Annotated in this window: 195 protein-coding genes, 14 tRNA genes, 2 rRNA genes and 2 pseudogenes (1 of these 213 only partly in view); 136 read left to right on the forward strand and 77 right to left on the reverse strand. The window is 26.3% G+C overall.

The genetic code is table 4. The annotated features are described in order from the left end of the window. The first annotated feature begins 326 nt into the window (after nucleotides 1–326). The 23 genes from rpsJ (at nucleotide 327) to ACJA25_RS00760 (ending at nucleotide 12,886) form a co-directional block, all read left to right on the forward strand. Nucleotides 327–632 carry a 30S ribosomal protein S10 gene (rpsJ, locus tag ACJA25_RS00650; RefSeq protein WP_406615731.1) on the forward strand — a complete coding sequence of 102 codons (306 nt, stop codon included), beginning with the start codon at nucleotides 327–329 and terminating at the stop codon, nucleotides 630–632. A 78-nt stretch (nucleotides 633–710) separates the two neighbouring features. Next, nucleotides 711–1,520, forward strand: a complete 810-nt coding sequence (rplC, locus tag ACJA25_RS00655; RefSeq protein WP_406615733.1) for a 50S ribosomal protein L3 — start codon at nucleotides 711–713, stop codon at nucleotides 1,518–1,520. Then, entirely contained in the window at nucleotides 1,520–2,629 is a 1,110-nt protein-coding gene (gene rplD / locus ACJA25_RS00660) for a 50S ribosomal protein L4 (RefSeq protein WP_406615735.1), read from the forward strand. The genes rplC and rplD overlap by 1 nt, the downstream gene beginning before the upstream one ends. Beyond that, complete coding sequence (gene rplW, locus ACJA25_RS00665; protein WP_406615737.1) at nucleotides 2,629–3,141, forward strand: 50S ribosomal protein L23; 513 nt, start codon at nucleotides 2,629–2,631, stop codon at nucleotides 3,139–3,141. The genes rplD and rplW overlap by 1 nt, the downstream gene beginning before the upstream one ends. 70 nt (nucleotides 3,142–3,211) lie before the next feature. Continuing rightward, nucleotides 3,212–4,057, forward strand: coding sequence for a 50S ribosomal protein L2 (gene rplB / locus ACJA25_RS00670; RefSeq protein WP_406615739.1), 846 nt, complete (start codon nucleotides 3,212–3,214; stop codon nucleotides 4,055–4,057). Then, complete coding sequence (gene rpsS / locus ACJA25_RS00675; protein WP_406615741.1) at nucleotides 4,057–4,332, forward strand: 30S ribosomal protein S19; 276 nt, start codon at nucleotides 4,057–4,059, stop codon at nucleotides 4,330–4,332. The genes rplB and rpsS overlap by 1 nt, the downstream gene beginning before the upstream one ends. A 3-nt stretch (nucleotides 4,333–4,335) precedes the next feature. Then, nucleotides 4,336–4,698, forward strand: a complete 363-nt coding sequence (gene rplV, locus ACJA25_RS00680; protein WP_406615743.1) for a 50S ribosomal protein L22 — start codon at nucleotides 4,336–4,338, stop codon at nucleotides 4,696–4,698. Nucleotides 4,699–4,701: 3 nt separating this feature from the next. Next, a complete protein-coding gene (rpsC, locus tag ACJA25_RS00685; protein WP_406615745.1) occupies nucleotides 4,702–5,376 on the forward strand; it encodes a 30S ribosomal protein S3 in 675 nt (224 codons plus the stop codon). Next, nucleotides 5,354–5,800, forward strand: a complete 447-nt coding sequence (gene rplP / locus ACJA25_RS00690) for a 50S ribosomal protein L16 (protein ID WP_406615747.1) — start codon at nucleotides 5,354–5,356, stop codon at nucleotides 5,798–5,800. The genes rpsC and rplP overlap by 23 nt, the downstream gene beginning before the upstream one ends. Next, nucleotides 5,800–5,997, forward strand: a complete 198-nt coding sequence (gene rpmC / locus ACJA25_RS00695) for a 50S ribosomal protein L29 (protein WP_406615749.1) — start codon at nucleotides 5,800–5,802, stop codon at nucleotides 5,995–5,997. The genes rplP and rpmC overlap by 1 nt, the downstream gene beginning before the upstream one ends. Further along, nucleotides 5,997–6,266, forward strand: coding sequence for a 30S ribosomal protein S17 (gene rpsQ / locus ACJA25_RS00700; RefSeq protein WP_406615751.1), 270 nt, complete (start codon nucleotides 5,997–5,999; stop codon nucleotides 6,264–6,266). Before rpmC ends, rpsQ begins: the two co-directional genes overlap by 1 nt. Further along, on the forward strand, nucleotides 6,266–6,634 hold the full coding sequence (gene rplN, locus ACJA25_RS00705) for a 50S ribosomal protein L14 (RefSeq protein WP_406615753.1): 369 nt from the start codon (nucleotides 6,266–6,268) through the stop codon (nucleotides 6,632–6,634). The genes rpsQ and rplN overlap by 1 nt, the downstream gene beginning before the upstream one ends. Before the next feature lie 12 nt (nucleotides 6,635–6,646). Beyond that, nucleotides 6,647–6,979 (forward strand): 50S ribosomal protein L24, encoded by a 333-nt coding sequence (rplX, locus tag ACJA25_RS00710; protein WP_406615755.1) that lies wholly within the window; start codon nucleotides 6,647–6,649, stop codon nucleotides 6,977–6,979. Between the two features lie 2 nt (nucleotides 6,980–6,981). Then, a complete protein-coding gene (gene rplE, locus ACJA25_RS00715) occupies nucleotides 6,982–7,527 on the forward strand; it encodes a 50S ribosomal protein L5 (protein WP_406615757.1) in 546 nt (181 codons plus the stop codon). Continuing rightward, nucleotides 7,527–7,712: a type Z 30S ribosomal protein S14 gene (locus ACJA25_RS00720; protein WP_406615759.1), complete on the forward strand. Its 186-nt coding sequence runs from the start codon at nucleotides 7,527–7,529 to the stop codon at nucleotides 7,710–7,712. The genes rplE and ACJA25_RS00720 overlap by 1 nt, the downstream gene beginning before the upstream one ends. Nucleotide 7,713: 1 nt before the next feature. Beyond that, complete coding sequence (rpsH, locus tag ACJA25_RS00725; RefSeq protein ID WP_406615761.1) at nucleotides 7,714–8,109, forward strand: 30S ribosomal protein S8; 396 nt, start codon at nucleotides 7,714–7,716, stop codon at nucleotides 8,107–8,109. Between the two features lie 10 nt (nucleotides 8,110–8,119). Continuing rightward, complete coding sequence (gene rplF, locus ACJA25_RS00730) at nucleotides 8,120–8,662, forward strand: 50S ribosomal protein L6 (RefSeq protein ID WP_406615763.1); 543 nt, start codon at nucleotides 8,120–8,122, stop codon at nucleotides 8,660–8,662. 24 nt (nucleotides 8,663–8,686) lie between these two features. Next, nucleotides 8,687–9,037: a 50S ribosomal protein L18 gene (rplR, locus tag ACJA25_RS00735; protein WP_406615765.1), complete on the forward strand. Its 351-nt coding sequence runs from the start codon at nucleotides 8,687–8,689 to the stop codon at nucleotides 9,035–9,037. A gap of 2 nt (nucleotides 9,038–9,039) precedes the next feature. Beyond that, nucleotides 9,040–9,741, forward strand: coding sequence for a 30S ribosomal protein S5 (gene rpsE / locus ACJA25_RS00740; protein WP_406615767.1), 702 nt, complete (start codon nucleotides 9,040–9,042; stop codon nucleotides 9,739–9,741). A 10-nt stretch (nucleotides 9,742–9,751) separates the two neighbouring features. Beyond that, a complete protein-coding gene (gene rplO / locus ACJA25_RS00745) occupies nucleotides 9,752–10,192 on the forward strand; it encodes a 50S ribosomal protein L15 (protein ID WP_406615769.1) in 441 nt (146 codons plus the stop codon). A 159-nt stretch (nucleotides 10,193–10,351) separates the two neighbouring features. Beyond that, nucleotides 10,352–11,098: a hypothetical protein gene (locus ACJA25_RS00750; protein WP_406615771.1), complete on the forward strand. Its 747-nt coding sequence runs from the start codon at nucleotides 10,352–10,354 to the stop codon at nucleotides 11,096–11,098. After that, nucleotides 11,089–12,459, forward strand: coding sequence for an MAG4530 family protein (locus ACJA25_RS00755; protein WP_406615773.1), 1,371 nt, complete (start codon nucleotides 11,089–11,091; stop codon nucleotides 12,457–12,459). Before ACJA25_RS00750 ends, ACJA25_RS00755 begins: the two co-directional genes overlap by 10 nt. Next, entirely contained in the window at nucleotides 12,452–12,886 is a 435-nt protein-coding gene (locus tag ACJA25_RS00760; protein WP_406615775.1) for a hypothetical protein, read from the forward strand. Before ACJA25_RS00755 ends, ACJA25_RS00760 begins: the two co-directional genes overlap by 8 nt. Nucleotides 12,887–13,490: 604 nt before the next feature. On the opposite strand, the gene ACJA25_RS00765 is transcribed toward ACJA25_RS00760, so the two are convergent. Next, nucleotides 13,491–13,796 carry a hypothetical protein gene (locus tag ACJA25_RS00765; RefSeq protein ID WP_406615777.1) on the reverse strand — a complete coding sequence of 102 codons (306 nt, stop codon included), beginning with the start codon at nucleotides 13,794–13,796 and terminating at the stop codon, nucleotides 13,491–13,493. A gap of 760 nt (nucleotides 13,797–14,556) precedes the next feature. On the opposite strand from ACJA25_RS00765, the gene ACJA25_RS00770 reads away from it, so the two are divergent. The 6 genes from ACJA25_RS00770 to ACJA25_RS00795 all read left to right on the forward strand — a co-directional run bounded on the left by ACJA25_RS00770 (nucleotide 14,557) and on the right by ACJA25_RS00795 (nucleotide 20,419). Then, complete coding sequence (locus tag ACJA25_RS00770) at nucleotides 14,557–15,201, forward strand: hypothetical protein (protein ID WP_406615779.1); 645 nt, start codon at nucleotides 14,557–14,559, stop codon at nucleotides 15,199–15,201. A gap of 66 nt (nucleotides 15,202–15,267) precedes the next feature. Then, nucleotides 15,268–16,032, forward strand: coding sequence for a hypothetical protein (locus tag ACJA25_RS00775; protein WP_406615781.1), 765 nt, complete (start codon nucleotides 15,268–15,270; stop codon nucleotides 16,030–16,032). 101 nt (nucleotides 16,033–16,133) lie between these two features. Next, nucleotides 16,134–16,586, forward strand: a complete 453-nt coding sequence (locus ACJA25_RS00780; protein WP_406615783.1) for a transposase — start codon at nucleotides 16,134–16,136, stop codon at nucleotides 16,584–16,586. 410 nt (nucleotides 16,587–16,996) lie between these two features. Further along, on the forward strand, nucleotides 16,997–18,046 hold the full coding sequence (locus tag ACJA25_RS00785; protein ID WP_406615786.1) for a hypothetical protein: 1,050 nt from the start codon (nucleotides 16,997–16,999) through the stop codon (nucleotides 18,044–18,046). After that, the gene (locus ACJA25_RS00790; protein ID WP_406615788.1) at nucleotides 18,009–18,449 is read left to right on the forward strand and encodes a hypothetical protein; all 441 of its coding nucleotides are present in this window, start codon (nucleotides 18,009–18,011) and stop codon (nucleotides 18,447–18,449) included. Before ACJA25_RS00785 ends, ACJA25_RS00790 begins: the two co-directional genes overlap by 38 nt. 491 nt (nucleotides 18,450–18,940) lie before the next feature. Next, nucleotides 18,941–20,419, forward strand: coding sequence for an N-6 DNA methylase (locus tag ACJA25_RS00795; RefSeq protein WP_406615790.1), 1,479 nt, complete (start codon nucleotides 18,941–18,943; stop codon nucleotides 20,417–20,419). Between the two features lie 47 nt (nucleotides 20,420–20,466). Here ACJA25_RS00795 and ACJA25_RS00800 read toward each other — a convergent pair. Continuing rightward, a pseudogene (locus ACJA25_RS00800) lies at nucleotides 20,467–20,898 on the reverse strand (restriction endonuclease subunit S); the annotation flags it as partial. Nucleotides 20,899–20,904: 6 nt separating this feature from the next. Here ACJA25_RS00800 and ACJA25_RS00805 point away from each other — a divergent pair. The 3 genes from ACJA25_RS00805 to ACJA25_RS00815 are packed head-to-tail and all read left to right on the forward strand — an operon-like array spanning nucleotide 20,905 to nucleotide 22,850. Beyond that, a complete protein-coding gene (locus ACJA25_RS00805) occupies nucleotides 20,905–21,177 on the forward strand; it encodes a hypothetical protein (RefSeq protein WP_406615792.1) in 273 nt (90 codons plus the stop codon). A gap of 15 nt (nucleotides 21,178–21,192) precedes the next feature. After that, the gene (locus ACJA25_RS00810) at nucleotides 21,193–22,017 is read left to right on the forward strand and encodes a restriction endonuclease subunit S (protein WP_406616175.1); all 825 of its coding nucleotides are present in this window, start codon (nucleotides 21,193–21,195) and stop codon (nucleotides 22,015–22,017) included. A 32-nt stretch (nucleotides 22,018–22,049) separates the two neighbouring features. Next, complete coding sequence (locus ACJA25_RS00815; protein WP_406615794.1) at nucleotides 22,050–22,850, forward strand: tyrosine-type recombinase/integrase; 801 nt, start codon at nucleotides 22,050–22,052, stop codon at nucleotides 22,848–22,850. Nucleotides 22,851–22,853: 3 nt separating this feature from the next. Here the strand turns inward: ACJA25_RS00815 and ACJA25_RS00820 are convergent, their stop codons facing one another. Beyond that, nucleotides 22,854–23,510, reverse strand: coding sequence for a hypothetical protein (locus ACJA25_RS00820; RefSeq protein WP_406615796.1), 657 nt, complete (start codon nucleotides 23,508–23,510; stop codon nucleotides 22,854–22,856). Between the two features lie 196 nt (nucleotides 23,511–23,706). On the opposite strand from ACJA25_RS00820, the gene ACJA25_RS00825 reads away from it, so the two are divergent. The 4 genes from ACJA25_RS00825 (at nucleotide 23,707) to ACJA25_RS00840 (ending at nucleotide 28,843) form a co-directional block, all read left to right on the forward strand. Further along, a complete protein-coding gene (locus ACJA25_RS00825; RefSeq protein ID WP_406615798.1) occupies nucleotides 23,707–26,808 on the forward strand; it encodes a type I restriction endonuclease subunit R in 3,102 nt (1,033 codons plus the stop codon). A 265-nt stretch (nucleotides 26,809–27,073) separates the two neighbouring features. Next, nucleotides 27,074–27,667: a hypothetical protein gene (locus ACJA25_RS00830; protein WP_406615800.1), complete on the forward strand. Its 594-nt coding sequence runs from the start codon at nucleotides 27,074–27,076 to the stop codon at nucleotides 27,665–27,667. Nucleotides 27,668–27,743: 76 nt separating this feature from the next. Next, a complete protein-coding gene (locus ACJA25_RS00835) occupies nucleotides 27,744–28,109 on the forward strand; it encodes a hypothetical protein (RefSeq protein ID WP_406615802.1) in 366 nt (121 codons plus the stop codon). Between the two features lie 290 nt (nucleotides 28,110–28,399). Further along, complete coding sequence (locus tag ACJA25_RS00840) at nucleotides 28,400–28,843, forward strand: hypothetical protein (protein ID WP_406615804.1); 444 nt, start codon at nucleotides 28,400–28,402, stop codon at nucleotides 28,841–28,843. A 44-nt stretch (nucleotides 28,844–28,887) separates the two neighbouring features. On the opposite strand, the gene ACJA25_RS00845 is transcribed toward ACJA25_RS00840, so the two are convergent. Further along, nucleotides 28,888–32,874, reverse strand: coding sequence for a hypothetical protein (locus tag ACJA25_RS00845; protein WP_406615806.1), 3,987 nt, complete (start codon nucleotides 32,872–32,874; stop codon nucleotides 28,888–28,890). A 127-nt stretch (nucleotides 32,875–33,001) separates the two neighbouring features. Continuing rightward, nucleotides 33,002–34,642 (reverse strand): hypothetical protein, encoded by a 1,641-nt coding sequence (locus tag ACJA25_RS00850; protein ID WP_406615808.1) that lies wholly within the window; start codon nucleotides 34,640–34,642, stop codon nucleotides 33,002–33,004. 212 nt (nucleotides 34,643–34,854) lie between these two features. On the opposite strand from ACJA25_RS00850, the gene ACJA25_RS00855 reads away from it, so the two are divergent. The 26 genes from ACJA25_RS00855 to ACJA25_RS00980 all read left to right on the forward strand — a co-directional run bounded on the left by ACJA25_RS00855 (nucleotide 34,855) and on the right by ACJA25_RS00980 (nucleotide 56,941). Beyond that, nucleotides 34,855–34,928 (forward strand) — tRNA-Gly (locus ACJA25_RS00855). 75 nt (nucleotides 34,929–35,003) lie between these two features. Continuing rightward, entirely contained in the window at nucleotides 35,004–35,861 is an 858-nt protein-coding gene (gene truB, locus ACJA25_RS00860) for a tRNA pseudouridine(55) synthase TruB (protein WP_406615810.1), read from the forward strand. A gap of 4 nt (nucleotides 35,862–35,865) precedes the next feature. Further along, nucleotides 35,866–36,708, forward strand: coding sequence for a YcsE-related riboflavin metabolism phosphatase (locus ACJA25_RS00865; RefSeq protein ID WP_406615812.1), 843 nt, complete (start codon nucleotides 35,866–35,868; stop codon nucleotides 36,706–36,708). Nucleotides 36,709–36,725: 17 nt separating this feature from the next. Continuing rightward, nucleotides 36,726–37,571 carry an FAD synthase gene (locus ACJA25_RS00870; RefSeq protein WP_406615814.1) on the forward strand — a complete coding sequence of 282 codons (846 nt, stop codon included), beginning with the start codon at nucleotides 36,726–36,728 and terminating at the stop codon, nucleotides 37,569–37,571. A gap of 30 nt (nucleotides 37,572–37,601) precedes the next feature. Continuing rightward, on the forward strand, nucleotides 37,602–38,300 hold the full coding sequence (locus ACJA25_RS00875) for a pseudouridine synthase (RefSeq protein ID WP_406615816.1): 699 nt from the start codon (nucleotides 37,602–37,604) through the stop codon (nucleotides 38,298–38,300). Between the two features lie 109 nt (nucleotides 38,301–38,409). Then, nucleotides 38,410–38,676, forward strand: coding sequence for a 30S ribosomal protein S15 (rpsO, locus tag ACJA25_RS00880; protein WP_406615818.1), 267 nt, complete (start codon nucleotides 38,410–38,412; stop codon nucleotides 38,674–38,676). 99 nt (nucleotides 38,677–38,775) lie between these two features. Further along, nucleotides 38,776–39,786 carry a recombinase RecA gene (gene recA / locus ACJA25_RS00885; RefSeq protein ID WP_406615820.1) on the forward strand — a complete coding sequence of 337 codons (1,011 nt, stop codon included), beginning with the start codon at nucleotides 38,776–38,778 and terminating at the stop codon, nucleotides 39,784–39,786. Nucleotides 39,787–39,803: 17 nt separating this feature from the next. Further along, complete coding sequence (locus ACJA25_RS00890) at nucleotides 39,804–40,622, forward strand: TIGR00282 family metallophosphoesterase (RefSeq protein ID WP_406615822.1); 819 nt, start codon at nucleotides 39,804–39,806, stop codon at nucleotides 40,620–40,622. Between the two features lie 392 nt (nucleotides 40,623–41,014). Next, nucleotides 41,015–42,525: ribosomal RNA gene (locus ACJA25_RS00895) — 16S ribosomal RNA — on the forward strand. 302 nt (nucleotides 42,526–42,827) lie between these two features. Further along, a 23S ribosomal RNA gene (locus tag ACJA25_RS00900) occupies nucleotides 42,828–45,709 on the forward strand. Together the 16S and 23S rRNA genes with 8 tRNA genes alongside form the textbook arrangement of a ribosomal RNA operon. Before the next feature lie 415 nt (nucleotides 45,710–46,124). Next, nucleotides 46,125–46,201: transfer RNA gene (locus tag ACJA25_RS00905), tRNA-Pro, on the forward strand. Nucleotides 46,202–46,205: 4 nt separating this feature from the next. After that, a tRNA-Ala gene (locus tag ACJA25_RS00910) sits at nucleotides 46,206–46,282 on the forward strand. 3 nt (nucleotides 46,283–46,285) lie between these two features. Next, a tRNA-Met gene (locus ACJA25_RS00915) sits at nucleotides 46,286–46,362 on the forward strand. Nucleotides 46,363–46,383: 21 nt separating this feature from the next. After that, nucleotides 46,384–46,459 (forward strand) — tRNA-Ile (locus ACJA25_RS00920). A 1-nt stretch (nucleotide 46,460) separates the two neighbouring features. After that, nucleotides 46,461–46,553: transfer RNA gene (locus ACJA25_RS00925), tRNA-Ser, on the forward strand. A 51-nt stretch (nucleotides 46,554–46,604) separates the two neighbouring features. After that, nucleotides 46,605–46,681 (forward strand) — tRNA-Met (locus ACJA25_RS00930). Nucleotides 46,682–46,685: 4 nt separating this feature from the next. Then, nucleotides 46,686–46,762, forward strand: a tRNA-Asp gene (locus ACJA25_RS00935). 3 nt (nucleotides 46,763–46,765) lie between these two features. Next, nucleotides 46,766–46,841: transfer RNA gene (locus ACJA25_RS00940), tRNA-Phe, on the forward strand. Between the two features lie 154 nt (nucleotides 46,842–46,995). Next, a complete protein-coding gene (locus ACJA25_RS00945; RefSeq protein ID WP_406615824.1) occupies nucleotides 46,996–48,777 on the forward strand; it encodes an ABC transporter ATP-binding protein in 1,782 nt (593 codons plus the stop codon). A 9-nt stretch (nucleotides 48,778–48,786) separates the two neighbouring features. After that, nucleotides 48,787–50,607: an ABC transporter ATP-binding protein gene (locus ACJA25_RS00950; RefSeq protein WP_406615826.1), complete on the forward strand. Its 1,821-nt coding sequence runs from the start codon at nucleotides 48,787–48,789 to the stop codon at nucleotides 50,605–50,607. A gap of 15 nt (nucleotides 50,608–50,622) precedes the next feature. Then, nucleotides 50,623–51,516, forward strand: coding sequence for a hypothetical protein (locus ACJA25_RS00955; protein WP_406615828.1), 894 nt, complete (start codon nucleotides 50,623–50,625; stop codon nucleotides 51,514–51,516). Then, nucleotides 51,516–52,430: a nucleotidyltransferase gene (locus ACJA25_RS00960; protein ID WP_406615830.1), complete on the forward strand. Its 915-nt coding sequence runs from the start codon at nucleotides 51,516–51,518 to the stop codon at nucleotides 52,428–52,430. Before ACJA25_RS00955 ends, ACJA25_RS00960 begins: the two co-directional genes overlap by 1 nt. A 164-nt stretch (nucleotides 52,431–52,594) precedes the next feature. Further along, nucleotides 52,595–54,124, forward strand: a complete 1,530-nt coding sequence (locus tag ACJA25_RS00965; protein WP_406615832.1) for a phospho-sugar mutase — start codon at nucleotides 52,595–52,597, stop codon at nucleotides 54,122–54,124. Nucleotides 54,125–54,136: 12 nt separating this feature from the next. Next, nucleotides 54,137–55,423, forward strand: coding sequence for a glucose-6-phosphate isomerase (locus ACJA25_RS00970; protein WP_406615834.1), 1,287 nt, complete (start codon nucleotides 54,137–54,139; stop codon nucleotides 55,421–55,423). Nucleotides 55,424–55,569: 146 nt separating this feature from the next. Further along, nucleotides 55,570–56,253, forward strand: a complete 684-nt coding sequence (locus tag ACJA25_RS00975) for a potassium channel family protein (RefSeq protein ID WP_406615836.1) — start codon at nucleotides 55,570–55,572, stop codon at nucleotides 56,251–56,253. Nucleotide 56,254: 1 nt separating this feature from the next. Further along, nucleotides 56,255–56,941: a hypothetical protein gene (locus ACJA25_RS00980; protein ID WP_406615838.1), complete on the forward strand. Its 687-nt coding sequence runs from the start codon at nucleotides 56,255–56,257 to the stop codon at nucleotides 56,939–56,941. Between the two features lie 178 nt (nucleotides 56,942–57,119). Here the strand turns inward: ACJA25_RS00980 and ACJA25_RS00985 are convergent, their stop codons facing one another. The 3 genes from ACJA25_RS00985 to ACJA25_RS00995 are packed head-to-tail and all read right to left on the reverse strand — an operon-like array spanning nucleotide 57,120 to nucleotide 60,625. Further along, nucleotides 57,120–58,820 (reverse strand): GIY-YIG nuclease family protein, encoded by a 1,701-nt coding sequence (locus ACJA25_RS00985; RefSeq protein ID WP_406615840.1) that lies wholly within the window; start codon nucleotides 58,818–58,820, stop codon nucleotides 57,120–57,122. Between the two features lie 4 nt (nucleotides 58,821–58,824). After that, a complete protein-coding gene (locus tag ACJA25_RS00990) occupies nucleotides 58,825–59,166 on the reverse strand; it encodes a hypothetical protein (RefSeq protein ID WP_406615843.1) in 342 nt (113 codons plus the stop codon). Between the two features lie 7 nt (nucleotides 59,167–59,173). Next, a complete protein-coding gene (locus ACJA25_RS00995) occupies nucleotides 59,174–60,625 on the reverse strand; it encodes a hypothetical protein (RefSeq protein WP_406615845.1) in 1,452 nt (483 codons plus the stop codon). 406 nt (nucleotides 60,626–61,031) lie between these two features. On the opposite strand from ACJA25_RS00995, the gene infC reads away from it, so the two are divergent. From infC to ACJA25_RS01115, 24 genes are all read left to right on the forward strand, one after another. Next, nucleotides 61,032–61,637 carry a translation initiation factor IF-3 gene (gene infC, locus ACJA25_RS01000; RefSeq protein WP_406615847.1) on the forward strand — a complete coding sequence of 202 codons (606 nt, stop codon included), beginning with the start codon at nucleotides 61,032–61,034 and terminating at the stop codon, nucleotides 61,635–61,637. Then, a complete protein-coding gene (gene rpmI / locus ACJA25_RS01005) occupies nucleotides 61,618–61,806 on the forward strand; it encodes a 50S ribosomal protein L35 (protein ID WP_406615849.1) in 189 nt (62 codons plus the stop codon). Before infC ends, rpmI begins: the two co-directional genes overlap by 20 nt. 48 nt (nucleotides 61,807–61,854) lie before the next feature. Next, nucleotides 61,855–62,205 (forward strand): 50S ribosomal protein L20, encoded by a 351-nt coding sequence (gene rplT / locus ACJA25_RS01010; RefSeq protein WP_406615851.1) that lies wholly within the window; start codon nucleotides 61,855–61,857, stop codon nucleotides 62,203–62,205. A gap of 123 nt (nucleotides 62,206–62,328) precedes the next feature. Further along, entirely contained in the window at nucleotides 62,329–64,113 is a 1,785-nt protein-coding gene (locus tag ACJA25_RS01015) for a transglutaminase domain-containing protein (RefSeq protein WP_406615853.1), read from the forward strand. Between the two features lie 151 nt (nucleotides 64,114–64,264). Then, a complete protein-coding gene (locus tag ACJA25_RS01020) occupies nucleotides 64,265–66,004 on the forward strand; it encodes a transglutaminase domain-containing protein (RefSeq protein WP_406615855.1) in 1,740 nt (579 codons plus the stop codon). Nucleotides 66,005–66,160: 156 nt separating this feature from the next. After that, nucleotides 66,161–67,798 (forward strand): transglutaminase domain-containing protein, encoded by a 1,638-nt coding sequence (locus tag ACJA25_RS01025; protein ID WP_406615857.1) that lies wholly within the window; start codon nucleotides 66,161–66,163, stop codon nucleotides 67,796–67,798. A gap of 83 nt (nucleotides 67,799–67,881) precedes the next feature. After that, nucleotides 67,882–68,511, forward strand: a complete 630-nt coding sequence (locus ACJA25_RS01030) for a hypothetical protein (protein WP_406615859.1) — start codon at nucleotides 67,882–67,884, stop codon at nucleotides 68,509–68,511. Between the two features lie 87 nt (nucleotides 68,512–68,598). Then, complete coding sequence (locus ACJA25_RS01035; protein ID WP_406615861.1) at nucleotides 68,599–70,197, forward strand: CTP synthase; 1,599 nt, start codon at nucleotides 68,599–68,601, stop codon at nucleotides 70,195–70,197. A gap of 18 nt (nucleotides 70,198–70,215) precedes the next feature. Then, nucleotides 70,216–72,909 carry an isoleucine--tRNA ligase gene (ileS, locus tag ACJA25_RS01040; protein ID WP_406615863.1) on the forward strand — a complete coding sequence of 898 codons (2,694 nt, stop codon included), beginning with the start codon at nucleotides 70,216–70,218 and terminating at the stop codon, nucleotides 72,907–72,909. Continuing rightward, nucleotides 72,909–73,616, forward strand: a complete 708-nt coding sequence (locus ACJA25_RS01045; RefSeq protein ID WP_406615865.1) for a signal peptidase II — start codon at nucleotides 72,909–72,911, stop codon at nucleotides 73,614–73,616. The genes ileS and ACJA25_RS01045 overlap by 1 nt, the downstream gene beginning before the upstream one ends. A gap of 13 nt (nucleotides 73,617–73,629) precedes the next feature. Further along, nucleotides 73,630–74,307 (forward strand): 16S rRNA (uracil(1498)-N(3))-methyltransferase, encoded by a 678-nt coding sequence (locus ACJA25_RS01050; protein WP_406615867.1) that lies wholly within the window; start codon nucleotides 73,630–73,632, stop codon nucleotides 74,305–74,307. Between the two features lie 193 nt (nucleotides 74,308–74,500). Continuing rightward, nucleotides 74,501–74,935, forward strand: a complete 435-nt coding sequence (gene rplM / locus ACJA25_RS01055; protein ID WP_406615869.1) for a 50S ribosomal protein L13 — start codon at nucleotides 74,501–74,503, stop codon at nucleotides 74,933–74,935. Between the two features lies 1 nt (nucleotide 74,936). Next, a complete protein-coding gene (rpsI, locus tag ACJA25_RS01060; RefSeq protein ID WP_406615871.1) occupies nucleotides 74,937–75,392 on the forward strand; it encodes a 30S ribosomal protein S9 in 456 nt (151 codons plus the stop codon). A 57-nt stretch (nucleotides 75,393–75,449) separates the two neighbouring features. After that, nucleotides 75,450–75,526, forward strand: a tRNA-Ile gene (locus ACJA25_RS01065). Between the two features lie 134 nt (nucleotides 75,527–75,660). Further along, nucleotides 75,661–76,077 (forward strand): hypothetical protein, encoded by a 417-nt coding sequence (locus ACJA25_RS01070; RefSeq protein ID WP_406615873.1) that lies wholly within the window; start codon nucleotides 75,661–75,663, stop codon nucleotides 76,075–76,077. Nucleotides 76,078–76,130: 53 nt separating this feature from the next. After that, nucleotides 76,131–76,634 carry a dUTP diphosphatase gene (locus ACJA25_RS01075; RefSeq protein ID WP_406615875.1) on the forward strand — a complete coding sequence of 168 codons (504 nt, stop codon included), beginning with the start codon at nucleotides 76,131–76,133 and terminating at the stop codon, nucleotides 76,632–76,634. Between the two features lie 43 nt (nucleotides 76,635–76,677). Next, nucleotides 76,678–76,761, forward strand: a tRNA-Leu gene (locus tag ACJA25_RS01080). Nucleotides 76,762–76,900: 139 nt separating this feature from the next. Beyond that, the gene (locus ACJA25_RS01085; protein WP_406615877.1) at nucleotides 76,901–79,027 is read left to right on the forward strand and encodes a hypothetical protein; all 2,127 of its coding nucleotides are present in this window, start codon (nucleotides 76,901–76,903) and stop codon (nucleotides 79,025–79,027) included. Between the two features lie 13 nt (nucleotides 79,028–79,040). Next, nucleotides 79,041–81,665 (forward strand): hypothetical protein, encoded by a 2,625-nt coding sequence (locus ACJA25_RS01090; RefSeq protein WP_406615880.1) that lies wholly within the window; start codon nucleotides 79,041–79,043, stop codon nucleotides 81,663–81,665. Nucleotides 81,666–81,680: 15 nt separating this feature from the next. Continuing rightward, a complete protein-coding gene (locus ACJA25_RS01095; protein WP_406615882.1) occupies nucleotides 81,681–82,901 on the forward strand; it encodes a hypothetical protein in 1,221 nt (406 codons plus the stop codon). A 47-nt stretch (nucleotides 82,902–82,948) separates the two neighbouring features. Further along, nucleotides 82,949–85,852, forward strand: a complete 2,904-nt coding sequence (gene dnaE, locus ACJA25_RS01100; RefSeq protein ID WP_406615884.1) for a DNA polymerase III subunit alpha — start codon at nucleotides 82,949–82,951, stop codon at nucleotides 85,850–85,852. Beyond that, on the forward strand, nucleotides 85,839–86,714 hold the full coding sequence (locus tag ACJA25_RS01105; RefSeq protein ID WP_406615886.1) for a 5'-3' exonuclease H3TH domain-containing protein: 876 nt from the start codon (nucleotides 85,839–85,841) through the stop codon (nucleotides 86,712–86,714). The genes dnaE and ACJA25_RS01105 overlap by 14 nt, the downstream gene beginning before the upstream one ends. 259 nt (nucleotides 86,715–86,973) lie before the next feature. After that, nucleotides 86,974–87,957 (forward strand): DNA replication protein DnaD, encoded by a 984-nt coding sequence (locus ACJA25_RS01110; protein WP_406615888.1) that lies wholly within the window; start codon nucleotides 86,974–86,976, stop codon nucleotides 87,955–87,957. Continuing rightward, on the forward strand, nucleotides 87,957–88,847 hold the full coding sequence (locus tag ACJA25_RS01115; RefSeq protein ID WP_406615890.1) for a DnaA ATPase domain-containing protein: 891 nt from the start codon (nucleotides 87,957–87,959) through the stop codon (nucleotides 88,845–88,847). Before ACJA25_RS01110 ends, ACJA25_RS01115 begins: the two co-directional genes overlap by 1 nt. Before the next feature lie 53 nt (nucleotides 88,848–88,900). On the opposite strand, the gene ACJA25_RS01120 is transcribed toward ACJA25_RS01115, so the two are convergent. Continuing rightward, nucleotides 88,901–89,716 (reverse strand): Cof-type HAD-IIB family hydrolase, encoded by an 816-nt coding sequence (locus ACJA25_RS01120; protein ID WP_406615892.1) that lies wholly within the window; start codon nucleotides 89,714–89,716, stop codon nucleotides 88,901–88,903. A gap of 249 nt (nucleotides 89,717–89,965) precedes the next feature. Here ACJA25_RS01120 and gap point away from each other — a divergent pair, with 249 nt between their 5' ends. Beyond that, the gene (gene gap, locus ACJA25_RS01125; protein WP_406615894.1) at nucleotides 89,966–90,979 is read left to right on the forward strand and encodes a type I glyceraldehyde-3-phosphate dehydrogenase; all 1,014 of its coding nucleotides are present in this window, start codon (nucleotides 89,966–89,968) and stop codon (nucleotides 90,977–90,979) included. A gap of 52 nt (nucleotides 90,980–91,031) precedes the next feature. On the opposite strand, the gene ACJA25_RS01130 is transcribed toward gap, so the two are convergent. Continuing rightward, nucleotides 91,032–92,084 (reverse strand): lipoprotein 17-related variable surface protein, encoded by a 1,053-nt coding sequence (locus ACJA25_RS01130; RefSeq protein ID WP_406615896.1) that lies wholly within the window; start codon nucleotides 92,082–92,084, stop codon nucleotides 91,032–91,034. A 231-nt stretch (nucleotides 92,085–92,315) separates the two neighbouring features. On the opposite strand from ACJA25_RS01130, the gene mnmG reads away from it, so the two are divergent. The 5 genes from mnmG to ACJA25_RS01155 all read left to right on the forward strand — a co-directional run bounded on the left by mnmG (nucleotide 92,316) and on the right by ACJA25_RS01155 (nucleotide 99,112). Then, nucleotides 92,316–94,151, forward strand: coding sequence for a tRNA uridine-5-carboxymethylaminomethyl(34) synthesis enzyme MnmG (gene mnmG, locus ACJA25_RS01135; protein ID WP_406615898.1), 1,836 nt, complete (start codon nucleotides 92,316–92,318; stop codon nucleotides 94,149–94,151). Next, nucleotides 94,151–94,600 carry a 23S rRNA (pseudouridine(1915)-N(3))-methyltransferase RlmH gene (locus ACJA25_RS01140; protein ID WP_406615900.1) on the forward strand — a complete coding sequence of 150 codons (450 nt, stop codon included), beginning with the start codon at nucleotides 94,151–94,153 and terminating at the stop codon, nucleotides 94,598–94,600. The genes mnmG and ACJA25_RS01140 overlap by 1 nt, the downstream gene beginning before the upstream one ends. A 46-nt stretch (nucleotides 94,601–94,646) precedes the next feature. Next, nucleotides 94,647–95,666, forward strand: a complete 1,020-nt coding sequence (locus ACJA25_RS01145) for an ECF transporter S component (RefSeq protein WP_406615902.1) — start codon at nucleotides 94,647–94,649, stop codon at nucleotides 95,664–95,666. Nucleotides 95,667–95,795: 129 nt separating this feature from the next. Next, nucleotides 95,796–97,637: a ribonuclease J gene (locus ACJA25_RS01150; RefSeq protein WP_406615904.1), complete on the forward strand. Its 1,842-nt coding sequence runs from the start codon at nucleotides 95,796–95,798 to the stop codon at nucleotides 97,635–97,637. Between the two features lie 41 nt (nucleotides 97,638–97,678). Beyond that, complete coding sequence (locus tag ACJA25_RS01155) at nucleotides 97,679–99,112, forward strand: hypothetical protein (RefSeq protein ID WP_406615906.1); 1,434 nt, start codon at nucleotides 97,679–97,681, stop codon at nucleotides 99,110–99,112. A 70-nt stretch (nucleotides 99,113–99,182) separates the two neighbouring features. Here ACJA25_RS01155 and ACJA25_RS01160 read toward each other — a convergent pair whose 3' ends face one another. The 7 genes from ACJA25_RS01160 to ACJA25_RS01190 all read right to left on the reverse strand — a co-directional run bounded on the left by ACJA25_RS01160 (nucleotide 99,183) and on the right by ACJA25_RS01190 (nucleotide 105,763). Continuing rightward, nucleotides 99,183–99,815 (reverse strand): hypothetical protein, encoded by a 633-nt coding sequence (locus tag ACJA25_RS01160; protein ID WP_406615908.1) that lies wholly within the window; start codon nucleotides 99,813–99,815, stop codon nucleotides 99,183–99,185. 62 nt (nucleotides 99,816–99,877) lie between these two features. After that, the gene (locus ACJA25_RS01165) at nucleotides 99,878–101,074 is read right to left on the reverse strand and encodes a hypothetical protein (RefSeq protein WP_406615910.1); all 1,197 of its coding nucleotides are present in this window, start codon (nucleotides 101,072–101,074) and stop codon (nucleotides 99,878–99,880) included. Beyond that, nucleotides 101,040–101,780 carry a pseudouridine synthase gene (locus ACJA25_RS01170; RefSeq protein WP_406615912.1) on the reverse strand — a complete coding sequence of 247 codons (741 nt, stop codon included), beginning with the start codon at nucleotides 101,778–101,780 and terminating at the stop codon, nucleotides 101,040–101,042. Before ACJA25_RS01170 ends, ACJA25_RS01165 begins: the two co-directional genes overlap by 35 nt. 13 nt (nucleotides 101,781–101,793) lie before the next feature. Beyond that, nucleotides 101,794–102,927: a nicotinate-nucleotide adenylyltransferase gene (locus ACJA25_RS01175; protein ID WP_406615914.1), complete on the reverse strand. Its 1,134-nt coding sequence runs from the start codon at nucleotides 102,925–102,927 to the stop codon at nucleotides 101,794–101,796. Next, nucleotides 102,918–104,180: a Y-family DNA polymerase gene (locus ACJA25_RS01180; RefSeq protein ID WP_406615916.1), complete on the reverse strand. Its 1,263-nt coding sequence runs from the start codon at nucleotides 104,178–104,180 to the stop codon at nucleotides 102,918–102,920. The genes ACJA25_RS01175 and ACJA25_RS01180 overlap by 10 nt, the downstream gene beginning before the upstream one ends. Further along, nucleotides 104,170–104,604, reverse strand: coding sequence for an iron-sulfur cluster assembly scaffold protein (locus ACJA25_RS01185; protein ID WP_406615918.1), 435 nt, complete (start codon nucleotides 104,602–104,604; stop codon nucleotides 104,170–104,172). Before ACJA25_RS01185 ends, ACJA25_RS01180 begins: the two co-directional genes overlap by 11 nt. Then, a complete protein-coding gene (locus tag ACJA25_RS01190) occupies nucleotides 104,594–105,763 on the reverse strand; it encodes an aminotransferase class V-fold PLP-dependent enzyme (protein ID WP_406615920.1) in 1,170 nt (389 codons plus the stop codon). Before ACJA25_RS01190 ends, ACJA25_RS01185 begins: the two co-directional genes overlap by 11 nt. Nucleotides 105,764–105,844: 81 nt before the next feature. On the opposite strand from ACJA25_RS01190, the gene ACJA25_RS01195 reads away from it, so the two are divergent. Further along, nucleotides 105,845–107,359, forward strand: coding sequence for a hypothetical protein (locus tag ACJA25_RS01195; RefSeq protein WP_406615922.1), 1,515 nt, complete (start codon nucleotides 105,845–105,847; stop codon nucleotides 107,357–107,359). Nucleotides 107,360–107,401: 42 nt separating this feature from the next. On the opposite strand, the gene ACJA25_RS01200 is transcribed toward ACJA25_RS01195, so the two are convergent. From ACJA25_RS01200 to rpsD, 9 genes are all read right to left on the reverse strand, one after another. Further along, nucleotides 107,402–108,058, reverse strand: coding sequence for an Mbov_0400 family ICE element protein (locus ACJA25_RS01200; RefSeq protein WP_406615924.1), 657 nt, complete (start codon nucleotides 108,056–108,058; stop codon nucleotides 107,402–107,404). Between the two features lie 129 nt (nucleotides 108,059–108,187). Continuing rightward, nucleotides 108,188–109,042 carry a bifunctional 5,10-methylenetetrahydrofolate dehydrogenase/5,10-methenyltetrahydrofolate cyclohydrolase gene (locus ACJA25_RS01205; protein WP_406615926.1) on the reverse strand — a complete coding sequence of 285 codons (855 nt, stop codon included), beginning with the start codon at nucleotides 109,040–109,042 and terminating at the stop codon, nucleotides 108,188–108,190. After that, on the reverse strand, nucleotides 109,030–111,546 hold the full coding sequence (locus tag ACJA25_RS01210; protein ID WP_406615928.1) for a valine--tRNA ligase: 2,517 nt from the start codon (nucleotides 111,544–111,546) through the stop codon (nucleotides 109,030–109,032). The genes ACJA25_RS01205 and ACJA25_RS01210 overlap by 13 nt, the downstream gene beginning before the upstream one ends. 123 nt (nucleotides 111,547–111,669) lie before the next feature. Then, a complete protein-coding gene (gene lepA / locus ACJA25_RS01215) occupies nucleotides 111,670–113,469 on the reverse strand; it encodes a translation elongation factor 4 (RefSeq protein WP_406615930.1) in 1,800 nt (599 codons plus the stop codon). 162 nt (nucleotides 113,470–113,631) lie between these two features. Further along, a complete protein-coding gene (locus tag ACJA25_RS01220; RefSeq protein WP_406615932.1) occupies nucleotides 113,632–114,900 on the reverse strand; it encodes a hypothetical protein in 1,269 nt (422 codons plus the stop codon). Then, the gene (locus ACJA25_RS01225; RefSeq protein WP_406615934.1) at nucleotides 114,893–116,575 is read right to left on the reverse strand and encodes a hypothetical protein; all 1,683 of its coding nucleotides are present in this window, start codon (nucleotides 116,573–116,575) and stop codon (nucleotides 114,893–114,895) included. Before ACJA25_RS01225 ends, ACJA25_RS01220 begins: the two co-directional genes overlap by 8 nt. Continuing rightward, nucleotides 116,556–117,431: an amino acid--tRNA ligase-related protein gene (locus ACJA25_RS01230; RefSeq protein ID WP_406615936.1), complete on the reverse strand. Its 876-nt coding sequence runs from the start codon at nucleotides 117,429–117,431 to the stop codon at nucleotides 116,556–116,558. The genes ACJA25_RS01225 and ACJA25_RS01230 overlap by 20 nt, the downstream gene beginning before the upstream one ends. Nucleotides 117,432–117,758: 327 nt before the next feature. After that, the gene (gene rpmE / locus ACJA25_RS01235) at nucleotides 117,759–117,977 is read right to left on the reverse strand and encodes a 50S ribosomal protein L31 (RefSeq protein WP_406615938.1); all 219 of its coding nucleotides are present in this window, start codon (nucleotides 117,975–117,977) and stop codon (nucleotides 117,759–117,761) included. Nucleotides 117,978–117,989: 12 nt separating this feature from the next. Next, nucleotides 117,990–118,589 (reverse strand): 30S ribosomal protein S4, encoded by a 600-nt coding sequence (gene rpsD / locus ACJA25_RS01240; RefSeq protein ID WP_406615940.1) that lies wholly within the window; start codon nucleotides 118,587–118,589, stop codon nucleotides 117,990–117,992. Nucleotides 118,590–118,777: 188 nt separating this feature from the next. On the opposite strand from rpsD, the gene ACJA25_RS01245 reads away from it, so the two are divergent. Then, entirely contained in the window at nucleotides 118,778–120,382 is a 1,605-nt protein-coding gene (locus tag ACJA25_RS01245) for a hypothetical protein (RefSeq protein WP_406615942.1), read from the forward strand. Next, entirely contained in the window at nucleotides 120,375–121,505 is a 1,131-nt protein-coding gene (gene thiI, locus ACJA25_RS01250; protein WP_406615944.1) for a tRNA uracil 4-sulfurtransferase ThiI, read from the forward strand. Before ACJA25_RS01245 ends, thiI begins: the two co-directional genes overlap by 8 nt. A gap of 24 nt (nucleotides 121,506–121,529) precedes the next feature. Here thiI and ACJA25_RS01255 read toward each other — a convergent pair whose 3' ends face one another. Next, complete coding sequence (locus ACJA25_RS01255; RefSeq protein ID WP_406615947.1) at nucleotides 121,530–121,769, reverse strand: YneF family protein; 240 nt, start codon at nucleotides 121,767–121,769, stop codon at nucleotides 121,530–121,532. 94 nt (nucleotides 121,770–121,863) lie between these two features. Between ACJA25_RS01255 and smpB the strand changes: the two genes are divergently transcribed. Next, nucleotides 121,864–122,304, forward strand: coding sequence for an SsrA-binding protein (gene smpB, locus ACJA25_RS01260; RefSeq protein WP_406615949.1), 441 nt, complete (start codon nucleotides 121,864–121,866; stop codon nucleotides 122,302–122,304). A gap of 2 nt (nucleotides 122,305–122,306) precedes the next feature. On the opposite strand, the gene ACJA25_RS01265 is transcribed toward smpB, so the two are convergent. Next, a complete protein-coding gene (locus tag ACJA25_RS01265; protein WP_406615951.1) occupies nucleotides 122,307–124,430 on the reverse strand; it encodes a hypothetical protein in 2,124 nt (707 codons plus the stop codon). 108 nt (nucleotides 124,431–124,538) lie between these two features. After that, nucleotides 124,539–125,660, reverse strand: a complete 1,122-nt coding sequence (locus tag ACJA25_RS01270; protein WP_406615953.1) for a DnaJ C-terminal domain-containing protein — start codon at nucleotides 125,658–125,660, stop codon at nucleotides 124,539–124,541. Between the two features lie 475 nt (nucleotides 125,661–126,135). On the opposite strand from ACJA25_RS01270, the gene parE reads away from it, so the two are divergent. Continuing rightward, nucleotides 126,136–128,046 carry a DNA topoisomerase IV subunit B gene (gene parE, locus ACJA25_RS01275; protein WP_406615955.1) on the forward strand — a complete coding sequence of 637 codons (1,911 nt, stop codon included), beginning with the start codon at nucleotides 126,136–126,138 and terminating at the stop codon, nucleotides 128,044–128,046. A gap of 8 nt (nucleotides 128,047–128,054) precedes the next feature. Beyond that, entirely contained in the window at nucleotides 128,055–130,883 is a 2,829-nt protein-coding gene (gene parC / locus ACJA25_RS01280) for a DNA topoisomerase IV subunit A (RefSeq protein WP_406615957.1), read from the forward strand. Nucleotides 130,884–130,945: 62 nt separating this feature from the next. Here parC and ACJA25_RS01285 read toward each other — a convergent pair whose 3' ends face one another. The 3 genes from ACJA25_RS01285 to rpiB form a co-directional block, all read right to left on the reverse strand. Beyond that, complete coding sequence (locus ACJA25_RS01285) at nucleotides 130,946–132,427, reverse strand: endonuclease/exonuclease/phosphatase family protein (protein ID WP_406615959.1); 1,482 nt, start codon at nucleotides 132,425–132,427, stop codon at nucleotides 130,946–130,948. Nucleotides 132,428–132,564: 137 nt separating this feature from the next. Next, nucleotides 132,565–134,337: an endonuclease/exonuclease/phosphatase family protein gene (locus ACJA25_RS01290; protein WP_406615961.1), complete on the reverse strand. Its 1,773-nt coding sequence runs from the start codon at nucleotides 134,335–134,337 to the stop codon at nucleotides 132,565–132,567. Nucleotides 134,338–134,457: 120 nt separating this feature from the next. Then, on the reverse strand, nucleotides 134,458–134,898 hold the full coding sequence (gene rpiB / locus ACJA25_RS01295) for a ribose 5-phosphate isomerase B (RefSeq protein ID WP_406615963.1): 441 nt from the start codon (nucleotides 134,896–134,898) through the stop codon (nucleotides 134,458–134,460). A 136-nt stretch (nucleotides 134,899–135,034) separates the two neighbouring features. On the opposite strand from rpiB, the gene rpmH reads away from it, so the two are divergent. From rpmH to ACJA25_RS01330, 7 genes are all read left to right on the forward strand, one after another. After that, a complete protein-coding gene (gene rpmH, locus ACJA25_RS01300) occupies nucleotides 135,035–135,187 on the forward strand; it encodes a 50S ribosomal protein L34 (protein ID WP_406615965.1) in 153 nt (50 codons plus the stop codon). A gap of 22 nt (nucleotides 135,188–135,209) precedes the next feature. Then, nucleotides 135,210–135,536 carry a ribonuclease P protein component gene (gene rnpA, locus ACJA25_RS01305; protein ID WP_406615967.1) on the forward strand — a complete coding sequence of 109 codons (327 nt, stop codon included), beginning with the start codon at nucleotides 135,210–135,212 and terminating at the stop codon, nucleotides 135,534–135,536. Next, nucleotides 135,526–137,628 (forward strand): membrane protein insertase YidC, encoded by a 2,103-nt coding sequence (gene yidC, locus ACJA25_RS01310; protein ID WP_406615969.1) that lies wholly within the window; start codon nucleotides 135,526–135,528, stop codon nucleotides 137,626–137,628. Before rnpA ends, yidC begins: the two co-directional genes overlap by 11 nt. A 52-nt stretch (nucleotides 137,629–137,680) precedes the next feature. Continuing rightward, complete coding sequence (gene trmB, locus ACJA25_RS01315) at nucleotides 137,681–138,301, forward strand: tRNA (guanosine(46)-N7)-methyltransferase TrmB (RefSeq protein WP_406615971.1); 621 nt, start codon at nucleotides 137,681–137,683, stop codon at nucleotides 138,299–138,301. 259 nt (nucleotides 138,302–138,560) lie between these two features. After that, nucleotides 138,561–139,679: a hypothetical protein gene (locus ACJA25_RS01320; protein ID WP_406615973.1), complete on the forward strand. Its 1,119-nt coding sequence runs from the start codon at nucleotides 138,561–138,563 to the stop codon at nucleotides 139,677–139,679. A gap of 235 nt (nucleotides 139,680–139,914) precedes the next feature. Then, the gene (locus tag ACJA25_RS01325; protein WP_406615975.1) at nucleotides 139,915–141,222 is read left to right on the forward strand and encodes an ATP-binding protein; all 1,308 of its coding nucleotides are present in this window, start codon (nucleotides 139,915–139,917) and stop codon (nucleotides 141,220–141,222) included. Between the two features lie 815 nt (nucleotides 141,223–142,037). Further along, the gene (locus ACJA25_RS01330; RefSeq protein WP_406615977.1) at nucleotides 142,038–142,634 is read left to right on the forward strand and encodes a hypothetical protein; all 597 of its coding nucleotides are present in this window, start codon (nucleotides 142,038–142,040) and stop codon (nucleotides 142,632–142,634) included. 84 nt (nucleotides 142,635–142,718) lie between these two features. On the opposite strand, the gene ACJA25_RS01335 is transcribed toward ACJA25_RS01330, so the two are convergent. The 7 genes from ACJA25_RS01335 to ACJA25_RS01365 are packed head-to-tail and all read right to left on the reverse strand — an operon-like array spanning nucleotide 142,719 to nucleotide 150,895. Beyond that, on the reverse strand, nucleotides 142,719–143,639 hold the full coding sequence (locus ACJA25_RS01335) for a hypothetical protein (protein WP_406615979.1): 921 nt from the start codon (nucleotides 143,637–143,639) through the stop codon (nucleotides 142,719–142,721). Nucleotides 143,640–143,641: 2 nt separating this feature from the next. Further along, nucleotides 143,642–144,511, reverse strand: a complete 870-nt coding sequence (locus ACJA25_RS01340; protein ID WP_406615981.1) for a hypothetical protein — start codon at nucleotides 144,509–144,511, stop codon at nucleotides 143,642–143,644. Between the two features lie 3 nt (nucleotides 144,512–144,514). Continuing rightward, on the reverse strand, nucleotides 144,515–145,780 hold the full coding sequence (gene glyA, locus ACJA25_RS01345; protein WP_406615983.1) for a serine hydroxymethyltransferase: 1,266 nt from the start codon (nucleotides 145,778–145,780) through the stop codon (nucleotides 144,515–144,517). Nucleotides 145,781–145,795: 15 nt separating this feature from the next. Continuing rightward, nucleotides 145,796–148,075 (reverse strand): phenylalanine--tRNA ligase subunit beta, encoded by a 2,280-nt coding sequence (locus ACJA25_RS01350; RefSeq protein ID WP_406615985.1) that lies wholly within the window; start codon nucleotides 148,073–148,075, stop codon nucleotides 145,796–145,798. A 1-nt stretch (nucleotide 148,076) separates the two neighbouring features. Next, the gene (locus tag ACJA25_RS01355; RefSeq protein WP_406615987.1) at nucleotides 148,077–148,730 is read right to left on the reverse strand and encodes a uracil-DNA glycosylase; all 654 of its coding nucleotides are present in this window, start codon (nucleotides 148,728–148,730) and stop codon (nucleotides 148,077–148,079) included. After that, nucleotides 148,720–149,679, reverse strand: a complete 960-nt coding sequence (gene pheS, locus ACJA25_RS01360; RefSeq protein ID WP_406615989.1) for a phenylalanine--tRNA ligase subunit alpha — start codon at nucleotides 149,677–149,679, stop codon at nucleotides 148,720–148,722. Before pheS ends, ACJA25_RS01355 begins: the two co-directional genes overlap by 11 nt. Next, nucleotides 149,666–150,895: an AAA family ATPase gene (locus ACJA25_RS01365; RefSeq protein ID WP_406615991.1), complete on the reverse strand. Its 1,230-nt coding sequence runs from the start codon at nucleotides 150,893–150,895 to the stop codon at nucleotides 149,666–149,668. Before ACJA25_RS01365 ends, pheS begins: the two co-directional genes overlap by 14 nt. Nucleotides 150,896–151,079: 184 nt before the next feature. Between ACJA25_RS01365 and ACJA25_RS01370 the strand changes: the two genes are divergently transcribed. Beyond that, nucleotides 151,080–153,713 (forward strand): hypothetical protein, encoded by a 2,634-nt coding sequence (locus tag ACJA25_RS01370; protein ID WP_406615993.1) that lies wholly within the window; start codon nucleotides 151,080–151,082, stop codon nucleotides 153,711–153,713. A gap of 57 nt (nucleotides 153,714–153,770) precedes the next feature. Here ACJA25_RS01370 and mf1 read toward each other — a convergent pair whose 3' ends face one another. Beyond that, the gene (gene mf1 / locus ACJA25_RS01375; protein ID WP_406615995.1) at nucleotides 153,771–154,526 is read right to left on the reverse strand and encodes a diacylglycerol cholinephosphotransferase Mf1; all 756 of its coding nucleotides are present in this window, start codon (nucleotides 154,524–154,526) and stop codon (nucleotides 153,771–153,773) included. A 352-nt stretch (nucleotides 154,527–154,878) separates the two neighbouring features. Here mf1 and ACJA25_RS01380 point away from each other — a divergent pair, with 352 nt between their 5' ends. Continuing rightward, nucleotides 154,879–156,498 carry a sugar phosphate nucleotidyltransferase gene (locus ACJA25_RS01380; protein ID WP_406615997.1) on the forward strand — a complete coding sequence of 540 codons (1,620 nt, stop codon included), beginning with the start codon at nucleotides 154,879–154,881 and terminating at the stop codon, nucleotides 156,496–156,498. Then, on the forward strand, nucleotides 156,485–157,558 hold the full coding sequence (locus ACJA25_RS01385) for a DMT family transporter (RefSeq protein WP_406615999.1): 1,074 nt from the start codon (nucleotides 156,485–156,487) through the stop codon (nucleotides 157,556–157,558). Before ACJA25_RS01380 ends, ACJA25_RS01385 begins: the two co-directional genes overlap by 14 nt. Nucleotides 157,559–157,621: 63 nt before the next feature. On the opposite strand, the gene ACJA25_RS01390 is transcribed toward ACJA25_RS01385, so the two are convergent. The 13 genes from ACJA25_RS01390 to ACJA25_RS01450 form a co-directional block, all read right to left on the reverse strand. Then, entirely contained in the window at nucleotides 157,622–158,809 is a 1,188-nt protein-coding gene (locus tag ACJA25_RS01390; RefSeq protein WP_406616001.1) for a phosphopentomutase, read from the reverse strand. 66 nt (nucleotides 158,810–158,875) lie between these two features. Continuing rightward, nucleotides 158,876–160,342 (reverse strand): lysine--tRNA ligase, encoded by a 1,467-nt coding sequence (lysS, locus tag ACJA25_RS01395; protein ID WP_406616003.1) that lies wholly within the window; start codon nucleotides 160,340–160,342, stop codon nucleotides 158,876–158,878. 19 nt (nucleotides 160,343–160,361) lie between these two features. Then, nucleotides 160,362–161,876, reverse strand: a complete 1,515-nt coding sequence (locus ACJA25_RS01400) for a DNA methyltransferase (RefSeq protein WP_406616005.1) — start codon at nucleotides 161,874–161,876, stop codon at nucleotides 160,362–160,364. An 11-nt stretch (nucleotides 161,877–161,887) separates the two neighbouring features. Beyond that, nucleotides 161,888–162,397 (reverse strand): adenine phosphoribosyltransferase, encoded by a 510-nt coding sequence (locus ACJA25_RS01405; RefSeq protein WP_406616007.1) that lies wholly within the window; start codon nucleotides 162,395–162,397, stop codon nucleotides 161,888–161,890. A gap of 17 nt (nucleotides 162,398–162,414) precedes the next feature. After that, a complete protein-coding gene (gene infB, locus ACJA25_RS01410) occupies nucleotides 162,415–164,271 on the reverse strand; it encodes a translation initiation factor IF-2 (RefSeq protein WP_406616009.1) in 1,857 nt (618 codons plus the stop codon). Then, nucleotides 164,250–164,552 (reverse strand): YlxR family protein, encoded by a 303-nt coding sequence (locus ACJA25_RS01415; protein WP_406616011.1) that lies wholly within the window; start codon nucleotides 164,550–164,552, stop codon nucleotides 164,250–164,252. The genes infB and ACJA25_RS01415 overlap by 22 nt, the downstream gene beginning before the upstream one ends. Beyond that, nucleotides 164,536–166,149, reverse strand: a complete 1,614-nt coding sequence (locus tag ACJA25_RS01420) for a transcription termination/antitermination protein NusA (RefSeq protein WP_406616013.1) — start codon at nucleotides 166,147–166,149, stop codon at nucleotides 164,536–164,538. Before ACJA25_RS01420 ends, ACJA25_RS01415 begins: the two co-directional genes overlap by 17 nt. 19 nt (nucleotides 166,150–166,168) lie before the next feature. Beyond that, nucleotides 166,169–166,600 carry a ribosome assembly cofactor RimP gene (locus ACJA25_RS01425; RefSeq protein ID WP_406616015.1) on the reverse strand — a complete coding sequence of 144 codons (432 nt, stop codon included), beginning with the start codon at nucleotides 166,598–166,600 and terminating at the stop codon, nucleotides 166,169–166,171. 80 nt (nucleotides 166,601–166,680) lie between these two features. Continuing rightward, nucleotides 166,681–167,211 (reverse strand): isochorismatase family cysteine hydrolase, encoded by a 531-nt coding sequence (locus tag ACJA25_RS01430; RefSeq protein WP_406616017.1) that lies wholly within the window; start codon nucleotides 167,209–167,211, stop codon nucleotides 166,681–166,683. Between the two features lie 23 nt (nucleotides 167,212–167,234). After that, on the reverse strand, nucleotides 167,235–167,777 hold the full coding sequence (locus tag ACJA25_RS01435; RefSeq protein ID WP_406616019.1) for a hypothetical protein: 543 nt from the start codon (nucleotides 167,775–167,777) through the stop codon (nucleotides 167,235–167,237). Between the two features lie 15 nt (nucleotides 167,778–167,792). After that, a complete protein-coding gene (locus tag ACJA25_RS01440) occupies nucleotides 167,793–169,520 on the reverse strand; it encodes a hypothetical protein (RefSeq protein ID WP_406616021.1) in 1,728 nt (575 codons plus the stop codon). 17 nt (nucleotides 169,521–169,537) lie between these two features. After that, nucleotides 169,538–169,702 carry a hypothetical protein gene (locus ACJA25_RS01445; RefSeq protein WP_406616023.1) on the reverse strand — a complete coding sequence of 55 codons (165 nt, stop codon included), beginning with the start codon at nucleotides 169,700–169,702 and terminating at the stop codon, nucleotides 169,538–169,540. Between the two features lie 24 nt (nucleotides 169,703–169,726). After that, nucleotides 169,727–171,934, reverse strand: coding sequence for a hypothetical protein (locus ACJA25_RS01450; RefSeq protein ID WP_406616025.1), 2,208 nt, complete (start codon nucleotides 171,932–171,934; stop codon nucleotides 169,727–169,729). A 196-nt stretch (nucleotides 171,935–172,130) separates the two neighbouring features. On the opposite strand from ACJA25_RS01450, the gene ACJA25_RS01455 reads away from it, so the two are divergent. The 5 genes from ACJA25_RS01455 to ACJA25_RS01475 all read left to right on the forward strand — a co-directional run bounded on the left by ACJA25_RS01455 (nucleotide 172,131) and on the right by ACJA25_RS01475 (nucleotide 180,815). After that, nucleotides 172,131–174,509, forward strand: coding sequence for an SGNH/GDSL hydrolase family protein (locus ACJA25_RS01455; protein WP_406616027.1), 2,379 nt, complete (start codon nucleotides 172,131–172,133; stop codon nucleotides 174,507–174,509). Between the two features lies 1 nt (nucleotide 174,510). Further along, complete coding sequence (locus tag ACJA25_RS01460) at nucleotides 174,511–176,133, forward strand: MHO_4530 family protein (protein WP_406616030.1); 1,623 nt, start codon at nucleotides 174,511–174,513, stop codon at nucleotides 176,131–176,133. Between the two features lie 58 nt (nucleotides 176,134–176,191). After that, entirely contained in the window at nucleotides 176,192–177,061 is an 870-nt protein-coding gene (locus tag ACJA25_RS01465; RefSeq protein ID WP_406616032.1) for a DegV family protein, read from the forward strand. An 81-nt stretch (nucleotides 177,062–177,142) separates the two neighbouring features. Continuing rightward, nucleotides 177,143–177,505 (forward strand): PTS sugar transporter subunit IIA, encoded by a 363-nt coding sequence (locus tag ACJA25_RS01470; protein WP_406616034.1) that lies wholly within the window; start codon nucleotides 177,143–177,145, stop codon nucleotides 177,503–177,505. Between the two features lie 25 nt (nucleotides 177,506–177,530). Then, nucleotides 177,531–180,815 (forward strand): DEAD/DEAH box helicase, encoded by a 3,285-nt coding sequence (locus ACJA25_RS01475; RefSeq protein ID WP_406616036.1) that lies wholly within the window; start codon nucleotides 177,531–177,533, stop codon nucleotides 180,813–180,815. 41 nt (nucleotides 180,816–180,856) lie between these two features. Here the strand turns inward: ACJA25_RS01475 and ligA are convergent, their stop codons facing one another. Beyond that, nucleotides 180,857–182,833 carry an NAD-dependent DNA ligase LigA gene (gene ligA / locus ACJA25_RS01480; RefSeq protein WP_406616177.1) on the reverse strand — a complete coding sequence of 659 codons (1,977 nt, stop codon included), beginning with the start codon at nucleotides 182,831–182,833 and terminating at the stop codon, nucleotides 180,857–180,859. A 739-nt stretch (nucleotides 182,834–183,572) separates the two neighbouring features. On the opposite strand from ligA, the gene ACJA25_RS01485 reads away from it, so the two are divergent. From ACJA25_RS01485 to ACJA25_RS01510, 6 genes are all read left to right on the forward strand, one after another. Next, entirely contained in the window at nucleotides 183,573–185,474 is a 1,902-nt protein-coding gene (locus ACJA25_RS01485; RefSeq protein ID WP_406616038.1) for a hypothetical protein, read from the forward strand. Between the two features lie 79 nt (nucleotides 185,475–185,553). Beyond that, on the forward strand, nucleotides 185,554–187,731 hold the full coding sequence (locus ACJA25_RS01490) for an ATP-dependent Clp protease ATP-binding subunit (RefSeq protein ID WP_406616040.1): 2,178 nt from the start codon (nucleotides 185,554–185,556) through the stop codon (nucleotides 187,729–187,731). Nucleotides 187,732–187,825: 94 nt separating this feature from the next. Next, a complete protein-coding gene (locus ACJA25_RS01495) occupies nucleotides 187,826–189,805 on the forward strand; it encodes a DHH family phosphoesterase (RefSeq protein ID WP_406616042.1) in 1,980 nt (659 codons plus the stop codon). Next, nucleotides 189,786–190,244 carry a 50S ribosomal protein L9 gene (rplI, locus tag ACJA25_RS01500; protein WP_406616044.1) on the forward strand — a complete coding sequence of 153 codons (459 nt, stop codon included), beginning with the start codon at nucleotides 189,786–189,788 and terminating at the stop codon, nucleotides 190,242–190,244. Before ACJA25_RS01495 ends, rplI begins: the two co-directional genes overlap by 20 nt. After that, nucleotides 190,225–191,670 carry a replicative DNA helicase gene (gene dnaB, locus ACJA25_RS01505; protein WP_406616046.1) on the forward strand — a complete coding sequence of 482 codons (1,446 nt, stop codon included), beginning with the start codon at nucleotides 190,225–190,227 and terminating at the stop codon, nucleotides 191,668–191,670. Before rplI ends, dnaB begins: the two co-directional genes overlap by 20 nt. Further along, nucleotides 191,657–192,934: a hemolysin family protein gene (locus ACJA25_RS01510; RefSeq protein ID WP_406616048.1), complete on the forward strand. Its 1,278-nt coding sequence runs from the start codon at nucleotides 191,657–191,659 to the stop codon at nucleotides 192,932–192,934. Before dnaB ends, ACJA25_RS01510 begins: the two co-directional genes overlap by 14 nt. A 56-nt stretch (nucleotides 192,935–192,990) precedes the next feature. On the opposite strand, the gene frr is transcribed toward ACJA25_RS01510, so the two are convergent. Beyond that, nucleotides 192,991–193,542, reverse strand: a complete 552-nt coding sequence (gene frr, locus ACJA25_RS01515) for a ribosome recycling factor (protein ID WP_406616050.1) — start codon at nucleotides 193,540–193,542, stop codon at nucleotides 192,991–192,993. A gap of 2 nt (nucleotides 193,543–193,544) precedes the next feature. Continuing rightward, nucleotides 193,545–194,261, reverse strand: coding sequence for a UMP kinase (gene pyrH, locus ACJA25_RS01520; protein ID WP_406616052.1), 717 nt, complete (start codon nucleotides 194,259–194,261; stop codon nucleotides 193,545–193,547). Between the two features lie 92 nt (nucleotides 194,262–194,353). Here pyrH and ACJA25_RS01525 point away from each other — a divergent pair, with 92 nt between their 5' ends. The 3 genes from ACJA25_RS01525 (at nucleotide 194,354) to ACJA25_RS01535 (ending at nucleotide 198,839) form a co-directional block, all read left to right on the forward strand. Then, the gene (locus tag ACJA25_RS01525) at nucleotides 194,354–195,589 is read left to right on the forward strand and encodes a thermonuclease family protein (RefSeq protein WP_406616054.1); all 1,236 of its coding nucleotides are present in this window, start codon (nucleotides 194,354–194,356) and stop codon (nucleotides 195,587–195,589) included. Between the two features lie 72 nt (nucleotides 195,590–195,661). Further along, the gene (locus ACJA25_RS01530) at nucleotides 195,662–196,513 is read left to right on the forward strand and encodes an MAGa7180 family putative nuclease (protein WP_406616056.1); all 852 of its coding nucleotides are present in this window, start codon (nucleotides 195,662–195,664) and stop codon (nucleotides 196,511–196,513) included. Beyond that, nucleotides 196,503–198,839 carry a UU173 family protein gene (locus ACJA25_RS01535; RefSeq protein ID WP_406616058.1) on the forward strand — a complete coding sequence of 779 codons (2,337 nt, stop codon included), beginning with the start codon at nucleotides 196,503–196,505 and terminating at the stop codon, nucleotides 198,837–198,839. The genes ACJA25_RS01530 and ACJA25_RS01535 overlap by 11 nt, the downstream gene beginning before the upstream one ends. A 33-nt stretch (nucleotides 198,840–198,872) precedes the next feature. Here ACJA25_RS01535 and ACJA25_RS01540 read toward each other — a convergent pair whose 3' ends face one another. The 5 genes from ACJA25_RS01540 to ACJA25_RS01560 are packed head-to-tail and all read right to left on the reverse strand — an operon-like array spanning nucleotide 198,873 to nucleotide 202,924. Next, nucleotides 198,873–199,643 (reverse strand): YgjP-like metallopeptidase domain-containing protein, encoded by a 771-nt coding sequence (locus tag ACJA25_RS01540; RefSeq protein ID WP_406616060.1) that lies wholly within the window; start codon nucleotides 199,641–199,643, stop codon nucleotides 198,873–198,875. A 16-nt stretch (nucleotides 199,644–199,659) separates the two neighbouring features. Then, nucleotides 199,660–200,424 carry a nuclease-related domain-containing protein gene (locus tag ACJA25_RS01545; RefSeq protein WP_406616062.1) on the reverse strand — a complete coding sequence of 255 codons (765 nt, stop codon included), beginning with the start codon at nucleotides 200,422–200,424 and terminating at the stop codon, nucleotides 199,660–199,662. A gap of 58 nt (nucleotides 200,425–200,482) precedes the next feature. Next, nucleotides 200,483–201,151, reverse strand: coding sequence for a CDP-diacylglycerol--glycerol-3-phosphate 3-phosphatidyltransferase (gene pgsA, locus ACJA25_RS01550; RefSeq protein ID WP_406616064.1), 669 nt, complete (start codon nucleotides 201,149–201,151; stop codon nucleotides 200,483–200,485). Beyond that, nucleotides 201,141–201,773, reverse strand: a complete 633-nt coding sequence (locus tag ACJA25_RS01555; protein WP_406616066.1) for an MHJ_0274 family protein — start codon at nucleotides 201,771–201,773, stop codon at nucleotides 201,141–201,143. Before ACJA25_RS01555 ends, pgsA begins: the two co-directional genes overlap by 11 nt. Beyond that, on the reverse strand, nucleotides 201,755–202,924 hold the full coding sequence (locus tag ACJA25_RS01560) for a hypothetical protein (RefSeq protein WP_406616068.1): 1,170 nt from the start codon (nucleotides 202,922–202,924) through the stop codon (nucleotides 201,755–201,757). Before ACJA25_RS01560 ends, ACJA25_RS01555 begins: the two co-directional genes overlap by 19 nt. Nucleotides 202,925–203,066: 142 nt before the next feature. Here ACJA25_RS01560 and rpsT point away from each other — a divergent pair. The 6 genes and pseudogenes from rpsT to ACJA25_RS01590 all read left to right on the forward strand — a co-directional run. Then, nucleotides 203,067–203,324, forward strand: a pseudogene (gene rpsT, locus ACJA25_RS01565) (30S ribosomal protein S20); the annotation flags it as partial. Between the two features lie 459 nt (nucleotides 203,325–203,783). Further along, on the forward strand, nucleotides 203,784–204,458 hold the full coding sequence (locus ACJA25_RS01570) for a variable surface lipoprotein (RefSeq protein WP_406616070.1): 675 nt from the start codon (nucleotides 203,784–203,786) through the stop codon (nucleotides 204,456–204,458). Nucleotides 204,459–204,789: 331 nt separating this feature from the next. Then, nucleotides 204,790–204,876 (forward strand) — tRNA-Leu (locus ACJA25_RS01575). 4 nt (nucleotides 204,877–204,880) lie between these two features. Next, nucleotides 204,881–204,956, forward strand: a tRNA-Lys gene (locus ACJA25_RS01580). Nucleotides 204,957–205,055: 99 nt separating this feature from the next. Then, the gene (pyk, locus tag ACJA25_RS01585) at nucleotides 205,056–206,486 is read left to right on the forward strand and encodes a pyruvate kinase (RefSeq protein WP_406616072.1); all 1,431 of its coding nucleotides are present in this window, start codon (nucleotides 205,056–205,058) and stop codon (nucleotides 206,484–206,486) included. A 172-nt stretch (nucleotides 206,487–206,658) separates the two neighbouring features. Then, nucleotides 206,659–208,614 (forward strand): TaqI-like C-terminal specificity domain-containing protein, encoded by a 1,956-nt coding sequence (locus tag ACJA25_RS01590; protein ID WP_406616074.1) that lies wholly within the window; start codon nucleotides 206,659–206,661, stop codon nucleotides 208,612–208,614. Nucleotides 208,615–208,675: 61 nt separating this feature from the next. Here the strand turns inward: ACJA25_RS01590 and rsmI are convergent, their stop codons facing one another. The 12 genes from rsmI to ACJA25_RS01650 all read right to left on the reverse strand — a co-directional run bounded on the left by rsmI (nucleotide 208,676) and on the right by ACJA25_RS01650 (nucleotide 218,906). Then, a complete protein-coding gene (gene rsmI / locus ACJA25_RS01595) occupies nucleotides 208,676–209,395 on the reverse strand; it encodes a 16S rRNA (cytidine(1402)-2'-O)-methyltransferase (protein ID WP_406616076.1) in 720 nt (239 codons plus the stop codon). Then, nucleotides 209,388–210,314: a hypothetical protein gene (locus tag ACJA25_RS01600; RefSeq protein WP_406616077.1), complete on the reverse strand. Its 927-nt coding sequence runs from the start codon at nucleotides 210,312–210,314 to the stop codon at nucleotides 209,388–209,390. The genes rsmI and ACJA25_RS01600 overlap by 8 nt, the downstream gene beginning before the upstream one ends. A gap of 3 nt (nucleotides 210,315–210,317) precedes the next feature. Beyond that, nucleotides 210,318–210,965, reverse strand: a complete 648-nt coding sequence (tmk, locus tag ACJA25_RS01605) for a dTMP kinase (RefSeq protein ID WP_406616079.1) — start codon at nucleotides 210,963–210,965, stop codon at nucleotides 210,318–210,320. 17 nt (nucleotides 210,966–210,982) lie between these two features. After that, nucleotides 210,983–211,573 carry a toprim domain-containing protein gene (locus tag ACJA25_RS01610; RefSeq protein ID WP_406616081.1) on the reverse strand — a complete coding sequence of 197 codons (591 nt, stop codon included), beginning with the start codon at nucleotides 211,571–211,573 and terminating at the stop codon, nucleotides 210,983–210,985. Between the two features lies 1 nt (nucleotide 211,574). Beyond that, the gene (locus ACJA25_RS01615) at nucleotides 211,575–211,865 is read right to left on the reverse strand and encodes a YbaB/EbfC family nucleoid-associated protein (protein WP_406616083.1); all 291 of its coding nucleotides are present in this window, start codon (nucleotides 211,863–211,865) and stop codon (nucleotides 211,575–211,577) included. Nucleotides 211,866–211,879: 14 nt separating this feature from the next. Further along, on the reverse strand, nucleotides 211,880–213,652 hold the full coding sequence (gene dnaX / locus ACJA25_RS01620) for a DNA polymerase III subunit gamma/tau (RefSeq protein WP_406616085.1): 1,773 nt from the start codon (nucleotides 213,650–213,652) through the stop codon (nucleotides 211,880–211,882). 130 nt (nucleotides 213,653–213,782) lie between these two features. Next, nucleotides 213,783–214,202 (reverse strand): MAG3450 family membrane protein, encoded by a 420-nt coding sequence (locus ACJA25_RS01625; protein WP_406616087.1) that lies wholly within the window; start codon nucleotides 214,200–214,202, stop codon nucleotides 213,783–213,785. After that, a complete protein-coding gene (gene thrS, locus ACJA25_RS01630) occupies nucleotides 214,195–215,943 on the reverse strand; it encodes a threonine--tRNA ligase (RefSeq protein WP_406616089.1) in 1,749 nt (582 codons plus the stop codon). The genes ACJA25_RS01625 and thrS overlap by 8 nt, the downstream gene beginning before the upstream one ends. An 8-nt stretch (nucleotides 215,944–215,951) precedes the next feature. Further along, nucleotides 215,952–216,953 carry a tryptophan--tRNA ligase gene (gene trpS, locus ACJA25_RS01635; RefSeq protein WP_406616091.1) on the reverse strand — a complete coding sequence of 334 codons (1,002 nt, stop codon included), beginning with the start codon at nucleotides 216,951–216,953 and terminating at the stop codon, nucleotides 215,952–215,954. A 41-nt stretch (nucleotides 216,954–216,994) separates the two neighbouring features. Beyond that, nucleotides 216,995–217,867, reverse strand: coding sequence for a class II fructose-1,6-bisphosphate aldolase (gene fba / locus ACJA25_RS01640; protein WP_406616093.1), 873 nt, complete (start codon nucleotides 217,865–217,867; stop codon nucleotides 216,995–216,997). A gap of 9 nt (nucleotides 217,868–217,876) precedes the next feature. Further along, on the reverse strand, nucleotides 217,877–218,137 hold the full coding sequence (gene rpoE / locus ACJA25_RS01645) for a DNA-directed RNA polymerase subunit delta (RefSeq protein ID WP_406616095.1): 261 nt from the start codon (nucleotides 218,135–218,137) through the stop codon (nucleotides 217,877–217,879). A gap of 109 nt (nucleotides 218,138–218,246) precedes the next feature. Next, nucleotides 218,247–218,906, reverse strand: a complete 660-nt coding sequence (locus ACJA25_RS01650; RefSeq protein ID WP_406616097.1) for a 4'-phosphopantetheinyl transferase family protein — start codon at nucleotides 218,904–218,906, stop codon at nucleotides 218,247–218,249. 38 nt (nucleotides 218,907–218,944) lie between these two features. On the opposite strand from ACJA25_RS01650, the gene ACJA25_RS01655 reads away from it, so the two are divergent. Then, nucleotides 218,945–220,141 (forward strand): hypothetical protein, encoded by a 1,197-nt coding sequence (locus ACJA25_RS01655; RefSeq protein WP_406616099.1) that lies wholly within the window; start codon nucleotides 218,945–218,947, stop codon nucleotides 220,139–220,141. Next, nucleotides 220,128–221,447: a 23S rRNA (uracil(1939)-C(5))-methyltransferase RlmD gene (gene rlmD / locus ACJA25_RS01660; protein WP_406616101.1), complete on the forward strand. Its 1,320-nt coding sequence runs from the start codon at nucleotides 220,128–220,130 to the stop codon at nucleotides 221,445–221,447. The genes ACJA25_RS01655 and rlmD overlap by 14 nt, the downstream gene beginning before the upstream one ends. A 223-nt stretch (nucleotides 221,448–221,670) precedes the next feature. Here rlmD and ACJA25_RS01665 read toward each other — a convergent pair whose 3' ends face one another. Beyond that, the gene (locus tag ACJA25_RS01665; protein WP_406616103.1) at nucleotides 221,671–222,117 is read right to left on the reverse strand and encodes a hypothetical protein; all 447 of its coding nucleotides are present in this window, start codon (nucleotides 222,115–222,117) and stop codon (nucleotides 221,671–221,673) included. A 442-nt stretch (nucleotides 222,118–222,559) separates the two neighbouring features. Here ACJA25_RS01665 and ACJA25_RS01670 point away from each other — a divergent pair, with 442 nt between their 5' ends. From ACJA25_RS01670 to ACJA25_RS01680, 3 genes are all read left to right on the forward strand, one after another. Further along, nucleotides 222,560–223,186 carry a deoxynucleoside kinase gene (locus ACJA25_RS01670; protein WP_406616179.1) on the forward strand — a complete coding sequence of 209 codons (627 nt, stop codon included), beginning with the start codon at nucleotides 222,560–222,562 and terminating at the stop codon, nucleotides 223,184–223,186. A gap of 46 nt (nucleotides 223,187–223,232) precedes the next feature. After that, nucleotides 223,233–224,423 carry a DUF2179 domain-containing protein gene (locus tag ACJA25_RS01675; protein WP_406616105.1) on the forward strand — a complete coding sequence of 397 codons (1,191 nt, stop codon included), beginning with the start codon at nucleotides 223,233–223,235 and terminating at the stop codon, nucleotides 224,421–224,423. 60 nt (nucleotides 224,424–224,483) lie between these two features. Further along, nucleotides 224,484–224,568, forward strand: a tRNA-Leu gene (locus ACJA25_RS01680). 60 nt (nucleotides 224,569–224,628) lie between these two features. Here the strand turns inward: ACJA25_RS01680 and aspS are convergent. Genes aspS through ACJA25_RS01695 form a run of 3 tightly spaced genes read right to left on the reverse strand, consistent with a single transcriptional unit; the run spans nucleotide 224,629 to nucleotide 228,272 of the window. Then, nucleotides 224,629–226,332: an aspartate--tRNA ligase gene (aspS, locus tag ACJA25_RS01685; RefSeq protein ID WP_406616107.1), complete on the reverse strand. Its 1,704-nt coding sequence runs from the start codon at nucleotides 226,330–226,332 to the stop codon at nucleotides 224,629–224,631. Between the two features lie 3 nt (nucleotides 226,333–226,335). After that, a complete protein-coding gene (hisS, locus tag ACJA25_RS01690; RefSeq protein WP_406616109.1) occupies nucleotides 226,336–227,649 on the reverse strand; it encodes a histidine--tRNA ligase in 1,314 nt (437 codons plus the stop codon). 17 nt (nucleotides 227,650–227,666) lie between these two features. Then, nucleotides 227,667–228,272 (reverse strand): FMN-dependent NADH-azoreductase, encoded by a 606-nt coding sequence (locus tag ACJA25_RS01695; RefSeq protein ID WP_406616111.1) that lies wholly within the window; start codon nucleotides 228,270–228,272, stop codon nucleotides 227,667–227,669. 130 nt (nucleotides 228,273–228,402) lie between these two features. On the opposite strand from ACJA25_RS01695, the gene ACJA25_RS01700 reads away from it, so the two are divergent. The 3 genes from ACJA25_RS01700 to ACJA25_RS01710 form a co-directional block, all read left to right on the forward strand. Next, nucleotides 228,403–229,698: an MAG2810 family protein gene (locus ACJA25_RS01700; protein ID WP_406616113.1), complete on the forward strand. Its 1,296-nt coding sequence runs from the start codon at nucleotides 228,403–228,405 to the stop codon at nucleotides 229,696–229,698. A gap of 111 nt (nucleotides 229,699–229,809) precedes the next feature. Next, a complete protein-coding gene (gene mutM / locus ACJA25_RS01705; RefSeq protein ID WP_406616115.1) occupies nucleotides 229,810–230,646 on the forward strand; it encodes a DNA-formamidopyrimidine glycosylase in 837 nt (278 codons plus the stop codon). Nucleotides 230,647–230,654: 8 nt separating this feature from the next. Then, a protein-coding gene (locus ACJA25_RS01710) for a Smr/MutS family protein (RefSeq protein WP_406616117.1) crosses the window boundary here: on the forward strand, nucleotides 230,655–230,686 show its beginning. 241 nt of this gene lie beyond the right edge of the window; the window shows 32 of its 273 coding nt (coding positions 1–32); its start codon is at nucleotides 230,655–230,657; its stop codon lies off the right edge, out of view.

Here is a 230,686-nt window from a genome sequence, read left to right on the forward strand (position 1 = left end):
TTTTACTTTTTGCTAAAAAATATTAAAAAATAGTCTCTTTTTTCCTAAAAGAGTTAAAAAATTAAAAAGTTAAAAAAAGACACTAAAAAAGCCTAAAAAATGACTTTTTGCTTAATATAAGTATATTTTTATATGCTTAATTTTATATGTACTTATTAAAGTAAATAATATTAATAAGAATTTGCTTTTAAAAAAATCATTTTGTAATACAATTGAAGACGCAACTATTACTATGAAACAAAAGGTTGTTACTAGATCAAAGTTGTAGAGGGTTTAGTAAGAAATTTTTGCGGAGTAAAGTTCATTAAGAACGAAAGGATACAACAATGAGTAAATTAAATATCAAAATTAAAAGTTTTGATCATGCTCAAGCTGATTTGGCTGCTAAAAAACTTGTTGAAGTTGCTTTAAAAAACAAGGCTAAAGTTAGCGGACCTATTCCTCTTCCAACCAAAAGAGAAGTAGTTACCATCTTGAGATCAGTTCATGTTAACAAAAAATCACGTGAACAATTCGAATCAAAAACTTACCAACGTTTAGTTGTTATAACTGAATTTGATGAAAAAGCATTTGATCAAATCAAAAGATATGAATTACCTTCAGGTGTTTCAATTCAAATTACAACAAAATAAAATCTGACTTGTTTTCAAACAAGCAACAGTTGCTTAAATCTTTAAGCATTTATAGTTTTTAAAAAACGGAGGAAACTTATGAAAGGAATCTTAGGACGTAAAGTTGGAATGACTCAAATTTACACTGAACTAGGTTTTGCTATACCTGTTACAGTAGTTGAAGTTCAACCTAATGTTGTTACTAAAGTTCTTTCAAAAGACCACAATGGTTATGAAGCTATTCAATTAGCTGCTTTCGAAAAGAAAGTATCAAGAACAAACAAACCAGAAAAAGGTGCTTTTGAAAAAGCTAAAACAACACCTAAGCGCTACGTAAAAGAAATTCGTAATATGTCAGGTTACGAATTAGGACAAATAATTAAAGCTGACATTTTCAAAGCTGGTGAATTAGTTGATGTTACCGGAACTTCAAAAGGAAAAGGGTTTGCTGGTACAATCAAAAGATGAAACCAACATATTGGACCTAAATCACATGGTGGTGGTGGAGGTTCACAACCTGTTAGACAAACCGGTTCTTTAGGGGACATTAGTGGTAATAAAGTTGTTAAAGGTATGACAATGCCTGGACATTTAGGTAATGTTAGAACAACAGTTCAAAATTTAGAGATAGTTAAAATTGATTTAGAAAACAATTTAATCTTGATTAAAGGTTCAATTCCAGGAGCTAAAAACTCATTTGTAACCATCAAAGAAGCTGTTAAAGGTTTACCATCACACGAAGCTATTAAACTTGTTGATATGAAAGAAGTTGTTAGAATGAACGAATTGATGGAAAAAGCTAAAAAATTCAATATTGAAGTTACAGTCGGAACCAATTCAAGTGAACTTGCTAAATTGATTCAAGAAGCTGAAGCAAAGTTGGAAAGTGAAACTAAAGGAGACAAATAATGGCTGAAGAAGTTAAAAAAGAAAAAACAACTCCTAAGAAAAAAACTGTAACCAAAGTTATAGGACCAACTGAAAAAGAAAAAGAAGCTGCTAAAAAGGCTAAAAAAGTTAAAGAAGCCGTAAATGAATTAATTGATGCTTTAACTTCATCATCTTCAATTGAAGTTGAACAAGCAGAAAAAGCAAAGAAAATTGTTGAAAAAATCACTAAGAAAAAAACAACTACTCCAAAAGAAACAAAAGAAAAAGAAGAAAAACCTAAAAAAGCAACCACACCTAAAACCACAACCGCTAAAAAAGCAACTGCTAAAGCTAAAGAAACCGCTGTTGAAAAAGAAAAACCAACAGAAACTGCTAAACCTAAAAAAGCAACAACTACTAAAGCAAGTATTGCTAAAAAGGTAGAAGAAAAACCTGCTGTTGAAAAAGTTCAAAAACCAGTTGCTGCTCCTAAAGCACCAACCGCTAAAAAAGAACCTAAAAAAGTTGCTAAGAAAGAAGTTAAGAAAGTTTCATTGAATTTTGATAATTCAAAACTTGCTAAAGAAATCTTCTTTGCTGAAAAGGTTAGCGAACAAGCAATCTTTGACACCATTGTAGCAGATAGAGCTGCATTACGTCAAGGAACACACGATGTTAAAAACCGTGCTGAAGTTTCAGGTTCAGGTAAAAAACCATGAAAACAAAAAGGTACTGGTAGAGCACGTGCTGGATCATTAAGATCACCAGTATTTGTAGGTGGTGGTAGAGCATTTGGTCCTACACCAGAAAGAAACTACAAACTTAAAGTTAATAGAAAAGTTCGTAAATTGGCTTTAAGATCAGCATTAACTATGTTAGCTAGTGAAAAAGCAATCGCAGTTAATGACTTAAAACTTGAAGGAATTTCAACCAAAGAAATTCTTAAAAAATTAACAACTTTAAAAGTTAATGAATTAAAAACAGTTTTAATTGTTACAAATGATGAAATTGTTTATCGTTCAGCAAGAAACTTACCAAATGTAGCTATTTATAGACCAAGTTCAGTAAGTGTTGAAGCTTTAATTGGTGCTGATGTATTAGTTATTTCAAAAGAAGGTCTTGAAATTGTGGAAAGGAGAGCTAAATAATGGAATTAACAGAAATTATTAAAAAACCTATCCAAACTGAAAAGACTAACTTATTACAAGCAAATAATAATGTAGTAACTTTTGAAGTTAATTGATACGCAAATAAATTCCAAGTTGCTAAAGCAGTTGAATTTATTTTTAAAGTTAAAGTTGAAAAAGTTAACTTAATTAAAGTTGATAAAAAACCAAAACGTGTTGGTAGATTCAATGGTTTTACAAACAGATACAAAAAAGCTTATGTTTTCTTAAAAGAAGGTGAAAAAATAAACTTCTACCCAGAAGAAACCAAGAAGAAAGAAACTAAGAAAAAAGACACTGCTAAAACCGAAGAACAAAAAGCAAAAGAAAAGAGTGTTGAAGAAAAAGTTGCAGCAAAATTAGCAAAAACCAAAGCTGAAAAACCTGCTGCTCCTAAAGCAAGTACTGCTAAAAAGGTAGAAGAAAAACCTAAAAAAGTAACTACTACCAAAGCTTCAACAACAAAAACTACCAAAACCAAAAAAGAAGAATAATTATTAGTGGAAATTATTTTGCTTAGAAGAAAAATCCACATCTATTTTTAAGCAAGGAGAATGCAAATATATGTCTATAAAACATTACAAGGCAACTAGTAATGGTCGTAGAAACATGTCTGCTCTTGATTACAAAAATAATTTAACCGGTCATAGCCCAGAAAAATCATTGTTAGTTCAATTGAAATATAGTGCTGGACGTAATAACCAAGGTAAAATTACAGTTCGTCATCATGGTGGAAGAGTTAAAAGATACTACCGTCTAGTTGACTTTAAAAGAAATAAAGACAACATTCCTGCAACAGTTAAAACTATTGAATATGATCCAAATAGATCAGCAAATATTTCTTTAGTTGTTTATGCTGATGGAGAAAAAAGATATATCTTAACTCCAAAAGGAATACAAGTTGGACAAAAAATTATTTCAGGTAATGAAACCGATATCCTATTAGGAAACTCATTACCATTAGCAAACATTCCAGAAGGTACTTTCATTCACAATATTGAAATGCAACCTGGCGCTGGTGGTGTTATTGCTAGATCTGCTGGTAACTCAGCACAAATCTTAGGTAAAGATGACGATGGAAAATACGTTGTCTTGAAATTAAAATCTGGTGAAACCAGAAGAATATTAGCGCGTTGTCGTGCAACCATTGGTGAAGTAGGAAACGAAGAACACTTACTTGTAAACATTGGTAAAGCTGGACGTAATCGTCACTTAGGTGTAAGACCTACTGTACGTGGTTCTGTAATGAACCCTGTAGATCACCCACATGGTGGTGGTGAAGGTAAACAACCTATCGGACGTAAGGCTCCATTAACTCCATGAGGTAAAAAAGCTCTTGGGGTTAAAACAAGAAAAACTAAGAAGTCTTCAAATAAATTAATTATAAGAAGAAGAAAGGACACTAAATAATGGCTCGTAGTCTTAAAAAAGGACCTTTCGCTGATGAATCATTACTAAAAAAAGTTGAAGCTATTGTTGAAAAGAAACAACCTAAAAAACCTATTAAAACTTGATCAAGACGTTCAACTATCTTCCCAAGTTTTGTTGGTTTAACTTTCCAAGTACATAATGGTAAACAATTTATTGATGTATATGTAACTGATGATATGGTAGGACACAAATTAGGTGAATTTTCTCCTACTAGAACATTCTCAGGTCATGGTGCTGATAAAGGTAAAAAATAGTTTATGGAAAAATCATTAAATAATAAGCCACAAGCAAAAGCACATGTTTATATGCAAAGAATTTCAGCAAGAAAAGCTAGATTAGTTGCTGACTTAATTAGAAAAAAAGATGTACGTATTGCTTTAGGGATTTTACGTAATACCGATAAAAAAGCAGCAGAATTATTTGAAAAATTGTTATCATCAGCCATCGCTAATGCCACCCACAACCATGGGATGGATGCAACAAAATTATTTATTAAAGAACTCTTAGTTAATGAAGGACCAACCTTAAAAAGATTTCAACCACACTCTCAAGGTAGAGCATTTAAAATTTTAAAACGTACTTCACATTTATCAATTACATTGGAAGAAAAAGGAGAATAATTTATGGGACAAAAGGTTAATCCAAATGGTTTTCGTTATGGTATAACAAAAACCCATAATACTGTTTGATTTGCAGAAAAAGCTAATTATGGAACATTCTTAGTTGAAGATGCAAAGATTTACAAGTTCTTCGAAAAATTAGTACGTAGATATTCAATTGGTAAAGTTGAAATCAAAAGAAACCAAAAAAATAAAATAACTGTATATGTTAATACTGCAAGACCTGCTGTTATCTTAGGAGAAGGTGGAAAAAACATTGAAGCATTAACTTTACAACTTAAAAAATACTTAAAAAACAAAAATCTTGATATTAATTTACAAGTTGTTGGAATTGAAAAACCAGAACTTAATGCTCGTTTAGCAGCAGAATCTATCGCAATTAAATTAGAAAATCGTGAAAGCTTCCGTATTGCTCAAAAACAAATTATTCGTGATGCTTTAAAAGCAGGAGCGAAAGGGATTAAAACTTCTGTTTCAGGTCGTTTGAACGGTGTTGATATGGCTAGAACAGAAGGATATTCTGAAGGTTTAATGAAATTACACACTTTAAGACAAAAAGTTGACTACGCAACAGCAACTGCTAGAACCACTTATGGTGCTATTGGAATTAAAGTTTGAATTTCATTAGGTGACATTTTGGAAGGAGATGATAAAAATGCTTCAACCAAAAAGAACTAAATACCGTAAACCATTTTTAAGACCATATGACAAAAGAAAAGCATTCCGTGGAAACACAGTTGCTTATGGTGAATTTGGACTTCAAGCAGTAACAGCAAACTTAGTAGATGCTAGACAAATCGAATCTGCTCGTATCGCTATTACTAGACGTATGGGTCGTGAAGGTCAAGTTTTCATTAGAATCTTCCCTCACTTTGCTAAAACTTCAAAACCTATTGGGGTTCGTATGGGATCTGGAAAAGGTAATCCAGAAAAATGATATACACCTGTTAAAGTTAACACTGTGATGTTTGAAGTTTCAGGCGTTTCAAAAGAAATTGCATATGACGCTTTAAGATTAGGTGGACACAAATTACCAGTTAAATGAAAGATACTTGAAAAAACTGGTGAATCTAAAGTAGAACAACAAGGAGGTAATAATTAATGCTTTTTAAAGATATTAAAGAAAAATCAACCGATGAATTAAACAAATTATTAGTTGATTTAAAAGCGGAATTATGAACTCTACGTTTTAAAAATTCAACTGGTCAATTAGACCAATCACACAAAATATCAGCAGTTAGAAAAGATATCGCAAAAATCTTAACCATTCTAAATCAAAGACAAAAGGAGGCTAAATAATGGAAAGTAGAAATACTCGTAAAACTTTAATGGGTAAAGTAGTTTCTGTTAAAGGAACCAAAACTATTACTGTTGAAGTTGATACTTACAAAGCCCACCCTTTATATTCAAAACGTTACAAATCAAGTAAAAAATTCTTAGTTCACGATGAAAAAAATGAAGCTAAGTTAAACGATATTGTAATCATTATGGAAACTAGACCATTATCTAAAACCAAGCACTTCCGTTTAGTATCAATTAAACAACACGCTATTGAAGGAGCAAACTAATGCTTATAGAATTATCAAAAGCAAACGTTGCTGACAACTCTGGTGCTAAAGAAATTGGTGTAATTAGAATTTTGGGTGGTTCAAGAAAGAAAACTGCAAATATTGGTGATGTTGTAATTTGTTCAGTTAAAAAAGCTTTACCAAACGGAATTGTTAAAGAAGGTCAAGTGGTAAAAGCTGTAGTAGTTAGAACTCGTTATGGAATTAACCGTCCAAACGGTTCACACATTAGATTTGATGATAACGCTGTAGTATTAGTAAAAGAAGATGGTTCATTAAGAGGAACCCGGGTATTTGGTCCAGTTGCTAGAGAATTACGTGAAACTAAATATAGTAAAATCGTTTCTTTAGCTCCTGAGGTTTTATAGTAAGGAGATTTTATGAACAAAATTAAATTACGTAAAAACGATGATGTTATTGTAATTGCTGGAAAAGAAAAAGGCAAAGTAGGTAAAATCGTTTCATTAAACCACAAAGCTAATACTATTGTTATCAAAGACATCAACAAAGTTACTAAACACAAAAAACCTTCTCAAACAGATACCGAAGGTGGTATTAAAACTTTTGAAGCACCTATTCATGCTTCAAACGTAGCTTTATTGCTTAAAAAAGCTACCAAAGGAACTCCAGCAACTTTTTCAAAAATCGGAACCAAAATCAATAAAAACGGAACTAAATCAAGAATCGCAAGAAAGACTAAGAAGGAAATTTAATTATGGATTTGAAAAAACACTATGACACAAAAGTTGTAAAAGAATTAATTAATATCTATAAATATTCTTCAAAAATGCAAGTTCCAAAAATTGAAAAAATCGTTCTAAATATGACTGCTGGAAAAGAAGTTTCAAATTCAAAAGCTATTGAAGAAGTTATTAATGAATTAACTATAATTTCTGGTCAAAAACCATTTGAAACTAAAGCTAAAAAATCAAATGCTTCTTGAAAACTACGTGAAGGAATGCCTATGGGTGGTAAAGTAACCCTAAGACGTTCAAGAATGTGAGATTTTCTTGAAAAATTAATCAATGTAGCAATGCCTCGTATTCGTGATTTTAGAGGTGCGAATCCTAAATCATTTGATGGTAGAGGAAACTACATGTTAGGGATCAAAGAAGAAATTATCTTCCCTGAAATTGAATTTGACAAAATTCGTAGAATTAAAGGACTTGATGTTCAAATTATAACTACTGCTAAAACTAATAAAGAAGCTAGAAGTTTATTAGAATTAATTGGTTTACCTTTTGTTAAAGGAGAAAAATAATGGCGAAAGAATCATTAAAAGTAAAAGCAAAACGTCATCCTAAATTCTCTACACGTGCTTATACACGTTGTGAATTATGTGGACGTCCACATGCTGTTTTAAGAAAATACAAAGTATGTCGTATTTGTTTTAGAAATTTAGCACATGAAGGTAAAATACCAGGCATGAAGAAAGCGAGTTGATAAGATGTTTATAACTGATCCTATTTCAGATATGATTGTGCGTATTAAAAACGCAAATCAAAGAAAACATAAAAATGTATCTATTCCTTACTCAAATGAAAAAGCCAAAATTCTAGATATTCTATTAGCAGAAGGTTATATACAAGCAGTTGAAGTTAAAACTGAAAATAATAAAAAATTCTTAGATGTTGCTTTAAAATACAAAGGTTCACAAAGTGCAATCATTGATATTAAAAGAGTTTCAAAACCTGGTTTAAGAGTTTATGTTAAAACTAATGAATTACCTAATGTTATTTCAGGTTATGGTACAGCAATCATTTCTACTTCAAAAGGTATGATGACTGAAAAACAAGCTAGAAAGGAAAATGTAGGTGGTGAAGTTATCGCTTACATTTGATAGGTAATTATCTATGTCTAGAGTTGGAAATCGTATTATAACAATTCCTGCTGGTGTAGAAGTTTCATTACAAGAAGGAACTAACTTCACCGCTAAAGGAAAATTAGGTAGTTTAACAAAAAATTTCTCAAATTTAATTGCTATTGTTATTGAAAATAACAAAATAAGTACAGTTAGAGCCAATGAAGAAAAACACACAAAACAACTTCATGGTACAACTAACTCATTAATTTCTAATATGATTAAAGGTGTTTCAGAAGGCTTTAAGAAAGAATTAGAAATTAAAGGGGTTGGTTACAAAGCTACTTTAAAAGGAAATATTTTAGAATTAGCTGTTGGGTACTCACATTTAGTTAATTTAGAAATTCCCGCTGGTTTAACTGTGGTTTGTCCAAAACCAACAGAAATTACAATTTCTGGAATTGAAAAAGAATTAGTTGGTCATTTCGCTTCAATTATTCGTGATGTGCGTCGTCCTAGTCCTTACTCAGGAAAAGGAATTGCATATAAAGGTGAAAAAATTCGTCGTAAAGAAGGGAAAACTGCTTCTAAATAAAAGCGGTTTTAAGGGTGAAAAGTTATGGTTTCAAGAAATGAAGCACGTAAACACAAACATTTGAAAATTCGTCAACATCTTTCTGGTACTGCTAAAAAACCAAGATTATGCGTTTTCAAATCACATCAAAACTTTTATGCACAATTAATCGACGACACTAAAGGACATACCTTAGCTAGTGTTTCTACATTAGAAAATGGTAAATATCACGGAAATATCGCTTCTGCTAAAATGGCAGGAGAAAAAATGGCTAAATTAATTACTGAATTAAAAATCAAAACTTTAGTTTTTGATCGTTCAGGTTACATTTACCATGGACGGGTAAAAGCTTTTGCTGAAGCAGTTAGAGAAAATGCTAAAGGAGTTAAATTCTAATTATGGAAAATCAAGAAAAAAAAGAAGTTAAAAAACCTATGGCACAAACTAATTCAACCGGAACAAAAGAAGTAGTTAATAGAGTTAAAAAAGAAGCAACCAAAACTAATTTTGAAAAACCAAACAGAGACCAAATTTGAGAAAAAAATAAAAACCGTAATTCTGAAAACAGAAAACCAAAAAGTAGTAATGATTCATTTCATTCAAAAAACTTTGACACTGGTTTAAAATTAACTGAAAAAGTAGTTGACATTGCTAGAGTAACCAAAGTTGTTAAAGGTGGTAGAAGATTCTCATTCGCTGCTTTCGTAGTTGTAGGCGATCACAAAGGTAAAGTTGGTTATGGACACGGAAAAGCAAACGAAGTTCCTGATGCTATTAAAAAAGCAGTTAAAGACGCAACTAACAATTTAGTTTCAGTACCTATTTTTAACAAAATTACTGTACCTCATGAACAACAAGCTAAATTCTTATCATCTAGAGTATTATTAAAACCTGCTCCAAAAGGAAAAGGTATTATTGCTTCTGGAACAGTTCGTGCTGTTATTGAATTAGCTGGTTATACAGATATTTACACCAAAACTTACGGTTCACGTTCAAAAGCTAACATTGTTAAAGCAACTGTTAAAGCTTTACGTGCTATGCGTATGCCTGAAGAAATTGCAAGCATTAGAAATAAAGAAGTCAAAGACTTATTAAATTAGGAGTTCTCTTATGGAAAGAAATTTACATTCATTAAAACCAACCGAAGGTTCTAGAAAAGAAAAACACCGTGTTGGTAGAGGACATGCTGCAGGTAAAGGTAAACAAGCTGGTAAAGGTCAATCTGGACAAAACAAACGTTCAGGACACCGTTTAGGTTTTGAGGGGGGTCAAACTCCTTGATTCCGTAGAATTGGTAAAAGAGGTTTTCAAAATGTTAACCACGTTGAATATCAAGTAATTAACTTAGATACTTTAGAAAAAAACTACAAAACCAATGAAATTGTTAATGCTGAAAGCTTATTTAAGAAAAATATTATTAAACGTAATTTACCAATCAAATTATTAGGTAATGGTAAATTAACTAAAAAATTAACCATTAACTTACACGCTGTTAGTGCTTCTGCTAAAAAAGCAGTTGAAGCTGCTGGTGGGTCAATCGAAGTTCTTTAATTCATCAAATTCATTCAATTATAAAGCGAGCCAACCGGCTTGCTTTTTTATTTTTTTATACCAAATATCCCTTTTAAATATAGAAATATTTTCATTTTCGCACTCCTAAAAACCACAAAAATATATAATACTTTTACTTTAAATAATTTCAAGGAAAAAATGTTTTATACGCATAACATAAATTGTGAAAATCTTAGTAAAGAAATGCAAAATCATCAGGATTTTAAAAGAGAAATTGATATTTTAAGAAATGAGTTTTACAAGAAAGTAAAAAATATTGAAAAAAAGAGTTTAAGAAAAAATGTTGGAAATATTGTTGCATTTTCAGTTACAAATGAAAAAGACATAAATGATTTTGTTGATGAAGATGATTGAAAATCTATTAATCATACAATATATTGAAAAATCAAGACTTTTTATAATTTTCATGCTGGGACAAAAGATGTTTTAGCAAAAATAAAATCTTTTTTATATAAAATAGACCCAGTATTACAATTAGGTGAAGCAATGACTGATTTTTTTGGAGCAGCAATGGATGCTAACTCAACTGGTGTCCCTTATGTTGATGTTGCTATAAAGCTTGGATTTACAGTTGGAGCATTTTTAAACTTGTTGAGACAAAAAGAAGAAGAATTGGATTATTCTAAGGAGTTTGTTTGTGAAATTTTTGGTTATATTTTATCAATATCAGAAACAAAAAATATTACACGATTAAAAGACGCTCTTACTTATGCACAAGAAACACTTAATAAATTTAAAACATCTTTTGCATCTTTTATTTCTTTACCAATGGCTAAAGAAAAAGTTAGATTATCTTTAGAGAAAGTAACAGAAAAATACTTGTTAGCACAAGAAAGATATAATTCTTATTTAAGAGATAAGGAATGAGGTTGAGGATGATACTAGATAAGAAAATAGAAATGATGATTGAAAAGAGATATATAAAAGAGAAATTATTAAAATATTACTTTTTTATGTTTTTATCTTTATTTTTATTTTTTATCAATCTTTATTTAAAACTAGAATTAATATTTAAAAATCAAACATTAATAAAATCAATTGATATAAAAAAGATAAAAACAATGGGATTGTTTTCGTCATTTTTTGTTTGAATATCATTAGTATTTATAAGTTATTTGTTAATCATTTGATTTTTAAGTTCATTAGCATCTATACTTTTAAATAGATACTATAAATTTAACATTTTTAGATCTATAAAATGATTAAAAGTTAAGTTATTCACTTTGTTTAAATTTACTATATTGGATAAACTTAAACAAAGTTTAAGAACTGATGACAAGAAATCACTTGAACTTATACAATATATGCAAAAGAATAACTTTATTATTCATGGAAGTAAATCAATTGCATTAAAATACGCTGATTATTGAAGAGAAACAAATGATCTAGATTTTATGTCGATGAGTTTAAATTCAAATTTTAAAGATTTAAATCAACAAGAAAATATAAAAATTAATTTTGTTGATAATATATGTGCAAAATTAGAATTACAAAATGAGAAGAATGTAAATGTTGAAGTTTTAATAGCTAAATACATTCCTAGTCAATACATAAAAACCATTAAAGAAATAAAAATTCCTAACATAGAATGAATGGTAGCAATGAAAATTCATCAATTATTTAGATTTTATTTATTAGAAAAAAATAAAGTTGATGTATCAGAAAGAAAAATCAAAAATAGTTTATTAGATTTGGCGTTTTTATTTAGTAAAATAAAAACTTGAAAAATGAAAAAAATCATTAATGCTTTTGCTAATCTTTATTTATCTAATTTCTTTATATCTTATTATATTAATACTTATTGCTTTGACTTAACTAATTCAGAAGAAGCAAAAAATTTATTAACATATTTAAAAGTCAATATTCAAAAAAATGAAACAATAGATGAATTATCGTTTTTCTTTGATGAGTTGTTTGAAGAATTACAAAATAACAAAGAAATTCAACTCATTTCTAACAAAATAAACAATATTGTAAAAAATAAAGAAGAACTTGAAATCAAATTTATTGAAGCATCATCAAGCAAAGATAAAGAAATTTCAACACTAAAAAGATTCTTTTTATCAAAAATAGAAAAAGAAAATTTTATTAAAAAACAATATAACAATTCGATTATTGAAAATAGATATATAGATTTATACATTAAAGACTTTCAAAAAGACGAACAAAAAGATGAACAATTAGATGTAAGACAAATTCTTTTATTAGAATTAAACAAACAAATAAAGGAAGGAATAAATGAATAAAAAAAGTAGAAAAATATTAAATATTGAAGCATATTCATTATTATCATTTTTTATCTTTATTTCCCTAGCTTCTATAATACAAACAATACTTATCATCTTAGAAAAAAATAATTTTTTAGTTGTCAACCCAACAATTACAGTTGCTTCTCTTTCTTTTGTTGCATTTATTCTTATACTGTTTTTTAGCATTTTTTTATATATAGATTCTTCAATAGTTCCAAAATTAAGGAAATGAAGAAAGATTAATTTAATGCTTTTTACTTTATATGCAATTATATATGCTGTGTTCATAATAACTATATTAATTGCATGGTCAAATAATTGGAACTTTTCTGAAAAAATTTCATTGTTATACCATTGCGTTATGTTTTTATTAATGTGTTTATTAATTACTTTTTTAGTTTTAGAAATTAGAAAAATTTTCTAAAATCTCCAATACTCTTTAAACTATTCAAATTGAATTATACGTGATAAAAATATTAGACTCACAATGAAAATTGTGAGTTTTTTATATCTTTACAAAAACAAAAAATTATCAATTTGTTTGAGAATACATAGCATTTTTTAGAAATTATGTAATAAAAATGGACAAAAATGTTATTTCTAAAACAAAATTGCACTTTTGCACCACTTTTGATAGATATAAACTTATTATAAGTTATCTTCTTGATTTTTTGGTCATACTTTGATAATAAAAGAATCGAAAAAGCGCTTTTGTTAACAAAAGCCAACATATTTTTTGTGTTTAATAAAGAGAATTTTGATGTTATTGACTAATCTTAATGTTGAGATTAGTTATTTTTCTCAAATTGTTTTTTTAATGTTTTCATTAACTTCTTTGAGCTGTTCAGCTATGCTTTTTAATAAATTGATAGCTTCAATGGAAGTTTTACTTTCAGCATCGTTTGAATTCAATAACGTTTTTATTTTCTCAATATTTGCATATGAAAATGATTGATTAATTAAATGAATTTTGCTAATTTTTTGAACACCTTCAATGCTTGGGTCAAGGTTATTTTTTATTGCATAAATTATTTCAGGAGTAAGTTGCTCTCCTTTTGGTTCTTTTGCTTTGTATCTTTTTTTGTTAGCAAGGAATCATCTATTTTTTTAGCATTTTGATTATTTATGTTTTTATGAAAAAGCTCAAATTTTTGTTTTTCTTTCTTGTTATCTATTTCAGAACAAAACAAGATAATTTTCTTTTTATATTCAATAACAGTTCTGATTGATCTTTTAATCTTTTTTGGCAACCAATAATTTGTTTTTCTTTTCCAATTATTTTGAATGATATTTAAACTTTCTTTTAATGAAACAACAAAACTTGAATTATACATATCTCACCTTTCATATTCATTTTATTAAATATCAAAAGTGAAAATTTGTTTTAGAATGCAAGTGTGCAATTTTGTTTTAGAATTCATAATAATAAAACAAAGACGAATGTGATAAACTAATTTAAATAAAATACTTTAAAGGAGAAAGATGAATTCCAAAACTATAAAAAGTATGGCTTTATGGTCATTATTACTTTATTTATTTTTAGTATTTTTTGCAATTATGCTTACTTTTTTGTTAATTTCATTAAAAAATGAACAGCCTAATAAAAATGCTTGAAATATTTTTGAATGATTTTCAAATGGTATAAAGTGAACGACGGTTAAATTTTTATCCGTTATATGTGCAATTATTTTTCTAGGAGCTTACATTCTTCATATAACAATCTTTTTTTATTTATTAAAATGTATTGTTTTTTTTAAAACAAAAATTATTTTATTTGTTGGTTTTATAATACCTCCTGCTGCTATTATAGGATTGATAGTAATATTAATAAAACAAAATGAAATAAAGGAAAAAGAAAGCATATAAAACAAAGTCAAGGACAAAGCCTTGATTTTTTTATAATAAATACCTTTTGGTGGGAATATCAAAGCTCATATAACAAAAAATTTGTTAAAATTAAAAACAAATAGTTTTTAATACTTTCAATAAATTTGAATCTAGGATGTTTTTATGTATATTAATCAAATATGTTATAGAATAATTTTTGCATGCTTATTAATTTTTTCATTAGCCACAATTAAAACACTATGAATAATGAAAACACAAGCTGACAAGAAAATATTTATCTTTCATTATTGAAAAGATTTTAAAAAACATTTTCAATTAGAAATAATGTCTTTTCTTATTATTTTAATTATTTTTTTAGCTATAACAAGTTTATCTACATATTTTTTAATTTACAAATTACCAAAGTTTTATCCTAGTAAAAATATATTGATAGTATTCTTAGTAATAGAAGGTCTTGCTTTAATACCAACTCTTATAGTTCATATTGTCACTATCATTTATTTTATTAAAGCAATAAAAAAATACGAAAAAGTTAACAAATTATTTGATAAATCTTTTGATGAAATTTTAGTTTTTGATGAAAATAAATATAATTATTCATTATCTTCTATGCGCTATTATTTATATAATGGCAAAATTCCTAATAAAATTAGCAACATTATTAAAATGTTAGAATCAAGAAAAAAAATTAAATCAAGAGAAGAACATTTAAAAAATTCTATATTAGCAATGATTGTAATATCACTTTTTAAAAATTCAGAAAAATTTGAAAATCAAGATGATCAATATTACTTTATGATGAAAAAATTTATAGAGCTATTTCAAAAGTTTTTTAAATATTCAATAGAAGACATAAAAAATACATACAATAAATTGCTGAATATTAATTAATAAAATTACAGGTTAATATATAAGAGCATTACCAAATGACACAAAATTTGATAATTTAGGCTAATTATGTGAAAAAATATAATTTTTGAATTGATAGGTTATATTTTAATTGCCATCATTATGGCTGTTTCAACTTCTTTAATTTTTAAAACATTATATATGTTAAGCCAAACAAAAAGAAAAATTTATATTTTTCATTATTGGAAAAATCAAAAGAAACTTTTTATTCTTGCAATAATATCTCTTATCTTTACTATATTAGTGTTTTTTGCTTCTGCTTTTTGATTTGTATTAGATTTTTATAATTCTATAGTACAAAAATCTCGAAAACCTTATCAAATTTATTTATCATTGTTTTTATTTTTTCTTATTTTTTGAACCTTTTTATCTTTCTTAACACACATAAAAATTATTATTCGTTTCGTTAAAACAAGAAAAGAATATAAAAACGAATTATTTAACAAATCTCTCGACAACATTTTAGCTTTTGATGATAGTAAATATCCATATGAGTTGAAGTGAATGACTTTTTTTGTTGAAAATAAAAAATTTATTATGAAAATAAATACTCAAATTAGCATAATTTGTATAGCTAGACTTTTTAGCACTAAAAAACATTTTTTAAAATTTGCTTTATTAAGAATGATTAATATAGCAATTTGAAATAGCCAAAGTCATTTTGATAGTTTTGATGATCAATATTACTTTATAATGAAGAAATTTATAGCTATTTTGCAAAAAGATTTTCATTATTCTATTGAACAAATAAGAGAAAAATACAATGATTTTTTAGGCGTTGATGAGAAAAATAAAATAGACTCAACTGTTTAGGCAGGAGTCTATTTTAATTCAATGTTCAATAGTTATTTGATAAACATTATTTGATATTTTCCTGAGTTTTTAAGTTGGTAATTTGCAATTCAAATTGGATTATGAAAAAAATTGTTGAAGATCAACAATATGATGGAATTTATGTTTATGAAACTTCAAGAAATGATTTAAAACCAGAAGAAATTGTTGCTATCTATCATAAGCAATGACAAATTGAAGAAAACTTTAGAACACTTAAAAACGCTTTAAAAATTAGACCAATTTTCGTTAATTCAACTAATCACATTTTCGGCCATTTTGTTCTTTGTTTTTTAGCTCTTGTTGTAATTAAATATGCTTTATTTATTCTCAACAACAAAATCAAAGAAGAATATGACGTTTTGGATAAAGTAACAAACAAAAGCTTTATTGATGCTATTGAATCTGCTACAGTAACCATTTCATATTATGGAGATAATGAAATGGATAGAAAATACCATACAAATGATTCAAATTTAACAAATTACGAAAATTACAAAATTTTTGAAAAAATTTTTTCAAAAATTAGTATGTAAATAAAAAACCATTTTTTCCTTATTAGTCTATAAATAAGGGTAAAATGGTTTTTTTAATTTTGTAACTTAAAAACTCAGGAAAAACAAACAAAAAGAGCGATACCTAAAACAAAGATACCCTCTTGCCGTCTCCATTGCTGGAGTTTAGCGGTTTATATACAACTCTCAGATTTGTTATTTACTAACCTGTGCACGACGCCTTCATACATAATAATCATACTGCATTTTTTTAAAAGTATTTTAAATTTTACTTTATCTTTAATAAGCAATCGATTCTCAAACAAAATGTCACTTTTAATATTTAATAAAATAAATATGGAAGGTGAGTTATGTATTATTAGAATTATGCAACTTCATTAAAAGCTAATTTAGATATAGTTCAACACAATTGAAAAAGAAGTAATTCTTGATTGTCATGAAAATTAGGTAAATCAATTAGAACTATTATCAGGTATAGGAAAAAGTTAATTGCTTTATGTTCAGAAATTGAAAAAGAAAAAACAAAGCAAAAGTTTGAGCTTTTTCATAAAAATACAAATAATCAAAACGCTAAAAAAGTTGATGAAACTTTATTGTCAAAACTTTATAAAGAATACGAAAAAATAAACAAAGAACTTAATGGTGAAAAAACAGGTAGAATTGTTACTTTTTCTGATTTTTATAAAGGACTAAACGAGGAAACAAAAGCAAAAATCAAGTATTCAACTTTTTATAAAAACTTGTTAAGAAATGGTTTTTGTAGTCCTTATGCTAAACGTAAAACCAAAAGATTAGCTATAAGAATTACTAAAAATATAATTGAAAAAAATAAAGTAGAAAACATAATAATTTATAAAGACAATTTAAAATATTTAAACAAAATTGAAAAACTGGTTTTGTTCTTAAACAACAAATCAAAATATGATTTTGGTCAATGCGTAGAAGTTGATGATTGCAATGATAGATTTTTTGGTACAAAAGAAAAGATAACTATTTATCATGCTATTGATTCCGGAACCAAAATGTTGCTTGGAATATGAATAGAAAAAGAAGAAACAAATCGTGGTTACCAAAAATTGTTAGAAATGGTTTTTGAACAATATGGTCTTCCCCAAGCGGTATTATCTGATAAAAGAAGAACAATGTGAGGTAGTGAATTTACTGAAACCGCCTTTAAAGAAACGTTGAGCGAAAAAAATATTGATTTAGATTACTCAAGCAATCCTAAATTTAAACCAAATGTAGAAAGATCATTTGACACTTGTCAAAAAAATTATCCTCTCTATTTTCATCAACAAGGTTGAACAACTATTGAAGACCTTCAAAAAAACAAAAAACAAATTGTCGAATTTTATAATAAGAAATTTAAAAAGACATGTGAAGATAAAATTAATGTGTTTAGAAAACCAATTTCAGCTAATGAAATGAAAATGGATTTAAAAATTGATAGAAAAAATTTTAGGCGGAACAATTCAATTTAACAACAAAAGATATGCTCCTTTTGATGAACACAACAACAGGGTTATGATGCTAGAAAAAAGAATGGTTAAATCAGTTATTAATAGTGATGGTGTTATAGAATTTATTGCTAATAACAAAAGATATCAAGCAAGAGAACCAAAAGGTGAACAACTTACTCCTGATATGATTTATGCAATTAAAAATAATCTTGATCCAAGTATTGAAGGAATTCGAAAAATAACCAAAATTCATTCGATAAATCAATCATTTTCATATAATAATATTGAAAAAATTAAAACTTTATTGAATTCAAGTAATGCAACAAATAACATTTCTTTGGAAGCTATGAATTTGTTAAAAAAGATATCTGAACAGCTAAAAGAAGTTAATGAAAATATCAGTAAAACAATTTGAGAAAAATAACTAATCTCATTTTCAAAGATTAGCTATTATCATTCAAAACTCTCTAATAAATACATAAATAAATGTGGCTTTTGTTAACAAAAGCGCTTTTTGCTTCTTTATTTTTCTAAATATAAACAAAATTAAAAAAGAAAATTTATAATAAATTTATATTTATTAAAAGTGGTTGCAAAAGTGACATTTTGTTTGAGAAATAACACACATTTTTAAAACCATTTTAAATATTTGTGTTTATTAAGAATACAGTGAATATTTTTGTTAAAAATATACTAGAGAGAATATACAATACTTTTGTTGCAACCTGTATTTGTTTATTATAATTGATATATTAATAAATAATTTGTGTTGTTAAAGTGGAAAACAAAAAAGTAATGTTTTTAATAAAAAAAAGAAGTTAGATATATCAAAATTAGTAAATTTGTTGTGTATTTTTTTCTTTTTATTAAAAAATAAAAACAAATTATTTGAAAAAAGATAAAGGAAAAAAGAATATGTCAGAAATTATAAAAGAAGATATTTTATGAAAAGCTGCTGAAAAATTAAGAGATAAATGTGATCCTGCCGATTATAAAAATATAGTTCTTGGATTAGTATTTTTAAAATATGTTAGCGATAAATACACCGCAAAATATGAAGAATTAGCAAAATTCAAAGACGATAGAGAAAACGATGATGATTACTATATATCTGATCATGTTTTTATTGTTCCTAAAAAAGCTTTATGAGATTATATAGCAACACATTCAAAACAAGACGACTTAGGACAAATAATTGATGAAGCTTTTATTGAACTAGAAAAAAGCAATAATCAATTAAGAGGAATCTTGCCAAAAACTTATTCAAAAAGTGATTTGGATAAAATAGCACTAGGTGAATTAGTAGACTTTTTTACCAATAATTTAAATATGAAGGACGTTAAAGGTGATTTTTTTGGTCAAGTGTATGAATTTTATATTGGAGCATTTGCTAAATATATTCCAACAAAAGGTGGTGAATTCTTTACTCCAAAATCTTTAGTAGAATTAATGGTTGATATTCTAGAACCATATAAAGGTAGAGTATACGATCCATGTTGTGGATCAGGAGGTATGTTTGTTCAATGCTCTAAGTTTGTAAAAGAGCGTCAAGGTAAAGTTGATGACATTTCTATTTTTGGACAAGAATCAAATCCAGGAACTTGAAAAATGGCGAAAATGAATTTAGCGATTAGAGGACTTGAAGGAAATCTTGGTGAAAGAAATGGTGATTCGTTTACTGATGATTTACATAAAAGTTTAAGAGCAGATTTTATTATTGCTAATCCACCTTATAACCTAAAAGAATATTGAAAACCATCTCTTGAGGGTGACTCAAGATGATTATTTGGAAAACCAGATACAAATAATGCCAACTACGCTTGATTAGAATTGATGTATTCTAAACTTGCTCCAAAGGGAAAAGCAGCAATTCTTATGCCTAATGGTGCAACTACATCCAATACAAAAGATGATTATACAATTAGAAAAGCAATGATTGAGGCGGGGGCAGTAGATGCAATCATAGCCTTACCCAATAAGTTATTTTCAAATGTTAGTATTTCAGTTCAATGTTGAATATTAAACAAAGGAAAAACCAATACTGATATTTTATTTATAAACGCTGATTCTATGGGTAAACTTATTTCTAGAAAAATAAGAGTATTAGAAGAGATGGATATTAATAAAATAGTTAAAGCATATAAAGATTTTAAGTATAATACATTAGAAGATATACCAGGATTTTGTAAAAAAGCAAGTTTGGAAGAAATAAAATCGAATGATTATTCTTTAAATCCCGGAAGATATGTAGGAGTAGATGAATCTAATAAATTGTCACCCAAAGAGATTCAAGATGAACTTAGAAAAGCTTCTGCAGAATTGTTTGAATTAATAAAGGAGGGTAAGGAACTAGAAGAAAAAGTTAAAGATATTTTAGAAAAAGAGATGAAATAAAGGATAGTGTTAACTATGTGATGTTGTTGTTCAATAGAATGAATAGATAATTCTATGTTCTCAAATAGTGTTTTATTAATTATGGGCATTGTTGTTCCATTTTTTCCTATGCTATTGAAATAATCTTTTTTTGTTAGTAATAGATAATATAAGTAAAGTTCTGACACTATATTTCTATTGATATTAGTAATAGCATTAATTTGTTGATTTGAAATACTAAGTTTTTTAGTAATTGAAACATACCCTATATAACCTATGCAACTAATAACAATACTATTTTCTTTCAATTTTATTGAATTGAATTTATTTAGTGCATAGTTACTTATATATTTAATACTTTTTGATATATATCTATTATTTTTAATATCAGGCGGACAAATAAAAGGGAAATCATTAGAATTCCAAAATATATTTACTTTGGTTGAAGGTGTTTTGCCTGTTATTACTTTTCCTAAATCTTTAATTTTGTACGTTCTCATAATTTTATGGCTAATAAAAAGTTAAATGATATATGTATTAATATAACTGATGGAACCCACTCAACTGTTATAGATGATGAGAATGGCAGCAATTATTTATTAAGTTGCAAAAATATTAAAGGAGGAAAAATATTTATTAATGATAATGATAGAAAAATCAATAATAATACCTTCCTTCAAATTAGAAAAAGAACAAAAACAGAATATAAAGATGTTGTTATTACTAAAATAGGGACAGTTGGTCAATCCGCTTGCATAAATGATTTGGAACCTAATTAATACAATGTCGCTATTTTAAAACCTAATAATTCAATTATCTTGTCTGAATATCTCAATTATTTTTTTCATTCAAACACTGGGAAAATATCAATTAATACAAGAATTAAGGGAGCTGCTCAACCTTGTCTCTTTTTAAACGATTTAAAAGATATTGATATTTTTGTTCCCGATTTGCAAAAACAACATCACATAGTTAACACTATTGGAAGTGTCGATGATTTGATTGAAAAGAATAATGAATTAATTAAGAAAATTAAAAATTTTAGAAAATTATATTTTTCCAATTTTTCTAAAATTTGTGATAGATCAGATGAAATTTTAAATCATATTAAATTTAAAAATGGCTCACAACCTCCCAAAAAATTTCATACATATGAAAACAAAAATGGTTATATACGTTTTATACAAAACAGAGACTATTCCAATGATAACAATTTAACATACATACCAATCTCAAATAAAAATTCTATATGTGAAAAAACAGATATTATGATTGATAAGTATGGTGAGGCAGGAAAAATAAGATATGGTCTAAACGGCGCTTATAATGTTGCTTTAGCTAAAATTATTCCGTACAACAAATATGAAAAGGAATTTATTAGAGACTTTTTAACACAAGAAAATTTAGAAAAATTGTTATTTTCATCTTCAAAAGCATCAACAAGATCTTCTCTTAATGAGACATGTTTCAAAGGAATAAAATTTCCTATATTAAATGAATATCAATTAAAAAAATATGAATTTTTAATGCATAATTTGTTAATTATAGAACTAAAAATTCAAGAAAAAAATAAAAAACTTATAATAATTAAACAAAATTTATTAGAAAAATATTTTTAAAGATAAGATATCTTCAAAAATGGAGGTATCAAATGAAAGATTTTAAAACATTTTTGATTCATCAAAATTTATCTAAAAACACAATTGATTCATATCAATCCTCAGTAGACTTATACTTAAAATATTTTAATGTAATTAACAAACAAAACTTATTGGCATTTAAGGCAATTTTAGTTGATAATCACAAAGGAAAAACAGTAAATTTAAGAATTCAAGGAATAAACAAATATCTTGAATATATTAAAAAAGAAAAGCTAAAACTAAAATTCATTAAAATTCAACAAAAAACTTATCTTGAAAATGTTATTAGTGATGCAGATTATGAATTCTTTAAAAACAAACTTTTAAAAGATAACAACTATGAATGGTATTTTATAGTAAGATTTCTTGGAGCAACAGGAGCTCGTGTCTCCGAATTAATTCAATTTAAATATGAACATTTAAAACGCGGTTATATTGATCTATACGCCAAGTCTGGAAAAATTAGACGTATATTTATTCCTAAAAAGTTAAGAGTTAAAGCTATAGGATATTATGATTCTATAGGAAGAATTGAAGGATATTTATTTCTAAATAAAGACAAAAAACAAATATCAACAAGAGGAATATCTCATCAATTAAAGGTTTTTGGCAAAAAATATAAAATGAATGAGAAAGTAATTTATCCTCATTCATTTAGACATAGATATGCTAAAAACTTTTTAGAAAAAAGAAAAGATATAGCCTTACTAGCTGACTTAATGGGTCACGAATCCATAGAAACTACAAGGATATATCTTAGAAAAACTAGTGAAGAACAACAAGCAATTGTCGACAAAATTATAGATTGGTAAATATTAAAAATATTTATTAAGAAGATTATCTTTTATTTTGTTTAAAAAGTTAATCTTCTTTTTATTTTGCAATATTAAATTAAAATAGTTGTTTAGTACTTTTCTATCGTTGTTATCAACGTCAACATAAATAAGATAATTAATAGATTTTGAAGCATGAAGAATAGTTGTTCCTTTTGAGTGATTATTAATAATTTTTTTATTAATATCACTATTCATTTCAAAATATACTAATCCTTTGTCATTATTTGTACTTTTTAAATTATATATTCCTGATGAATAAGCACCAACTAATCCTATGCTATTTCTTCCTGGCGAACCATCAAAAGCAACTAATATATCTTCAAATTTTGCAATTTTATCACTATCTTTTTCATCTATGTATGTATTACTCAACGATAATAAATCACCAACTCTTAGATAATTAATTAAACCTTTTTTATATATTTCATTATACTTTGATGATCCTACTTCAAATCCTTTTTCAAATTTAACAATTTTATTTAATGATTTTTTCTCATAACTATTATTAAATTGATTAATTTTACTGATACCTAAAGTCATTAATATTTCGTTTTGTTTAGTTAAATTTTCTATCAAATTATCCACACTTCCAATAGTGTTAACTATTTGAAACAAAAATTCAAAATAATGAGACATTTTATATAATATATTTAACAAATTAAGAGAATGTTTTGTTATAAATTTTAATAGCTATATAAAGCATTTGTTTTGGAAATGTAATTTAAATTTTATTAATCATTAAGTTCTTTTAGATAATTTGACTTATCCTAAAAAATGATAAAGATTAAAAGCTATAAACTAGTTATTGATAATTTCGATAAGGTGGTAATATATGATAAACGAAAAAACAGTAGAAGAAGCAATTATGTCTTTATTGAAAAACAAAGGTTATCAGTTGTTAGACGAAAAAAATGATTGAATATTGAATAGAAAACTTGATGAGTTTATCAATGAAGAACAATTAAGAGAATCTTTGAATAGAATTAATAAAATAAAAAGCACAGATGTAATACAGGAAGCAATAAACAAAATAACAAGACTTGATAACCCTTCTTTATTTGAACGTAACCAACAATTCCACAAAATATTAGTTCATGGAATCACCATAGAATCTCGCGATTTTGATACAAATCCTTTAATTAAATTTATTGATTTTGATAATTTTGAAAATAATACATTTGAAGTAATGCATCAGGTTAAATTCAATGAAGGAAAAAATACTAGAATTCCAGATGTAATTATATATATAAATGGTATTCCATTAATCGTAATGGAATTAAAATCTTTTGATGAAGATGCTACGAACGCAACATTAGAACATGCTTATGCACAACTAGGTTCTAATTCTGAATCTGATGGCTATAGATTTGACATCCCTACGCTTTTTAACTACAATGCTTTTTTAGTAATTTCAGATGGTGTTAGTACTAAAGTTGGTACATTAACTTCTAAAATAGATAGATTTAATGAATGAAAAAGTGTTAAAGGCGAAGATGGCTATGATGATAAGTGTGTAAATAAAATAAATATATTAATTGATGGGCTATTCGAACGTTCTAGATTACTTGATGTTATTAAAAATAATATCTTTTTTATCATTGATAAAAATCAAAAACCAGTAAAAATAATGTCACAATATCATCAATATTTTGGTGTAAATAAAGCATTAGATTCGATAATCAAAACAATTAAACCAAATGGAAATGGTAAGGCAGGAATTATTTGACACACACAAGGGAGTGGAAAATCCTTTTCAATGGTGATGCTTGCCCATAGATTGTTATTAAATAAAACATTAAATGTTCCAACAATTGTTGTTTTAACCGATAGAATTGATTTAGATAATCAATTGTATAAAACATTTTTTAGTGCTAGGGAATATCTAAATTGTGAACCAATTACTGCTTTATCTCGAAATGATTTAGTTGAAAAAATAAATAGTATAAAACAAGGCAGAATAATCTTTACAACTGTTGCTAAATTTGATAAAAAAAATCTTCCAAAAAACAAAAGAAACAATATTATTGTTATGACAGATGAAGCACATCGAGGTCATTACGGTCTTTATGAAACAGTTCATTATAAAGTGAATGAAGAAACAGAAGAAATAAATGCTATTTTTAAGTATGGTATAGAAAAGTATATAAGAGAAGCATTACCTAATGCAACATTTATTGGATTTACAGGTACACCTGTTTCTACAAAAGAAAAACAGACAACAGATATTTTTGGTGAAATTATTGATGTATATGATATGACTCAATCTATTATCGATGGAGCAACAGTTAGGTTATATTATGAATCTAGATTAGCAAAGGTTTGAACTAATAATGACCTTTTAAAACAAATTGATCAATATTATGAAAATTTAGAAAACACAAAACAAGCAGATAAAAAATCGATTGAACGTTCAAAAGCAGAAATGTCAAAAATTAAAGTCATATTAGAAGATGATGATATGATTAAATTATTTGTGAAAGACATTTTAGAACATTATAAAGAAAGAAAAGGGTTTTTAAATGGTAAAGCAATGATTGTTTGTCAAACAAGAATCGCTGCTATGAAACTTTATAATGAAATTGTCAAACAAAATCAAGAATATAAAGAAAAAACAATTTTAATTGTTACAGAATCTAACAAAGATACTGAAGAACAAAGAAAATTATTTGGGAATTCAAATTACAGGCGCGATTTAGGCGAAGAATTTAAAAAAGAAAACTCAAAGTACAAAATTGCAATAGTCTGTGATATGTGACTTACAGGTTTTGATGTACAAGATTTAGATGTGATGTATTTTATAAAAAGACTTAAATCTTATAATTTAATGCAAGCAATTGCACGTGTAAATAGAGTTTATCCAGGAAAAAACTCTGGTTTAATTGTCGACTATATTGGATTGAATAAAGAATTAAATTCTGCCTTAGAAGAGTATACGAATCGAGATAAACTAAATAATGTGCAAGATATCAAAAATGAAATTTATGTTATCTTAAAAGAAAAACTAAGTATTCTTAATGAATGATTTTACAAAGTTGATAAATCTAGTTTTTTTAGTACCGATGCTTTAAAAAGATTTACAGCAATTCAAGCAGGAACCCAATTTATTTTAATTGATAAATTAAAAAGGGAAGATCCTTTTATTAATGATTTGTCATTATCGCTTAAACAGGCATTTGTTGTATGTGCGGGTATGTTAACAAGTGAAGAAAAAGATGATGTAATATATTATTTGGCAATTAGAAGTTATATATTAAAACTTAGAAATAAATCAGGTATTGTGTCAACTCAAGAAATGAACGAATATGTATCTAATTTATTAACAGATGCAATTAAAGGTGATGAAGTCAAAGTATTGACAAAAGATGATAGTCTATCTCTAAATCTAATAGATTTATTAAGTGATGAAAATATAGAAAAATTAAGAAAGAATAATCCTACACATATATTTATTGAAATAGTAAAAAAATTACTTGAAAGAGCAATTTCTGAATCAAGAAAAACTAATTATTTTAAATCTCAAGAATATTCTAAAAGACTTAGAAAAATTCTTGAAAAATATAATGACAGAGATCTTAGTTTTTCTCCGGAAGCTACAATTGTTGATTTAGTATCATTTGCAAGTGAGATGGTAAGTAATGAACAAAAAGCGCTTGAACTAGGAATCTTTGGCAGAGAAAGAGCATTTTATGATGCGCTTGCAAGAGATGAAAATGCAAAGAAATTATTGGATGATGAAATCTTAAAACTCATTGCAAAAGAATTAAAAGATGTTGTGGAAGAATATGCATCAACTGATTGGTCGAATAAAGAATCAACAAGAGCAAAAATGAGAATTAAAATAAAAGAATGCTTGAAAAAATACAATTATCCACCCCAATATCAAAAAAGTGCTATTGATGATGTAATAAAACAAGCAGAATATGTTATGAACTAACAGTTATAAAATATTAGATTATTAATTGTTTTCATACTTAGAATTTATATCTATAAACCAACAACGAATATTAAATATTTGTTAAAATTAAAAACATATGTTTTTAATATAAATGAAAGGAAATTTAGATATGGAATGAAATCGAATAATTTATAGAGTGATTCTTGCTTGTTGATTTATTTTAACATTATTTATGGTAAAAACACTTTGAATTATAAAGTCACACACCGATAAAAAAATTTTTATTTATCATCATTGAAAAAACATGAAAAAATATTTTAGATGAGAGATATTAGCTTTTACTTTTGTTTTAACAATATTTCTTTTTTTAATAGGTTTGTTGACTTATTCATTTGCTTACAAATTACCAAGATTTTATTCTAGTAAAACAGAATTAATAGTATTTATATCGATAGAAAGTGTTACATTAATTCCAACAATTATTGCTCATATTCTAATAATTATTTCTACTAGTAATTCAATAAAAAAATATAAAAAAGAACATAAGTGATTTGATAAATCATTTGACGACATTTTAAATTTCGATGAGAATAAATATAACTATTCACTATCTTCAATGAGTTTCAATGTTTATAACAGTAAAATAAAAAATAAAATTAGTATGACAATAAAATTAATATCGCGAAATAAAAAATATAAATTTAATACTGACAATTTAAAAGGTTTTTTATTAACAATAATCTCTATTTCGCTTTGAAAAAGTTCTGAAAAATTTGAAAATGAAGATGATCAATATAATTTTATTATGAAAAAATTAATATTTCTTTTTGAGAAAAGATTTAATTACTCAATTGAATATATTAAACAAAAGTACAATGAACTATTAAATATAAAATAAAGGAGAAAAATAATGAAAAAAAACAATAAGCATATTTACAAATTTAGGAAATGTTATTACACCAATTAATAATATAGTGTATTCTAATGTCTATAGTGTAGAACATAAAGCTAACAATAAGGAATATACTATTTATAATGCTTATGAAGAACAAAATCTAGATCCTAATGAAGAAAAAATAAAAAGATTAAAAAATCAAAGTTTTGATTGAGTTGTTGTTAATGAGAGCGAACAATATGGGGATTATTGAGAAACTGCTATTGGTGGAAAAAATTTACATTTTATGAATTTAAAAACTGGTGAAGTTAAACCATTACAATATTTTTTAGAAAAAACAAATGAAGAACTTTATGTGTGAAACTTGGTAAAAGTTGAAGATGTAAATAAAGGTTGATATATTAGAACATTACCCAATGATAATAAATTAGATAATTTGGGTTAATTACACATTATTTAGATTGAATAATGAATTTCCTTATAGCTATTTGTGGAATATTACTATCCATTTCAAGTTTTAAAACATGAATTTTATTGGATCAAGCAAAAAGAAAAATTTTTATTTATTTTTATTTTAAAAACATAAAAAAGTATCTTTTTCCTATAATATTTTTAGCTGTTCTTAATCTCATAATATTTTATGCTTCATTAATTTCTTATATATGACTTTTAAAAATAACATCATTAGAAGACTTGTTTTATAAAAAAATCAAAACAACACTTCTATTCATAGTATTGAGCTCTTTATTTGCTATTTTCTTAAATGTAGCAGGTATCATTTGTGCTAATAAGGCAATGGTAATGTTTAAAAAAAGTAATGAATTATTTTCTAAGTCCTTTGAACAAGTTTTGGCTTTTAATGATAGTAAATATTCATTTAAACTAAAAAATGTAAAATTTATTATTAAATTAGATACTATAACTTATAAAATTGGAACCCAAATAAATTGAATAAAACTACATAAACCTTTTATGTCAAAAAAACATTTCTTAAAATATGCTTTGTTGAGAATGATAAATATAACAACTCTTTATACTAAAAATTATTTTGACAATTTAGACGATCAATACAATTTCATAATGAAAAAATATATTAACATCTTGCAAAATGATTATAAATATTCAATTGAAGAAATAAATATTACATATAATCAATTATTAGGCATTGATCAAAAATAAATTATAAAAATAGGCCAAAGTTTTACCTTAGTCTATTTTTCTTTTTAACATTCAATAACTATTTTATAAACATTACTTGATAGTTTTTTATTTCTAAATTCACAAAATCTAAAGAAGATTTCAATTTTTCCATTTGATTTAACAATTTTTAATTTTGGGTTTGATTTAGTATCACCATTTGTAGGTTGATCAGGATTTACTGCTGTAAATCTTTCTGCTCATGGTTCTTTGAATTTTAGCAATTTATGATCGTTTTCAACATTTACAAAGTGATTAGAATAATAATCATATTTTATTTCTTTAACTTCTTCATTGAATCAGTTTTGTTCTACTGTTTCAATTTCTAGAGGATTTATATTTTTTTCAAACTCCGGATCAAATTTTCAATTTGAAGGAATGGTTACTTCTTGTTTGCCAACTAATTCTAATTTTGTAGATGACAATTTTAAGTCTTTGATTTCTGCTGGTACATCAATAATATTAGTTGGTGAAGCAGTTTCTTTAATTTTAATAATTAAAGCAATTGTGTCTTCAAAGTATTTTAATTCTATACTTTCGATTTCTCCGCCATTAGTTTTAATGTGTTCTAAAAGCTGTTGGTTAGTCATATCTTTGGTTTTGATTTGTGTTTTTAAATCAGTATATTTAGATTTATATTGACTAACTGTTAAATCTTTTGAAGCACCTTCAAGTTGAATTTCTTTGTCTTTAAAAATCTTAAACAGTGGATTTTGTTTGAAACCAGTTATTTCTCAAGAAGCTGATTTTTCTTCATTTCATTCAGTTCTTAAAGTTAGAGTTAAGGTTAATTTTCCTTCTAATGAATTATTTTGGTCAAAAATAATTGTGTCAATGTTGCAAGTAGACTTGTATTTTTCTAATACTTCCAAGATATTAACATCAATAGAATCTTTAGTTGCTTTTAATTTTTTAACTTTTTCTTCAACACTAAGTTTTTGAAAATCTTCATGAAACACATTTGAATATTGATCTTTATCTTTAGCATCTAAAGTTCCTAATTTTGATAGAATGTCATCAATAGTGATTTGTTTAAATTTGACATCATTAGTGATTTTTGTTTTTATATTAGGATCTTTTTCATCTTCTATGTCAATTACTAATTTCGCATATCCTTCATTTACTTTATGATGTGATTCTAAAGACACATTAGTAATTCTAACTTGTAATTCTTTTAGTTTGTTTTCAAATTGCTCTTTAGTTGTAAATTTATCAGAAACCACTTGACTCAATAATTGATCTTTATATTTTGAAAGAAATTCATATTTATCTTCATTATTGTATCCATCTACTAAAGTGAAATTACCAATTTGTGGCAACACTTTTTTCAAACGATTTTCTTTAAAACCTTTAATTTCAAAAGTTAAATCTTTTTGGTCAAATTCTTTTGCTAATGAAATACTTAATATTCCTGTGGTTGAATCGTTTTCTTTTTCTTTTAATTCAATTTTAGTGATGATAATTTGGTTAGCACTTAAAAAATCTTTAATTTCAACATTTGTAATGTCACCTTGAACCATACTTATTAAAGAATATTCATATTCTTCATTATATGAATCAATGGTGTGATTTTCTTTTTCTTTTAAATCTAGATCTTTAATTCTTGCAATAGCTTCATCAAAAGATAAATTCATTTTAAATCCGGCTATATCATAAGTTTTTGTAATAGTTTGATTAGGGAAAAGATCACAAGCATAAGTAATAGCTAATGTACCAATTCCTTCTTTTTCATCTTTAACAGTTAAAGCTAATTTTTTAATTTCAATTTCATGTTCGAGTAAAAATACTGTAAAATCTCGATTTGGGAAAAGATCAGTTGGATCCTCTTTGTCAAGGTGTTCGTTATATGCTTCAACTTGTGTTATATATTCACTAACTTTAGAATCACTTTTATCAATTAAGTCAGGTTTAGGCGCATTATCTAATAAGGTAGAAAAGTCCATAGTTTTAAAGTTTACTGCTGATTGTAAACCCTTCGAGAAAACTTTACCTTCTTTATCTTTTAAGGTAAGAACAATAAAATAACTACCAGTTTTGATATCAAAACTTAAAATTTGAATTTTATAAATATCACATTCTTTACCCTTAATAGCACCAATAACTTCTTCATAAGTTTTAGTTTTAGTTCTTATTTTATTTTTTAAAATAGGATTTTTAATAAATTCATAGTAATTGTATTTATCACAATCTTCAAGATAAACGTCTTCTAAAACAGTGTCAAAAAGTTCTAACATTGCATTTTCTTTGAAAACATTAGTTAATAAATATTCTTTTTTGATTGTTTCGTCATTCTTTTTGTAAGTGAAATACAATTTAATATCTCTAGATTTACCCTTAATTCTTTCCACAAGAATTTCAAAGTCAATTCCATAAGAATCAGTTTCTTCTTTTAGTTTTTTGTTAGTGTCATAAGTTATTTTTTCTGCTATAACTTTTGAATATTCATAAATGTATTCTTCATAAGTCTTTGTGCTAGCATCTTCAAAACCTAAATTATTGCCAATTGCGTCAACCACTTGTTGTAAAGTTTTTTCTTCTTTAAAACCATCTAGTTCTAATTCTAGTTTTTTAACTTGTAAATCTTTTGTAATTTCTACTACAAGTTTTGCTTTAGTAGCTTCATGTTTTTGTAAGTCAATTTTTACATCAACACCATATCTTAATAAATATTGTTTTATGTCGATATTATCTTCATCAAACTTGCTTTCAGAAGTTAATTTATCAAATAAATTATTACCGAATTTATGTTTAAAACCATCAACAGAGAATTTACTTTTTTCTTCTAAATCTAGTTTGGTTATTTTATCTAAAACTTCAGAAGAAGATTTATCTTTTTTAAATCCTTCAAATTCTCAAGATTTTGCTTTGGTTTCTTTAGTAACTTTATTTCTAAAAGTTATAGTTAATTTAACTTTTCCATTTTGCTTATCTAGAACTTCAAATTCTGGTTCGATTTCTAAATCTATTTTTTCTTCAATGAATTTTTGGATTTCTTTACCTTTTAATCCCGCAAAGATTAAATTAGAATTCTTAAAGCTCTTTTTATAACCTTCTGTGGTAAAGTTGTTTGTATCTCTTAAAGTTAATTCGCCCAATTCATTGATAACATTATCCATTGAAAGGTTGTATTTTTTAAAGGTTACATTGTATTTTCTATTCATAGTATGATTAGTATTTTCAAATCTAAATACAACGTCTAAAGTTCCTTTTCCTTCATTTTTATCAATGTTAATTAAAGAAATTGATGAAATTTCTATATCTTTTAAAGTTAAAAAATGTTCCACACTAAATTTAAAATTAACAAGATTTTTAATTAAATTTTCTTTTGTGTTTTCATATTCATGAGCATAAGTTTTGTCAGCGTCTTTTAATGAAAGTTGACCTAGTGTTTCAATATGGTCAATTTCTTCAGAATTTAAAATAGTTTTAAAATCTTTAATTGTATATTGCTTAGTTATTTCTTGTGAATCTAATTGTAATTTTAAAGTTAATTCAGCAACACCAGCATCTTGATCAATTGCTTTTAAACTAGCGCTTAAATTAACATTGTGCTTTTTTAAAAAACTTTTAAAATCTTCATTTTTGATTTTATCTGCTTTAATGTAGTTGACCAAATTGTCTTGACTTAAAGTTATAAAATCATCAACTAAATGTTTTTCTTTTTCTAAAAGATCGACATTTTTTAAATGATTTGCAAAAGCATTGATGTTCTTTTTAAAACCAGTAAATGACATTGTAAATACCTTATTTTTACCTGGTAAAATGGTTAAAGTTGCCTTACCTTCTAAATCATCAAATTCAACTTTTTGAAGTGTATAAACAATTTTAGTTTTTGAACCTAAACTAACATAGTTTTGAACTTGTGAAGCTAAAATACTTTCTTTTGGTTTTTGTCAGCTAATTGTTATATCTTTTTCAAAATCAGTCCCTTTACAGCTAATTGCTAAAGCTAAAGAAGCTGAAGAAATTAAAATTGCTGGAAATATTAAAAGGGATTTCCTATTCTTTTTCATATTTTTCCTCTATCTTTCTATATCTAATAATTATATTAAAATTACACTCAAGCAAAATCCACCAATTAAGCATAATTGCTTAACTTTGCAAAAATAAAAAACAATGACATTAGCCATTGTTTGATAATTAAATTTGAGTAGCTTGATTTTCAGAACCATTTACAATCAAAGCAGGAGTTCCAATTCTTCTTAAACTTAAACTTGTAATTTCAGAACCAAAATCTTTAACTAATTCTTTTTCAGTTTTAGAAAGATCTAATTTATAAATTTTTGTATTTTCAAACACGAAATATAAAGTGTTATTAATATTACATAAAAGATTTTTGCTGTTAGCACCTAAATCTAATACTTTAGAAACTTCTAAAGTTTTTGCATCTAAAGCATTTAAATTGTAAGTTGCATTTTCTTTTTCAATGTAGTAGATTTTACCATTTACAAAATTCAATGCTGAGGTTTCTTTTTTAAGTAGTTCTTCTATTTTAGGAATAAAGGTTTTTTCTTTTTCTTGCTTATTAAAAATAGTAGTAATTTTCTCACTTACAGGTGTTGTTAGTAAAAATAGAGTTTCATTAGTTGTTGTACTTGGCTTTTCTTTAAACACCTCGATAATTGTAGCCTTATCAGTTTTGTTTGAACCATCTTGGCCAATTACTTTGATTTTATCCTCCCCACTATCATCTGCTCAAGTAGGATCACAATAGAATCAAGAATTAGTTTCTTTGTTATAAACAGATAAAAAGGTATGACCATCACCAGTTAAAACTCTAAACTTGACTTTAAATAATGAAAGCAATAATGACATTTGGTCAACGTATTCTTTACATACACCTTTATTTAAAGTATAAGCTTCGTTTAATGATGAGTTGTAATTAACATAGTTAATGTTTTCAGAAACAAATTTAGAAAGAACATAAACTTTTTCAATTGTGCTTGCTTCTGGTTTTAAAAGTTTTTTGGCAGCCTCAATATATTCTTTTTGTTTTTTAACACCTTCTTCTGAAAGTTTGTTTCTATTTAAAGAAATTGAAGAAATGAAATTATTTTTAGTTTTAAATACAACAGAGCCTTCACTAACTAATGAAAGATATGAATAAGTTTCTAAATCATTTTGAAGTATTTCAGAAATTACTTCGTAATACAAGTCATTCGTGATTCCGTTTGCTTTGGTATCATATCTTTTAGCAACGTAGCCTTTTGGAGCATCTTTTAATTCAGTTAATAAACTTACAAGATGATTTTTTAATTCTTGTTTTGTTCATTGATGGTCAAAAGTTACATTTGGTGGATTATGTTGCTCTTCACTAGCATCAAGTTCTTTTTGAAATGCTTCATTGTCTTGTTTTACTTTTAAGAATTTCTCATAAGCAGCATCGCTAAATTGTTCTTTTAACAACTCATCAATTCTTTGGAGTAAAGGTTGTACTTTTGGTCAGAAAATTGTAAAAGAAGTCATTGGTGAAAAGTCATAAAACTTTTGACTCTCTAATAATTGTTTTAAACTTTTTAACTCAGTGAAATATATAGTCTTTTTATCAACAACTTGGGGATTTGAAGGTTGTTCTGGTTCAGGCTTAGGATCGGGTTTAGGAGTAGGGACTTCTGGTTTAGGTTCAGGTTGAGGCGTTGGTTTTATAGGGTCAGTAGTTTGACCGGGATCTATCTTTTTTGGCAAGGAATTACCAAAACAATTTTTAGCAGAAATTGTCAAAGGTGTTAATGCTATTAATGTTGTACCTAAAAATAAAAATTTTGATAATGACTTTTTCATTGCTCTCCTAATATCAAGTTTATGTTCTAACAATAATCTAATTTTAAATTAATATAGCAATATATTAAAAGTTATACTAATATAATTATTAATTATATTTTTTTACCAAAAATACTATAAACAAATGTTTTTAGTAAAAAAATGACTAAAAAATTATTGAAAAAATATTGCTATTTTTTAATTAATATGTTGTAAAATATTTAAGTTAAATTGCAAATGTAGTTCAATGGTAGAACATCAGCTTGCCATGCTGAATACGGGAGTTCGATTCTCCTCATTTGCTCCATTTATCATTAGATGCCATTTACAATGTACTTGAAAAAGTACATTTTTTAAAACCATTGAAGCAATGAAAGGTCATATGTTTTATCTAATATATAAAGAAAAAAATATCTCGTCATTTCAAGCAATTAGAAAATTTGCTCATAAAAATAAAATAAAAAAAATCGGTCACACTGGAACACTTGATCCATTAGCAAGTGGTCTATTGTTAGTGGCTACAGACGAAGATACTAAATTAATTCCTTTCATTGAAGTTAAAGATAAAACTTATGTTACAACTATTCATTTTGGTGTTCAAACTTCTACATACGATGCTGAGGGCGAAATTATAAATAGTTCGCAAATTAAAATCAAACAAGAAGATTTAAACAAAATTAATCAATGATTACTTGAACAAACATCTCAAATACCCCCTATTTTTTCTGCTAAAAAAGTCAATGGGATTAGAGCTTATGATTTAGCGAGAAAAAATAAAGATGTAGTTTTAAAACCACAAAATATCACGGTTTATAAATCACAAGTTTTAGAATTTGATTTCGAAAATCAAATCTTAAAAGTTGAACTTTCAGTTTCAAACGGAACTTATATTCGTTCTTTAGTTAATGATTTAGCACTTGCTTTTAATACATTTGCATATATGAAAGATTTGGAAAGAATTTCGATAAGCAATTTAAATAAAGATTTATTAATAAATAAAAACTTTGCTAAAATTAAATACCAACAAATTTTGCCAAGTAGGTATTTTGATAGCACAAAAGAAGAACAGCAAAAGCTACTAATGGGACATACACTTCAAAAAGATTTAGATAATGGAATATATTTTGCAAGAAGAATTGACAATGCAAATGATGATTCTATTTATGGAATTGTTGAAGTTAATAATAAAACTTTAAAAAGCAAAAATCTTTTTGGAAATAGGATTTTAAAGGAGAACTAAAGTTATGAATATTAAGGAACTTTTAAAAAAACAAATCAAAATCGCTGCTTTTGATATTGATGGAACAATTTTGCCAAACGGAAAAACAAGTTTTAGTCCACAAATTATTTCAATGTTTAAAAAGCTAAAAGAAAATGGGATCACAACTGCAATTGCATCAGCAAGAGAATTTGTAACCATTGGTAAATTACTAGAAGAAGTTCCTACATTAGATTATTTTATAGGTGCTAATGGAACATTCATTTATGATGTACAAAATAAAAAAATAATTTTTGAAAAAATTATTAAATTTGAAGATTTCAAAAGAATTTATGAATACTTTATTTCTCAAAAACAAGTATGTACTGGTTTTACCATTATGGACACTAAATTTGGTTTTTATTCACCAGGCACCAACATTGATACTTGATTTTTAAGACCCCATCATCAAAAAATGATCCATGTTGATTACAACAAAGTAGAAAAAGATCACTTACACATTATTACTTTAGTAGCTCATGGTTATCAAAACACTACTTGATGTTCTGAAAAAGCAACCCAATTAATTGACCAATACAATATGGACTTAGAAGTTAATTCATTATGATCAAATGGACTTTTTATTTCTCCGAAAGGAATAACTAAATCCGCAACTTTAAATAGATTATGTAACATTTTAGGATACACCCAAGAAAACTTAATTGCTTTTGGCGATTCTTCAAATGATTTCGAAATGTTAAGAGACGCTTTTTATGGTGTTGCTATGGATCATTCATCAGATGAATTAAAAAGAGTAGCAAAAGATGTTGCTTTAGATTGTGAATATGATGGAGCTTATATTAAATTAATAGAGTTGAACTTAATCTAATTTGATATCATAAAAATATGAGTGATTTAACCATCTTTTCAATTAATAATGCAATCCAGTTTAATCAACCAATTTTTATTTTAGGTGCTTTTGAGTCCTTTCACATAGGACATTATTTTTTACTTGAACAAGCTTTAAAAATCAAACAAGAAGACCAAGATATTGTTTTAGTTTATTTTAAAGACGTAGACAAATTACCTAAAAATAAAAATCAAAAAATCTTTATGGATTTAAAAAGTAGAATTCAAACCTTTGCTAACTTAAATTTTAAGTATGCTATTGAACTAGTTTATGAAGAGATTAAAAATCTTGATGCAAATGATTTTTTAAATAAACTTTTCGAAAATCAAGAAGACTTTCAAATTATAACTGGTAAAGATTTTTGCTTTGGCAAAGATAAAAAAGGAAATGTTGAACTTTTATCAAACACTTATCCTGATCGTGTTTTTTCATTTGAATTAATGAAATTAGAAAACAAAATTAAGATATCAACTTCCTATTTAAAAGAAAATTTAGAACTAGGCAATATCGATTTTAACAATAAACTTTTGATTGAACCATACCAAATTAGTGCCATTTTACATAAAGATCTAACTTTGGACATTGATGATTTAGTTTTGAAGGTTCCAGAAGGAATTTATGCTAGTTCATTAATTATTAAAGATTACGAATACAAAGTTGTTTTATTAAATGATGGCCAAAAATATAGAGTTAAATTTTTAGATTTTAACTATAAAGGCAAAAACGATTTACAACAAGCATATTTATTGATAGAAAAAGAAATTAGATTTTTTGCCAACAACGAAAATAAAGAAATATCCAAAAATGATGTATTTGAAGTTAAAAAACATTATTTTGAATAATTACTGCACCTTTAATTTTAAAGAGAGTATATGAAACAAATTAGAATTGAAAAATATATTGCTGAAAATACAACATTAAGTAGAAACGCAATCAAAAGCAAACTTAAACAAAAAGCTATCAAAGTTAATGGACAAATCATCAATCGCTTAATCAAAATAAACCCTAATAAAGATGTAGTTGAATTAGACAATTGTGTTATTAAATATGAAGAATTTCAATACTATATGTTTAATAAACCTGTTGGTTTTATTACTGCTAACAACGATTGATATAATGCTACCATTTTTGATATTTTAGGTTTAAAAAGGGACAAATTTTTTGCTTTTGGAAGATTAGACAAAGATACCGAAGGTTTATTAATAATTAGTAATGATGGACAAATGTGCCACAATTTATTAAGTCCTAAAAATCACGTTCCCAAAAAGTATTTAGTTAAAGTAGACAAAAAATTAGATTCGCAAATATTGTTTCAACATTTACCTATTAAAATCAATGAAGAATTTGTTGTTGAAAAATACAAATTTGAGCAAATTGATGACAAAAATTGCTATTTAACCATTTACGAAGGAAAATTTCACCAAGTTAAAAAAATGTTTGGTGTCTTGGGTTACAATGTTCTATTTTTAAAAAGAATTGAATTTGGTAAATTGGCTTTAGATCCAAATTTAAAAATAGGCAGCATTAAAAAGTTAAGTCCAGAAGAAATTGCTTTAATGCAACAAAAATAATCATTCGCTTTATGGTAAAATAAGTAATGCATTTAATAATGCTTAATTTATAACTTGGTAGTAAATACGTTTATTACTAGGTATAAACATAAATCGTTAAGGAGATTTTATGATCGATAAAAGACAAAAAGCTGAAATTATTAAAAAGTATGGTAAAAATTCAAAAGATACAGGTAATTCTTTTGTTCAAATAGCTATTTTAACTGCTGAAATTGAAGATTTGAAAAAACACTTTGAAAAGAACAAACACGATAACCATTCACGTCGTGGTTTCTTAGCAAAAATTACAAAACGTAGAGTTCTATTACAACACTTAAAAGAAAATGATTTCAAAACCTATAACAAATGTTTAAATGAACTTCAATTGAGAAAATAATTTGTTTGTAAAATTAACAAAAAAGGTGCTTTTTTGTTAATATTTTTTATTTTTAATCAATTTGATTAAACTTCACACATTAAGAAATGTGGAGGAAAAATGATTAATGACACAATTGTAAAATCAGAAAATAAAAAAGAAATTCTTTCTTTAGTAAAAACAATTGAAAAAGAATTTGGTGAAGGTTCAATTATGCTTTTAAATAATGAAGAACCATTACAAAAAATTGAAGTTTTTAAAACTGGCTCATATTTATTAGATAAAGCTTTAGGAATAGGAGGCTATCCTAAAGGTAGAATCGTTGAAATTTATGGACCTGAAAGCAGTGGTAAAACCACACTTTGTTTGCACGCAATTGCAGAAATTCAAAAACAAAATGGTTTAGCAGCCTATATTGATGCTGAACATTCATTTGACCCAATGTATGCAAAAAATCTAGGGGTTGATTTAGAAAAATTAATTCTATCTCAACCCGATTCAGGAGAGCAAGCTTTAGAAATTGTTGATATTCTTGCTAAATCTTCTTTTGTTGATTTAATTGTTGTAGATTCTGTTGCTGCTTTAGTACCAGAGGCTGAACTAAATGGAGAAATGAAAGATCAACAAATAGGAATGCAAGCTAGATTAATGTCTAAAGGATTAAGAAAAATCACTGGACATTTAAGCAAAAATAAAACCACAATTTTATTTGTAAATCAAATTCGTGAAAAAATAGGAGTAATGTTTGGTAATCCTGAAACCACTACAGGTGGAAGAGCACTCAAATTTTATTCATCTATTAGAATTGAAGTTAGAAAATCTAACACCATAACAGATGGTAAAGATATTACTGGAAATGAAGTTAAATTAAAAGTTGTAAAAAACAAACTTTCAGTACCTTATAAAACTGCTGTTACGGAAATAGTCTTTTCACAAGGAATCGATAAATTATCTGAATTAATTGATTTGGGTGTAGAACTAAACGTCTTTGAGAAAAAAGGTGCTTGATATTCATATCAAGGTAAAAATATAGCTCAAGGGAAAAAACAATTTAAAGATTTCTTGATAAATAATTCTGATTTTATGCAAAAAATAGAAGATGAAATTTTAAGTAATCAAGAAGAAAAATAAAGTAGAAAGAAAATTTTATGAATAGACAAAATAAGAAAATTAATGTTTTGTTTATAGGTGATGTTTTTGGAGAACCAGGAATCAAGTGTTTAGAAAAACATTTAAAAAATTTAATTAATAAATACGAAATAGATTTTGTAATTGCTCAAAGCGAGAATGTTTCATCGCGTAAAGGTCTTACACAAGAAGACTATTTAAAAATGAAAGAAATAGGAATAAGTGCTTTTACATTAGGAAATCACGTTTGAGCTAAAAAGGATATCTTATCTATTATTAATAATGACGATGTTATAAGACCTTTAAATATTCAATCATCATACGCAGGACACGGAACTCAAGTTTTTGTTTTGGAAAACAACATTACAGTTAGAGTTACTTCTTTAATGGGGATAACTTTTAATCAATTACTAGCACCTTGAGGTGAAGAATATGCTAATAACTTTTTCGATGTTTTCGATGAGCTTTTAAGATATGGCGAACCAACAGATTTTCATATTATTGACTTCCATGGTGAAACCACAAGCGAAAAAAATGTTTTCGGTTTATATATTGACGGAAAAGTTGATGCTCTATTAGGAACACATACACACGTGCAAACTAATGATGCTCACGTTTTACCAAAAGGCACATGTTATATCACTGATGCTGGAATGTGCGGACCTTTTAATGCTGCTATTGGTGCCAACTTTGAAGAAGTGTATAGAAAAATGCGTTATGGTGATTCAGTTAAATTCAAAGTTTCTGACAACAAGGTTCAATTAAACGGAGTTGTTTTGCAATTAAACACTGATAAAAAGAAGAATAAAATTTTTCCAATCAACATTTTGCCAGAATAATTATTAATTTCTTATTTAAATTGCTTTTACAATGTAGAAGCGATTTTTTTATTATTTATTCCTTTTTTATATTAATAATTAATGTATTTTTGCTAAAAACAGCTCGATTTTAGATAGCTTTTGAAAAAAATAAAAAAATTAAACAAAATTAATAAATATTTCAAATAATTTTCTTACATTTTAAAAATCTTGTATTATAATCATTAAGTTATTTTTAAAGGCTTGTTATTAAATTAATGTGTTCGAAAAAATAACAAATACAAAAAATTAAAAAATTTATGCTTTTTTATTTTTTCTGTATTATAATAGTTAAGTTATTTTGCTAACACTTTTTTTAGCAACTTAACAAAATGTTCTTTGAAAACTAGATATTATTATACATGACAGTCAATTTTTTCGAGAGTTTGATCCTGGCTCAGGATGAACGCTGGCTGTGTGCCTAATACATGCATGTCGAGCGGAGTTAGCAATAACTTAGCGGCAAATGGGTGAGTAACACGTACTTAACGTACCTTTTAGTTTGACATAACGGTCGGAAACCAACGCTAATTTCAAATACTTGTGATTTTCGCATGAAGATTACATAAAAGGAGCTTTACGGCTTCGCTAAAAGATCGGGGTGCGCAACATTAGCTAGTTGGTAGGGTAATGGCCTACCAAGGCGATGATGTTTAGCGGGGTTGAGAGACTGAACCGCCACACTGGGACTGAGATACGGCCCAGACTCCTACGGGAGGCAGCAGTAGGGAATTTTCCACAATGGACGAAAGTCTGATGGAGCGACACAGCGTGCCTGATGAAGGCCTTCGGGTTGTAAAGGGCTGTGGTAAGGGAAGAAAAAGTAGCATAGGAAATGATGTTGCCTTGACGGTACCTTATTAGAAAGCAACGGCTAACTATGTGCCAGCAGCCGCGGTAATACATAGGTTGCAAGCGTTATCCGAAATTATTGGGCGTAAAGCGTCTGTAGGTTGTTTATTAAGTCTGACGTTAAATTTTGGGGCTCAACCCCAACCCGCGTTAGATACTGGTAGACTAGAGTTATGTAGAGGTTAGCGGAATTCCTTGTGAAGCGGTGAAATGCGTAGATATAAGGAAGAACACCAAAATGGCGAAGGCAGCTAACTGGACATATACTGACACTGAGAGACGAAAGCATGGGGAGCAAACAGGATTAGATACCCTGGTAGTCCATGCCGTAAACGATGATCATTAGCTAATGGGGAGCTCATTGGCGCAGCTAACGCATTAAATGATCCGCCTGAGTAGTATGCTCGCAAGAGTAAAACTTAAAGGAATTGACGGGGACCCGCACAAGCGGTGGAGCATGTGGTTTAATTTGAAGCTACGCGTAGAACCTTACCCACTCTTGACATCTTCTGCAAAGCTATAGAGATATAGTGGAGGTTAACAGAATGACAGATGGTGCATGGTTGTCGTCAGCTCGTGTCGTGAGATGTTTGGTTAAGTCCTGCAACGAGCGCAACCCTTATCCTTAGTTACTACATTTAGTTGAGGACTCTAAGGAGACTGCCCAAGTAATTGGGAGGAAGGTGGGGACGACGTCAAATCATCATGCCTCTTACGAGTGGGGCAACACACGTGCTACAATGGGCGATACAAAGAGATGCAATATGGTGACATGGAGCAAACCTCAAAAAGTCGCTCTCAGTTCGGATTGAAGTCTGCAACTCGACTTCATGAAGTCGGAATCGCTAGTAATCGTAGATCAGCTACGCTACGGTGAATACGTTCTCGGGTCTTGTACACACCGCCCGTCACACCATGGGAGCTGGTAATGCCCGAAGTCGGTTTTTTCAAACTGCCTAAGGCAGGACTGGTGACTGGGGTGAAGTCGTAACAAGGTATCCCTACGAGAACGTGGGGATGGATCACCTCCTTTCTACGGAGTACAATTTTTTGTTTTTTTACAAAGATCCTTTTTCTCACAATTTATTTTTATATTTATTTTGTTATGTATTGCTTCTGGATCTTGGCTAATATCTAGTTTTGAGAGAACATTTCTCTCAATTGTTCTTTGAAAACTGAATAGTAGTAAATTTGATATTACAACGACATCAAAAATAAAATTAACAAAATAATTGTCAATTTGTTTTGATCATCGAGTAATCATTATTGTTTAATAATAATAATGATTCATTGAAATGTCTTAAATACACATCAACAATAGGTTTTATATTGTACTTTTAAATAAGTAAGAGTTTGTGGTGGATGCCTTGGGTCTGGAAGTCGATGAAGGACGTGATTACCTGCGATAAGCCTCGTGGAGCCGGATATATGCTTTGAAACGGGGATTTCCGAATGGGGAAACCTAACTAGGGTAATGCCTAGTTGCAAATGATTGAATCAATAGATCATTTAGCGAGACACCATGTGAACTGAAACATCTTAGTAGCATGAGGAAGAGAAAATAAATAATGATTTCATCAGTAGCGGCGAGCGAAAGTGAAACAGCCCAAACCAATTTTATTGGGGTTGTAGGACAGTCTATATAGAGTTACAAAATTTAATGATAGCAGAAGCTTTTGGGAAGAAGCGGCGAAGAGGGTGATACCCCCGTAAGCGAAATCCTTAAATCTCTTGACTGTATCCTGAGTAGGGCGGGGCACGTGAAACCCTGTCTGAATCTGCCAGGACCACCTGGTAAGGCTAAATACTAACCAGACACCGATAGTGAACTAGTACCGTGAGGGAAAGGTGAAAAGAACCCCGAGAGGGGAGTGAAATAGATTCTGAAACCACTTACTTACAATTAGTCAGAGCCCGTTAATGGGTGATGGCGTACATCTTGCAGTATGGACCGGCGAGTTATGTTAACATGCGAGGTTAAGCAGAAAAAAGCGGAGCCGTAGAGAAATCGAGTCTTAATAGGGCGAATTAGTATGTTGATATAGAACCGAAACCATGTGATCTATTCATGAGCAGACTGAAGCTAGGTTAATCCTTAGTGGAGGGTCGAACCACAGTACGCTGAAAAGTGCCTGGATGACTTGTGAATAGCGGAGAAATTCCAATCGAACTTGGAGATAGCTGTTTCTCCTCGAAATAGCTTTAGGGCTAGCGTGTGATGTTAAGCATTGGTGGTAGAGCACTGAATATGGAATGGCCGCGCCTAGCGGTACTGACTATAATCAAACTCCGAATACCAGTGTGTACTGTCATGCAGTCGGAACCGGGGTGCTAACGTCCCGGCTCGCGAGGGCAACAACCCAGATCGTCGGCTAAGGTCCCAAAATCGTGTTAAGTGGAAAAGGTTGTGAAACTTCACAAACAACTAGGAGGTTGGCTTAGAAGCAGCCACCCTTTAAAGAGTGCGTAATAGCTCACTAGTCAAGAGGTTTTGCGCCCACAATGTAACGGGGCTAAAACACGATACCGAAGCCACGGGTACTTTATGTACGTTAGAGGAGCGTTCTTATTGCGGTGAAGTTAGACCGTGAGGACTAGTGGAGCGATAAGAAGTGAGAATGCCGGTATGAGTAACGATTCGTAGTGAGAATCTACGACGCCTATTGGGGAAGGTTTCCTGGGCAAGGTTCGTCCACCCAGGGTTAGTCAGGGCCTAAGGTGAGGCTGAAAAGCGTAATCGATGGACAACAGGTTAATATTCCTGTACTTTCTATAAGTGTGATGGAGTGACGGAGAAGGATAGTTCTACCCATTATTGGATTTGGGGGCAAATATTTACTGGTCAATGTAGGCAAATCCGCATTGTATAACCGGGAGGTATGACGCATAGGCAACGAATTGAATGAGTTCACGCTTCCAAGAAAAGCTTCTAGCCGTATGATCTTATAGAAACCTGTACCGAGAACGGACACACGTCCCCAAGATGAGTATTCTAAGGCGAGCGAGAAAACTAGTGTTAAGGAACTCTGCAAAATGACCCCGTAAGTTCGCGAAAAGGGGTGCCTATAGTAAAATATAGGCCACAGTAAATTGTGAGGGGCAACTGTTTATCAAAAACACAGCTCTCTGCTAAACCGCAAGGTGATGTATAGGGGGTGAAGCCTGCCCAGTGCCCGAAGGTTAAACGGATTTGTTAGCTTATGTGAAGCATTGAAGTGAAGCCCGGGTGAACGGCGGCCGTAACTATAACGGTCCTAAGGTAGCGAAATTCCTTGTCGGCTAAATACTGACCTGCACGAAAGGCGCAATGATCTCTCAACTGTCTCAACACTAGACTCGGTGAAATTATGGTCCCAGTGAAAACGCTGGGTTCCCGCATCAAGACGAAAAGACCCCATGGAGCTTTACTACAACTTCGTATTGGAACTTGGCCTAACATGTGTAGGATAGGTGGGAGACTTTGAAGCGAGGACGCTAGTCCTGGTGGAGTCAACCTTGAAATACCACCCTTGGTATGTTGAGTTTCTAACCTGCTATCATAAACCGGTAGGGGGACAGTGCGTGGTGGGTAGTTTGACTGGGGCGGTCGCCTCCTAAAGAGTAACGGAGGCGTTCAAAGATACACTCAGTATGGTCAGAAACCATATGTAGAGCGCAAAGGTAAAAGTGTGTTTGACTGTGAGACTTACAAGTCGAGCAGGTGCGAAAGCAGGACTTAGTGATCCGGCTGTTTATTGTGGAATAGCAGTCGCTCAACGGATAAAAGTTACCCTGGGGATAACAGGCTTATCTTGCCCAAGAGATCACATCGACGGCAAGGTTTGGCACCTCGATGTCGGCTCATCGCATCCTGGAGCTGGAGTCGGTTCCAAGGGTTGGGCTGTTCGCCCATTAAAGCGGTACGCGAGCTGGGTTCAGAACGTCGTGAGACAGTTTGGTCTCTATCTGATGTGGGCGTTGGAATATTGATGAGAGCCGTTCTTAGTACGAGAGGACCGGAACGGACATACCACTGGTGTTCCTGTTGTTGCGCCAGCAGCATAGCAGGGTAGCTAAGTATGGAAAGGATAACCGCTGAAAGCATCTAAGTGGGAAACCTCCTCAGAGATGAGTATTCCCTTGAAATTCCTTGTAGACTACGAGGTTGATAGGCTAGAAGTGTAAGTACAGTAATGTATTCAGCTGACTAGTACTAATAAATTGATAGGTTTAAAAGTAATTGTGTATTTAAGATATTTTAATGAATCATCAATCAAAGTGATTCCTACTATTCAGTTTTCAAAGAGCATTACTCCAAGAGTTGCTCTTGTGAGTATTTTTTTTATTTTCAAGACCCTCTAAAAGCTGAAAACAAAAAGTCAAAGCTTAAAGCAAAATAGACACAAATTTAAGGCTATTTTTAAAATTTAAATTATGTAAAAATAAGCTTAAATTTGTTTCTAAAATCTTAATTAAGTTAATTAATAAATAAAAAAATTTGTTGTATTTTCCTTATTTATAGACAAATAAGGAAAAAATATCAAAAATATATTTTTTTAAAATATTTTTGATATTTTGATGAATATTTTAACCCAAAAAAATTTTTATATTATATAATACATTATGCTTATTTATTTATAGCATTTACAATGTGGAGAAGTAGCTCAGCTTGGTAGAGCGCTTGGTTTGGGACCAAGTGGTCGCAGGTTCAAATCCTGTCTTCTTCACCATTGTGGGGGGTTAGCTCATTTGGCTAGAGCGCCTGCCTTGCACGCAGGAGGCGGTGGGTTCGAATCCCATACTCTCCACCATTTGGCGTTGTAGCTCAGTTGGTTAGAGCGTCCGGTTCATACCCGGAAGGTCAAGAGTTCGACTCTCTTCGACGCTACCATATGGCAAATCTAGCTGTTAAGGACCTATAGCTCAACGGTTAGAGCAACCGGCTCATAACCGGTTGGCTACAGGTTCGAATCCTGTTAGGTCCACCATGGGTGATTACCCAAGCCTGGCTGAAGGGAATAGTCTTGAAAACTATCAGGGGCTTCACGGCCCGCGGGGGTTCAAATCCCTCATCACCCGCCATTTGCTCTAAGTATCTAGAGCATCAAAAAAAACAAAACAAAATATATACGTCGCGGAGTGGAGCAGTTTGGCAGCTCGTCGGGCTCATAACCCGAAGGTCATTGGTTCAAGTCCAGTCTCCGCAACCATTATGGTCCAGTGGTAAAGTGGTTTAATACGTCTCCCTGTCACGGAGAAGATCGCGGGTTCAATTCCCGTCTGGACCGCCATTTGGCTCTGTAGCTCAGTTGGTAGAGCAACGGACTGAAGCTCCGTGTGTCGCTGGTTCGATCCCTGCCGGAGCCACCATTTCATATCTAAATTGATCAACACCTTAAAAGGTGTTTTTTTATTATCATTTTTCTAATTTTTCCAATAAATTATTAATAATAATTTATTACCCTATTTTATTTTTATTATAATTTTAAGAGTGTTTATTTGTAAGGAGGTGAAAATGATAAAAATGATAAAGATGTTACCTATCAAAAATAAGTTGTTATTTTTATTAGGAGCATTTGTAATTTCTTTAACTGTTTTTGTTTCCTTATTTATGTCTAATGTTATTGGTCAATTTATAAAGTTGATCATTAGTGATAAAAGTCAAAACATTGATATTAATTTTTTTTCAGGTAGATTGATTTTTAAAGATATAGATTATGGAATAGCAAAAAGGAATTTAATTTTATCTTTTGCTGGATTAACTATTTTTAATGCCTTAGCTATTTTAACTGCTACAGTTTTAATTGTTTATACTGCTGAATTAAGTAGTAAGTTTTATAGAGATACTCTTTTTGCTAAAATTCAAAATTTATCTTTAAAAAATATTGCTGATTTAAAAGCAGAAAGTATTATTACTAGAGTTTCTAATGATGTGGCTGAATTTTGAGATTTTTTAGTTAATGGAACCACAGCAATGATTAAAGCGCCAGTAATGGTTATAGGAGGGGCTATTTTAGCCTTTTTAACCGATAAAAAGATGTCAATTGGTGTTTGATTAATTATTCCTTTAATCATAATTATTATTTTATCTATTGGTTTAGCAGCTAGTCCAAGCATTAAGAAAAACCAAAAGGTTATTGAAGAAGTTACTAAAAATGTTAATGAAAACATTTTAGGTGCTAGAGTTATTAAGACATTTAATTTACAAGCAAACCGCAAAGAAAAATTTCATATCGCTAATCGAAATTGATATAGATTGCAATACAAAATCAACATCATATTTGCGATAGGAAACCCTTTATTCTTTTCTTTAATCAATTTACTTATTGCTGTTGTTTATTGAGTGGTAGCGCGTCAAATCACTACTAAACCATATGATTTAACCGCTAATAAAGAACTAATTGTTAATATCAATGTTTTTCTTGATTATTTATTTATTGTTAGTTTTGGTGTGATTTTAATGAGTATGTTTTTAGTTTCTTTATTTAGAGCTAAAATTTCTGCACAAAGAATAACTGAAATTTTGGATTATGACATTAAATTACTTGAAAGAAAAAACGACAAACACATTAGTAATTATGATTTAAACGTTAAGGAACTATCTTTTAAATACTATGATAGCTCACCTGATTATTCATTATTAAACATTAATTTTACTTTAGGTCAAAATAAGGTTTTAGGAATCATTGGCCCTACTGGTTCAGGAAAAAGCACATTGGCTAACTTGCTTGTTAATAACTACATTTACAATGAAGGTTCAATTAAAATTGGTGAAAATGAAGTTAATGAAATAGATAGTCAAAACTTAAATAAATCTATTGGAATAGTTTATCAAGAAGCATTGCTTTATACTGGTACTATTAAATCAAATATGCTTTTTGCTAAAGATGATGCTAGTGATGAAGAAATCATTGAAGCATTAAAAAATGCTTGTGCTTATGAGTTTGTAAACAATTTTCAAGATGGATTAGAACACAAAGTTAAACAAGGTGGTAAAAACTTATCAGGTGGTCAAAAGCAAAGACTTTCTATTGCTAGAACCTTGTTAAGAAAACCAAAAATTATTATTTTAGATGATTCAACTTCAGCGTTAGACAATCTAACCGCTAATAAGTTAATTAATAATATTAAGCAAAATTACAATTGTTCATTAATAATCATTTCTCAAAAAATTAGTGCCATTAAAAGTGCTGATAACATTTTAGTTTTAGCTAGAGGAAGCGTTATGGCACAAGGTAGCCACAAAGAATTAGTTAATGAATGTACTTTATATAGAGAAATCTTTAATAATCAATTAGATCAATAAAGGAGAAAAATGAATATCGTTTCTAATAAAAATGAAGTTAAAATTTCAACATTTTCTCTTTTTAAAAATCTTTTTAGATTCCTCAAAAAAGAAAAACTATTATTATTCTTTGGTATTTTCATCACCATTTGTAATGCTTTAAGTTATGTATCTGGTTCTGCTATCATTGGGATGATAGTTAAGAAATTCTTTTCTGAACCGGTTTTGGCTAATGGTGATTTATTTGATCATAGAAATTTTATTATTTGATTATCTTTATTAATTTTAGCTTTTGTAATGTACAGCATATTCAGGCTTATTCAAAACCGTATCTTTGTTCATTTAACTTTTAAAACTTCTGCAAGAATGAGAGAAAAAATAATGAACAAATTGCTTAAAATGCCTATTAGTTACTACGATAAGCAAAAATCAGGTAATTTAATTTCCATTTTAGTAAATGACGTTAATAATATGTCTAACTCAATGCTACAAATGTTGAACGAAACCTTTTCAAATTTTTTCAATGCTTTATTTTCAATAATTGTAATGTTCTTTTTTAGTACGTTAATGTCAGCAATCATTTTTCCTTTTTCAATTTTGTTATTTTCTTTAAGTGCTTTAATGATTAAAAAAGCTCGCCCATATTATGTAAAAGTTCAAGACAAATTTGGTGACTTAAATGCTTATGTTGAAGAAATGCTAACCAATTCAAAAATTACTAAAACCTTTAATAAAAAAGAATATGCACAAGAAAAGTTTCAAGAAATAACCACTGAAATTTATAAAAAAGCCTTTATTGGTGATGCGGTTTTAAGAGTTTTTGATCCTTGATATGCAGTGGTATCTAATGTTTTACTTTTAGTAATAGTTGCTTTAGCAGTTACTTTTAAAAATGCAAACATTCCTTCATATGGAATTAACAATGCACCTTTTGAAGAAGGTTTAGTTCTATCTTACATTGCTTTAATGTATAACTATGGTGGAACTATCCAAAGTGTTTTAAATGTTATTTTAACTAGTCAAATAGGTGTTGCTTCTAGTGCTAGAGTTTATAAATTGTTAAATCTAGAAACACCAAAAGATATTGAAGATCCAGAAATACTTGATGAGAACATTCAAGGAAGAATCGAATTTAAAAACGTTGATTTTAGATATAGTTCAAAATCAAGTAAATACCAATTAAAAGGTGCTTCTTTTATCGCTGAACCTGGTCAAACTATTGCTATTGTTGGCCCAACAGGAGCAGGTAAAACAACAATTATTAATTTACTTTCTAAATTTTATGACTACGAAAGTGGTTCAATAACTATTGATAATCATGAACTAAGAAAAATTCCTTCTGCCAATTTAAGAGATTTAGTAGCAATTGTTTTGCAAGATTCATTTATGTTTAATGACACCATTAAAAACAATTTAAGATTATTAAATCAAAACATTAGTGATAAACAAATTGAAGAAGTGGCTAGAATGACATTTGCTCATAATTTTATTGAAAATATGCCTAATGGATATGACACAATTGTTGAAAATAATGGTGATAATTTATCTCAAGGCCAAAGACAATTATTAGCTATTACTAGAGCAATTTTAGGTAATAAAAAAATCTTAATTTTAGATGAAGCTACTTCTAATATCGATTCTAATACTGAACAAATTATTCAAAAATCATTAATGGAAATAATGAAAAATAAAACTAGTTTTGTAATTGCTCACCGTTTAAGTACTATCAAAAATGCTGATAAGATTTTAGTGGTAAACGATGGTCAAATCATTGAACAAGGTACTCATGATGAGTTATTAAAAGCAGAAGGTTTTTACGCTAGATTATATCAAAGCCAATTTGATAATTAAGTATAAAATTTAACAATGAAATTTAAAAAACAACTTTCAAAATTTATTATTTTTTCAACACTAACTTTTTCAAGTGTTTTTTCTTATTCTTGTTCTTGTAATCAAAAGTATATTCAACAACAAAAAATAAATTTACAAAAAATAAATTCAATCAAAAATCCTTTAGGAGTTTGACAATGAAGAATCGAAAATATTACTATCGATTCTATTAACTTTTTAGTACAAAACAACATCAAAGAAATTTACTTAAAAGTTAATGAAATAGGCCAAAAAGAAAAAAATATCTTACAAAGTTTAAAACAAAAAGGTATTAAAATTTACTTTCTTTTAGGTAATAAAAACTTTTTATTAGATGATACAAAACTAATAACTAAAATCAATGACTATATTTCTTTTAACCAAAAAGAAAAACTTTTTGAAGGGATTCATTTAGACATTGAACCCCACCAATTTAACCAAGAATGAAAAGTACTAGAAAAAAGAAAAGAGTTAATTTTAAAATTTTTAAATTTAATTAAGAAGTTAAAAAATCAATTCCCTTTAATTAATTTTGAATATGATATTCCATTTTGGTTCAAAGACCAAATAACTTTTGATAATAAAACTAAATTGCTATACGAGCATATAATTGACATGGCTAACAGAACATTTTTTATGCTCTATAGAAAACAAGGAATTAAAATCATCAGCTTATCAAAACAAATAATTGAATATGCTAAACAAAAAGATAAACAAATATTTATTTGTGTTGAAACATCAAAAACAGATGAAGAAAATATAAGTTTTTATGAAAGTGATAAAACTACTATGGTTGATGAGTTATTAGTTATTGCTCAAAATATTCCTTCTCATTTTGGCATTGCTATTCATCACCTTGAAGCTTTCGAAAAACTTAAAGAGGTTAAATAATGAGAATTGGAATAATTGCGGAATATAATCCTTTTCATAATGGTCATTTAGAACAAATAAATTGAATAAAACACAATTTTCCCAATAGTGAAATTATAGTTTTATTAACCGATCAATTTACTCAAAGAGGCGATTTAAATATCTTAAGCTTTGAACAAAGAAAGAAAATTTTAGCAAACTATGATATAAAAGAAGTTTACAAAATGACCTTTGAACAAAGTGTTCAAGCAGCACATATTTATGCTAATAATGCAGTTTGTATTTTAAATGAAAAAAATATAGACAAATTGGTTTTTGGTTCAGAAACTTGTGATATTCAATCAATGATTCAAAATGCAAAGACTTTAAAAAATAAAGAACGTGATTTTTTTCTAACTGTTAAATCAACTTTAAAACAAGGCAAAATTTCATACCCGCAAGCTGTAAATGTAGTTTTAAAGCAATGAAATCTAAAACAATTTACTTCTCCAAACGATATTTTAGGTTATGAGTATGTAAAAGCAATTGTTAATAACGATTTTAATATTGAACCAATTGCAATGAAAAGAAATGTAGATTATTTTTCATTGCAATCTCAAGGTAATATTGCTTCCGGAACATTAATTCGCCAAATGCTTTTGAACAATGAAGATGTAAGTAAATTCACACCCATAAAAAGTTTTTCAAAATTTAAACAGCTTAGTGATTATTATCAAGAGTATCAAAAAATAATGTTTAAGATTGACAAAGAAAAATTATTAACCATTCCATTAATTTCAGAAGGGATTGAAAATTTGTTATTAAAACATATTAATATTTCTACATTTGAAGAATATATTGATCAATGTACTTCAAAGCGTTATACTTCAAGTAGAATTAAAAGAATTATGGCTTGAATTCTTTATAAATTTTCAAAGATTAAAAAGTTTATTTAAAGCTATAAGTTTATAAAATTAGAACTTCGATTATTAACTATAATTTTAAATAGTTGTTAAAATCATTAACTTTTAAAAAGATTTTGTTTTAAAAGTAATTAGTTTTTACAAAAAAAGGAGGACCAAACATTGTTTTAAAAAAGCAATGTTTCTTGGATAAATCTATGGAAAAACAAAGATTAGAATTTGGTACCGCAGGTATCCGTGGAAAAATTGGTTATGGTCAAGAATTTTTAAATTTAGCATACGTTGAACAAATAATCACTGGCTTTGCTTTATATTTAAATAACAAATATCAACACGTCAAAGAAAAGATAGTAGTTATTGGCCGTGATAATCGAAATATGTCCAAAGAATTTGCTTACTATGCTGCTAAAATTCTTTCTAGTTATGATGTTAAAGTTAAATTAAGCGAACCTATTTGTCCTACTCCTTTTGTATCCTTTGCAATCTTAAATTATGAAGCGATTGGTGGAATTAATATAACTGCTAGTCATAATCCTAAAGAGTACAATGGTATTAAATTATATAACCCTATTGGTGGTCAATGCTTGCCTGAAGAAATCGAGGAAATTAAAAAATTTTTTCCAGCATATGATTCTAAATTTGAAAAAGCAAAAGTTAATTTTTCATTAGAAAAAAATGTCGAATATATACCAGAAAAAATGTATGTTGATTTTTACCAAAAAGTCCTAAAAATAGACAAATTAGAAAAAATTGACAATGTAAAAATCTTGTATTCCCCTTTACATGGAACTGGCTTAGAAGCTGCAAAATTTATCAAACAAAATTGTTTTAAAAATCCTGAAGATTTTAATTTAGATACCTTACAAGCAAAAGAAGATATTGATTTTACTCACTGTAAAAATCCTAATCCCGAAACCAAAGAAGCTTATGAAGTTTTAATAGACATTGACCAAAAAAGCAATCATCTTTATGATGCTTTAATAGTAACTGATCCAGATAGTGATAGAGTTGGAATAGTGATTTATAAAAACAATCAATACTTTTATTTAAATGGAAATGAAACAGCAATCATCATTTTTGATTATTTATTAAAAACTAAAAAACCAAGTTCAAATGACTTTTTATGCTATTCATATGTTTCTACCAACCTACCTGCAGTTATGGCAAAAGAGCAAGGAATGAAAATATATGAAGTTCCTACTGGTTTTAAATGAATGGGTAAAATTATTAATGAACACCCAAATGAAAATTCATATTTTGCTTTTGAAGAAAGTTATGGTTCATTAATAGATTCAAATATATCAAGAGATAAAGATGCGATTCAGTCACTTTACATTTTAACTAAGATAATTAGCTATTATAAAAAACAAAACTTAGACATAATTGATGTGCTGGATAGCATTTATCAAAAATATGGTTATGTAGAAAGCAAAAATATTAATGTAAATTTACAAAATAATGATTTTTCAGTTTTACCTAAAATTCAAAAATCATTTAAAGATATCAATTTTAAGGACGCAACATTAATTGATTACAATTTAGCAACTAATTTTACAAAATCAAATATGCTCAAATATGTCTTTAAGGATAATTCTTGAATAGCTTTAAGACCATCAGGAACAGAACCAAAAATTAAATTCTATATATTTGCTTATGGAAAAACAAAAGAATTAGCAACTAAAAAATATGTACAATTAGAAAAGCAAATTCTTAATATCTTAAAATAAAAAGAGGTCATTATGAAAAATATTACTTTTGATTACTCAAAAGCTTTAACCTTTGATGAAATTAAAACCTTTCAAAATAAAGTTAATTCAATTCACAGCCATTTGGTTAAAAAGACAGTCGTGGAAAAAGAATGACTAGGTTGATTTGATTTACCAGAAAAAACTGATGAAAAGTTATTAGATTCTATTAATGAAGCAGCAAATAATTTAATGAAACAAAAAGTTGAAGTTTTAGTAGTTATCGGAATAGGTGGTTCTTATTTAGGGGCAAAAGCAGGTTATGACTTTATCTACGGTCCTTATGCGCCTAATAAACCAAAAATTGAATTACTATTTGCAGGCAATGATTTAAGTGCTGAAACTTTAATTAACAAATTAAAATATGTTGAAGACAAACGTTTTGCAATTAATGTAATTTCTAAATCAGGAACTACTTTAGAACCTTCAATTGCTTTTAGAGAGTTTAGAAAACTTTTAGAATCTCAAGTTGGACTTGTTAAAGCTAAAAACTTAATTATTGCTACTACTGATGAATCAAAAGGAATTCTTTGTGAAATGGCTAACCAAAAAGGTTATACCAAATTCATTATTCCAAGTGATGTTGGCGGAAGATTTTCAGTTTTAAGTCCTGTTGGTTTATTCCCATTAGCTTGTGCTGGTGTCGATATTAAAGAAATGATAAATGGTGCTAGAGATTTAAATCTAGAACTACAAGATTCAGATTTATCAAAAAATGATGCTTATGCATATGCTGTTTCTCGTTTTATTTTAAGTAAAAAATATTCAGTAGAATTGATGGTTTTATACGAACCAAAAGTTTTATTCTTTAGTGAATGATGAAAACAATTATTTGGTGAATCAGAAGGAAAAAATAATAAAGGTCTTTTACCAGCAAACGCTACTTTTTCTACTGATTTACATTCATTAGGTCAAATGATTCAAGAGGGTCAAAAAACTTTATTTGAAACCATTTTGAAAGTTAAAGAACCAACATCTAATATCTTTTTTAAAACTAATGATGTTGATTATGACAATTTAAAATACTTAGACGGCAAAAGTTTACATGAAGTTAATAATGTAGTTTATGAAGCAACATTAGATGCTCATTATTCAGTTGGTAAAGTTCCTAATTTAGTCTTAACTTTTAAGAACTTTAGCACTTATACTTTAGGTTATTTATTCCAATTTTTTGAAAGAGCTTTAGCTATTTCAGCATACTTATTAGGAGTAAATCCATTTAACCAGCCTGGTGTAGAAATCTATAAAAACAATATGCTTAAAATACTTAAAAAGAATTAATTTGTTCAGAATTAATTTTTTGTTTTTTCCTTTTTTATAGGTAAATATAAAAAAATGGATTTCATATTTTAAACATTTATTTTAGTAAAACATATTAATGTATTAAAATTATTTTAATATGTTTATATTAAACATTTGAGGTGTCAATGAAGTTTAGATTTAGAAATACAAATAAAGACATTTGTGTAATTGGTGCGGGTCGTTTTGGTTCAGCAGTTATTTCCCAATTAGCAAAAATGAAATGCCCAGTTTTAGTAATTGAAAAAGAAGAAGAGAAAGCAAGACCATTTGTTGATGTTGTACAAAAAGTTGTGATAGCAGATGCTGCTGATATTAATGTTTTAAGAGAATTAGATATTCAAAAAATTAATACAGTGGTTGTAGCAATGCCTGACAATATTGAAGTTATAGCTTGCTTGTTAGAATTAAAAGTTAATAACATTATTGCCCGTGCAGTTAGCAAAAGACATGCTAGAGTTTTACAACAAATTGGTGTAGATGTTATTATTAGACCAGAACATGAAGCTGGAGTTAGAACTGCCTTATTTGCTGCTAATCCATCTTTTAGTAAAAATGCTGAAAACTTGCAAGAACTATCAGATGGTTTTGTGATGGGAACTACAATTTTAAAAGATGAAACTTTTGAAGGAAAACAAATTAAAAATTTAAATTGATCGAACAACGGAGTTTCAATTGTGTTGATAAGTAGAAATGGTTCTTCATTTATACCACATGGTGATTTTGTCTTACGTAAAAACGATTCATTAACTTTAATAGGAAAAATTGAAGATATAACACGCCTATTCACTGAATTGTCTCCTGAAAAATAAAATGAAAAACAAATATACTAAGATTTTTGTTAAAAAAATTAAAAGAGAATTATTAGCTAAAAAAAGAATCCTTGCTCAAGATTCTTTTTGTTTTAATAGAAAAAATATCATTTATTTATTAACCAGAATGGCTATTTATTTGGGTTTTTACTTATTAACAATCATTGTACCTTTTATTAGTTTTATTCCAATAGTACCTAAAATAGTTACAATCACTTATTTACCTTTTGTGATGGTTTTTGCTATTTGTCATTTAGGAGTTTTTGGAGCTTTAATTTCCGGTTTTGGTTTTGGTTTATCTTCTTGATTTGTAGCGATTATTTATGGTTTTTCAATTCGTTATCAATATTTTGACATTGCGGTTATGCCAAGACTTTTAAATGCAGTAGTTGTATATTTTCTTTATCTTGTGTTGAAATTTAAAAGCAATCCAAGGTTATGAAAATTTATTTTGCTTTCATTAATAGCAACAATTTTAAATGTGGTTTTAACAGTTTCTGCAACTTTTTTTAGACATCATTTTATTGGTCAAATTCCAACAGTTTTACCTTTTAAAATTTGATTTATAAGACACATACCATCAATAATATTAGAACCAGTTTTTGCTGTTTCTATCTGTTTATTAACTTATAAATTTTTAGTCTATACAATTCAAAAACAAAAAAATGATGCTATGTTATTTTATTAATTAGCGTCTTAAATAAAATAACGCATTCACCTTATTTATAGTTAAATAAATAAAAAATAAAATGACAATTTTTAATAAAAAAGCAAAAGAATAAACCTATTAAACTAAGACAAAAAAGACTCGCATTTTTTTAATTACGAGTCTAATTTTTTTGTCCAATCTTACATTACTTTTTCTTTTATTTTTTATTCATTTTTTTTATTTCTTGAATGATTTTTTCTGAAACAAAAGGTTTTAATTCTTGCTCAGTGGCATTGTATATCGATGAGTAAGTTTTAAAATGATCTAATAACTTCTTTTCAATTTTTAGTCCTATTCCTTTTATCTTTGTTAGCGAACCTTCAAGCGAAGAAATTTTATGTTTGTTTCTAAAATGTGATTTAGCAAATCTATCAACTTCAATTTGGATTTGTGCTAAAAAGTTTAGTCACTTTTTATTTTTTATAGTGTGGATTTTTTCTTGTAAATCAATAATTCGTTTTGTACGGTGATTATCATCTTTTACTAACCCTATTACTCCTATGTCAATATTTTTTGATTTCAAAATATTTTTAGTTTCATGGACTTGAGCTATTCCACCATCAACAATGATTAAATCATAGTCAAGATTTTCTTCATGATTAAAAAATCTTTCAATTGAATCTTTCATATATTCAACATCAGCTTTTCGATGTTCAAAATTTAAATTGTGATTAAATTTTTTATATAAATGTTTTGCTTTATTTCCATTTAAATATGTAATCGCTACACCAACAGAATCAGAGTTTCCTAAATGTGAATTATCAAAGATAACTATTTTGTTCATCTTTGGTAATTTATAAAATTGCTGTATTTCTTGTAAAACTTCAAGGTTGGTATCAATTTTGTTTTTGTAATCATTTTTTTGAATGTGTGCTAATAAGTTTTCAAAAGTAGAATCAATTATTTTTTTATTATTTCCAATTTGTGGTTTAAATATTTTTAAATTAGCACTTAGTTCAATATCCATATTTTTAAATTCATTTGGAACTAAAATGATGTCTGGAATGATTTTATTTTTGTAATATAGATTTAAAAAATCTAAAATAGTATTTTCTAAATCAATATGAATGTCAATTACATGATAATCTTGATTGATTAATATTCCTCATCTATAAAAAGAAAATAAAATATGTACAGTGTTATCAATAACCTTAAAGACAAAAGCATCTAAATTTTTTGAATTTTTTAATTCAACAATTTGTTGCTCTTTCATCTTTTGTAAAAATTCCAAAGTTTTTTTAATATCAAGAGCAAGTTCAAATTGTAAATTGTCTGCTGCTTCTAACATTTTGTCTTTTAAGGAATTAATATAACTATTGTTATTAAAAGACAAAATACTTTTAACTTTTTCTCAAGCTTTTGTTCAATATTCTGGTTCTACATTTTTAATAGGAAGTCCTTTATCAAAAAATATTTCTCTTTGTAAAAGTTTAAAAATTGCTGAAGCTCCATAAGTATTTGGAAAAGGCCCATAAAATATTTCGTTTGGGCTTTTATGATGGTTAATTCTTTTGGTGTAAGATAATTCAATTTTTTTATCAAGTTTCATTTTAATATAAGGATAACCTCGATCATCTAAAAGTAAAATATTGTATTCAGGATTATGTCTTTCGATCAAGTTTTTTTCTAAAAGTAAAGCTTCTTTGTTATTTTTGCAAATAATAAAATCAAAATTAGCAATTTCACTTACTAATTTTTTAGTTTTATATGAATTAATAGCACCCTTAAAATATTGAAGCATTCGATTTTTTAAATTAATAGCTTTACCTATATAAATTATCCGATTATTAATATCTTTTCATAGATATACCCCAGGTGTTGTGGGAACATCTTCTAATTTTTTTAAAATTTCTTCCATTTAGTTAATCCAAATTATTTTCTAAAATACTAATTAAAATTTCTTTTGGGTAATTATCATAACCTTTAAAAATAATTTCTTTATTTTTTAAAATTATGTGTGCTGGACATCTAAAAATTTCAAAATTCGAATTTAAATCATTAAATAAATTTGCTTCATCAGCATCTATTTGAAGAAAAATTAATGACTTTTGGTCAGCAAAATGTTTTTCTACTTTTTCCAAAATTTTGTTCATTATTTTTCATTTGTCATCACTTTTGCTGATAAATTCTAAAAAGTAGATAATATCTTTATTGTGATCATTATAGATAATTGGTTCTATATCAGTTCACTTTACTTCTTTCATTTTTTCCTTAAATTATTGGTGAAATTCATTCATCTTCTTTTTCTTCTATTTTTTCTGTGTTGGCTTTTTCATTGTTTTGAATTTGTTCATCTTCTTTAATGTCAAAATTATTAACATCTACATTATCTTCAATATTGTTTTCTTGTAATTGATTGAAATCTATATTGTAAATTTCTTTGGTTTTTCTATCGTCTTCTTCATCAATGATTTTATTTAAAGCATTTGTTACATTTCTATTAACAACTTTTAATTGTTGAGTAGTTGCGCTGCTTAATTTATATTCTTGAGTTTCTATATGACTAATTGGAAAAGGATAATCAGAAGTAGGAAATTCATTTTCAATCGTAATAGTTTTAGTATTAAATGATGAGATGCTATAAGTCATTGGGTTTGCTGAAAACTTATTTTTTTCTAAGCTTTTCGAATTGATAGAATCGAAAAATATATCTTCATCACGTGCTATAGACAATTCTTTAGTTTGAGCAATTTCTTCTTTTTGGAAATTGTCCAACTTAACTTTTTTATCTTTTTCTATAAAGTACTTCATAGTAGAAGAGTGATTTGATAATAACTTCATATTCTTATTAATTTGTTTAATTAAAAAGTTAAATGAGCAATTTAAAAAATGAATTTTTAAAACATTAGCTGCATCTTTGCAAAATTGTAAATAAGTAGCAACTGAATTTGTGTAGTAAAAAATACTAGTTTTTCTTTTTAAATATTTTTCAATCATTGGTAATGATTTTTTATTAGTATTCATATTTTTTAAATAATGTTTTGGTTTTAATGTGAGTAATTCAAATCAAGAACTAGCCATTAAAGCCACTATAATTACAATTAGTAATCAAGGTCCAAAACTTACTATATATATCGCGTTTAAAACAGAATCCGCAAAAAAACCAATATTCAAAGTAGCATTAGGTAATTTGCTTTTTTCTATTAATGAAACAAAGCTATAATATCAACCATATTTATATATGTCCTTAGTTTCATTAAGTTTTAGTAAAAAGAAATTTTGATGTCTTGCTTGAACTAAAAATAAATAGTAAGCAATTACAAAAATTAAAAGATGAATTCAAATAAATTTTAAAATCTTTTTTCTTAGAATTCAATAATCAACCATTATGTACTTTTTAAATCATCTAAAATAATATTTTTTTAAACTTGCAGTTAATCATCAAATAATTAAAGAAATATAAATACCAAAAATAATTACAGGTGTAATATCTCCTAGCATTAATCCAAAACTATATAAATAAATTTTTCTTAAAAAAAAATAATTATTACCATTGTTAGTACTTTGGTATTGCAATAAAAGAAAAACACAACTAATAAAAGAAAGACATAAAAACTTTATCATTTCAATAGGAATGCTAAAAGTTTTCTCTTCAATTCATTCACTTTTTTGTTTTAATTCCACAAAAGGAATATTAAGTTTTTTCTTAACCCTTGCTTTCATATCTAAATAATATTATAAATAATTAAAAAATCATATTTAGGAAAAACATATAACCTTTTTAAAGCAACTTTAGTAAGAATTTAATTCGACTTTGAGTTAGCTAAAAATAATAGGTGTGACATTTTGTTTGAGAATTCATACATATATTAATATATGCAAAATACAAAAGACAACAAAATTAATTGTGTTAAAATTATTAAGCAATATTTAATTGCAGAAAGTAGAATAACCTTCTCACCTGATGACGAATAGTCTTGGGTATGCCGCTACAATTAAAGTACAACAAAAATAGCTTTAAAAAATAGTGAGAGAAGAAGTGGAAAAACCACTTTGTATTTTATTTTTATATAAGGAGTAAATTATACAATCAACATTTCCAAAAAATAAAAAGCCCAATGCTGAGCATATGATAAATGAAAATATACCATTTCCTAAATTATTTTTAATTGGAACCGATGGTGAAAAAATTGGTGTTAAAAATACTTTGGAAGCTATTGAAATGGCAAAGGAACAAAGATTAGATTTAGTTTTAATTTCTGTAGAACCTAAGCCAATTGCTAGAATTTTAGACTATGGTAAGTTTAAATATGAACGTAAAAAGAAACAAAAGATAAATAAAGAAAAGCAAACTATTATTCAAAATCGTCAAATTAGATTAACCGCAATGATTGGTGAACACGATTTGATGGTTAAGAGCAAAAAAGCAAGAGAGTTTCTTTTAGATGGAGATCGTCTTAAAATTAGTCTTAAATTTAGAGGAAGAGAAATAGCAAGACAAGATTTGGGTTATGCTGTATTAGATAAATTTTATGCTACTTTGGAAGACATTGCTGATATAACAAAAGAAGCAAAATTAGTTAATGAAAGATACTTGGATCTTTACTTACAACCTAATAAAAATAAAGTCATTAAATACAAAAAAGAACACAATATTGTAGATAATAAAAAAAGAAGCAATATTGATGATAATGATGAAGTTGAAGGAGATGATTATGCCGAAAATGAAGACTAAAAGAGCGTTAAGAAAACGTATCAAAATTACCGGTACTGGTAAAATCATGCGTGAACAAGCTTACCGTTCACATTTAGCACAAAATAAAACTACTAAACAAAAACGTCAATCTAGAAAATCTGCACTAATGCATCGTAGTGATGTTAAAAGATTTAAAGCTTTAATTTAGTTTTATTCATTTCAAAAATTTAATAATAAATAATATGAAAGGACAGACATGAGAGTAAAAGGTGGAACTGTTACTAGAGCAAGACGTAAAAAATGATTAAAATTAGCAAAAGGATATTTTGGTCATAAATCAATCGGTTATAAAGTAGCAAAACAAGCTGTTGTAAAATCATGAACATACGCTTTTAGAGATCGTAAACAAGTTAAAAGAGAATTCCGTAAATTATGAATAGCACGTATTAATGCTGCTGTTCGTGCAGAAGGAATGTCATACTCATTCTTTATTAACGCGCTTAAAAAGTCAAATGTTTCAATTAACCGTAAAATGCTTTCAGAATTAGCTATTAATGAACCAAAAGTTTTTTCTTCATTAATAACAATTGCTAAAAATTCAAAATAAATTAATAAAGTAAATTAGACTCATTTATGAGTCTTTTTTAATTGTTTTGGCCTTATTTTGAAACTAAAAAGAATTTTCAATTTAATATAATTTAAAAATAGAAAAAATAGAAGGAACTAGATAATGAAAAAAAGAAAAATAATCCTAGATTCAATTGCACCAATCATTTTTGCTATTCCAATTTCAATGATTTCAGCATCATGTGTTGGAGAAACAGAAAAACCTAACCCTCAACCTAATCCAAATCCAAACCCTAATCCTGTTCCAACTCCTGGCATCAATCCTATAACTCCTACACCACAACCTAATCCAAACCCAACACCAGATCCAGAACCAGATCCTCAACCAAATTTACCAACCATAATTTCAGCGCCTGAAATTCCAGTTTTAGAAGAGGGCAAAATTCACATTTTCAATAATCCAAGCGAAATTAAAGAATTAAAATCTTATTCTTATGATACTTTATTAAAAGACAATACAGTTAGAAAAATGTATGAACTAAAATCACACAAAGTAGAAAAAAGAACAATAGATGTTAAAGATGTTGAATCTAAGATTAAAAGAAAATATGTGTTAGATAAATTTAGTTCTGACAAAATTTTAGCAAACAGAATTAAAGAGTTATATGAACAAAGTTTTGGGAAAATTTATGAGGAAATTGATGTTATTGGTAAATATATGACTTTATCAAAAACTAAATTTGCTCATTTGACAAACACTGATTACGATTTAAATGCTTACTTTTTTCCAAAATTAGAAAGCATTTATTCAGCAATGGAAAGTAAACTTTCTTCTATTGAAAAAACATTTAATACCATTTTACAAAATGGAGAAACCTCAGAAAATGTTTCAAAATTAACACAAGTCGCTGCTTCAGTGTTGGAAGAAGTTAAAAAAATTCCTTCAAGTTCAACCACTAATAGAAATGCCATTAAAAAATTTATTAATTCTGTAACCCTAGTCCCAGATAAAGAACATAGATATTTTGAAAACAAAAGAAATGAAAAGTTAGGAAAGCTAAAACTTTATCAACCAAATAGTGATCCATATTTAGAAAACATTAGAAAAATTGTGGGAAACCATAGTGCTGAAAAATTCAAAATAGAATTTCCAACTCAATTCCAAGGTGAATTTAAATTGGAACAACATCCAAAATGATTTGTTGACTATTTAAAACAATACGATAATGCCAGTTCATTTACAGCAAATGATATATATTCATTAATGCATTCTTGTGCTTCCGAATTAGAAATGGCACGTTATATTTACAAAACTTTTGGTGAAGGATGAAATATTGACTTTACAATGTTGGGCGAGTATAAAAACTTTATCGAAAACAATAAATACTATTTAGATATTAATGAAGGAATTGAATGAATTACTCCACAAGATAAATTCAAAGAGCTACAATCATTTATTATTACCAAATTAAACGACATCATTGATGACAGATGAGATGATGTTAAAAAAGCTGAAGCAGTGCATAACTATATTTTATGAAAATATAAATATGGAACTGATGACGAAGTTGATAAATATAAAAACAGTCTAGGTTATTCAGTAGCTGATCCTTATAACATTATTTCTGGTGGTAACGTAGTTTGTGATGCGTACTCAAGAACTTATGCCTTATTTATGTACTTCTTAAATATTCCATGTAGATACTATGGCGGTACAGGAACTTTAGATGGAAGTAGTGAATTGCATGCTTGAAATGAAGTTTACTTAGATATAAACGGCCAAAAGGGTTGATATCCATTAGACTTAACTTGAAATGATGGCAAAGGCGACAAAAACACTAACTATACATATGAATTTTTCTTGGTAAATAATCGTTTTAGAGAATCACATATTCCTGATCCTTTATTTGAATTTTTCTATCACGATAAACCAAATCCAATTTTTTAATGATTCAAAATCATATAACTAAAAGTTGTATGTTTTTTTTATATCAATTTACTTAAAAAGAATTTTTATGCATAACTCTTATTTTGAAACTAAAAAGAATTTCCAATTTAATATAATTTAAAAATAGAAAAAAAATAGAAGGAACTAGATAATGAAAAAAAGAAAAATAATCCTAGGTTCAATTGCACCAATCATTTTTGCTATTCCAATTTCAATGATTTCAGCATCATGTGACGGAACAACAGTAAAACCTCAACCTACTCCTAATCCAACACCTAACCCAGGTCAGCCCGACCCAAACCCAAACCCAAACCCAAATCCAGATCCTCAACCAAATTTACCAAATTTAATTTCAGCACCTGAAGTTCCTGTTTTAGAATCTGGTAAAACTCATATTTTTAACAACCCAAGTCAAATTTCAGAACTAAAATCTTATTCATATAAACAACTAGTTGAAGATACATCAAACAAGAAAATGTATGATTTAAAATCACATACTGTTGCTACTAGAAAAGTAGAATTAAACAATGTTGAATCTAAAATTCAAAGAAAATATGCGTTAACTAACTTTAGTTCTCAAAATGTTTCTGCTGATAGAATTAAAGAATTGTATGAACAAAGTTTTGAAAAACTTTATGCAGAAATAGACATTATTGGTAAATATATGACTTTATCTCAAACCAAATTTGCTCACTTAGTTAACACTGATTATGATTTAAATGCTTACTTTTTCCCAAAATTACAAAGTATTTATTCAACAATGGAAAGTAAACTTTCTTCTGTTGAGCAAGCATTTAATACCATTTTACAAAATGGTGATAGTTCTGATAATGTTTCAAAATTAACTCAAGCTACTTCTTCTGCTTTAACCACAATTAAAAAAGTTCCTACAAGTTCAAACAACAAAAAAACTATCGATTCATTTATTAGAAATGTAACTTTAGTTCCTGATAAAGAACATAGATATTTTGAAAATGATAAAGATGCCAAGTTAGGAAAAATAAAACTTTATCAAGCAAATAATGATCCTTATTTAGAAAACATTAGAAAAGTTGTGGGAAATCATAGTGCTGAAAAATTTAAATTGGAATTCCCAAATGAATTTAAAGATGATTTTGAGTTCAAACAAGAACCAAGATGATTTATTGACTATGTAAAACAATTTAATAATCCAAACGGTTTTTCAGACGAAGAAAAATATTGATTAATGCATGCTTGTGCATCGGAATTAGAAATTGCTCGTTATATTTATAAAACCCTTGGCGATGGTTGAAACTTAGATTTTAATATGTTAGGAAATTATCAAAATCCAGTTGAAGGTGATAAATACTATTTAGATCTTCATGAAGGAGTTAAATGAATTACTCCACAAGATAAATTCAAAGAACTACAATCATTTATTATTACTAAATTAAATGACATCATCGATGATAGATGAGATAATGTTCAAAAAGCGGAAGCTGTACACAACTATATTTTGTGAAAATATAAATACGCAACTAGTTCAGAGGTTTCTAAATATAAAAACAAACTTGGCTATTCATTAGCTGATCCATACAACATTGTAGTTGGTGGTAATGTAGTTTGTGATGGTTATGCTAGAACTTATGCACTATTTATGTACTTCTTAAATATTCCATGTAGATACTACGGTGGAACAGGGGAATTAAATGGAAGCGAAGAACTTCATGCTTGAAATGAAGTTTATCTAGATATCAATGGCAAAAAAGGTTGGTACCCAGTTGATTTAACTTGAAATGATAGCAACGGTGACAAAAACACTAACTACACATATAAATATTTCTTGGTAAATAATCATTTTAGAGATTCACATATGGCTGATCCTTTATTTGAATACTTCTATCACGACAAACCAAATCCAATTTTTTAATAACCAAAAATCATATAACTGAAGTGTTGTATGGTTTTTTATATTAAGACATTTAATTTGTTGAATTAAAGTACAGTAAAAAAGAAAAAGTATTTTTTACTATTAAAAAAGTATAATTTAAACATTGTTTTAAAAGTTCAAATTAGGAGCAAATATATGAAAAAATATAAAATATTTTTAGGACTATCATTACCAATTTTAGCTACTTCTTTTTTAACTGTTTCAGCTAAAAAATGCGATGGTGGAACAGAAAAACCAGGTAATCAAACAGTTTATAATAAACTAAAATCATTTTCTTTTGATGAACTATCAACAGATTCATATCAAAAAGATAAACAATGATATGAATTAGGTTCTCATAATCTTGTAACAAAAGAATTATCTGAACAAGAATTAAAAGAATATGCAATTCCAGATTTTATTAGAAAATACAAGAAGGAATCATACAAACCATCAGAAAAAGTTAAACAAGAAAAAATTGATGAAATATACAATGATGTTTTTGAAAAAATCTATAAAGATATTGAAAGTATTTTAAAATACCAAAAAGTGGCAATTAAGAAATTTGCTAACTTTTCACCAAAAGATTATGATCTAAAAAAACATTATTCAGAAAAATTTAAAGAAATGGCTTCTGAAATGGAATCTAATATGGAAGGATTAGATACATCTTTCAAAAATTATATTTCTTCAGGAAATGAACACGATTTTATCGAAGCTAAAATAACAGCTTTAGCAATTATTTATGGTGGAAAATCAGAAGGTATTTTTAAAAAGAGTTTTATCAACAACTTCTTTAGAAACTTACAATTAATTCCTGAAAAAGGACATGGTTATTTTGAAAAAGATAAAGAAAAGAAATTAGCAAATATTCAACTTAACCAAACCCAAAAAAATCCTGAATTTGAAGAATTAAGAAAGGTATTAGTTAATAGAGATACTAAACCTGTTAAATTTTATATAGACAAAAAATTTGGCGATAATTTTGAACTAAAAACAGAACCAGAATGATTTAAAAAGTATGTTTCGCAATTTGAAGAACAATCTAATCCATTTACTCCTGAGCAAAGAATATCATACTTCCACAGTGTTGCTATTGAATTGGAATTAGCAAGACAAATTTATGCAATAGCAGGTGAAGGTTATGAAATGGACTTTCAATTTACTAATAATGGTTACTCATACAATGTAGTGAACGATAAACTAGAAGTTACTTTAGAAAAAGGTTTGAGATGAGTGACTTCAGGTTCTCAATATGTTGAATTAAGAGAATTTATCATAAACAAAATTAATGAAATTGTTGATGAAAGATGAGACGATGCTAAAAAAGTAGAAGCTGTTACTAACTATATTTTATGAAAATATGAATATGCTTCTGATGAAGAACTAGCCCCATTTAAAAATGGCTCAGGCTTATCACTTGCTGATCCTTTGAATATTACAAAAGATAAAAATAATGCAGTAGTTTGTGACGGATATGCCAGAACATTTTCACTATTTATGCATTTTCTAAATATTAAAAGCAGATACTATGGTGGAACTGGTTATCTAAAAGGTAAAAGTGTTGATGCTGAAGATTCTGAATTACATGCTTGAAATGAAGTTTATATTGAAATAAACGGTAAAAAAGCTTGATATCCAATTGATTTAACTTGAACAGATAATGAATCATCAGAACATGATACATCTTTTGAACAAAAATTCATTTTAAAAGATGATAATTTTAGAGATAAACACGAACCAGATCCTTTATATAAATTCTTCTATTCAGAAAAGCAAGAACCAATTGTTTAATTTATTTTAAATAAAGAACTCATTTTTCCTTATTAGTCTATAAAATAGGTGAAAATGAGATTTTTTATTATGTAGAAAGAAATATGAAAAAACAAAAAATAATCAAAACTTTATTGATTTCAACCACTATATTTTCAGCAACAATTTTTTGTTCTGCATCATTGGGTTGTACAAATGAATATAAAGAGTTCAATGAAGTAATTAGGAATAAACCAAAAGAGGAATGACAAATTATTCCAACACCAATTTTGAACCAACAAACAGTAGATGAATTGAATAATTTTCTACAAGCCAATAAAGATATCAATGCTTTTATGCAACAAAATCCAAATTTGATTTCAAAAGTAGAATCACCAGAACTTAAAAACTTTACTGCTGACTATTTATTAGCTTTTAAAAAGTTTGAAATCAAAGATGTTAAACACAAATTTTTACAATATGAAATTTTAGAAGTTTTGGATAGATATGATGAACAAGAAGGATTAGCTTCTGTTGAATTCAAAATGAAGGTTTCTCATAACAAAAAACCAGCATTATCGAAAATTTATTATGTCAAAATGTTTGGTTTTAAATATGTTAATCCACATAACCATTTAACATCAAATCATTTAGTGGCAAAAACAGGAAAAATCCAAGATGGTTGAATTTTTAACTATGTAAACGACCCTCAAGGTAAATTATTAAGTCTTTGACACAAGACAAAAAGTGAATAAGAATATGTTTCTAAATTGTTTTAGGAACTTATTTTTAATATAAAATTAAATATATTAATAATATATGTCATTAATAAAAGGGGTAAAATGAAGACAAAATTTATTTTTGAAACCGGTGGGGTTTTATCCGGTTTAGGAAAAGGTGTTACTAATGCTAGCATTGGTAATTTATTAAAAGCAAGAGGTTATAAAATATTCGCAATTAAATTAGATCCATATTTAAATATTGCGCCTTCTGCAATGTCTCCAATTGAACATGGTGAAATTTTTGTTACTCATGATGGAGGAGAAACAGATTTAGATTTAGGACATTATGAAAGATTTATTGATGTAAAACTATCATGCGATTCTAGCTTTACAAGTGGAAAAATATATACAAGAATTTTCGAAAACGAAAAAAATGGAGTATATGGAGGAAAAACTGTCCAAATAGTTCCTCACGTTATCGATGAAATAATTAAAATTTTATTAGATAATGCTGAAAAGTATCAACCAGATTTTATGTTAATAGAAATCGGTGGAACTGTTGGAGATATTGAATCAAATCCATTCATTTATGCAATTAGCAAGTTTGCACAAATGTATCCACAAGATGTATTTTTCAATCACATTTCTTTCGTTCCTTATTTATCTGCTTCTAAAGAATACAAATCAAAACCTTCACAAGTATCAATTGCTACTTTAAGATCTTTTGGTATCAATCCAAATATTCTTCTTTTAAGATCGCAAGGTGAAATAGATAGCACTATTATTGACAAAATTGCTAATTCTTCATTTTTAAAACCTAAAAATGTTATTTCTATACCAGATATCGGAAATATCTTTGAAATCCCTCTTTATTTAGAAAAACAAAATATTGCTGACATTATTTTAGACCACTTCAAACTAAAACCTAAGTTTGATAAAAAAACATTATTGCCATGAGAAAAGTTTGTTGAAAAAACAAAAAAACCAAACAAAATCAAAATCAAACTTGCATTAGTTGGTAAATATGCTGCACTTGAAGATTCATATTTATCAATTATTGCTGCATTGAAAATTGCTGCAATACATCAAGAAAATGAATTTGTTTATGATTTAATAGATGTTGATGAAATCGCAAAAGATGAGCAAATTCAAAAGTTAAAAGAATATGATGGAGTTGTGATTTTACCCGGATTTAAACTTAGAGGTTTTAATTCAAAAGTTAAAGTTTCAAGTTTTACAAGAGATAATTTAATTCCAACTTTAGGTATTTCATTTGGTTTTCAAGCAATGGTGATTGCTCAAGCACAAAAAATGAATATTTATAATCCTACCTCTGAAGAATTTAAAAAAGAAATTCCAAATGGCACCTTTATTTTTAAAAACCTACATCAAGATGAAAACTACTTACGCTTAGGTGAAGAAAAAATAGAATTTGTTAAAAACTCATTTATTAGTAATATATATGCGAATTCATTTGCTAATGAAAGACACCGTAATAGATATGAAATGTCAAGTGAATGAGTTAAAAAAATAGAAGACGAAAACTTTAAAATTACAGGTTATATTGAAAAAAACACTGTTGCTGAAGTATGTGAAATAAAAAACCACCCTTTTTATGTTGGTGTTCAATATTTACCAGAATTTAATTCTAGAGTTTTAACTTCACACCCGCTTTATGATGCATTTATTAAAGCAATAAATAAAAATAAAACAAAATAAAAACACAAAGGAGCAAAAATGATTAATGAACAAGATTTAAAGAAAACTTTAATTATGCCTGCTACCAATTTTGATATGAGAGCTAATTTATCTACTAAAGAACCTCTTATAAATAAAAAATGATTAGAGCAAGAAATATATGCTAATCTTTTGAAAAAAAACAAAGATAAAACCCCTTTTATCTTGCATGATGGCCCTCCTTATGCTAATGGAGATATTCACGTAGGTCATGCTATGAATAAAATTCTTAAAGATATTATCATTAGATATAAATCTTTAAGAGGTTTTTATACTCCATTTATTCCTGGTTGAGACACTCACGGTTTGCCTATTGAACACAAAATGCTAACCGATTTGAAGATTAAATCAAAAGATGATATTTCTATTTCAGAATTAAGAAAAAAAGCTTCTGAATACGCATTAACTCAAGTTAATAAACAAATGGAGCAATTTAAAAAGTTCAATCTTTTATGTGATTTTAAAAAAATCTACATCACAATGGATAAAAAATTTGAAGCTTGTCAATTAAAACTATTTAAGAAAATGGTTTTTGATGGTTTAGTTTATAAAGGACTAAAACCAGTTTATTGATCTCCTTCATCTCAATCTGCTTTAGCAGAAGCTGAAGTTGAATATAAAGATATTAATTCACCTTCAATTTTTGTTAGTTTTAAAATTACTGATATAAACAAAAATTCAAATTTTAAAGTTGATGACAATTTAATTATCTGAACCACCACCCCTTGAACACTTTTAGCGAATGCTGGTGCTGCGGTTGGTGAAAAGTTTGTTTATGTTCGGTTTGAATATAAAAAACAATTTTATATTGTAGCCAAAGAACTATTTAACAAAGTAGTTGAAACTTTAGAATTTAAATCAGCTAAAATTGTTTCTGAATTTAAAGCTAAAGAAATGGTTGGTTTAAAATACCTTTCTCCTTTAAATCAAAACACTTGCCCAGTAGTTTATGGTCACCATGTTAATCTAGAAAGTGGTTCTGGTATTGTTCACATCGCTCCTTTATTTGGGGAAGACGACTTTAAAATTGGCCAAAATGAAAAATTAAAAATGATTATGCATATTGCTGACAATGGTTTAATTAATGAACAAGGTGGCAATTACGCCAATCAATTTTATGAAAAAGCAAATGAAAATATTATTCAAGAATTAAGCGACAAAAAACAATTATTAAAAAATGGAACAATCCTACACTCATATCCTCATGATTGAAGAACTCATAAACCAATTTTATTTAGAGGAACCCCTCAATGATTTGTTTCAATCGATAAAATCAAACACCAAATCATTGAAGAATTAAATAAAGTTAATACTCCTCAAGAATGAGCTAAAAAGAGAATTACTACTATGATTCTTGATAGACATGATTGAACTATTAGTAGACAAAGAAACTGAGGAGTTCCAATCATTATCTTTTATGACAAGGATAAAAAACCAGTTTTAAAAGAAGATTTATTTGACCACGTAATTGACTTAATTGAAAAACATGGTTCGGATATTTGATTTAACTCTTCAACTGAAGAACTTTTACCTGAAAATTACAAAAACTTAGGTTTTACCAAAGAAACTGACATTATGGATGTTTGATTTGATTCAGGAACTACTTTTTTAGGAGTTAAAGAATTACAAACCGATAAAGAATATCCATTCCCATATGACTTATATTTGGAAGGTAGTGATCAATATAGAGGTTGATTTAACTCTTCATTAATTAATTCAGTAGCATATTCAGGAAGAAGTCCATATAAAAACTTAATATCTCATGGTTTTGTTTTAGACGCTAAAGGCGAAAAAATGTCTAAGTCTAAAGGGAACACAGTTGATCCTTTAAAAATGGCTCAAAAATATGGAGCAGACATTTTAAGGTTATGAGTTGCTAATAGTGAATATTCAAACGATGTTTCTATTTCTGACAACATTATGAATCAAAATTCAGAAATATATAGAAAAATAAGAAACACAATGAAATTCTTATTGGGTAATTTAAATAATTACAAATATGAACCTAAAACAGTTAGAAAAGGCGTTCATTTATACATTAAAGAAAAACTTAATGAAGTAAAAGAAAAAGTTATTAAAGCATACGATGAATACAAGCTTCTAAATGTAGTTAAGTATTTAAACAACTTTGTTGTTGAGCTATCAAGTTTTTATTTAAGCATTACTAAAGATATTCTTTATGTTGAAGAATTTAATTCTGAAAATAGAATGATGACTTTATTAAACTTTTATGAAATAACAGACTTTTTAATCAAAGCAATTGCACCAATAATGCCAGTTACTGCTGAAGATGCTTATATGAATTTTGATTCTAAAGAAAACAAACAAGTTTCTGTTCATTTAGAAACTTGAGAAGAAAACCCAGTTTGTGATCAAAAAATTATTAAGCAATGAGATGAATTTTTCGAATTAAGATCTGAAATCAATGTCTTAATCGAAAAAGAAATTAAAAATAATAATATTAAACGTCCAAATGAGGCTAAAGTAGTTATTAAAACTAAAAGTGAATTTATTAAAGGACTTGATTTAAGATTTCTACTTATGGTAGGAAAAGTTGAATTTGGTTCTAAAAATTCAGTTACTGTGTTTGATTCTGAAAAATGTCTAAGATGCTGAAATCATTTTCAAAAAGATAAAATTACTGACAATTTATGTCCATTGTGTTATATTTTGGTTAATAAAAAGGACAAATAATGAATTGATTTAAAGAATTATTAAAGAAAAATTCAATATATTGAAAAGAAAACAAAAAGAAAATTATCACAGCATATTTAATATTTATCACAATTGTTATTTCTGTTGTGTTTATCGACCAATTAACCAAAATATTACTTTTTAAATGAAAGGAAGGAACAGAAAAAACTGTTGCTGCTGATGGAATTCTTTTTGATTGATCGATTTTAGGTTCTAGATCAGTTTTACATGCCGGAGTTACTTTTGTACCTAATTTTCACGGAAAAACAGCATTGATTCAAACTTTAAGTATTATTGTTTTATTACTTCTTTGTGCCTTACCTTACTTTTTCGCTCCTAAAAAAACTATTGTTATTTTATTAGCGTTTATGTCCGGTGGTAATATTGGAAATATGATAGATAGATTCATTTATATTAATGGTTCAGTTAAAGATATCTTTTTTGTACCATTTTTAGAAAGATGAATTAATAAAGGTGAGTTAGGAACCTTCAACTTTGCTGATGTTGCTATTATGGGTGGTTCTATTTCAATGTTTATTTACTTTATTGTTCAAGTTATTTTGAATTTTAACGAACAAAAGAAAGAAGAAATTATCAAAATAAATAGCAAAGAAAACTTAGAAAACGATAAAAAAGAAACAAATGATGAAAATGATGAAGAGCAAAATAAAAAAACTCCTCCATCAAACAATTTAAAAACCCCTTAATTTTCAAATAGATATGTATAAATTTTTTGTTGATAAAAAAATTAACCAAGAATACTTTGAATTAAATGATGAAATTCTAAAGCATCTTAAAGTAATTCGTATAGGCAAAAATGAAAAAATATTATGCAATTATGAAAATGAATTTTATGAATGTGTAATTGAAAATAATAAAGCTAAAATCATTACAAAAACTTCAATAAATAACGAATATCAAGGTTCTGTAATTTTAGGTTTGCCTATTATTAAAATCAAAAATTTTGAATTAGTTATCCAAAAAGCAACTGAATTAGGGGTTAGTCATATTGTTCCTATTTTGTTTGATTTTAGCGATTCTTCTTTAAAAAAATATGTTGATTCTAAAACTGATCGTTTATGTTCGATAGCTAAAGGTGCTGCTGAACAAAGTTTTAGAAATAAAATTCCAACTATTTATAAAAGCATGAAATTAAATGAATTTATTAAAGAATTTTCAAATATAGAAAATAAATATTTCGTTTATGAAAATGCTAATGAACAAAATGTTAAAAGCTTAAAACAAAATTGTTTAATTCTTGTTGGACCTGAAGGTGGTTTTTCGCAACAGGAAATTAAAAATATTGAGCAAAATTCTTTTATTACCATTTCCTTGGGAAAAAGAATTTTGCGTTCAGAAACTGCTTGTATAGCAGCGTTATCAAGAATTTTTGACTAAAAAGTTAATTTTTTAAATAAAAAACGACCATTTTGGCACTTTTTATTGATAAGTCAAAATGGAAGTTATTTTACTTTGTTTTTTTATTTATTGTTTATAATTATAAAGCATTTATATTTTATACAACATTAGTGTTGATCACTAGATCTATAAGACTAACAAAAAATTAAATATTAAAAAAATGAGGAGAGAGATGAGACAAACAACCATTGTTAATCGTGAAAAAAGCGATAAAAAATGATTTGTTGTTGATGCTGAAGGCCAAGTAATTGGTCGCTTAGCAACTTTTGTTGCATCTGCTTTAAGAGGAAAGAATAAACCTACATTTACTCCTAATGCAGATATGGGCGATAACATCATTGTTATTAACGCAGCTAAAGCAATTTTTACTGCTAAAAAAGAAGAAAATAAAATTTATTACTCACATTCAGGATACCCAGGTGGATTAAAAAGCATTACTGCTGCTAAATTAAGAGCAAAAAAACCTTGTGCATTAGTTGAAAAAGCTATTTTTGGAATGATTCCTCACAGTAAATTAGGAAACAAACAAAGAAGAAACTTATTTGTTTATGAAGGTCCAACCCATAAGCATGAAGCACAAAATCCAGAAATGTTGGAGGTAAAATAATATGGCTACAACTAAAGCAACCAAAACAACAACCAAAAAAGTTACAAAACCTTTATCAGAAGCAGCAAAAGTTGTTCAATATCGTGGTTTAGGAAGAAGAAAATCTTCTACTGCTAGAGTTATTTTACGTCCAGGAAAAGGTAAATTTGTAATCAATAAAAGAGAAGCAAAAGATTACTTGAATTCAGATTTATACATTAAAGATGCATTACAACCTATTGTATTAACAGAAAATGTTAACAAATTCGACATTGTTGTTAATGTTTGCGGTGGTGGTTTATCTGGTCAAGCAGGAGCTATTAGATTAGGTATTGCTAGAGCATTATTAGAAGTTTCTGACACTTATCGTGAAGTTTTAAAACCAGCAAAAATGTTAACACGTGATGCTCGTGTTAAAGAACGTAAAAAACCTGGTTTGAATGCTGCTCGTCGTGCTCGTCAATTCTCAAAACGTTAGTTCTTATATATAATTCTTATAATTCTATTTACCAAATGTTTTTTGGTAAATATCTATGCGAGCGTAGCTCAGCTGGTTAGAGCACACGACTGATAATCGTGAGGTCGATGGTTCAAGTCCATTCGTTCGCACCATTTATATCGTAATATACCCTCCAGATACTCCTTTATAAGGAGTATTTTTTTATGCAAAAAAAATTAAAATTTTTTCTTAATTTTTCCAAAAAACGTACATATATTAATGAGAGCAAAATTACAAGGAGCATAAAATGGAAAAATTAGAAAATAATTTGAGCTTAGACGAAATAAAAAATAACATCAAAAATGGTTTTTATGAAAACCAAAAAAATCAAAACAAACAAAATAAAGATTGAAGTCAAATAGTAGAACAATACCGAAAAATAATAATAAAAAGTGTTGAAACACCAGAAATCGAAAATGCTAGTATAGCAGAAATGATGAAAAATACCATATCTCATTTTGTTGATATTGTTAGACAACAAACCAAAGATATTTTTGAATACGTAGATCAAAAAATTAAATTACACTTAAATAAGTATTCACTTGCTTTAAAAGGAACTTTATTAGAAATGATTAAAGGCACATTTAGTGAAATATGAGACGATTATAGCGAAGCAATTATCAAAATGTTGTCTAACAAAATTAAAGAACAAAAGGACAACTAACAATAGGAAATTATTAAGAATAAGAATTTTTATTGTGTGGTATTATTTTTAATATGAATTTTTCAGAAATTTTTAAAATGCAAAAGCAATTAGATGAAGCAATTGCTAATAGAAATGATTTACATTTTGCAACAGATGAGGAATCAAAAAAGAAATATACAAGAATGCAAGTTCTTGCTTTGTTGGTTGAAACTGCTGAGTTTGCAAATGAAATCCAAACTTTTAAATATTGGAAAGCTGACAAAAATGTTAACCATTCACACGCAATGGAAGAATTTGCGGACTTATTACATTTTTTAGGTTCTTTTGCTTATAAATTAAATGTTGAATCAGAAATTGAACCTTTGGTAATGAGTGATGACATTAATGAACAAATTGGTTTATTATTTGCTGCTATATCTAGTTCAATGAATAATTTAAACAAATATTCAGTTGGTGAAATGTTAGCTTTAACTTTAGGTTGCGCTAAATTATTGAACTATAGTGAAGAAGATATTTTGAAGTGATATCATATTAAAAATAAAAAAAATTATGACAGGATTAAAAATCACTATTAATTTTTTTTAAATTCTTTTTATTTTTTATTAAAATTAAAAAGATGCCCAAGTGGTGGAATGGTAGACACCGTAGACTCAAAATCTACTGGAGAAATCCGTGCAGGTTCAAGTCCTGTCTTGGGCACCAAATGATAAAAATCACCTTATTTTTGATTTGTGTTTATATTTTTGTGATATAAACATTTTTATTATTTTGCTTTTAGTCTTATTATCTTAATAATATATAATATATTAATAGAAAAATTAACATAAAACCGGGGCGAAATATGGGCAAAACACAGTCAAATGACAATAAAATTACTAATAAAAATGCGGTAAAGAAATTGGGGATAGCATCAATATTTTTTACAACAATTTTAATGTTTGTTTTACTATTTACAACTTTATATCCATTTGCAAGTTCGCAAATTCCTAATAATATTGTAAGTTTTATTACAACCAACGACATTATTCATTACCTATATGTAGGTATAGGTGGTCTTTTTTTAATTACATTCATAATTTGAATGGCTTATCTTGATAAAAAACGCAAAAAAGATCGTTGACAAAAATTAGATAAAACAATCTTATTTTTCTCATTACTAATTACACCAATCATTTTGTTCTTTTTTGGTGCTTATTTAGTAAATTGATTTTTGGATAAAACTAACCGTGAAGAATTTGTTTGAATAGCAGAAGCCTTTAACTTTGTAAAAAAATCAATAACTAACATTTCTTTAGGCTTAGGAATAGATGAAAAACTACTTGTACATACTTGAGTAGGAATTGTATTATTGGTTCTATTCTTAATTGTTTTACTTTCATTTTCATATATGCTTGGAACTTCATTCTACAACAAAAATGAAGTTAAAAAACCAAAAACCAAAAATGAAAAATTATTACAAAAAGCTGATTCGAATGTTGAATTAGAAGAAAAAGAAGAAGAAAAATCTGTTTATAAAGAAATGATGAATCCTTCTGAAAAAGAAGAACCAAGATTATTTTTTAGACACGATGAACAAGAAACCCAAAAAGAAGAAATAAAAGTTGAACCTATTTTAGTAAAAGAAGTTGAACAAGAAAAAATCGAACCAGTTGTAATACAAAACAAAGAAGTTCCAACTCAAGAAGTTGAAATAATTGAACAAAGAAAAACACAAGAAGTAGAAGTAACTCCAAGTGTTGAACTTGAACCAGAAAAAGTTATTGAACAAGTTGAACAACCAAAAGAAGAACAAAAACCCGAAGAACCAAAAATTGTTTATGTAACCAAAACTGAAGTTGTTGACAATCAAGTTGATTTACACCAAGTTAAAATCAATGAAAGAAAAGCTTACTTACTTGAAAGATATAACGAAAATCAAGAAGAATTATCACAAGGTCTATATGCTAAACCGGTAGAAAATAAACAAACTCAAGAAGTTGAAGTTGAACAACAAAAACCCGAAGAACCAAAAATCGTTTATGTAACCAAAACCGAAGTAATCGATAATCAAGTTGATTTACACCAAGTTAAAATCAACGAAAGAAAAGCTTACTTACTTGAAAGATATAATGAAAATCAAGAAGAATTGGCACAAGGTCTATATTCTAAACCAGCCAAAGAAATTAAACTAGAACCAGAACAATCAAAAGAATTTGTTATTGTAGAACCTATTGAAAAAGCACCAGTTGTTGAAGAACCTAAAGCAAAAGAAGTTCAACCAGAAGAAGTTAAAGCAATTGAAACCATTGTTTTAGAAAGAAAAGCAATCGAACAACAAGATGACGTAAAAGAAAAAGCTAAACCTAAAAAAGTTGTTGTTGATGTAAATTCATCTAAAGTTGATGAAGAATTACAACAAGTTGAAGTTATTGCTTCAGAACCTCAAAAAGTAAAAATTGCTAAAGCTCCAAAAGAACCAAAACCAAAGAAAACAACTGCTAAGAAAGCTACTACCAAAAAAGCTACAACTAAATCAACCACTACCAAAAAAGCTACAACCCCAAGAAAAAGAACTGTTAAAAAAACTAGCCCTGATGAAATTACTGCTTCACAAAAAGCAACAATTATTGTTAATGCTGATCCATTAGAAAAAGACTTTTCTAAATTATTAAATGGTGGATATGAAGAAACTAAAAACCCTTCAGTTAGAGTAGTTGAAAACAAAAGAGGTTCAAAAGTTCCTAAAGCAACTGCTGCTCAAGCAAAAATGTCAATTGAAGAATTATTAGCAGCAAAAGCAGCAGAAGATGCTAAGCTTAAAAAAGCTACTAAAAAATCATCTACAACTAAAAAAGTTGGAGATGAACAATTAGAAAAAGAATTGAAAAAAGCTGCTAAAACCCGTTCAAAATTAATTGAAGAAAAATTGACTAAATTAATAAACTTAGTAGATGATTTAGATCTTGATGAATTATCTAAAGAGAAGTAGAACATAGGAAATAATGAAAAAAAGATATGATCTTATTGTTATAGGAAGCAATATAGATGCCTTATTATCAGCTACTTATGCTGGTTATTTAGGAATGAATGTTTTAGTCATCGAAGAACAAACAGAAATAGGTGGAATAAATAATACTATTTCTAAAAATAAATTTAATTTTGATATTGCTTCACCATTTTTTACAAACTTAGGTACAAAAGAAAAACCTGGATTATTGTTAAAAACTTTAAATGAATTAGATATTACTATTGATTATAAAATTGATAGTAATATTTTGACGTATTTTTTAGATAAACCTAGTGAAATTCGAAAGATAATTCAAACCTTACCTTTTGATACCACTAATCTTTTAACAAACATCGAAAGAATAATTCCTGGTTCAAGAAAAAAAGTCCAAGATTTATTAAATATTGCTTATGAGTTTTATCAAATTAAAAGCGAAATTTTTGAATTTGATTTTACAAATTTGGAATTATCGCAAATAAAACAAAAATTCCCATTAGCATATAAATACTTGTATCACACAATCAATGATTTATTAAATGAATTTAAAGTTTCACCAGAGTTAAAAAGATTTTTAGGCGCTTTTACAATTTCTTTTGGTCAGTTCAATAAAGACTTACCTGCTTGATGATTTTTATCTAAATTTTATGAAATTGTTAATTTTGGAATTGCTACTTTAACTAATGGTTCTGAAGAATTAGTATCCAAACTATTTAAAAAATCATTAAGTTTCGGTGTTGATTATATTTTAGATACTCAAATTAAAAATATTGTTGTTCACAATAATAAAATTCAAGCAGTAGAAACAAATAGAGGACCATTTTTAACCAATCAAATTGTTTCTACTTTCCAAGATAATTATGTTTTAGGTAATTTAATTGAAAAAGAAAAACATCCAAAATTCCAAGTACAAAATATTTTGGCTAAGAAAAATAATAGTCAAACATTGTTTTTTAATTTAGGCTTAAGATGCAATCCTAAAGAGTTAAATCTTTCTAGTTTCTTAACCTATATTTATAATGACGATGATTATGAAAATTTATATGAAAAAAATGAAAAAGATACTTTTGACATCAACAATGTTTTAATCAAATGTCTAAACTTTGTTGATCCAAAATTAAATGAAGAAAACATTGTTATTTTAAATTTAGAAATGATTTATGGCGGTAATTTTTTCTTAAAAAGACCTGCTGAAATGATCTTTTTAGATGAAAACTACATTTTAAATTTAGTAATTAACTTCCTTTCAAAAACATTAAATTGTGATTTAAAGAAATATTTAGACGCTAGCTTTTCAATTACTCCTATTAAAATAGCGCATTACACTAGAAATAAATCCGGAATTTATTTAGGTAAACAATTACACTGATATAACCCATTTTTTTTAATGCTTAAAAATCAATTAAATCCTTCAAACATTCAAGGGCTTCATTTTGCTAATCAAGATGGGATTTTTGGTTTTACACCTTCTGAATCTGCTTTAACTTCTATTTTTGAAATTAAGTTAGTAGAAAAAGAATTACTTAAAAATAAAGAAAAAATTCAAGATATTATCAATGAACAAAAAGAACTTATTCAAATTAAAAAAGCAAGTATTGAATCAATTAAAGAAACAAAAGAATTGCCTATTTTAACTAGTGAAGAAGAAATAAGCGAAACTACGGAAATATCAATTGTTGATGAAGTTGCTGAAACCAAAACCTTTAACCTTAAAAAGGGCCAAAGTTTATTAGATATGGAAAATCAAGTAGAACATGAATTAAATATACTTGATTATTATTTAACTGACAATATTAAGCAAAAAATCATTATTGAAGAAGATGTAGTCAACACTAAAGTTATAGAAAAAATTAAAGAAATTGAAATCAAAGAACAAGAAAAACTTGAAAAACAAAAAGCTAAAATCAAAAAACACAAACCTAAAAAGGTTACTAAAACCAACAAATTCCACGCTTTTGTTAAAAGGTATTCTGAATTTGAGCAAAAATATCATACCAAAGATATTTATTTAATAGATGCTTCTAAGAGAAGTATTAATACTGTTGCTAGATTTGCTGCATGTATTTTAGACCATAGTATTGAACCTATTTTTACTATGGCAAATATTAAAGATGCTGAAAAAAATACAAGCAACAATGATATTGCTATTGTTATAATCAATGCTTCAAAAGTTGTTTTTGGTTCAAAACACAAATGAAAAATACCAACCAATAAAAGAGAAATGCATTTTTCTAAATTAAGAGCAAAGAAACCAGATGTTTTATTAAATCAAACTATTTTATCTATCTTGCTAAATCATAAATACAAAGAAAATAAGAATTTTATTGACAATATTCACATCTTTAAGAATTCAGAACATATTTTTAAACAATTTGCACCTAAATTATTAACGATACCAAAAAGAAATATTAGTTATAAAAAAATCAATGACTTTGTTTATATGGTTTATCCACCAAGTGATTCAATCAATGATTTAATTATTAAAACTAAAAAATGACGTTTGATTAAAAATTATAAAAGCATTAAATTTAAAAAAGAATTACCAAACAAAAAATTGAGTTTAAAATCAATTAAGAAAATCAACAATGTTGGTGAAGATGTAACAACCAAAGAGGAAAAATAATTTCTAGGAGCAAAAATGAATGAAGATTTTAATTTTTTAAAAGAAACCACTAAGGTTGAAAAGAAATTTTTAAAAATTCTTAAGAAAAAAGGTTCTCACGATGATATTCCTTTTTATACATCACCAAATTTAATTGCTTCTAACTTATATCCTTTTAATCAAGCAGCAAACATTATAAACGTTATTGAAGTTAGTTCAAACATCAAGATTTTAACTTTTGTAACCGCAGAAAAAATTTCTTTTTTTGAAGCAGGTCAATATATTGATGTTAGTGTCAAAAAAGACAATTTAGAAGTTACTAGATCATTTTATTTAATTGGCTCACCGATCAAATCATCTTTTAGTAATTCAACTAGTATAGTAGTTTATAACAATGAAACTGATTGAGCAATTAGTGAAATTTTTAATAACTGAGGCATCGACCATAAATTCAATTTCTCAAAACCCAAAGGTAATTTTGGCATTAGTTTAAGTCAATTAGAAAAAAACTATTTACTTCTTGTAAATAGAAATAACATCATTCCTTGCTTATCAATTGTTCAAAGTTTAATCGATAGTAACTACACTATCAAATTAATGATTATGTATGAGATTGATGAGCTTCAAGACATATATTGAATTAGAATGCTTAATCAAATTTTAAGCACCAAAAATAAAGAACAATCAATTGTTGTGAATTATTTCATTACTGCTTCTAACGTTGATAAAGATGATACTTTTATTATGTCTTTAAATTCTAAACGTTTATTTTTTGAACCAATCAAAGCCGAACATATTCAAGAATTATTTTTAAAGTTTGTTTTTTCTAATATTAGATATTTAGTAGCTGGAGATTACAAATTTAACACTAGAATTAAAAGCTATATAGATTCTTTTGGAAGCAAAGAAGTAAGTATTATTTACAATGATTATTTTATTGAAAATGTTAATTCTAATTCTTTTAAAGAACTAACCAACATTGAAACAAAAACATACAATATCACCTGATATGTTGATGATGAATCAATTGTCTTTACAGGAAAAATAAAAAGTAATCAAACCATTATTAGTTTTTTAGAAAAAGATTCTTCATACATTCATTTTAAATCTACATTCCCTTATTTTTTCACAACTCATAAATATGTTTTAGTTAGTGGGCAAGTTAAAGTACACCCTTATTTTAAAGTACCAAAAAACAATTTGTACTCTATGGATAATACTTTTCCAATGTCTGATATAAAAATTAAAATTCTTTAATTTTACAAAGCTATTACGCTTTGTTTATTTTTTAAGAAAGGAGAACAATGAACAAATTTATTAATTTGCACAATAATACTGAATATTCCTTTTTAGATTCCTTAATTAAAATTGATGATTTAGTAAAAGAAACCAAAAGATTAGGTTTACCTGCTGCTGTTATTAGCGACCATAACAATCTTTTTGGTCTAGGAATTTTTTTAAGAAAATGCAAGGAAAATAACATCAAACCTATAATAGGAATTGATCTAGATGTCAAAGAATATCGCTTTATTGTGCTCGCAAAAAACCACAAAGGTTTTATTAAATTAAATCATTTAAGTCTCAAAGCAATGTCAAATGAAACTATTGAATTTGATGAATTAAATGATCCTAATATTTTTGTCATTGACCACCCTGTTTATGGTTTATATACCCTTTCAAATAAAACTAAACAACTTCCTTTTTCTAACTATTTTGTAGTTGATGAAGATTCTAGCATTGCTAATGCTATTGTTGTTAAAGAGAACAAATATTTGTGATTAGATGAATATCAAAGCTTAAAAATAGCACAAAAAATTTCTAACTTACCCGAATCAAAAGAATCGAAATACAATTTTGAAGATAATCCTACAAATGATTTAACAATCATCAATCGTATTCAAAAAATAATTGATGAATGTAACGTTGTTTTTCCTGAAAACAAATTACTATTACCTAATTTTAATGGTTTAAATGACCAAGAAGCTAAAATCGAACTTAAAAAACAACTTGATTTAGGTTTAAAAAAGCGAAAAACTAATTTGCTAAGATTTAGTAAAAACGTTATTTTAAAAAGAATTAATTATGAGTACAAAACCATTTGTGATTTGAATTTTCAACAATACTTTTTAATTATTGCTGATTTAATCAAATGAGCAAAAGAGCAAAATATAGCAATTGGGCCAGGTAGAGGTTCATCTGCTGGTTCATTAATAACTTATTTATTAGGAATTACTGAAATTAACCCATTAGAATATGATTTATTTTTCGAAAGATTCTTAAATATAGATAGAGTTTCTTGACCTGATATTGATATCGATATTCAAGATGATAGAAGAAATGAAGTTATAGAATACATTTTTAATAAATATGGTAAAGACAATGTGTGTTTGATTTCTACGTTTCAAACCATTGGTGCTAAAATGGCCATAAGAGATGTAGGAAGAGTTTTAAACATAGATTTATCTATCGTTGATAAAATTTCTAAGTCTATTAAAGTTTTTGAAACTTTAAACGAAGCATATCAAAATAATGACCAATTTAAGACTTTAATTAGCAAGTATCCTGATTTATTGTCGTTTTCTTTAGCCATCGAAGGGCAACCTAGACAGCAAGGAATACATGCTGCTGGAATAGTTTTATCATCTAAAAAAATGGTTGACATTTTGCCTACTTGTCCAACAAATGTTAATAATTATTTCCAAACCCAATTACCAATGAACTATCTTGAAGATTTCGGTCTTTTAAAAATTGACCTTTTAGGATTAAAAACCTTAACTGAAATCCAAAAAATCGAAAAATATCTTAAGCCTGAACAAATTTTCGAAAACATTGTAGAAAAAGACTTTTTAGAAATAAATGATCCTTTGACACTAGAAATGTTAAATCAAGGATACACTGAGGGTTTATTTCAACTTGAATCTTTTGGAATGAAAAAAACAATCAAGCAAGTTCATTTAGATTCTTTTAATGACTTGTATGCCATTATTTCGCTTTTTAGACCAGGTCCATTGGATTATATTAGTGCATATGCTGGGAATAAAAAAGATCCAAAATTGGTTAAAAAAATTCACCCTATTTATGATGAAATTCTGGCTCCTACTTATGGGATTATAGTCTATCAAGAACAAATTATGTTAATTGCCCAAAAAATTGCACTAATGTCTTTTTCACAAGCAGATTTACTAAGAAGAGCAATTTCTAAAAAAGATGAAGAAAAAATGAAAGCATATAGACAAATCTTTTTTAATGGCGCTAAAGCAAATAATATTCCAGAAAAATTGATTAATGACATCTATGACAATATTGAAAAATTTGCCTTATATGGATTTAATAAATCTCATGCTGTTGCTTACTCATTTTTAACTATGAAAATGGCTTATTACAAAGTAAGACACCCATTATACTTTTTTGCCTCTTTAATTTCTACTGCTTTAGGTTCAAGAGAAAAAATCAACGCCTATGCTCAAGAGTTAAGAAATTTAAACTATCATGTCAAATCACCTGAAATTTGTTATTCAGGCAAAAATGTTAATTTAATTAATAATTCAATTTATTTACCTTTTGAAATGATTAAAGGTTTAGGTGCTGAAACATTAGAAAAATTAATGCTTTTAGAACCAGAAAAAAAATGTGGTGCTAGTTTACCATTGTTATTTTTAGAGCTAAAAGAAAAAGGACTAAAAGACAACCAAATTAGAAGCTTAATTTTTAGTAACACTTTTAGAAGATTTAGCAATATGAAAACTGTTGACGAAACATTTAAAGGTGTTGTTAATTGTATTAATTATTCAATTAAAGAAAAAGAAGATATTCAAAAGAGTATTAAAAACATAAGAATTGAACAATATGTTAATTCTTTAGATTTAGAATTCGAATCTAGAAATGAAGAAGAATATTTAGGTGCTATTTATAATGCTTTTAAAACTATTCCTTATGAAAGTGATACTTTAAAACTAATTGACTTGCAAAGAGTAAAAAGTGGAAAATTTGTTGTTGAAATATTAGAAAATAAAAAAATACAAAAACGCGATTTACACATTATTAAGTTTAGAGATAGTAGTTTATCTTTATTTTCTTTCATAACTAAGGAAGAATATCAAAAGTTTTCAACTTTAGTCCCAAATAAGATTGTTAAGTTAGAACTTTCGCTTTTAAATCAATCATGTAAAATTTTAAGTTTTGAAGAGGTAATAAATGAAAAAAGATAATTTTTTATTAGTTGATGGAAACCTTTTAATGTTTCAATCATTTTATGCTTCTTACAATCCTTATTTTCAAGTTTTACAAAATGCTAATGGAGTTACTACTAATGGCATTCACGTTTTTTTCATGACTTTATTTAAACTTATCAAAAAAGTAGAACCAAAATATTTATTTGTTGCTTTCGATTCTCCTGGTGACAAAACATGAAGATCACAAGAATTTTCAGAATATAAAGCAGGCAGACAAAAAGCGCCAGAAATTATTTTTGAACAATTTCAATGAACCAAAAAGATTTTAAGTTCATTAGCAATTCCTTGAATTGAAAAAAAAGGTGATGAAGCTGATGATTTAATTGCTACATTATCGACCCATAACGAAGGCACCAACAATATTATTTATTCTAAAGATAAAGATTTACTTCAATTGGTTAATTCAAATACAAGCATTTTAAAATATGATTCTTTTAATCATGAATATATACAAATTAACCATGAAAATTTCTTTGATATATTTGAATTAGAACCTAGTCAAATTCCTGATTTTAAAGGACTTTCTGGCGATTCATCAGATAATCTTAAAGGGGTCAAGGGTATTGGTGATAAAACAGCAATTAAGTTGTTGAATAAGTATCATACATTAGAAAATATTTATGATCATATTGATGAACTTTCAGCATCGGTTAAAACAAAAATGTTGAGTGAAAAACCTAGTGCTTATATGTGCAAGAAATTAGCAATTCTTAACCATAATGTTGACATTCCAAAAATAGCATCGCATTATTTTTTAGAAATAAAAAAATCAGCAGCAAATGACATTTTTAAGGAACTAGAATTGAATGTTTTAACAGAAAAATTGCAAGAGTTGTAAAAAATGGTTTTAAAAAGTAAAAAAATACCAATTTTGCAATATTTTTCAATTGTTAATAAAAATATTTTTTTAAGAAAAAAGGCCTTTTTGGCCTATTTTTTTATTAAAAAAGCACTTTTTGTTCCTTTTTCAATGTTGATATCTTTGGTAATGAAAATGATTAATTTTACTTTTAAAATATATTTTTGAAAACCTTAAATATATTAAATTAGAATAGAATTACATAGTAAAAAAACAAAAAGGAAGGAATTGGAATAAAATGCTGAAAAATATAAGATATTCATATTTTAAAATTAAAAAAGAAAAAAGTATTTCAGGTGAAGATCTGGTAAATTTAAGAAAATTTTATACTCCAATTTTGTCTCCTAATTCAATCATTTTATACGAGTATTTAAGAGATTTATCTAATGATGTTGTTAATGAAAAAGGAATGCATGATTATGATAGCTTAATGTACTTGTTAGGAATTGATTTAAAGTCACTAAATGAAGCTAGAATTAAGTTAGAATCCCTTTCTTTACTTTCTACATTTATCGATGAAATTAATCGCTGTACAATTTTTGTTATTGAAAAACCTCTAGATGCTAATACTTTTAAAAGAAATGTTTTATTATCAAACAAATTAATAAAAATTATTGGTAAGCAAAAATTTGAACATTTATTAGATACCAACAAGTTTTCAATGAAAATTGTTAATTCAAAACATTTAGAAAATGTCTCAGCAAGATATAATGATGTTTTTAACGAAGAAGAAGAATTAGCATGCTTAAGAGATGTTTTAAATGAAGCAGAATTTGCTAATCATGAAGGTTTTGGAAATACCTCAGAAATTAGATTAGATATTCAACAAAAATTAGATTTACAAAATTTTGAATACGAAAATCCATATGAAGCTATTTTAAAAACTGATTCAAGATATTTCTTTTCTCAAGTTTCTTTACAAATCCCTTCACAAGACATTATTAATTTAATTAAAGAAGCAAGAACTTCAGGTTTGATTGATCCATGTATTAATCTAGTATTTTTCTATGCTCAAGAAGTTAATGGAAAAATAAACTTTAACTATGTTAAAAAAATTATTTTAGATTTAATTAAAAGAGAAATCTTATCTTTTATTTCTATTGAAAAGTTTTTAGACCAAAGAATGAAAGAAAAAAATTATGAAGCAGTTTCTAAAAAAGACTTATACAAAATTTCATATTTTGAAAATTTACAAAAGAATACCAATTTAGGAGATAACTAATGAAATTTTCTAAAATTGATATTCCTAGTAAAGATAAAAACGACAAAAATATGTTAGCCTTTATTAAAAAGGAACCGAAATTGCAAAAAATTATTTCTTCTTTAAAAATTACAGATGAAGAAATTTTAGAAAATTCCTTAATTTTTTTAAACGCCATTGAATCATTTAGCAAAAAAAATGATCAATATATTGTTAGTTATGATATTTCTCGTGATGCCAAAAATAAGTTGATTTTTAAGGAAAAAGTTGTTAACAACAATTTTGCCTTAGAATTAGAAAGATTTTTAAATTTATACTTGACTGAAATTTCAGAACCAAATAGCAATTATTTATTGAAAAAATTTAGTGTTTCTAATTTGCAAAGACAAGAAATTATGAAGCAATTTAAATTAATTGCTAAAACTAAAGAAAAAAATGTTAACGCTCCAGCAAAAGGCTTGTACATTTATGGGAAAACCAATTCAGGTAAAAGTTATATATTGCAATCCTTTGCCAATTATTTTTCTTCTTCTCAAATAAAGACTTCTTATTTAGCGATTGAAAAATTATATAAAGCTTTAATTAAGAAAATTCAAGAAAGGGAAGCAAATAATAGTGGTAATAATCAAAAATATTTTATTGAGTTAATAAAAAACATTGATGTTTTAATAATTGATAATCTTGGTCTCGAAAATAAAAGTGAATGATTTGTTTTGGAAGTTTTATCAGAAATTTTAGAATATAGAAATGAAAATAACTTATTAACCTTTTTTGGTTCTCCTTTTAAAATTGATGAATTATTTTCTTTATACCTTCAAAAATATTCATCAGCACCAGAAAAAAAATACAAAATTGAAAAGCTAATTAAACAAATTAAAAACCTAACACTTGAATTAGAAATTCAAGAATAACCAAAGGAAACAAAAAATCATAATCGTTTTGTGGATTATGATTTTTCAATTTTTTATTTAATGATTGGGAATTTATTTTTAGCTAAATAATCTAATACAGCGTGTCCTAAACCGTGAGCTTTAACATTGCTGGTTACAAATTTTGCTTTAGATTTTACTTCATCTTTTGCATTATCCATTGCATATGAAAAAGCAAAGTTATCAAACATTGAAAAGTCGTTTTCTGAATCTCCAATGGTCATTACATCATTTTTAGAATAACCTTTAAGAATATTTTCTAGCATTCAAACAATAGCAGAACCTTTTGAAGCACCATTAGGTAGAATTTCTAGGTTCATATGAGTTTTGATGATTTGAACATTGAATTTACTTAATTTTTGAATAATTTCATCAACATTAGATGTGTTTTCGAAATAAACTTCAATTTTTGAAACTTGTTTCAAGTCATCGATTTTATCTACTAATTCAAATTGATCAAAGGTTTCATATCTAAAATAGATTTGGTTTAAAAATTCGATATCATCCATTCTAAAAACATAAAATACATCACTCGATCAAGCGGCAGCAGATATTTTTTCTTCTTTAAACAATTTAAAGATTTGTTTAACTACACTTGGTTCAATGTGTTCTTCGTGAACAAATTTAAATCTTTTATTGTCATAAATCTGTGCTCCTGAAGAACCGATTATATAGTCAGCGTTTGTCAATTTAGCTAATTTTAGCATTCTTGGACAAATTGGATTTCCGGTAGCAATATTAAAACTTATATTGTTACTTTTTATAATATTTAAATTAAAGTTAGAAACGTAATTATCTTTGGTATAGATGGTTCCATCTACATCGCTAAATACAACAGGTCTTTTTGTCATTATGTACCTCCTCAAAGCGTTTAATGATTATACTCAAATATTAAAAATTAATGTAATTTAATATTTTTTTATTTCAATATTAAAAAATTCCTATTTTTACTTTTTAAATTTAGTATGGAATCATTTTCTTTTGTTTTTCTTTTTTGTTAATGCTAAATAATTTGTATATTAATAAAAGTATTATAATGTTTTTAGTATTTAGTAATACTTATACAAGCTTGTTAAATTTTTATTAAAAAAGGAGAAAATATGGCAAAAAGAGTTGCTATTAATGGTTTTGGACGTATTGGACGTTTAACATTAAGAAACTTATTAGAAACCAATAATAAAGAAGTTGAAGTTGTTGCGGTAAATGATTTAACAGATCCAAAAATGTTAGCACATTTATTAAAATATGATACAGCATTTGGACCATTAGATGTTGAAGTTTCTGTTGAAGAAGACGCTATTGTTGTTAATGGAAAGAAAATCAAAGTTCTATCAGAAAAAGACCCTGCTAATCTTCCATGAAAAGAATTGAAAATTGACATCGTTTTAGAATGTACTGGTTTCTTTGTTAAAAAAGAATTAGCACACAAACACATCGAAGCAGGTGCTAAAAAAGTTGTTATTTCTGCACCAGCGGGTTCAGATGTTAAAACTATTGTTTACAATGTAAACCACAAAACCTTAACCAAAGAAGACGAAATTATTTCAGGTGCTTCATGTACAACAAACTGTTTAGCTCCTGTTGTAGATGTTTTAGTTAAAAACTTTGGACTAAAAAACGGTTTCATGACCACTGTTCACTCATTTACTGGTGACCAAATGTTACAAGATGGACCACACAGAAAAGGTGATTTAAGAAGAGCAAGAGCTGCTTCACACAACATTGTTCCTTCAACAACTGGTGCTGCTAAAGCTATTGGTTTAGTAGTTCCAGAAGCAAAAGGTGTATTAGATGGATTTGCATTACGTGTTCCTACTATTACAGGTTCATTTGTTGATTTATCAGTTCAATTAGAAAAAGAACCTACATTAGAAGAATTAAATGCTGCATTCAAAAAAGCTGCTAACGAAACAATGAAATACGAAGAAGATGAAATCGTTTCTTCAGACGTTATAAATTCACACTTTGGTTCAATTTTTGACTCAACATTAACTAAAATCCAAGAAGCTAATGGTCAAAAAATTTACAAATTATTTGCATGATACGACAATGAAATGTCATATGTATCTCAATTAGTTAGAACCTTAACTTACTTTGCTAAACTTGCTAAATAATTAAAAGCAAGACAATTAAAAAATTAAAGCCCGAAAGCTTTAATTTTTTTGTTTATTTTTCAAGCGCTACTGTATATACAGTATTGTCGCCTGCAATTTTAAATTTAATAACAACTTTACCATTTTCAATAGAAAATTGTAATGCTTTACGGTTTCCTTTTGCTTTATCAACAATAATATCTTTAATATTTCCAGTAGCTTTTTCATTTATTTTAACAAATGTCTTAAGAACTGCTTTTCTAGCTTCGTCAGCTTTTGAGCCATATTTGATACCTTTTTTATCAACTATAACATAGCTTTTTGTAGCGTATTTTTCTTTAATTTCTTTAACAGCATCTGCTAATTCATCATTATAAGTAACAACAAATAATTTACCAATTTTTGCTAAACCTTTTAAAGAAGTATCGGTAATTGGTTGCTCAGGTTGTGGATTACCAGGTTGTTCTGGTTGTTCTTCATTTCCTGGGGTTCCAGGTTGACCAGGATTTTCTGTTCCTGGTTTTTCTGGATCTTCTTCATCTTCGCCACCATTATTTCCTGTTCCTGGATTATTTGGTTTAGGATCTTCAGGTTCTTCTTCACCACCTGGGTTTTGAGGATCTTCTGGATCTTCTTCTCCTGGTTCATCTTCGCCACCAAAATCTGGATCGTCTTTAGGATCTTCTTCATCTTCACCAGTACCTGGTTTTTCAGGTTCTGTTGGTTCGTCCTCAATTGGTTTGTTAGGATTTTCAGGTTTTCCTGGATTACTTGGATTTGGTTGACTTTGTTCTTGTTTTTTGAAATTTGTAAAAGTCTTGGTAATTTTTGCTTCTTTACCATTTGCTTCTACGGTAAGAGTAACAGTTAAGGTTCCGGTTTTATCATCAGCTTTAATTTCAATGTTCTTAATTTTAGAATTAGTACCAATATTTGCTTTAATGTCATTTTTTGTAATTTCACTTGGCAAAATTGTACTTGAAGATTTAGTTAGTAATATTTCTGTGTTTTTTTCAATTGGTTCATCTTGGTTAGTTTTTCTTAAACAACTAGAACTTAATGCTACACTAGCAGCAAATATTGAAGTTGTAGCCATCCCTAAAAAGATAAGTTTTTTATTTTTCATATTTTCCCCTTGCTGAATGATTTTTATACATTCAAATTATAAATTTTTAAATTATGCACCGCTAAAAGGGGCTAAAATTTCATAGTTTTTCATAGAAATCTATTTATTTTATAAAAATAAATATAGGTGTATTATTGTTTACTTTTTTAATGGTTTAAATTTTTAATTCATTTTTTGTTTATTCTTAGATTTCTTTTATTGTTTTTTATATAAAGAATTAAAATTATAATCATGATTAAAAATAGCAAAAATTATTATGATGCAATTGTAATTGGTGGAGGTCATGCGGGTTTAGAAGCTGCCTTTGCTTTAAGTAAAAAAGGACATAAAACTGCATTAGTTTCATTTGATCTTGAACACTTAGGAATGCTTCCATGTAATCCATCTATTGGTGGACCAGCAAAAGGAATTATTACAAGAGAAATTGATGCTTTAGGCGGAATGCAGGGTTTATGAGCTGATTTAGCAACTATCCAATTAAAAATGTTGAATGAATCAAAAGGACCAGCAGTTAGAGCACTAAGAGCACAAATTGATAAAAACAAGTATTCTAAAATAATTTTAGAATTCGCGAAAAAGCAAAAGAATTTAACCTTGATAGAAGATGTTGCAGAAGAAATTTTAGTTGATGAATCAAAAAATTTCAAAGGTTTTAGATTAGCGAAAACCGGAATTTTAGATGCAAAAGTTGGAGTAATTACCACTGGCGTATATATGAATTCTAGAATTCTTAGAGGTGATGTAATTACTATTAGTGGGCCAGATAATCAAAAAACTACACCTAAATTAAGCCAATCAATGGCAAAAATAGGTTTTGATATTCAAAGACTTAAAACTGGAACCCCACCTAGAATATTTGCCGATAGTATTGATTTTTCAAAGGTTGAAAAAGAAATTTTAAAAGATATCAACTTATCTTTTTCAAGTCGTTCAAATGTAAAAATGCCTACTCAAATTGCTTGTTATTTAACATATACCACCCCTAAAACTCATCAAGTAATTATGGAAAACCTTAATAAATCCGCGATGTATTCAGGTTTAATTGAAGGAATAGGTCCAAGATATTGTCCTTCTGTTGAAGACAAAATTGTTAAGTTTAAGGAAAAGGAAAGACATCAAATTTTCTTTGAACCAGAAACTGAAGATCAATCGATTATCTACATTAATGGTTTATCTACCTCAATGCCAGTAGAAGTTCAAAACCAAATGATTGCTTCAATTCCTGGTTTGGAAAATGCTAAAGTTCAAAAATATGGTTATGCAATTGAATATGATGCTATTGATCCATTAAACTTAAAACCAACATTAGAAACTAAAGTTGTAAATAATTTATATACAGCCGGTCAAATTAATGGAACAAGTGGTTATGAAGAAGCAGCGGCCCAAGGATTAATTGCAGGAATAAATGCTGGTCAAAATTTAGAAAATCAAGAACAAATTGTTATTTTAAGAAATCATGCCTACATCGGAGTTTTGATAGATGATTTAGTTACCAAAGGTACAAAAGAACCTTATAGAATGCTAACTTCAAGAGCAGAATATAGACTATTGTTGCGTAATGATAATGTAGATATTCGTTTAGCAGAATATGCACTTAAAACAAATATGATTAGTCAAAAAGATTATCAAGCAATTCTTTTAAAATACGAAAAGATTGATAAAAAAATCCAAGAATTGGATTCGAAATTTTTATCAACTAAAAATGAACTTGCTAAAAAGTATAAAGTAGAAAATGGAATTTCTTACTTGCAACTTTTATCTCGCCCTGAAGTGGATGCTAATGATGTATGTCCTAATTTTGAATTTTTAGAAGAATTAACTTCTATGGTTAGATTATATGGATATATTAAAAAACAAGAAAATAATGCAAAAAAAGCTATTAGATTAGAAAAATTTGTTATTCCTGATGACATTGATTATTTAAAAGTGCCTAATGTTGCGATCGAAGCAAAGCAAAAATTAATTAAAATTAAACCTAAAACAATTGGTCAAGCTTCAAGAATTAGTGGGGTTAATCCGGCAGACATACAAATGTTGGTGTTTTATTTAGAAAGCAAGAATAAATAATGAATATTCAAATTATTGCTGTTGGTTCATTATCTCCAGAATTTAAAAAGGTTTTTGAAAAATATGAAAAGTCAATTTCACATTTTTCTAATTTAAATGTTGTAGAAATTAAAGAATTTTCAGAAGAAAAAAACATCAATGTAAAAGTACAAAAAGAGACTAACTTAATACTTTCAAAATTCCAAAAAGATGCTACAGTTTTTCTTTGTTCTTTACAAGGAAAACAATATGATTCAGTTGAGTTTGCTCAATTAATTAACCAACAAAATAACCGTAATCTTACGTTTGTAATTGGTGGGTCAAATGGTGTTGATGAACAAAAATTTGACAGTAATTTTAAAATTTCAATTTCTAAAATGACTTTCCCACACCAATTGTTTAGATGTATTTTAGCTGAACAAATTTATAGAGCATTTTCCATTTTAGAAAATAAAAAATACCATAAATAATTTATACTTTAATAATACAAATATATTAATGAAGAAAGGAGCGGTTATGAATAACAATAATTCAAAAAGAACTGATTTTTCGGATTGAAATATTTTTTCAAAATGATCAATTAGAAAAATCACTTTTGTTGCTATATTAATTTCTATTTCTGTTGTTTTCACTATTATTGGTGTTCAAATTGCTCCTATTGTTGCTATTCCTACTTTCAAAATTAGTTTTATAGGATTGCCAGTTAAAATTTCCGGTTTTATTTTCGGACCTTTAATTGGTTTTATAGTTGGTTTAATTAGTGACTTGATTTCTTTTATTATCATTCCCAATATTTTTAACCCGCTATATACTTTAGCCACAACTATTGATGGTGTTATTGCTGGAATTGTTGGTTGATTGTTTGTTAAGTTTTTAAAATATTACTTTGGTGGAGAATTTAGATATACCTTTTTAGAAGCTGAAATTGTTAAAAACAAACATAAGATTAATGATTTAATAATTCAAAATCAAGAAATTACACCTAAAATTAAAAAGAAAATCGATTCTTTAAAAAGAAAGATTATTTTCTTAGGTGAAAAAAGAAAATCAATTCTAATTAATGGTACAAAAAGTCAATTGATGAATATTAATCTAACCACCGCATTAATTATTTTGTCAATTATTTCTTTAATGATTGTTTGGTTAATTGGTTTTAAAATCGATGAAAGTATTTTAAAACAAGGGGTAATTTCAAATAGAGTAGGTATTATTCTTTCAATGTTAATTGGTTATGCTTTTATGTTTATCTTTTTGATTGTAGCTAGATTTAAACTCAAACCAAGTAAGTATTTAATTATTGTCCCAATTGTAATTTTTTCTGCCTTAATTGAATTGATCAATGTTCCATTATTATCGTTAGCAGACGTTATTAGTTTTACAAGAGGTTCATCTGACGATCGAGAAAAGATTTTTGTTTTTATATTCAAGCATACATTGTTTAGTCCAGTCAAAATTTGGTTCAATATGTTTATTATTTTCTTTACCTACAATATTGTTGCTCCATTAATCTATAAAAACGACGATATCTACTACTAGTTTAAAAAATTCTTATTTTTTCCAGAATAAGAATTTTTTAGTTTTTTCTATATAATAGAAATAATATTTTTTACAAATGTTTCATTTATTAATAATTAATAATTCATATTTTAAGGAGAAGTAATAACTATGGAACCTACAAAAATTATAGGTCTAGGTGGAATACAAGAAATTGGAAAATCAACATTAGTTGTAGAACACGGTAATTCAATATTTATCATTGACGCTGGAATTAAATTTGCTGATACTGCTACCACAGGAATTAAAGGAATTATTCCTGATTATTCTTTTTTAGCATCTAAATTTAATAACATTGAAGGTTTATTTATAACTCACGGACATGAAGATCACATTGGTGGAATTGTTTATTTAGTACAACAAGTTCCAATTAAAAAAATTTATGCCCCTAGAATTGCTATTCAATATTTAAGTCTAAAATTTGAAGAATTGAATATTGGACACGATATTGAAATGATCGAAATTCAAAAAGCAGATGTTCATCATTTTGGTGAAAGTAAAGTCGATTTTTGAACAGGACAACATTCAATTCCAGATGCATTTGGAATTAGATTAACCACTCCTAATGGTTCAATTATGTGTACTGGTGATTTTAGATTCGATTATCGCCCCATCGGAAATCTAACCGACTTTGGTCGTTTAGATCAAATGGGTAAAGAAGGCTTAACTGTATTATTTTCTGATTCAACTAATGCAATGAGACCTTATCATTCCCCAAGTGAAACTGATATTTTAATTGATATTGAAAAACATATGAAAGATGCAACTAGAAAAACCATCATTACTATGTTTGCTTCTAACTTAATTAGAATTAAAGCAATAATAGACCTAGCGGTTAAATTAAAAAAGAAGGTCGCTTGTTTTGGTCGTTCAATGATTCAAGGAATCAAAATAGGTCGTAAGCTTGGCTATATTGATGTTCCTGCTTCAACTTTCGTGGAAAAGAAACAACTAGATGGAATTCCTGATAATCAATTAGTTATTTTAACCACTGGTTCTCAAGGAGAACAATTAGCAGCATTATCAAGAATGAGTTATGGAAAACACGGTACTGTCAACGTTCAAAAAGGAGATATGATTATATTTTCTTCTTCTCCAATTCCTGGTAATAGAATGTTTGTAGAATTGTTGATTAATCGTTTGTATAAATTAGGTGCTATTATCAAAGAAAATGGGCCAGATGGATACTTACATACTTCAGGGCACGCTTATAAGTGAGAGCATGATAAGATTTTCCAATTAACTAAACCTAAATATTTTATGCCATATCATGGTGAATATCGAATGTCAATGGTTCATGGACAAACCGCAATTGAAAATGGTGTTTTACCTGAAAATGTAATTATTCCTGAAACTGGTCAAGTTTATTTAATGTCAAACAATGTAATTACAAGAACTGATGAAAAAGTTAATTATGGCCCAATATATATTGATGGTAATTCAGTCTTAAATTTAAATACATCTATTATTAAAGAAAGAGTTAGTTTATCTGAAAATGGTTTTGTTAATTTAATCTTAACAATTAGCAAAAAGAATAATGCTATTTTAGGTAGACCACATTTAATTTCTAGAGGTTCCTTTTATGTTAAGACTTCTTTAAAATTAGTTGAAGAAGCTAAAAGAGTAGCACACGGAGCGGTGCTTTATCATATTAAAAATAATGAAGAATGAAATGTTGTGGAATTAAAACAACTAATTGTGGAAAGACTTGAAAATTTATTTTACAAAGAAAAAAGAAGACGCCCAATTATTGTACCTACTATCTTATTTGATGACGAAGAACCAGAACCAAGCTTTGCTGATTTAAAAATTAAATTTAAAAATGCTAAAAAAGAACAAGAAGTAATTACAAACGAAACAGTTAAAGAAGAAGTAAAGAAAATCAAAGAAGAAATGTTTGGTACTGTTGAAGAACTAAATGAAGATATTCATGATTTAGAAGATGAAATTTAATTTTAAAACAAATTAAATATAATTAATTTGAGGTTTAAATTATGAGAAAGCAATTAACAAAAATATTAGCATTTTCAATGTGCTTCACTATGCCAACTTTTTTTATTTCTGTAGCTTGTTCACGAGACAAAAACAAAAATAAAGAACTATTATTAAAAAGAGATGAATTACTAAAACAATGTAATGACTTAAAAATTAATAATAAAGAGCTAATTTATAAAAATATTAACCAAAAAGTTTCTAATGTAATTATTAAATTAAATAATTTATTAGAAACAAAATATGATATTTTAAAAGGTAATTTAGATAAGATTCAACAAGAAATTTTAGATCTTAAAAAAGAATATGCTAGTTTTAAAAAAGAAGTTGCGAGTGAAATTTTGAGACTCGAAACTGAAATTGAAACAGTAGATATTTTTTATAAAGATGAAGAAAACAAAAATAATGTTGATATTTCACAATTAAAAAATGAAGATTTTTTATTAAAAGATCAAACCAAAGATTATAAATTACACATCACAAATATGTCAGCAGATAATTATGGCATAGTTACCTTAACTTTTAAATTAGAATCAACATTAGATAAATTTAAAAATTTATCAATTCTATCAAATAAAAGTGAAAATAAAATTATTTCAGGTTTTTTAAACCGTTTGGAAAATGAAAAAGTTAAAACATTGAATTCCTTAAAATCAAGCATTGAATTGCAAATTAATGAATTAAAAAACAAATTACCAGAAGAAAATAAAGAATCATTTGAAAATAATAAAGATAAACTTTTAAAAGTTCAAATAGATTTTATGAGCTATTTATATAATCTAAATTTTTCTATTTTGTCCAAAGAAATAAAAGAACTAAACACAATCGTCAATTTAAATAAAATATTTTTAAAGCTATTTAACAAATCCGGAATTGAAATATTCCATCAAATTATCATTGATCATTTAAAAGGTGAATTGGATTTTACAAAAATATCTTCTTTTACTCAAAATGAAATTCTTAACAAATATTTAAAAATAATTCAGAAACAAGTTAATGAGCAAAACTTTAAAGATGATTTAATTGACACAATTCTAGAAATTGATTTAGTAAAAAACATTGAAACAATTGCTAAAAAAATTTCAATTTTTATTGACGATAACAAAAAGAAACAATTGGAAAAAATTCTAAAAGATAGGAATGAAATTTCTAAAATTGCTAATGATTTTATAGTGAATTTTGCAAGAATTGAATTAAAAAATGAAGATAATTCAATTGAAAAAATAAAAGAAAAAGTTTTTAATATTTTTAAAAATTCCTTTGATAATCTTAAAAATACATTTAAATCAATTTTTTCTGAAGAAGATAGTCAAGCAATTATTAATGAATTAACTAATTCATTTTTAGTTTATAAAGATAAAATTAAAAGTAATTTTGATGCTTTTAAAGCATTTGAAGCATTATCAGAGATAAATAAAATGCTAAAGAAAAGCTAAAATTTAAACAACAAAAAACATTCTTCGTATGCGAGAATGTTTTTTATAACTTTAATATTAAAGAGCTATTTTATTCTTCTTTAGTTCTTTTTCGAGATTCAATTTTAGAAGAAACAATAAAAATACTAATTAAAACAAGACTGACAATTAATACATATGGTATATATAAAACTATGTTTTTGCTAATCAATGAATTCATAAATTTTACCATCACACTACCTAATAATGTATAACCAAAAAAGAATACATAGGTTAGTCAAAAAAGTATTGAAAAAATCAATATCAAAATTGGACTAGCTATTGCTTTTCTTGTAAAAGCTTTAATAATAAAAACAATAGTTTCAATTACTCAAATTAATAAAACAAACACAATTATAGTAGCGAACATAACAGAGAATAAAATCAAACCACCATTATGCACATTTGAAGTGGTAGTTAAAGTTTCTTTAATATATTTGAACAAACTTACAAAAAACACTTTTATAAGTTGAGGTTTTCAAAAAATGGTTGATAGTAATAAATAAGTTCAAGCAATAAAATTATTAAATTTATTAAAAGCAAAATATTTACCAAAATTATCAGTTTCATAAACCATTATAGAACCAAAGTTTTTATTTATAAATAATGGTAAAGTAAAAATAGAAAGTAAAATTATTAAGAAAATAGTAGTTGTTAAATAATTTTTACAATGTAATTTCTTCATTATGTATTCCTTTTACAAGCAACATCTTGTAATAAATAAATTATACTAATTTGTTTATAAACTTATAAACCATAAACATCTTTTATTAATGTTTGTAATTCAATAACTTTTTCTTTAATACTAATGATTACTTTTAAAAAGTCATTAATTTGAAGTTGACAATCGTTTTTAATTTGTTCTTTGAGTTGATTTAGCTTTTGAAAATCTAATCCTAACAAGTCTTGGAATGCTTCTTTAAATTTGTTAAAAAATTTATTAACATCTAAAACAATTTGCTGATTAGTGTTGTTTTCGATAATAATTTCATTTGAAATAAACAATTCGTTGAATTGAATTACAAAGTTTTTAATTTTGTCAAACTTACTATTATTTTCATGAGTTAAAATAGTTTTTCATTCATTTAACAAATTAAATCACGCATGAACATGGGTGTTACTATTTTCATCAAACAATTTATTGTAATCAATATTTTTGATAGACTCATTTCAAAACTTATATGAAAATTCATCTGATTTATTGTTTTTACCATTAAAGAATTTAGGAATAGTTTCAAGAACATCAGATAAAAAGTTGTTTCTAGTTTGATCTCTTTCTTGTTTCTTTTTAATATTTAAAAAACTAGGCTCTAAAGCATTGTTATTTTTTTCTTTTCATATTTGATTATATTTTTTATAATCGATTAATTTTCTAATTTCAAACAATGTGCTTTTATCAGTTGAAAATTGTTGAATATAATCAAAAATTATTCTATATATTTCAATATTCAAATCAAACAATCTTCTTAATTCTTTGTCTATAAAAACAGAGCTACTAGGATAATATGTTTCAAAACTATTAAGAAATTCATTGATTTTTTCAATGGTATTACTGTCAGTTATTTTTTCTTTTTTCCCTTGTTTTATAGCATAAAAAGTTAAAGAACTTTTTTCATATTTTGCTACATTTTCAATTTGTTCAAAGAAATTATTTTTCTTTAATGAATTCTCTATGTTTTTCAAATTTTCATAATGATTAACAAAATATTTGTATATTTTTTCTTTCTTATTAATAGTTATATCAATGTTAAAATCCAAAGTTTCAAATTCCTTAGAAATGCTTTCTAATATTGAATTATATTGTTTAAGAAATTTTGTATCTCTTTCTTTTTCCTCTTTATTTATTCCAATGCAATTAGATGAAACAACAGGAATAAAAGCTAATGCTAATGATGTGGGAATTATTAATTTAGTTGTCTTTTTCATTTTTAATTCTTTCTTCATTTAAGTGTATTAATGTTTTAATTCTTTTAAGTTCATTTATTGTTAATTTTCGATATTGACCTATCATCATCTTTTCTACTGTTATACCAGCATATTCAATTCTTTTTAAATTTATAACTTTTTTATTTACATATTTAAATATTTCTTTAACATGATGATATGTTCCTAATTTTAAAGTAACCAAATATGTTTTTTTATCAATTTGTTCTACAACTTGTTCTGATAAAATGCCATTTATTAGTATTTTTTTGTTAATTGCTTTTAATTCTTCATTAGTTAATGGTTCATTAATTCTTGCTCTATATTTTCTTATAATGTTAAATTTTGGATGAGTTAATTTATAAGCAAAATCTCCATCATTAGTTAAAAATAGCACTCCAGTTGTATCAAAATCTAATCTACCAACAGTGAAAATTCTCTTATCTGTTTCTATTAAATCAGTTACTTTTTTTCTATTCAAAGGATCGTTAGCAGTACAAATAGTTTTAGCAGGTTTATTTATTAAGTAGTAAACAAAATCTTCTTTTTTAGTATTTATTAATTTATTATCAATTTTTATTTTGTCATTAGTTGCGTCAATTAGCATTCCTAAAGTTGCTAATTGATCATTTACTTTAACTCTATTTTGAACTATTAATTCTTCTGCTTTTCTTCTAGAACAAAATCCAGCATTAGCAATTACTTTTTGGATTCTTATTTTTTCCATTTTTTCTTTCTACTTAAGAATTAATTCATTTTTCATTAATTTTAATTTGTTCTTCTTCTAATATTTTACCTTTTTCTATTTGGTGATTGTAATTCATTTTAACCACTTCTGCAAAACCTTTATCAAAATTAGTAAGAGCTAATTTTCTAATTTTTTGAATACCAGGATAATTTCTTCCTTGACAAATTTTGTCAGCAATAAAAACAATTTTGTCTAATGTAGAAAGATTTAAATTTAATGTTGTATGAACTTCAATTGCGTGAATAATTTCTTCATTTTTTAATTTGTAAACATTTTTTAATCAAAGAGCACCACAAATTTGATGCAATTTATGTTTAGGAATAGTGTTTCATTCTTTTTGATATTTGCTTTCAGTGTTTTTAATAAAAATTCTAGATTCTTCTTCTGTTCATTCTTTGCAAACATCATGGAACAAACCAGCGTAGTAAGCAATCTTTGCATCATAATTAATTGTTTTAGCTAATTGTGCCGCAAATTCAGCAGCAAAAAAACAATGCTTTGCTCTTTTAACAGATAATGTTGAATTAATAATGTTTTCAGCATATAAAAAATTATTAGCAATGTAGTTTAAAACTTCAGGGTTTAACTTGTCTAATTTTTTCCCCATTCTAATTTCAGTTGATGATACATTTAGAATGTCAAATTCTAATTCAGCTACTTTATCTTTGATAAACTTCAATACATTTTTTTTGTATTTGCCTATATCTTCATTGGTTTCTTTTACCCTTGGAACAAAAACAATTTTCTCTACAAGTGAAGAAATTTTTAAAAAGTCTTTTCACTTATGAAAAACTTTTTTATTTTCATTTCCTAAAATTAAAAAAAGTTCATCATTAGGGCAGATTTTTTTAAAATGCATTATTGTGTCAATAGTATAACTGACAACAAATGGTTGTTTTTTGATTTCGAAATCACTAATTTCACAATTTTTAGGTAATGCTAATTCCAACATTTTAATTCTGTGTAATTCAGAAGTTACTTTTTTATTTTGTTTGAATGGAGAAATTAAAGTTGGCACAATAATTAATTTATCTAATTTTAGTGAGGATGCCAAAATATTGTCAATTAAATTAGTATGCCCATTATGTACAGGGTCAAAAGAACCTCCATAAATTCCTATTTTCATTTTTTCTCTCCTTTTTCATCAATATTAATGAACTTGACATTGTTATGCGTTTTATCTTTTATTTTTTGTTCCTTTAAAAAATCTATGCCGGTTTTAGCAATATCTTTGTTCATTGTTAAATTTATATCTTTAATTATTTTATCAATTTTATTGTTTTCATTCAATTGCTCGTTGTTCGATTCAAAAAGTGAAATTTGAGTTCCTAAATTAGATTCAAAGATTAAATTAGATAGAGCAACACCTATTCCTTTGATGTTTTTTCTATTTAAGTCATTGAATAATTTGATGCTTGTTTTAGCAACTACATTTACATCATTTGTAAAACTATTTAATTTCTTTTGTCTAGAAATTCATTTACCAGATATGTTTCTTATTCTTAAAACTACAGTATTTGCAAATTGACCTCTACTCTTAGCTCTTTGGCAAACTTTGTTTGCTAAGTCATTTAAAACTAAATAGAAATCATTTTCATTGTCAAGATTATCAAAATCAAAAGTAATTTCAGAACCTAAACTTTTCATTTCAGCGCCCTCATTTAGAGGTTCATCATATTGTCCATTAGCAGTGTCAATAATCTTTTTAGCAAATTTTCCAAAACAAGAAATTGCTTCAATAGAGTTTTCTTTTAATTTAGCAATTTCACCAATTTTTTTAATCCCAAAGTTATTTAATTTGTTGGTTAAAGATTTACCAATTCCAAAAAACTTGTTGATTTCTAAATCTCAAATCAATTGTAAATTATCTTCATCTATCAATTTAATTCCAAATGGTTTTGCTAAATTAGTTGCCATTTTGGATAAAAATTTATTATGCGAAATACCGATAGAAATTGGAATTTTGAATTTCTTTAATATATCCATTTGAATTCTTTTGGCATAATCTAATATTTGATCATTAGTTTTTTGTTCCAACTTTTGACTCATATCTAATCAACATTCATCAATAGAAAACATTTCGAATTTATTTGAATAATTCTTAGTTATATAGTCAAAAATAAGGTTTGATAAATTGATATACAAAAGGTAGTTAGCATTAATAAAAATAGTTCTTGGACATATTTTTTTAATCATAAATGCTGGATCACCATTTTTAATTCCCAGTTCTCTTAATTCGTAACTAACTGCACAAGAAATCGCTTTACCTTCATTTTTAGCAATTGCAATTGGTTTATTTAATAATTTTGGATTTAAACTACGGTGTGCTGAAACAAAATAGCAATCAAAATCAATATGGAAAATAATTTTATTTAGCATTTTTAATTTGTTGCAAAATTAATTCTGAAGCCATTTTTGCACAACGCTTTCTACTTTCAGATTTATCAATATTGTTATAAATTGCCAATTCTCCTATTTTTACCAATTCTTCTATATTTAAGTCTTTCCCGTCAATTAAATTATGATAAATTTCAATGATATTTTTCACTTCACTAATGTTTTTATTTTTCAATAAATTGATTAAAATATCAGTTGCAGAAATGAATATTGCGCAACCTTGACCATTAAAAGAAATATTTTTTATTGTTTCATTTTTAATTTCTAAATCAATATTTAAGGTATCTCCGCAAGTTTCACCATAACGGGTAATGTTGTCAATTTCATTTAAATCTTTATTTAAATTTTCAGGTTTTAAATAATGATTCATAATAATTTTTCTTTTTTCATCTTGATTATATTGCAAGGAAATCACCTCCGGTTTTTAATGCTTCAATTAGCTTATCAATATCATTTTTATTGTTATAAATTCCCAAAGAAATTCTTACAAAACTTTCTTTGTTATCATTAATTTTTGAATTTTCTTTTATCAATGGAACACAAAATGTGCCTGATCTAACATATATATTTTTGGTTCCTAAATAATAAGCAATATCTTGGCTATCTACATTTTTGATGCTAAAAAGAATTATTGGTGAATCGCTTTGATTATAAACTGTGATAGTTTTAATTTCTTTTAATCTTTTAAAAGTGTAAGCACTTAATTCTTCAATAATTTCTTGAGTTTTTTGATATCCAATGGTTTTAAAAAAGTTTAAGGATTCATTAAACATATAGATACCACATAGATTTAATGTTCCTGATTCAAAACCAATAATATTTGGTTGATAAATAATTTTTTTGTCAATTATTCTAGCAATAGAACCCCCACCAGAAAAAGCTGGAGTAAGTTTATTTAAAAGTTCTTTTTTAATTGCTAAAATTCCTAAACCAGTAGGTCCATAAAATTTGTTTGAACTAAAAGCGATAACATCAGAGTATTTTAAACTAACTTTTTCATGAACAATTGCTTGTGCAGCATCATTTATTAATAAAATATTTTTTTCTTTACAAATTTTATATAGCTTTTTAAGATCTAGTTTTTCTAAAAAAGCATTATTCATTTGCGAAATAGCTACTATTTTAGTTTTTGATGTTATTTTGGCAAAAATGTCTTCTTGTGTACAAGTTATGATTTTTGCTTCTTTTTTGTTAGCGATTGTAATTCATGGTGCAATGTTTGAAGAATGATTATTCAAATTAATCAATATTTGATCGTCTTTTTCTATTAGTGATTCTGACATTAAAGCAATTTTATTCAATGAATCAGTAGTGCCAGAAGTAAAAATTATTTCATCACTTTCACAATCAATTAATGAAGCAATTTTTTGTCTTACTTCTTTAATAAATGAATAAGTTTCATTACCTAATTTAGAATTAGAAGTACGATTGCTTACACATTTTTTTAAATAAAATTCATTGGATTTTTCAATAACAGATATAGGTTTTTGAACCAAAGCTGAATTGTCTAAATACACAATTTCTTTTAAAATAGGAAATAAATCTCTAATGTCGTTTTTTTGCATATTTTAATTTTATATTTTTTTAGTTTATAATTATTATGATATTTATTTAGATAATAAATGTCGTAGAAAGAAATTTCATTCATGAAAATTAATAAAAAAGGAAAATTTTTAATTACTATTGGTAGCACAATAGCTGTTTTTGCTACACCTTTTGCAATTTCAGCAACTTGTACACCTAAAGGCAAAGAAACAAAACCTACTCCTCAACCAGGGCCTGTTCCAGGAATAGGGGATCAAGAAAAGGCAAAACTTCAAGAATTACAAAAAGTTTTAGTTGAAATAGAAGAAAAACTATCTTCACTAAAAAACTTAACTGTTGTAAAGCAAACTTATAAGGAAATTGTTATTCTTAAGGAAGAATTAAAAAAACCAGAAGCTAAATATGAAACTTTAAAAGTAAAAGTTGATCAAATTTCTAAAAATGCTAATGAATTATTAACAAATAGTATCAAACCAGTTGTTAATAACGAAACAGATAAAGAATACAAATTCTTTGATGGAGCAATGGAAATTGATAAAAAAGTTACTGATGAAGCTTTAGGATATTACCCAACTTATGTTTTAGATTTGATTAAAAAACAACCAACATTTGAAAAACAAAAAGAAATTTTTGAAAAATTTCATAGTGGAATGGTACTTTTACCAACAGCAGAAAATAATATTTCTTTAGAATTAGATGCTTGTGAAGCTGATGATACCAAAGGTTTAACTTTAGTATTTAGATTTACAAAGGAAGGAAAAGAATACTATTCATCATTTTTATTTGATCAAGTAGGTAAAAATAATAGATTCAATCCAAATGAACATCATTTTACTGTTAACAAAAAATTTGTGTTTTGAAATGGTGAATTAACAATTGATGCTATTAGTTATGAATCAGAACCTGATTTCAATGAATTGCATACTGCATTACAAACTAACAATCAAAAAATGGAAGCTAAAGAATTTGAAGAAAAAATTCTTGTAGAATTTGGAATTTTAGCTAAAGTTGAAGAACCATATGTTTTAGAAAAATCATCTGAAGGTAGAAAAGTTGAATACCAAGTTGACTCTGAAAAATCACATGCTCATGGTGATAAAGAATATCACTATGTATTGAAAAAGTTTGTTAATGGAGAATTAATTTCAACCATCCAAGGTACAATTGGTGCTAAAGATGCAAATCCTTCTCAACCAGGAATTCCACATGAAGATCAAAGTAAAATTGAAGTTGGTAATTTAATTGTAAATGGAATTGCTAGAGTAGAAGCTATAAAAGATATGACTGCTAGCGAATTTATGACACAAGCAAGAGAATTTGCTAAAACAAAAGAATATTTAGTTAGTGGAATTGTTCCAAAAGAAAAAATTGAAAAATTAGATGGTATTTTTAAAAATGAAGCTTTACAAAAAGAAGTTTTAACCTTTGTTAAAAAATATTGAGATGTACAAGGTGAAATTGAAATGAGCAAATATGCATTCTTCTTTGATTTCGCTTATGGACATCCACATGGATTGCATGATTACCATATAATGGTGTATATAAAAGATATGGTTACTCAAAATGTTTCATACAAAGATTTTCATATTAGTACATTTTATTGAGCACATGCATAATGTTTTTTAAGATAAATGAAAATTTAAACACAATATAGGTGTTTAAATTTTCATTTTTAGAACAAAAGGTTGAATTCTAGGAGGGCCTATATAGCAAAATTCATCTTTTTTTTGAAGTGTCGGTAAATAATTATTATTAATAAATTCATCAAATTCTATATCTTTTAACGCTAGAATTTTGCTACATGTCGTTTGTATATAATTAAATATTTCAAAATCATATATTTTTTCAATATCTGAGTGGAGAAAATTTGAATAAGTTTTATATGGATTTTTTTCTAATTTTATTTCTTGAATAGTTATTTGTTCTTTATGTTGGCTTAAAAAATTAAAAAAATATTTATAAAATTCTTTTTTTTCATCACTATTTTGATAGTTATTTAAATCAAAAATTTTACTTTTGTCATAAATAGTAAAAAAATCTTCCTTATTCATAATTTGAATTGAAGACATATCTACATAACTTGATTTATCTTTTTCAAAATGAAGCTCAATTTCAGATTTAAATTTATTTTTTTTATCTTCTGTATTGTTTTTAGTTGCTGATCTAGCATTAAGGTAATAAACATTTTTATCGGTCACAAATAAAATTACTGGATGAGTTATATATTGGTTATTTTTTGTAATTACTTTTCCATTTTTATCAAAATTAGTTTCAATTTCCTTAAAATTATCTTTTTTAATTCTTACAAATTTCATTTTTCTTCCTATCATTATGATCATACTGTATATTGAAAATAAAAAAGAATATTTTCTGAGTATTTTTTTTATAAATAATTTTGTTTTTAAAACAAAAAATATGCGTTGGAAAAATCAACACATATTTGATTAATAAGGGTTTTGCTCTTTAAAAGCTTTTAATAAATTTTTAAATAGAGAAACTACTGTCAAAGGTCCAATTCCGCCAGGAACAGGAGCAATAGCACTCAATACATCTTGAACTTCATCCATATCAACATCACCCACTAATTTAGATCTGTCAATGGCATCATCTAAGTTGCAACCAACATCAATAACTATAGCACCTTCTTTTACATTCTTTCTTTTTATTAATTTTGCTTTTCCGGCAGCAGCAATTAATAAATCAGCATTTTCAGTTCCCCTTAGGCCAGAAGTAATATTGTATGTTGACACTATTCCATTTCTTTTCTTTAATAAGAAAGCAATAGGTTTACCAACTAAATAAGATCTTCCAACAACTGAAATTTTTTGGTTTTCAATAGGGATTTGATAATAGTCAATTAAAGTTAATATTGCCATAGCAGTAGCTGGGGTAAAATGAAAAGTACTGGTTGAATTATAGAAATTAAAAGTATTTCTTGTAGATAAACCATCTATATCTTTTTTAAATTGAACACTATCAAGAATAACTTGTGGTGCTGAAAAGTTAATTAAAGGTAATTGCACAATAATTCCATCACTATTTTCATTAATTCCTTCAATTTCTTTTAGTAATTCTTTTTGAGTTATAGTTTCAGGATATTTATATAAATTAACTTCAACATTTAACTGTTCAGCTTTTTTCATTTTGTATTGAATATATTTATTGCTTGAAGGATTATCACCAACTTGAATTATTGATAGTTTAGCTCTTCTACCAATTAATTCTGTAGCTTCTTTAAATTCTTCAATTAGTTTTTTTGTTTCTATTTCCGCAATTATTTTTCCATCTAAAATTTGCATTTTGCCTCCAATTCCAGACTATACTTCAATAGTTCTTGTTTATATTTTTGTAATTTTTCTTGTTCGATTTGGACTTTTTCCTTTGGTGCTTTACTTATAAAATTAGGATTATCTAAAATATTTTTGGCACGATTGATTTCGAAATTAATTCTATCAATCTCTTTTTTAATTCTTTCTATATCTTTAATTCTCTCTTCTGGAGACAATTGAATATATAATTTTCCAAAACTTAAAGAAATCAGAGAATCATTATTTTGTACATATTTTGAGTTTGTTAAAATATTTACAATTTGTTCTTGTTTGACTTCTAAATTGAAGTCAATACAATAATTAATTATATCTTTTTTTGAAATTTCTTTTTCTTCACGGTATCTTCGGATAGCAGAAATCAATTCAATTATTTGATCAACAGTTAATAAATTAGAAGATAGTTTTTTCTGATTAACCTTTTTTATAGTTAAATTAGGAAAAACTTGTTCGAGAATTTCTTGTTCGAAAATTTCTTTAAATAAGTAATCAGAAACAAAAGGTAAATAAGGATGAATGATAATTAAAAACTTTCTTAAAATTTCTAAGGCGAATTTTTTGTTTGGTTTTAATTTTAAAAATTCAATATATCAAGAAGAAAAATCATTGTAAATAAATTTTGAAATTGAATTTCCGATGATAGTAAATTCATATTTTTTCATCGCCTTATCAATGTTAGTTTTAAGTTGCGCTAACTTTTGTTCTATTCATTCATCAAATTCAGAATTTTGTTTTACTTGGTCATCTTGTAAGCTTTGAATATATCTAGCAATATTTCAAATCTTATTATTTAAAGTTCAAGCAACTTTAATTTTGTCATCAGTGTATTTTAAATCATAACCTGGTGTAAAGTTTGTGATTAAACCTCATCTTAAAGAATCGGAACCATATTTGTCAATAACCTCAATTGGATCAACTCCATTGTTTAGTGATTTAGACATTTTTCTGTTTTGTGCATCTCTAACTAAACCATGAATTAAAACTTCATCAAATGGTTTTTTCTTCATAAAGTGTAATCCGAAAAAGTACATTCTTGATATTCAAAAGAATATCAAGTCATAACCAGTAACTAATAAATTAGTTGGATAATATCTTTTTATTTTTTGACTTTCATTAGGTCAATCTAAAAATGAAAAAGGAGCAATACCTGAAGAAAATCAAGTATCTAAAACATCTTGGTCTCTAACTCAACCTTGGCCTGGTGAATCAATTTGAACCTTCATATTTTCATCTTTATATCAAGCAGGTATTTGATGTCCTCATCAAAGTTGACGTGATATATTTCAATCATGCGCATTTGCAATTCATTGTTTAGTTATTTTAATAAATCTTTTAGGATAAAACTTAACTGCTTCTTTTGAATCTAAATGTTTTAATAAGTCCTTAGAAAATTTTTCCATTTTAATAAATCATTGGGGAAGCACTAATATTTCAATAGGACTATCACTTCTTTCTGAAAAACCAACATTTGAAATTGTTTCTTTTTCTTTAATTAAAAGATTATGTTTTTTTAAAAAAGCAACTATTTCTTTTCTTGCTTGTTCTCTATCTAAACCAAAAAATATTGAGTTTTTTTCAGAGATTAAACCATTTTTATCAATTGTTTCATAAATTGGTAAGTTATGTTTTCTAATTATTTCAATGTCAACTTCAGCATGTGCTGATAGCTTCATTAATCCAGTTCCAAATTTTTTATCTACATATTGATCAGCAATAAATGGTATTTCTTTATTTGTTAAGGGATGGATGATTTTAACATTTTGATATTTTAAATATCTTGCGTCGCTTGGATTATAAACTACCGCTACATCCGAAAGCATAGTTTCAGGTCTAACTGTTGCTATTGAAACAAATTCATTAGAATTAGCAATAGGATATTTAATGTAATACATTGTTTGTTTGGTAGGTTTATTAATAACCTCAATATTAGAAACAGTAGTTTGTAAAATAGGATCTCAATTAATAGGTTTTAAATCTTTGTAAATAATTCCTTCATTATAAAGTTGAATAAAAACTTTATTTACGGCTTCATTTGATAAATCATCTAGTGTAAATCTTTCATTATCATAATCTAGTGCTAAACCTAATTTTGCTCATTGTTTTCTAATTTCATTAGCATAAGTGTTTTTTCATTCTCATATTTTTTCAATAAAACGTTCTTTTCCATAGTCATACTTTGTTTTATTTTCTAATTTTTTTATTTCTTTTTCAACTCTTGCTTGAGTTGCAATCCCCGCATGATCAGTACCTGCTATATAGAATACATCATAACCACTAAGCTTTTTGTATCTAATGATTGAATCTTGCAAAAAGGTATCAAGCGCATGACCAATATGCAATTTACCTGTTACATTTGGTGGGGGTAATAAAATTGAAAAAGGTTTTTTAGTTTCGTCATGTATACTAAAAAACTTTTTGTTTTTTCATTTTTGTGAAATCTGTTCTTCAAAAAATTGTGGTTCATATAATTTATTCATATTTACACCTATGATTTAAAATAAAATTAAGTTATTTATAATTATAACATTATAAATAATAACTAATAGGAAACCAATAACAAAAATTTATGTATTGGCCTATAAAAAAGGTAAATACATAAATTATTTTTTCTTATCAATATTAGTTTTTAATATGCTCATAAAAGCTTCTTGAGGCACTTCAACAGTACCAAGAAGTTTCATTTTCTTTTTTCCTGCTTTTTGTTTTTCTAATAATTTTTTATATCTAGAAGGATCGGAAGCATGTAATTTAGCTGTAACATCTTTCCGATATGCTTTTATTGTTTCTCTAGCAATTATTTTTCCGCCAATAGCAGCTTGAATAGGGACTTCAAAATTTTGTCTAGGTATAGCTTCTTTTAGTTTTTCACATAATTCACGAGATTGAGGATATGCTTTATCAATATGAGAAATTATTGAAAAAGCATCAATTTTATCACCGTTTAATAAAATATCTACTTTCACTAAATTTGAATCACGATAATCTATTAATTCATACTCGAATGAAGCATATCCCTTTGTTGTAGATTTTAATCTATCAAAAAAATCAAAAATTATTTCACCAAGAGGTAATTCATATTCAATTTTAGAACGATTAGAATCTATATATTCTAAATTTAAATATATTCCTCTTTTTTCTTGACATAATTCCATTGTATTTCCGATAAATTCATTTGGAACTAAGATTGTAGCATGAATGTATGGTTCTTGAATTTTTTCTATAAAAGTTCTGTCTGGTAATAAAGAAGGGTTAGAAATTTTTTCAATTGTTTTGTTAGTCATAAAAACTTTATATTCAACCGAAGGTGAAGTAGCAATCACTCCAATTTTATATTCTCTATTTAATCTTTCTTGGATAATTTCCATATGCAATAGACCTAAAAAACCAACTCTAAAACCAAAACCCAATGCTTTTGAAGTTTCTTGTTCTCATGTTAATGAACTATCAGATAGTGAAATTTTTTCTAAACTATCTTTTAATTCAACATAATCTCTAGTATCAATAGGATAAAATCCAGTATAAACAACAGGTTTTTTTGATTTATAACCTGGTAAAGCTTCTTTTGCAGGATTTTTTATTAATGTTATAGTATCTCCAACATGAACTTCTTTTGCATCTCTAATAGCTGCGGAAATTCAACCAACTTCACCAGATTCTAAAGTTTCTTTTTTAGTTTCATTAGGGTTTCTAACTCCTAATTCAATAACATGATATTCAGCATTATTTGATAAAAATTTAAATTCATCATTGACAGAGATTTTGCCTTGAAAAATTCTTACCAACATAACAACACCACGATAAGGATCAAAATAAGAATCAAAGATTAATGCTTTTAATGGTTTGTCATCATCAGCATCTTTAGGACAGGGAATGTAATTTACTATCGCTTCTAATACCGATTCACAATTTAAACCAGTTTTTGCTGAAACACAAACTGCATTATCACAAGGTAAACCTATAACATTTTCAATTTCCTCTTTTGTTCTTTCAACATCTGCTGATGGAAGATCAATTTTATTAATTACAGGAATTATTTCTAAATTATTTTCTAAAGCCAAATAGACATTTGCCAATGTTTGAGCTTCAATTCCTTGTGTAGCATCAACTATTAATAACGCTCCTTCTGAAGCAGCTAATGAACGAGAAACTTCATATGTAAAATCAACGTGGCCAGGAGTGTCAATTAAATGAAAAATATAGTCCTTATATTTTAATTGAACCGCATTTAATTTAATTGTTATTCCTCTTTCTCTTTCTAGATCCATTTGGTCTAAAAATTGATTTTCCATACTATGAGCATCTACGGTGTTGCATAACTCTAACAAACGGTCTGCTAAAGTAGATTTTCCATGGTCAATATGAGCAATAATTGAAAAGTTTCGAATCTTTGATTTGTCCATAGTAAAAATTATAATTTATAAAGCAAATAAAATTAAAAAATACCATTTCCTTTTTTAAAGAAAATTTATTTTTGAAAATTAAAAATGATAAAAAGAAATTCCGTATTTACCTATAAAAAAGCAAAATACGGAATTTTTATATTTTTTTACAATAATTTTCTACTAATTTATTGTATTGATTTCATTTGTCTTTTCTTCATTTTGTAAATCGCCTTTTATCGATTTATTAATTTTGCTTTCGAAAACAATAATCAATAAGCTTGATATCAAAATTAAAGAAGCATAAATTGTAAAACTAATAAAGTAATTTAATTTGTAAGTGATAAGGGTGAGTAAAATAATTATTAGTGATGAGGAGATAATTCTAAAAATCAAGGTATAAATTGTGTTCTTTTTGAATTTATCTTCTTTGAAGAATAAATAAGTGTTTGTATAAAAAATTGAAATAAACAATGAATAAAATAATTGTTGAATTCCAATAGATATTAAATAAATAATATTTTTTGAATTGTTATCGATTTTTGAAAATAAAATAGGGACTAAAACTAAGAACAAAATATTCATTGGTATGAGTATTCAAATTAGTTTAATTTCTTTTTTTCTAATTACTAAAGAAATTAAACTTCCAACAAAACCAAAGGAACCAAAAATTATACTTAGAATGAAAGATCACTTTGTGGCATCAAATTTGATTTCATTAAAAAATTGAGACATTCCACTTTGTTTTGGAAATAAAAATAATCCAACAATTAAACTACAACAAAATGTGTATAGTCATTTTAACTTTATCTTTTGATTTTTTTGTTTTTCTTGTTCATTATTTTCGTTTGTTTCATCAATAGTTTCTAAAGCTTGTTCACTAGTTTTTAAGAATAGATATAAAATTCCAGAAACTAAATAAGTGATAATGTTTAAAACTATTAAGGTTCAAAAAGGAAGTTTGCTAAATACAATTACAGAAAAAATAGGACCAATTAATAACGAAATTGAAGTAGCAATTATTGTTAATGAATTGTATGTTTTAATATCCTTTTTATCTTTAGAAATAAAGTACAAAATAGATTTTAAAGCTACAAACCTAAATGAATGGACAATATTTAAAAAGATATTTATTACCAGAAGAAAAATTGAAAATACGTAGATTTGGTTATATTTTTGAATAACAAAATAAGTTATCAAAATGATACCGAGTATAATGCTACTTATCACATCACAAATAAATAGTATATTTTTAAGTTTTCATTTTTTAGTTATTTTATTATTTAACAAATAAGAAATAAAAGTAGGAACTTGCATTAATAAATATAGTAAGGATACCAATCAAAAACTATTGGTAAATTTATAAATATAAACAGCAGTTCCTAATTTGAAGGCTTCTGAACCTATCATTGATATAATCAAGGAACTTGAATATTTTGTTTTATTAATCATTTTTGTTAAATTCCTCATTTAAAATTCTTGTTATTTTCATCATATATACTAGATTTAAAATGCTAATTTTTGATTTCATTGTATGAATAAAATCGGCAGGTATAGCAATAGTTATTCCGTTATGAGATTCTGAAATCTCACTAATGTCTGTTGAACCTGAACCATAATAAAGTTTATAGGGAATAGAAAATTTTTCAAAGATTTTAGTTACTTTTTCAAGAATTTTGTTGTTTAAAGGAGTAAATGAATCAGCAACTCTAATTAAAAGGTTATGATTTTCTCATTTGTTTCATTGAGAAACTTCAAGATTTATACATATTTTTTGTTCGCCTATTAGTTTTTTAGTTTCTTTTATTCCTTTAAGACCAATTTCTTCACTATTTGTTAAGAAAATGTTTGGCACTTTTTTTGTATTTTCTCTTAATCATTTTAAAACAAAAACATTAATTTTATTATCATGATTTCTACTTAATAAGTTGAAATTTTTAACTGCTGGTTTTTCATTTGAAACTACATAAAAAGGAGTTTTAGCAGATTTGCTAAATAGCTCATCAAGATTATGATTAATTAATTCAATTCTTGGTTTGTTTATTTTAATATTTTTTTCTGCTGAAAATACATAATCATCATTACTTTTAAAAGCTAAATTTTCACTAATTAATTTTCCGGTTGAATCAAAAACATTCAAATCATTAGATTTTTGTCAAATTATATTTCCCGAATTATAAATGTTACCATTTAGTAATATTCCCATAACTTCATCACAATGTGATAAGAAAACTAAATTTGAATTATTGTTTTCAAGTTTAAATGCTCCTTCGCTTTTAGCAATATTATCAAAAATTTGATTAATAAATATTTGTTCATTGCCTGATGGTGATATTATGTTATATTTTTCTAAAATTTGGTTAATAAAACCATCGTAAAAACTTTTAATAATTTGTTTGTTTAATTCGATGTAATTTTTTATTTCTTGATCTTTATCGATTTCTTCGAAAAATAACGCAATCTTTTGTAGCATTTGTTGTTGCTCTTCGTTTTTTAATTCGAAGTTTAAATATTCAGTTTTTCATCATAAAAAATCTTCGTATTTATAATAAATATAAATAAAAGTAGAATTATTGATAAGGTTATAAATATTTTTCTTTAAATGACTTATTTGATAATTTTCAAAAAAATTGGTCTTTTTGCTTATATTGATTAAATCTAATAATGCTGTTTGAATTTTTTCATTTTTATCATTGTGTAAGTAATATTTTGACATCACATAGTTCAACATAAAAATTTTCCCTAAAAATAGAAAATCTATATTAGTTATAAAAATGTTCTTATCTATTTTTTCTATTAAACTTTCATCAATAGATTCAAAGAGAATAAATTCAATTTTGCCATAATTGCTTGTTTGAATTGTTATTAAGTTATCATCTTCTCTGTTGATATTTGCTTTTAGTTTTTTAGTTAAAAAATGGATAAACTCTCTTTTTGTAGATAAATTTTCATTGTTTAAGAAAAACAAATCGATATCATTTGGCGTTCTATCAATTATATTTTTAAGTTTTAAAACATATGAGCCTTTTATAATTACTGATACTTTTTTAGATTTGAGTTTGTTAAATTCATCTAATGTTTTTTGTAAAATTTTTATGACATTTTGATTATGGTTCAATATTTTCATTTGTGTCCCTCGGAAGAACAACAACATTTCTAATGTCGTTTTCGTTTATTAAAAATAGTATCAATCTTTCAATTCCTACACCAAATCCAGAGGTAGTTAATGGGAATTTTTTCTTCATTTCGATATATCAATTATATTCTTGAGGATTGTTTTTGTGAAGCTTTATAGAATCTAGAACTTCGTTAGCACTTTCACATCTTTGACCTATTCCTATGGTTTCACCTATACCTATTAAAAAGTCTGAATTAATAGACGTTTTTGAATCATTTTTTTGGTAAAAGGGAATTAATTTAGTGGGAAAATTGTTTAAAAATACTGCGTTGTTATTATTTTTTGATAACAAATATTTTTCACCCAAGGAATTAATTTGTCCATTGTTTTCAATTCCGTTGATGAATTCATTTTTTAATATCTTTATTGCTTTTTTATAGTCTAAATTTAGAAATGAATTTTTTAAAAATGTTTCTAAATTTGTCAAATTTTTTCTTACTAATAAATTATCTTTAAGTTTAGTGATTACTTGTTTAACTATATGTTTAACATAGTTAAATGCTAATTTTTTACATAACTTTATGTCACCCTTAATTTCAATCTCAAAATGATTGAATTGGTGTAAATGTCTTTGATCAACATTTTCACCTCTAAATGTGTTTGTAAAATAACCAACTCTTTCTGGTCCATTAGTTCTTAAAAGTAATTCTAAATAGAATTGCATTGAATCTGCTAAGTAAAATGAATTCTTATTTTCAATAGATTTTACCTTATATGGTTTTGAATCGGAACCTAGACCCATTGGGCTAGAAATAGATTGAGTAGTTATTGGTAAGCAAACAAAATAAATTTTATTTTTTCGCATTCACTTTATTGTTTCGAAATGGATGAAATCATATATTTGCAATAAATTGTTGTAGCGTTGATTATTGATGGCTTTTAAAAAGTCTTTCTTATAATCATCGAAAAACATTATTTCTCCATTCTTGTTTAAGATAAATAAAGCAAATATAGTTCAAAACTATATGTTGCTTGATTTAATTATATAACCAGAAAAATTATGATAAATACAAAAGGCCAAAAATTCGTATTAGCCTTTAAATAACTAAAATATGCAAAAGATTAATAAAAACACCAAATGTTAAATTGATACGCTTGGTGTTTTTAAGAACTTAATTTTTTCAAAAACTAATTAGTTTTTCTTGCTATTAGATTTTGCCAATCTTTGGTTAAATTTATCGATCATACCTGTAGCTTTTGTTTTAGCTTTATCACCTGTATAAACAACGTGACAACCTGAACAAACATCTATTGAAATACTTTTTTTGGTTGAACCAAATTTAAATTTTTTACCACAAGTAACGCAAGCAGCATCAATTGTGAAGTAACTTGGATGAATATCTTTTTTCATATTTTTCTCCTACTATTTTGAGTAGTACTCAACAACTAAGTTTTCTTTAATTTCAGGATGTATTTCGTTTCTTTCAGGTAATCTATCAAAAGTGATTACAAAATCTTTGATAGATAATCAAGCAGCAGGTTTTCTAACTTTCATATTTTCAAGAACTTGAACATTTTTTCTTGATGCTTCTTTTAATGTAATTTTGTCATTAACATCAATTACCATTGAAGGAATATTTGCTTTATGACCATTTAAAGTAAAGTGACCGTGTGAAACTAATTGTCTTGCTTGTCTTCTTGTGTTTGCTAATCCAGCACGATATACCAAATTATCTAAACGACGTTCTAGTAATTGTAAGAAGTTTGTACCAACAATCCCTTTCATTTTTGTAGAACGTTCAAAGAACTTACGTAATTGTTTTTCGCTTAAACCAAATAAGTTTTTAATTTTTTGTTTTTCATAAAGGTGTAAACCATAATCTGATAGTTTAACCTTTTTCTTTCCGTGTTGACCAGGAGCATAACTTCTTTTTTTGCCTTTAGCAAATTCTTTTCCTGATTCAAGGAAAGAAAAACCGTAACGACGAGCTTTTTTAAAAGCAGGTCCAGTGTATCTTGACATAATAACCTCTTCCTGCATAATAAAAGATAACAACCTCTAAATAAAGAATAATGCTTTTAATGATTTCGATTTAAACAGCTAATCTACTTTCAAATTTAAAACAAAAACATTATTTAAAATATTTATGGTTATTTGCTGATAATATGCTCCTATATTTTACAATATTTTTATTTATAATATAAAACAATATGCAGCAAAAAATTATTTTTCTAATTCTTATCCTTGTACTCTTTATTGTTGTTTTTTTAATCCTATATTTCTTAATAAGAAATGCTTCAATAAATGAATATGCAAAAAAGGTAAAAGAAATCAAAAAAGAAGTTTCAAATAATCACTCTTATTTTAAAACTACTTTGATTAGATATGAATCGTTATCAAAAACAAATACTAAGTTTAATAGGGACTTCAAATATTTAAAAAAATATAATGAAAATCTTGACGAATTTTATGAAAAAATAATGAATTTAATACTTTCATTCGAAAATAATAAAAAGCATTATAAAAGACTTGAATGCAAGAAAAATTACAATGAAATTAAAATTTTTTATGAAAGTTATAAAGAACAGGAAAGTAATTTTAAAGCAATTTCAGAAAACACAATTAATAGTTGAAATGAAATAGATGAAACCTCTACCAAAATTTTATCTACCATAAAGAAATTAGAAGAATATATTGACTTTAATCAAAAGAAACTTAAAAATTCAGAACTTTATTTAAGAAAAGAATTAAATACTTTAAGAACTGAAATAAAAAATTATGAAGAGCAAAAAACTTCGATTAAAATCGCTGATGTTAACGTAAAAATAATTGACTTTAAAAATAAAATTAAAACATACATCAATAAAATCGACTGTATGTTAAATTTTGAATGAACCATTTATTACAATCTTGAAGGTTTAATTCAAACTGTTGCTACACAAAATCCTGGCGAAGCAATAAAAAAGATAAGACATAATTTTGATAAATTCAAAGCTCAATGATTAGAAATTCCATATCAAGAAGTAATAGCATTTTTAAAAAACACTTACAAAAATGTTAATTTAATCAAAAGAGAAGCAGAAAATAAAAAACACTGAATTGAGTATTGAAATTCAGAAGGCAGACTTGAAAAGTTTGTTAGTGACATTCAACAAATTAGCGATTGTATTGATGAAAAAATTAAACCATTATTAGAAAATAAAACTAACAATCAATCAAATAATTTTCTTTTAATGTTTGAAGAATTCAAAATGAAGAAAAATGAAACAATCGAAAAATTGCGTTCAAATAAAGAAGAAATAGTTAATGTTGTTGAACTTGTCAATATTGCTAAGAATGTCTTAAAAAACTTTAATGAGTTTATTAGTTTAATTATTTTTGAACAAATCATGTACAAATTCAATTCTTCATTATTAAAGGTTTATGAACATTGATATTTATACGTTTTATCATTAAGAAATGAAATCGAAAACAATACTTCAAATGACGAATTATTTATGGAATTTGAAAACTCATTTTCTGACTGAAAAGAAGAAATGGAACAAATTACCAACAATTCTTTAAAAGTTTATAACACTGATAAATGAAATAAGTTTATAAATTCATTTGCAAACATTTTTTTTGTGGTTGCTAAAGCAGACGCTTATAAAAAAATGGTTAATGTAACTTTGGAAAAAATAATTAAAAAACAACCTGAAAATCCAAAGATAAAAAATATCGTTGAGTTTGTTATTTCTGAAACAAAGAAATTGAATTATGAAAAAGCTTTTGATGGTTTAATGAACTTCATCAAAAAAGGAAGAACAAATGTATAAAAAAATTTTAATTAGATATGGTGAATTAGTTTTAAAGAAAAAAAATAGGAATACATTTACAACTATTTTAGCAAACAACATCAAAGCAATTTTAAACACTAAACCAGAAGTTGAATTCGATAGGATGTTTGTTGATTATTCTGAAGATCATTTAAACAAACTTATGTATGTTTTTGGAATAAGTTCATTTTCACCAGTTGCGGTAATTGATAAAGACATCGAACAAGTTAAAGAACAATGTTTAAAAATGGTTGATAAAAATACCAAAACTTTTAAAATTTCGACCCATCGAAATGATAAAAGTTTTAGCTTAAACTCTAATCAAATTAATTGTGAAGTTGGTTCATTTATTGTTGAAAAAGCAAATTTAGCTGTTGATGTTCATAACCCAGACCAAGTTTTTTTTATTGAAATTAGAAAAAATAACATCTATATTTTTTCAAAATATCATTACGGTTTAGGCGGTTTACCAGTTGGATCATCAGGTAAAACCTTACACCTTTTATCGGGTGGAATAGATTCTCCGGTTGCTGCTTTTAATTTAATGAAAAGAGGCTTAAAGGTTGAATTTTTAAGCTTTATCACACCACCTCAAACTGATAGTAAAACTATTGATAAAATTCATTCTTTAATTAAAGTTTTAAATTTATATCAAGTTCATTCAGTACTACATTTGGTTAATTATTCTCATTTAATGAATTACATTGCATTGGTTTCAAAACCTGCTTACAAAATAACTTTAATGCGTAGATCATTTTATAGAATTGCTGAAAAAATAGCAATTAAATATAAAATACCAGTTTTATCAAATGGAGATAATTTAGGTCAAGTTGCTTCACAAACTTTAGAAAGTTTAGCCACAATTTCTGAAGCTACAAGGATGCAAATTTTTAGACCTTTATTAACAAATGATAAAGAGGAAACAATTAAAATTGCTAAAAGAATTGGTACCTATGACATTTCGATTTTAAAAGCAAATGAAACTTGTGAATTATTTGCTCCCAAAGAACCTGTTACAAAACCAACGGTAGAACAAGTTATACCTTTGGAAAAAGAATTGCAAATGTTAGAAGAATTAGAAAAAGAGTGTGTTGATAATTTAGTGGAAAATATTAAATTTTAAAAAGACTATCGCGAAATAGTCTTTTTAATTTTCTGAATTTTTAGCGTTAGTCATAGCTCTCATCACAGATTTAATTTGTGCTTCTGAAGCTTTTCTACCCATTTGCATAAACATAACTCTAATCATTTTTTCAGTAATTGGAGGATTTTCTTTAATTTGTTTTTCAAACATTTTTTTTGTTATTAAAAAACCTAAAAAAGCACCAATTAAACCAAATAAAATGCCTACTGCTACGCATACACCAATTCAAGCACCTAGTCCCATTAATAACCTCCTAATCAAGTATCAAATCTTTTTTATTAATAAATAAGAATCATTATCAAATTATTACTTATTATATTTTATTATAATAATGAATATGTCAAAAATAATTACTAACAATAAAAGAATTTCATTTGATTATGAAATTTTAGAAACTTATGAAGCAGGTATTTCTTTGTTGGGTTGAGAAGTAAAATCAGCAAGAGCAAATACTGTTAGTTTAAGTAATTCCTTTTGTTCAATCTATAAAAATGAGGTCTTTTTAAAAGATTCTTATTTTAAGCAATACATGAATGTTAAATGTAATGAATATCGTGATCGAAAACTTTTATTACATAAAAGCGAAATTCAAAAAATCAAACGTAAATTAGATACCCAAGAATTAACTTTAGTACCTAGAAAAATCTATTTTAATTCTAGTTCAAAAATTAAGATAGAAATCGCTTTGGTTAAAGGTCTTAAAAAATATGACAAACGTCAAAAAATTAAAGAACGTGATATGAAAATGAAAATTGAAAAGCAATTCAATTTTCATTAATTTTATGTATTTACACCAATAAATGAATCTTCTGTGTAGCCAAACATACTAAAGCTAAAGCGATCTTCTCCACCATCATCTTTTGTTAATGCGACAGTAAATTGGACATATCCATGTAATGGATGCATTGGATTAGCATAAAGCTTTGTGTCTACTCAACGCTGTTTTTTATAGATGCTACTATCAAGGTCTAAACTATAATCTCATTGATCGGCCATAGATCTTATTTTGTTATATTTGCTTACTTTTCTAGAATATAGCTTTACACCTTCTAATTTTTTAAATCCAGATACTTCAAAACGTTTAATAGTTTTGGCTTCTGAATCCTTTTTCTTAATTATCATCGCAACATTTGCAGTTCCATCAAAATCATCAAAATCACAAATTGAATCTGGTGCTCTAAAGCATTCTCAACCATCAGGAACATTGATTGCTTTGTAGTAAAAATGTGAAGCATAAGAATTGCTTTTGCCAAAAGTATCAAGTTCAATTGACTCAACTAATTTGTAATCGATTTTTCTAAAATCCTTTTCTACAAAGGTTTTAGTTATAACTTTGTCAGTTTTTCTTTTTTTAATTTTATAATCATAAGTTATTTCACCAGCTAAATCATTAGTTCTTACATTTTCAATTTTATATTCATAGGTTCCTTCATCCTTGATTATGTCTCATTTAACATTATAGGAATCTTCTCATATTTTATAATCTGAGGGGTACATTTTATCCTTGTTTAAAAATTTTAAAGGCGCACTAAATTCTTCAAAATCATAAAAATAAACAAAAAAGTCATAATTGTTATCTTTTGATCTATAGTATGGCTCAGTTTTCTTTTCCATTTTTACATTTGCTCGAATATATGGTTTAGCGTGCTTTTCATCATCTACATAAGTCATATGTTCTACTTTTGCATTGTAAATGTTTTGATCATATTCAATTGTAGAAAGAATATCTTCTTCAGTTATTTCATGTGCTGTTTTTCTTTGTTCATTTTTAAAAGGAATCCTATTTACGTTGTATTGTTTTTTAGAAATATTAGTTCTAATAAAACCAGTTAGTGAAAATGGAACATCATAAATTTTGCTTGGTTCTTTTTTGTTATATATTTGAAAATAGGTTTTTATAGTATCATCATCGAAGTTATAAAATTTGTATAGTTTTGCTACATAATCTTTTTCATTACATTTATAAATAATGTCCTCAAATCTAACTTCGTCTGTATAAGTTTCATCTTTTGGTTTTCCAACACCTATTTCCATATCAAATTTTTTAAAACCATTTATTTCATAAATGTAACTATATTTAAAATTACGATTATTTTTTCATATTAAAGTGTATCCAATTCTTAAACAATCATTGTAAGCATTAGTATCTAAAGAATGAATTATTATTTCATAATTATCATGATCTACATTTTTAAAATGAACCATATCTCTAGTAACTTCAAAGTTAAAGTATTTGTAGTGGTCATCAACATATGCTTCAATATTATTTTTAGCATAGTCATTGTAATAAAACTTTTTGCTAAAAACAACAGCATTATCTTTTTTATTTAATATTTCAATGTAAAAATTCTTACCACCATCTTGAACATCTTCCATGGCTATAGATTGTCATGTATACAATTCTTTGTCAAGACCTTCTAAATCAAAGTCTCAAGTATATGAATGTCATTTGTATGGTTTATTCTTTCCAAGGTATTTTAGCTTGATATCGCTAAAACTAGTTTGCTTTTTAAAACCTGTAATTATTTTGTTTTCTAATTGAATAACATTTTTTGGATTTGCGATTTCGATAATTTTCGCATCAAAAGTTAGAGTTCCATTTTTTACGTCAGTTTCTTTAATTTTCAGATCAATTACATATTCATTTGAATTAATTCCTTCAAAATAAATTTCCTTTTCCATAATTTGATCTGCATATTTTTTCTCTTTATTATCGGCATCAAAATTTATTTGTTTTTTAAAATTTCTCATCTTGTCATTTTCATCTTGAGCTTTTGATTTGTCTTGATCTTTTTGACTAGACTTTTTAAATTTTCAAAACTCTTTTGTAAAAACGCATGTAGATGAAAGAGTTGGTGCAGCTGCTAATAAAGCAAAAGCGGATATTCATTTATATTTTTTCATTTAAACCTTTCTTGTCCCACTTATATATGTACAAAAAATGAAAAATTTGAAAAAAATTTTTTAAAAAAAATAAAAACTCACATTCTAATGTGAATATGAGTTTAGTTATTATTTAGAAGTGCTAACTTCTTTTACAAAATCATCATTAGTATTATCTTTAAAACCTGATATTCTGCTTGCTAAATTTGCATATTGACCAGGAGTTAAATCTGCCATAACAACTTCGATTTTAATTTTTAAGTCTCCAACAGAGGTTTTAGTTCTTACACCTTTACCAGCTAGTTTTAAGATAGTTCCATTTTTGTAAGTGTTTTTTAATTTAATTGTTTCTACTCCATAAGGTGTAGGAATTTTTATTGTGTTTTCTAAAACAATATCAAGGAATGAAACAGGAATTTTTAAATATAAAGTATTTCCTTCTCTTTTGAAAAATTTATGAGGTGCAACTTCAATGAGTAAATAAAGATCTCCAGCAGGACCACCATTACGTCCTTTTTCACCATAACCTTCAACTCTAATTTTCTTACCGTTTTCTGTACCGGGTGCTATGTTAAGAGTAACAGTTTTAATCTTTTTAAGAATTTGCTCTCCATTACATGAAGTACATTTTTCAGTAATTACTTTACCAGTACCTCTACATCTTGAACAAGTTGAAATTACTTCAGTTGAGCCAAAAAGACCTTTTTTAATAATTTTAACTTTACCATTACCTTTACATTCACCACAAAGTTTTATAGAACTTTTGGTTTTAGCTCCAGTACCATGGCAAAATGAACAATTTTCATATTTAGTTAACTTTTGTTCAATTTTTTTACCAACCATTGATTCGTGGAACGAAATCTTAATTTTGGTTAATAAATCTTGACCTTTCATTGGCTTAGAAGCAGCTTCTGAAGTCCCACCAAAAATGTCTTGTCCACCACCACCGAAAATAGTGCTAAAGAAAGAATCGAATCCACCAAAACCGCTAAAGCCTGAAGCGCCTGAAAATCCTGAACCACCCGCATCAGGACCATCTGGTCCATACAAGTCATATTCCTTACGTTTTTCAGCATCACTTAGAGTGTCATATGCCTCATTTAATTCACGCATTTTAGCATCGCTTGAACCATCTTTTAAAATATCTGGATGGTATTTCATTGCTAATTTACGGTAAGCGGTTTTTATTTCTTTTTCTGTGGCATTTTTTGAAATGCCTAACACTTCATAATAATCTCTTTTACTAGCCATAATATAACTTATTTTAGCACATTTATGCTTTAAGTGCTAATTATTATTAAACATATAAGTTTTATTATGAATTCTCAAACAAAATATCCTTTTTCATAATTTATAAAAGTGGTTCGAAAATTACATTTGTTAAATAAATAATAAACAAAAACAAACAGAAAAAATTAAATCCAATTTCCTTATTAAATCAAAATACTTTAAACTAATAAAACATCATTATTTTTGTTTCTTGCACACACTAAGTTATTAAGAAATAAATTTATTATGGTAATAAAATTGGTTTATTTACTTTTTTAAAATTTTTATTAACTTTTCTCATTGACCAATTTTAAATTGTACAAAACAAAAAATAACAAAAGTATGCAATAGAATACTTATTTTTTGTGAGACTATGTAACATTTTGTTTGAGAATTTTTGCTTCATATTTTTGTCCATTTTTTTAAATAAATCAACATTTAATTTATAATAAAAATTATGACTAATTATGATGAAAGTAGTATTCAACAGCTAAAAGGTTTAGACGCTGTTAAAAAAAGACCTGGAATGTACATCGGTAGTACCGATGTTAATGGTTTACACCATTTAGTTTGAGAAATTGTTGACAATTCTATTGATGAGGCATTGGGTGGTTTTGCTGATGAAATTAATGTGACTTTGACTAAGGGAGGATCAGTCATTGTAGCGGATAATGGAAGAGGTATTCCTGTTGGGAAAACTCCTTCTGGAAAAACAGCAGTGGAATTAGTTTTTACTGAATTGCACGCTGGTGGTAAGTTTAATGAAGGAGCATACAAAACATCAGGAGGACTCCATGGAGTAGGTTCTTCTGTTGTTAATGCTTTGTCAAATAAATTGATTGCTACCGTTTATAGAGACAAAGGTATTTATGAAACAATTTTTGAAAAAGGTGACAAAATAGTTCAACGTACCAAGTTATTAGGTTCAACAAATAAACACGGAACTACTGTTGAATTTTGACCAAATTATGAAGTTTTTAAATATGCTAAATTAAGTTTTGAAGTTATTTCTGAAAGACTTAGAGAAAGTTCATTTTTAGTTGGTGGTTTAAAAATTTCTATTCATGATGAATTAACTGATAAAAAGAATGTTTTTTATTATGAAAATGGTCTTCATGCCTATATTGATTTTATCAATGATTCAAAAAATCAAATAGGTGCTATTTATACTTTTAAAGAAACCAAAAACGAAATCGAAGTAGAATGTGGTTTTCAATATACTGATAGTTATAATGAAACCATCATTAGTTTTGTAAACAATGTTAAAACCAAAGATGGCGGAACTCATGAAATTGGGTTAAAGACTGCATTAACTAAAGTGTTTAATGAATTTGCTTTAGAACAAAAAGCATTAAAAGGGAAAAACACTTTTGATGGTGAAGATATAAGAGAAGGAATAACCTTAGTTTTATCTTTAAAAATTCCTGAAAAGTATTTGGAATTTGTTAGTCAAACCAAAGACAAATTAGGAACTCCAGAAGCTAAAAGTGTGGTTGATGAAATTGTTTCTAAACATTTTAGAATTTGAATAAATGAAAACAAACAACTAGCAAAAAACATTTTAGAAAAAATTAAAAAAGCATCAGAATCTAGAGCTGCTGCTAGAAAAGCAAGATTAGAAGCTAGATCAAACAAAAACGCTCTAAAAGAAAAACAAATTTTAAGTGGAAAATTAACCCCTGCTCAAAGTAAAAACTCATGAGAAAAAGAATTATTTTTAGTTGAGGGTGATTCTGCTGGTGGATCAGCAAAATTAGGTAGAGATAGAAAATATCAAGCTATTTTACCTTTACGTGGTAAGGTTATTAATACCGAAAAAGCAAGGTTGTTTGAAATTTTAAAAAATGAAGAAATAGCAACTATTATTAACACCATTGGTGCTGGTGTAGGTGAAGATTTTGAAATTGAAAAAGCACAATATGGCAAAGTGGTTATTATGACTGATGCTGATACCGATGGTGCTCATATTCAAATATTGCTTCTAACTTTCTTTTTTAGACATATGCGTCAATTGATTGAAAAAGGAAGAGTTTATATAGCAATGCCTCCTTTGTTTAAAATCTCTTCAAAACTTAAAAAAGATATTGTTTATGCTTGAGATGAACAAGAATTAAGAAAAATTTTAGAAAAACCCGGTTATAAAGCAGCAGAAGTTCAAAGATATAAAGGTCTTGGCGAAATGAACGCTGAACAACTTTGAGAAACTACAATGAATCCAAAAAGCAGAACTTTAATTAAAGTAAAAATTGAAGATGCTGCTTTAGCAGAAAGAAGAGTTTCAACCTTAATGGGTGATAATGTTGAACCAAGAAAAGAATGAATTAATAAAAATGTTGAATTTTCACTAGAAGATAACTTTGATATTTAGGAGTTACAATGAGTAAAAAGAAAAATGAAATTATTGACGAACAAAGTTTAATTAATAACTTAGAAAATAGTGAAAACAACATTATTAAAGAAAATCTTGATTCAATTATGTCTGACCGTTTTGGTAGATATTCAAAATACATTATTCAACAAAGAGCATTACCAGATGTTAGAGATGGGCTAAAACCAGTTCAAAGAAGAATTTTATATTCAATGTATGAATTAGGATTGCAACACACTAAACCATACAAAAAATCTGCTCGGGTAGTTGGGGATGTTATTGGTAAATATCACCCTCATGGTGATAGTTCCATTTATGAAGCAATGGTACGGATGGCTCAAGATTGAAAAATGGGAATCACATTACTAGATATGCATGGTAATGTCGGTTCTATTGATGATGACCCTGCCGCTGCTATGCGGTACACCGAAATTAGATTGGCAAAAATTGCGGATTATGTAATTGGTGATTTAAAAAAGAACACTGTTAAATTTGCGCCCAATTTTGATGATTCAGAAAAAGAACCAACAGTTTTACCTTCTTTAATTCCTAACCTTTTAGTAAATGGAGCAAAAGGGATTGCAGCTGGTTTTGCCACTGAAATGCCACCACATAACTTAGGTGAAGTTTTAGATGCAGCAATAGCTAAAATCAAAAAACCGAATATGCCTATTTTACAGTTAAATAAGTTTATTTTAGGACCTGATTTTCCTACTGGTGGAGTAATTTATGGAACCAAAGGAATTGAAGAATCTTTTGAAACTGGAAAAGGAAAAATTACCTTAGTTTCTAAATACAAATTTTACGAAGATGAAAATAATAAATATATTGAAATCATCGAAATACCTTTTGGAGTAATTAAATCAAAGTTAGTTCACGATATCGATACAATTGTTGTTAATGAATCAATCTCTGGACTTTTAGAAGTTAAAGACCAATCCGATCGTAAAGGAATTAGCATTTTAATTACTTTGGACAAAAATGCTAATGAAAAAGTAATAGTTAATTACTTATTACAAAAAACTGAAATGCAAGTTTATTACAACTATAACAATGTTGCTATAGTTGACAATTCGCCTAAATTATTAAACTTAAATCAATTGCTAGAAAATTACATTAACCATTTAAAAGATGTTAAAACTAAAGTACTGATTTTTGATTTAGAAAAAGCTAAATTAAGATTAGAAATTGTTTTAGGGTTTTTAAAAGTAGCAGAAATTACTGATGAAGTAATTAAAGTTATTCGTCAAAGTGAAAATGGAAAACAAGGAGTTATTGAGAATTTGATTTCCCATTTTGGCTTTACTGAAAACCAAGCAGTTGCTATTGCTGAATTAAGACTTTACCGTTTAAGCAAAACTGATAAAGAAGCCTTTTTATTAGAAAAACAAGATTTAGAAAATCAAATTGCTCATATGGAATTGTTATTATCAAATCCAGAAGAATTTGATAAATACTTAATTCAAACCTTGAAAGACATTAAAAAAGAATTTGCAGTTCCTAGAAAAACCACTATCGAAGAAGAATCACTTAGAATTTCATATAGTGAAGCAGATTTAGTTAAACATGAAAATGTTATTATCACTGTTTCAAAACATGGATATTTCAAAAGATTTAGCAAGAAAATGGAAGAAACTAATGATTTAAGAGTTATTGGTGTTAAAGAAGATGACAAAATCATTTACTATGATAATACCGCTACAACTAACAACTTATTAGTTTTTACCAACTTAGGTAATTATGCGATTATTCCTGTGTTTAAAATTGAAGAAACTAAATGAAAAGAATATGGGGTTCATCTTAGTGATTTTGTGGAATTATCATCTGGTGAAGAACTTGTTTCAGTAATTAATGTGACTGATTTTAATATTCTTAATTATGTTTGCTTATTTACTAAAAAAGGAACTGGTAAAAGAGTTGTATTAAATGATTTTATGGTTTCTAGAACTAGCAAAACATTTGTTGCTATCAATTTAAAAGATGGTGACGAATTAATAGGTGCAAAACTATCAAATGGATATAAAGATGTTATTTTAGTTTCAAGTATGGGTTATGCTTGAAGATATTCAGAAAATGAAGTTCAAATCTATGGAACTAAATCTGGTGGAACCAATTCATGTCATTTATATCCTGGAGATTATTTATGTGGTTTTGTAACTGCTTTTGGAAAAGAAACTATCACCTTAATTTTCAAAGATAAATTCATTAAAAGAATTAAATTCCAAGATGTTCCAATTACTACTAAAAAAACAGTTGGAATTCCAATTTATTTAAATAGTAAAAATAAACCATTACATATAACTGATATTAGTGTTACTCGTTCTTCAACTAAAATTTTGGTTAAAAATATTGATAATGAAACTTTCTTGGAAAAAGTTAGTGATTATCCAATTAGCAAGGTTCATGAAGGAGTTTCAAAAATCAAAACTCCAAATGTTGAATATTCTACTTTAAAAATATTTGAAACTACTTTATCAATTGATGAGGAAATCAATAATCAAACTCAAACCATTGAAATTGATTTATCAGATTTAATGAATTCTAAAGATGATGAAATTAAAACTAATGTCAAACTTCCTAAATCGCCTAAGTCTAAAAAAGAAAAAATCAATCCTAATGAGGATAATCAAACATTAGAATTAGATGATTTTGAAACCAAACTTCAACAAAAACGTGAAGAAAATGCTAATTCAACTGAGAAAAAAACTAAGATTAATAAATATGAAAAATCTAATTTAACCGAAGAGCAAATTATGCGACAAGCCGAAGCTAAATTAGAATCAGTTATTGATTTTGATATTGATAGTATTTTAAATAAACTTAACAAAAAGAAATAAAAAAATCATTTTTTCACCTTATTTATAATGTGATAAGGAAAAAATGATTTTTTATTTATTCATTATTTTGGATCGTTAGAATTCAATTCTAAATCAAAATATGTAGGACAGTGATCAGAAACAAAACCGTAGATAGCTCTCACTTCACTTGTTGGAGGGTTACTTGCATTTGAACTAGCATAGTTAAATCAATCACTATGTGAATTTATTGTTGCAAATTGGAAGATATTGTCTGTTGGAAAATCATATATTTTATAGAAACCAACATTCGAATATCTTAAATTTGAATTGAAAATAATTTTGTCATATGGTTCACCATATTTACCAATAGTTTGTTTTAATGATGTAGCATTTTCTGCTGTATCATCTATTAACATTTTATATTCAGGTCTATTATTTAATCATTCAAAAGCAATACCTGCTTTTTTCTTTTTAATGTTTGTATCACCTTGGAATATGATATCGTCATCATCAGCTTCTTTGTTAAATCAATCTAAAGTATGTTGTAAATTTCATGCATCATTGTATTCACCAGAACCACCATTTCCGGCTTTAACTTCACCTGCTTTAACACCAGGGCCATCAAAGTGACAAACAACAAAAGTAAAATCGTTTTTAATATTTGAGAACTTAGATTCAAATCTTACACCATATGGGGCTCTTGAATATTTTGTTCAATCTCCACCAAAATGAGTTTCATAAGTAGAATTATCATAGAATTTACCAACACTACCATCTTTAAATGCGATAGTATCAACTAAATTAGATTTATATACAAATGCAGCACCATAATCTGCTTGACCACCTTGGCCAGCATTAGCAACACCATATTTATCAGAAGTTATACTCTTTCAACTATTATTTGTATTATTTTTTTGTTCAATTTCATTTAATAAGTCGGCTAATTTTTGAGGAGAAGTTCCATCACCATCAACTTCTGTTAAACCACAAATGTCAAATTTATTGTGATAAATTATAGAAGCAATTGCCTCCCCTTTTGGTTTTCTTTCTGAGAAAGAACCTTCAGAGAATTGGCAAACATTTCAATGCGCTAATTTTAAATTATATGTGTCTCCGGTAGGTTCAGGTGTAATACCACCACCCCCGCCGTTGTTACCTCCGCCACCACCATTGTTATTATTTCCTTCTAAGAATTTAGTAACTTCAACTCAGATGTATTCTTGTTTTTTGGTTTTGTTTAAGGTTAATTCAACTAAAACTAAATAATAAACTTTGTTATCTTTTGATTGTTGTCCTGAGCATTCTTTAATATCAACTTTAATGCTTGGATCAACTCCTTCAGAATTTGCGATTGTTCAAGTTTTTAATTTTTGTAAAAATTCAGGTGTAGTAATGTTTTCGTTTTTCTTTAAAACAGTTCCTTTTGTAGGTATCAAGGTTAATGTCTTTGCATAGTTTTCTAATTTAGCTTTTTCTTTCTTATTTTCACAAGATGCTGACAATGTTAAATTAGCAATAGTTAATGCAGCAGAACCTAGAATTAATGATGTTAAAAGAATTTTTCTTTTCTTTGTAAATGACATAATATTTCCCTAATCTTTTTTAATACTTAATTAGTTTATACTATTAAGTATGGTGTGGAAATAAAAAGGAATTTTTACACATTTTGTACAGGAACAAAAAAATGACCTGAAATCACTTCAAGTCATTTTTTAAATGCCTATTTAGGGTCATTAGCGTTTAATTCTAAATCGTAGTAAGTAGGACAATGATCTGATAAATAGTTGTATATGGCACCTCTAGCAGGAACTGTTCCTTGTGATTCACAATATCTTAATCAACTATCATATCCAGAAAATCCTTGGTTATATCATGGGAAAGTTATTTCTTTATCGTCAGGGAAATTTCAAATGTTATAAATTCCAGCATTATGTGCTCTTAAATTTGAAAAATGAACTATTTTGTCATATGAACTACTTAAACCACCAGATGTATCTAATGAAGTTAACCCATCAATTAACATTTTGTGTTCGCTAGTTAATGATGCAAATGCTTGGCTTGTAGCGCTTTCAGGAATGTTTGTATCACCTTGGAAGATTAAATCATCATCACCATCTGCTTGTTCTTGTAATCAAGATAAAACATTAGGGATATTGTATGCTTCATTAGCTTCGCAAGAACCAACACCAGCACCAATTCCAGCTTTTATTTCACCGTTTTTGTTTTTATCACCGGGACCATCAAAGTGAGAAATAGCAAATGAGAAGTTAACATTTTCCATTTTTTCAATGTTTGCTTGTCATTTTACACAATATGGTGTTCTTTCATATTCGTTTAAACCACCACCAAATTTATTTACAAAGTTAGAATTATCATAGAATTTACCAACAGAACCATCTTTAAATGTAATTGGTTTTACAATGTTTGTTTTGTAAACAAAGCCAGCTGCTTTATCACCATGTGCTGCTTGTTCTATACTTCTTCCGTTTGATTTTTTATAATCTCCAAGAATATAACTTCACTTAACATTTGAACCTTTTGATTGTTCAATTTCATTTAACAAGTCAGCAATTGCTGGAATAACTTTTAATCCATCAACCTCAGTTAAACCGCAAACGTCAAGTTTTAGTCTATGAATAATCGCAGCAATAGCTTGACCTTTTGGTTTTCTTTTCTTAAGAGCGTTGTCCCCAAAATTACATATGTTTCAATGTGCTAATCTAACATTGTACGTATCACCATCAGGTGCAGGAGTTGGAGGAACTATAGGGCCAGGTCCAGGTTCTGGGGTGCTTTGATCGATTTTAAATCCTTCATATTTTTTCTCAATAGCAATTCTTAAAGAAGGATGTTTTTTGCTAAATAATTTAGCTTTAATTGTCAAAGTTCCTTTTTTGTTATTTGCTACAAGATCAGAAATTAAGTATGAAAAATTTTCTTCATTTAATCCTTGAATTTCAATTTGATCATTTGAAACTTCAGAAGGTTTTACATTTTTATTAGTGAATTTAAACTCAATTTCTTGTTGTTTTAATTCTGCAAGAATTTGATCTTTTTCTTCTTTGTCAATGTTTTGATCTTCTTTTGGTTCTTTTAAAAAGTTGGTTATATCAATATTTAATTCTTTAGTTATAGAAGTTTTATTTAATGAAATTTTGATAGCAGTTTTTAAATAAACTCTTCCATTTTGAATAGAAATTCCATAAATATCTACAACTGAAATTTTGATTTTTTCATCAATTCCTTCAGAATTAAAAAGTTGTCATTTTTGAACTTCATCAATAAAGTCTTTGGCAGTTAGATTTCGATTTTCATCAATTTCTGTTTCTTTGGTAGGTAAAAGTTGTAAAGTTTTTGAATATTGTTCAATTACATTAAGATCATTATTTTCTTTTTTACAAGAACTAGCAAATATCAATGATGATAAAGATAAAATGCTTGCACTAGCAGTTAAAGAAAACAATAGTAGTTTTGTTTTTTTATTTTTAAACATTTTTATTTCCTAAATAAAATTTATAATAATTTTAATTACTGTAAAAGCATAAATGAATACGGCAAAAAATGAAAAATAAAAAAGGAAATTTACACATTGTAAAATACGTAATTTCCTTTATTAAAATTCATCAATTTGTTCAATTCTTGCTTGATGTCTTCCACCTTCATATTCGGTGTTAACTCATTCATCAAACATTTTTTTAGCTTGCTCTTCACTAGTTTGTCTTCCACCAAAAACAAGTACATTAGCATTATTGTGTAAAGAAGCCAAATGAGCATCTTCTATTGAAGTACATCTTGCTGCTCTAATTCCTTTGTGTCTGTTAAGAGCATAAGAAATTCCTAAACCAGTGCCACAAATAGCAATACCTAAATTCGCTTTGTCTTTTAAAACTTCTTTAGCAACATTGTGTCCTTGTATTGCATAAGAAACAGGAGTTAGCCCATTTTCTGGCCCTAAATCAATAACTTCAAAACCTTTGGTTTTAGCATATTGAATTAGTGAATTTTTTAATTCAACACCACCATGGTCGCTTCCAAAAATAATTTTTTTGTTCATATAACCTCTTTTTTGTGTTTAATATTTGAAATATCTACTTATTTGTAAAACATTTTTTAATATTTTATTCCTTTTATATTAAAATAATTAAATATATATTTCATTAGTGTTCACACTATATTATAAGGAGAAAATTATGAGCAGTTTTAGAACTTATCAACCTAATAAATTAAAACATGTTAAAACTCATGGTTTTAGAGCTAGAATGGCTACAGCAAACGGTAGAAAAGTATTAGCAGCTAGAAGAGCAAAAGGAAGAGCAAGATTAACAGTTTCAGACGCTAAATAATGTTAATTTGTCTTAATTTCATATGAAAAAGAAATATAGACTTCAAAAAAATTGACAATTTGAAGAAATTATAAATGGTAAAAAACAACTAATCAATAAGTATTTAGTTGTTTATTATTTGCCCAACAATGAATTCAAAATAGGTATTACTGTACCAAAAAAGTTTTGTAACGCAGTTAAAAGAAATTTTTATAAAAGACAACTTAAATCGATAATTCATTCATTAAACATTTATGAGTTAAAGTACAAGTTTGTTTTTATTTTAAGGAAAGAATTTTTAACTCAAAATTACAAAATTAAGTTTGAGACAACTCAAAAACTTTTTGAAAAGATTAAACATGGAAAATAGATCAAAGAATTTTGACTTCTTCACTGAGAGCGATAACTCAATCAAAAAGAAGAATTTATGAAAACGAATCTGGTTCTGAGTAAGAATCGTTCTTTATTTATTCCTTTTTGCCCTTGCTTCCTCTGGTTGCATTCAAACTTGTGTGGTTAAAAGTTCCAACTATACAGGTTCAGGGATGGAGTTTTACAAAAACAAATCTGAAGTAGCACCAAGAGCAATTGCGTTTAATGCTATCAATGAAAATGGGCGTGTTACTAATGAAAATAGTGATACTGCCTATAAATATGCTAAAGATAACAATGCTAATATTCACATCAATAAAAGAGACCATAGTGAAATACTAGAAAAATTACATAAGCAAAATACTGAAAACAAAAATGCTTTAGGCGAATATTCAACCTATTCATCTGCAATAATTTTTGCTGATGAAAAAGACAAAAGTAAATTTGTTCATAATGAAAATGGTAAATATTTATTTTTTGCAGGTCTTTCTTTAGATAAAGATAGACAAAAACATCACAAAACAGTGAAGGATGTTTTAGAATCAAGAAAAGATAAAGAATTATATAAACCACTTTATGATACTTATAATGATATTCATTGATTTTCATTTAACACTTATAAACTTACAAGTGGAAAAGTATTACTAAACGCATTAGTTGGATTGCCTTTTGTTAAAGGTGCCACTGAAGGACAATGAGTTCTAAAACAAGAATATTTAAGAAGTGAAAAGATTTTGGAATATACAATTGATCCTAAAAAACATGATCAAACAACATTGTTAGCTAAAAGTGATTTAGATACTAGTTATGTACAAAAAGGTGGAGGAAATAGAAAACTCACAAGCATCACTAGTTTAACTGAAATAAATGGTTTAGAACAAACAAGTTATAAAAGTAGAATACTTTATTCTAGAGATATCTTAGAAACTTTATATCGTAAAACCTTTAGTAAAAAGTTTTATACTGAAAAATTAGAAAAGTCAATCAAAGATAGACATCTAGAAGCAGAAGTTAAAAATATTTATGATTACATCAAGTGAATTGATAAACAAATAGACATTGATAAAACAATGACTTTTAATGATGATGAAAAACTTTTAATCAACACTTATCAAAGTGTAATGTACGAATATACTAATTTAATTAATTTAAGTGCTTCTATTTACACTTACACTGGTCATGATAAAAAAGGTAAAGAAATAGAATTAAGTGCATATGATTATACTTCTGGAACTTCTAGCTTTGTACCTGATGATAAAGCGCCATTAAACACAGATGCTGAAGTTCAAAAACCAATTTATAATGCTCAAGGATATTGAAGACACGGACCATTTTATGGTTTCTTTGTTTGACCATTAGCCTTAATAACACAAGGACTAAGATCTTCAATGCCTAATATGTATGGTTGAGCATCTATATTCACAATTATAATTGTTGTAATTTTAACAAGAGCAATTCAACTTTCATTAACTTGAAAATCAATAGTTAATCAATCAAAACAAGATGACATAAAAGCTAAAAAAGCAAAAATTGATGCTAAGTATGCTGAATACGATAAAAGTAATAAGCAAATGAAAGCAAGACATCAACAAGAAATAATGGAACTTTATAAAAAGAATGGTATCAATCCAATAGATAGTTTTGTAACTGCTATTGTAAGTATGCCAATCTTCGTTGCTATTTGACGGGCTATTCAGTGTATTCCTGAAATTAAATCAACACATTGAGCAGGTATAGATTTTTCTTCTACTAGTTGAAGAGAAATAATTTCTGGAAATTGAATTTACTTATGAATTTTAGCGCTCTCGTTAGCAATTCAAGCTGTATCACAATTCTTACCTAAGTGGTTAAATATGAAGAAATTCAAAGAAAGAACTACTTTAGAAGATAAAGCTGCCTTGAAAAAAGCAGATAGGATGCAAAACATTATGGCTATTGGTTTCTTATTCCTTACAGTAGTATTTTCTGCTGGTGTTCAAGTATATTGAGTTATTGGTGGTATTTGAACAATAGGACAAGTATTAGCAATTCACTACTTTAAAAAGAGTAAGTACTACCGGGAAAAATTCTTACAAAAGAAAAAAACCTAGTTAAATATAAAAATCAGTTTATACTGGTTTTTTTAATGAAATAAAGGAAAAAATGAGATTAAAATTCGACAAAAGTGCGTTAGAAAAATTACAAGCATCAATCTTTTTGGAATCCCAAAGACCAATTGAATTAAATCAAGATACCATTTTAGAAATTGGCATGGGTAAGGGCGAAATGCTTACAAATATGGCTAAGTTAATTCCTGATAAAAAATTTATTGGGTTAGAAAAATTTGCCACCGTTGCTGCTAAAGCATTAATAAATGCTAACAATTATCAATTAAACAATTTCAAAATTGTAATCGATGATGCTAAAAATTTAGACCAAATATTCAAAGGACAAACCAATGAAATTTGATTAACTTTTAGCGATCCATGACCTAAAAAAAGACATACCAAAAGAAGATTAACTTATAAAAGCTACTTAGCGTTGTATCAACGAATTTTATCTAGTGATGGATTATTAAAAATCAAAACTGATAATGATACCTTCTTTGCTTATTCTATTGAATCCTTAAAAGAAGCAAATTGACAAATCATTGATTCAACTAATGATTTTCATAACCATAAAGACTATACTCCTGAGTTTCAAACTAACTATGAAATTAAGTGAAGCTCACAAGGAAAAAACATTAATTATTTAATAGCAAAACCTCCTAAACCAAAACAATAATCCTCTTAAAGCAAAGGGATTATTTTTTATTTTTTAAACTGTTATAAGTGTTTAAAATTAGTATGTAATTTTAAAATCATTTTTTACTTATTTTCCTATAAATAAGATTAAAATGAATATTTTCTTTTTATAACTCCGAAATAAAAAACTAGTAAATTTAACTATTGCTTATGAAATCAATGGAAATGTTTCAAACCAAATATGATATAATTGTAAAAGTTATTTTTGAAATAAAATTAAACCTTTAAAAAGGAACGAAATGAATAAACAAAAATATTTATTTTTAACTAGTTTAGCTTCTTTAAGCATTGCTACATTAATTACTCCTAGTTGTGCATCCTTAAAAAAATCAATTGAAAATGAAGTACCAAAAAAATGAGATACATATTCTTTGCTAGATGAAAAAATAATTTTTAATCAAGATAATTCACCTAAAGATATAACTATCAAATCTGTTGAAAATGAATTTTACAAAAATGTAATTGATTTTGACTATGTTTTAGAGTCTAGAATTATTTCTTTTTACACAAAAAATACTCTTCCATTTGATTTTAGGGAAAAGGAAGAAATTGAACAATCTTCTACAAAAGAAGAGTCTAATTATAATCGACTTAGAGTATGTCATCCAATCGCAAGAGAAAGAAAACCAAAAGAAGTTTTTAAAAGATTTACAGGTCATAAGAATAATTTTCTTTTTGACTTTCATACAAATATTTTTTTAGGTCAAAAATCATCTTTTGTTAATGAGTACCAGACTAAAATGGTTCCACAACTTCCTAAATTAGATTATGAAGATAAAAAATTTTTTTATGATGACATCTATCATTTTGATCATCATGAAAATTCTAAGCTAATTGCTGAATTAAGCAAAGACACAAAAAAATATTTATTTTTTACAGGAACAAATCTGCATAGTCCTTTTGTAATAGATGATGAAAATGGAAAAAAAATAAGATTTAAAACTTTTTATTGATTGCCTTATATAAAGGAGAACAAAATTCATTTTGTTAGAACAATAAGAAATAATATATTTGTTTCAGATATTTTAAAAAGAAAAAGCCGTAATAATATTAGAGATGTTATGATGGAAACAAACATTTTTGACATTGAAAAATTAGCTAAAAAATTAAACTTACCCGCTAATGAAGAATTTGATGTTCAAAAACATGTTGTTGTAGAAAATGATGTTTATTTCCGTAATTTTTCCGATAGTTATAGACAAAATATGATCATGACTAAGTATGACTTAATTGATAAAATAGGAACTACCAATTCAAGAAAAAGAACTATTAGAAAAATGATTGAAAAAATAAATAGAAAAGACAATGACTTATTCTCATGGCAATTTGAATATGATGGTTATGATACCTGATGTTAATAATTAAAAAATACATTATGAATCACAAGCGATAATGTGTTTTTTATTAAAGTTGGATTTATCTTTATTTTTTCTTTCTCTATTTTTTTTATTTTTGATAGTATCTAATAGGTTTTCGCTTTCCCGAAAAAAGTAGAATTCTACAAAAAAAGAGAATTTAAATGGCGAAGTAAGTAGTTTTTCAATATAATATAATCGAAGAAAAAGTAGAATTCTACAAAAAAGGCGATTTTATATGATAGAAAGAAAATTGTATTTATCAAAATTAATAGCTTCTAAAAACAATGGTTTTCCAAAAGTAATAACAGGAATTAGAAGATGCGGTAAGTCTTATCTTTTAAAAGAAATATACAAAGATTACTTAATAGAAAATGGCGTTTCTAAAAATAACATCATAATAATCGAACTTGATGACTTAAGAAATATCAAATATCGTAATCCTATCGAACTTGATAAATATATTAGAGAAAAATGTGATAAAAATTCTATGAATTATATATTCATAGATGAAATTCAATTAGTTGATACTATTGTTAATCCCGTCTATACAAAAGGTCAATATATAATTGCTAAAAAAGAAGATAAAGATACAATTTCATTTGTTGAAGTTATCTTAGGACTTTCAAGAGAAAAATATATTGATTTATATGTTACCGGTTCAAATTCAAAAATGTTATCAAGTGATATTATTACTGAATTTAGAGATAAAGCTACCAATATAGCTTTAAGACCTTTATCATTTGAAGAGTTTTGTAACTTTAAAAACGATTCATCTTCGGATACTATTTTCGAATATATGAAATATGGTGGTATGCCTTTAGCAGTTCTTAAAAATATAGATGAAAAAAAAGAGTATTTAAAATCATTGTTTGAAACAACATATTTTAAAGATATAGTTGAACACAATAAACTTTCAAAAAGCGAATCATTAGATTCTTTATGTAATATTATTAGTCAAGGCACAGGTAGTTTGTTTAATTCAGAAAAAATCGCTAACACATATAAAAGCATTACAAAAGATAAAATTGACAAAGAAACAGTAAAAAAATATATTGATTTCTTTATTGATGCTTTTATTATAAAAGAAGCAACTAGATATGATATTAAAGGTAAAAGAGAAATAGGTGCTCTTAGAAAATATTATTTTGTTGATAATGGTTTAAGAAATGCGAGATTAAATTTTGCTTATGAGGACGAAGGCCAAATGTTAGAAAACATAATTTATAATGAACTAATTTATAATGGTTATACAGTTAATGTTGGAACATTTGAGAAAAAAGAAAAAGATGAATTGGGGAAAAGTATAAGTAAGTCGTATGAAATAGATTTTATAGCAGCAAAAGGTCCTAAAAAATATTACATCCAAGTTAGCAATGATATTTCGAACCCAGAAACAAAGGCAAGAGAGTTAAAAGCATTTTTAGCTCATAAAGATCCAATTCAAAAAATAATTGTAATTAATAAAGCACTAGAAGAAACAATTGATTCAAATGGTTTTACAATTATTGGTGTTAGTGATTTTTTACTAAAATTCATTAAATAATATAAGGGAGAAAAACTCTGAAGGAAAAATAAATAGGTTATGGTTTCCATAACTTTTTTACTTGTTTTATTTGAAATTTTGAAAGATGTTAATTTTTAAATTTTGTTAAGAATTAGTATGTAATTTTAAAACAATTTTTTTACTTATTTTCCTATAAATAAGATTAAAACGAATATTTTCTTTTTATAACTCCGAAATAACGAAGCAGTAAATTTAACTATCGCTTATGAAAGTAATGGAAATGTTTCAAACCAAATATGATATAATTGTAAAAGTTATTTTTGAAATAAAATTAAACCTTTAAAAAGGAACGAAATGAATAAACAAAAATATTTATTTTAACCAGTTTAGCTTCTTTAATCGCCGCTACATTAATTACTCCTAGTTGTATTACTTTAAAAAAATCAATTGAAAATGAAATACAAAAAGAGTGAGATACATATTCTTTACTAGATGAAAAAATAATTTTTAATCAAGATAATTCGCCTAAAGATATAACTATCAAATCTGTTGAAAATGAATTTTACAAAAATGTAATTGATTTTGACTATGTTTTAGAGTCTAGAATTATTTCTTTTTACACAAAAAATACTCTTCCATTTGACTTTAGGGAAAAGGAAGAAATTGAACAATCTTCTACAGAAGAAGAGAATAATTATAATTGACTTAGAGTATGTCATCCAATCGCAAGAGAAAGAAAACCAAAAGAAGTTTTTAAAAGATTTATAGGTCATAAAAACAATTTTCTTTTTGATTTTCATACAAATATTTTTGTAGGACAAAAAACATCATTTGTAAATGAGTACAAAACTAAAATGGTTCCACAACTTCCTAAATTAGATTATAAAAACAAGAAATTTATTTATGATGACATTTATCATTTTGATCATCATGAAAATTCTAAGCAAATTTCTAAATTAAGCCAAGACACAAAAAAATATTTATTTTTTACAGGAACAAATTTGCATAGTCATTTCTCAATAAGAGACGAAAAAGGCGAAAAAACATGATTTAAAACTTTTTATTGACTTCCTTATGTAAAGGATAACAAAATTCATTTTGTTAGAACAATAAGAAATAAAATTTTTGTGCTTGATATTTTAGAATCAAAAAGCCGTAATAATATTAGAGATGTTATGATGGAAACAAACATTTTTGACATTGAAAAATTAGCTAAAAAATTAAACTTACCCGCTAATGAAGAGTTTGATATTCAAAAACACGTTGTTATAGAAAATGATGTTTATTACCGTAATTTTTCTGATAGTTATAGACAAAATATGATCATGACTAAGTATGACTTAATTGATAAAATAGGAACTACCAATTCAAGAAAAAGAACTATTAGAAAAATGATTGAAAAAATTAATAGAAAAGGCTTTGATTTGTTTCCATGAGATAAAAGTCATTAATATACAACATCCGTATAATTAAAAAATACATTATCAACTACAAGCAATAATGTATTTTTTAATGTTTGTTAATTTAGTGCTTAATTAACTATTTTGTTTTAATTCTTGATTTTGATTAGCTTGTTTTTTGTTTTTAATTGCTAAAGCAATTTTGTTTTCAAGTTTAGAAATTCCGATTCCGATTCCAGAAAATAAGGCATAGATTAAACTTGAAAAGATAATGGTTACAGGAATGTATGCTAATGTGATTAGTCAATATGGTGATTTTTTCAAGAAGGCAATACCTGAAATAAATGGTGATAATCTTCTGTGAGACATATTGAATAAGTTTGGATAAAATTCACTCTTTGTATGTGGATCAATTAATTTGTTTGCTTTATGCAATTGGTAAAGAATTTCATTACCAATTGCAATTAATCCCATTAAGGTAATAAAGATAACTCCTGCTCACATAATGGTTTCAAAATTAAATTTGACTATAGTTCTGATTGTTCCTCAAAGACCTAGAATTAATAAAATACCATGATAGATCATTGTGTGATGACAAATAAAAATGTTTTTGATAAATACATCACCAGGATATAGCATTACAAATAAACCGGTTCAAAGATTAAAAATAGTTAAATACGATAAAAAGACATTGTTAGTTTTTTCATATTTTAAAGGAACAAGTAAATATATCAAGATTATATATAAAGGCATTGAACAAAGCATTAATGGAATATATTCTTGATGATGAACATAAGATTTAAAATGCTGTCCAGTTCCTAATAATTGTTTAAATAGCTCAATAGTAAATAAAACAATATAAAAAGCAAAGTAAATTCATTTAACTTGTTTTTTAGTAGGTTTTCTAAAAATTGCAATTAAGGCAATAGCAATACAAATTGTAGCAATTAAATAACTAAGATGAAAATAACCATATGCTTTAGGTTTGGTTGCAAATTCATAATTTAAAAGGCTATGAATTTTATTTTCGAAATTAGTAACAATTTCTTGTTGCATAACTAGTTGTTAGCTTCCTTAACAAGTTTTTTCTTGTTAACAATATGGTTTTCCAATTTGTTCAAACCATAACCGATTGAAAAGTTAGTGTAGTAGAATAGTGAAAATCCAAAGATAGTAATTATTACATATAAGAATGTAAATACTCCATAAGGAGTCTTTTTCAACGCAGGAACAGCGCCAGTGTAAGGTGAAAGAAGACGGTGGCTAACATTAAAGAAGTTTCCATGGTATGGTTTTGAAGATTTTTTGTTTGCTCAGTAAATGATTTCATTACTAAAGGTAGCAAATAGGAAGAATCCCATAAAGATAGCGATTGCAAAAACTAATGGTTTTCAACTTGTTTTGTATGAAAATTCATCACTGTAAAGGTTTCTAACAACAATTCATAATCCAGTTGTTAATAAAATCCCATGATAAAGCATTGTTTGGAAAGAAATAAATAATTGGTTTGTAAACACATCACCAGGATATAACATAACAAATAATCCTGATCACAAGTTTAATATTCCAACATATGAAAGAATTCCGTTTGATGTTCTTTTAAATTTTGAAGGTACTACTACATATACTAACATTGAAATTAATGGCATTGAGCAAAGTTGAATCGGATGCAAGTAATGTGCATCGTGGTAATTTTTGAATTCTCTTCCAGCAGCATAAATTTGTTTTAGTATTTCTAGAATTACTAGACCTACTCAAAAGGTTAAGATAACTGCTTTAATAGTGAATGCTTTTGGTTTTTTGAAAACAGCAATTAAAGCAGCTCCCATAGCTACAAAAACAAAGAACCAAAAGAAGTGAAACATTTGATATGGTTTAATTGTTGTTGTAGTTAAAAAATTTTGTACATGAATGTAAAATTTATTCATTTTTTAATAACTCCTTTTAATTGGGTACTTTTTATTTAACTCAATAACGATTGGTTTATATTTTTTAACAATAATTTTAGCAAATTCTAAACTTTCTAACATCTTTTTTGTGTTTTTTAAAACCGCATCAATAATTGTTGCTAGCAATTTTCATTCTTTAAAATCTCTAGAAGTCATAGCTGCTGTTCCCAATCTTAATCCTGAAGTCTTGCTTGGAGGTAGTTGATCGAAAGGAATGGAATTTTTATTAGTAGTTATATTAATCATTTCTAAAACTTTTTGAGCACTAACACCATCAATACCATAAGTAGATAAAACATCTATTATAAATAAGTGATTATCAGAACCACCAGAAATAATTTTAGCTCCTAGTTCTTTAAAAGCATTAACAAAACTTTGGGTGTTTTCAACTATTTGTTGACCATATTTTTTAAATTCAGGTTGTAATGCTTCATAAAAAGCAACTGCTTTTCCAGCAATAGAATGGAATAAAGGACCACCTTGATATCCAGGAAAAACTCAACGATCTACTTTTTTGGCAATTTCTGGATCATTAGTCATAATAATTCCACCTCTTGTACCTCTAAGAGTTTTATGAGTGGTAGAGGTGATAATATCAGCATAGCCTACAGGACTTGGATGAACGCCCGCAACAATCAAACCAGCAATATGAGCAATGTCAGCCATTAATTTAGCACCACAAGCATCAGCAATTTCTTTGAATTTAGCAAAATCTACAATCCTTGAATAAGCAGAAAAACCGCAAATGATCAATTTTGGTTTTTCTTTAATTGCTATTTTTTTAATTTCTTCATAATCTAGTAAACCGTTTTGGTCAACTTCATAGGTTATTGCTTCATAAAAATTACCTGAAAAGCTAATTTTGTATCCATGACTTAAATGACCACCAGATGCTAATGATAAACCCATAATTTTGTCACCATAGTTACAAATAGAAGCGATAGCAGCAGCATTAGCTACAGAACCAGAATAAGGTTGAACATTTGCATATTCAACATTAAAAAGTTTTTTTAATCTATTGATTGCCTCAGATTCGACAATGTCAACATTATCGCATCCACCATAATATCTTTTGCCTGGATAACCTTCTCCATATTTATTAGTCAAGATACTTCCAGTTGCTTTTAAAACATCATTTGAAACATAGTTTTCACTAGCAATTAATTCAATGTTAGTTTTTTGTCTAACAAATTCTTTGTTAATCGCATTTCCAATTATGTTATCTTTTAACTTAATTTTCTTGTACATAATTACTTAACTCCTTTAACCATTATATTTCTTGTTAAGAATTTCGATTGAATCACTATCTGCTACTACTCTAATAGTTGCATAATTTTGATTTTCTTTGATAAAACTATCTATAAATGATATTTCAAAAACAGAAACCAAAGATTTAATTTCTTTTATTTTATTTTCTAAATGTTCATTAATGTTCAAAGCGAAGGTCAAATCAATACTTTTTAATGGTTCATAGTTAATTGTTTTAGAAACTAACTTTTGATTTTCACTTTCTATTGGCATTTTGAAAAATTCAGCAACAAAACAATTTGGTGTTTGTAATTTAGGATGAATTTTTCCGATTCAACCTATCATTTTATTATTTAGCATAATCTTAGCAGAAGCATTTTTATGAATAAATTCATTATCATTAAAAGGAACAAATTCTAAGTTTTCTAAACAAAGAATATTAACAATGTCTTGTTTCATTTGTTCAAAAGTTTTAACGCTAGAAACTAAACCAAAAACTTTTTGATTTTCGTTTATCATTCCTTCTTCAAAAAAACTAAAGTTGTTAATTTTTTGCTTGCTATGATAAATTGCTACTTCTAGCATTGAAGTAATTATTGAATTTCTAATAACTTCTCTTTCTTTCGAAACAAATGTCATTAATTTAACTGATTGCTCAAAGTTAAAAGGATTTAAATAATTTTTTTCTACTGATACTAAACTATAAGTTCTAATTTCAGTGTAACCTTGTGCTTTAAGTAAGTTTTTTCTATTGTCTCTTTTATTAATTTTATAAGGAGCAAAAATACATTCATCTTCCTTAATGTTGTCGTAGCCATAAAATCTACAATATTCTTCAATAATGTCTTCAAAGTTTTTAATATCATTACGATATGCAGGCGGAATAAATCTATTTTTATTAATAGTAAAGCCTATCTTTTTTAGTTTATTGTTATCGATATATGCAATTTCTTTAGGGCTAATTTTGGAATTTTTTGAATTAATATAAAGCTTTAATTTTCTTTTATTTTGGCTTATGATTTTTCCTTTTTTAACTATAAATTGGTTAACTAAGTTAGAAATCTTAAGTTTTAATTCATTAAATTTATGCATTAAATATCAATATGCAATTCTTAACATTTCGTAATTTATAGTTCTAGCACCTTGCATTGAAAAGTTATTTAATAAATCACTTTGAGTAGCACTTGATCTAACTAATGTTCCATTGAAGATTCCTATTTCAAAAACAATATTGCTTGCTTTATTTTTATTAATAATAGTTTTGTTGCAATTAGTTACTTGAGGTAAACTAATAATTTCATTATTTTCATTTTGTAAAGCTAAAACATTATGAACATCAATTACTTTTTGATTTGGCAAATTAATTTTTCCGGAATATAAAATTGGTTTTACTTCATTACCAAAAAAGTTTCTGTCATAAGTTAATATAGGAACACCAGTCATTAATAAACATAAATTAGCTAAATCAGTTGCATAATCATTAGTTACTTTTATGCTGTGTTTTGCTAAAAGAGTTCGGTATTTAGAAGGTAAAATGTAATCACTTTTATCAAGATTATGATGTGGGTTTTTGATTTCTAAATAACTTAAATGTTGTGCTAATTCAGGATCAAATTCTTGAACTTTAATTTTGGTATTGAAAGTTTTTTTAATCTTATTGTTTGCATCATATTTTCAAATAAAATCAAGATTAAAATAAGCAGCTAATTCTTTACAAATTACATAGTATGAATTAGCATCATTTCTATTAGCAGCCACAGAAATATCAAAAATATAGTCATCTAATTCAAAATATTCAATGGGGTCTAGTTTGTATAATTCTTCTTCATTTTGACTTTTATATAAAGTAAACATAAAAATATCATCGTTATTTGATAAGTTTAAATATTTATTGTCATATCCCAATTCACTTAATCCAGAAAACATTCCTTCTGAAACAATACCCTTAAGTTCTCTATTTTGAAATACTTGTCCATCTTTTTCAGAACCTGCTGGAAAAATGATTGTCATATGTCCAACTTTTGGATTTTTAGCAACTGTTTGAATTGTTAAAAATTTATTAGTGTCAACTTGAACTTTGCAAACATTTAAGTTTTCAGAATTAGGATTTTTATGAACTTCAATGATTTTGGCAAACTTTAAACCTTTAAGATTTGAAAATTTTTTAGTTTCTTCGATTTCATATCCTAAAGAATTAAATGCTTTTTCGAAATCATTAACTGTTAATTTTTTAACAATGTCTTTTTGTTTTTCGTTGCCTAATCTCTTTTTTAAATTTAATAATGTTACTATCATTTTAATTAACCTTTCTAATGCTAAAGTCAATTTTTTGTTCCAATTTATCATTTATCTTTTTAAAAAAATGACTATTTTCAAATCCTTGATAATATCCCAAAGGAGAAGGATGTGAAGAAATAATTTTGTTTTCTTCAGGTATGTTTAATTTGCTAACTATATTTTTGGCATTATTTCCTAGAATTCCAAATAAAACATTTGGATTTTGCTCTATTACAAAATTTAGTAAATTTATTACAAAAGTTTCTCAACCAAAATTCTTATGACTATTAGGATAATTTTGATTAACTGATAAGCAAGTATTTAGCAACAAAACTTTTTGAGTCGCTCAATAATCTAATAAGTTAGTTTCAAAAACTGCTTCTGGATAATCTTTTTTAATTTCCTTGATCATATTTTGTAAACTTTTTGGAGTTTTTGAATCGTATGTGCTAAAGGCTAAACCATCTGCTTGATTTGGTGCTGGATAAGGGTCTTGACCTAGAATAATAACTTTAGTTTCATTGGCTTCAAAAAAGTTTAATGCTCTATAAATATTTTTTTGTTCAGGATAAATGACATGGTTTTTAGCTTCTTGATTTATTCTTTCTTGTAATTTTATAAAGTAAGGTTTTTTACTTTCATTAGTTACAAAGGATAAAAAACTATTTTTCATTTTTAAATTGGTATAGGAAGCGTAGATCATTTTTATATAGTTCTCTAATATCAGAAATATTGTATTTGATCATTACTAATCTTTCAATACCTAGACCTGCGGCAAAACCATTAAATTTATTTGTGTCAAAACCTGCTGCTTCTAACACATTTTTATGAATCATTCCTGCACCTAAAACTTCCATTCATTTATTTTTATAAAACATATCAACTTCTACACTAGGCTCAGTAAAAGGGAAATAACTTGGTCTTAATCTAATTTTAATTTCCTCTTCAAAAATATAACTTAATAAAGATTTTAAAGTTCAAATCAAATTACCAAAACTTACTTGTCCTACTGAAACTATATCAACTTGTCTAAATTGATGTGAGTGGGTAGCATCATCTTCGTCATTTCTATAAACTGAACCAATTGCAAAGTTGTTAATTATTTGGTTAGGGTTTTGTGCTAAAACTTCAGCGGAAATTCCAGTGTTATGCGTTCTTAATAACAAACTTTTATTGATGTATAACGAATCTTGCATTGCTCTAGCAGGGTGATCTTTAGGAATGTTTAATTTTTCAAAATTTAATTCATCAGTAGTTATTTCACCAGCTTCAGATTCAAAAAATCCGTTTTGGATAAATCAATCTCTAATTCTTTCTTCAACCAAAGTAATTGGGTGTAATGAAGCAGCAAAAAATTGGTCTTTTGTTACATCGATAAACTCATTATTGATTTTTTCTTCATAAATTTTTTGGTTGATTTGTTCTTCAATTTCCTTGAATTTTTCATCATAAAACATTTTTAGTTCATAAACTTTTTTACCTAATTCTTTTTTCTGATCAGCAGGTGCTTTTTTAATGTTTTCATAATGAATTGAAAGTATTCCATTTTGTGAATAAACTTTATTTTTTGCTAGTTTTAAATCTTCGAAATTTTTAATTTCATTAAAGTTAATTTCTTCCATTTTTGTTCCCTTCTTTTTTTACTTTTTCAACTGTTTTATAGTAATTTACGATTTTTATATCGTCATTTTCTTTCGGATAAAAAAACGAAATATTATTGATTTTATTTGGTAAGTATTGTTGATATATTAATGAGTTTGGATAATCGTGAGGATATAAATAATTTAATCCTCGGTTTAGTTTGCTTGCTGAATTATAATGAGCATCTTTTAAGTGGTTAGGAATATCATAAATGTTGCCTTGATCAATTAAATTATTTACCTTTTCAATTGCTTGATAAACTGAATTACTTTTTGGAGATAAAGCAATTGAGACAATCATATGATTTAATGGCAATTTAGCTTCTGGAAAACCTAATCTTTCAGCAGCTTGAAAAGCAGCTTCTAATCTTAATGCTAAGTTTGGATTTGCTAATCCAATATCTTCATATACTACTGCTGTCATTCTCCGATATAAACCTAAAAGGTCTCTGGATTTAATAATTATATTCCCATAATATAAAGCGGCATCAACATCTGAACCTCGAAGTGATTTATGAAAAGCAGATAAGTTATTGTAATGAGCATCACTATTTTTATCACTATAAAAATGTATATTAGAAGTTAAAATTTTTAAATCATCTTCTACCACTTTTTTATTTTCAGATAAGACACAAAGCATTTGCAAAGCGTTGATAGAAGACCTTAAATCACCATTGTTAGATACTGCAATTTGCTTAAATATTTTGTTAGAAATTTCAACTTCAGAAAAATTTGACTTATGTATTTTCTTCAAACCTTCTTCTACTTCTTCAATTGAAATAGGTAAAATTTCTATGATATTCATTCTACTTCTTAATGCAGGATTTATCCTAAAATAAGGATTTTCAGTAGTAGTGCCATAAACAATAACTTTGTTATTTTCTAACTTAGATAATAAAATGTCTTGCTTATCTTTGTTCATTCTATGAATTTCATCAATGATAATAATTTCGTTTTCTTGAAGCATTTTATCTAAAACATTTTTAGAATCATTTGCCGCATTAAAAATATCATATTTTAGTTTTAATTCATTAGCCAAAGCGGTAGCAATACTTGTTTTTCCTATTCCTGGTTGACCGAAAAAAAGAAAGTTAGTTAAAAATTTTCTTTCAACAGTTTTTTTAAGTAATTTTATTACTTCTTTTTGGCCAATAATATCATCTAGTTTCTTGGGTCTAATTTCATTTGCTAAATTCATATTGAATATATTTTAATATGAAAAAAGATAAAAAAACAAAAAATAGGAATTTTTAAAAATTAATATTTTTTTATTAAAGATTATTTTTAGAAAAACAATAAACAAATTAAAAAAAGCACTTATTAATATAAAATATATATTAATACTAAATTAAATAAAAAATCAATAGAAAATAGGAAGAATTATGGACTATTTTAATTACGAAGAAATATATGCGTTACCTGAACAAAAACCAAAGAAGAAAAAATTTTTTAAAGGAATGCTAATAACTTTATTTACATTGTTTGGTGCTTCAGTAGCTGCTGCTAGTGGAACAATTATTTACTATCTTTATTCAAAATATGGCAAGAAAATTGAAGTTATTTCTTCATCAAAACAAATATTAAATGAGCAAATTAGAAAATCAGAAGCTTTTTTAAATTCATTTGATGAAAGAAATAAAAATAATAAAGAAGTTAAAGAATATATGTCTATTTTGAGAAACGAAATAGCAAATGCTAAAATTTTGTCAGAAAAAATAGGTTTTAATGAAGAATATTTTATTGTTGCCAAAAATTCATTATCAAGATTAGTTAATAGCATTCGTACAATGTGAGAATCACTAAAACTTTCAAGAGATAAATTTTATGATGAAGTTAATTATGGAAAACAAAATGCTGAATTTGAAACCTTAATTAATTCACCAAATAGTGATGAAAATGAACAAAAATTAAAAGCAGACATCCAAGAATTTTTAACTAATTACAAAAATAAATCTCATTCTCTGGTTGAAACAAGAGAAGAATACGAAAGAAATTTAAACTACTTTAAATATAGAACTATTGATTTTAAAAATAATTTAAATCTAATTAATTTCAAAAAAATTCCTAAAGATAATGTTTTAAAAAGTTTGAATTTAGCTACTGACTTGTTACAAAGAATTCAAAATAATGAAGACATCATTAAACAAAATCCAAGCATTGTAACTTTTAGCTATGATAAAGATAAGGTTCAAAAAATTATCGAAATTAAAAACTCATTAGAATCTTTATTTAAAAATTCTGATCCAAAAACAGGTGTTTTTAAAATTGAAAAAGGTACTAGCAAAAAAATGGGTCTTATCTTAGAAATAGCAGACAAGGCAAGTTTAGATTTACTAAATTATTCAAATGATTCTACAAATTTCTTTGATTTAGCTCATTCTAGTGTTCAAAATATCCAAAAATCATTATTTTATAAATCAAGTTTAGAAAAATTTGGTATTAACTTGTCTGAAGCAGGTTTAAATCAAGATAAAATCACAAGTACAATAAACGATTTTCAAAAAGTAATTGGGTTATATGATATGTACCCTAAGGCTTTAGCGGTAGAAAAAGAAGTTTTAAACAAATTAGAAGCAAGAGTTGAACTACAATTGTTATATAAAAACGATTTGGAAGAATTTAAGAAAAACTTTTTAGCAAAAGAATTAGAACCAAAATTATTACCAGAAATTGTTGTTAATGTTTTAGACTCAACAGATGACAAACAAATTATTGATGATTTAAAAAATAAAATTTCAGAATTAAAAACTGAATTTGAAACCAATGCTTCTAGTTTGAATAATACAACAGCAGCAGGATTTTTAGCAAAATTTAAAGATTTAATTTCTGATGCTTCTTTTGAAAAATTAAAGAAAAAGCATATGTATAATAATTGCTCGAATTTAGACAAATTTGTTAAAGCAAATTTACAAGAGAATTTCCAATCTAGAATTTCGCCAAGTATTTACAAATACTTTTATGAAAAATTAGATTCTTCTAATAATGTTTTTGTTAATGATTATTCTTATCCTAAAAATGTTAATGTTCCTGTTAAAAAATACGAGGAATATTATAAAAAAGCTCAGGATGAATTTACAGACATTATTGGTCAAAGAAAAGATATTAACAATAAAATTGATTCATTATTGGTTCCATATGATTTAAAGATTGACTTTGTAGATAATAACAATAAACCAATAGATATAGCAAATATTTACCCTTCACAAATTGAAGAAAAGAATGTTAAAGTAAATGATTCAGACACAAATTTCATATACAAATGCACATTATTACCAAATGATATTGACGGTGTATTATTGATAAATCTAAAAGTTGAAAAGAAAATTGATATTGGGAATGGTCAATTTAAAAACATTGAAGTATTAGATCAAAATATTCCTGTTGTAAAACAAGGTTTTAAATCTCAAAGAGATAACCCATTTAAAAAAGCAATTATCAAAGCTAAAAATGATGGAGTTATGTCAGAATTACTAACATATTCAAAATTCTTAGATTACAAAAACAAAGATGACATCGAAAACATTTTAAAATTAAAACTATTACCAATTTTAGATATTCAAAACTTTGATCAAAAAATAAAATTTGTCGATATTTCATTTTTAAAAACGAACGAAAAGAAAATGCAAATCATTTATCAGTTTGTTGAAACATTAAAAACAATTGATTATAGTCATGAAAACCCTATTACTGTAACAAAAGATAATTTATCACCTTTATATATTGAAGTAATTGATTTTTCGCAATTTATTGATACCAATGTTTACAATGACATTGGAGATAGAACTAAAATTCAATTACGTGATTTGATTGATGCTGCTATTGAATATGAAACTTCAGTAATGAAGGAAGATAAATTCAATGATTTGAAAAAGAAATTAAATGATGCTATTGAAGAAGCAAGAAAAGAATTATTCAAGCCTTTTAGTGAAACTACAATAGAAAAATTAAAAGAAGCATACAAGAAATTCTTTGACATTTATGAAAATGTTAAAAAAGAAGCTTCAAAGGCAATATAAAAATAAACTAAAATATAAAAAAACAGAGAAAACCAACAATGGAATTTTCTCTGTTTTTTATTCTTTGTTTTTCTTCTTGGTGGTGTATACATTCATATCGTACATACCTAAATGCTCTGACATTTTATACTTAATAGGAGTTTTTCAATTTGGTCCATAATTTTTTAAAAATATTTCTTCTCAATTTGAAGGAACTCTTACTTGAATGTCTTCAAATTGATGCATAGTGTAATTTTTAAAATCAATGTTGTCAAAGATGTTGTTATAGGTAACTTTTTTAAATGGTCAATTTATAATAGCAAATAAATTTCCGTCTTTATCAAATAAATCATTATAAGCATCATTAAATAAGTATCTTTTTGATAATCAAGATCAACATAAAAGCGGTTTTAACGCTCTAATACCTCATTGACATTTAAAAGTTCTTCTATGCGAAAAGCTGTGAATGTATCTAACTTTATTTTTAATAGATAAGTACTTTTTAATTCTTTTGTTTGTAGTTGGAACCCCAACAAACAAGTCTAAAAACACTGCTTCTTCGTTGGTGTCTTCATCATTAGAAAACTTTGGGATTAATAAAAAGTTATTACTGTTTTCATTGATTTTTAATTTGTGTAAGTAATTTTGTTTTAAGAAATCAAAAGTTTCCTTAGAAATTACTAAATCAACATCATCATCTCAAGGAATGAAACCGTTGTGTCTAATTGTTCCTAAAAGACTTCCATAAAATATTAAATAATCTAAATTATTTTCATTTGCTATTTGTACAAATTCTTTTAACAAATTTAAAGTTCTCAGTTGTTTGTCTGTCATATTTGTCCTTAGTAATAATTATAATAGAACTATAAAAAATCGGTTTGTTCAATTCAAAATTTATACTTTTGACTTTGAATAAACTGCTAATTTCTAAAAGACAAAAGCAAGAATTATTTTAAAAATCTAATGAAATTAAAATTTGTGTATTTGACTATAAAATAGGATAATACAAAAATTAATAACAAAATTATTGACATAAATATTTAATTTAAAAATTGATTTATTAACTTTAATAAAGTTTCTTATTTTAAAAAAATAAGAGTTTGTTGAATTACATCAATTATTATGTTGTTATGCTTGTATAATTAAGTTTAATAAACTTTTAACAAAATAGGAACTTAATTATTAAATGATAAGAAACGAAAAAAGAATTGAAAAAAATGCGATTATTTTAGCAGCAGGTTTTGGTTCTAGATTAGTACCATTAACTTTTGATAATCCAAAAGGGTTAATTAAAATCAAAAATAATGAATCAATGATAGAAAGACAAATTGTCTTTTTACATAGTGTAGGAATAACCGATATTACAATTGTTGTTGGTTATATGTCAGAAGCTTTTGAAGAAATTAAAAATAAATACAAGTTAAATATAATTTACAACAAAGAATTTAACATTTCTAATTCAATGTATTCATTGTTTTTAGCAAAAGATAAATTAAAAAATACTTATATTTTAAATTCAGATGCTTGAATTGAAAAAAATTTTTTCAATGATAAAGATGAACATCCTTATTTAACTGTTATTAAAAATCAATCAGATTCAGCAGAAGTTTATGAATGAAGAACAAAGTTAGATAAAGATAATAACATTATTAATTTAAAACCTTCATACTTAAATAAAAATGAATTTTATATAACTGGACCAGCATATTTTGATGAACAGTTTTCAAATAAATACTTAGCAGTTCTAAATGAATATATTAAAAATGATGAATTTAAACAAAACTCATATTGAGAAGAATGTTTATTTGAACTAATTAAAAATAATAAGATCAAAGCTAATGATCAAAGTAATAATGTTTTTGAAATTGATAATTTAGAAAACATTTATGAAATTGATAAAGAAAGAAAAATTCTTTATTCTAATAGATGTTTAACTGAAATAGCAAAATTGTTTAATGTAAAAATTGATGATATTAATGAGATTCAAACTATTAAAAAAGGTCTTACAAACAATTCTTTTTCTTTTGTAGTTAATAACACCAAATTTGTTTATCGTTCTGCAGGTAAAGGAACAGAAAACATTATTGACAGAAAAAGAGAACAAAAAGTTTATTCTTTAATTAAAAACTTTAGGTTTGCTGAAAAATTATATTTTTATAACCCTATAACTTTTTCTAAGATTTCATATTTCGCAATTGATCATAAAAATGTTGATCAATATAATGAAACTGAAGTTTTAAGCAGTTTTAAAATGATTAGAGAATTCCATGACCAAAAATATGTTTTGGGTCAAGAGTTTAATATTGAACAAGAAATCAATAAATATTTAAAAGGAATCACTAAAAGTAAAAAGAATGTGGAAAAAGAAAGCGAATTAACTCATAATATTTTTGTGATCTTAAACCATTTAAAAGCTTTAAATATTCCTAAAACACTTTGTCATATTGATTTTATTCCTGACAATATTTTGATTGATAAGGAACAAAATACAGTTTTAATTGACTATGAATATGCTGGAGATGCCGATCCATTAATTGATATTGCTGCTTTTGCTACTAGTGCTTTTTATGATAAAAAATGATTAGATAAAACTATTGGCTATTATTTTTTAAACCAAAAACCAACCAAAGAGCAATTGATTAGAATTTATGGTTATATGGCAATATTGGGTTATTTATGATGATTATGAACATATGTATATATGGATAAGGGTGATGATATAGGTCAAGATTATTTAAAACATATGTTGAATAACGCAAAGATTTATACAAAAATTTTAAAAGAGAGTGATTATGGTATTTTCTAAAAATAAAAAACAAATATTTGAAAATTTAGGTGCCGTATTTTCAGCAATTTTTTGAGCAATTAGCGGTTTATCACTAACTTTTTTTGCTACTTTATATTCTGGCGTTGAAACCAATATGGGCACTAATGGCGCATTAAAATTTGGAATTATTACTGCATTTTTTATCGAATTATTTACTTTATGTTGATCGTTTTTATTGGTACCAATAATTAAGAAAAATTTTAATTTAGCAATTTTGTTCCCTTTTAAAAACAAAAGAATTTGAATTTTAATTTTAAGTAGTTTTCTAGGTGCTCCATTAGGAACTGCAATGTATTGAATGGCAATGATTGAAATAGGTGCTTCAAAAGCGACATCAATTTCAACGCTATTTCCTATTTTATCAACAATGTGTGTTTATTTATTTATGAAGAAAAAATCAAGTTGAAACACCATAGTCGGTTTATTAATTGCGGTAGCAGCAGCGGTTTCATTTGGGATTATTGCAGGATGAAAAGATCCAAATAGTTGAAAAGGTTATTTATTTATTTCTATAGCAGTAGTTGCTTGAGGACTTGAAGCATTCTTATCATCTGTAAGCTTAGAAAGTAATGTTGATCCTTATGTTTCAATCTTTTTAAGAAGTTTAACTTCAGTAATTGTTTTTCTAGTTATTCTTTTACCTAGTTTTGGTGCTTATAGCAAAAGCGGAATTGTTTATTTTAGTACTGAAACTAAAAAGTGTTTCTTCTTTTTAGTTATTGCTGGTTTTTTTGCTTGTATTTCCTTTATGCTTTATTATAGAGCTTTAAGTCAATTAAGCGTTCCTAAAGCAACAAGCATAAATATAACTTATTCATTTTGAACTATGTTAATTGAACCAATGTTATTAATAATTGATCCAAAATGAAAATTACACCCTTGATACATTTATGTTTTAGGAATAACAATTTTATTAGGAGCAATTTTTGGACTATTAGACTTTAGCAATTTTAAAAAGAATAAGCAACTACAAAGTAATAGTCCTGATGCTGATGAACAAGATAAAGAATTAAAAAGCGAACAAATTCAAAGCCAATAAAAAAGTTTAAACAAAAAATCCATAGCATATTTGCCTATGGATTTTTAAATTTGTTTAATGAAATTAAATTAATTTGTCGAAAATATCATCACCAGTTTCAGTTACGATATCAACACCAAAGTTTTTAGCAATGATGTTACCTAATGTTCCTAAACCATTAAAGTTTGGTAAAACAGATGGTTTTTTAAACATTTTTGAATAAATGGTAGCTGGTAAAAATTCACGAGTATGATTAAAACCAGGATATAATGGGTCATTACCATGATCTGAAGTGATGATTAATAAATCATCTTCTTTCATAGCTTGCATTAATTTGCCTAATTTTTGGTCTAAGATAGCAATGTTTTCTGCATAACCATCAACATCACGACGGTGTCCGTAGTGTGAATCAAATTGAACTAAGTTAGTAAAAATAAGTTGTTTTTTAGTATCTTTAGAAACTAAATCAATGGTAATGTCCATTCCGTTAGCATCACCATCTGAATGGAAGGTTTCTGAAATACCTTGGCCAACAAAGATGTCGTTAATTTTACCAATAGCAGAAACAGTAACGCCAACTTTTTGTAGTTCATTTAAAATCATTGGACGAGGTGAATTAGCATAATCATGTCTATTAAAGGTTCTGGTGTAATTTCCGTTTTCACCAACAAATGGTCTAACAATAATTCTTCCTACGTTTCATTCTGGTTTAGAAGAACAAATTCTTCTTGCTTCTTTACCATATTTATATAAGTTTTCTAAACCAATTCATTCTTCATGAGCAGCAATTTGCAATACTGAATCCATTGAAGTATAAACAATGATTGAACCATCTCTTTTTTGTTGTTCAGCAAATTCAGAAATCATTTCTGTACCTGATCCTGATCTATTGCATACAATTTTTCTACCATCAAATGCTTTACTTAATTCATCTAAAAGTTCTTGTGGGAAACCATTTTCAAAAAAGGTTGGAAATGGAACTTCGGTTTTAATTCCCATCATTTCTCAGTGTCCGGCAAGAGTATCTTTTGCGTTTGAAACTTCTTGAACTTTTGCGGTGTAAGCAATTTGATTTGGATAACGGTAATTGTCATCTAAATTAACGATGTTTCCAATACCCATTTTTTTTCAATTATCAATTTTGAATAATCTTGACTTTGATGCTGATAAAAGAGTATTAGCACCAGAATCACCGAATGCTTTTTGATCTCTATCTGCTCCGATACCTAAACCATCAGTAACAATCATTATTACTCTATTAAATTTAGCCATAATATCTCCTTAAAATTAGCTTAATTTATTAATTCAACTATATAGTTTTAAATTATATTAAATTTATTATCTTTTAACTCTTCTTAAAGTAGGGAATAAAAGAACATCACGAATCGATGATTTTTGACTAAAAAGCATTACCAAACGATCGATTCCAATTCCACATCCACCAGCTGGTGGCATACCGTATTCTAAAGCTTCAATAAAATCGTAGTCGATATCGCTAGCTTCATCATTTCCACTATTTTTTTCTTCTAATTGACTTTCGAATCTTTCTAATTGATCTATAGGATCTGATAGTTCGGTATACATGTTAGCATATTCTTTAGTGTTAATGAATAATTCAGCTCTTTCGGTAAAACGAGGATCATCTGCTTTAGCAGTTAAAGGTGAAATTTCAATTGGATGTCCATAAACAAAAGTAGGTTGAATTAAAGTTTTTTCAATTAATTCTTCAAATAAACCATTAATTATGTGACCGGTAGTAAAGAATTTTTCTACTTTAACATGATGGATTTTAGCAACTTCTGATGCTTGTTCAAAAGTAATATTTCTAAAATCTTTACCAGTAGCTTTTGAAACTGCGTCGATCATATCGATTTTAGCAAAAGGTTTAGTTAAATCAATTTCTACACCATTATTAATAACAGTTTTGATATTTAACTTTTTAGCAATTTCCTTAAATAATTTTTCAGTTCTTTGCATCATTCCTTCGATATTTGAATATGCTTCATAAAACTCTATAGAAGTAAATTCAGGGTTATGAGTAGTATCATAGCCTTCATTTCTAAAAATTCTTCCAATTTCATAAACTCTATCAATTCCACCAACTAAAAGTTTTTTCAAAGGAATTTCAGTTGCAATTCTTAAAGTGAATTCTTGATTTAAAGAATTATGATGAGTGGTAAAAGGTCTAGCAGCAGCTCCTGATAAATAATCACTTAAAATCGGAGTTTCAACTTCCATATATTCTAAGTTGTCGAAATAAGAACGAATAATTTTAACAATGTTAGTTCTAGTTCAAAAAGCTTTAACAGAATCACTATTAGTTAATAAATCCAAATATCTATGTCTGTATTTTTCTTCAACATCGGTTAAACCGTGGAATTTTTCAGGTAAAGGTTTTAATGACTTGGTTAAAAGTTCCAATTTAGTTGCTCTAATTGAAATTTCGCCAGTGTGAGTTTTCATTACTTGACCTTTAACCAAAATAATGTCTCCTAAATCAAATGTGTCAACTAATTCAGCATATTTAGGATAAGCTTTTTTATTAAAATAAACTTGAATTCTTCCATGGTAGTCCTGAATAATGATAAAAGGTCCTCTAAGTCCCATTATTCTTCCAGTAATAGTTACATTATTAGCGTTTTCTTCTAGTCACTCTCTAGTTTTTTTATTGTAAGCATCAACAATTTGATCGCTATAAGAAATTTTGCCTAATTTGTATGCTTTTTTAAAAGGGATAATCTTTTTTTCTTCGTAGAATTTTAGTTTATTCCTTCTTGTTCTTTCTTGATCAGTATATTTTTCCATAATTTATTCTCCTTATGAATTAAAATTCTGTTTCATTTTCATCGAATTCTTCATCATCTCTAAAGTCATCTTCATTAAAATCTTCTTCATCATATTTTTTAATGTCAATGTTTTCTTGTTCTTGAAGTTCATCTTCTAATTTAATATTTTGAGTAAATGAATTTGTTTTATTTACATTTTCTTCTTCTTTTAGACCAAAAAAGAAAATGGTATTTGAATCGATTGCTGTACTTTTTGATGAATAGTTAGTTGCTAATTGATAGAATTCAAAGAATTCTTCAGAATTTAAATAATTTAAATGTTTTGCTAAAACTTTTAAATTTTCTTCGCTTGGTTCAAATTCCAATTGGTACATTTTGTCGCTAATTGCACTACCTATTGGTTTTTTAATTACTTGAAATCTATTATTTAAAACATTTAAAATGTAGGTTTCTTTGTCAATGGTTTTTGCTATATTAGTGTTAGGTTTAATTTCCTCTTGACTAAAATAAGTGTCATTTTCAGTAGTAATTAATTGATTTTTTTCATTAATATTAAAAGGTTGAATTAGTCATTTGTAATTTGCTTTTTGTTTGCTTGTGTTTTCAATATTATTATGTTTACTTACTTTAAATGTGTCAAAAATCATAGTTTTGGCAATTGCGTTAAAGAAAGTATTTCTATATAAAATTCAATTTGGATAAGTTGAACTAGTCATAAATCTTTGATTAATCAAGTGAGATTTTTCTTGCTTTACATTGTAAATTTCAACGTTGTTTGATAAATCAATTTTCTTGTCAACTTGCGCGAATAAAACAATATTTTCTGATTGTTGGTTAATAAAACCTTTAGTGTCTAAATCCACAATCGCATTAATGTGTCTTCTTGAAATATGTGCTCTATGCTTTTTAAATTCATTTGAAAATAAGAAGGCTTTAGGTAGAATAGTAACAATATTTTTAGCAAAAACTAAAGCTTTTTTAAGGTATAAAGTTGAAATACTTTGAACCCCAGGAAGATCTTTTGATAACCCTGGAAATTGCTTACGTAAATTGGTATATGAGGTTCTATAATTTGGGAAATTACTAATTAGTAAGTCTGCTTTTAAAGTTCTTTTTCTTAAAAATTCACCAACTTTAAAACTAACGTTTCTTCCTCTTTTTAAAACCATCATTCTTGAAAGTGCTCTAGCAATTTCAATGGTTTCTTTATCATTGTCAATAAAAGTAAAATTAATGACACTTTTAGTGTTTTCATATCTTTGCAATAAGATAGGTAAAAAGATACCTACCCCACAAGAAGGGTCAGAAATTTCTAAAGTTCTTTTATTTAAACTAGGTAAATTTTTTCTAATTGAGTTCAATAAATTGGTTTCGATGTATGAAGGTTTTTCACCTTTTCTTAAATCATTAGCATAAGAAGCTAATTGATACATTTCGATGTTATCTAGTAACAATGGATTTTTTTCAATGTATTTTAATAAGTTAGAAATTTTAGTTAACTTATTTTCTTCAATGATTTCGATTATTTTTCTTTCTGTTAAGTCGCAAAACATTTTTCTCCTTATTAAACTTCAATTAATGAATGAACTTCAATGTTTTTAGGAAATTTTTCTCTTCCCTTTAAGTCTTTTAATTCTAATAATAGAATTATTTTTTTAACAACTGCTCCTTGTGATTCTAATAATTTAATAATTGCATTTGTAGTTCCACCTGTTGCTAAAACATCATCTACAATCGCAACGGTTTGACCCGGTTTAACAAAACCTTTTTGAATTTCTAGTTTGTTTGACCCGTATTCCAAGTCATATTCCATAGAAATAGTTTGTCCAGGTAATTTACCAGGTTTTCTAACCATAATAAATGGTTTTTTTAAAAATGAAGCAGTAGGAGTTCCAAATAAGAAACCACGAGCATCAGGGCCTACAATAATGTCACAATCTTTGGCAATTTCTGCCATTTTGTTAATGGTATAGTTTAATGCTTGACCATTTGCTAATAAAGGTGAAATATCTTTAAAGTCAATTCCTGGTTTAGGAAAGTCTTTGATATCTCTAATATAGTTTTTTAGTTCCATAATTTACCTTCTTAAGATTATTTTTTACCTTTGTTATTATTTTTAGTAGTAGAAACTGTATTATTAACTGGAATATCCACTCTTACATCTTCGAAAAATTCAAGAACATCATCTAATGCAATATCTTCAAATCTTTTAAAATGACAACCAAAATCTTTACCTTTTTCTACTTCTTTAACATCATTGATATCTCTTCTCAATGAGTCTAAAAAGCCAGTGTGAATCATTTTCTTGCCTCTAAAAAGTTTTACTCTAGCTGTTGATTTTACAATTCCTTCATCTACTAAACAACCAGCGATATTACCAACTTTTGAGTATTTGAAAATTTTAATAATGTGTGCTGAACCTATTTTTCTTTCCTCATAAACAGGTGCTTTTTCACCTTCTAAAATTAATTCGACAGCTTCAATAATATTGTAAATAACATCATGAACAATTAAGTCAATTTTAGCTTGTTTAGCTGCTTGTTTAATACTTGGGGTAGGTTTTATATTAAAACCAAAGATGATAGCTTTTGATGCTTGAGCAACTAATAAGTCATTATTAGTTATTTGACCGGCACTAGCAGCAATAACATTTACTGAGGCTTCATCATTTGCTAAACCATGAATTTTATTTTTAATTGCTTCTGCTGTACCTTGAACATCAGATTTAATAATTACATTAATGATTTTGTGATCATCGTTTAAATTGATGGTTTGTGTGGTACCTAAAAGTCTTTCTTTTTTATCAGCACTTTCTTTAGCACTAGCAATTTTTTTAGCAAACTTTTCATCTTGAAAACCAATAAATCTATCACCAGCTAAAGGAGAATTATTTAGTCCAGAAACTACAACAGGTGCACCTGGATGCGCTCTTTCTAAAGTTTTACCAGTAGAATCGGTTAAAGTTCTAATTCTTCCACAACAAGAACCAGCAACTATAAAATCACCTTTATATAAAGTTCCATTTTCAACAATTAAAGTTGAAACTGGTCCTATTCCTTTATCAATTCTTGATTCGATTACGGTTCCTATTGGATATCTATTTCTATTAGCTCTTAAGTTTAAAATTTCAGCCAAAATGTTGATAGCATCAAAAAGTTGATCGATTCCTTTTTCAGTTAATGCTGAACCATAAACTATTTGTGTATCTCCACCATATTCTTCAATTAAAACATCATTTTCTGCTAATTCACCTTTAATTCTGTCTAAGTCAACATTCTTTTTATCCATTTTATTGACAAAAACAATCATTGGAACATCAGCTTTTTTAGCATGCTTAATAGCTTCTTTGGTTTGGGGCATAACCCCATCATCAGCAGCAACTACTAAAATGATGATATCAGTAATTTTTGCCCCTCTTGATCTCATTTCAGAAAAAGCTTCATGACCAGGAGTATCAATAAAAGTTATTTTTTTATCTTTATAAACAATTTGGTAAGCACCAGTATGTTGAGTAATACCTGAACTTTCAGTTTGTGCAACATTAGTTTTTCTAATTTTGTCTATTAATGTAGTTTTACCATGGTCAACATGACCCATTACAGTAACGATTGGAGGTCTAGGAGTTAGATTTTTTTCATCATCTAGAAATTCAACAGCACTTAAAAAGTTACTAGCATCAATATTTGATTCTTTTCTAAAGTCTAGTCCAAATTCTACACATAATTCAGCAATTTCTTCTTCTTCTAAAACGTGGTTGATTGGATACATTTTTCCTTTAAGGAAAAACTTTTTAACAATTTCATTAGCATTTTGTTGAATTTTAGAAGCAAAATCAACAATTGACATTTTATTAGTAAAAACAAAAATTCCATCTTTTACTTCTGTTTTAACTTCATAAAGTTGATGCTTGACGTCCTCAACATTACTTATTCTATTTTTTTTAGGCATTTTTTGTCCTCCAATTCTTTTTGAATTTTTTCATAATTTTTCTTGTCGACATTTAATCTAAAAACTCTATTTAAAGATTTTGTCTTAACAATTTTTTCTCAATTTTCAACTGTAGGAATAAAGTAAGCACCTCTACCTTTTTTAGTTCTTTTTAAGTCTAAGGTAACTTTCTTTTGAACTTTGGAAAGATTAAAGCGAATTAAATTTTTAATATCGGTTATTTGATTAGTGGCAATACATTTTCTAGTGAAATTGTAATTTTTTTTAATCTCAGTCGCCATCTTCAATATCTTCAAGGTTTATATCGCTGTCAAGACCAAAGTTTGCCAAATCTTTATCGCTTTTGAAATTCTTAATAGCTTCTTTAACTTCTTTGTAGTTAGTTTTTGTTTGACTTGAAGTTTCTTTTACATTAGTTTTATCTTCTAATTTAGCTTCAACTTCTTCTGATAATTCAGTATTTGTTTTTAATTCTTCTTCAATGTGTTTTGAATATATTTCTTCAATATTCATATCTAGAAGATTTTGTGAATCAATCATTTCTTGTTCTTTTTCTTTAAATGATTCAAGATCAGAATTAAATTCATTTAAATCAATATTGATGTTGTTAAAGTATTCATTATGACTACTTTTTGTTTTCTTGTAATTTGTTTCACTACTTTTAACAGTTCTAGGTCTTTCAGTACTTTGATTCTTTTGGAATGCAATATTTTTCTTTTGTGCATCTTCAACACTTAAAACATCAATTTTGGTTTTGGTTAAATTAGATGCTAAAGAAACATTAATACCTTTTTTACCAATTGAATTTGTTAAGTTTTTCTTTTCAACAATTACATAAAAACTCTTGCAATTTTCTTCATTCTTTCTAGGCACTACATCAATAACTTTAGCAGGACTCATAGCTGATTGTAAAAATTGTTTTAGATTGTCTGAATATCTAATAATGTCAATTTTTTCACCATCTAATTCAGCAGAAATCGCATTAATTCTTTCACCTTTAACTCCAATGATTGAACCAATTTCATCCATACTTTCTGGTGCTAATTCAGTTTTTCTAACTGCAACTTTTGTTCTTTCGCCCGGCATTCTTACAAGGTCAATAATTTCTACTAAACCATTAGCAATTTCTGGAATTTCACGTTTTAATTTTTCTAACAAAATTTTTGGTGAATCAACTGATACACATAATTGTGATAATTTTGATTCTTCACTAACAGATTCCAAAATTACCTCAATTTTTTGACCATTTTGTAATGTCTTTTTTGAAGAAATGTTTGAAGTAGGTAAAAAGGCAGAAAAAATTTCATTATCTAGTTCTAAACTAACATTAAATGAACCATCATTGTTTTTATCTAAAACAGTTGCTCAAAATTTTTCTCCTACTTTTTCAATAAATTTTAAGTAAATTTGCTTCTTTTTGTATTCTGATAAATTTTGTTTTAAAGCATTAAAAATAGCTGAGTAGATTTTTTTAACTTTTTCATCACCATTTTTCTTAATTGATAAAACATTTTTTAAATTCTTTAAGTCAATCAAGATTTTAAATTGATCATCTACTTGTACATCTTGTAGGATTTTTCTAGCTTCTGATAATGAAATGTTGAAATAAGCATTAGTTTCATCCATATCTTTATCTTCTACTACTAATCCGTTGATGTTATAGATATTAGCTACTTTTAATTTTTTGTCCATTTCTAATTTTATTTCAATTTCAGGATCGATTTCTTTACCTAAAATTCTAGTCAATGATTTTTCAAACATATCTATAAAATCTTTAGGATCTATTTTTTGATTTTTTTCATATTCAGTAATCATTTGAAAGATTCTTGCGTTGTCATCTAATTCAACTGATTTTTCTTTTTCTTTAGTTTTTTTCATAATAACTCCTTATTAATAATTAAAACTTAATGTGTTCTTGAATTTTCTTAATATTAGTTTTTTCAATTTTTTGCTTTTGAAATCTGCCACGATTATTCCACTTAATAATTAAAAAATCATCATTTATTTCAATTATTTTTCCAATGTAAAAATCTTTTTTATTTTCATTTTTAAATAATGATAATTCAAATTCTTTTTCTAAATTTGAAGATAAATCTTCATATTTTAATTCGTTTTGAATTCCTTTTGATTCCACAGCTACAAAATCAAATTCAGTATTTGGAATACTTTTATCTATAAAATCATTAATTTCATAACTTATTTTGCTAATTTCATCAAAATCATGTTTTTCTACAATAACAACAAGTTTTTTCATTCCGTCTTCTTTTTGTAAAAAAGCATCTAAAATTTGCTCACCAAAATTATTTTTTAATATTTCTTTATAATTCATATCCCTCCAATGAAATACAAAGAGTTGCCATTTCGACAACTCTTTTTATATTATGAATTTGACCTTAATATTATAATACTTTATTTAATAATAATACCAGTTTGTTTCATTATTTCTAACGCGAATTTATGATACTCTTTTGCATTATGATTTGGTCCATCATATGTTGAAGTTAATTCATCATAGACAATTACATTTTTATTGATTTTGTTTTCATTAAAAAATGTTTTTAATGAGATAGCTAGTTGCAAAATACATATATCGGTACAACAACCCACTATTTCAAATTGATCATAATTGGTAAGAGTAATTTTTTTATTTAAGATATGAAATGAATTTGTAGAATTTTTTAAAACAATAAGTTTTGCATAAGGTTTTAATTCCTCTACTATTTCATCCTCACCTGAATTCTTTAGACAATGCAATGGATATACTTGCATTTCAATATCATCAGCATAGTGAGAATCACAAATAAAAATATTTTCTTCATTTTTATTTTTTAGTAAATATTTTTCAATTGGCTCAATGATTTTTTTAACATTTTCAGAAGCTAAGTTACCTTCTTTAGCAAAACCATTAAGCATATCGACTACTAAAATTAATTTTTTCATTTTCCTCTTTTGTTATTTTAAAATTAAATATTTTTAAAATCTTGAAGAATTCAAGCTTCGTAGTCTTCTTGTACTTTTTGTAAAACTTTTTTAGAAGAGTTTCAAAGTTTAAAGGTCATTTTTCCACTTTTTTCAAGTGCTTGAATATTTAATCAAGCAGTTTCCATAGGTTTGAAAATTCTTTCAAGGTTAGTTCCGAGTGTTAGCATTTTCTTAATTAGTTCATTGTATTTTTTAATATTTTCATTTTGAATTTTTTTAGCATCTGCTAGTTCTTTTTCTTTAGCAGCTTTTGCATTTTCATCACCATTTATTGCTGTTAATTCATTTTGTAATTGATTAACTTTGGTTTCATCTTCTTCTTTAATTTTCTTTAGTTTTTTTTCATCAGATACATAACCATCATATTGTTTTCTTAATGGTTGATAATAATTATTACATTTTTGAAATAATAATTTAGCAGAAACAGGACCTGTTGATAAGGTGATTCCAATACCAACACCAACAGCAGAAACAACACCAAGAGGTATTAATGTTCCTAAAAGAATTTTTCCTTTTTTATTCATATTACTCCTTAATGATTATTGTTTTATAGTTTCATTCAATTTATTGAATAATTGTTCAAATTTAGCAAATTTTTTGTTGAATTCAGATTGTGGTTTTTCTCAATCAAATTCAAATAAATTTAAAAGTTCTACTAATGATTTTTTATATGTTTGGTCTAAATTAGGATAGTTTTTCTTAATTTCTTCAGACTTACTCTTTAAGAAAATTTCTCATTTTTCATCCAAATATAAATTCATTACTTTTAAATACCTGTTAGAATTTTTAATTCTTGAGATTCATTTATTAATGTTTGAACTTAGTTCTAAGGATTCGTTTAAAGAATTAACTTGATTTTTAGGAGACACTAAAAATTCTTCAACATTTTTAATATCTTTTTCAATAACATCAATATTTTTACTTAAATATTCATTATTTTTTACAACTTCACTGTCTTTAGAAATGTTCAATTTTTTGAAACTTTTTAATGATTCTAAGCACTCATTTTTAATTGTTGTTTTTTCAAATCAAATCTTTGTTATTTTGTTGTATTGTTTAAATATTTTTATAATTTCTTGTTTTAATTTATCTGTATCACTATCATTTATTTCTTTTAAAGCATCTGTAATTCTTTGTAATTCTAATGTATCTTGTGATCTGTTGTTATCATTTTCAGTGTTGAATGGTGGATAATTTTCAAGATTTAATTGCAAATTATTTTTTAGTTCTTTAAATTTTGACTGATTTCATAAATTTATAAATTCATTATAAATTTGATTTATTGATTCAAAACTAATAGAATAAAAAATTATTTCTTTTTTATCTTTTAGGAAAGATAAATATTTTTTAAGATTATTAACAATATCTTTTTTAGATTCTAAAATATCCACAGCATCGCTATTGGTTTTTTCAAGATCCAAATTTTCTTTTTCAAGTTTTTTTATTCTATCTTCATTTTCAGAAATGAATTTAGAAACAATTAAGTCCTTAGCTTCGTCAATAGATTTTTCAATTAATGTTAAATCTCTGTCAAGCTGTTCTTGTAATTCAGATATTTTTTCAATATTTAAAAGATGTTCAATTTTTTTGGCATAAGAATATCCAAAAATTAATTTTTGATTTAAATTTTGTTTATCTTCATCATTTAAAAAGCGTGTTGATTTAACAAAAAATCAAGTTGATGAATTATAGATTTCATCTTCAATCTTTGTTATTCTTTTAATAAAATTTTCTTTTACTACAATAGCTTTTTTAAGTTTATCAATGATGTTTTTTTCATCTTCAAGAAATTTTTTGATTTCAACAATATATTTTCTTGCTTCTTCATTTTTTTCTTTTGTTAATTGAGATGTTTTATATTCATTTGTCTTTATTTTAATTTCTTTAAATTTTTGATTTATTTTCTCTATATTTTGTTTTAAATCTGAGTTGTTTTTATTTTCTTGGATTGTAGTTTCAAAACTTTTTGTTAATCTTTCTAAATTTTCAATGATTTCTTGGTCAGTTGATATTTTTGGTTCATCTTTTTGAATTCTATCATCACCTGTTCTAGGGTTTTCAGGTTTTTTAGGTTCAGGAGTAGTTTGTCCTGGAGTAGTACCATCTTTTTTATTAGAATCAGAATTAGATGAGGAATCTCCACCTTGTTTATCATCTTTATTTTCTTCAACTTTTTTACATCTTGCAGCAATTGGAAAAATTGTAGTTAAGGAAGCAAAAGCCAAAGGAACAACAAATCATATTTTATTTTTCTTTTTTAATTTCATAATTATCCTATCTATTTTTAACCTTTGTAAATGGCATTATAAAATTCAATATGTGAATTTCCTAAACTTAATACTTGTGAAGCTATTTGTTTAGCAGCATCAATAATTGGTAAACGAGATTTGTCAAATTCTCTATTTATAGCTTTCATTTCTGCGGAATTACTTGCGTAAATAGTATGCATTTTTTCATGATGACCTTTTCATAATTAATCAAACATTAAGAAGATTGGCGCAAGTTCAATTTTAAGTTTTTCAAAATCACCAACAGATAAATGTGTAATATTTTGTTCTTCTATCTTTTTAACAAGTTTTGGAACTTCTTCTTCATAATATTTAACAGAAATATCTACAATTTCTTTAATTCTAGTAACATTGTCTTTTTTAAGACTTTCGTTGTATAAGAAAGTATTGAAAATTCCTTCAAACGCTTTTACCATAACTGCTTGATTCTTTTTGAAGAAAACAATAACCTTACCAAGTATCTTTTTAACAACTTCAGGAGTTAAAGCCTCTTCTAAAAATTTAGTACTATATTCAGTTGAATTAGTTTTAAAAGCAGCAGTCATAACATCAATTGTTATTTCATTAATTAATAATGATGTATCGCTAATAGCTTGTGCTAACAATGGAAAATCTTTAGGGTCAAAATTAACGTTTGCTAATGGTTCTTCAAAGTTTTTGAAAAGTGCATCATAAACATTCTTTTGTGCTCTAATTAATGTTCCAATGTTTTCTTCAACAACACTTGCTTTGTTTGGAAGGATAGTTGTTTTTAATTCTTCTTTAAAGGTTGAAAATTGTTGTTCAACTTTTTCATTAACTATTTGTTTAGTTTTGTTAAGAGTTTCGTTTAATTTTCCTCTATTAATAACTTTTTGAACCTCAATTTCAATTGATTTTCATTTGTCGCCATCAATTATTTTTTTCAACTCTTCATAGGTTTTTTGCAAGTTTTCTTTTTTAACAAAAAGATTTCTTAATAATTCTTTAGCATCTTTAAATTTTTTAGTCAAACCATTTTCAATTGTTTCAATTCCAGGAACACGGTCAAGTAAAATCATTTTTGATTCGGGCTTTTCTAAAATGTCAAAAATGTTGTTTCATAATTCTGCGTGAGGAATAACTTTGTTTGAAGTGGTTAAATAATTAGCGTTTTTTAATAAAGTAGAAAAATCTTTTTCTGCTTCATATGACTTTTCAATTTTGTCAATTTCTTGATTAATTGTTTCACCCAAAACAATTGGTGAATAGGTCATTTTCTTTTCTGAATATTTACCAGTTTTAGTAGTTTCTAATTCTTTTTTAATAGCATCTTTCACTAATTTTGCGGGATATTCTTTAATTGCTTTTTCAACTTGTTCTAAAACAGAGTTTAGTTTAATAGTAGCATCATTTTCTTCTGAAACTGAAGTTAAAGCATCAATAGCAGTTTTTAATTCTTGATTATTGTTGCTTTCATAAACTTCTAATTTTTTTAATTCTTCAGCAACTTTTTTAACTTTTTCTGCTTTAGCACCATTTTCTTTGTATGCCTTAGCAGCACTTAAAAGATTTTCAACTTCAGTTTTGACTTTTTCTTTAATATCAAAAGTAGAAACTTGTTCAATAGTATCTCCTGAAATTTGTTTGATGTTTTCATCAAATTTAGACATTAAAAAAGTAATTGTTTCTTTTACTTTAGCTATTTCAGGTTGTTCAATGTTTTCTTTTGCTTTTTCTATTTTTTCTTGTAAATCTTTGTATTCTTTTTGTAAAGCTTCAAAAGATTTTTTAGCAACATCTTTTCTAACTTTTTCTAATTGTGCTTGGTATTGAACTAAAGTAGTTTTGTTTTCTTTGTAAGTTTTAATAATTCATGGGTAATATTTAGTTTCTAAATTAGAATAAACTTGAGTTAGAACATTTTTAAGAGTTAAATTAGTTTTGTCTAAAAAATTAACAAAAATCTTTGAATGTTCCTTTTGTTGTTCTTCACTATAACTATTGTTTTCTTTTTCTCATAAATCATTTCTTAAAAAAGTTTTTATGATTGATTCACTATTTTCTTTTAAGTCGTTTACTAAAGCTAAAATGTAGTTTTTATTTGTGCTTTGTATAGTTGTTGTGATTTCATCAATTTGTTTTTTAACATTACTCTTTTTAAAATCTTTTGTATTAGCAATTTCTTTTTGTATTTGTTCAATTTTACTAATTAAAGTTGCTAATTCTCTCTTTTGTTCAGTACTTAAAACATCTGGATTTTTAACCGCTTCTTTAAAAGTTGATTCATCTTTAATTTCTTCAATAAGTTTTAAATTACTTGCTTTTCATTGTTCTAATGCTTTATCTCCTGCACATGACGCAGATAAAAACGCTATTGAAGATACACTAGTAATCCCTATTAAACTCGAAAATAGAAGAATTCTTTTTTTCATAGTTTTACTCCTTTTCTGAATACTTTCTTATTTATAATATTGATTTCTAAACTAATAAATAATATAATTTTATACATATATTTATTAAAATAGTGTAATTTATTTAATATATATAATAGAGATTAGCAATATTAACAATAGCAAAATACACCTTTAAAATAGTTATTTTTGTCAATATTTGTTATTAAGGAGCATAATGAAACAAAAAAATAAGATTTTATTATCAGTTTTAATTCCTTCTTTAGCAGTTGGAGTTTCTGCAGCAACTATTACAGCCATTGCGGTTGGATGTAAGTATAAAAATGATGAGTACAACGCAACAAATTCAAAGAATTTTAATTACCCAGAAGTTAATTTGTCAAATAATATTATTCCTTTTAATGAAAAGATAAAATACGTTGCTATTGGTGATTCTATTTCTGCTGGTTATACTAATTTTTTACCAGAAGATTACCCTGGAGATATGGATGAAAATGGCAATATTACAGGAGCTAGTTTTCCTGCTTATTTAGCACAAATAATTAAAAATGAAAACCCACAAAGATTAGCTTCTTTTGATAATTTTTCTTTCTCTGGTGCTACTTCTCATGAATTAATTAAAGCTTTTAATTGAAGTCATTTTCCAAAAAATGATATTGAACCAACAGATGCTTCTCCTGCTGAAAAATTTGCTGAATTAAAAAACTTAATGAAAGAAAAAATTCAAAAAGCAAATTTAATTACTATCAATTTTGGTGCTAATGACTTTTTTGAAATTTTTTCAACTTTATTAAAAAAAGACAAATATAAAAACTTTTTAAATGACTTTAAAAAAGATAAAGTTAAAGCAATTTTTAACCTTTGATACATCATTGGTGAAGCAAATGATGAAATTAAAAATCGTTTTGACGTAATTATTCGAGAAGTTAAAGCATTAAATAAAAATGCTAACATTATGCTAATTTCTTATCCAATGCCCTTTAATAGACTAACCAAAGTTATTGATTCAATTATTTTAGGTTTAAATGGAATTAGTAATTCAGTTATTAACATTTTAAATGAACAAATTATTAAACCATCTGCTTTAAAAAATAATGTTTTATTTTTAAATGTTTATGACCAGCCTTATTGAAATGAACATCAAAGTAAATTAACTCAATCAATATTTGATATTCACCCTACAATATTAGGTTGAAAAAAAATGGCAATGGATGCTTACATAAAATTAAGTACGGGTTATACTTCATTGGATGTTTTTAAAGAAAAAATAAATTATGATTTACCTTGAAATTACAACTTTGTTGATAAAAAAGATGCTTTAAAAGTTATTGACCATTCTAAAGCTGACACCCAAGTTTTATTAGATGCTTTTAAAAATATGAATTACGAAGAGTTTCTTTATGATTTAGACAAAGATGATATATACAATGGCGATGAAGTTCAAATAAAATGAAATAATAAAACTCAAAAATATGAACGTACAAAAACTGGTAAGAAAATTAAAGACATTTACAAAGTTGAAAACAATGGTAAAAGACTAAAAAGTCACGCTTTAAAATGAACAGTTGATAAACTTATTGAAAATTTAGAAAGCTGAGATTTATTTAAACAATTAGCTGATAATGATCAAACTTTCATTAAATTGATGAAAGAAAAAACTAATGGTAAAGACAATAAAACATTATTTAGAGAACTATTTGATGTTAAAGATAAAAGCTTTTTAGAAAATTTAATTAATGGTTTCCAAAAACATTTTGATGAAACAGATTATGATCTTGATGGAAAAGTTGGCGGAAAATATATTTATAAACATCAATTCTTGGATCGTTTCCTTATTTCAGTTTTGGATGGGGAAAATAATTTCAAAAATCTAATGGTTCCATTCTTGGAAAGTGATTTGTATAAAAGTAATAAAGATAAATGAAAAGTAATTTTTGAAAACTTATTATCAAAATACAACGATAGTAGTTCAAAATTTATAAAAGAAATAATTGATTTATATTTTGATTTTGTTCATTCAAATGATGAATTTACAATTGAAAAAGTTAAAGCTAAAAAATACTTTTTAAAATTCTTTAACAATAAAAATATTAATAATTTCTTAAAACAAATCATTAACTATACATTTAAAAATGATTCTAATACTACCTTTTTACAAAAACAAAGTTTTTATGAAGTATTGGATATGATGCTAGCTGATCCATCGATTCAAAATGAATTCAAAAATTCAATCACCACACTAATTGATAGTTTTGTAAATGACAAAGAATTCATTGACATTTTATCTGAAAGAATTTTATTGTACAAATTATTAAAAATTAAAGAAGAGAAAAACATTAGTGTGAAAACCATCAATGACCCAGATAATTTATTAGGAATAACTAAAAACTCAGCAACTGCAGTGACAAAAAGAATTGTTAAATATTTTGAATGAGTTAAAACTGATTCATCAGTAAAAGATAAGTTTGTTCAAAGGATTATAGATACTCTTAAATCAAATAAAAAATTGTTATTTATTGATAGATTTTTCAAAGAATTAGAACTTAAGAGTTTGGTTTCTGAATCTCAATATGAAGAATTAAAGAAAATGAGTTAATATGAATTGAGAAGTATTTTTAAAATTATTTGTAGCAATTACTTTTTCGATTTTATTATTTGGTGTAATTTTTTGAATTTCTTATGTTGTTCGTAAAAAGCATATTGATAGAAATAATTCAGGTTTAGTGACCTTTCATATAGATTGAAAAAATAAAAAAATTGTTAAAGAGACAGAAAACTACTTAAGCAAAAACTTACCTTGGGATCAAGGGAAAAATTTGTTTAAGCATAATGTGTATAGACATGTTGATGATTTTTTAAAAACTATCGCTGAAGAATATAGAAAAAGAATCATTGAATATTTTGAAAACCCAAATAATGATCGTTTTAATATTTCTTTTAAATTTGACAAAAGTATTGAATGAAAAAAAATAAATAAAAAGAATAACGAAAATTTTGATGTTTCTAATTGTGCTTTCTTGTTAAAAGTTTATAAAAACAAAGATGATACTTTTTATTGTACTATTCATTATCATTACAATAAATCTGAAAATAGAAAGTATGATATTAACAAATTACAAAAACCTTTGGATATCAAAAATTTAAGTTCTAAATATTTTTTAGCATATTGTATTAACTTTAAACCTGATATGAGTGTCAAAAAAGATTTCGAAATCAATGATATTTTTATGGATGTTTATGCTTTGTTAGGGATTGATTATAAAAAAACTTTTACTTTATTAACCGATAACATAATGTTTATTATTTATGGTTTTAATAGCTATTTTTCATTAAAGTATAAGGCAAAGAATCTTTTAACTAAGATGAGACAAAACATTAAAAAATTACCTTTAAATTACAATGTTGAATCCTTTTCATTACTAGAATGAAACAAAGCATTAAATGAAAAAGACATTCAATTAATCATAAGTAAAGCAAAATTTTTACTATTTAATAATATGCAAAATCTAAACAATAATAAGTACTATTATTGAGGTTTAGATGATTATTCTTTACAAAATGAATTTAATGAATTCACCTTAAATATAGATAATTTCGAAAAAAGAAATGACATTCAAGATTATGTTTTGGAATACATTCCGATCAACATTATTGAAGATAATACTCAAAGTAATACCAAATTGAAACTCCTTGATTTACACATTAATGGGATTTCAAAAAACACGTTTGATTTTTTCAAAAAAATTTCATTTTATAAATATAAATATGAAAGCAATTGAGTTAAATATTTAATTCAAAACTCTAAAAAAGATGAAGTAGCTTTAATAAAAATAAATGATTTAAAAATTGATTTTCTAAGATCGAATAGCAAAAAAAACTTATATTTTTTAGTTAATTACCCAGATGAAAATTATAACTTTAACAATATTTTTGATATGACTAATGAATTATTAAAAATCAAAAATGGTTTAGGATTATATGTTAATAACATTACAAATGAATTAATAAATTTTGTTAAAAGTGTTGAAGTTATTAATTTAATTGTTATAAGTTCAAATATAGTTAAGAACTTACAAACAAATTCAAGCACATATTTAAAATTGCTAAATTTAAAAAAATCTTTACCTGAAGAATCAAAAATTATTTATGAAATGTCAAATAACAAAATTGATGAATACATTGCTAAGAAATTAGAAATAAAATATGTAATAAATATATAAATGAATGTTTTTTCTTTTTTCATATATTATTTATTACAAAAGAGAGGAACTAATAGATATGAAGAAATTAGGAATTATTTTAGACTCTTTTTCATGTATGGATGAAAAAACAGCTAATGAATTAGATATTGCTTACTTACCATTACAAAGCATTGTTGCTGGCAAAACCTATGAAGATGGAATTAATATTTCATATAAAGATTTAATACATGAAATATACAAAACAAAAGATTTGAAAACTTCATTACCAGTTTTAAGCAAAATTGAAAAAACCATTGAAACAATGGCAAAAACACATGAACATGTAATTTATTTAGGAATTAATGAACACTTATCATCAACTACTACTACTGCTCAAGTGTTTGCTAAAAATTATCCAAATGTTCACATTGTTCAAAACCATTTTTGTGGAAGAATGTTTGTTGATGTAGCGTTATATATTCAAAATTATTATGAAAAAGAACAAAGCATAGCAAAAACATTATTAGAGTTAGACAGAATAGTTAAAGATTCTTGCATATTTATTTCTCCTTTTACTTCTGAATATTTAGTTAATGGTGGTAGATTAAAAGGACTTAAAAAATTTATGGTTGCTAGCTTACAAAAAATTAAGATTTTTCCAATTGTTCAATATGAAGGTAAAGTTTCATTTAGCGGTCTAGTAAGAAGTAAAGCAAATTCAATTGAAAAAATTATTCAAAAAACCATTAAATTTATTGGTGGAGCAAACAATATTCCAAAATACGATTTTCGTTTAATCCATGGAATTGATGATTCAAATAATGAACTAGCGGTAACAATAGCTAAAAGTTACGGAATAGAATTTGTTTCTAAAGATTATTCAAGTGGTATTATCGCTATCCATACAGGACCTACAGCATTAGCGATAGGTGCTTCAATTAAATTAGAAAATATTGAAAACAAATAACTAAAAAAGTCCTACTCTTGTTAAGGGACTTTTTTAAGTTTGATAACCTTTGGTAATTATTATTTTGCTATAATAAAAGTTATGAACAAAAAAGATAAATTTTTACTGGTTTTTTTAACTATTATAACCTTTGGTTTTATTTGAATTTATTGATCAAAATTGAAAAATAAAACTGAAAATAATATAAAAAAATCTTCCAAATTACCCTTTAAACTAGATGAATTAGTAAAAAAATTAGGCGGAAGAGAAAATATTGTTGGTGCTAATTGTTCGATTTCAAAAGTGAAAATTGAAATCAAAGATAATGAAGTATTAGAAGTTGAAAAAATTAAGAATATGAAAGGTATTAGTGGAATTGTTGTAGGTAATTTTTCTATATCTTTAATAACAGGCAATATATCAGAAGAGTTAACAAAACAAATTAATAACTTAGTTTTATCATAATATATTTGATGATTGAAGGTATAAAATGAAAAAAGTAAATGAACAATATCAGGTTATACTTGATAATCTTTTAGATGTAGCACCTAATGATGCTGCTATTTTTACAAAAATTAATAATAAGTACGCTTTTGATTTTAAACGTATTTTTGGTGACCAGGCATTTAATTATATTTACACTCAAAAAGATTTTAATATGCCAGTTTTAGAAGTTAATCTTATTAGATTAATTGAACAATTAAATGATTGTAATGAATTGGAAGAATTCAAAGATATCCTAATGCAAAATAGCTATGAAATCTCTGATTTTTTATTTAATTCTTTAAGCAAAGATTTTGAAAATGCTAAATATAAAATCATAAATGACATCAAACTAAATTACCAAAAGCAAAGTCTTAAATGAAAAATATTTGTTAATAAAGCTAAAGAAATAAATAATGAAACCAATATTTGACCAATGAATTTAGGTTTTTTATTTGTTAAATTATCTATTGATGGAAAAAGCATATATGGACCTTTGTTTTTTAAAGAAGTCTATATGGAAATAAGAAATAGTAGACCATTTTTGATTTCTAATGGTGAAATTAAAGCAAATGAAAAATTAATGTTTTTATTAAAAAATGCTGGTTTTGACTTAACTATTTCAGATAACTATTCACATTTTTCTATTGAAGAAATGACTAAATTTGTTTATCAAGAATGAAAAGAAGTTTATAGTTGTCATAATGACATAAATGATTATTTTCAAAAGATTTTTCCTGAAAGCATAACAAATGAAACCATTGAATTTAACAAAGGAATTGTTTTAGGATTATTCCAACCTTTGGGTGGATATGTAAGAAATAGAATGATGCAAATTTTAGAAAATAATGAAATCCATTCTATTTTAGATGTTGAATTTAATAAAAACATTTATAAAAACAAAATCAAAGACGCGATTTTAAATCCTAAAACTAGCATTTTTAAAATTACACCAACCAATTTATCACAAGATAAAGCAATAGCTTCTTCACTAAATCAAAATACAATTATTTGAGGTCCACCAGGTACGGGTAAATCTCAAACTATTGTAAATATTTTGACAAACATTTTAGTTTATAAAAAAACTGCTTTAGTTTGTTCACAAAAAAAGGCGGCATTAGAAGTTATTAGAAACAGAATGGGTGATTTAAATCGTTTTTGTCTATTTATGCTTAATTCTAAAAACATGAACAGAAAGAACTTTTATGTTCCTATTAGAGAGTATTTGGAATTTTTAGAAAATTATGACAATAGTTCTAAAATTGAACCATTAAACATTATTACCAAGAAAGAAATTGACTTTGTTCAAAATATCAAAACTTATTCTAGTGATCCTAGATTCGATGAGGTAAGCAAATATATTTTTGATTTACAACAAGTTTGACAAGATTTTGATGTTGAACTTTGAAAAAAACTATTACATTTACCAAGAAATTTAAAATATGTAGAACCAATTTTATTTGATTCATCTAAAAGTTTTATCAAGGGATGATTAAAGGCTAATAAATTAAGATTTAGATTTTTAAATCATAACAATTGAAGAATAAAATCATTAGGATATGATGTTTTTAATGCTTTTAAAAAAATGACCTTTAATATTCAAAATGTAGTTTCTAATTTACATAAAACTACTGATCAAGATTTTGAATATATTACTAATTTATTAAATATCTTGCCTGATTGACAAAGAACAGATATTTCTGATATTGAAGCACTTAAGAATTTTGTTGCTAAAAACATTATTGATAAAATTTCTAACTTTACTAAAGAAGAAAAACAAGAATATATTGAATTTGCTGCCTCAATTAGATTAGCAAATTTAGAACCATATAAATTTATTAAACGTTTTTCAAAAATGATCAAGATCTTTTTCCCTGTGTTGATTGTAACTCCTGATGCTGATTTATCTGCTTGAGAAAAAGAAGAATTTGATTATGCAATTATGGATGAATCTAGTCAAATTTTCCTAGAAAAAGGTCTGCCAGTATTATACTTAGCAAAAACAAAAATTTTAGCTGGTGATGATAAGCAAATGAAGCCAAGTAATTGATTTGGGATTAGACAAAACGATGATTCAATTTATGGTAAAGTAGATTCCTTATTAGATTTTGCTACTAGTTTAGGTGTATATAGTATTTTGCTAGACAAAAATTATCGTTCAAATTATGCTTCATTGATGACTTTTAGTTCAAAGTACTTTTACAAATCAAGTTTAGATGTTATAGACACTTTTCATAATGAAAAAATCGAACCTATTGATGTTATAGAAGTTAATGGTGTTTGAGAAAATAACAAAAACGAAATAGAAATTGACAAGGTTATTGAAATCACCTTAAATAATTTAGAACTTTATAAAAAAATAATATTGTTAAGTTTTAATGCTAAACAACAAGATGCTATTTTGGACAAAATTTTTGCTAATTATCCAGAATTAGAAAAAGCTATTGAAGATAATAGGTTGCTTTTAAGAAATATTGAAAACATCCAAGGGGATGAAGCTGATTTAGTTATTATGTCAGTGGCTTATGATAGAAATACTCAAATTCATTCTACTTATGTTGGTCGTCCAGGTGGAATGAATGCCTTAAATGTTGCGATTTCTAGAGCTAAAGATAAAATGATAGTAGTTAAATCATTAAGAGCAAATCAATTAATTTTAACTACCGATAATGAAGATTCAAAGATGTTTAAAAATTGATTACAGTTTTTAGAAATGAATTCTAAAACTAGACAAGATTTTTTAAATATTGAGCAAGCAACCATTAGTCAAAAAACAATGGAAATTCAATTAGATTCAAAATTAAATGATGATGTTAAAAACTTTTTAACAAATTTAGTTGCTAAAAATTCTAACTTAACATTAGGTATAAATGAATCAATTGGAACCTTAAAAATCGATTATCTTATTAAAAGAAATGATGCGGTTTTAGTTTGCTTTATTGTTGATGAATATAAATATGCAAATGACTTGGAAGCATTTTTATCCTTTAATGATTTAATTAAATTTATTAAAAATAAAGGCTACACTGTATATCGTTTAGACAAGATCAATTTTGAAAAATATCACTATGAAATAGAACAATTGGTAAAAACCCTTAATAGTCAAAATGAACCAAAACCAATTTTTAAAACTAAAGAAATTCCTCTTGAAGGACTTGAATTAGATAAACAAGAAGAAATTCAAATTGACATTATTCCTCAAAATATTGATGATGAAAAATCCTTTGAAGAAACTACAAAAGAATGAAAAATTAAGCTAAATGAATTTACTTCAAGTGACCAAGAAAAATAAACAAAACGCATATGTTAAAAAAGTCATATGCGTTTTTTAATTTATGAAAGTAACTTAAAAAATTCTTCTTCATTTATTACTTTAATATTTAAATCCTTAGCTTTATCCAATTTAGAACCAGGATTTTCGCCACAAAGCAAGAAGGAAACATTTTTAGAAATAGAGTTTTTAATTTTACCTCCATTTTCTTCAATTATTTTTTCATAGTGTTCTCTATTCTGTGACAATGTCCCAGTTATAACAAAAGAAAGTCCATCAAGTTTGTTAGAAACAGATAAATTGCTTTCGGTATATATTAAGTGTTTGTCTATTTGCAAAATAAAATCTTTATTTTTTTGTAAGAATTCATTTAAACTTTCAACACTTTTATCTCCAATGTCATTTATTACTAATAATTGTTCTACATTTGCATTTAATAATTGATGGAAATTTTTAGCAACTTTAGAAATCAATTTCGATGCTCTTAAACCAATGTGTTTAATTCCTAATGAATAAATTGCCTTTTGAAAACTTATATGTCTAGCTTCTTCAATGTTATTTAATAATTTATCAATTGATTTTTGACCTAAATTAGGAATTTTTATTAATTGCTCTCTATGATTTTTAAGTTCAAAAATATCTTCAATCTTTTTTAAATAATTTAATTTATAAAACAATCTAATGTTTTTTTCACCCAAAGTGTTGATGTTAAATGCCTCTCTAGAAACAAAATGAACTAATTGTTTAATTTTCTTTTCATCACAATTTTCATTTACACAAAATTGGTCAACATTACCTTCATATTCAACTAATTGACTTGAACAACCTGGACATTTTTCAACTTTTTTAAAAGCAATAGCAGGCAAATTCTTATGTTCTATTACTTCTACAACTTTAGGGATTATTTCGCCAGCTTTTATAATTCTGATTTTATCTCCTAAATTAACTTTTAATTTTTCTATAAAATCATAATTATGTAAAGTTGCTGCTGAAACCATTGTTTGGTTTAATTCAACTAATTCTAAATTAGCAACATAAGTAATTTTGCCAGTTCTTCCAACTGTAGCAAAGATATGTTTTATGATTGTTTCAGCTGATTCTAATTCATATTTATATGCGATAGAATGATGGGGAAATTTTGAGGTTTTACCCAAAGCGTTTCAATAAGATAAATCATTTAATTTGATTACTAATCCATCAGCATCATAGTCCAAATGATTTTTAATTTCTACAAAGTTTTCAATTTCATTTTGTAAGTCATCAATTGAAACAATTTTGAAAAAATCATTAACAGGAATTTTGTGTTTTTTTAAAAAATTTAAAGCTTGCTCTTGTGAATTAATTAAATGAGTTTCCGGATTTTGGATTTCATAAAAAAAGGCACTTAGATTTCTTTTTTCAACCACCTTAGAATCCAATTGTCTTAAGGTGCCGCTAGCAGCATTTCTTGCGTTTGCAAATTTATTAAGATTATTTTTTTCTAGATCATTATTGATTTTTATAAAATCATTTTTTTTGAAAAAAACTTCCCCTCTAATTTCTAAATAGTTTTTATATTCAATCACTTTAGGAATACTGTAAATAGCATAAACATTGTCGGTTACATCTTCACCTTCAATACCATTTCCTCTAGTTAAGGCTTTTGACAAATAACCATTTTCATATATAAGACTTAATGATAAACCATCAATTTTTGGTTCTAGTGAGAAAATCAATTTTTCTTCTGGAACTTTTTTAGCAATATTATCAATATATCTTTTTATATCTTCAAAATTGTAAGCTTTAGCCAAAGAAAGCATTGGGTTTTTATGAATAAATTTTTTAAATTTATTATCAGCAAATGATCCTAAATGTTTGGTTGGAGAATTAGGAAAAACATATTCAGGATATTTTTGTTCTAATACTTCTAATTCTTTTAATGCTTGGTCATAGACTATGTCATCAACACTAGGGTTATTTTCTTGATAATATTCTTTATTTCATTGTCAGATTTTTTTAATTAAATCAAGAATTTCATTTTTTATTTCAATACTCATAATAACTCCCTATTATCGCTTTTAATATCAAATATAATAAACAAAAAATTAGAACTTTTTTATTTTAATTAAATTTTATAAAAAAACAAAATCACCATTTTCAGAATTTAATCCTTTAAAGGCAATTTTGTCTTATGAAATAAACCATCATTTCATAAATAATATTTTTGTTAAATTAAAAATATTTATTACTTTGGGTTTTTATATTTAAATGATATTTGTTTTCTAAAGAGTGTGGATAGAATAGAAAACAAAAAATACGACAAGTTAAAATTCTTGTTGACTAAAAAACCATTCAAAAGGATAGGTTATTGAATGAAATTTTTGAAAACAAATAAATCGTAACTTAATTAAGAGTTAAGTCATAAAAAATAGGAGATAGATGTTTTGCTGAATGTATAAACAAGCTTTTTACATTCTATCTTCAAAACACAATACACAAGATAATCTATTAAAACTTTAAACGAACATTGGCGAAGATCGTAAGTATAGTGTCACCAACCCAAAAATAATAATTGAAGAAATATAAATAAATTTTAAGGAGACTTTATTTATTTTCCTAGGGTATTGTGCCTACTTTGCTTGTAGGCATAAAGTATTATAGAGTAAAAGAATAATTTACTTTTTTGAATAAGTTTAAAAAAATATTTTTTATGAATTTTACTTGTTTATAGTTAAATTAGTAAAAAAAATATATGATTATATTATTACTATAATATAAATAAATATATATAATTTTTTTATGAAAAAAATAGTTAAATATACCCCTTTAATAATTCCTTTTTTGAGCCCAATAGTTTTTATTTCTAGCAAATGTGATCCTAATCAAGTCAATAAAAAATATCAAATCAAGCTTCAAGAAGAAAAAAATAGATTAAATCAATTAGTTCAAAAAGCTGAAATTAAGTTTAAAGATGTATTAGAGATCAAAGTTAAAAATCACCAAACAAATGAAGAAGAAATTGAAATTCAGGAGTTAGTTGACAAAACAACAAAAAAAGCAAAAATATTTCCTGCTAATTTTTTCTTTAATCCAGCTACCTTGAATGAATTATCATACGTGTATATAAATGATGAAAAAAATGAGTTTTTATCAAAGAATCAAGTTTCAATTGTTGATAGTTACTTTTTTACCAATAAAGAAAAAACAAAAGGTTATATTTCTTTCAAATTAAAATCTTTGAATAAGGATTTTTTAGATAAGAATGTTAAATCAGAAAGAATTACAAAAGAAATTAGTAATTTAGAATTTGGAAACGATTTTAAATACTTAACTACAGATACAATTTGACAATCTAATACCATCTTTACTTTTGGAACTAATAAACCAGTAACTACTAATGATTACTATAGTGTAGTTAATAATAATTCTAATATTTCACCAGGTGTTAGAGCTATTTTTAGAACCTTTAAAAGCATTAGAGAATCTAAAAAATTAAGTCCAGAACAGTCAAAATATTTGATTAAATTTTTAACAAACTACTTAAAAACAATGTTCAATATTGAACATCAATTTTATTTAATTAGGCTGGATAAAGAAAAACTTTTAGAAATTCAAACAAAAATTGCTGACTTAACCACTCAATTAAGTGAATTAGAAAAAACAGGTTTAACCAATGAACAAGACATTGCTAAGGCTAATGAAATTAAAGCAAATATACAAAAAGAAAATGATAATTTAAATGCTTTAAATCAAAAAATATTAGCAAATTACGATAAATATAGTATTTATTCACTTTATTTTGGTGATTATACTAATTTAGCTAATTTTACATTGATGGCTTATGGAATTATTAATCACGACCCTATTAATGAAAATCAAAATTTAGGTACTTCTAACTATGAAAATCCTAATACTATTTATTCTTTTGTTAAAGAATTTGAAAACGACAAAATAGATTTTGAAAAATTAAAGAATAAAATAGCAGCAATACTATTTACTCCAAATAAGAAAAATTTAGACACTCTTATTGCTAATGAAGAAGCGATGGAAGCAATAAATAATAAAAAAAATTCAGCAAATTTATTAGTTTTAGCAAAATTAAATTCATTAACATCTAATTTATTTTGAAACTCTAGTTCAGAAGAAAATTATTACTCTAATATTGACATTTATCAGCAAGGCGAAAAAAACATTTCTGATAGATGAAATGCTTTATTAGAATCTACTAAAAAAGAAAATAATAATGGTGTTGCTAAAACTGTTTTAATGTTTATTGATAAAAAACATACTTATTATGGTAAAAACGCTAAATTCGAATCATATAAAAACTATAGAAACAAAGTTAATTTCTGGTATCAAAAAGTAAAAGAAAAATATCCAGCAGTTGAAATTATTGATTTTACTCATAAAGATTGAAACGATTTACATATCGATCCAATAAAACCAGATAATCTTTCAGAAAAAGAATATTTTGAACAAATTCAAAAAGATGAAAATATCTTCTTTACTACTCAATCGGTTGGAAGAATAATCCTAAGCAAAGTTCAAAGTGTTTCAGGAATATTTTTATCTAATTCAGAAATAAATCCTACTTTCTTAGTAATTCATGATGGTAAAATCACATCTAGATCAATGGATTTTCAATCAGATATATCAAAAATCGAAACCAATCAAATACTAGATATGCTAGACACAAAATAATAAAAATTAGCACTCGAAAGACGAGAGTGCTAATTTTTTGTGCTATAATGTTTAAATAAAAATGTCAAGGAGGTGCACAATGAGTTCTTCATGATTTGATGATTTTATGAAAAATTTAACCGAAGAAACTGCTGATCTTAATACAAAGCAAGAAAGCAAAGATCCATTAAAACAATTTGGTCGTAATTTAACTGACTTAGCTATTAAGAATAAATTAGATCCAGTTATCAATAGAGATGATGAAATAAGAAGAATGATCCGTATTCTTTCTAGAAAGAATAAAAATAATCCGGTTTTAGTAGGAGAACCAGGAGTTGGTAAAACTGCAATAGTTGAAGGGTTAGCTAGAAAAATAATTGAAGGAAACGTTCCTGAAAATTTAAAAGATAAAGAAATTATCGAACTTGATTTACCAGCAATGTTAGCTGGTGCTTCTTTTCAAGGGCAATTTGAGCAAAGATTAAAAGATGTCTTGAAAAGAATTGAAGAATCAGAGGGTAATATTATTGTCTTTATCGACGAAATCCATATGTTAATTGGTACTGGAAAAAATGCACAAGGTGGTATGGATGCTGCTAACATTGTTAAACCATTAATGGCAAGAGGAAAAATGCATCTTATTGGCGCTACAACTTTTGATGAATATCGTAAGTATATTGAAAAAGATGGGGCATTAGAAAGAAGAATGCAAAGAATTGATGTTCAAGAACCAAGCATTGAAGATACGATTACCATTTTGCGGGGGATAAAAGATAGGTTTGAAAGCTATCACAATGTAAAAATTTCAGATGATGCTTTAGTAGCAGCTTCTAGGTTAAGTTCTAGATATATTTCTGATAGATTTTTGCCTGATAAAGCAATCGATTTAGTTGACGAAGCTGCTGCTACTATTAGAACCGAAATGGGTTTTCAACCAGAGGAATTGGACAAATTAAAGCAAGAAAAAGCCAAATTAGAAATGGAAAAAATTGCTTTATTAGACGATAAAAAGAAAAATCAAGTTAGATTAACTGAAATTGAACAAATTAGTAAAAATGTTGATTCTCAAATTGAAAAATTACAAAAAAAATGAGACAACGAAAAGAAAAGACTTGAAGAGTTGTCTAATTCAAAATCTAAATTAGATAATATGAAATATCGTTTAAATCTATTTCAAAATGAAGGTAATTTTGAAGCAGCTGCTAAATTAATGTACAACGATATTCCTGATTTGGAAAAGAAAATTAGTACTATTGAAAAAGAATTATCTTCTTCAACTAATAGTTTAATTAAAGAAACTGTTACTAAAGAAGAAATAGCAACAATTGTTTCTAAATGAACTCATATTCCTGTTAATAAATTATTGGAAACTGAAAAAGAAAAACTACTTAATTTAGAAAAAGAATTAAACCAAAAAGTTAAAGGGCAAAAAGAAGCAACTAAATTAGTTGCTAACGCCATAATGAGAGCAAAAGCAAACATCAATGATCCTAATCGTCCATTGGCAAGTTTTCTTTTTATGGGTTCAACTGGAGTAGGGAAAACCGAATTAGCCAAAGCTTTAGCATATTCAATTTTCGATAATGAAAAACAAATGATTAGACTTGATATGAGCGAATATATGGAAAAACATTCAGTGTCTAAATTTATTGGTGCTCCCCCAGGATATGTTGGATTTGATGAAACTAGTTCGGTTTGTGAAAAAATAAGAAAAAATCCTTACACCATTTTATTATTGGATGAAATTGAAAAAGCACACAATGATGTACTAAACATTTTATTGCAAATTTTAGAAGATGGAATTATCACCGATTCTAAAGGTAGAACTATTAATTGTCGTAATTTAATAGTTATTATGACCAGTAATTTAGGAACTGATTTAGTTGAAAAAGAAGAGAAACTTAGTAAAGTTGATCTTAAAAAAGAATTGGTTAATAAACTACGCCCTGAATTTGTGAATCGAATTGATGAAATTGTTTGATTCAAAAAATTAAGTAAAGAAGTAATTAATGAAATTGTAATTTTAGAATTAGATAAGCTTTTAAAAAGAGTTCAAGAATCTAAAAACTTAAAATTTTCATATGATGAAAAAACCGTCAATTTTATAGCAGAAGCCGCATATGATTCTAATTTTGGTGCTAGACCAATAAGAAGATTTATTCAAAATCAATTAGAAAGTTTAATTGCTTTTCAAATTATCAATGGCACTATCAAAGAAGGAAATAAATACAAAATTTCAATCTTTGCTGGAACCTTTGTAATCAAGCCAGAAAAATAGTTTTTAAGAGTTGTTTTATTTAAAAAACAACTTTTTTATTGACTTTATTACTTATTAATGTATTAATAAATAATTAATATTTATAATATTTAATATGGAAAAACAACAGCGTGTCGCTACATTAATATTAATTATTTCTAGCTTTTTAGTTCTTATTTTAGGGGCAATTGGGATATTTTTAATATCTAAATTTAATACTTTTCAAATATTTCAAGGAATTTATTTAATTTGTCTTTCATTATTTTCATTAGCAATTATTAGTTTTTCAATTTATTTGCTTTGTAAAGAATATCTTTATTCTCAAAAATCAATTAAAAAATCTTTTAACACCTATATGGAAGATGTAATTAGCAATGCTTATTTTGGTGTAATTATTTTTAATAGTGAGCAAAAAATATTGTGATGTTCAAAATTTGTTAAAGATAGATTTGGAAGATCATGAGTAGGATTTGATTTAAATTCATTTTTAAAAACAATAAATTTAGAAATCAATAACGAAATTTTTAATTACACTTTCGAATATAAGAATAGTTATTATGCATTAGATTTTTCAATTTCCAAAAATTATCTTTCTATTAAAGATATTTCAATTGAGCAAGAAACAATAAAAACATATGATCGTGAATCTATTGTTTTGGGTGAATTAGAAATTGATAACTATCAATCATTACAATCTACCCTTTCAGAAGAGCAGTTGTTTAGTGTCCAAAAAGAAGTTATTTCGATTTTAGATTCTTTAATTGTTAAATATAATTTAGTTTATCGTCAATATACAAATGGTAAATTTATCATTATTACAAATAGTGAATCATTAAGCCATTTAGAAAAAGAGAAATTTGTTTATTTTAAATCGCTTCATGATATTTTAGGTCAAAACTCAACCCCAATTTCAGTTTCGATAGGGCTTGCTAAGGGTTGAAATGAATTAAATAAAAAAATAGACTTTGCTAAAAAGGCTTTATTACAATCACAAAACCGTGGTGGAGATCAAGTAACTATTTTTACAAACAATGAGCCTGCTAGATATTATGGTTCTTCAATTGAAATTTCTTCAGATAAAAATAGAGCAAAAATTAAAGCATTAGCATCAAGATTTGACAAAATCCTTAGAAGTGATGAAATAAATAAAGTAATTATTTATGGTCATCAAAATGCTGATTTGGATGCAATAGGTGCAGCATGTGGTATTTATTCTATTGCTAAGTTTTACAAAAAGAATGCTTACATTTGTTCAATAACTCAAGATTTAACAACCTCAAAAGCAATTGAAAGATTATTAACTGATTCAGATTCTTACATTATCAAACCTCAAAACGCTGACAAAATTACTGATGAAAAAACTTTAGTAGTTTTAGTAGATAATTCTTTACCAGAAAGAACTGATTATCCAGAATGTGTAAGAAATGTTTCGAACAACAATGTTTTTGTTTTCGATCACCATAGACAAAGTAAGAGTTTAGATTTTTGTAATAAAACTAATACTTACATTGATCCTAATGCTTCATCAGCATCAGAAATTGTTACTGAAATTATGATGTTTTTAAACAACAATTATGCAATTGAACCAATTACAGCACAAATGCTTTTAAATGGAATTTATTTAGATACTTTACAATTCCAAAAGAAAGTGTCTTCTAGAACTTTTATGGCTGCTGCTTGATTAGAAGAAAAAGGTGCGATTAGTTCATTAGCTTCAGAAGTGTTAAAAAATGATGAACAAGTTTTTGAAAAAGCTTTTGAAATTTTAGAAAATGTTCAAGAAGTTAAACCTGGTTATTTTTTAGCCTACAAAGATATATTAGTATCAAATGACATTATTTCGATTGCTTCAGAAGAAATTTTAAGAATAGCAGGAAGAAAAGCAAGTTTTGTTGTTGCTAGAGAAGAAAAAAGTAATAGTTTTAAATTATCTGCTAGAGGAATTAATACCAATGTGCAATTAATTTGTGAGCAAGTAGGTGGTGGAGGTCACTTTGGAGCTGCTGCAGCAACTTCAAATGAACCTTTAGATGTGTTTGTGGATAATATAATTCAAGCGATTGTGAGTGATAAAAATGAAAGTAATAATAATTAAAAATTGTAAAGATGGTAAAGAAAACACCATAATTGAAGTTTCAGATGGTTATGGAAAAAACTTTTTAATCAATAAAGGCTTTGCAGTTCCATATAATGAAAGTACTAAAAAGCAATTAGATAAAAAGTTAGATAAATTAGTCCAAGATGAAATGGAAGTTAGAAAACAAGCCTTAGAACTTAAAGAACAAATAGAAAAAGAAAATCTAAAATTTTACTTAGATGCAACTATTGATGCTAATCATAATCAAATTGTTCATGGTTGTGTTTCTACCAAAGAAGTTTTAAAAAAACTCCATGCATTAAACTATAAACTAGACAAATATTCAGTTCAAAACGTTAGACTTGTTCAACAAGGAATTCATTTTGTAGATGTAATAGTGTATAAAGATATAGTAGCAAAATTAAGATTGGAAATTTATGTCGATAATAAAAAATAATGAAACATTTTCTAATAGTAATAATACAGCAACTACTCATAAAAGTTTGGAAGATGAGCAGGCAATTTTAAGTATTGTTTTAATGCAAAATTCTTACATTGATTATGTGCAAAATTATTTGTTAGAGGAAGATTTTTATTATTACGAAAATCGTGAGTTATTTAAAATTTTTAAAGAAATTGTTGATGAAAATGAAACTATTAACGAGTACCATATTTTAACCAAAGCAAAAAGTAAAAACTTACAAAATATCAATCCTTCATTTTTAGCATTTTTATATGCTAAACCTGGTTTTACTAGCTCAATTGATTCATATATTAAAAATTTAGTTAGATTAACTGGACTAAGAAAAATTGAAAAGAAATTACATAAGATCATAAATGATATGAATGTTAATCAAGATTTAAGTGATCAAAGTGTAATTGGTGAATTAAACGAATTGATTAATGAAGGATATCGTTCTTCAATTAATAAAGATTTTGAAAAAGCGAGCGATGTTGCTGCTGAGTACATTAAAGAACTGGAAGAAAGAAGAAAAAGCAATCTTAAATTAAAAGGAATTCCTACTGGTTATGATGATTTAGATCATATGACCCAAGGTTTAAATAAAGGTGAAGTAATCATTTTGGCTGCTAGACCAGCAATGGGAAAAACCGCTTTTGCTTTAAATATTGCTGCCAATGTTGCTAGAAAATCATATCGTGTAGTCTTTTTTAGTTTAGAAATGAATAGTAAAGATTTAATTTCTAGAATTCTTTGTTCAGTTACCAAAATTGATGGCTCTAAACTAAAAGAAGCTACAACTTTATCAGAAGCAGAACTTTATAAAATTCAAGGTCCTGGTAAAAAAATAATTGAAGACATGAACTTATTTATTGATGATTCATCAAACAATGATATTGATGATATTAAGTGAAAATGTCGTAGATTACACAAAATTCAACCCATTGATTTAATTGTTATTGACTATTTACAACTTTTATCTATTAAAAACAATAGAGGCGATAATAGACAAAATGAAGTTGCTAAAATTTCAAGAAACATTAAAGTTTTAGCTAGAGAATTAAACATTCCAATTATTGCTTTAAGTCAGTTATCTCGTTCAGTTGAACAAAGAGAAGACAAAAGACCAATTATGTCTGATTTAAGAGAATCAGGTGGAATTGAAAATGATGCTGACATTATTGCCTTTTTATATAGACCAAGTTATTACAAGCGTAAAAATAATGAAGAAGAAATGAAATACGGTGAGGAATTTGGTTCTCCTACATTTGTTATTTTAGCAAAACACCGTAATGGACCTAGCGGTACTGTTCCTTTACTTTTTAGAATGAATTGTAGTTTATTTACTTCTATTCCTGAAGAGTGAAAAAATAGTATCAAAAACACTGGTTTAGACAATAAGGATGGCAATGAAAGCATATAATTACATAATCTATATAGTTATTTTTGCTATTTTAATATTTTTTAGTGCTATTTTTTCTGGTCTAGAAACCGCTTATACATCATTAACCAAAGCAAAAATTGATTCAATGTTAGAAAATAAAGCACGTTGTGCCAAATTAATTTCAAGACAGCACAAAGCATTTAATCAAACTTTATCAACTTTATTGATAGTTAACAATATTGTAAATATTGCTGCTTCAACATTTATGTCATACTTTATTTCCAAATTGTTTGTTGACAACAATCAATTTAACGTTTTAATTTCTACCGGAATTATGACCCCTATTATAGTTTTACTTGGGGAAATAGTACCTAAATTAATTGCTAAAAGCAATCCAAAATTATTTGCTCAATCTTTTGCTTGATTATTAGAAGTCTTGTTTTATATCTTTTTTATTTTTACTTGACCACTTAAAAAAATTGGTAAGAAAATCTACATTACTAATTCTGAAGACGAATTAAAAAGCATTTTAGATATTGCTCAAAACGAAGGTGTTTTAGAAACCAACGAATCATTGATGGCACAAAATGCTTTGGATTTAGATAGTACTAGAGTTAAAAAGCATTATGTAAAAATTGAAGACACTTACTTTATTCAAGCTAATGACAATATTAAAGACACTTTAGAAGTATTTAAAGAAACTAATTATTCTCGTTTGCCAGTTCAAAAAGATGGTAATTTTATTGGGATTGTCCATCTAAAAGATATTTTCTATTTAGAAAAAGGCAAAGTCATTAATTACTTTAAAACTATTCCTTTTATTTCTGCTAATATCTCTTTATCAACTGCTTTAGAAAAAATGAGAAGTACTAAATCACAAATGGCTTTTGTAACTGAAAACAATAATTCACAAGAAGTAATTGGTATCCTTACTATTGAAGATATTATTGAAGAAATAGTTGGTGAAATTTATGATGAATATGATGAAGAAGAGTACAAAAAAATATTTGAAATTTCTTTAGAGTTATTCCACATTATGGGTAAAACTAAAATGAAGGAAATCATCAAACAGCTGGAATTAAAATTTGATTTAACCAAAGAAGAAAATAATTTAACTCTTACCAATTGACTAGTTTCTAAAATAGGTCATAAGATTAAAAAATCAACTACTTTTAAATATGAAGATGTTTCTTTTTCAGTTATTGAAATGCCAACTACCAAAAGTAATGATTATAAATTTGAAATCGAATTAGGTTCTAAAACCGAACATCAAGAAAAAGACACTAATGAAATTAGTGAATAAAATTTGCGATAAAAAAAATTCCGTATTCCACTATAAATAAAGTGAATACGGAATTTTTAAATAGTCATCAATTCTTTTTCTTTGTCTGCGATTATCTTCGCAATTAAGTCCATTTGTTTGTCAACTTCTTTTTGAATTGCTTCAAGGAATCTTTTTTCATCATCTTCGGTTAATGATTCATCATTTTTAATATCTTTGTTAATATCTTGTCTAATATTTCTAATTCCAATTTTAGAATTTTCAGTTATCTTAGATAAGTTTTTAACCATTTCTTTCCTTCTTTCAGTAGTTAAAGAAGGAAATGTCATTCTAATTTTATCACCTTCATTGATAGCATTTACCCCTAAATTTGCCGCTTGCAAGGCTTTAGTAATTTCTACAATGATTGATAAATCATATGGTTTAATTAATAATTGTTGCGCTTCAGGAACACTAATACTTGACAATTCTTCTAACAAAGTAGGTGTGTCATAATAATTAACTCTTATCCCTCTAATTAAATTAGGATTAGCTCTACCAGTAGAGATTTTTGAAAGCTCAAATTTCAAATGGTTAATAACTTTTTCTGAACCATCTAAAAATTCAATAATATATTCATCTAATTCCATAATTATTTATGTACCTTTGTATGTTCAATAGTTCCTTCTAAGGCTCTAACTATTGAATCTTTTTCTAAAATGTTAAAAACAATTAAATCAACGTTGTTATCTCTAGCCATAATAGTAGCAGTTAAATCCATAACTTGTAAATTCTTAACCATAATTTCATCATAAGTTATAGAATCATATTTTTTAGCTTTTGGATTAGTTTTGGGATCAGAATCATAAACACCTGAAACTCTATTTTTTCCCATTAATATTGCATCAGCTTTAATTTCTGAAGCAAACAATGTTGCTGCTGTATCAGTAGTAAAATATGGTCTACCTGTACCACCAACAAAAATAACTACTTCTTTGTTTTCTAAATACTTAATAGCTTTTTCATTGATGTAATTTTCTGCTACTCTTGGATCTACAGAAATCGATGATTGAACTCTAGTTTTTAGTCCAACATTTTCAAATCCTGATTTTAATGCTAAACCATTCATAATGGTTGCTAGCATCCCAATATAATCTGCTCTATTTCTAGGGATACCATTTTTTTCAGCGCTAACACCTCTTCAAAAGTTTCCACCACCGATAACAACACTAACCTCGATGCCTTTATCAACGATTTTTTTAAGTTGTAAGGCTATATTTTTCACTAAGTCATAATCTATTGACAATGATTTTGCATCATTTGCAAAACCTTCACCTGATAGTTTAACCAAGATCCTTTTATATTTCATATAAGTAAAAGCTCCTTGACAATTTTTGCATTTATATTTTATAATAATATTAACTTAATAATATATATTTTGAGAAAGTAAAGAGAATAAAAATGAAAAAAATTCAAAAAATGTTGTTATTTCCAACAGCAATCACTACTTTTTCAGTTGTAGCAATTGCTACTTCGTGTGTAGATAAAGACAAAATTTCTTTAGATGAATTAGCTAATTATTCACAAAAAACTGAAATTTTAGTTGATAAAAACTTTAAAGTTTTTCCAAAATTTCTTTCTAACTTATCTGAAAAAGATTTTACTTTAACAAATATTCCTGCTGAAGAATTTACAAAAAGAATTCAAATGATAAATTTCAAAGTTTCATTTGATGAAGAAACTAAACAATTGATTTTTAATTTTCTTTTAGTAAGCAAAAAAGAGCCAAATAAATTTGTTACAGTTGTTAAAAAAATAGCAATTGATGAAGCTAATATTTCTAGTGAAGAAATAACTCAACAAGCACTTCAAGATTACGCTAGCAAGCTTAAATTTTCATTAAAAGAAGAAAAAAACTATAATGAACAACAAATTTCACAATTAAAATTAAGCGATTTTAATATTGAAAACCAAAATGACGATTTTGAAATTGTTTGAAGTCCAAACCGTAAACCAACCATTTGAGGTAAACCTGGTGAATTTTATCTAAGAATTAACTACACAGTTTTACATAAATACACCAAAATAAAACTAAATTCTGTTAAAAATGTTTACATCAAATTAAAGAATTTCTCAGCCATGGAAGAGTATGTTGATCTTCCTGAAATTGTAAATTCTTTAACAGTGCATAAGGCAACAGAAGTTACTCTTAGTCATATAAATGATGGGGACACTTTTACAGATTCAAACAATAATAAATACCGTTTTTCAGGAATAGATACCCCAGAAAAATGAGCTTTTAATCATAGTGGACCTACCACAGGAATGCAATATGAATATGCTTTAAAAGCTTCTGAATTTACTACAAACAAATTAACTAAAGAAGCTAAAAAAATATATGTTGTTCCTCAAAAAACCCAAGGTGGGCAAACTGATATTTCTGATAGATATGGAAGAGTTGTTGCCATTATTTACTACTTAGATCAAAATGATAAAGTTCATAACCTTTGTCAAGAAATAATTGCTAGTGGTTATGCCAAAGTTGCTTATATTTCAAAAGATCCAAATAGTACTTTTTATAACTCAAATACTGCTTATATAGACTTACTAAAAGATAGTGAAAGAAAAGCAAGAGAAAGCAAATTAGGAATTTGATCAGATCAAGCGGATATTAAACAAATCTATCCTCGAGGCTAAAAAATGGAATTTTCGGATTTCATTTTTTATTTAATTTTATTTGCATATAAATATTTAATATAATTAAATATTATGGGAACAAAAAGAAAATATTATAACGGTGTTGATTACGAGCTAGATGAAAAATTACAAGTCGTAAAATTAAAACCCGAATTTCACAGAAAATTATTAAATAAACAATTATGAGGCAAAAAAGGATTTAAAAAATTTGGTGGTTCATCTATCGCGGATGTTTTAGAAACCGATTCGTTTAAATCTAATTTTGCTGCATTTTGTCATATGGCACATCTTAAAATGCCTGTTTTAGTTCAAAAATATGTTAAAGCTGGGATTGCAATAGAACCAAAGATTTTTGAAGTTATGAAAAAACATTTTTCGAATAAAGAAATTATTCATTTGGAAGCGGCAGACTACAATTTTGATTATTTCAATGATAAATATGAATATTTGCAAGGTGTACCTGATGGAATTATGCCTAATGAAAAAATTGTTTTAGAAATGAAAACTGTTAACGAAAAAAAAGCAGACATTTGAGGTCAACCTGGAAAAGAAGTATTATCTGTACCACTAGATTATAGAAAACAAGCTCAACTTTATGCTTATTTATTAGGTTATGATAGATATTCTATTGTTGCTACTTTTTTGAAAGAAGAAGATTATCTAGAACCAGAAAATTTCCCAATTGAAAAAAGAATGATCAGACAATATATGTATAAAGTGGATAAAAATATAGCAGAAGATGATATTAAAAAAACTATTGATTTTTTTAAAAAATATTCTATTCTGGGGATTAGTCCAGTATACAATCCGATTAGAGATCGTGATCAAGTTGAATTTTTAAAATGTCATAATGAAAAAGAATGAAAAGATTTATTAGAACAATGAAAACAAGTAGGGAAAGCAGATAAAGATTATGAGGAATAAAGAAAAAATTATTAAATATAGGCAATATTTAAATTTTTTTACTGAGCAAAATTTTTATATTTGAAATGAATTCAATGAATCACAATTACTATTTGAGCAAACTAAAGAAAAAAAAGAAATAGATAATTTTAATTTTTTTAATGAAGATGATGAAAACAGTGAAGAAGAAAATATTCATATTTGATGAAGCAAAGCTGAAAGTGAATATTTAAAAACTTTAAATAATAACGACAAAGCAACAAAAATTTGAACTCTTATTGAGGATCAACTTTTTGAATACATTAAAGAGATTACTAAATGTGATAATAATAGTATTTTTATTTGCAAAAAATCAGATAGTTTAGATGTTAAAAAAGAATATCTTAAACAAGCTTTAGCAGATCCAAAAATTCAGTTAATCATTAATCCTACTTTTTCATATACAACTGAAAATGGATTTGAAGTAGTTTCAACCTTTTTTGCTTATGATAAAGGTGAAAATACTGCTTACTTTAATTCATTTGATGCTAATACAAAAATTAAAGATTATTTTGAAGCAGATTTTATTTTTAATGTTTTTAAAAGAGCACAAAAGAAAAGACTTAAAGATATTAAAAAAATTATCTTTGATAATAACACCAAAACTTTTGCTAATAAAATATCTTTTTGTACGACCCAAGCCGCTGCTGTAACTAAATCACCAAGTGGTAATGAATCAATTTACATTTTAAATAATGAAGAAATAGTTTGTAAAGACATATTTAAAAAGGGGTATTCATTTTGTCATCCAGACGTAAAAAAAATGACAAGAGAAGATAAAAGAATTGAAGTTTTAACTTTTTTAGATGTTATTCAAAAACGTCATTTGTTTAAAAATCCTAATTATGACAAGACTTTAGAAGCTTTTATCTTCAATAAAAAAGATCTTTTTGATGACACTTTGCCATTAGGTAAATTTGATCAAAATATTGAAAAAATCGAAAAGCAATTTTATGTTGAACAAGATAAACCTATTTTTGAAAACATTTATACTGATGATAACTATTCTTCAAATTTTTATTGGAATCCCAATCCTAAATATATTGAAAATAATAGAATAAAAGCATACTTTTTAAATAAATTAGGTCATGATTTTTGATTTTCATCAGGTTATTTAACTGCTAAATTACCTAATTCATTAATTGGAACAAGCAAACGTTCAAAAATGTATGATGAAGTTAATTTTCAACAATGGAAAAAGATAATTAATTTTGAGAGAAAAACCACTAACTTTTTTACCACAAATGTTTTTTATCTTTTTTCAAAATTACATAAGAAAAATCAAAGGATTATTTGATATGACTATGAAGGTTTTTCATTACCAACACCTATTTTAGATGATACTAAACATTATCAACAATTAACCCACCAAGTTTCTATTATTGAAACTTATAATGGTAAAATTGTAAATTCGAAAGATATTGTTAAAGATCCTGCTCATTTAAGATTAATTGATTTAGTTGACAATATTATTGATGTTTATTCTAATGGCGCTAATTATTATGTAGTTTATAACCAATCATATGAAAATTCACGTAATAAAGAGCTTTTGAAATTAGTAATCCAAAGACTACAAGCCCAAGACCAAGAATTTATAAGTGAATTTAATAAAAGAAATCTAGATCTTAATAGATTTAAAGAAATGATCAATCATATAAATAACAATACTATTGATTTAAACTTTTGATTTAAACCGGTATCTGAAAAAGTATATGCTGAAATTCAAGAATACAAAAAAGAATTTACTAATGCTGATCAATTTCTTAACCAAGATATTTATGTTAATTTTAATAATCAAACCATCAATGATACACAAAGAAATGCTGATGTTCAATTTACTTTTTATGATCCAGTCAACAAAAAAATGTTTGGGGAAGAAAATACTCAAAGAGATGTGGCTTTTGCTACGAAAAAGAATGGTCATTTTTTCAGAATTTTTGAATTAAGAGGAATGTCTTCAATAAAGAAAATAGAAAAATTAATTACTATATATGACATTAAACTAAAACATAGCATCTTCCCATATAAGGAATTAGAGATTCAAAATGGAATGTATGCTTTAGAAAAAGCAGTAAATAGACATCAAGGTTTAATAGGTGATAATGATTGAAAACATATTGAGCATGAACTAAAAAAATATTGCCATAATGATGTTATGGCAATGATTGTTGCTTATGATTTTGCTCAAAAAATCGTTGCTGATGTTTTTCCTGAATTCAATAATTATGAATGAAAATTAGAAGAAAATCAATATTATGGTCTCGACTTTGAAAAAGGAAAAATAGTTATTTTAAATAAAAATATTTAAACTGTATTTGTTTGTTAAAGCAAATACTTTTTTTTATTCTTTATCAAAGTTTCAATAGTAAATTACATCATTAATGTGTAGGTCATTGACTATAAAATTCTTGAATAAGTTTTCACCAAAAAGTTTAAATTGTTTGCTGTGATTTCGATGATATAAATGTGATATTTCGTGAACAATAACAGTTTCAATAAATTTAGGTTCCATAACTATAAGACCAACATTATATTTAATTAAAAATTTATTAAAATGTTTAATATTTATTCCTCATCATCTATATGAATAAACAACTTGAAATGGAACATCATCAATTTTAAAGTCTTTTAGATTTAATAAATATTTATTGTGAATAGGAGTTATAAAATCATTTAGCTCTTTAATGAGGTAATTTTTAAGTATAAGCATAGGATTTTTAGTTTTTTTGTAAAAAACTTTTAGTTCTTTTTCACCTAAAACACATCCATCAAAAGTCGATTCAATGAATTTTAAAGAATATGTTTTTCCAAATAATAAAATGCTTGTGGAATTTCGATTTATAAAAATTTTCTTTTTCTTGCTTGGTTTTACATCATCAATATTTTTGTCAGAATTTAAAATTAGTTCTTTTGCTTTTTCTTGTAAATTTTGGATTAGATTTTGGGAAATTATTGTGTTGTCAGGAATAAAAATAAAGACATGATTAACTCTGTCTTGATATATTTTTAATGTTGTATTTTTATTTTTGAAATAACTTTTTTGAAAATTTAAGGTTCAAATTTGATCATCAATTTTAATTTCAAGTGAAAAAGGCAATTGATAATTCGACATAAGTTTTTTCCTTTAATTAATCATTATTTTGTTTATTTTTGGAACTATTATTGTTAATGATTTTTCCAAATTTCTTAATATCTTTAATTGAAGCGGTTCTTGAACTTTCTACAATTTCTGCTAATGCTGCTAAAGTTCTATTATTGATAATATCTTCAGTTTCATTTATTACTTCTTTGATTTTTTGTTCATAATTGTTTTCATTAACAACAATAGATCAATTTTCTTCATTTTCAATTATTCATTTTGTATTTTCAGGTAAAACTAACAATGAAAAAATTGGGAAATTAAAATTACACATATTATAAATATGTCTAATATGTTTTAAGTTTTGTAAAAAAGGATTTTTAACTTTAAAATCTTTTTTACCATTTTTTAATATTAATTCTAAACTAGCAAAATCACCAGTTAAATTACCAACATAATTTTTAGTTTCAATTACAAATATTGCTTTGTTAGTAGCCAAAAGACCATCGATTTCAAAAAAATTATTTGAACCATATTTAAATAGTCCACCATTAAAATATTTATAACCATTTTCTTTGGCGAACATTGTCATTTTTCCATTAATCTTTTTTTCAAAAAGAAAACCAACTTTATCTTGGTTTTTATTTTTGATATTTTTTCTAATTATGATTAAAAGAACAATAGAAAAAATAAAAAGAGTAACTAAAATACCTGTAATAATTCCGATTATTACATTGCTATTAATTTTAGGATAAGCAGCATTTTTATCAATTTTGTTAAAAAGCGATAAGTTAGTTACAAATGGATAATTCATATTATTAATAATATTACATTTATATTAAGTTTTATAGTTTTATAAAACAAAGGTTAAATTATTTTAATTTAATATATTCTTTGATTGAATTAAAGTATTCAAAACCAGAAATAATATTCAATATTCCCGCAATAATTAATGGTGAATTGATTGCGTGTAATAATGCGAATTCAATAGTTTTGTTAGTAAACTTTTCTTCTAAAAATTCAGGAATGTTAAAGATTAAAAAGAAAATATAAACAGTAATGATTCCTAATGTTTGCATTACAGTTTTGAATTTACCAGTTCATTTGGCAGCAACACTAATGTTGTTTTTAGCCATTATTACTCTAGTTCCATCAACTATTAAATCGCGTAAAATAAATAATAAAGTTAATCAAATTGGCACAACTTTAAGCATTGACAAGGTTATTAGTGCAGAAATGATCATAATTTTATCTGCTAATGGGTCTCATAATTTACCAAATTCTGTAATTTGATTTGTTTTTCTTGCGATATAGCCATCAAGAAAATCAGTAATCATTGCCACCATAAAAACAAATAAAGAAGAGCCTAATAATATTCTTCCAATATCATCATATCTTCTTTGATATTCTTTATTTATAAAGAAATAAGCAGTAAACATTAAAACTAAAAAAGGTATAACTAAAACTAATCTTACAATGGTTAGAATGTTGGGAATATTAATTTTTCTTTCTTTTTCAGTTGAATTCTTTTTATCTTTCATTTGTTTCCATTTCTTCTTGTTCATTAGAATTATCTAAAACATTAATTTGATCATCGTATATTTTATTAATTGCTTCTTTTGCTGATTTTATTTCTTCTTTATACAACATTGGATCTATATCAGTGTAGCTTTTGGTAAAAAATTCAATTATTTCAGCACATTTTTTACTTCAGTTATTACTTCTATTTCCATTTAGTAAAGAAATTTTGTTGATGATTTGCGCATATTCTGCTTCACCATTTTTAATTAAGTTTTTAAACTCTTCATTGTTCATCAATTCATTCAATGATTGTTTTGCTCCATTGATAATTTGATTCATTTTTAATTTTCCAATTGAAGGTTCAAATTCATCTAAATACTTTTGATTGATTTGTAGCAATTCATTCATATAAATAATTAGATATTTAGTAAATCTTTGCATTTTTTCAGCATTTTCTTTTCTTATTCTTTTTAGTTTTTTTCTATTAACAGCATCTTTTATAGAAGCAAAAATAAAAACTGCAATCAACCCAGCTATTACCACTCCCAAAATTACTCAAGTAATAGACCCACCAGTAAAGCCTAAAGCATTTGAACTACTATTGGCTGTGTTGTTATAAAAAGTTAAATTAGCTTCAATCATCATTTCTCCTTAGATTTAATCGCAACATACTTAGGACTAAAACTTTCTATAAACATTATGTTTTTGTTTTTCTTTTCATCCTCATATTGTTTAATTTTTTTATTATTTTCTTCTATAACATTAGAAATTTTGTCCAAATTAAAATAATTATAATTTTGTTCCTTTTTATTATATTCAAAAGATTCAATTAATAATTTGAAATCATTAAGATCTTTATTGCTATTTTTAAGAGTAAAAAGATTAATTTTTTTAATTATTGAATCGACAAAATTAGGATTATTTAAATCGATTGTAAATTTTAATATGTTTTGAAAATCATACTTTTTGTATTTATTGATAATATTCAATATTTTTAAAATATTTTTTAAATATTTATTTTCCATTTTTATAGGAATCATTTTTTGATCAAATTGTTTTTTAAGCATTTGACTAAAAGCTAAATAATCTTTTGTAAAATTGTCAAATTTCTTAATTTGTTTAAACATATAAACAGTTTTAAAAACATCTGAATTTGAATATTGTAGTATTTCACTTCATAGTATTTTATTAGTTGTGTTTTGTGCTATTTTTTCTAATGATTTTTCCTTGATTACTATTGAGTGATTTTTACAAAAAATTATATAACCCAAAACTGCTGCTAAATATCCTGGTCTGTCCTTATTTTTTTCATAATAATTAGGAACAATATCATTTATAAATTTAAAGAAACAATGACTATATTTAGTACCGGTAGTAATTTTGTCTAAACTAAATCTTGATTTGCAATTTGGTAAAATGTGATTTACTAAAATTGGATTAAGTTTATTCTTTTTTGCTATTCTTTTAAAAAATTGATTTTCTAATTCAGGATTTCATCCATAAAATTCAACTTTTTGAATAATTTGGTCAATAGAATTTGTATTTGTAATTTTATATATGTAGGTAATCATTTTTCAGAATAATTCGTTTTCAATTTCATAAATATCTTTATTTTGCAATTCGCTAAACAGGAATTTAGAATATTGCTTTTTGTTTTTTATTAGATTGCTAATTGAGAAACTAACACAATAAACAACATCATAAGTTTTAATATTTTTGTTTCTTGGTAACCGTTTTACAAAATTGGATGAAATTGCTTCGAAATCAAGAATTATTCGATATTCAAATGGCATAAAACCTTTCTAAAATATATAAATATTTTGTATAAAAATTATATTATTTTGTTTAATCTTCATTGCTACACTTTTTGGTATAATTTTAAAGATTTTTTCATATGACATAAAGTCATATTTGACGAAAAAAGAGGAGGCTATTATGGCACAAATTAAAGCTAATATTAAGAGTATAGCAAAACAAGAAAAAAACAGATTAAGAAACAACGCGATGAAAAATCGTGTAAGAAAAGCAATTAGAGCAGCTAGAGAAGCAGCATTAGCAAATGATAAAAAACAAGATGAATTGTTAAACAATGCTAAATCAATCATTGCTGTTGCAGTTCAAAAAGGTATTTTCCATGCTAACAAAGGAAGCAGAAAAATTTCTAGATTAGAAACATTTGTTACAGAATGTAAAATGGGTAAACACAAGGTTGAAGTTAAAGTTAAAAACTTTAAAGCTAAAGAAGAAAAACCTAAAAAAGTTGCTGCCAAAGTTGCTGTTGAAAAACCAGCTAAAGAAACCAAAGCAACTACTAAGGCTACAGCTGAAAAACCAGCTAAAGAAACCAAAACTACAACTGCTTCAAAAGAAGAAAAAACAAAAAAAACTTCTGCTAAAACTACAACCAAAACTGCTACTGAAAAACCAGCTAAAGAAACTAAATCTGTTGAAAAGAAACCAAAAGCTACTACTAAAAAAGCAACTGCAGAAAAAAAATAGTTTCCCATTAATTTGTTTTAATTAACACATCTTTTTATGAGATGTGTTTTTTCATTTTTTATGGAAAATATGGGATTTTATACAATTATTTTCCATAAAGTATAAAATGAATTATGTAAGAGAGTTAGTCTAAAAAAGAGGAATAAATATATTATGAAGTTAAAAAAATTAATGATTTTATCAGCAATATCATTACCTGTTGTAGCTTTTGCTATGTCAGCTAAAAAATGTGGTGGTGATACAGCAACCCCAGCAGTCCCAGGTTTACCTGGTGGAAGCAATAATGGAACCAACCCAGGGGGGGGCAATAACAATAATCCTGGAGGTGGAAATAATACTAATCCTGGTGGAGGTAATACTCAAAATCCTGGAACAGAAGTAACAGGAAAAGCAGTTTTAGTGGAAACCAATGAATCAGCAGCATTACAAGGTGATTTTAAATATGGTGATTTATCAATTGATGTAACAAATGCAACAGTTACTTTTGATAAAGAAGATTTCTTTAGTGAATTAAAACATACTAAAAAAACTGATACATATAGTGCCTTCTTTTCATATTCAACTGGAAAATTCCAAGGAAAAGCACCAAAAGGTAAAAAAGTATATCAAGGAACACCATTATTTTCGATTGCCGGTGTAGATAATACTACACAAGCCGTTAATGCTGATAAACCTATATTTAAAGACAGAAATAACAAAATAAGTGCCTCATCATGAATAGATGGAAAAGTAGATGGCGACAAAATAACATTTAAATTTAGATTGTTTAATTTTAAACAAAAAACAGTTTCTAAAAATGTATATTCAATTACCTTGAACAAAAAATAATCATTAATTAAGATTTTTAATATAAAAACTATTGAGTAATTCAATAGTTTTTTTTATGTGTTTTTCATTTTCAAGGTTATTGTTTCTCAAACAAAATGTCACAGGTTTTTTTAATCTCTATCAAAATTAACAACTTTTTTTAAATAAAAGTTTTTTACTCAAAATATAAATCAAAGTTAAAAAACAAGACTTATAATAAATTTATGTTTATTATAAGTGGTTTAAAAGTGATATTTTGTTTTACTAATAACATTTGATAATAAAATATTAATTATTTTTTAATAAAAATTAAAAAAGTCTTTATAATTAAAAAGTATATTTTTCACACCTTGCCCAGGTGGCGGAATAGGTAGACGCAAGGGACTTAAAATCCCTCGGTCGCAAGACTGTGCTGGTTCAAGTCCAGTTCTGGGCACCATTGTGCGCTCTTAGCTCAGGCGGTAGAGCAAATGGCTTTTAACCATTGGGTCGGAGGTTCGAGTCCTCTAGAGCGTACCATTTGTTAAAATTTTTAGCACTTATAGCACCTAATTTTAGGTGCTTTTTTATTTTTGTATTAAAATATATAAGATATATTTTAGTGATTTAAGGAGAAAAATGAAACTCACTGACAAAAGAAGTAAATTAGTAGCTACTATTGGACCTTCTACAGACAATTACGAAACATTAAAAAGTATTATTTTAAATGGGGTTACATGTATTCGTGCTAATTTTAGTCATGGAACTCATGAAGAACATTTGAATAAATTTGAATTAGCAAAAAAAGTTTCTAAAGATTTAAATATTCCTATTTCTTTAATGTTAGACACCAAAGGACCTGAAATCCGTTTAGGCAAAATGAAAGATGGAATTCAATTAATTCCTGCAAATAAAGTTGTTAAAGTTTGAACTACTGTTGAAAAATACCAAAATGTTGAAGGTACAGAAGATGAAATTACTGTAGCTTATGATATGAGTAGTGATTTAAAAGTAGGTGATGAAGTTCTATTTGATGATGGAAAATTAATTAGTATTGTAACTGAAGTTGGTAAAGGCTATGTATTAGTAAAAACTCAAAACCAACACAAGTTAAAAACTAACAAAAGAATTAACTTACCAGGTGTTGAATTTTCTTTACCTTTCTTAGCACAAAAAGATATTGATGATGTTAAATTCGGAATCAAAATTGGTATCAACTATGTTGCAGCTTCATTTGTTAATTCAGCAAAAAATGTTAATGAATTAAGAACTTTATTAAATGAAAATGGTGGTTCACATATAAAAATTATTTCTAAAATTGAATCAAGTTTAGGAATTAAAAACATTAATGAAATTATTGAAGCATCAGATGGAATTATGGTTGCTAGAGGGGATTTAGGATTAGAAATTCCTTACTACGATGTTCCTTATTTTGAAAAAATGATGATCAGAAAATGTCGTGAAGCAGGTAAACCAGTTATCGTTGCTACTCAAATGTTAGATTCAATGGAAAACTCACCACACCCAACTAGAGCTGAAGTTACTGACGTTTATTTAGCAACTGAATTAGGTGCTGATTCAACAATGCTTTCAGGTGAAACTGCTAGTGGTAATTTCCCAGTAGAAGCTGTTAAAACTATGGCTGCTATTAACCAAAGAGCAGAAAAAGAATTCTACAATGAAGTTTACTACGATACTCAATTAGAAGAAGTTAGAAAAAAATCTACACCTGATAAAAGAGCTAGAATTGCTTATGAAGTAGCAAACAGAACCAGATATGGTGATTACAAATTTGCTGTTGTTCTTTCAAGAACAGGAAAACTTTTAGAAGAAGTAGCTAAATTTAGACCTAATGTTATTATCATCGGAATTATCAATGATCCTAAATTAATTGGTGGTTTCGGTATTACTTCTAGTGTGTGAAATTCAATGGATTCTATTAAATTATTTGACTTAATCAAAAAGAATCATGGTAAAGCATCAGATGCTTTAAAACCTTACGGTGTTCAAAAAGGTGACAGATTCTTAGTTGTTGAAAATGATGTAATGACAGAACACATTGCTAAATAATAATTTTATAACCTTAAAATCATCTTCCTATTTCGGGGAGATGATTTTAATATCAAAATACTAATTTGCTTAATAACCAATCTATTATTAGTATAATAGATTAAATAGGCTACTAAGTTTTAAAAAGTTAATATACTTAAATTAAATACATACATCTAATGAGGTGAATTTAATGGATGAAATTATTGATATAAATAAAACCGCTCACCTTTTAGGTGTTTCTTTAGGAACAATTAGAAATTGAATAAAGAACAAGACTTTAAAACAAATTTCTAAAGGTTGTTTTAGTTTAAAGCAAGTATTGGTGCTTAAAGAAGAATTAGAAAAGAACCAAAACACTAGATTAAAATCAAGAAGAAATAAAACTAAAATTCAAGGTTCATTACTTAGTAAAAAGTATCTTTTAGAAGACAAAAATTATGATTTAGTAAATCGTATTTTTTCTACAATCAATAACGACCTCACAGAACAAGAAATTAAAGTTATATTATGTGAATATTGTTTGAAATTAGTTTTTTTAAACCAAAATAACTTGAATGAATCAAGTGATATGATAATGTTAAAAAACCTTGAACTTTTTGATAAAGCAAACGTTGCATATCAAGCAGCAATTTCTCTAATAGAAGATGTTAAAGAACCTGAGCAACTCGTAGAAAAAAACATTAATATGTTAAAAAATAGTTTGTTTAAAACTAATAATGATTTTATAGGTCTATTATATATGACACTTAAATCATTAAGAAATAGAAAAGAAAATGGTGTTTATTACACTCCTACAAAGATTGTACAAATAATGATTAATAAAATTGTTAAACAAGGAATAGAAAATAAAACCATCGTTGATATTTGTTGCGGTTCAGGTAATTTTTTACTATCTGCTTTAAAAAATGGTTTTGATTACAACAATATTTTTGGAATTGATATTGATTTGGTATCAGTTAAAATAGCACGTTTTAATATTGCTTTAAATAGTCCTTTAGCCCCATTTGCTAATATTATCAACAATATTAAATGTACAGATTCTTTAAAATATAATGAACAAAAATTCGATTATTGTGTAGGTAATCCTCCCTGAGGTTCGATATTAGATTTTAAAAATGATTTTATTAGCAATAATTTTGTGTGTGCTAGTTCTAAAAAAGTAGATGCATTTGATTTATTTTTAGAAAAAGGTTTTAATCTTTTAAAACAAAAAGGAATTATGTATTATGTAGTTCCTGAAAGTTTATTATCAGTTTCATTCCATCAACCAATTAGAGCCTTTTTGCAAAACAAAGCTAAATTATTAGATCTTATTTATTGAAATAATGTTTTTGATGGTGTTCAAGCACCAGCAATATCAATTATGTTTAAAAAAGATGTTTCTTCAAGTTTTGAATTAGGAGCAAATGTTCTTAATAAAAATGAGAAATATACCATTATAAAATCAAGAAATTGAAATAGCAAAAATTGAGAAGCAAATATAAAAGATGAAGAATTTGACATTTTAAATAAAATGCAAAGCAATGATTTTTTATTCTTAAAAAATAATGCTGATTTTGCTTTAGGAATAGTTACTGGAAATAATCAAAAGTTTATATCAACAATTCCAAGTAAAACTTCTAAAACAATAGTTAAAGGTATAGATATTATTAAATATGGAATTAAAGAAAAGCTAAATTACATTGAATATAATCCTAGTGATTTTCAACAAGTAGCAAATAGTGATTTTTATTTTGCTAAAGAAAAATTAATCTATAGATTTATTTGTGATAAATTGGTTTTTGCATATGATAATAAGCAAATCTTAACATTAAATAGCGCTAATGTTGTTATTCCTCGTATTGAAGAAATGGACATCAAATATATTCTAGCGATCTTAAATTCCAAATTTGCTCATTTTTATTTTAAAAAGAAATTCAATTCTATAAAGGTTTTAAGATCTCATATTGAAAGCATTCCAATACCTAAGGCTAATATCGAAACACAAAAAGCTATTGTTGAAATCGTTAATCAAATTATTGAAGAAAAAAATGAAGACAAGAAAAATGTTCTTTACGATTTTTTAGACAACACTATTTTAGATTTATATTCTTTGAATAAAAATGAAAAAGAAATAGTTAAAGATTACTTTGAAAAAACAAAATAAGAGCACTCTATTTTAAACCGGGTTAAAAAATTAGATGCGGAATTAAAGCGAATCTAATTTTTTATTTGTTTTTGCTAAAGTGTTGATATTTGTTGATTTTTTGGTGTTTTTCTTGATTGATTTTTAAAACTAAGGTAAATTCACCTTTGATGCTTTCTTTCGCCTTAAATTTGTTTAATAACTCTTGAGCAGTACCTTCAAAGGTTTGCTCAAACATTTTGGTTAATTCTTTGGCTAAAAATATTTTGGCATTATTAGCATAAATTTGATCAATATCTTGTAATAAATTAATTAATTTATGAGGTGCCACATAAAAGATATGACTATGTTCTGCTTGTAATTCTTGTAATTGTTTAATACGTTGATTTTGAGTTTCCTTAGGAAAACAATGAAATACAAAGGAATTAGATAAATTAGCAAGGGCAAAAGCACTTATTGCTGCATTAACACCTGGAATCAAGACAATTTGATGATTGGTTTGTTTAACTTCTTTGATTAAAACAAAACCAGGATCAGATAAAAGGGGCATTCCTGCATCGGAAACTAAAGCAATATTTTTGTCTTGGTCAAGTAGTTTAATAATTCCTTTAGCAGATTCTTTTTCGTTAAATTTATTGTAGTTTAATAGACTTTTTTTCAAATTGTAATGGTTTAATAGTTTTGAAGTTACTCTAGTATCTTCACAAGCGATATAATCGACTTGTTCTAAGGTTTCTAATGCTCTTAAAGTAATATCTTTTAAATTACCAATAGGAGTTCCAACAATAAATAATTTAGCCATGATAAGTCTCCATTAATGTAATTAATAAATTTTCTGCTTGTAAGTTAAACAAACAATTAGCTTCTAGTCTATTTAAAAATTGACCAAAAGCAATTGTAAAATTACTAAAATCATAATTTTTATTTTTTAGAGTGCTAATTAATTGGTTAATCGATTCATTGCTACTTAGTTTTTCAGGTAGTTTTTTAAACGGAGTGTTTAATAAAAAGATAAGAGTACGAATTAAAAAAACGAATTCTTTGCTAGTGTTTTTGTCATTGTATTTGCTTAAAAAAAGATAAATTAATTGTGGTTTGTTAAAACTTTTGATTAAGGTAGCAATTAAATTTTTGTATAGTTCACTATAGTTTTCAGGAATTTCTTTTAAAGCTTTTTTGTAATCCTGATAAACATAAGCAAATAGATGAGAATAAAAAGAAGAAAAGTCATTTTCTTTAAATTCATTAATAATGTGATCATTATCAACTTTAAAAACATTAATAATTAAAGAACGAGATTTGATGGTTTTTAAAACTTTGTTTTCATTATTCGTAGTTAATATAAAAAAAGTGTCATTAGTAGGTTCTTCAATGGTTTTTAATATTGAATTTAACATATTGATGTTTCCGTCTTCAATATTCTTTAAGACAATGATTTTTTTATCACTTTTGTTAATGCTTGTATAGCTACTTTCGGTAAATACTTCATTAACATTATCTTTAGCAAGGCTTTGGTCTTCGCTTGATAATATTTTGATATTAAAGTAGTTTTCCTGTATTTCTTTTAAAGTTTTAGCTTTACTTTTATTGATTTTATTTAAAATGTAAAGCAAAACATCATCAAGATCAATTCCTGATGAACTTTTAATTAAGTAGCAATGATTTAATTTACCTTTATTTATGGAATTTTCGAAAATTTGTTTGACATTTTCAGAAATCATAAATTAATTTTCCTTCCATCACTTTTTAAATAAAGAATGTTTAAAAAGTTTTTCAATGATTTCTTCTAAAACTAAATCTATGCTTTGAAATCCATTAATTACAATAAAACGTTTTTTGTTTAAGGAAATAAGTTTTTGATATGCTTTATAAACTTTATTGTGAAAATCTTCTTTTTCTTCGTCTAAACGGTCTTGGATTAATCTATTTTCTAAACGTCTTTTTTTACCTTGTTCAGGAGTTACATTAAGATAAAAAGTAATATCAGGAATTGTTTTATTAATAATTAAATCTGTAATTTTTTTAACAAATTTGTATCCTAGATTTCTAGCAAAACCTTGATACGCAAAAAAGGAATCAATATAACGATCACAAATTAATAAGTGATTTTTTTCTAAACTTGGTCAAATAACTTTTTCCAAGTGAATTCTTCGACTAGCAGAATATAACAAAGCTTCAGTAATAGGAGAAATATTAGAATTTTTGCTTAATATAATTTCTCTAATTTTTTCAGCTTCAGGAACGTCTTTACCTCCAGGTTCTCTAGTTAAAACATATTTTAAGTTTGGTTTAAGTAAAAGTAATCTTTCAATTAATTTATTGATGATAGTTGTTTTTCCTGAACCATCTAAACCTTCGAAAGTAATAAACATATTTCCTGCTTTCTAAATTAATTTGCTTGTCGATTTTTGATAGCTTGTTCCAGTGTTAAACCATCTAAATATTCTACATTGGAACCTACAGGTAGTCCAATGGCTAATCTAGAAGATTTAATATTATTTTGCTTTAGTAATTTTAAAATTTTAATTGTGGACATTTCACCTTCAAGTGTAGGACTTAAAGCTAAAATAACTTCTTCAAAATTAATCGCATATTTAATTAGTTCTTGATAAGCTTTTTCCAAATTTAAAATGTTTAAATTTTTAGTATTGATTAATTGAGGTAAAACGTAGTATTTACCATGGTAAAAATTTAGTTTTTCAAATTTAATGATATTGCTAAAATGTTCAACTACTAATAATGTGTTATCTCTATTAGAATCAAAACAAACATTGCAAGTATCTTCATTTTTTAAACCGTGACAAAGGTTGCAAAATGAATATTTTTCTTTGGTTTTTTTAATAGTTTGAATAAAAGTATCAAAAGAGTTTTGATTGGAAACTAAAATTTCTTCAATTATTTTTTCTGCTTGCTTTTTGCTAATTTTCATTAAACTAGAAAGAATTTTTTGTACTTCTTCTAATTCATCTAATAATGGCATATTACATTCCTAGCCCAGGCATTGGAATATCTGGCATCATTTCTTCTTGTTCAGCATCAATTTGTTCATTTAATTCGTTAATAGCAATTACTAAAATATCTTCTAGTAATTCTTTATCATCAGGATCGATTAAAGCTTCATTAATAGAAATGCTTTTAATTTTTTTACTTCCATAAGCAACAATAACTAAACCTTGTTTTTCAATGGTGAATTCTTTTTTTACAAATTCTTCTTGTTTTTGTGCTAGTTCAGCTTGCATTTTTCTAATTTTTTTCATCATTTCTGGATTCATATTAACTTCCTTTTTTAATTTTCATCAAATAGAGCATCTAAGAATTTTTGGCTTGGGGTTTTAGATTTTTTAATTTTGATTTCGCCAAGAGGTGAAATTTTGAATTTTTTGCCCAAATCGATAATTTCTTTAGCTTGTTTAACAACATTTTTATATGTTTCATTATCAACAACAATAATGTGTAAGTTTTTGTTAAAAAACTTTTTGATCAATTCTTGAATGTTTGAATCGTTTCAATTTTCATCAAGATAATTTAATTGGCTACTATTGTAATTTTCAGAAGTTAAAAGCATAAAATCTTCACCCGCTGCTTTTAAGTTCATATATCTTAAATTATCAATGAAGTTTTGATAAACATCGGTTTTAAACATTTTTAATAAGTAATCTAATTTACTTTGGTATTCTTTGATTAAATGGCTTTTACTTTGTAAAAGAATATTGATTAACTTTTTGTCATTGTATTTACATTTAAAAGCTTTTTGATGTTCTTTGGCTAAATTGGCTTTAGGATTATTGAAAAGTAGCATTTCATCTGATAAATCAATTTCCCCAGTTTGAATTAAATTGTTTTCATTAGTATTGCTAGCATCAGTAATTAATTCTTGTGATAAATCAACGAAATCCCCGCTTAAATCATTGTTATCTAAAATGATTTCTTCAGTTTGTCTTAATATATCTTTAGTTTCTTTGTTTTCTTTTTTCATATCCATCTCCTTATTAGTTGGATTTAAATTGGCTATTTTAATTAAAAATACTTCTATTTGTTGAAAAGGTGTGTCTGTAAATATTAATTGTTTGTTTAATTCATATAAATGCTCATTGGCTGATAAAGCAAATTTATAATCAATATTTAAACTTTTAAGTTCTTCTAGGTCTAAAAGATTTAGTAATTTTTCATCATAAGTTTTTTCGTAAATTATAAAATCTTTAATGCAATTTAACATACTTTCAGCAAATTGATTAGGGTCAATTCCACCATTTTGTAATTCGTCAAAAAGTTCTAAAACTTCTTTTAGTTTCCCTTGATATAATCAATTGATAATTTTAATTAAATTATCATTGCTAGTAATTCCAAAAGCATACATTAATTCTTTAAGTTGAATTTTTCCGTTTCCATAAGCACTAGCTTGATCGACAATTGATAAAGCATCACGCATTCCACCGGTGGCTAATTTAGAAATGTAAGAAATAGTTTTATCATCACTTTGAATTTGTTCTTTTTCTAATACAATTTTAATTTGCTCAGATAGGATTTTATTAGGGATTCTTCTAAAATTAAATCTTTGAACTCTTGATAAAATGGTTAAAGGAATTTTTTGAGGATCAGTAGTTGCTAAAATAAATATAGCATGTTCAGGAGGTTCTTCTAAGGTTTTTAATAAGGCATTAAAAGCGCTTTTAGAAAGCATGTGAACCTCATCGATAATATAAATTTTATATTTGCCCATAACTGGAGAATGTTGAATTTTTTCTTTTAATTCTCTAATTTCATTAACTCCATTATTTGAAGCAGCATCAGTTTCGATAATATCAACATTTTGGTTAATTAAAGCATTACATTGAGAGCATAATTTAGTTACATCTTTGTTGTGGTAGCAATTTAATAAACCAGCAAAAATTCTAGCTAATGAGGTTTTTCCTACTCCTCGTGGACCACAAAAAAGATAAGCATGCGAAATTTTTCTATTCAAAACAATGTTTTTAAGAGTTAAAACAATGTGGTCTTGTCCTAAAACTTCATCAAAACTAGCAGGTCTATATTTTCGATATAAAGCTTTATAACCCATATTACCTCTTCTACATTAGCCATTATTATGTTAATTATTATATATTTTAATGTATTTGCTTTACTATGTTATTGTCTAAAAATATTTTTCCTATTTTTAAAAATAAAAACCAAATTCTTTTGTAAAAGGTTTAAATTTGGGAATTTGGTTTTTTTTGTTCGTCTTTTTTATCAATTTTTTCCATTATGTAGTTAATTAAAAGATTAGAAATAGTTGCAAATATCACAGCAGTTAAAAAGACAATTAAAAAACGAAATTTAATATCTAAATAAGTGCTTGATATCACACTGATAAAAGCAAGTTCTAGGGGAATAATTCAATTTAAACTTTTAATACTCAATACTTTAAAAAAGATTAACAATGAACTTAAAGCAATGATAAATAAAAATCAAATAACAGGGATTGTGTAAATCATTCACTTAGTTTTAATTAATTGATTATTAGTATCATTAGTTGCGAAAAGTCATCAAAGAGTATTGGGTAAAATTACAAAAATTGAAAGAAATAAAGTTAAAATAAAAGGTCTTAAACTAGCATACTTATTATTCATAATTTTTGATTAAGTTTTGTAATTCTTTAATAAAAGTATTTAATTTAACAGTATAAGTTTTTTCTTGCCCATATTTACGGTAAGAAATAGTTTTATCTTTTTGTTCGTTGGCACCTAAAATTAAATTAAATTTAGATTTATTAATTTGTGCTTCACGAATTTTTTTGTTTAATCTTTCATCACGAGAATCAATTTTGACTCTAAAACCTTTTTCTAAAAGTTTTGCTTCAACTTTTTGACAATATTTTAAATTTTCCTCATTATTAACTGGAATGATAGTAATTTGTTTTGGAGCAATTCAAAATGGTAAAACTCCTTTGGTTTGTTCTAATAAAATTGCTACAAATCTTTCGTAAGTTCCAATTAAACCACGATGAATCATTACTGGTCTAGTTTCTTGGTTTTGTGAATCTACATAGGTTAGTTCAAATTTTTCTGGTTGTAAAAAGTCTAATTGAATAGTTGAAACAGTGATTTCATGTCCTAATGCAGTATCGATTTGGATATCAATTTTTGGCCCATAAAATGCAGCTTCACCTTCAACAGGAGTGTATTTAATTTTCAATTCATCCAAAGCTTCCTTAAGCATTGCTTCGGCTTCGTTTCAAATCTTGTCATCGTTAAAGTATTTTTCTTTGTCATTTTTGTCTCTTAACGAAAGAGAAATATAAGAAATGTCAATTTTAAAGATTTCTAAAATTTCTTTAATTTGTGAATACATTTTCTTGATTTCTTCTTTAATTTGATCAACTCTTACAAATAAGTGACCTTCAGTTAAAAGCATTCCTCTTACTCTTTCTAACCCTGTTAAAGCACCAGATTTTTCATAACGGTAAAGTTGTGATTGTTCAGAATATCTAATTGGTAAATCACGATATGAATGTTTATTTAATTTATAACAAACAATATGATGAGGACAAGTCATTGGCCGAGGAATTAATTTTTCATTTTCCAATTTCATTGCAGGAAACATATCATCTTTGTAGTGAGCTAAATGACCAGAAGTTTGATAAAGTAATTCAGCACCAAAATGAGGAGTTAACACTTCAGTAAAACCATATTTTTTATCTAATGCAAGCACTAAGTTTCTAATTTGGTTATGTACATACATACCATCTTCAAGTCAAATAGGAAAACCTTGACCCACTAATGGACTAAAAGCGAAGTAATTTAATTCTTTACCAATTTTACGATGGTCTCTTTCTTTTCTTTCTTGTAAAATGCTTAAGTAATTATCTAATTCTTCTTTTGTTTCTCAACAAGTACCATATATTCTAGTTAGTTGCTTGTTATCACTATTACCTCTTCAATAAGCACCAGCTATTGATAAAAGTTTAAAGTGTTTAATATTTTTGGTACTTTCCATATGATTACCAGCACAAAGGTCTGTAAAAATAATTTCACCATTTTGAGGATCTTTTAAACTGTAAAAGGTTACGTTTTTGTTTTGGGCAATAAATTCATCATACAATTCTTTTTTGTATGGTTTATCTTCAAAAGAATAATTAGAAGCTTGATCTTCGATCATAATCAAGTTTCTTGATGCTAATTGCTTCATTGTTCTTTCAATTTTTGCAAGTTCATCAACACTAAAATATTCAGGAAAATCAAAATCATAGTAAAAACCTTCATCGGTAGCGGGTCCGAACCCCATTTTTACTCCTGGGTACAATCTTTGTACAGCAGCAGCAAGTAAATGGCTAGTTGTATGGTTTAATTGTTTATTTGCTAATACTTTCATTTTTTCTCCTAGTATTCAAAACCACGTTTTTTCATCAATTCGTCAATAAATGGAACACAAATTCTTTTTGCTTTTTGAACATTGTTTTTAGCTATTTGATCAACAATTGGCAAAAATTGATTATATTTACTTTGTAAATCAGTTAAAGTTTTTTTAACTATTTCAGCAACTGCTAGTTTAAATTCTCCGTAGTTTTTGTCTTTGAATTTTTCTTGTGCTTGTTCTAAAGAAATATTTTCTAAAGCAGCATAAATATTTAATAAGTTTAAAATTCCTGGTTTGTCTTCTGAAATGTAAATTTTATTTTCACTATCAGTAACTGCTTTTAAAATTTTGTTGTAAGCGACAGTTGGATCATCATTTAGGTAAATAACCCCTTTTGAATTTTTATCGCTTTTTGACATTTTTACATTTGGATCGATTAATGATTTAATTTTTGCTCCTACCTTAGGAACTAAACCATTAGGAATTTTGAAATTCAATTTATATTTTTTATTAATTCTTTGTCCAATGTTTCTAGTTAATTCCAAATGTTGAGTTTGATCTTCCCCAATTGGTACAATATCAGCATTGTAGATTAAAATATCAGTAGCCATTAAGGTTGGATAAAATAATAATCCGGTAGGAATTTTTAAGGTTCCGTTTTCCATTTTGGTTAATTTTTGAGTTTTGTCTTTAAATTGAGTCATTCTATTTAATTCACCAATGGTGGTTTCATTAGCAATAACTCATTGTGCTAGACCTAATTCAGTTATGTCTGATTGATAAAAAATAATAGTTTTTTCTGGATCAATTCCAGCTGCTAAATATCAAGCAATAATTTCTTTTCTAGTTCTTTTTAATTCCTCAGGAGAAATTTCATTAGTTGTTAAAGAATGCAAATCAGCAACAAAGTATAAGCACTCATATTCATCTTGAAATTTTTTAAAATTAAGGATAGCACCAATGTAATTACCTAAGGTTAAATTACCTGTTGGTTTTATTCCACTTATTAATCTTTTTTTATTCATAAACACCTCAAAAAATAATTCCTCCTGTGTGGAAGGAATTATTATGCTTTATTATTAGAACCAAATTCTCTAATTTTTTCCCTTGTAATATCACACATAGCAACGCATCCAGGTGCTAAAAGTTTTCTTGGATCGTAATTCTTTCCTTCTTTTGCTTTACCTGAATCAACAAATTTTCAAGTAGCTTGAGCAAAAGCAATTTGCAACTCGGTATTTACATTAACTTTTGCTACTCCTAAAGAAATAGCTTTTTTAACTTGGTCACTAGGAATACCAGAACCACCATGTAAAACAATACCGATGTTGGCTGCTTTTTTAATTTTTGTTAATTGATCAAAATTTAAAGATGTTCAATTTTCTGGATATGGTCCATGAATATTACCAATTCCTGCTGCTAAAATGTCAATTCCCAATTGAGCCATTTTTTTAGCTTCTTCTGGATTAGCAAATTCACCTAAACCTACAACGCCATCTTCTTCTCCACCAATAGTTCCTACTTCAGCCTCAAAAGAAACATTTTTAGCTTTCGATAACGCTAATAATTCACTTGTTTTTTGATAATTTTCTTCAAATGGATAATGAGATCCATCAAACATTACTGAGGTAAAGCCAACTTCAATAGCTTTTTTAACTCCTTCATATGTTCCATGATCTAAATGTAATGCTACTGGTACAGTAATGTTCAAATCATAAACTAATGAATTTACTAAATTAAGTACTACATTCATTCCACCCATATATTTAATAGCACCTTCAGAAACACCAATAATAATAGGTGATTTTTCTTCTTGTGCGGTTAAAAGTACATATTTTGCTCATTCTAAATTGTTGATATTGATATGAGGAACTGCATATTTGCCTTTAACAGCTTTTTGGATCATTTCCTTGGCATTAACTAATTTAAATTCAATCATATATACCTCTTATTCAAAGCCTCTTTTTTTGGTTCATAAACCTTGATCGTTTCTAACAAAACGAGAATCTATGGTCATAATTTTGTATAGTTCACCCATTTTTGCTTGAACAAATTTTGAATATTCAATTCCAGCATTTTCTGCTTTTTGTTGTCAAAGTTCTTGAAGTTCTTTTTCTACTACTTCAAAAATTTCATTGAATTCTATGAATTCATAATTTTTGCATCTTTCCAAAATTACTTCAGTAGCAACGTCAATAATTGTTTTCATTTTTCTCCTCAAATAATAAAATCAAAGTTTGCTTTTTATACTTGTGATATTTGTATTTAATTATTATATTAAATAAAATAAATATATTAGTATATTAAAAGCAACATTTTTAAAAAAAATCTTGATAATTGTTATCGATTTCAATTATTTTTATGTTTTTTTTGTCAATTTCTTGATAGCTAGCAATACAAATTTTTTTGTTTTGATCCAAAATCATTTTTAAGAAAAAAGCATGATTATCTAAATATTGAATTGTGTTATTTTTAATTAAAAAATTACTAAAAAAAGTAGTCATTCCAATTCCTAATAATTTCGAAAAAGCTTCTTTAACATTTCAACATTCTAATAAATTAGTTTTGTAAAATTCGTCATCATTTGGATTTAATAAAAACTTAGATATCCCTAGTTTCACTATCTTTTCTTTTTCAATATCTATGCCTATTTGTTCATTCGAAACTGCTGCAATTACATAATTATGACTGTGTGAAATATTAAAATGAATTCTGGAATTTTCAAAAAAAGGTTTTCCGAATTCATTGAATTTAATTTCAAAATTTTGATTTTCTTCATTTTTAACAAAGTTGTTTCAAATCATTTTTTTTAAAACAAAAGAAACAAATTTTTGATTAGAGTTGATTTTATATTTTTTTAATGTTTTAAGATCTAAATTATGTTTTTTGACAAAGGTTTTGTAATCAAAGTTTTTGTTAATTTTACTTATGTAAAGAATAACTTTTTCTTTATTTATTTTTTGATAATCTTTGAACATATTTTTTAAATTATAAATGTTTATTTTATAATTATTTTATGCATAAAAAATCATTAAAATTATTAGCATTAATTTCACCTTTTGCATTTGCTTCATTATTTTTAATTTCTTCTAGATGTGTAAATCTGGAAGAAAAAAAATTTAATCAAGTAAATCAAGAATTAAAGATTGAATATATCAAAGGCACAGATACTATTGAGCAAAGCAAATCTAATTTCAATATTGAAGATTTTTATTTTGAAACTAAAAACAATTTTGAATTTGAAGTTAAACCTTTGTACATAACTTTTTCAAAAGAACCAACTGACAATTGATTTTTCGTAAATTATCAAATTTTTAATAAATTAACTGGTAGATATTCAAAGATTTTTACAAAAAAATTTAAAAGCAAACAACATACAAATGATTTTTCAAAATTTGAAAAAAATCTAAAAGAAATATTGGTCCAAATATTTGATGTTTTTGAAAAAAACAAAGTGAAATTAGATGAACTAATTGCTAAATACGAACATAAATATCTTGAAGAAATAGAAGAAAATAAAAGAAGAAAATATAAAAATATTTACTCTTCTTATGCTTATTTAAAAGAATGTATAAAAAAAACTAAACAAGCTGACACTGAAGAATTCAATCTTATTCTAACTTTAAAAGCTTTGCAAAATAAAAAATCATTAGATTTTGTTAATAATCAATATCTAATTAGAGATTTTTTAATCAAAATTTTAGAGAAAAAGGATTTATGTTTAGAAATAGAACATCCAGATTTTATTGATGATTTTTATGAAAAAAACAAATATTCAGAATTTGTTAATTCAGGTATGTATGAACTTTATAACCAAATGAAATATTGAATTTCTCTTAATTCAAATGAAAATTGAACTATAGCAGAAAAAGAAGTTGAAAATATTTTGAAAGCAAGCCAAAACAAATGTATTGTTGTTTCAGCAGTTAAAAAATGATGCTCTGATTGCATTAAATTTAAAGAAGAAATATATCCTAAATATAATCAAATGTTCCCAAATGATGAATTTAAATGGTATGACTTTGAAGATCAAAAAAATGAGCAAGTGAATCATTTAATTTTTAGCTTGTTTAATAATTTAGGTGCTAAAAGATATGGTTTAAGAGTTCCTTACACTATTTTTGTTTATAAAGGTAATGTTATTTCTGAAGGAACAGAAATTGATTCGCTTGAAAATCTAATAAAATTAAGAAAAATTTATGAAAACAAATAATTCTAAAAGTGAAATTTTAAATAATATAGTTTGTGATTCGTTGTCATATGAAGGTTATGGTTATGTTAAAAAGAATAACCATATTTTTTTAGTTGAAAATTTTTTACCTGGTGAAATAGCAAACATCAAAGTCATAGATAAAAGTAAAAACATTTCTTATTGCAAAGTTGTTAATTTAATTAAACCATCTGTAAAAAGAGTAGCACCCAAAAACAAAGAAATTTTAGATTCAGGAGCAGCGTTTTTAGCGAATTTAAGTTATCCAGATCAATTGGAATGAAAAAATCAAATAATCGATCAATTTACAAAATGGAATTTACCTAAAAGCACAAAAATTTTTCCGATTGTTCCTTCTCCACTAGAATGAAATTATAGAAATAAAATAACAGTGTTTTTTGGTGTTGTAGATTCAGAAATCAAAATAGGTGTTTTAGAGAAAAAATCTCATAATATTATTGAACAAAAGACGTTTGACTTAGTTAATAAAAATATTGAAAAATTACTTTTATGAATTCAAAATAATATCAATAATTATGATGTTGAAAATTTAAAATCTATATCAAAATTAATGTGTAGATATAGTGAATTTCAAAATTCATATCAAATAGTTTTTTATCTAAAAAATGATGTTAAGATCGACAATGATTTTATTGAGGAGATTCTGGCTAATTTTAACAATATTTATTCAATAGAAACCATTTTTGAAAAAGAAAATAAATTAGTTAAAATTTATGAAAATGACTATTTTAAAGAAATATTAGGAAAATATAGTTTTTATATTTCATCCGATTCTTTCTTTCAAGTAAACAGATTACAAACTGAAAATTTATATAAATACATTGGACAAGTTTTAGAACTCAATAGCAAGGATTCTTTATTAGATTTATTTTGTGGAATAGGTACAATTTCAATTTTTTTAAAAGACTTTTGTAAAGAAATTAAAGGTATAGAAATTGTAAAAAATGCAGTTAAAAACGCGAATAAAAATGCTAAAGAAAATCAAATCGATAACTATTTATTTGAAGAATTAGATGCTGATAAAATAAGTCAAGAAGCAATTCAAAATTATAATGTTGTTGTTGTAGATCCACCAAGATCTGGATTAACAAAAAACATAATTGATGTTTTACTAGATGCTAAACATATAAGCAAAATTGCCTATGTTAGTTGTAATTATCATACTTTAATTAGAGATTTAAAGTTACTTGAAAAAGAATTCGAAATTGTTTCGGTTCAACCTTTTGATATGTTTCCTCAAACACCACATATAGAGATTGTAGCCTTTTTAAAAAGGGCATCTAGGTAATTTTAAAAGTAATAGTACTTGTAAAAAAGAGCCTTTACATTAAACCCAAGCAAAAAATTAGACTCGTAATTGAAAAAATTTCGAGTCTTTTTGTTTTAGCTAATTTATCATTATGTTCCTAATTTTTTGGTTCTAATTTAATTTTAGACTATAGCCCTAGAGTATTTGCGTAAGTAAGTGTTTATTTACTTTTTTAATATTTAATAATGATAATTTTTAAAAATTACTTTTTCTTCTTCTCGTATTCTTCAATATCTTTTTTATGAAATGATTTTAGCATTTCAATATCTTTGTTTATTTTTTCAAACCCTTGATCTACTTTTACTTCAAGAGCATTGAATCTTTGTTCAAAAGCATCAAACCTTTGTTCAAGAGCATTAATTCTCTTGTCTATTCTTTTATCTATTTCTTCTAATAATAAACAATTATTTTTACCGAATCTTTGGTCAAGAAGCTTGTTAAACATATTTTCAAAAAATTCTGGTGTCAAATTTGACACATTGTTAGTATTTGGATTAACTGGTTGCTTCTTGCTGTCTTGATCAAATTTCATAATTAGTATAATTTTATTATTTTCATCATCTTTTTGATAAAAATATTTAGGGTTATCATATTGTTTTGAAATTAAATGAAACTCTTTTTTAGAGATTTCAATTTCTTTTTCAGTCATGTTTTTACCTCCGTTTTATTTTTTACCCAATATAATATGTACAAAAAATGAAAAACTTGAAAAATTTTTTTATTTTTTATTTTTTTAAGATACTTTTAAGGAATAAAGGTATCTTTTCTTTTTTGTTTTAAGGTACCTTTATGGAATAAGAGTATCTTTTTTAAGCTATTTTTATCCGAATTAAATAAAAGTAAGATTCTCGAAATTTGATTTATAAATGTTTAAAAGTTTTATCTCAATAAAACTAACTTTCGCTAATTAATAATTATTTTTAAGTAAGTAAGTTTGTCCGTACATACGGTCGCTACCGTCCAAACTTACTTACTTAAACAACTAGATTATCTAATCACAACAATTTGTTTTATTGAGATGATAAGGAAAAGTATTTTAATAAGAGTATATTAAAACACTAAGAAAACAAAAGAAATTACAAGTTGCAATTATTGGTGCAGGTGCTGTTGGAAAAACTACAGTTTTAAATGAACTGAAAGAATATTTTAAAGAAATCAATATGAATGTTTATGATGAAAGAGATTTTCTAGGTGGTAAATTTATTGCATATATGAAAGATATGAAGTTAAATTCTTATGAAATGCAAAAATTGTTTTTCATTGAAAGATATAAACAAATTGTCAAAATGCAATTTGATAATTTTTCAATCATAGATAGGCACCTAATTGATGATGTAATTTTCCCAGAAGTACACATAAATTTAAATAATTTTAATCCTAGTCAGAAAAACAAATGAATAAAGTTTGAAAAAAAGTATTTAAGAAAATTAGAAACTAAACCTAAATTAGACATTTTGTTTGTTCTAAGAGCAAATTATGAAGAAATTAAGCAAAGAAGAAATAAAAGATCTGAAATAGACGAAGAAAGAAAAAGTGAAGCAGATCCAAAAAATGATGAATTTTTTAAACAAGTTAATCAGATATATTTTGATGAAAATTTAAAATGAATGTTTTTAGCAAATAAGTTTGCTAAAGAAATTATTATTTTTGATAATCAAAGCAAAGAAGATGTTAAAACAAAAATTAAAGAAAGAATCAATCAAGCTATTAAAGAATAATTAATACTTTTAATATTTTTTACACTAGTAATTTATAATTTATAAAATGGAATCAAAAGAGCAAAAAAATCAAGAAAAAAATGAGCAAAATAATTTAGAAAGTTCAAAGAAAAAAGTAGAAATTCAAAAAATAAATATCAAGGATTCTATTTTAAAATTTTCATCATTACATAAAGTTAATAAGTTGTGATTGCAAATCACTTTAACTATTTTGATCGCATTAGTTTTTTCATTTTTAGGTATTTTTCTAATTCAAAATACTGGTTTGTATGGACTAGGTGTTGACGCAATAAGCCACGGCGTAGGTAGATTATTAGCTTTTATAACCTTAAAAAGTTCAAATGATAAAAATTTAAGTAGATACATTTTTATTGTTTTCTTCTGGTTAACGAATTTACTTATTAATATTCCTTTATTTGTTTTTGCTTATAAAAAAATTAATAGTAATTTTGCTTTACTAAACATTATATTTATGATTTTTTCAACTCTTTTTGGTATTTTATTAGGTTTTATTCCAGGAAGTGAGCATTGAACATTTTTTGGTTCTTCTACTAATAAGGATTTATTGGATCAATCAAATAATATTATTCAATCTTTATTCTGGGAAGTGTCAGAAGATTACGGAATGTATTTAATCATATTTCTTTATGGTTTATTGTGAGCTATTTTCCAAGGAATTATTGCTGCCTGTTTATTGATTTTAAATTCCTCAACTGCTGGTTTTGATATTTTAGTTGTTTGATATTCAAGAAAAAAGATTATTAATTTGGGTTATGTTTATATTGGCTTTCATATAATTTGCTTATTTTTGGCTAATTTTATTGGAACTTATTTGCCAACTTCAATGACACCAACTGCTCCAAAACAATGAGATATCAAAGTTTTCTTTAATCCTAACTTTGTAAGTTCACTATTAATGATTTTATTAAATGGTTTTGTAGTTGATTTAATTTTTCCTAAATACAAAATGGTTAAAATTGAAATTTTCACTAATAAAATTGAAGAAATCACAAGAGAAATTTATAGTATTGAAAACAAAAGAATTCAAGCAAGTATTTTAGACACCACCGGTGGATATAGCAAGCAAAAAGGGAAATTATTAATAATTAAATGTTTCTATATAGATTCTTCAGATATAGCAGATATTGTGTTAAGAAATGATCCTAATGCTTTTATGTCAATTATTGAAATTTCCAAAACTTTTGGAAATGTATATATAAGTCAAATCAAAAAATAAAGTACAAAATTGTCAATATTTATTAAAATATTGACTTTTTTGTTAAAATAGAATAGTTATGCCTGAGTGGTGGAATTGGCAGACACGCTAGACTAAGGATCTAGTGAAGAAATTCATGCAGGTTCAAATCCTGTCTCGGGCACCATTTGTTTAATTACATCAAAAATTAAAATTCACACTTTGTTTTGGAGTGTGAATTTTTAAATTATTTTTCTTTAATACAAAGGAATAAATCATCTAATTGCTCTTTGGTTACACCACTAGGAGCATTAGTAAATACATCTTGTCCTTTAGCATTTTTAGGAAACGGAATAACATCTCTAATGGTTTCTTGTTTGGTTAAAATCATAATCAATCTATCGATTCCTAAACCAATCCCACAATGAGGTGGCAACCCATAGTCGAAAGCTTTTAAGAAGAAACCAAATTTCGATTCTTGTTCTTGTTTAGTCATTCCAATTAAATTAAACATTTTTTCTTGAATTTTTTTATCAAAAATTCTCGCTGAACCTGAACCTAATTCAAAACCATTAAGAACTAAATCATATGATTTGGCTTTTATGTCTTTCATTTGCAGTTGATCAATTTCTTCATTTTTATGATCAAATTGAGTAAAAGGATGGTGAGCTGCTGATCATTTTTTAGTTTCTTCATCATATTCAAACATCGGTCAATCAGTGATTCATAAAAATTTATATTCTTGATCGTTAGCAAAATGATAAATGCTATTTAACTCATTTCTAATTGCTCCTAAAGATTGACAAGCATTTTCATATTTATTAGCAACTATAAAATACGAACCATCAGCATAATCATATTCTTTAAGAATTAAATCTAATTCATTAGGAACTTTATTAGCAAAATTGGTTAATTTTACTTCTTTATTTTCATAAACAAAATAGAACAATATATTAGCTTTATTTTTTAAAGCAATTTCTTCTAAATGAACAAAAGTCTTTTTGTCAATTTTTTCATCAATTTTTAAAGATCTTATAGAAGGTGCTTTTTTAATAATGTCAAAATTAGAATTCTTAAAACAATGATCAATATCTTTTAGTAAATAACCAAATCTAATATCCGGTTTATCATTACCGTAATCTCTCATACTGTCATCATATTTCATTCTTAAAAATGGAGTTTTAATTTTGATTCCAATTTTTTCAAATGCAAACTTGAACATTTTTTCAATGTACTTTTGAAAATCTTCAACTGTTCAAAAAGAAGTTTCAATGTCTAATTGAGTAAATTCAGGTTGTCTATCTTTTCTTCCATCCTCATCTCTAAAACAACGAGCAAATTGGAAATATTTTTCAAATCCAGATGCCATAAGTAATTGTTTAAACAATTGAGGGCTTTGAGGTAAAGCAAAAAATTCATTAAAGTTTCTAGTTGGAACCAAATAGTCTCTAGCACCTTCTGGAGTTGATTTTGCTAACATAGGAGTTTCTATATCTAAAAAACCATTTAGATACATAAAAGTTCTAATAGCAAAAATAAAATCATTTTTCAAAATAATATTTTTTTGCATTTTTGGACGTCTTAAATCCAAAAATCTATTTTTTAATCTCGTATCTTCTTTTAATTCAACATCATCTCTAATAGGAAAAGGTAAAACTTCTGAATCTGAAAAAACTTCAAATTTTTTAACTAAAACTTCAATTTTTCCAGTCTCTAAATTAGGATTAGCAACTTTTCTTTTAACAACTTGACCAGTTATAGAAACACAAGCTTCTTTTGAAAAATTAACATCTTGATTAAAAACACATTGAGTAATTCCGTATCTATCTCTTAAATCAACAAAAGTTAATTCACCAAATCTTCTTTTATTTGCTACTCATCCATACAAAGTAACACTTTTGCCAATGTCTTTAAGATTTAATTCATTATTATTAATTGTTTTACTTTTCATTAGTTATTCTTCCTCATCTTCTAGTTCTTGTAATATGCCTAATAATTCCTCATCGTTATCTGCTAAAAATTGTAATAAATCTTGAAAACCATTTTCATTGTGTGAAAAATATATTTTGTCATTACTTATTAAGTTTTTAATTAAGAAATTTTTGTTTTCTTCGTATTTATCGTCAAATAATACAAAATTGATACCTAATTTTTCTGCTTTTTCAAAGATTTTTTTGCTCTTGACTTCATTTTTAAAAATCTCTGATTTTATTCCATATGCTCTAAGTTCATTACATAAACTTAATAATGTTGGTAAATTCTTTTCATTTGTTGCTGCAAACAAAATTTTGATTTGATTTTTAAATTTATCAGTAATTTTGTTTTGAATTATTATTTCTGCTGCTCTATCAACACCCATTGCTCAACCAATGGCTGAAATGTTTGGACCGCCTAATTCAGCAATTAAGTTTGAATATCTACCACCACCAATTAAAGTTGATTGAGCACCAGCGTTTTTATCATTAGAAACAAATTCAAATACTATTTCATCATAGTAGTCTAAACCGCGAACTAATGAATAATCTATTTCATATTTAATATTTGCGTTGTCTAATAATACAAGGAGTGATTTAAAATATTTTTGGCTTTCATTTGTTAAAAATGAAGAAATTTTAGGAGCTTTTTTAACAAAGTCTTTTTCTTTATCAATTTTGTCATCCAATATTCTTAAAACATTGTTATCCAATCTTTCTTGATTAATTTGACTTAGTTGATCTTTAAAAGGCAAAAAGTATTCTTTAAGAGCTTTTTGATAATTTGCTCTAGAAATTTCATCACCAATAGAATTAATTTTTAAAACATTTTTTAATTCTAAAGATTGAAGCAATAAATTAGCTAAAAATATAATTTCAAAATCTTGATAAATATTTTTATCCCCAATCGCTTCTATTCCTGCTTGGTAAAATTGTCTTTGTCTACCTTTTTGTGGTTGTTCATATCTAAACATTGAACCAAAATAAGAAAATTTTGGATCTAAAGAAGAAACATATCACTTATTTTCAACCAATGATCTTACAAAACCAGCGGTACCTTCAGGTCTTAAAGCGATTTGTCTTTCACCTTTATCTTGAAATTCATACATTTCTTTTTTGACAATGTCACTATTCGAAACTGATCTTTTGTACAAGTCAGCATTTTCAATTATTGGAGTTTCTACCAAATTAAAATTGAATGAATTAGTTAGTTTTATAAATATGTTCCTAATGAATTCGTAAGTGATCATTTCTTCTTGATCAATGTCTTTGGTTCCTTTTATTCTATTAAACATTTTTCTCCTTAACTTTATTAAAAAATGTTTTTTAATATTTGTAATATTTTTGTTTTATTATTTTCAATTATTTGTTCGTGTGTTAACTCTTTGTTTGGCAAGGTCTTTGTCCCATCGATCAAAAGAGTTTCAATTTGTTTAGCACCTAAAAATTTTCATATACCAGTTAATAATTCTAATGGTTTACCTCAAGGGTATCAAGATTCTGGAGCTCCTTGTGTAGAAATTAAAACAACTTTTAAATTATTTAACAAACCAATAGCGTCACCTTGTTTTGAGTATTTATAACTAAATGTTTTGTTAGCAACACAAATAGAATCTATGAAATTTTTTAAAACTGCTGGATATGAAAAATTAATCATTGGGAAAGATAAAATTAATAATTGACTATTTTTTAGTTTTTCAATTCATTTATCGCTTTCATTTTTTTGGAAGAAATTTGCCATATTACTTGAATTTAAAGAGGAATTAGCAAAAATCTCGTTATTAAGATCTATGTTTTCAATTTCCAGATTTTTATTATTTTTGTCTGCTTCTTTTAGTAAAAAATCCAATGTTTTTTTACTTAAACTGTCCATATTAGGTGATGAATTTAGAGCTAAAATTTTTATTTTAGAGTTCATATTTACAACCTTTCTATCATTTTTACTATCAAAAATTATTACGTAGTAATTTATTATAATTTAATATTATATATGTTAATATTTTCGATTTATAAGTTAATATTTTCATTTTAATACAAAGGAGTTTGGTATGTCATTAAATACTGAAACAAAATTAGTTTCTAAAAATAAATTTTATGAACAACAATATTCGATAATTGAAAAAATGACAGCAGAAAAAATTAATGCTTATTATGCGGAAAGCAAAACAAGAACAAAATTGTTTTTTGCTGAAATAGGATTATTTGTAGGTGCAATTTTATTTTCTATTTCATTTTTATTGTTGTTAATTTTTGGTTATCTTGCATTTTTTTCAAATAGCACAAGTAGCTTTGTAACCCAATTAAAAAATAACCAAAATAGGATTATATGAATTGCTGTTTTATCAATTTTAAGTATTTTTAACTTATTATTGATGCTATTGGGTTTTAAAAAACGAGAACAAATAAAACAAGAAGTAGTTAAAAAATTCAATTCATATGATATTTATAAGTATATTTTTAAGTATTTTGGGTTAGAAGAAAAGTTTAATAGAGACGAAAAAAATGTCTTTATTCCTAAATATGAACAAATTAACTTTTTTAGAAATATAAAAAACTTTAATGATATTCAAATTGGAACTTTTGCTATTGTTGGTAAATATCCTATCTATGATTTAGTAACTGATGATCAATATATTAAAATGCAAAATTTAGAATACTTTTCATCAAAATGATATGACCTAAGACTTTTAGCAAAAAAAGAAGCTAAAAAGTATCTAAGCAAAAGTAAAAAATCATATATGAATCAAATTGAAGTTCAAGAATATTTAGACAGATTTGGTTTAGCAGTTAAATTAAGAAATTTAAAAGAAAGCATTTCACTTACTTTATTCGATAAAGACAATATCTATACTCCAGAAGAATTTGAAATTGTAGAATTAGACAAAAAATATAGTGATTTATATATCAAAACCGAGTCAAAAAATGAATTACTTCCTTGACTAGAAGAAAATAATTTAGCTTTTTTAGAAGCAATCAAAAATGAATTAAATGCATATAAATATCAAGATTCAACAACAATAAAAAACAATTTAGTCAATAAACTAAGTTTATTAATTAAAAAACAAGAAGCATTTATTTGATTTGATTCAAGTTCAAAATTATTGGATTTAGAAATCAAATTAAAAACAATAAACAAAAATAAAATTATTAAAACTTTTGTTTCACGCTTAATTGATGATATTTACTTAATCTACTTACTTTTACAATTATTAGTACCATTTGGTTTGAAACTTAAAGATTTTGAATTTGATTCTGAAATTAAACAAATGGAAGAAGAAAATAAAAAACCTATTGAAAACAAAGAACAAAACGAAGAATTGTTAAAAAATCAAGCTGAAGAATAAAAATATGAAAATAACTTTTTGGCAAAAATCAAAAGTTATTTTTTTATTGCTTTTTTCATATGGATATATTTTCCATAGAATACATTGTTTAATATTTATAATTTAAATGTTATGCCAGAATTTCCAGAAGTTAATATTGTTATAAATGGACTAAAAAAAGTGATTTTGAATCAAAAAATAAGCAAAATCACTGTTTTTGAACAAAAAATGTTAAGAAACGCAACTGTTGTTGCTTTTGAAAATTTTTTATTAAATGAAACTATTTTAGATGTTGTTCAAAAAGGAAAATACATCATTTATTTGCTTTCAAATAATAAAGCATTAATTTCGCATCTAGCGATGACAGGTAAATATTTTTATCAAAATGATGTTACCAAATACAAAAGAAATGATCATGATCATTTGATTTTTGAACTAAATCAAAATAATTTTCTAATTTATAACGATTATAGAAAATTTGGCTTTTTCTACATTAAAAATCAGGAAGAATTATTAACTACTTTACCATTGTCTAAACTTGGATATATGCCTTTTGAAGCACTAGAACATTTAGATATTTTGTTTTCTAAAATGACCAAAATAAAAAAGCCAATCAAAACACTTTTGTTAGACCAAAGTTTTCTAACAGGTTGGGGCAACATTTATGCTGATGAAACTTTGTTTCAATGTAAAATAAATCCCTTTGAAATTGCAAATCAAATTACTAAAGAACAATTGAAAGAAATTATTATAGAAGGAAACAAAATAATAAATGATTCGATATCAAAAGGCGGATCAAGCGTCATTGATTACACCAGTTTAAATGCTCAAAAAGGTACATATCAAAATTATTTAAAAGTTTATTCTCGTGAAAATTTGCAGTGTTTTAATTGTAAAAATTTAATCAAGAAAGAGTTTTTAAATGGAAGAGGAACTTTTTATTGCCCATTTTGTCAAATTAAAAAATAAGGAAAGATATGAAAATAGATTTACACGGTTTACAAATAGA

The organism is Mycoplasmopsis hyopharyngis, from assembly GCF_045276885.1.
Lineage (GTDB): Bacteria > Bacillota_I > Bacilli_A > Mycoplasmatales > Metamycoplasmataceae > Mycoplasmopsis > Mycoplasmopsis hyopharyngis.